Raw genomic sequence first — 230,686 nt, 5'->3', positions numbered from 1 at the left:
ATCGAGAAATCGAATTATCAAATAAGTCAGAAAACTAAACTTAATTCACTTTAAAATTGCAAAATACTTGTATTTTTACTCGAAAAGTGTATTTTTGCAATCCATATTTTACTGATTAGTAATGTCTAAAAACACAAATAATACAAATCAAGGTTTCAAACCTTCAAAAGGATCTTTTTTCCAAGATAACCAAAAAAGCGTAGTGTTCATTTTAGGTGGTATCGTTGTATTGATCTTACTTTATTTTGGATATCAAAAGCTGTATCTAGATCCGAGAGCAGAAGAAGCTTCGAACCGTATGTATAAAGCTGAACAGCTTGCCACAATCGATTCTTTGCAAAACAAAGCAATCATGGGAGATGGTTCATTTCTTGGATTTAAACAAATTGCGGATGAATATTCGAATACAAAATCGGCAAATATAGCGAATGCTTATTTAGGCGGGTTGTATTTGCGCCAAGGTAAATTTGAAGAGGCTGTAAAAGCACTCGAAAAATATTCTCCTACGGGAAGCCAAATTCTAGACCCTTTGGTAATTGGTTTAACAGGTGATGCATACTCAGAGTTAAAAGACTACAAAAAAGCTGCTGATTACTATAAACAAGCTTCCGAAAAATCGAGCAATTCATATACTACACCGATGTTTTTAAAAAAATTAGGCCTTGTTTATGAAGCACAAAATGATTATAAAGGTGCAGAGACTGCCTATAAAAAGATTAAGACAGATTTTCCTGAAAGCCAAGAGGCCAGCACAATTGATGGTTTATTAGGCCGCGTACAGGCACATTTATAAGAGATAACAACACAAAAAAAGAGGCTATTTGATAGCCTCTTTTTTTGTGACCATCTAAAATACTATCTTTGCTCCCATTATGGCAAGTAGCATTAAAAATTTATCAGACTTCTCGCATATCCAAGTTGCGGATGCGAGTACATTCAAATTTGCAATTGTTGTCGCACAATGGAATGCAGAAATTACAGGTGCATTATTAAATGGTGCAGTAAAAGGCCTGGAAGAGCATGGAGCTAAAGAAAATAATATTGAAATTATTGAGGTCCCTGGAAGTTTTGAATTAATTTCAGGGGCGGATCTGGCACTGAGAAATCAGGGCTTTGACGCAGTTATTTGTTTAGGTTGTGTTATCCAGGGCGAAACAAGACACTTTGATTTCATCTGCGATGCGGTTGCAAATGGCATCGCCAATGTGGGGCTCAAATATAATAAGCCAGCAATTTTTGGCGTATTAACAACAGACAACCTCCAACAGGCATTGGATCGTGCAGGTGGAAAGCATGGTAATAAAGGTGAAGAAGCTGCTATTACAGCTATACAGATGGCTCATATCGCCAAAAGATTCTAATTTGGTATCAATTTTGCGCACTATACGTCAATGATGAAAGTATTTATTGAACATAGTTTAAAGTAAGGTACTTCCATTTTGATAAATCGATTAATAAAATATGCTATTATCTTATTAATCGATTTTTATTTTATATCAGAATATATTGTCGTTGATTGGCTCGAATGGATAGAGTAAGAAGACAATCAGCCGTATAAAGACAATAATGCAATGATGAGGTGGAATACTTTTAATTTTCGCTTAGTCCACTTAATGATTGTTTCTAAAAAAATAGGGTTATGAAAATATTATCGAACGTACTCAGTATCGTTATCCTTACCTTGTTCTGTCAGTTGAATTTAATAGCGCAAGAAGATACGCTCCATAAACAGATATGGCAAAGTATTGGCGGTCAAGAAAAGTGGGATTCGTTACAGTATTTAGCATTCTCTGCAAAAGGGAATAACATTTCAGACCAATTAGCTAACGAAGAACGAAAATTCTTGTTCAATCGAACAAGCGGAGCGTGTCGATTTGATGGATATACAGGAACAGACCAAGTGACTTACCTATTTAATTTTAAAAACCCTGGTAATGATAAGCTCTTTATTGGCGGAAATTTATCCACAGACGATGTAGAGCTTAAAAAATCAATCAAAAGCCAGCTCTTTTTGGATTTCAATTTGCTCCTCTTACCCACCTTCATCGGACTAAAGAATGTGCAGCTCAAAAACCAGAAAGAAAGCTTCAGCGCAGGACAAAAATTAATGATATCCAATATCCTTTCTTCAACCCCCATTTTTGGGAACAGGATTGCCGGAGTGCTCTACATCGATCAAAATACAGGGGAAATCGCGCGTTATGAATACAAAGATAAAGGAGAAAAAATTACGTATGAAGTGAGCAATTATAAGGAGATCGGCGACGGTATACGTTTACCAAGCCTATTCAATTGCACAACGAACGGACAAAGAAGTTGTATATTCTCCTCTATCTCATCTTTCGTACAAGTAGAACAAAAAAAATTCACAGAATTATGATCAATTGGATAGAATTAAACACAGAACAACAGCTACAAGAACTATATCAATCGGATAAAGTTGCAGCTATTTTTAAACACAGTACAACGTGTGGTATTAGTAATATGGCTAAACGCAGTCTTGAACGAATGTCTGCGCTATCAGACCATGATTATACGATTTATCTCTTAGACCTATTACGCTACCGTTCCCTTTCAAATGAGATTGCTCAACGCTGGAATGTAGAGCATCAATCTCCTCAAATATTGATTATTGAAGGAAAAGCCAGTATATACGATGCTTCACATGGCGATATCCAATTTGATGAAATAGAGAAATACTTAGTGGCAATTTAATAGTATAGTCTATTTGGGATCCTTTTGAAATTCCATCAAATAAACACGCTATTTTTTTTGTTCTGGATTTTCTATTTCATCGTCCTTTTCCCACCATTCTGAAGATTGCAGATCATCGATTTCTCGACGGTCCTTTTTAGTAGGCCGACCGCTGCCACGATCTCTTTTGAGGACAGGAGCGTGAAACATAGATTTATAGCCAACCGTCTCTTCAACAGGAGTTTGATCCTCATAGAATTGTACGGCAGTCTTTGCATCCACACGACGCTCTAACAGGCCGGTCACGAGGACGACTTTCCGCTCAATACCTTTTTGAATGTGGTACACATCACCTATCTTCACTTCGTAAGATGGTTTTATATTCTGCCCTTTTAATTTGACCCGCCCGGCCTTGCACGCCTCGGTCGCTAAGGTTCTCGTCTTAAATAAGCGAATTGACCACAAATATTTATCAATTCTCAATTTTTCTGATGTTCCAGCCATAATACAAAAATAGCTATTTTTAGGACCATTACAATCAAAAGAAATTATAGAAAATCTCAATATACTGAGTTCAATTATCAAAATTCTCCTATCCCATCGCTCACCACCGAACACCAGCTCCTTACCGAAAGCGGATTGTTAAAGCAATAACTGCATGCTGAATACACCTTTAAAACGTGAAATCGTTGCGCACACAGGGTCGTAAGGGTGAAGAGAGACTATAAATTGGTACGCTGTTAGCATCTGTTAAGTATAACGCAAGGAACAATGGATAAAGTTGCTTTTAAGTCCAACTTTATCTAAGTTTGTACATCAAAATAAACTAATTCAAATAAGCAAAAAAATAATATGGTAGAGCCACTTAAAAAACTGATTGAGGAAGCTTGGGAAGATAGGCAATTATTAGAATATAAAGAATATACGGAAGCGATTCGTACGGTCATCATGAAATTAGATAGCGGTGAAATTCGCGTCGCTGAACTGATTGGCACCAGATGGCACGTAAACGATTGGATCAAGAAAGCTGTTATTTTGTACTTCCCTATTAATGACATGCGTGAAATGACTGCTGGGCCTTTTGTATTTCATGATAAGATGAAACTCAAAACAGACTATAAGCATACAGGCGTGCGTGTTGTACCAGGAGCATCGGCTCGTTTAGGTGCTTATTTGGCTAAAGGGGTTATTATGATGCCTTCTTATGTCAATATTGGTGCTTATGTAGACGAAGGTACGATGGTGGACACATGGGCAACTGTTGGCTCTTGCGCCCAGATCGGCAAACACGTACATTTAAGTGGTGGCGTTGGCATTGGTGGTGTATTGGAACCTGTACAAGCAGCTCCGGTTATTATCGAAGACAATGTTTTCATCGGATCAAGAGCAATTGTAGTCGAAGGTATTCGCGTAGAAAAGGAAGCCGTATTAGGCGCTAATGTTGTACTGACAGCCTCAACAAAAATTATTGATGTGACTGGATCTGAGCCAGTAGAATATAAAGGCTATGTACCTGCCCGCTCTGTTGTTATTCCAGGATCGTATACGAAAAAATTTGCAGCTGGAGAATATCAGGTTCCTTGTGCCCTGATTATCGGACAACGTAAAGAGTCTACGGACAAAAAGACTTCATTAAACGATGCTTTACGTGAACACAATGTTGCGGTTTAAATTTAAATTAACATAGAAAATTAAAGATGAGTGGATTCGTAGATCGGGAAGATTTGAATAAGGCCTTGGAAACGCTAAAAAATGGCGGACTAATCCTCTACCCAACGGATACAATTTGGGGAATAGGCTGCGATGCTACCAATCCTGAAGCGGTAGAAAAAGTTTTTCAACTGAAAGGAAGGGATAAATCTAAAAGTCTGATAGTCTTATTACATAATGACAATCAACTGGCGAGTTATGTCAATGAGATCCCCGACGTCGCTTATCAACTTATTGAATACACAGAAAAGCCTTTGACAATTGTTTATTCGAATGCCAAAAATCTCGCTCCCAATGCAATAGCGGAAGACGGATCTATTGGCATTCGAATTGTCAAACACCCTTTTTGCGAGCAGCTGTTACAACGCTTTCGCAAACCCATAATTTCCACTTCGGCCAATATCAGCGGTGAACCTACAGCAAAAGATTTTGATGAAATCACTGACACCATTAAAGCTGGAGTAGACTATATTGTCGCCTATGACAGAGACATAACAACAGATGGGAAATCATCTACTGTCATGAAGTTGGACCCAAGTGGTAAATTCGAATTTATTAGAAAATAGCATGAAAAAGATTGTTTTGTTTTTTGCATCAGCTTTTGCTGTTACCAATTTAGCTTTGGCACAGCAAAAAGATATTCCCGCAGCCAAGCCCGGCGTAAAATATGGGAAAGAAATTTCTGCTTCCAATGCGATTTCGGTGGCAAAGCTTGAAAAGGAGCTTACACAAAAGAATGCTTTCCATGGAAAGATAACGGGTAAGGTGGTAGAAGTGTGTAAAAAAAAAGGTTGTTTCATGACCTTGCAACGTGACGGAGAAGAGCCTATTACCGTTCGTTTTAAAGACTATGGTTTCTTTATGCCATCTGATATTGTGGGTAAGACGGTTGTCGTAGAGGGGAGCGCAAAGAAAAAAGAAGTTTCCGTCGCATCATTACAACATGCGGCAAAGGATCTTGGCAAATCACAGGCTGAAATAGATCAAATTACACAACCCAAAAAAGACATAATCATTATCGCTGATGGTGTGTTGGTTATAAAATAAAGTTGCATACGCTTAAGCAGTCATTGTTGCGATGAAAAGATTCCAAACGTCACCCTGTCATTCTATACTAGTGAATGGCACCTTAATGACCTTCGATATGCCCATTATTATGGGTATACTTAATGTAACTCCGGATTCTTTTTACGATGGCGGCGATAATACGACCATCGAGCGTGCAGTAGAGAAAGCGAAGGAGCTATTGCTTGAGGGAGCGCAAATTCTTGATATTGGCGCCTATTCTTCACGCCCAGGCGCACCATTAATTTCATCACAGGAAGAAATGGATCGAGCCCTCCCCCCAATTCGAGCAATTAAAGCAGCGTTTCCTGACGCCATTTTATCGATTGATACCTTCAGGGCCGACGTTGCAGCTGCAGCAGTCGAAGCAGGCGTTCACATTATTAATGATGTATCTGGTGGTACACTCGACGATAATATGTTTACTACAGTAGCCAAATACCAGGTTCCTTACATTCTTATGCATATGCGCGGTATTCCCGAAAATATGCAGGAAAAAACAGACTATACAGATATTGTAACGGATGTTGCCACGTTTTTGGGTGGGCGCATCGCCATGCTAAGAAGTATGGGGGTGAAAGACATTATTCTTGATCCAGGCTTTGGCTTTGCCAAGACAGAGGAACAGAACTATGAGTTGCTTTATCGTGTCGACGAACTTCATTATTTCGAATTACCAATTTTGGGCGGAATATCCCGCAAATCCATGATCTATAAAAAAATCCAGATCACAGCCCAGGAAGCGTTAAACGGTACTACCGCTTTAAATACATTACTTCTCGAAAGAGGCGTACAAATTCTCCGTGTACACGATGTAAAAGAAGCGAAACAGTTGGTTGATCTCTTCTATTCATAGATTTGCTCTATTTTCCTGCAAAGCATATCATCGGATTTTTACAGTGTGATACAGACTTTTCTTGTCTTCGTCCGATTGTTATATATGAATAGCCCAAAGGACTTAAAATCTATCAAATAAGTTAAGCTTAAATAAAAATTCCCGGGCAGAAAAACTGCCCAGGAATTCGAAAACTTGTCTTTTGTTACTTCGCTGCTACGGTTAGCACAGCCTTCTTATTGCCGGCAGTCAGATCCAGCGTGAAAATATAGGTCTTACCTGATTCTAATACTTTACCAGATTTGATGCCCAGATTACCAGAATCCCGACCGTTATTGCCATTCCCAATAAATACAATATCACTTGTTGTAGTGACGTCCGCACCTCCAAATTCACCACCCCATCCTTTTTGATGGAAAAATTTGAAGTTGATGTTATCAGAATTTATAGACTCTGCGGCCTTAACCGTTATCTGATACTTCTTATTACCTAAGGGAACCAAACAAAGCGCCTTATCTGTATTCCAGCCTACCTGATTACTGGATACCTTAGGTTTTCCAATTCCTTCGCCAATAATCCAGACGCCACCAGTTCCGTCATCCTGTAGTTTTGCCAAATCATTGCCTGTCATCGCCTCAACCACAAAGTATTTTAAGTTAAAGTCTGCGGTAACACGGTATTTTCCAGTTGATCCTTTAAACGATAGGGTTCCATCGGCCGCTTTGGTAAAGAAATCTGGATCGATCCACCAATCTTGCAGATCCGCAATCCCTTCAAAAGCCGTCGTTTTCCCTTGGGTCAGCTCGAGTTCAACTTTAGCATGTTTATCATCCAGTCGACTAAACTGCGATCCATTGAGTAGTACAACAATAAACGGAGAAGCCTGAAATGTCAATGTATTAAATTGAATCGGATATACACCAGAAGTCGAATTCGAGAATGGAATTTCGGCAGTAGAACCGAAATTAATAACATTATTGACCCATCCAAAATTCATCGCATTGCCTTGTGTACCTACTTTTGGCGCTTGAATATAGCCTTTTACCTCAGCTGCAAAATTTTCTTTTGCCGCATATTGGTTGCGCCCGACCTTTTCCATGCGATAGGACTTGGATTCTGTGACTAAAGTCAAATATGGGAAGTCGGGTCTGCTCAGATTAATATCAAAAGATTGTTCCGTTATTTTTTGGCTAATATTCTGTAGGACAAACTTAAGGGTTGCTTTTCCATCGGGAATACCTTTCAGGAATGGAACATAAATCTTTCCAGCGTAGTCTCCGTTTTCTTTGGTACGGATCACGGTCTCTGTTACCTTGTCATCTGTAAAATATAACTGGGCTTTAACCGTAGAGAGTGCAACTTCTTTATCGGAAACGTGTACTTGAAATTCTAGGCTATCCCCAAAATTTGCGGATGAGATAGGTGATTTCAATTCGATTTTAGGATCCCCTACCTGATAGGTATATTTTTCATCCTTTTTACAGGAACTAACTGCGGTAAGAGCAGCAGTTCCCAAGAGTAGATTGATGAAGTATCTTTTCATTTATTCATAATTTATGCGCTATCAGCAAGATAGCGCTTAGGGTTTATCGTCCTCCAATTAATAAGTCCAGCGGTAAGAAACAACCGCCTTGGCTGGCACATCATAGCTAAAATGATTTTTACCGTCGGCTAAGGTAATTTTGCGGCTATCGCCTGAGTCATTTAATAAAACAACCGCATAAGTTCCATCTGTATTTTGAAACGCCGTATAAACCAAGCCTTCAGCAGTATACCCAGAGGTGCCAATCCGTGTGGCTCCTGATTTGACCACCGAAGAAAGGTGACCAACAATATAATAGTGCGAATTGCGCGTTATATTTTTATAATTCGCCTTATTGATATCTACAGCTCCATAACATGTCTGACAGCCGCCCTCACGATTCGGTCCTTTTTCGGTATCTAACATCAGATTCCAGACTATGACACCCTTACTCCAATTGTTCACTGTGCCAATGGCGACTTCACGCATATCTTCCATCAAACGTTTTTCAAGATTCCGGCCATCATTCCATTCTCCAATGGATGTTTCTGTAAATACCAGTTCTTTATCCGGACGTTGATTATGGATATCTATTAGCTCCGCTTTATCACCACCATAGTTGTGGTAAGCTGCTCCCGCAAAGAATGCGGCGGCTGCCGGATCGTTATAGATCTTCACAGGGTAATCAGTCTGATCAGCAATATCATCATAGTTATAATTGTGATCAAACGCATAGATTTTTGTCGACAGGTTTGCTGCTTTTAATTGTGGCCCTAAAGATTGTTTTACAAAAGCTTGCTGTTCTTGCCATGACATATAAAGCGACGCAGAGTTCTTCCTATTCAAAGGCTCATTTTGAACAGTGATGGAATAAATATTGATACCTTCTTTCTTCATTGCCTGGATCCATTGCACGAAATACCATCCATAATCCTGATAGTATTTTGGATTTAGCTGTCCGCTAGTCCAGGAATCAAAAGGCTTTAGATCAGTCAGGTTGTTAACTTTCATCCATTTCGGTGGAGTCCATGGTGAGCCCATGATCTTTACAGATGGATTGATAGCAAGTATCTCTTTAAGTACCGGAATGATATATTGGGTTTCTTCCATCTGCATACCGAAATTTTCTTTCCCTTGCTTGTCCCAGCAGGTGTATTCACTCAACGAAAAGTCAGAACATCCAATAGCAATACGAATGTAATTCATACCCATTCCATCTTTATCGGAAAAAGTTTCTGTAAGAAATTTTGTTCGATCTTCCTTACTCATTTTCATTAGATTATAGCATGTGGATCCTGTAATTGCCGCGCCGAATCCATCCATCGTCTGAAATTTCTTCGCTGGATCTAACGTAATTGTATTGGGCGACATATTAAATTTGGAGCTAAAATCAACAAAGCGTTTTCCAAAATCCAAAGACCGACTGCCTGTCGTGGTATAAATGGTAACATCACCACTTTTTTTAATATCTTCACCTTGTGAAGGTGTATAGCTGTCACGGTTACAAGATGTTGCCGCCACGAGACAGGACAACAAGAATGTATATATCATAGTATTTTTATTATTGCGTTTCATCTGTTAGTTTTTTTTCCCGTCCATCGGAAGGGCTTCCCATTGTTAAATCAATTAATAGCCAGGATTCTGAACGAGGTTAGGGTTCTGATCAATTTTTGGTTGCGGGATCGGCAAGCGGTAAGAGTTTTTTGTAAAAGGGTATACCTGCGCTTTTCGCCCAGCATCTTTTGCATAAACAGCATTCATAACTGACTCTACCTTGTCTAAGCGCACAAGATCAAACCAGCGCTGTCCTTCGAAGGCCAATTCCAGTCTACGTTCTTTCAAATAAGCATCCAATAAAGCATCTTTATTGGAACGTACCGCTGAAGATAATTTAGGCAATTTAACACGCGTACGGATTTTGTCTATAATGTCGGCAGCTCCAGATAAATCTGATCCCTGCTGAATTAATGCTTCTGCTTTCAACAACAATAGATCAGCGTAACGAAGCTTAACAATACTATTAAATGCAGACCGCAACTTAAACATGAATGGATAGTTATTTGAAGGATAATAATTACTCCAGGTTGTGGAATAATAAACGATCGATTGGCCCAAACGAATTTGATCTCCCTCGTTCGTATAGGTCTGTATCAAATCCCGAGACGGAGTTACCCATTTTGCCCAGGTAAAGTTGTTATCATAATTGGACAAATCACGTCCAAACATCCAAGTGGCCCAATTACCGCCTCCTGCTGTAAACTGTGCTTCTAAAATAGATTCTTTCGTATTACGTTGCGCAAGATCCGTATTGCTTGCGTTCATCGCATACAAATCTGAGTAATTAGCATTGAGGTCAAAGCCATCAGCAGTCAGGGCATCAACAAATTGAACGACTTTACCATAATCCCGAATTGGCTTTTCGGCATAGATCTTTGCCAACATAGCACGCGCTACAGATTTAGTAAATAAGGTCTTATTGCCGTTATTGTTGGCTGGTGCATCAGCCAATCCATCTAGCAGATCTTTTTCGATCTGCTTATAGGCTTCTTCTTCGGTGGCTTGTTTTGGAAAATACTGTGGATAAACTTCATTGACATTATCTCCCGTAATATCGGGTGCAATGGTGGTAATCACAGGGATCGATCCAAATATACGGACCATATCAAACATGGCCAATGCCCTGAATAGTTTTGCTTGTGCCTTATACGCTCTAATATCTGTATCGCTCAGCGATTTATCGGCGACACTATCCACATAAATGATCAAGCGATTTGCGCGTCCAACGTCTTCCAGGTATCTTCCCCAATCGCGGTCAACAACAGAATTAGATCCTTCAATAGAATTGTTCTCAAAAGGCAGAACTTCCGCTCCTGTCGTTCCAGCATAGGAATTGTCGGCGTGAGAATCTCCGATCAAGAGCAGGTCGAGATACCAATGCTCTTGCCTGTCTTTCATCTGTTGATATATTCCAGCCAGATAGGTTTCCACCTCGGCCCTATTTTTAAAAACAACCTGTGTTCCTGTCTCTGTTTTACCCTGGCTCACATCCGAATAATCCGAAAGCGGATCACGATTTAGCGAACAGGAAAATAAAAACAAGGAGCCCGTTAGCAAAGAAAGTGCGTTACTTATATATTTTTTCATGATACAGACAATTAAAACTCAATATTAAGACCTAGAACAAATGAACGATTCTGCGGATAGGTTCCCCAATCAATACCTTGGATTCTAGCATCGGATCCGCCAGAATATTGGTTTACTTCGGGGTCCATGCCCGAATATTTTGTCAAGGTAAATAAATTACTTACAGATAGATAAGGCTGAATTTTGTTGATACCAATCCGTTTCAGTTTTTCAGGCGCAATAGAATAACCCAAAGAAACATTTTTCATGCGCAGATAACTACCATCTTCGACGAAATAGGTTGAGTTTTTCATATCGAAACCTGCTTTTGGAACATGCGTAATCTGTCCAGGTACCCGCCAACGATCCAATACCACCGTTGTTTGATTGCGACCGTCATACATGCCCTCTGTTTCCATACGGCTGGCATTGAAGATATCATTGCCATAAGTCCCCTGAATGAATATACTGAGATCGAAATTCTTATAAGAGAAGCTGTTTGTCATACCGTACACAAACTTTGGAAGCGGATTACCGATATACGTACGGTCACTTGATGAAATCTTACCATCGCCATTCAGGTCACGGTACATGAGTTCACCCGTTTCAGGATTTACACCATCTGAAAGATAACCGTAGAATCCTGCAAGTGATCTTCCCGGCTCATTTTTTACCACAAAGTCATTGACATAATCGTTTGTCTTGACATCATAATAAACCTGCTGTAAATCCAATTGCTGTAGTTTATTTCTGTTGAAAGAAATATTGAAATCTGTGTTCCAAGTTAGATTTCCGGTCAGATTCTTTGAGTTCACCGCAAATTCAAAACCATGGTTGTTCAGGCGGCCACCATTTCTCTGGATCGTGTTTGCTTGCTGTCCTGCAGGCAGACTTGCATTCATTAACAGGTCTTTGGTATCCTTGTTGTAATAATCTGCACTGACGGTTAACCTATTGCTCAACATGGTGATATCAAAACCGATGCTGGTGGTACTTGTAGTTTCCCAAGTCAGGTCTTTCGCTCGTAAGATTGTTGGTTTGTTGATATTGGGCAATGAATTTTCTTTTCCTTCGACAAACCACTGTTGACGCTGGATACCGCTTAATTGCAGATACGCATAATCGCCTAATCCGTATTGGTTACCCGTTTGTCCCCATCCACCGCGAATTTTAAAATCATTAATCCAGGCAATATCTTTTATAAAGTCTTCCGAAGAAATTCTCCATGCAGCCGAAACCGATGGAAAATATCCCCAACGGTGTTCTGGGCTAAGCTTCGACGAACCGTCTGCACGCATATTCGCAGTCACTAAATACTTGCCATCATAATTATACATGGCGCGAGCAAAATAGGACATAATTCCCCAGTTTGAGGCCGTAGATCCTGTTCTGTCCCAAGAAATCTTATTGGCAGCATTCAGCGTTTCAATGATACCATTGGCATAGTTTGAGCCAAAAATCTCACTTCTAGCGTACTTAGAATCTGTCCAGGAAGAACCACCCATTGCCTCCAGATTATGCTTACCATAGCTTTTGCTATACGTTAAGATATTATCCCAGGTCAATACGGTGTTTGTATTGCGCATGTCGGAGGCCTCACCAAATTGATTTCTTCCCCATGCTGTGGTCCAAGGATCCAGGAAGGTAGTCATAATGCCCGATCTTCGATCGAATGAAAACGAAGTTTTCCAAGTGAGGTTGGGCATAAAAGAAACCAATGCACTTCCTGTGGCGACAATCCGATTTTCTCGGTTATTATTATTTTTTGTCCGCGCTAAGTTTTCCAAAGGACTGGTAATGTTGCTGATCCCATAGAAATTATTATAGAATCGATCCGGATTTGCCAGATCCCATACCGGGGCATAAGTTGGTGTGGTAATCACCGAGGTAACAACACCACCACGATTGGAGCCCAAGCCCGAGGTAATGCCATTATCATTGTTATCCGAATAATTGATATTCGCATTGACCTTTAACCATTTTCGAACCTGATTGTCAATATTAGCACGGAAATTATACCGTCTAAAGAACGAGCCTTGTAATGTCCCTTTTTCATTCAAATAACCGCCGCCCAAATAGTATCGGATTTTCTCATTACCATCCGAAATTGATATTTGATGGTTTTGCTGAATACCTGTTTTGTAGGTCTCTTTAAACCAGTCGGTCTGATCCAACAATCCTTCCGGAAGGTTGACTAGGCCGATCTCATCCTGTAAATCTTTGTATTGGCTAGTATTTAAAACCTGGACAGTGTTATTGACAACATTGGCTGTCCATTGTGTTCCAAGCGTTATTTTTGCTTCACCAGCTTTACCGGACTTGGTTGTTACTAAAATCACGCCATTCGAACCTCGAGAACCATAAATGGCGCCGGATGAAGCGTCCTTTAGGATTTGGATATCCGCGATATCATTTGGTGACAAGAATTTAATATCCTCAACTGGAACTCCATCAACGACATACAAAGGAGTCGTATTGCTATTAAAAGACGTTATTCCGCGAATTTGTATTTGAGGTGCTGCACCTGGTTGACCACTCGGCTGAATAACAGTTACCCCGGCCGCTTTTCCTTGAATAGCTTGGCCAAAATTAGTAACGGGTCTCTTCTCTAGGTCTTTGGTAGAGACAGAAGAAATTGCGGTCGTCACGTCTTTTCTTTTCACACTACCATAACCGATTACAATGACGTCTTCAAGCACATTGGTAGACGAATTTAATTGGACCACCATGGTATTATTGGCAGGCACTTCTTTGCTATCGTAACCAACAAATGTAAATTGGAGTGTACTGCCCTTAGCAGCCGAAATTTGAAAACGCCCATCCCCGTTACTGGAGACTGCATTGTTACTTCCCTTCTGTGTAATGGTTACTCCAGAGAGTGGTTTCTGATCGTTGGCATCCAGGACACGTCCACTGATTTGGATCCGGTCTTGTGCAAACACCACATTCATCAAAGTGAACAGGAAAGCCAACCCCATAGAAAAGGTAACTTTTCGTGTAAAGTAAATCATATGAAATAAAAAATTGGTTATTGTTTCATCTTTTGGTTATTCCAAAATGGCAATGAGTTTCCCCTGCTTCATTGCTCAAAACAAAACTAAGGTCACCTTGATAGAGAAAAAAGAGCGAGTACTTAAAAAGTACCTATTAAAAAACTCAATACCCTAATAATAAGAATAATACGAAAAATAGCACGCTTTAAAAAGTACCTAAATAAGCGAAAGAAAGCGATTGATCTACTGTGTTTCGGTATGGAAACGTGGGTCTACGCACGGTCAATTACCGCAATCTGGCAGACGGCAGCTTCAAAGGCGTCCCGATTTCCGGCAGCTTTATTACGTACCTTTGTTCTATAATTATAAACAGTCCGAAGAGAATAACGCAGGAAGCTTGCAATCTTCACCGAATCATCAATGCCCAATCGAATTAAGGCAAAGATGCGAAGTTCGGTATTTAATAGCTCGGTCTTTTTGGGGTATATCTTCTCGTCCTCCTGAAGCAAAGCATTGAATTCATCAACAAAGGTCGGATATAGGTTTAAGAAAATACGATCAAAATTAACATACAGTTGCTTTACCTCCCGTTCTTCCATTTGTGTTGACTTCAACTGCTCACGAAGAGCATCCCACTGTTGATTTGTAGCCCTCTTTAATAAAGCCTTTCTAATATCTTCCATTTTATCGATATAGCTTGAGCACATATCAAAAAATTGAGCTATATATTCTTCTTTGATGTGGTTGGATTCCGATAATTTAAGATTAGTCTGATTGATTTCATTATTTAATGATCGAAGTTGCTGATTTGTTGCTGACAGCTGTGATCGTATTCGTCGCAAATGTTGCACCTGTCTATAAATAATAAGGAGCGCAATGATGACGCCAATCAATAAAATACTGACGATAACGACTAAGCCAACCAACTGCTTATTTTGACTACTGATTTTCTGCTGATAGGCTGCATTGATGATAGGGTATGAAGAGGTGCCTTCGATAATTCGATACCGGACTTTACATAACATCGCATCGTCAATTGCCTTTTCAATAAACTGAAAAGCTCTGTCAAAATCTTGCTGATCATAATATGTTAGGGCGAGGTCGTGAAAAGATGCGTTGTCCCGATTAGCCATTTCAATATCAGCACTCGCCGATATGGAAAGATAATAAATCTGACTTTTTACATCCTTATCATACTTATATATGAGTCCCATAAAATACGCTATCAGGGCACGCTGCTCAACATCCTTCTTGTTTTCGTTCCAAAGCATTAACAGTTGTCTTTTAGCATCCTCACGATTACCGTTGAACAACGTTTTTATGGCGATGGTGGTACGATATTCCAATGAAGACTTTGGCAGTACCGTCAACAATGAATCACGATACTTTTCACTTGCCTGATAATACTCTGATCGATTATTACTCTGACCATAATGGCTATAGAAAGAGCTGTAGGTATCATAATACTTTGCCAGAAGATTCCTGCCGAGATGAGCTGACTCGACTTGCTTCAATAATTGTGCGGCTTCGATGTATCGTCCGATGGTGGAATATACCCATGCCAAATCGAGATGGATTACTGCCTGTAAAGAGTCATTACCTAGCGGAGCCAGTTTTTGACACAGTAAAATATAAGAAAGCGCTGCGTCGGAATCAAATTTCTTATAATTTTCAAAGATTTCGTAGTTTTTCTTCAAAAATTGAGCAGGATTACTTTCGAGAGCTTTTGCTTCTTGTTTCAGTTTTTCCAGCTTATCTTCACGATTTTTGACGTAAATCTTTTGGTTGTCCATTAAATATTCCAAACGTTGTAAAACGCCAATACTATCCGAAGTCACTTGGGCAGATAGGTAAATACTAAAATGAGAGCAAAGTAGAAAAAGAAAGATGCGCTGCAACATACTAAAATCGGTTCAACATTCTGTGCCTAAACTACATAAAAATAACTACAAAACATACATGACTTTGCAGCAAGCATGAGTAATGAGAACAAACTGAATATTCTTTCTGCCCTATCACATGAAGGACTATCAAAAAAAAGAGGACGTCTCACGACGGCCTCTTTCACTGACCTTTTTTGGGTCCAAGAATTAACAAGTTAATTCTTTATCGCATGAAAAATAGTTTTCCTATTGAAATAAAAAGCCTTATTGCCAGCCCCCTCCTAGGGCTTTATAGAGTAGAATCTGGTTTAACGTACTCTCTTTCTCCAGCTCCACTTTTCCAACTTGAGCTTCCAAAGATTCTTTCTGGGCCGTCACAACATCCAATGATGACACCCTCCCGGCAATAAACAGCTCTTGGGCAGCTTCAATAGATAATTCCAATGCCTGAACATGCTCATCCACGAAATTACGTCGCTTGACGATCGCCTCTTGCGTCATAATCACATTAGAAACTTCATTGTACGCATTTAAAACCGTTTTTTCATAGTCCACAAACGCTATTCCATAGTCTGCTTTAGCAATCTCATACTGCGTTTTAAGCTGTCTTTGGTTAAATAAGGGAAGTGTAATACCGCCAAAAAGATTATAAGCAATAGATCTATCCAAGTTGAATAGCTTGCCCAAGCTAAAGCTCTGTAATCCTACAAATGGACTTATTGCAACAGAAGGTAGAAATGCCAGACGTGAAGCTTCCTGGTTGTTTGAAGATGCAATCACCTTGAGATAGGCAGCTTTAATATCCGGACGTTGATTTACCAGGTCATCTGGTGTACCAAATTGCATGGCATGATATAAATCGGCATTTTCGGTATAAGTACTTCTTACAATCGGTTGATAAAAGCGTCCCAATAACCCATTGATATGATGTTCCCACAAAGCTATCTCCTGCAGTAACTGCTCCTTGGCCGCTTTGGAGTTGGCTAATAAGGCCTTAAATTGCTGTACAGATAGCTCCGTTGCATAACCAGCATCCTTTTTTACCTCAACAACTTCTAATGCATTCTTATGCAATGCAATATTCCGATCGTATACCTTTATTTTTTGGTCCAACGCTATCAGTTCATAATAAGCCGTGGCAATATTAGAGACCAACTCTGTTTCTAAAAGGCGCTTACCTTCCTGTTCAGCTAAAAAGCCAAAGTAAGCTGCTTGTTTTTGGCTCTTCAACTTTCCCCAAAGGTCAATTTCCCAGGAGGAGCGAAGTCCTATAAAATAATCTGGAATAAAGGGCTCAGGCAATTTTTCATCACTCTTCAGGTTTTCTGAAAAATTTGAATCATAGTTACCTATTCCCGATTCTGTATAATGTCCATATTTCCGTATTCCCCCTTCCACTGCAGCTTCAACGGTTGGCCCTAATGCCGCCTTACGCTGTTTAAAATAAGCTTGTGCAGATTCCAGTCGTAAGATCGATTGACGAATATCCATATTATTCAGCAAAGCAGAATCAATCAGAGAAATTAATTTTGGATCCCTAAAGATTTCCTTCCAGGACCTGCGGCCTACATTTAAACTATCCGGCGAGATGCTTTTGGAAAATGAAGCCGGTACATTTACTTTCTCCGGTTGATGCGCCTTTTTAGGCACCGAACAACTACCCAATAAAATAAGTGTGGCTATGACTAAAGACGCCTGTTTGACAACGTGTTTCTTATTCTCCTTTTTTGAGAATAAAATCACTAATCCAGGGATGACAAGAATCCCGAGTATGGTTCCGATAAGCATCCCCCCCACCGCAGCGGTACCAATACTCCGATTGCCCAATGCTCCGGCTCCACTGGCCATCATTAAAGGAATCAAACCTGCTATAAATGCAAAGGAAGTCATTAATATGGGACGCAAACGGGCAACCGCTCCTTCAATTGAAGCTGTCACGATATCCATTCCCTGCTTATATTTTAAATTGGCATATTCCACAATCAAGATGGCGTTCTTACCCAACAAACCAATCAGCATCACCAATGCTACCTGCGCATAGATATTGTTTTCCAGTCCGAAGACTTTCAAGAAAATAAATGCACCAAAGATCCCTGCCGGAAGACAGAGGAGAACCGGTAAAGGCAACAGAAAGCTTTCATACTGCGCACATAACAACAGGTAGACAAATAGAAGACATAGGGCAAAAATATACAAAGCCTGGTTTCCAGAGATCTTTTGCTCACGGGTCATACCGGACCATTCGATGCTATAGCCTTGCGGCAAAGAAGAAGCAATTTTCTCCACTTCTTCAATGGCTTGACCCGAGCTGAAACCTGCTGAAGACTGCCCTGTGATCATGGCTGAACTAAACATGTTGTAACGCGTGATTTGTTCAGGTCCATAAATTCTTTCCATGGAAATAAAGGCATTGTAAGGTACCATCTCACCTGTCTCATTCTTTACATATAGGCGCAGAACATCTTCTGGGCGTTGGCGATATTCGGGGCCAGCCTGAACCATCACTTTATACATTTGTCCATAGCGGATAAAGTTGGTTGCATACAAACTTCCCATTAGGGTCTGTAGCGTATTCATGGCATTTTCTACTGATATCCCCTTTTTTGCAGCCATATCGTAGTCAACCTTCAGCATATATTGCGGGAAGTTCACATCAAAGCTGGAGCTGATATCCTGAAGGACCTCGCTTTTTTCCATATCATCCATAAACTTCTGCAGTACCTCCGCCGTTTTATTGAGATCCTCATTACCGCTTCGATCCAAAAGTCGTAACTCAAAACCCGACGAATTACCAAATCCCGGTACCGTTGGCGGCGGAAAGAAATCAATCTGTGCATCAGCAAAATCCTTGGTTTTAGCGCGTAGCTCCTTAATGACATCATCTACGGTCTGGTCCCGTTCTTTCCAAGGCTTAAGGTTGATCATTCCCATTCCATAGGAAGCTCCCGATACTTCGGTAACTATACTATATCCGGACAAGGTCGAAACAGTTTCAACAACATCGAGCTTTCGTGATACGGAGTCAATTTTATCCAAAACGCGTTCTGTGCGGTCTACAGTTGCACCCGGCGGTGTCGTTACCGCAACATAGATCATCCCTTGATCTTCTGTCGGAATAAAACCAGCGGGTAAGATGGCACTACTGCCCCAAGTTGCGACAAAAAATCCTCCCAACAAAAGCAGTGTTAGTCCGCGTCGTGCACTCGTTTTTACCAAAATACCTTTATAGCCAAAAGCAGTTTTATCATAGATGTGGTTGAATTTTTTAAAGAAACGGTCCAACCAGTTATTCGATGGCTTACGGTCATGTGGAGATTTTAGGAAAAGTGCACACAAAGCGGGCGTCAATGTTAAAGCGTTGATTCCCGAAATAACAATAGCGGCGGCGAGTGTCAGCGAAAATTGACGATAGAAAATTCCGACTGGTCCTGAAAGAAAGGCTACTGGAACAAAAACAGCCGACATAACCAAGGTGATGGCCACAACGGCACCACCAACCTCTTTCATGGCTTCCAATGTCGCCTCCATGGGTTGGAGGTGTTCCTCTTCCATTTTAGCATACACAGCTTCCACGACAACAATACCATTATCTACCACAATTCCAATCGCCAATACCAATGCAAATAAGGTCAACAAATTGATTGAGAAACCGAGCATTTGCATACAAAACAATGCGCCAATCAGACACACGGGCACTGCCAAAATAGGGATAATTGTGGCTCTAAAATCTTGCAAAAAGATAAATACCACAATAAAAACCAAAAGGAATGCCTCTAATAAGGTTTTGATAACAGAGGATATTGAGGCATCCAAAAACCGCGACACATCATATCCCATCGTATAGGTCATGCCCGTCGGGAACTGGGTCTGTTTCAGCTCTGCCATCCGATCCTTCACACGCTGAATAACCTCCTGTGCGTTTGATCCAGGCAATTGCTTTAACATGATGGAAGCCGAGGGCCGACCATCGGTCTTGGATACCATTTCGTAATCTAATGAGCCAAATTCAACATCGGCAACGTCTTTAATACGAATAATGGAGCCATTGGCCGTGGCGCGAATAGGAACGTTAGCATATTCATCAATTTCAGTGAATTTACCCGGATAACGCAAAACATATTGTTGCATGTTACGCATTTTATCCGAGCTGATACCTGTTTGACCTGGCGCCGCCTCGATATTCTGCTTCCGCAATGCAGCAACCACATCCTCAGCAGAAATATTATAAGCTGCCATACGGTCAGGCTTAACCCAAACACGCATCGCATAGTCGCGCATCCCCATAATCTGAGCAAGTCCAACCCCCTCAATACGTTTCAGTTCCTTTAGAATATTAATGTCTGCGAAGTTGTAAATGAATCTTTCATCTGCCGTTTCATCGTCTGTAAAAACATTGAGATACATCAACATCGAATTGACCTCTTTCTCTGTCGTAACGCCTGCTTTAATTACTTCCTCGGGTAGTTCATCCAATACGGTTGTAACGCGATTTTGTACGTTTACGGCAGCGATATCTGGATCCGTGCCGACTTCGAAGAAGATCTGAATCACTGTGCTTCCGTTATTGGTAGACACCGAGTTCATGTAAGTCATCCCTGCAACACCGTTAATTGCTTTTTCTAAAGGAATAGCAACTGCATTTGTACTTACTTCAGCATTAGCTCCTGTGTAATTGGCATTGACGACTACTGAAGGTGGGACAATATCCGGAAATTGTGTAATGGGCAATGTAAATAAGGCCAACAGACCCAAAAGTGTAATAAACACCGAAATAACCAACGACAGTATGGGCCGTTTTATAAATGTTTCAAACATAATCTATCCTCCGCTACAATTTCCTCATTTTTGGATTAATTTTCATTCCACTCCGCAGTCCTTGCACTCCTTCATAAACAACTTTGGCGTTGGAATCCAAACCTCCGTCCACAATATAATAATGTCCTACACGCGGACCAGCACTAAAAGGTGTCATTTTAACGGTACTATCTGCCTGTAGTGTGTACACATAGGTTTTATCCTGAATCTCAAATACTGATTTTTGATGTACAAAAGTGTGCTCCCCTGTCTCCATAGGCACCGCGATCTTACCAGTTGCACCGTGTTTTAGGATATGTTCGGCATTTGGGAATTGGACCCGAAGCGCAATCGATCCTGTATTGGCTTCAAACTCACTTTCAACAAGATGCGCAATTCCTTCATGTGGATAAAGCTCGCCATTGGCTAAAATTAATTTCACCGACTTTTGCGTTTCTTTGCCATTCAGCTTATCGCGCATAAGTGCTAGATACTCCCGTTCAGAAATATCAAAATAAACATTCACTTTGCTGAGGTCAGAGATGGTTGTAATCAAACTTCCTTCGGTCAAAAGAGAGCCCTCACGCAGTAAGATACGGTCTATACGACCGTCGAATGGAGCCCGTATAACCGTATAATCCAATCTTGTCTGCGCCTGATTAACCAACGCACGAGCTTCCTCTATTTTAGAATTGGATGCTTTTAGCTGAATCTTTAATAAATTATACTCCGAAGGGCTCACAATATTCTTGTCAACCAATTTTTGAGTTCGTTCCATCTCCAGTTTTATCTTTTGAGATTCGGCAATAGCATTATCATACTGTGCTTTGGCTTTGGCTAACTCTGATCGGTATTCCTCATTATTATATTTAAATAATAGCTGTCCTTTCTTTACCCAGACGCCTTCATCGACATAGATTTTATCCAAAAAACCATTCAGTTTTGAGCGAATCTCGACGTTTTTTAAGGCTTGAACATCTGCAATATACTCCTGATAAACAGTGGTGTCCATCACCATCAAAGATGCAACGGGTATATTTTTGAGTTCTTCTTTCTGATCAGCGTTAGCATTAGAGGAGCGGCATGATGCCAACATCCCAACCGCGCCAAGTAAAAGGCACAGTATCCGTAATTTGTTCATAGGGAAATAATCTTCTTTTTAGTGGTCACTATGGAATACCCAATTAATTTTCATCCATGTAGGCGTTTACCGAACATGGGTATTTCATCAACGATAATAAAATGTAAAATGTAAAATTCTTTTGCTAGCCATTAAATTTCAATGACTGAAGGGATCTTGTAAACAAATGAACTACGATAACTTCATCAAGTTTGAAGTGTACGCTATAGCCACGGTCGTATGACGCACAAAAACTGTCATACTTTTCAACTTTAATGAAATGTAGCTTTGAATGAAAAGATAAATAGAGAATAGTTAGAACGGCCGAAACCGGTATAGGAACCGATAGTACCCCGGACGACAGATGGTTTTAGAACGGTAAAAAGGATGTTCGTCATCCTTTGCGAAGCATAAAGCGGTGAAAACAATACCGAAAACAAAAATGAATATTGGTAACACTTGACTATTTACCGCAAATATGCGATAGTCATCCTGTAACAGCACTTTTTCCTCATGGGAAGATTGAATAGGATCCAAATCCAATACATCATCTAAAAAATACTCCACAATAGTCTCGCCCGCATGCACAACCTGTCCCGTTGCCGACGAGAAAGAATCATACGTCAACAAATTAAGGTATGCAAAGAGTATTAACAAATGAAATATTTTACCTAACATATTGTAATTAAGAACGACAAAGATATGATTTTAAATACCCAAGATTATTGTATTCATGTAAAAAAACCATGACAGCCTCAAAATTAACTATCATGGTTTTCAAATACAACTCAATTTTCATCGATTGTTAAGAACTTTTAACGTTCAATGCAGTGCTAAATTTTCGTATAGATTAAGGATTAGCGAACTTATTGCTGTAGCAATTTTATCACTTATCTATCTTTTCACGACTAAAGGAATACGGAGCATCCGCTTTTTTTGTACCTCTATTTTTATTTGGGGCATCGCTCATTTTGAACTGAAGGTTGGCGCCCTGCAGTAAGTCTTTATAACGGATATAATTCCTGCCATAAGGTTTTCCATTCCAGGAAAGTTGGTCTACATAGACCTGATCCCCCCCCTTTTGGTTCGCTTCAATCAGCACTTTTTTACCGTTCTCAAGACTTAGGGTCACCTTATCAAATTGCGGAGAACCGATCACATATTCTCCTGATCCGGGTGAAACGGGATAAAATCCCAATGAAGAAAAAACATACCACGCCGAGGTCTGCCCATTGTCTTCATCCCCACAATAGCCATCCGGTGTGGGCAAATACAGTTTATCCATTATTTTACGTACCCAATATTGTGCTTTCCATGGCTCTGCAGCATAGTTATAAAGGTAGGGCATATGTTGAATTGGTTGATTACCATGCGCATACTGTCCCATATTCATCACCTGCATCTCACGCATTTCGTGTATCATACCACGACTCTTCATCCCCTCATAACTCGGAATAACAAATACAGTATCCAACATGGATACAAACGACTTATTACCACCCATTAAATCAATTAAACCCTGAGGATCGTGGAATACGCAAAAACTCCAATGCCAAGCATTTCCTTCGGTATATTCTCTCGACCAAGCACTCGGGTCAAAATTGGGAACGAATGAACCGTCGGCGTTTTTTCCGCGCATCAGTTTAGTACTTGGATCAAACAGATTTTTATAGTTCATTGCCCGTTTGGCATAAATCGCTGTCTCCGCCTTGGGTCTACCCAGCGCTTTACCAAACTCATAGATACACCAGTCGTTATAGGCATACTCCAGTGAGCGCGCTACATTTTGGTCGACCTTTACGTCGGCGGGGATATAGCCTAATTTGTTATAGTATTCGTAACCAAAACGGCCAGTAGAGGTATGTTTAGGATAGGCATTATTGGCACCATGTTTCAATGCTTCCCATAATAATTCTTTATCATATCCCTTCCGACCAGTAATTAACGCATCCGCAACAATAGATGCAGAATTGTTTCCAATCATCGATGCGCGGTGTCCTGGAGAAGCCCACTCAGGAAGATAACCGCTCTCTTTATAAGCATTTACCAAGCCTTCTTGCATACGATCGTTCATAGAAGGGTACAATAAATTCAATAGTGGAAATAAACTGCGGAATGTGTCCCAAAAACCTGTATCTGTAAACATTTCTCCAGGTAACACCTGACCATTGTAGGGGCTATAGTGAATACGGTTACCTCTTGCGTCAATCTCCGAAAAATCTCTAGGGAAAAGTGTTGATCGGTACAGACAAGAATAAAATGTACGCAGTCTGTCAATATTTTGGTCTTCCACTTGTACACGTCCCAGCACGTCATTCCACTGCGCTTTACCTTCGTCAACAACCTGCTGAAATGTCTTCGACTTAACTTCTTGCAAATTAATTTCTGCCTGTTCAAAACTTATAAAAGAGGAAGCGATCCGAGCAATGACTTTCTCGCCTCTCTTCAAGGAAGGAAAGCCAACGACTGCTCCGGCGTGATTATCCTGAATTTCCAATTCATCTGTTCTTATCGCGCCGCTTTTAACAGCAGCTTTGTAGGAGAAAGGTCTATCAAAGGTAATGACAAAATAATTTTTAAAATTATCCGGAACGCCGCCGCTATTCTTTGTTGAATAACCGATGATCTTATTTTCCTCCGGAATTACTTTAATATAAGAGCCCTTATCAAAGGCATCGATAATAACGTAAGCACTATCTGTTTTAGGAAAAGTAAACTGGAAGATTGCCGCTCGTTGCGACGGAGACAATTCAGTTGTTACATCATGATCTGCAAGATAAACACTATAATAGTAAGGTTTTGCAATTTCGGCTTTATGTGAAAACCAGCTTGCACGTTTGTCCTGATCAAATTGCGGAGTTCCAGTGACAGGCATGATTGAAAACTGCCCATAATCATTATTCCAAGGGCTTGGTTGATGGGTTTGCTTAAACCCTTTGATTTTATCTGCAGTGTAAGTATATACCCAGCCATCTCCCATCTTGCCTGTCTGTGGTGTCCAGAAATTCATACCCCATGGCCTTGCGATCGCAGGATAGGTATTCCCGTTAGACAATTCATACTTCGATTCGGTACCGATCAGAGGATTCACAAAATCCACCGGTGAGGGCTGCTGCGCTATAGCTGAATGAATAGCGCATAGAAAAAGAATGCTACCTGTAAGTTTTTTAATATTAAACATATTTATGCTTTTGGGATGAACGTTATTAAGAAAAAGCTAAAACGTATTAGTAAATATAGGTAAGAAATTTAAATATAACGGATTGACAAGCTGTTTTTCACAAGATGGTTACAAAAAAAGCGAACAGCCCCTATCACTCCAAATAAAATAGCCGCAAGATATTGTCTTTGTCAAACCAATACCTTACGGCTAATTTTTAAACCAATGAGCCTCTTGCCGCTAACAACCTCAACGAACTGTTGTCAATTTTTGGTGCTTACTTTGGTAGTTCCAAAAGCCTAAATTCACTTATTTGGAAATTTGATCCAGAGGATACCGCTTTTAAAACATACCTATAATAGCTATAAGGTTTTGCGTTCGTAAAAGAGAAATTAACCGACTTTCTTCTATCTGCTGAAGTAGTACCAAAGCTATAGCCTGTGACCGTGCTTAATGTTACCCAAGTTTCTCCATTGTCGGATGCCTGTATTTCCCAATCTTTCGGATCTCTTTCCGGAGCATCATTTCCGGTTGTTATGGTATAACCATTGATCGTTTGGGGTTGATAGAATGCAAACTGCCAATACATACCGGACTGATATCCACCGATAAAAAGTTTCGTCGTAATGTTGTTGTCGATTAATTTTTTCGAACCTTCGCCAGCATCAGGACCACTGGAATTGTCCTGAGAGATTCGAAAAGTATTGTCGATATTTGTCCAGTCTTTTACAATTCCCAGATCTGTCAGCATCTTGGTAACAACGATCTGCGAACCTTTCGGAGTTTTAACACGAAGTTGATAGGTCTCAAATTTACCGACTTCAATAGAAATATCTGCTTTTGCCTTATCAGAAACTTGCTCATACTTATCTTTATCCGTCATCTTTGACCAAGTGACTGCCTGTACTGCAATGTCGCTGTCGTATGCCAAAATCAGCTTACCAGTTCCATTCTTTGTCGCATTGAAACGAATTAATTTTTCAGCATCAATTTTGATAACTTCTTCACGTTGCGCCCAATCTCCATTCTTGTTGAGGACTTTAAGTTTGACTGTAAAATTACCTGTATTTAAAAAGGTATGTTGTGGCGAAACGTTTGACGAGGTACTGTCATCGCCAAAACTCCAGCGCGTTTCGCTATAATCCGTTGACTGATTTGTAAATTCAAAAGTAAAAGGATCATCTTTGGCAACCTGTTTTGTAGAGAAAGCTGACACCGGATTTGGTAGCTGAGGTTTTTCAACTACTACTTCCTTTTCTTTACTGCAACCTAGACAGGTAAGCAGTAAAAGAATATAAAAACTGTATTTTACTAATTTCATCTTCATAAATTCATCGTTGTAATACCATGTGTTGTCTTCCGTCTATAAAAATTCAATCATCCTCCATTCAGAACATTGAAATAAGCTACTTCCAACATTTTCTGTAATATTTAGACGATAAAATTTGTAAATACCCGGCTTTTGGACATTAAATCTTCGTGTCTGAATTCTATTCGGGAAACTCTCATTTGTTCGTGTGTCAATCGTAACCCAGTTCTTACCATCTAACGATCCCTCAAGAAACCAACTTTTTGGGTCACGCTCGATCGCATCATTTCCGGATGTAAGTGTATATGCCCCAATTTTCAGCGTTCGCGTGAACGTCAGTGTACACTGCAGATCGCCCGTAAATGCACTTTGCAAAAATTTGGTACTAGTGAGGTCGTCCACAAATTTTAAGCTACCTTCACCCGCACTTGCACCACCATTATTATCCCGGTTTACCGATAGTGTTGCTTCTCCCGTTACATCAAATTCAACGACTTTTGCGCAATCAATTAAAATCGTGGTATAATTCTTCTGAGGATTGATGACATGCAAGGACGGATCCTTTAAATAGATCGTTACAGCGAGAAACTTCTCTTTATTTTTGGTAATAACATCCCAAGGAACCGATATATTGAATGCCGCTGCAGACTTATTACCTAATACTTGCACGCGTGAAGGAAGCGCATACTCATTATTCTGCAAACCGATCGTATTCTTGGGTACTTTCTTATTCGTTATCCAAGTTGCAATTGAATCCGTTGTACCCCGCACTTCAACATAAAAAAATTTACTTGGAAAGGATGCTAACGAAACGCCGATTGGTATCTCGATTCCTGAAGGTGTAGTATTGTAATTGTTGTGATCGCTTGCTAAAATAATATTGCCAGGTGAATTTGTTATCGAAAGATAATGGATATCTGTTGCTGTCAGCAGATTCTTTGAGTCCATCGTTACAATTACGCTACTGGGATTTCCCAGCTGATTACCTTTTCCAGGATTGGATAATTTATAGGACAACGCAAACTTTTTACCGTAAACACGTTCGATCTCTGTTCGCGAAATTGTTAATAAAAAAGAGGTGGTATCTGCACCATATTGAAATTTCACGATATTCGGAAAAGAAAATGCCGAATTGGGGAGTGTAACCACCTCTTTTAGTGTTCCTGATTGGATTAATTTATTCACCGTATCGGTATTCAATTGAAGTTCAACATCAAAGGCCTTTGACGCAGGACTACTCAATTTTACTTTCATCGGAACCTGTACATAATCATTTGTTTTAATCAGATCATTGCCTCCACCTTCAGCGATAACTTGAGCAGGAGCACCCTCCCGTAAATTAAATACCTCTAAATTATCTTTTGAACAAGCCAACAATTGACTTAAGAACAAAATGATCGTTATATAATAAAATAGTCTTTTCATAATTCGCTTTTTTAAGATTATTTATCAACCCAAACTCGTCCATCTAACTGCCAATTCTCCTGTCGCGCAATTTGCAACCAACTAAATATCTGGGCGGTTATATCAGTATTTTTCGGTACTAACGTACTTATTGTTTCAACAGACGGAGCGCAAAGAAAATCATTCAGCTTAGAAATTTCATACGTGGAATTGCCCATCTTTAAGGTATTTCCATAAGGCCCATCGTCATAAAGTACACCATCAGTAACCGTTCCCACAATAGGCCAATTGGCCGCAAGATTCGGATAATAGGGATGTTCTTCACTTACTCCAACCTGACAATTATACTGCGTAATGACGGCCAAAGGCAAGGCTACTTTCCAAAACCGTACATCAGCCAGGTAGTAATCACCTTGGTTCCAACTGCTTCCGCCGTTTAAAAGCCCCAGCCTAAATTTAGCTGGACTACTAATCGTTCCCCACGAACTTATGTCCATCTCATTTCCCGGGAGACCGTTTGTATAGGTTTTCACAATGCGTTTACCTTCGCTTGTCAGGGCTCCGACTATAGTCACATTATTCCAAGTTGCGTTGTTCAATTTAGGACCATTTACCTCACCACTTCCGTTCGGACCGCGCCCGTTGAACATCCAATAATCATCTTTAAAAGCCATGATCCATCCATTTGTTGGTGCACCTGATTCCCATTTCTCACGTTTGCCGATAAAAGATGGGTAATTGGGAAATTTGTATGTATTATTTGGCCCTTTATTCTTCTTAACTTTTAATTCAATAGTAAATTCTTCCTTATCACCAAGATCGAAAATAGGATTATCACCTTCGGTTAACTCGGCGTAGACACCGCCTTTAAATCTTATAAAATCTCCCGAAAAGCGACTGCCCAAGTAAGGTTTATTGATATACCTTGAATTATATTTAGGTGAGTAAAAGATAGTGAAGGTATTCACATTTGGATTACTAAAAATTGTATTGTCATTCTGCGCAGGAGGAATTTCAAAAGGCCCTCCCTTACTCGAAGTGATGATCACCAGCCAGTTCTCTTTTTTAAAAGCTGGGCGTTGCACCAAGGCCTGAATAACTTCCCCTACCTGCTTATCGAAATTTTCTATGGCGGATTTATAAATAGCGCTGCTATTGTCATAGGCGCTGGCCTTTCCGGCCTTATCAACCGCTGTGAAATGGGCAGTCAACAAGGTTAATTCCGGTTGCTTTAACCCTTCCTTAACACTATTGACAACCTCTTCGTCGGTACTCTCCAACTTAGCTACCGCAACAGGAGCAAGATTTTCAACAAATAGTTTAGAACTGCTATAGACTTTGAATTCAGGGTTCTTCATATTTGCAGCGACCCTTGTATAGACTGTTGGAAAGGTCTGAAAATTATTGTTCTTAAAATTATCACCAATGACCAAATGTTTATTTTGGTTCACCCCAGTGATAATACTGGCTAGATCGGCGCCCATAGCAGTTGCATCGTCATGCTCCTCACTTAACGAAACCCAGGAATAAATCGAATGGTTGAGCAATCCATTCATCGTTGGAATATTTGCCGTCCGGACAGACTCTCCCCTTGCTCCGTCCACGATGAGCATGAGTACTTTTGGCTTGCCATATACTAGGTCAACGGTATCTTGTTGCCCCTCATTATCAGGCAACAGGCGTCCGAATTCATCATTACAGGATATGAGCATTGATAATATAATCAAAGGCATTAGCCAGCGGCCTATATTTTTAAAATTAGCTTGAGATCTCATCAGTTTAAAATTTAAGTTACTGTTCCAATTTAATTCGAATCAGATTATGTACTTCTTCATTATTAAAGCGGCTAAAAAAGCCCATTAAAAGTAATGCGCGTTTACCATCCTCTGTTTTTGTCTCAACAACTTTATTGATATAACCAGAGAAATAACCAGAAGAATTATAATCTCCATTCAATTCACCGTTCGGATTCAGGATCATAAAACCATTTCGGGCAATATTACTATAACGCGAAAAATCTCCAGAAACTACGATTAAACCGTCATTCAATTGCATCGCATAGAAAGGGTTTCCACCATCAAAGGTCTTCGCCTGAAACGTTGGGTCCACTGTTCCATTTGGATTCAACATGATAACTTTTATTGCCGATACTCCGTTATATTTACTGAAGTTTCCAACGACTATGTATTTATTTGTTACACTATTGTAAGTAACCGAGGAGACATTGTAGTCGGCTCCAACACCACCTGGGTTAAATGTGGCGTCCAATGTTCCATCAGCATTCAATCGGGTGATATATCCTTTGGGTTGTCCATCGAACCTGTTGAAAGAACCATACACTAGAATTTTGCCTTTCAAGGGGCCATTCGTATGAAAGACCGTGGCTACGGCCCCATTTCCACCAGCCATTGCTTTTCCGTCTGACCCAAATCTAAAGGACTTATCCAACGAGCCGTCTAAATTCAACCGGGCGATATGTCTGATTTCTGTACTATCCAAGATAATTGTGTCCCTAGTTTCAAGCCGGTTGGGCTTATCATAGGTCCGGCGGATATAGTATCTAAAATTGCCTGTTGCTAAAATTTTCCCCTCCGATTCGTAAATATTACCGATATTACCATCAAACCCTCCGTTAAATGTCGGATAATACTTCAACGTATCACTTTGCCCAGGACGTCTAAACGGTTTAATACCCATCGTATCGATAGCGCCAGTGGTATAAATTCGCGTTAGATTGCTGATATCTGAGTTTCGCTGTCCATACCCCGAAAAAGAACCTGCCAAAAAATAGTAATTCCCTAATTTTAAGATACTGTTTAGCGAGTTATTTGCCCCGGTACCTATGCGAAAGCTTGCATCATAGGTTCCATCTGCAAACGTCCTGACAAGACGGTTAATTGGCCGTATCGATCCTTTATTATTATAATTTGTAAAAGATCCTGTAAAGATCATTTTACCATCTTCCAAAAAAAGAACATCAGAAACGGTATTATTTGTTCCAACCCCCACTTGAAAAGTTTGATCGATTGATACATTTCCTAAAACCGTAAATTGTGGCCCGAAAAAGACAATATCGTCAATGGCAACAGAAAGCACTCCTGTACTGGCAAAAGGTGGAACTTTCAGCTTTACATAATCTGCCGTTAGCTCGACAACCTGTGCTTTTTCGCCGTTAAATCGAATGATAGCCTTATCTTTATACTTATCCAAGCCTTTAATTCGCATGATGGTCTCGACTCCTGTTTTACCCGATTCGGGTTGCATTTTATCGGTTGGATTAATTTCTATACCCAATGGCGGAAGACCCTCCTCGTATGGAGCTGAAAACATCTTATTATTCTTATTACAACCCCAAAAAAGAGCAATAAAGAACAATAGGGATGTATATTTCCAAATCGTATTGTACATAACTTTCATAATTTAAATTACAACTGCTTATTGCTATTAACGCTTACTTTCTAATATATCTAACAGAATATCACTCTGATTGAATCCAAACTGCGCTTTGGTATAATCAATTACATGGACAACCCCATTATCCGGCTGGATATCTGATGAGGCAACGGGACATGAACGCCATTCGTTTGGCCTGCTGATATCTGGAATGTATGAAATATACAATTGTCTATACCCCATATATTTCAACCGGGTAATATTGTTCTTGTCAGAGTCATTTATGGCGTCGTTATAGACAACACCTATGTTAGAAACTGTATTTGCAAATGAGGTGTAATTTTGGCCTTTATAGACATTTAGCAAATCAAAATCAATCTGAGGATAATCCATTAATTTTCGCTTATTATTGAACATATAACGCAATAAATATTTACGCCAAATAGCACTATCTACGTCTGCCAAAGTTTTGATGGTATCGCGTCCCAAATTATAAAGCAGCCAGTTCACGCTAGATTGATTGCCGGGCACATTTGACTTAGCTTGACCGATCATCTTCTTTATATTCTCATCTCTCGGGGCAAAAAAAGTAAATTCCTTGGTCTTAAAATCTTCCTCTAAACCTGCCAACCTAATAATTTTGGCAATCGAATCAAATTCCCGCGGTTTGGAATCCAGATAATCCATAATGGAACCATCAAATTTTGCCTGTGCCAATCCACCATCTTTATAATATGCATCCTTTTTGCATGATACTGTGGCAAAAAGTAACATCGTTAGCAACGCATATCCTATTATCTTAGCTTTTCTCATAATAAACTGATTTAATTTCCTCCTGTCCAATAATCGTTCAACACGATCTTTGAATTAAAATTTTTGGCCGAAGCATCCAAAGGCCAGGTCCATGCACGACGGTTATACTGGTCAATTGTCATGGGATTCATGGTCCATTGTGGATTGAGTATCCTTCGCGTCCGGATCAGATCAAAATATCTCACCCCTTCTCCGATCAATTCACGACAACGCTCTTCGAAAATAAAATTCTTCAGATCAGTACCGCCACCGGCATAGCGTGGAGCCTCTGCCCGATCTCGAACTATATTAAGCACTGTGATTGCCTCGGCCTCGCGCGCGCCACCTAAATTAGCCAGCGCTTCAGCCTCCAATAATAGCGCATCAGCATAGCGAAATATCATAAATGTATTATCCGGATTTGAGTCCTCATTACCCGAAGCAAAGACATTGGCTGCAAATTTCTTTAAAACAAATAATCCATCATTCGCATACATATCCTCATACCAAAGTTCTTTTCGCTTATCTGCAGGACCATTTAACGGATAAATCCGAGACATAAAAATGGAGGAATAATAAGCAATGCTAAATTGTTGGTTATAGCGGGGGAACTTATATGGCCAACGTAAAAAATGATCCCACAAAGGCGCATAGGCATTGTTCTGATCATTATAATTGATTGTTCGGTAGAATTCAAATAACGATTCTTCCGTGCGTCCTTTTGAGACCTTAGCCCATTCCTCCGGGGTGAGTTTGTACAAATGATGCACACCACTCGCACGCAGCTCCTTTCCAAGGCTTGCTACACTGTCGTAATACTTCGTGGCATTAGCCGAGTCAAAATTCGCATTCCACATCTTCATATGCATCAACAGCGCGATAATGCTTCCTCGGCTTGCCCGCGCACCACGCTGTGAAGCTTCCCCAAATGTCCATGGCATCATATCTTTAACAGATTCCAAGTCATCGATACTTTTACTAATAACAGAAACCATATCTTCACGTGGGAGTTGCTTTGCGAAGTAAGCATCCGTATAGTAAACCACATCCCCATACAGACGTACCATCCAGAAATAACTCAGGCAACGCATAAAAGTAGCTTCGGCTTTATAACGGTCTTTATCTGCGGCAGATAAACCTGGAATTCCCTCATCCAATTTTGAAATTAGTATATTGCAGCTCTGAATTACTTTATAATAGGTATCCCAGATAGAAACCCGATACATTGCGTAACCACTTGACCGACCGCCACTCAATGTATTGTTATAAACGGCATTCATGTCGTTGGTTCCCAGATCGCGAAGTATCATGCGATCCGTTCCAGCTGTAGGGGAGGGAAAAATTTCTCCCGACCTCGCCTCGCCAATGGCACCGATTACCCATGACTCGTTCAGTTTTTCAAAAAATTGACTGTAGATACGTGCTATATTTGCTTCTACATCCTCCTTTGACTGATAGAAATTGTTGCCCGTAAGCCTGTCAATCGGCTCCACCGTCAGAAATTTCTTACAGCCCATCATGACGGTTGTACATAGACATATGACAAACGCTATTCTTCCTATATTTCCTTTTATTTTCATAATACAGCTCGATTAAAAATCAATATTAACACCAACATTATATTGCCTAGGTACAGGATAACCACCAGAAGCATCCCTACCCATCGTGCTTACATTTTCGGGATTAGGTCCACTGTACTTGGAGAATGTGTTTATATTTTCAGCCGAAACATATACCCGTAGACGCTCAAGTCCATATCTTCTGATAGCATTTTTTGTAAACATGTAAGAGAGCGTCACACTATTTAACTTAAAATAAGACCCATCTTCAGCCCAAAGATCTTGATCCATCCGAAACGGATTAACACTTGAGTATCTTCTGAAATCGTAAGCATAAGGATACTTTGCAATATCGCCGGGTTTCATCCACATATTAATATCATCTAAAGGAACTACAGTCCTATCACCATAGGGATCACTCATCAATTGCAATCGCTCTGCGAGGGCATTGTTCAAGATGGTACGTTTTGCGGTATAGGATGCATATAAGTTCAAACCGAAAGATCCAAGGGTTTCATGATTGTAATTAAAATTCAATTGCATACCACCGGTGATCAAAGGTTGAGAATTCCCCGTACGGGCATAGTCATTTTCATCTAAAACATAGTTACCATCTAAATCTGCAAAAATTGGATCCCCAGCCTGAAATTCAGTACCATTGGCCATTCGATAACGTCGTCCGGTCGCCGGATCAACAGGTACATCTGCATCGGTGCTATATACACCTCGATTTAATAACATGTAATTAGACATCGTTGAAGTTCCCACCCTGAAAACAACATGTTGCTTATATTTATCAATGTTTTCCCAACGAACAAATTGCCCACCATAGTGCTCAGGTAGTTTTAACAAAACATCCCGGTTATAGGCTCCGTTCACCCCTATGGACATGGTAAAACGACCTTCAGTCAAAGGCCTTAACATGACAGATAACTCATGTCCATAATTGGCAATGGCAGCTGAGTTGCTATTTACCTTTTCAAAGCCTAGCGACGAAGAAAGTAGTTCTTCAAATAGAATATTGTTTACTTTCTTATAATACGTGTCATAAGTCAATTCAAATCTATTTTGAAAGAAAGCGAGGTCCAAACCTAAGTTATACTGGCTTGTTGTTGTCGGTTTTAGATCAGGATTTGGAATTTGTTCATAATTGATTCCGATGCCTATCTTATCATTATAGCTTCCTGCAATATCGTATTTTCCGTAAACGCGCTCCAAGGTACTATTCGGCATAACATTCACCCCCCAACTGGTTCGAATGGAGAGCAAATTAATCCAGTCCACATCGCTCAAGAAATTCTCATGATAGGCATTCCATCGAAGACCAACAGCAGGATTTTTGGTATACAGGTTTCCAAATCCATTCTGTGACGACCCATCCATTCTGTAAGAGAGGTCTATCACATATTTCTTCATGTAATCGTAAGTCCCAGCGATTGCAAAAGATAATCCTCTTTCTTTTCCGAATCCACGGCGCAATAATCCTCCTCCTTTGGAAAAATAGCCATCAAATCCAAGGGGTCCTTCAAATTGATCATTTGGTGTACGGGCCTGTAAGGTTGCATTTGCTTGTTTTTCCAAGGTTCGAATCTCATTGAATAGATTGAAAAATACGGTATGCTTTTCATTAAACGTGCGACTATAATTGATAGAGTTTCTATTATACAATGAATTGTATCGACCATAATAAGCATAGATTTGTGCAAATTGACCATTTGCTGCCGCCGGTGTAAACGTGTTTTCATTATCGGAAGTAGACTCATAACTCATTGTTGTTGTTGCCCGCAAACCCGGAATAATTTCATAGGATGCTTCAATGAAAGGCTTGATCGATTTAGACGAATTATCATTTCGGGTCTTCAATGCTGAATTATATCCTGAGGATGCCAGATAAAAAGACGGACCAGGCAACAACGTTGATGTCATCCCGTTTGTTGCCACACCAGATTGTAAAATACCTAACCCGTTCCCCTTACTTTTTGAGCCAAGTGAAGCACTTATCTGCGCTGTAAACTTAAATTTCTCGTTGGGATAATATTCAAATCGCATATTGGTCATATAGCGATCAAAACCCGTATTTTTGATAATACCATTTTCATTATAATAATTCAGGTTCGCCTTATAGTTTAACTTCTGGTTCCCACCATCAATTGCGACATTATGCGTTTGGTTATAGGTTGTAGCATAAAATAGGTCCTGCCAATTGGTTGAATTATTATAATAAGCGTTCAAACTATCCGACAACATGGGTGTTTGTGAAATTCGGTCCAGGTCATCCTGCGACAACGCATTTCCGTAGATCTGCAATAGTTTTAAACGGCGTTCTAGATTTCCTCCCAAAGTTGGACGTAACTGGGGTGGCGTTTTCAAGAAGAAATTACCCGTATACCTTACTCTGGGAACCTCAGAATTACCACGTTTCGTATTGATAATGATCACACCATAGGCAGCCAACGATCCATATAGCGATGTAGCCTGCGCATCTTTCAGCACCTCTATACTTTCGATATCCTCAGGAGGAATTAATGACAATGGACTGATTCCTGGCCCCTGCTGGCTTAATCCAAGTTCATTGGCTCTATCCGCATCCATTGGTACGCCATCGATCACATACAACGGTGAGGTGGGGGTTAGAAATGACTGATCACCGCTACCTGTCACACTGATGGTCGAAAGTCCACGGATCTGTGTGGATCCTCTAAATCCCGGTGCTCCGGTATTTACCTGTATATTTAACCCTGCAACCTTGCCTTGAAGCAAATTTTCTACATTGGCCGATGGAATATCTTGAATTTCTTTTCCACTGATCTTAGTCGAGGACCCTGTAGTTGTCTCTCTTGGACGCTTCACATACCCCCTAACAACAACTTCATCCATTTGATTATCGATCTCTTTTAATTGAACGATTACATTTCGGTCGGACCGCACCGTCATAGTGGCTCCATCATAACCAATTAATCGAAAGGCAACCGAAGTACCTGTTGCTGTCGTTAAGCTAAATGCCCCGGAGGAATTTGTCGAGGTTGCCTCTTTTCCAGATTTGCCAAAACGTACTGTGACGCCAGCCAACGGCCTTCCTTTGTTATCTGTTACCTTACCCGACATAATGACTGTCTGCGCAAAAACCTTCGCCGAAAGAAACACACACAATATCAACAGCATGCAGCTGTTATAAAATATCTTAAATTGCATAGCTAATTTCAATTATTCATTATCAAATCGTGGATTCTCCCTTTGAAAATGGAAAACAATCTCCCAATCCCCCTTAGTAAAAATTTTAAAGTTCAACCCAAAATTGGCTGTAATTAGACCTCCGCCGAATCCCTTTCTGGAGTAGGAAAAATCGACCTTTGCGCTATTTCCATTTGTATACTTTGTTGGAAAACTTGTTAGAGGAATTGGATAAGCTACATCATATTGCACATAAGTAGCCGTTTTTTTCATGTTAAAGCCATGCACCAGTTCGTTCCACTTTGTTTCATTAAAACTATCCGGATTAATGGGCTCACCCTTATTGTTTAAAAAGACAAAGCGTAAATTATGTCCATTCCCTCCGGTAAATCTGCGGATATAGACGACTAGGTCTTTAAACTGATCATCCGTGCGTAATAACTGATTTGACAATTCCCCATAAACCCCATTCATATAAGAAGGCCAGATATAACTTTTCTTTTTTGGATTTTTAGGATCATTTGGATCTGGAGCAGTTTCACCATTATAGGGGTTTTTATCCGAATAAGGTTCATAATCCTGAACACGCCAAGGAAGAATCATAAAATCTTTAATTACGGTGGAACCGCCAGAATTAGAGACCTTTAAATCAAAATACCGAATATTCTGTACCAGATCTATACTGTCTTTGGAACGCGGCTCTATCAGCTCATTTGTCGATGAATTCCACAAAATAAAACTACCAGTAGAGTCAACCTCAAAAAGAGGCCGATACACGAGCTGACGCTTGGCCTCAATTTCTTCCAGATTTTTTTCAGTACCATCATAGCGGTAAATCCAACGATAGACAGGTTTGACTTCAAAAAGATCGGTATAAGGTCGCCCATCGCCATAACGGGGATTAACAATTTCAAATCGTAGCGGAGTGGTCGAATGATCGGTATTAATATTCCCCATCAGTGAGGTTCTTCCCAAGATGGGATAAAAAGATTTTCCATCATAAGTTAAGTTGACACTTAAAAATTCCTTTTCATCCGGCAAATTGTAAAGCTTTTTACATCCATTTAAGCAGACGCACATCAAGATGAGCAGTCCCAAGTTGCATGTCTTATTTAGTGTATTAAATTTTCTAGCAATTTTCATGTCCATACATTCTTAAATTGGTTATTGATTACGGTTCATTGTCCAATCTGCCAACTGGAAATCATTACCACCGTACATACGTGCAATATTCAAACGATAAGCTTTGTACGTCTTCGTATTTGTAAAAAAGAATACGCGCAATTGAAACCTCTCGTCAAACTCCTCCCCTTGTCTAGAGTCCAATAAGATCCATTTCCCACTTTCTCCATCAAGTCCCTGTAATGTCCAGTCCGTTGGATCCCGATCTTGAATATCATTAGCTGAACGAAGTGTATAACTGTTAGCTAGCACCTCAACAGGAAAATCCCACTGCAAATAAAACTGTCCCGGACTTGATAAAAAGAACTTTGTCTCTGGATTACCATCGAATACATATTTAGATGCTTCGACCGCATTTGGTCCACCCGAAGCTTCCTTCGACGCAGAACCTATCCCTTTGAATTTTATGAAAAGATTTTCTGGCGGTGGGATATAGATAATCTGACTGACGAATTTGTTAAAACCGAACACATGATCAGGGTTCAATACATGAACAACAGCATTGTCTGTTTGGATATTTAATGAACTAGTTTCAGTCGTTACCCAGTTACGGTTGAAAACAGATTTTCTTGTATCGGAAAAGTCAACAATTGTAGGGCCTCCATTTATATAACCAGATGAAGATTGCTTATTCAATCCAATATGCATTGGATAGCCATATCGAATACCGCGTACGTCCTTGCCATCCTGACTATTGAGGGAATCACTTGCAATTCTGCCTTGGATAATATATTGACATAGCAATGAATCTAGTATTTCATACTTCACTGAATTCAAGTATTGTGCAGGCTTGTCAGAGATACTTAAGGTATTGTTCAGGTTTTGAATAGCTAGTTGAAAATTGGCATTAGTCAACGCAAATAGTGTCACTGTGCTATCCTGCAATTTTCTTTCTAGACCGATTCTATCGATTACTTTCACTAAAGAATCATATATTCCAGGCTTACTTTTTAGATAACTATATAAATTACCTTTATATATCGCTTCTTGGGATATGGGCGAATAATATCCTTTATCTTTAGCACAAGCATACAGCAGGACGGTAATTAAAAATATATATACACCGCGTACAAATAGGTTATTTTTCATAATTAGTTCTTCCTTTACTTCCAATAAGCATTTTGTTCGATTAAATTATTTTGAGCGAGAATTTCTCGAGCAATTGGCCAATAAATCCCATCGCTAGCGATTAATTGTGCTAACTGTGGATTGTCATGTTTTATCTTTTCCCGTCGAATCATATCATACCATCGCTGTCCTTCACCCATCAATTCACGTTTTCGTTCTAAAAATATAGCGTCAACCAAATCTCCATTTGACGTCTCACTATATACTTTAAGCCCTCTGCGTTCCCTAATTTCATTAAGTAACTCAATGGCCGTCGATTTTTCGCCCAACACAGCTAAAGCTTCGGCGCGTAAAAGCGTAATATCTTCCAAACGAGTCAGTACTGTCGCACTGGTAAATATGCGGAAGGTGGGATCCGAAGAACCTCCCATAATACATTTGATTTTGCTAAATATGGGATACTTGCCGTTGAAGTTTCGGAAATATACTTCTGTCGTCGGATTTCCCAGTGTATCGATACTAAAACGTTGGTCCTTCTTTTCGTTAAATGTTTTTAAAATCATTTCCTTCGGCATATAAATATCCGGTACGGTCTTATTGACAACAGGAGCAGCCAGCGTCAACTCTTCAATATGTCCTGTGAACGATGCCTCCACATGTGCCCATATATAAGGAAATGAGAATAGCTGCTCGGAACGCTTATCAAAGAAAAATCCATTGCCATCTGTTAAAAACGAAGTCGACAGGTAATAGGCTCCTCCTTTACTATAATTGTCCATCACAAATTGCGAATAAGAAGCCGCGTCTGCATAATTGGCTTGCCATGCGGCCAAATGTGCGAGGATAGCATATACCGAAAGTTTCCTGACCAACGCACCATTCCATCTGGAAGATGCTTCATTGTAGTAGTTCCCAATTTGCTGTTCATCACCCGTACTATAGGAATAAGGTAATAATTGAGCCGCATCATACATTTCCTTTTCGATCCAAGCGTACAGTTTTAATCGATCCTCCTTGGGCTTATTCTCAAAATTTCCATCATGTGAATTCAGTATCAGGGGTACATCACCCCAAATACGGACCATATTGAAGTAAGCGTAAGCACGTAAAAATCGAGCCTGAGCTATATCCACGACCAAATTGTTTTCCGTGTAACGCATATCTTTTTCTCTTACTCCCGGTGCGCGCTCCATAAAAATATTAGCAGCATTAACTACAGCAAACCAACGTCTCCAGTTCGAAAGTGCGTTCAACGATTCATAATTTGCTTTGAGATCATTCTTAATAATTGCCTTAAGATCTTGACGGGTGGGGCTATCAAAATCCCCTGACCTCACCTCTCCATACAGCCAATAAGCATTATTATCGTCCAAAGCTGCTTTGGTTAAACCGTAAATCCCCATCAAACCTGCCCGCGTGTCTTCCAAAGCATTCCACATATTCTCTTCCTTGACCGTTCGAGAAGAGTCTATATCCAGCATTTTCTTACAACCTCCCAGAAGTAATGAGAAAAGTAGTGAAACACTCCATATAAGATGATATCTTTTCATTTCTTTTCGTTTAAAAGTCAACTTTTATTCCTACCGTATATATCCGTGGTATCCTCATTTTTGATCCAATATCATAACCCGTATAATCCACGATCTCAGGATCTACACCACTGTAAGATGTAATTGTAGCAACATTATTAGCAGACACATAAGCATAAGCATTTTTGATAGCTTGATTCCGGCCTGCCAAAAGAGATGTTAAGTTATAGCCCAGCGTGATCGCCCGTATTTTAAGAAAGGAGGCATTTTCTAGGAAAAGGTCTTGATCGGCCTGATAAGCAATAACCGTACTCCAAGGATTATACAAGGGATACTTGCCATAATCCCCTCTTTTTCCCAATAGGTGATCTCCTTGATTGCGTCTAGGCTTTTCGCACCTTCATTATTGATAAAATCAAAACGATTGGCCATTTCCTGATTGATGAGTTCCCGACCAAGATTATAATACATGTTCACCCCCAGGTCCCATTTGCCAAAGAAAAAATTGTTGTACCAATTGCCAAAAACAGCCGGCAAGCGATGGCCCTGCAGTTTCCGATCTTCATCGTTGATCATATTATCACCATTTAGATCCTTCCATATCGGATCACCTGCATGCAATTGAATCGCATTATAAGTCATTCCCTGAGGCACATCAGCATCAGTTTTGTAAATACCGTCGTTGGAAAGCAGCCAATATTGGTCTAAGGGTTTGCCAACCTCCAAAAGATTATTACCGATAACCAGCCTATCGAGACCGTTCGGTAATGCCTTCAATTTATTCTGATTATGGGATACATTGAGCGCTGTAGACCACTTAAAATTATCGGATTGAATGGGATCTAGTCCAACAGTCAATTCAGCACCGATATTCTGAACATTCATCCCAGCTGCATAGCTCGATTTATAGCCATACTCGCTATATGAAGGAATATTAATTAGCTGGTTCTTCGTCTGTTTCAAATAAACATCCAGTGAAACATAAAAATTTTTCTGTGTATTCGCATAGTCCAAACCCAAATTACCCTGGTCTATATAAGCCCATGGAATATGATAACCAACCCACCCCGATTCATACGGCCGTACCAACCCTGCAATCGCATTATAGCCAGCAATAAGCTGATTTCCCGTAAATCCCATTTGAGCGACATAATTAGGCCCTTGCGCAAAATCATCAAACATATTGTTTAGGCCGATACGTCCGACACTAAAACGGGCGGTAAGATCTTTCAGGTCAGTATTGGTCGTAAAGTAGCTATTTTTAATATTCCAATTTACCGACAAGGACGGCGTAAAAATCCAGCGGGCATCCGGTTGCGCATTAGAGGATCCGTCAGAGCGAAGCAATAGCGATGTTTCGACCTTATCCTCATAATTGTAAGTTGCTTTTCCATAAAATGAGACCAGGTTATGACGTATGCGATCTAAAAACTTAAAGATAAGCGCTTTTGGATACGCCGTCGCTTCGAGATAATTTGATTTCAGCGCATCGTCTTCCAACAGATTCACCTTAATAAAATCATTTACACCTTTATAAGCATAAGCATAGTTGTAGCGATAAGTATCCCATTGCAAACTATTGCCAACCAATAGGTTTAACGTATGGCTTTCATTAATATTCCAATCATAAAGAGCTTTATTGTCAAATACCGCCCGCTGATTATAACCATAGTAGTTTGAAGCAAAATTATTGGATTCCATCAACTTACTGTGGTAGAATTGATCCCGATACCCCTCATTATAATCGAGCATTCCTGTTGAAAGAAAATGAAAATTTCCAAAATCAAATTGCAGCTTTCCATACCCCTGCACAACGTTCGTCTTGTTATTATCAAAGCCTTTTTTATAATAGCTCAGATACTCGTTGTAGACCTCCTTATTAGGTGACAAAGGCGCAGACAAATCTGGGAAATAGGCCAACTGGGCAAATCTATCCCGCAGATTCAGGTTGCGATTTCGATCGAGTCGAGTGATATTTGCCTGCATAGAGAACGTTAACCAAGTCATCGGTCGCATATTCAGGCCAAACAAGGCATAATACTTATTCAATTTTACCTGGTCGGACACACCCTTATCCTGTGTTGAGCCCGCTGCAAATTGAAAATTTGCACGTGGCCCACCACCGGATAAATTTGCATTCAAATTGTATACTAAACCACTATTGTAATAAGAATCGGTCCAATCGGATCTCCCAAAATAATTCATATTAAGCGAGTCACTCAAATACACTGGATAAGAATCTCCATCATCATACTTGCCGTTGGAGGTATATAAATCATAAAATTGCTTTCTGAATTTGTTTTCGTATTCACCATTGATCGTTGTGACATGTGGACGATCAACCAATCCCGTATACATGTTGATCGCTATCCGGTTGCTTTTATCGGCTTTATACTCTTTCGTACGAACGACGATAGCTCCATTTGCAGCATTAGGACCATACATCGCCACCGCAGCGACATCTTTTAATACTTCAATGGACTTTACCATATCGATATTAATATTTGCAAATAGATTGGTCGCAGGCCCAATACGCTCGAGATTATACGTTTGTACGGCGTAAGCAAAGGGGTGTTCTCCGACCAAAGGAATTCCATCTACAACAACCAATGGCTGATTTTGAAATACGTCAATATCAGAAAACAATGGCCTCGAGATGCCTCGAAAGTACATGGGTTGCTTAGTGCCTGATTCGCCGGACGGCTCAGTAACGTACAGTCCAGTGTTATTTCCTTTTAGGTATTGCTGCAGGGAAGAATAAGGTAATAAAGCTTGTTTCTTTAGTTCTACTGGATTTACTTGGCTAGTTTTAATCTGAAATATAGAATCCAATTTCGAAGTTCCAATCTGAAGCTTAAGACTATCGGACGGTGATAACACCTTATCTTGACCAAAAGCAAAAGAATAACAGGCACAGGACCACCCTAAAAGAATAAGCCTATCCAAATACCTCTTTTTAATCATGTACATATAAATGATATATAATTAGGTTATTTTTACTTTTCTACTATTACTGGTTAAAATCACCTAAAAAATAAGGCGAAATTTACTGATTTTTCGAGATAGGAAAATTGGTCGATTCCTCTCAAAAATTTATATTATGCGGTATCAAATAGAATTAATATCATAATTTAAGGTTTTAAGTATAAAATATAAAAACGTTTTAGCATAACAGAACATAATGGAATGTTAAAACGGATCGGTTTGCTTAATTGGTCTACACTTATCTCACTTGGTTATAATGAAGATATATAGAAAAATGAGAAAAAAAAACTTTATGCGTTATTTTTTCCGTTTGCTAAACTGGTTTAGTAATTAACATTAAGCAGTTTATAGCTCAAAAACTGGTTTTTTACATTAATAAAATATGATTTTGCTAAAATGACAGATTCAATTAATTTTTTTTCAAATTGTAACGTCATTCTGCACATGAATCAAAAAACGAATGAACAGCTTCGTACTTAAATGACTAGTAAGTGGATAGCACTATCCCTTCAGACCGCAGGAAAAATAAAAACCCCTCGTAAAGGAGGGGTGTGCATTATAGGATTTTATCTTTTACTCTTATCTATTCGGTTTATTACTCATCTCGAAGATTAATTCACCGCCATCTATAATGCTACGATAAGGTAATCGCAAATCAGCTAATTTTCGCCCATTTAAAGAAACGGATTTAACGTAAACATTCTTCTCAGACTGATTACGGGCAACTATGGAAAGCGTACGCCCATTTTCAAAATTAACCTTGGCCGATTTGACCAAAGGACTGCCAATCCAATAACTATCTTCCCCAGGCGCCACCGGATAAAAACCTAGTGCAGTAAATAGATACCAGGCCGACATCTGTCCACAGTCGTCATTACCACCTAATCCCGCATGACCATTATGGTACTGATTTCGGATGATTTGTCTGACACGTGCTTGAGTTTTCCAAGGACTCTTGGTGATGTTGTATAAATAAGCCACATGATGGGAAGGCTCATTTCCATGCACGTAATTTCCGATAATACCATCTCGCGTAATATCCTCTGTATGCTCAAAATACTTATCGGGTAATTCCATCGTAAAGAGAGAATCCAAATAAGTCTCTAAACGCTGCTTACCTCCCATGACTGCCATCATTTTGGTAGGCTGATGCGGTACATAAAGACTGTAATTCCATGAATTACCTTCAATAAATCCCTGTCCATGAGTATCTAGCACATCAAATTTCTCCTGAAATTTACCCGCTGAATCCTTAGGGCGCATAAATCCAATGGAGGAATCATAGAGTGATTTCCAGCTCTCAGCTCTTTTGGAAAAAGTCGTGTAAATATCGTCTTTCCCTAATTTTTTCGCCAATTGCGCTATACACCAATCATCATACGCATATTCCAATGTATTAGAAACTGATGTTCCCGATACATCTGAAGGAACATACCCCTTGTCAATATAAGCACCGATACCCTCATACTGACGTGTATTTGCTGTTTGAACGCATGCCGCTAACGCCGCCTCTGCATCACCTTTATAGACGCCCTTAAGTATTGCATCGACAATAACAGACACCGAATGATAGCCACTCATGCACCAGTTGTCATTCGCATAATGCGACCAGATAGGCAACATCTTCAATACACTCTGGTCATAATGAGCCAGCATGGATGCCACAATATCTGCATTACGGGAAGGGTTGATTAAATTCAACAAGGGATGAAAAGCCCGAAATGTATCCCATAGCGAAAAAGAGGTATAATTCGTAAAACCTTTGGCGCGGTGCACCTCCTGATCCAAGCCCTTATACTCACCATTAACGTCCATATATACCGTTGGCATTAAGCTGGCATGATACATGGCTGTATAAAAATTGACTAGGTCTTCCTTGTTCAACATTTCAGCTTCTATCTTATGCAGTTCCTTTTCCCAAGCCTCCTGACCTTTCTTCACGTACCCATCAAAATTCCAGTCCGGAGCCTCGACCTCCATATTAGCCAATGCATTCTTCATACTTACTGGACTTAAAGCTACTTTCAGCAGGATGGATTCTTGCGCTTTTGTATCAAAATCCAAGTGTAGCTTAATATTGTGCGCTGCAAGGTCAGGGAAATTGTTTTGTTGATCAAACTTACGCCAGAAACCATTATACACAGGTTTTCCATCTTCATACTTGGCCCCATAGTTTTTAAAAGCTTTTGATGTCTTTATGGCAAAGTATACGGTGCGGGTTCTTGACCAACCGTTTGTCTGACGGTATCCAACTAACGTAGAATCGTTCAGTACTTTAACAACAGTCCAAACATTTTTTCCTTCGTAATTATAGATCCCAGCAGTTAAATCAACAATGAGATGTGATGCATCAGACTGGTTGAAAGTATACCGATGTATGCCCACTCGCGTGGTCGTCGTCAACTCTGCTTTAATCTGATGTTTATCCAGTAAAACACGGTAATAATTGGCTTCGGCCAATTCGTTTGTATGGCTATATGGAGATCGATAACCGTCTTGAGGACGATCAGCTGTACCTGGATTTAACTGAACTTTACCTTGGGTAGGCATAATCTGTATATCACCAAGATCGGAATGACCGGTACCGCTAAAATGCGTATGACTAAATCCCACAATCGTAGGATCATCATACTGATAGCCGGCACAATATTTATAAACATCACCATTATACCGGCCGTTCACTGCATACGATAAAGTATCGGTATCCGGACTCAATTGCACCGCGCCAAAAGGAACTGTCGCTCCTGGAAAAGTATGTCCCATTCTTGCCGTACCGATGAGCGGTTTGACATACTGAACTAATTTGGTTTCTTGTGCCTTTAATAGATATGGGACACTAATTAATCCCAAAAAGACTAAACTTTTTATATTCATCGCTTATGGATTATATAGTAGGATTTTTTATGTAATCCGCCCATAGCTCATCAATAGTTTTACCTGTCTCTACTTTCCAAAAAGCATCACTATAGCTATTGCTACGCATTACCGAATCCAATTTTTTGACAAAATCCTTCTTTACATGTGTGTTAATCCAGTAAAGGAATCGTGCAGTGACGCGATAAGAATCGGTGTATTTCTGCTTTTCGTTATATTCTGGCAGCTTCCAATTTGCTCCCGCATTGTCTATTCCGTCATCAAATCGCACAAAATCGGCTATCCCCTCCGTAATCCACCACGGACCGGCCCCATCGGGGTATGCTTGTACAATATGCATGACCTCATGGGTAACCACATCAATATCCCCTGGATTTTTAGCAAACCAAGCTGGACTGTAACGGACAATCCCGCCCGCTGTCGCTGCCACACCTTTATAGTCCGGATCAATAACGAAAGACACCTTTTTTATGGTCTTTTTATTATATTTCTTGGCTAGTTTAGGATAGTTTGTAAAATATGCCGCCACCAACCTTTCTTTTAAAGGAGCACTAAAATCTTTGTCTTTATTTATCCAAATCAAGGTGTATCCACCTTTACTGATACTATCAACATCCACAGCCACCTTGCGGTCGTTTTCTGTATGTTTCCAGTTGTCCTGTGCGAAAATCCCACTTGAGTACAACAATCCAAATAGGATGGCAGCGCCTTTTAATTTTTTAAAATTCATAATAGCACAGTGATTATTTCTTTTTATTGGTTTTCACCTTATTATTTATTTGCAAGTCTGTTGTCATTGAATATGGCGCAGCATTTTTGGACGATCCCCTCGTATAGTTAGGTTTTGCCTCCATATCAAAATGTAGTGTCCCACCTTCATGCAAAGCTTTGTGACTTAACCAGTTTTTCCCATAATCCTTACCGTTCATTTGCAATGCATTTACATATACATTTTCACTAGAGTTTTTAGGAGCATTAATGGTCAATGTCTTACCATTTTCAAACGTTAACGTCGCCTTTTTAAATAATGGCGCTCCGAGCACATATTCATCTGTCGCTGGACAAACAGGATAAAATCCTAAAGCTGAAAAAACATACCACGCCGAGGTTTGACCATTATCTTCGTCACCACAATAGCCATCAGGTGTAGGCTTATACATGCGGTCCATCACTTGACGCACCCAATATTGCGTTTTCCAAGGTTGACCAGCATAATTGTAGAGATACGGCATATGTTGAATTGGCTGATTACCATGCGCGTACTGTCCCATATTGGCAACTTGCATTTCGCGAATTTCATGGATAATACCACCATAATAACTATCATCGAAATCTGGAGACTGAACAAATACCGAATCCAACATGCTCACAAAAGTTTTTTCTCCGCCCATTAAGTCAATCAATCCCTGAACATCGTGGAACACACTCCACGAATAATGCCAGCTGTTTCCTTCTGTGAACGCATCCCCCCATTTCAATGGATTAAAAGGAGATTGGAATTTGCCATCTTTATTTTTTCCGCGCATAAGATTGGTTGACGGATCGAACAGGTTCCTGTAGTTCTGTGCACGCTTCGCATATAGATCTATTTCAGCCTTCGGACGGTTCAACGCTTTTGCTAATTGATAAATTGTAAAATCGTCGTAAGCATATTCCAAGGTACGCGCCGCATTTTCATTGATTTTAACGTCATAAGGCACATAGCCCAAGCTATTATAGTAATCAACACCCTTTCTACCTACAGCACTCATTGGTCCCTCGTTATTGGCTCCATGCTGCAACGCTTCATACAGCGTATTGATGTCATAACCACGTAATCCCTTCATGTAAGCATCTGACACTACCGAAGCAGAGTTATTTCCTACCATGATATCCGCATATCCAGGACTACTCCATTCAGGTAAGAAACCGCCCTCCAAGTAAGCATTTAAGAGACCTTCCTGCATTTCCTTATTGATAGAAGGATACATCAAGTTTAAGAATGGATATAACGCTCTGAACGTATCCCAAAAACCTGTTCCTCCAAATAGATAGCCAGGAAGTGTTTTTCCGTTATACGGACTGTAATGTACAGCTTTACCCTGCGCATCAATTTCATACAATTTATTCGGGAAAAATAAAGTCCGATACATGGTCGAATAAAATGTACGCAGTTGATCAATATCGTCGCCTTCTACTTTAATCTTCCCTAAAGTGGAGTTCCAGATCTGACGTCCGTCTTCTTTTATTTGATCGAAAGATTTGTTACCTAGCTCATTTAAGTTTAAAAAGGCTTGTTCGGCACTGATAAAGGAGGATGCCACTTTCACCTGAACGGGTTTCGTTTTATCTTTTACCTTAAATCCGACGATTGCACCAGTGTGGTCGCCTTTGATCTGAAGCTGCCCATCCTTTTTCTCTTTGCCTTCCCAAGTAGCAACACTTGCAAAAGGTTGATCAAAAACCAAAACAAAATAATTCTTAAAATTTGCAGGCAGTGGGCCGCGTGCATATTTCGAAGAATAGCCTATAATCATATTTTTTTCAGGAATAATCTGAACTTCAGATCCCTTTTCATACGCGTCCAACACGATATAAGCGTCGTCTGTCTTATTAAACGAAATCCTAAACATAGCTGCTCGTTCAGTTGGTGTCATTTCCGCAGTGACATCGTGATCTGCGAGATAGACCGAATAATAATAAGGTTTTACGATCTCAGCTTTATGTGAAAACCAGCTCGCACGCTCATCTTGATCAAAGACAGGCTTTCCAGTAACCGGCATAATAGAAAAGACGCCATAATCATTCATCCAAGGCGATGGTTGGTGCGTTTGTTTCAAACCACGGATCTTATCAGCGGTATATTGATACTGCCATCCATCACCATTTTTCCCCGTTTGCGGAGTCCACATATTCATTCCCCAAGGCCGCGCTATTGAGGGATAGGTATTTCCATTGGACAACTCAAATTTGGATTCGGTACCCATTAATGGATTAACAAGATCGACAGCATCCATTTGCTGTCCTCTAAATTTCTGAGCCAAAACCGGTTTTGCGCAAAACAAACCAAAAGACAATAAAGACCCTAGAAAAACACTTAAAGATTTCTTCATTATTTAGGATATATAAAAATATTTCTACTAAAACGTATTAGTAAAGATATAAAAAAGAATATTAAATCAAAATAACCACCTGGAATTCAATAGGCGCGTCTTATGATTTTTACAATTCTACTGTTACATACCCATTCACCATCGCATTCTATCGTTTGATCAATTTGGTTGCAATAAGATATTCTTTCGGCTTGGATATCCCCTGTTCTATCTCCTTCAACAAAACTTTCACACATGTTTTAGCCAGAGGTTCTAATGGCTGTTGTATACAGGAAATTTTGGGGTTTAAAATATCAAACAACTCATGATCATCAAAAGAAAGCATCGGGAAGGAATAGTGATTTTCATCCGCTGGCCGCAGTGCTTTCAACCCGAGGATACACAGATAATTTGTCGTAAAAAAGAGACCATCTAATCCAGCCTGCTTCGCGGCCCAATTTTTCAACATATGCGTTCCCTTTTTCTTCAGTGCTTGATAGGGTAATTGCAGGATACGAGGCTCCATACCGTAGGTATCACAAAAATCCAAATAGGCACCTTTACGCGCCAACATTTGCGGCTGATCGGAACCGATGGTTACTAATCCAAAATCTTGGCAACCGATAGATTTCAAATGATCGCAGGCTTTTTTTGCACTAACGTCATTATCAATGTGCACATAGTGGGTCTCCACCTCTGGAGAATTTCTATCAAAAACTACTAGTGGAACCCTATGTTCCAATATTTTTCGCTGATACGCTTCGAGATCTACTGTTGGGGCTAAAATAATCCCCTCCACCTTCTTTTCCAACATTGAATCGATGATATCCCGCGCATTTTGTGAATCTCCAAGGGTACTACTGTAGAGGACGTGATACCCTTTTTTTCGGAATAATTCCTCAACATACAAAGCAAATGGCCCAAAAAAGAATCCCCAATATTTTCCACAATAAGACCAATGGTATTTGATCGCCCTGTTGCTAAACTCTTTGCAAGCGCATTAGGCTTATAACCAACTTTTTCAACATATGCAAGTACGCGGCTTTCCAATCCCTTGCTAATGCGAGCTCGCTCGGCTTTGTGATTGATGACTAATGAAACCGTGGATTTAGAAACATTGAGCTCCTGTGCAATTTCTTTAATTGATTTGGCCATAAAAGCATTTTCATAAAATTAAGGTGAAATTAGAAAATAAATATGAACATATCAGAAATTACAATTGATAGCAGACAATAAATTAACATTCCGCTCATTATTATACAAAAAAATTAGACTGACAATGAATAACAAACAAAGGCTCCTTTACCCCAAAATATATTTCTGACTACATGTAGATTGGCAAAACATCACCCCAACTGCGGGTCAGTCTTCGAATGGCTTCCAGTCTCGACGCGACCCGCAAACTGACGCACAAATTTGGTATTCTCAGCATGTACCGTAATATCATACCAACCATGGGTTTTATGAGATTCCACAATCCACTTCGTAGATTTCCCTGCTGCAAGTACAATAGATTTCTTCCAAGTGCTGTAAGCATTATCTTCTACATGTACTTGAAATGATTTTTTCCCTTTGTTATGGACCTCCAGTACAAGATTACCAGTCAAAATACCTTTCTTCCCGATTTCATATGTCGCACCAACAAATAAGGGTTCTTCCTGTCCTTTAAATCCGCGCATAAAACCATTAGGTCCGTACACCGTCAAATCGTAAAGGTGATCTTTAAAGTCCGCCAAATTCCAGTCAAAGCTTAGTTCCTGCCCAGCGACAACTGCAAATGGCCAAAATTTCACACCTTCCTTATAGCTCGGTCCACTATAGACATTAAAAGGACTGTTTAGCGATTTACTACCAAATACCTTATTGCCAACTTCTAGTGTCAGATGAATCTGATTGTGTTCCTTAGCAAAAGAGTCTTTGACATAAAGCTCGTAAGCCAACGCGCTGGAGTTTTTCTGACCTTTCTCCTGTCTTGCCAGTAAAGTGGAATGACCTTTAGACCGCAATCCTGCTACATCCTCTTTCGACCAAACATGAAAATTATTGGGCAATGGTTTCGCTTTCGCCTGATCAATCGCATAAATCTGCTGATTCCGATCAAGGAAAGGCAAATTAACAGCATTCGATCCTTCAGCTTTCCGAAATACCGATGTCAAATCACCTGTGATGGCCCGGCGCCACGAACTGATATTCTCCTCTTTCACATGCTTGCCCAACTTTTTTTCAAAGAAATGCTCCATAAACTGAATCGTCGATGTGATATCGCAAATCTCCGAATTGACCCAACCGCCTTTTGACCAAGGTGACGCTACAATTAAAGGCACCCGATAGCCCAGCCCCACCGGACCTTCCGTTGCATTACCTTTTTCTTCACCATCGGCAAGCTCCTGTGCTAAACTCACATATTCATCACTATAATCCAATTCCGCCGAAGTTTTTCCGGAACTACTATCTGCTGGATTAGGTGCTACAAAAGGAGGAATATGGTCAAAATAACCATCATTCTCATCATAGTTCAGAATAAAAATAGTTTTCTTCCAGACTTCTGGATTCTCTGTCAGAATATTCAAAAGCTCCGATACATACCAAGCACCGTACATAGGGGCGCTCGGATGATCTGAGAAGCTTTGTGGTGCTACAAGCCAAGACACTGCGGGTAACTTTCCAGATTTCACATCATGTCTAAATTGATGTAAAACATCTCCTTTAGGAACTCTAATCTTTTCACCTTCATGTGTCACTACGCTTGTCTCGCGATAGAAAGAATCACCCTCATTCGTCTGGAAAGCCCTTTCATGCAAGGCACGCTGCTCTTTAGGAAGCTGCTGAAAAGCATGATCCGTAAGACGTGCCAAATGTTTTTGGTAGCTATTCAGCTGCTCCTGCTTCTGCTTAAGCTTATTCTTTGTTTTCTGGACACTCTCAGAGCTATTATTCGCTAATGCCTTTTCTAGTTCTTGAATCTCCGCTGGTAATTCTGCCACACGTTTACGCATAAAATCAAGATGGCTTTTCTTGAATTCAATATGATATTGCGCAAACCACTCCAAATTATTGTCCGTAAAATTTCCCAACAGATCCTCACCGTCTAAGCCGCTTTCTATGCTGACTTCATTTTGGTAGACTTTCCAGGAGATCCCTGCTTCTTCCAAGCGCTCAGGAAAAGTTTTCCAGTGGGCCCAACGGTTAAAATAGATATCTGAATTCCGCACCAATGGTTTAGCCCCCTTATGTGGCACACAGGTTCCCGTCCAAAAGAAATGCCTATTGGTTGTTGTACCTGTAATAGATGAACAGAAATGCTGGTCACAGATGGTAAAGGCATCAGCCAATGCATAATAAAAAGGAATATCTTCACGTGTATAATAACCCATGGTCAAAGGAATCTCTTTCAGGACCTTTCCCCCCGGACGCTTCGCTTCGATCCAGTTATCGTGTTTTCCCTGATTACGGGCTGCCATCTGATTTTCCCAGGAATGTGGTAAATTCCCGGTCCAGGCAGCATTTGAGTTTTTGATATCCAGTCGGAATGGCGAATAGGTCTTACCTGCAGCCGACGACTGCAACCATACAGGGTTACCACTAGGCAATTTAATCGCCCGTGGATCATTGAATCCCCGAACCCCACGAAGTGTTCCAAAACTATGGTCAAAAGACCGATTCTCTTGCATTAATAAGACAATATGTTCGGCATCTAAAAAGGTACTTCCTGTTATAGGTTCAATCGCCAATGCACGCTGTATCGCATCCGGCATGGCATTTTGCAAACCAAAAACACCGGCTAACAATGAAGCCTTCTTGATAAAATCTCTTCTGCTATCCATAAATAAACTTGTTATCTCTCTACTAAATCCAATGGTCTAAAGCGAATATATCCATTCGCTATCGTTTTTAATGTAACGTTTTTAACAAAAAGACCCGCAAACGATTGATCTCATTTGCGGGGATTGTTTTTTTTTCGAAGGACTTATTTCAAAAGCCACATCAATTGGTTGATCTCATCCTTACCCCCATATTGGCGGGCGAGCGCTTCATCCAGATTTTGTCCGTTATAGTTGTACTCACTCGCTGGATAGCGCCAACGAACAGGTATTTTGGTTGGATCATCCGCATTTAAACTGGATGCGGGGTTGATTTTCCATTTTGGGTAGCCTGTACGACGATAATCGTAGTAGGGATTTATTCGTCCTTGCAAGAAACTAGCTAAATACTTTTGCGTCATAATTGCCTCAATCTGCCCTTCTTTAGCAGCAGGGAATTGATTACCATAAGAAGCAATAGCACTGGCGATATAGGCCCCATCCAAAGGCATATTGTGTGTGTATTGGCTCGTATTTGGGGTGTTTTCAGCAATGAATTTCATTGCTGCCTCAATACCTTTTTTATACCAATTGACTGAAGACTCTGTAACCCATCCTCTTGCAGCTGCTTCAGCAATTACAAAACATAGATGCGCATAGCTGTACTGTTGTGTCGGTTCGCCACTTACTAGCTCGGTATAGCGATCATTCAATTTAGAATAGTCGTTTTTCTTCTTCAAGTCCGCAATATCGCCAAATGCCAATGATGGATCAATACCAACATATGCATCGAAATCACTCACTTGCTTGCCATTGGCAATTTGCAAAGCTGATGGATTTGCATAGAAAAATAGCCTTCTATCTTGATACTGCTTCAAACGATTGATAATCTCCGTAGACACAACGGGATAAATAACGAAACTATTACTGATTTTATAAAAAGGATAGGTTTGACCACTTTTATCCGAGCGTACTAACTGAAAATTATCGGCATTCGCTGTGAATATAGGCTTGTTCGTTAGAATCGATTGAAACCGTCCCTTTAAATTCAAGTCTGCATCAGCTTCCTTTTTGCTCAATTGGATCAGTACATTTAACGCAAAACTGTTGACGAGCTTTCTCCATTTTGTTATATCTCCACCATACATCGGATCGCCTGCAAATTTTGCTCCGCTTGCAAAAAGCTGATCTGCTTTTTCTAATTCATCAAGAATACCCAAAAAGACTTCCTTTTGGCTGTCGTATTTTGGAAAATATGTTTTGTCAGACTCCCCTTTTAATGCTTCTTTATAAGGTATATCTCCAACACTCATGGTAGCCTCATAAAATTTTACAGCCCTAGCGAAATACATTAATCCATTGTAGGAATTTGCTAACACATCTGTCGAAGCATACTGTCCCATAAAGTGAGCATCATTGATTGCATTCATCGATATACTCCCTTCACCGAATCCGTTATATTGATACCCTTCAACTAATTCCGTCCATGCAATCTCCTTTGTTAATAAATAGGGCTGCATAAATGATTTCTGAGTAGGCTGGTTCGCTAAATTTAATATGATACGAGTCGCTAACATCGAAGAATTCACTTGAACAGGAGTTTCCGGATTCGTGTTTATCTCATCAAATTTTGAACAACTTGCCAATGAGATTAAACTCCCCATGGCAATATATATACACATTTTTTTCATTTTCATCTTAATTTCACTGGTTTTTAGAAAGTTACATTTAAATTAAAACCTATGTAACGCATAGATGGCGAGTTCAAATCTTCTGAACCAACATCTGGATCAGAAAAACGGTATTCTTTTGTCCAAAGAAGCAAATTCTGCCCAGTAACACCGACACTGGCACGCTTAGCTTTAAATTTAGATGCTAATCTCTCAGGGACGCGATAATTGAGCGATAGCTCGCGAAGTTTAATAAATGTCTCATCCCAATAATTACGTCTTCCAGAATACGCAGATTTCCAATAGGTCTCATAAGAAACTACTTTATCATTATCTGCAAAAACACGCGTATCTTCTGCAATTTGTCCGTATTTATCATACGTAACCCCTCCTGAAACGATCTTCACACCAGGTGCAACAAACGTTTTATTACCATTAACAACCTCTTCGTAACGATATGGATTGTCTGAATCAGGATGTGCACCAGTCTGCCATAAACGGGCGTTCATACCTGAATAAGACATTCCTTTTATTCGACCGTCAACACTCAAAGAAAGCGAGAAGTCTTTGTAACGAAATTGATTTGTCAATCCACCGAACCATTTTGGTGCAGTATAACCATACAACTGAGCAGCATATTTTGCAGATATTGGCATTCCCGAGGCGTTATTAACAATCTGACCGTCAGGTGATCGTTCCCAATCCTTTACGGTAATATAATCCGTCCTAGCTCCCTTTTTAACGTATAATGCATCTGCAGAATAAACGGGATCAAGCTTGTGGAAGAATTCCAGGTTTTGTGACATATTTAAAATAACATCCCATTGGAAATTCTCCTTTTTGATAGCAGCTGTACCCAATGTAATTTCATGACCTTTGGTCATTTTCTCCTCTTGCGTATTAATTAACCGCGAAGTAAAGCCTGATGAACCCGATATGGTTGCATAAGTTGTTACATTATGTAATAAACGATAATAGCGGGTGTAATTACCATAGAATCGATTTTTCCATAATCCAAAATCAAAACCGAACTCCGTCAAATCGCGCTGCGTAGGTGAGATGGAGTAATCCTTAATTGAATTCGGATAAGAAGCGGTTGGTAATCCATCCCACACATTATTGCTAATTGTAAAGGCCTGGTTTATTTCATATGGAGAAGGTACTGTCTTCGTAACGGCCCAAGATCCACGGATTTTAAACATATCCAACCAAGCCGGCTTATTCCCTATAAGATCACTTATGACTATACTACTTGAAACTGAAGGATAAAAATAGGAACGTTGTTCTTTAGATAAAGCCGAAGACCAATCGTTACGTCCTGTCGCTTCTACAAACACAGCATTACGCCAGGAGACAGAAAGGCGTCCATAGGTGCTGTTGACCATTTCTTTTGTTTTACTTTCAACAGTCGACACTGGATCAATTGAGTTTCGAAGTGAGTAAAATCCTGGAATCGATAACCCATTGACTGTCGTAGCTGTAACGGCATTGTCACGTCGATAAAAAAGAGCACCGCCCAATAATCCGTCGAAGCCAAAATCACCAACTTTCTTTTTCGCTGTAAAGATTACGTCATTTGTTGTACTAAAACCATCTTGATTTTGCATCCAATACTTTCCTTTACTGTCAAAGCCGGAATATCCGCCCCTCGTACCATAAATCCCCATTGGATTGCGTTGCTCTCGTCTTTGTCCATAATAATCATATCCTGTACGTACCATAAGTTTTCCCCAATCAGAAACCTTATAATTTAAGGTCAAGGCAGCGTTCATCTTATTAACCAGCTCAGGGGTAACTTTCTCATAGGCCGTTAAATAGGGATTATCATACCAAGCTTTATACATCCAATTTTGAGATTGATCTTTAATCAACCAATAATCTTTGTAATCCTGCAAATTATATTCAGGCCCAGTCCACACGAGAATATTATAAATGTATCCCTGATCATTATATCCTGCGCCAAAATTACTTGTTGCTGAACGACGGTTATAGGCAAGCCGCGTTTCTATATCGACTTTTTCGCTGATCTTAGTCTGCCCAGCAACAGACATATTTGTCATATTCAGCTTTTGGTTTGGATATTGCCCTTTGTTATAGATATGATTGATCGATGTTCTAATACTTCCGTGTTCCCCCTGATTGGTAAAACTGACGGAATTATTGGATATAAATCCCGGCTCAAGGAAATTCTTAAAATTGTCCTTGCCTCGGGAAAGCAACTCCATCTCTTCCAGTTGTTTTGTCTGTGGGTTCCATTGTTTGGCTGTACGCCCAATATCCAGTTTATCTCCCCACACATAATCATCATTATTAAACTTCCCCCCCTCACCTGAAGAATACCCATGTTGTACCTCGGGCAAAGCTAGATAACCCGAAAAAAACATGTTATTGCTATTGACGGAGATCTCCGTTCCTTTTTCCGCAAGTCCCTTTTTTGTCGTAATCATAATGGCGCCACCAGCCCCCATGCTACCGTACAAGGCCGTTGCGGTTGCACCTTTCAGCACGTTCATATCTTCGATATTATCTACCGGCACATCACGTAGGGTAAGATTTTCATAGGCGACACCATCGATCACCAAAATAGGCGTTAGTCCCCTTACTTGGATTTGGGGTGTACTGTTAAACTCCGTACTGTTCAAAACACGGACACCCGAAATACGTCCGGTCAATGTGGTTCCTACATCAACCCCCTTTACACGCGTCAGATCATCACCTTTAATGCTTTGCGTTGCATATCCCAGTGCTTTTTGTTCTCTCTTTATACCCAGTGCCGTTACAACAACTTCACCAAGCTCTTCGGAAGATTTGCCTAACTTAATAACATCGGCATTTGAAGCGGATACTTCACTTGTTTGATAACCAATATAGGAGATCAATAAAATAGCATCGTCTGCCACATTGACAAATCGAAAAGTGCCTTGCTGATCGGTCGTTGTTACTTGTGCACTGCCTTTGACACGTACCGTGACTCCGGCAATAGGCTGCCCCGTTTCTTGGTCGACAACCTTACCTCGGATCTCTTTGGCAAAGTTAGAAACGGGCTTGTCGTTTTTAACCTTAGTCTCGTTTCCGGTTTTTCTCGAGATCACATAAAGCTTCTCATCAATTTTTTTGACTTTAAGATTTCCGTCTGAAATTGTCTGGATAAATTGAACGATTTGCTCCTTTTTCAATTTATCAAGGTCAGCGGCTTCATTGATCTTTTGGTTCGAGATCGAAGCATCATAACCAAATTTGACGTTGAATTTCTGTTCCATTCGCGTGAGGATTTTCCCGATTCCTTCACTGGTAGAAAATTGTGAGGCCATGGTATGAAGTGCGAGCGACTGAAAGAGCAGCGCACTTCCCATAAGTTTTAAATAGTAATTGGTTCTTTTCATAAATTACTTTTTATGGATAATTGTTTGATTAAATGCAGTATTGAGCATCTTAAGAGACTTTTCCAAATCGCTAGCCGGTAGATAACCGGTATAACTTTCAGTCCGGAAAGAATCGATTAACTCGAGATGACTATCGGGATAAAGATTATTTAGATCGGCTACAATCTGCGCGAGTGGAACTTGATTAAATGACAAGAGATCACTTTTCCAGTTCGATGCGGTGCTTGTATCCGCTTTGGCTACATCAAATTGTCTTTGTCGCACATCATAGGCGACTTTCTCACCGGGACTAACAACAGAATATTGACCATCGCGCGAAACGCGTACTTTACCATGATTCAACACGAGACTGCTCCTTCCTTCAGAACAATTTAAATTAAATGCGGTGCCTAATACGCGAACATCAAAGTCGCCGGAACTGGCGATTACAAAAGGTTGTTTAGCATTCTTAGCTACCTCAAAAAAAGCTTCCCCCGAAAGCTTGATCCGACGTAAACTGTCTGTATCAAAATCTGACAACAATTTAATATGTGCACCTTGCCGAAGAGAAACATGTGTACCATCGGGCAATACAAGTTGCTTAACAAATTTTGTCGGATTGGAATAATGAACAATTTCAGAAACTTTATTAATCTCCTGTTGGCCCTTAAATTCAAATTGGAAGAGGCTGGCAAGACCGATCAACAGTAAACAGGCAGCGGCGGAAATGACAGACCAGCGTCTTTTCCAAATAGGTATTAAGCGCGGAGTCAATGACGTACCTGTAATCGTAAAGAAGATATCCTCTGAAGCCGTTTTATTTAGCTCACAATCGCGATTATCGAGCGAAACGACTTCCTCGACATCTGGAAGTTCATCCCGATCACAAGAAGTCAATAAATCAAGAAATATAGCGTTTTCCTCGGGACTAAGTTCTCCCTTAAGGAATTTTTTGTATAAAGCAGCAATTTTGGAATTCATCATCTATGCCCATCTTTAAATACATATACGTATCTAGATGACCGAAAGACGATGCAGCTCTAAAAAATTTTTAAAAAAATCAATAGGGCTATTGAAATCTCAAAATGATCGAGAATATATTGCCGAACAAACTTGTTGCCTTTAACCAATTGATCGCGGACGGTATTAACGGAAATCCCAAGCCTATCCGCAATTTCCTGATTATCCAAAAACTCCTCTTTACTCAACAAAAAGATTTCGAGTCGCGATTTTGGGAGTTTTGAAATGGCCTCACGATAAACTCGTTCCAAATCTTTAAACCGAATAGCTTCCTCATTCGAATTGTCTACCAATTTGGTCTGATCGATATCTGCAGCCTGAAATTGGAATCTGATCTTTTGTTTCCGCAACTCGTCAAACACAAGGTTCCGCGCAATCGTATAGAGATAAGACTGCGGATTTTTATTTTCATCTAATTCCGCCCATTTTTTCCAAATTCGGGAGAATGCTTCCTGGACTAAATCTGCGGCAGCTGATTCTTCTTTCAGGTGTAAATAAGCATATTTATACACTTTATCCTTATAAAGTAAAAAGAACGCTTTAAAATCCAGGGCATTATTATTTTCAATAGGCATTCTTCATCACTTATAATTGATCCTACAAGTTTAGTGAGAATTTTTTAAAATATACCCATGAAACACACATCAGATATGAACCATAAATCACAGTTTCACAACTATTAACACGTTAATTATAATGAATTCACATTAAATTAACACGATGGGTCATTGGAGCTTCATTAACAATATTACGATCACTGAATCATGTCACGTTATACATCCTGGAATAAGCTGGAAATAAAAAGAGGCTGTCTCAAATTTATTTGGGACAGTTTTTTTGTTTAAAAAGTCTATGAGATAGATTTGTGTGTTGTTTGTTGGTTATTTGAAAAAGACTCATATGGAGGGGAGAAATGAACAAAAAGTAGCTTTTTAGGCTGCTTTTTTTCTTAGATTTTGTGCTATTGCCAATAATCCCCATTCTATGGACACTTTTTCTTTACCCCGGAGCATAAATCTTCGGAACCCATGGTTCTGTTTAATGTTTGCAAAGACAGGTTCGACGTCACAACACCTCTGTTTTCGTTTAGCTACACCTACATCGCTGTTGAGCAATTGGTATGCCCTGTTCCTGTAAATCTCAAGTTGCTTATTCACCCCGATGATCCTATTTCCCTGTGATTTGTGACAGGCGCCATTCAACGGGCAGTTTGTGCAGTTTTTTGCCTGATACTTTTTGATTTCCTGCCGGAAGCCTGCGGAGGTCTTTTGGCTAAATGTACCTATACAATGCATTTCCTGTCCCATTGGACAGATATAGCAATCTTGTGAAGGATTATAATGTAATTTATCTACAGAAAATGGTTTCTTATCCCCACAGCTCTTTTTCTGTCCTTTGTCAAACATACCATATTTCACATAGCTCTCAATATTTTTTGCTGCCAGTAATGCATAGTTTTCTTCACTGCCATAACCGGCATCCGCGGTAAGGGTTCCCGGTGTTTTTCCAAAGCTGTCCTCATGTTGTTGCAAATGACCGGATAATGTTCTGGTATCTGTGGGATTGGAATGTATGGTGTAATTGACGATGTATTGATTGGACGTGGATATCTGGATATTATATCCTGGTCTGAGCTGGCCATTTTTCATATGATCCTCTTTCATCCGCATAAAGGTGGCATCGGGATCTGTTTTGCTATAACTGTTTCTGTCTCCCAGAGTAGCTTCCTGCTCTTCATATTGTACGATCTTCTCTGGATAGTTTTTGGTTACATAACGCAACTTTGCCTTCATCTTTTTATTTACCGAAGGTTTGTCGGATAAGACTCTGTTCAGCTTATCGACCGTAGCCCGGACTTTTTCGCTGTCAATTGTCGTCAGATCGGGAGGATCCGGGAGGTTGTCCTCCGACTTGGCAATACTTTGGGCGTAGTCCCATATATCTTTTAAGGCAGCTTTCATCTTTTCCTTATTGGTATGGATAGCTTTCTTCCAAACGAAAGTGTATCTGTTTGCATTAGCCTCTATCTTGGTGCCATCGGTGTAGACATCTTCTATGCTTAACAACCCTTCTTCGGCCAGGAGCTTAACAACTTCTTCAAATACACTGCGAAGTGCTTCTTTTAAGCGGACACCACGAAATCTGTTGATGGTATTGTGATCGGGATAGCTCATGCCGCTCAGCCACATGAAGTTGATATTCTCCCGGCAGGCTGTTTCCAGTTTCCGACTGCTGTAGACATTGCTTACATAGCCAAACACCAGAACCTTCAACAGCATTTGCGGATGATAACTGGAACAGCCTTTTATCTTGTAGGCATCCAAAAGACCCTGTATGTTGATACGGTTGATCACATCGTTAACAATACGTACCGGATGTCCTTTGGAGACCAATTCGTCCAAAGTTGGGGGAATTGCCATAATCTGATCCTGATAGTAAGGCTTAAAAGTAGGTCTTTGAGATGACATATATCTTTTTTTGAAATATAAATATATGAAAATCAATTAATTAAATCAAATTAAATATCATGAAATAACATAAAAAAGAGGCTGTCTTTTTGAGACAGCCTCTTTTGTCCTGTAATTTTATAGCAGACTACGCAAGCTATTTTAGCAACGGAAATGGCCCTAAGAAGTAAGTCCCGCGTTTATAGAAACGGAGGAAGAAATCAAGTACTTCATTGTCCACAGGGAAAAAGAACTGCTTATCCACTTCAGCCTTGAATAAATTAATATAATACTTAGGCAACTCGCTTGGAAAGAAATCTTCAACCAAAAGATTCAAAAAATACCGAGCGAAAGGCACTTCATTTTGATTGTCTTTCTCCACAAAATTGTTATTATCCAATGGAAAAAATTCTTCTATGCCGCCGAATACTTCCAAACCAGTTTTAGGATTAAAGAAAACAGTGACTTTAGCATCCTCCGTAAGATCTAGATTTGATTCAGGAAGCGGTGATTCTTCTTTACTGGGATATTTTTGCTGATATTTCTTAAAAAAATCAGTTGCAAATTCTTTTACTTCTTTTCCTTCCATAAACGCAACTGCTGCCTTATGTTCTGCTTGGAATAATTTGCCCATATCTTTCAGCTGCTTTTCAGTTTTCTTTAAGCTCTTATCCTTTCCATTCAAAGCCTCAATACGATACGTCATCTCATACTGCTCAGGTAAATCAAAATTTACTTCGTTGGGGTTAACAACGGTCATGATTCCTGACAAGTTCCACGCGTCTTTCCATGGCACAATTTCCATATAGAAAGATAAGGTTTCTGTCGGTTCAACAAATTGCTGTATGGAGTCCTTAAAGATTTTAAACGGAGTTTTTGTACCGATATGCTTTACATGCACATACAGCTCGTCTGTCTTTACATATTCGAAAAAGCTATTGATGCGGTTACCTAGCGCTTTGACAATACGGTATAGCGCATGTTCCTTTCCTACCACCTCAGCGACAAATTCAGAAGCTTTCAATGCAAACAAATGCAGTCTATAATTATTGAAGTGGTTGTCTCGCACACGATAGATCATTTGTTGTAATTGATTTTGATCGTGTTGATATCGTCCAATTTCAGCAACCTGCATCAAATGATTTAGATTGGTATTATATTCGCCCGCCGTCAGATAATTTGTAGCAACGAGTTTTTCTATAAAATTGCGGACTTCAAAATAACTCGCACCTTCATCCAAAACATATTCTAACTTTAACTTCTCATTTTCAGGCGCAACCTCATAATGCTCTTCCAGAATTGAATAGGCTAAATCTGTAATCAACTGAATCAAACGTCCACGGGGATCGATAAAGAGATGTGGATTACGTTCGCTGAAAAACAACCAAGTCAATACAGCAATATCTTCGCTATTAATATCTTCGGTGTAATAATCTGTCAAGGCATCATCCGTATAGAAAGGTAGAAGTTGATTGTACAGTTCCTTATGGATTGTTCTAAAGGCAGAAAATATTCCTGTTTTTGCGATAACATCTTCTAAGTAACAGGTCAAATAGATACTCAATGTTTTCAAAGCATCTGTATGGATAAGATCATTCGTTTCTTGCTCTTCAAACCAAAGCGTAGATAAACTATCGTTGATTTCATTTGCAACACGTAAGTAATAACTATCTATTTCGTTTGTTTTTTGATAAGTATGGTGTGCAATCCAATCTTGAATAAAAATTCTATTTCCTCTCATATGAAAAATGCTAAAACCAAAAGTAGCCAAATTTTCGAAATATCCATACGGGCAGATATAAACATCAATTAAAATTGTCGACTGCAGCAAAATCCACGGCTCGCAACACAATACACTTTATCATCCGGGGAGGGTAATTTGCGACCATAGTATGCTGAGACACCTACAAATAACGTAATTGAAGAACCTATTTAAGTTAGACGAATAGCATTGCCGCAAATAAAAAAGAGAGATACAATTGGGTATCTCTCTTTTTTATTAAAAGAGTTCCGTAAGCTACCCTGTAGCAATCACATTCTTACTACTACCAAAATGATCTTGCAACGTGGGATTTAAGATAGTGCATGTTTTCAATAAATCACGTACCGGATATTTGGCCACAACATCTTCCAGAGCCGCCAAATGACGTTCGTGATGTACATCTGTTCCTACAAAATCGTACATCCCAGATTTAATCATAGTCAAGGCTGTAGATTTCACTTCAACACCATAATAACGACTAATCGAGAGTAAGTTCAACTGCAACATACAACCTGCATCCTTGATTTGCTTATACATGTTGAAATTGTAATGATAGTAATTATAACGCTCTGGATGTGCCAATATAGGTTGATAACCTAGATTTTGTATATCCAATATCGTTTGAAATAGCGCTTTGGATTCTTGTAAATAAGACATCTCAATCAATACATAACCACCTGGCATCACACATAACTCATTCGATTGGATGAGATTTGCAATACCGTCATCAATCATATGCTCTGCAGCAGAATGGATTTCTGGCATATTGGGAAGCCCCTTCATACCAGCTAAAAGTTCATCCTTAGCCGCTTCAATCGTACGAATTGAATTTGGATGTACACCATCCATAATATGCGGTGTACAGACATATTTCTCAAAGCCCATCCTTCCAAGTCCTTTCAACAAAGTCAAGGATTGCTCAATAGATTGACTTCCATCGTCTATTCCAGGCAGAATATGGTTGTGCATATCCACTTCCAAGAAGGCCAATTTTCCCACTACCTTTACTTTTGAATCTTGAGTTTTTTTCCCAAACAGTTTTGAAAATATCCCCATACTGTGATGTATAAATCGTTTAGTTTGTCTATTAAAGTAATTTGCTAAATACCAAATGTACCATAAACAAGGCAAACAAACTTAATATTATTTTAACATTATGAAAATATAACCATAATATTACAAAATTGATCAAAACAATAGTGCAATAAATTTGTTTTGGTCGTTTTTTAGTTACTTTTTATTTAATTCTGTAATAATCTGATCCATTAAATAACTGATTGCTCCATCGCCTGTTTGAGGTAGCCGGGTAGACATTTCAACTTCAGCGCGGCTGCCTACGATTCCTTTGGAAGTAATTGCAGTACTGCCATACTGATTGAGTTGTGTCAACATCTCTTCCCATTGTTTTCCTGGTGAAACACCCATTTCCTTTAACATTTCAGGCAGCTTTTTTAAATCCATCGCCGCCGACATCTTATTTTGCTTCATCAGCTTGACGAAATCTTTGTTTGTTGGACCGCTCATCTTATTTTGACGGATGTCATTTAAAGACAGTGAATCATTACTGACCATCACCAAATCCTCCTTTAGAAGAACATACATTGGAACATCCACATTTTTCTTGGTTGAAAATGCATAAATACCATCATGGACTTGGCCAACATGCTTTGAAACAGCCATTTCTAAGCCTTTTTTGATCAAACGCTGATCCTTTGATGTAAACATCCAAATAAATACTGGAAGTGTTTCTTCTTTGGTCTTTTTCACTTCAGTTGCATTGTAATCATCGTCATAAGTATAATCGATGTAGTCTTTCTTGAATTTACGAAGACCGTTAACCACTACAAGATGGTCGCCAGGCATTACTTGAGCAATTGCTTTTTCATCTAGCGCAATTTCGAGCGCCATCATCCCCCATTCTAAAACATCTTGTCGCGGCCCCAGCAAACCGCCATAATACTGCGCCATATAGGCTGGCATCTCTTTCAGATAAGCTTCCGAATTAATATTTACATTAAAGAAACCTAAAGTCTTTTCAGTCAAATATTTACTAAACTTAGAATTTGGCTTTTTAGCATACATTCTTCTGAACATCTCAGCAAGCCCTTTATCCAATCCAACAGAACCTTTTAATTTCAGCACACTTCCATCTTGCGCTAAATCCAATATACCATCTTGATAGCCGGTCTTGAACTTATCCAGCTTAATTCCCATGTAATAATAAGGAAGTGAGGTATACGGAGTAAGGCTACGATAAAGATCCTCTACACGGGGAACATACAAGCGAATAAGTCCCATATTTTTCTGAACTTTCTCCTGATCAGCACTTGATAAGGACTTATAATTCCCTACCAGCAGCCGGGTAGTTTCGTTCAACAACCACTTTTCAAGTAAACCACTGCGGATAGAATCATTTTTTCGATTTTGATCTTCATATGCTGTATAAAGTGAATCATAGTAACTCGGGTCATGCATTTCAACTTCCTCACTCCCGACAATATCCACTACCGGCGGCTGAATTTCTGCAGCAGCTAACTCAACGGTATCCGGTTCTACATTGATAGCAACAGGAGGCGATACCTGCTCAGGAAGCTTTACAACCTCATCCCAAACGACAGCCGCTGAATCCGTTGCCACCGTTGTAGTATCTGCCCAGGCGTCCTCGTCATCGGCCGGCCGTGCAATATACTCTACCTTCTTAATACCATACCGGTTAGCGATGGAATCAGTATCCCAAAAAGTTGGATTTGCTGTTGCCGAAATAAATCGAGCAATATGATCGTTATACACCAACATGCTCCCCGCTTTGAGACTGACGCTACTATAGCCATTAGAAAATGCCTTTGGTTCACCAGCCGCATGGAGAAGTTGTTCAAATTGCCCCTTATTGTTCAAAGAAAATAAGAATTCCGTAAAACTAATACTATCCGTTTTCCTGGTATAAAAATAAGCAGGCTTAGAAAGATCAACGCCCAAATTTTTGATATCATTGTTCGCAGAAATACCAGCCTTTTCAAAAAAACCCGCTTTTTGAAGCAGCTCATTGAGTTTGTTCGCATTTGCTTTCTGTACAATATCTTTCAGGTTGAAAGCAGCAATGACTTCCACATCTTCGGGGACCTGTTTGATTAGGTCCTGCGCCTTAACGCTTGCCCCGAAAGACAAACAGGCGAATGCAACTAATATAATTTTTGATTTCATTTTATAAATAATTTTTCAGCTGAACCAGACTTATTGTTCATTTGCAATGTATGTACTGAGCAGGTCTCGGTCTTCACGATATTATCAGGTTACTTTGTTAGTGTAATTTTATTTGCCAAGCTCGATTTACCATACACCAAATCCATAAAAGGTAACTTTAGCAATACCCCTTTTTTATTTCCTGCAACCTTTGCCAAACTGTTTCCCTGAGAGATTACAGGCTTTTCAAAACGTATGATCTGTGTATAGAATGCGTCTGCAAACTGGGTTGTATTATCGCTTCCCAACTGATTGAACTTTGCTCTCCACTCATTGGAAGCCACAAATTTGCGTTCAAATACATGAGATTGTGTATGATAATAATATCGGTTCGAATTCGATATCTTCGTTTTAAAACGGTTTGCCAAGATATCCGAAAAAGCATTCAACGATTCAATCTGGCTAAAATCACAGGAAATATTGACAATGTAATTGGTAAAGTCCGTCTTGTACGCTACATTAGAAATACCTTTAGTCTGCTTCAATAACTGAACAGCTGATCGAATTTCCTTCTCCATTTCGGCTTGAGAAGGTATCCGGATTCCCTTTATACTTTTCATCTTCATTAAGGAAGACACCTTTGTCTTACTTTTACTCAAATTTAATGTCGCCGCAATATGCCCAGAACCGTCTGATTTTAAATCAATCTGCTCAACAAAATCAAAACAGCTTGACAATGTCAAAGTCATTAAAAAAGCACAAATTACTCCATAGAATCTTCTCAATTTTCTTTTTGCTTTAAATCCATTCATTAGAACTCGGTACGATTAATAATTTGTCAAATCAATATATGTTTTACATTAGCAGCAATTATTGTGCTATTTTTTCTTATTGACAAAATTATTAAAGTCGCGAAAGCATTTCACTACCTGAATTCAGGGAAAAATGAGAATTTATATAAAGCCTACTCCTTCACGAAAGAGTTAAAGCCGCTATCTTTAGACCATTGGAGTGTATTATAATAGGGATGTATCCACTTATTTAAATCATTAGGGACATAACAGGACAGTCCGGAATACCGTAAAATGGGTTTACCCAGAAACGTGGCGGTATTCGCCTTATAGATAATCAATTTCGAAACTGTAGCCTCGATAGCTGTTGTCTCGGAGGGCGAAATATTTTGATGCACAAAATCGAGAAAATCAAAACCAGCAGATAAAGACTTCTCGTCAAAATCCAGTCGCTGTAAATTGTCGCGATATACTGTTGTCAGTGGCGATTTATTCAGGGCAATATGGAAATTGTTTGCAAGATCCGACCAATAGGCATTATTCACTACAGTTATCGTAGCAGACTGATAGAGCCCTGTTAACTGATTATAAAAATTAAAATATGTTGCCGCAGCAGACATCAGCCCCCGCTCAAGATTAGGATCAAACAAATGTTTCAAGACCAAATGATAAGGCATACTAGTGGATAACACTTCCGCTGGTGAAGCAATCGTATATTTAGCTTTTTCCCGAAGCTGATACAAGACTTCCACACTCGCCATGGAACAGGCATCGAACATTAAAAAATCAAGCCCAGAAGGAATAACCGTTTGCAGATCCCTGAGTTCAGTTTTGCTTCCCCTGTCTTCGTTAAAAGACATCAATTTGACACCAACATTTGGCAGCCAGTTTGTTGCATGTGACCATAACACAAGCCCTACTGGACGACTGCCTGCATATGCATTCATGGTCAATAGGATTTGTTTCATTACTTCGGGGCTTGCCGAATCTTGATCCCCATATGATTTGATGACCGTACTTCTTATTTCTGGACTTTGATCGGCTACAATTTTGTAGATTTTGGGCGTGGTGCCCGCCAAAGAGGCATATACATAAACATCGGCGTCCAATCCAACCAACCCCTCTTCCATTGCATTGATGCTGTTATAAGCATCTGAAACCAGGTTATTATTGGCACCAATATAAACCAACAACACACGGCTATCGCTCTCCATTAACTTGTCTTTTTTGTCATTGCAACTATTTAACAAGGTCATAGATAAAATAGACGATACCATCAATACGCGGAACATAATCAAATTCATAGTAAAAACACTTAAAAACAGCAACAAATATATCTAAAAATCAAACTGATACATCAATAAAGTAATTATTTACACAAAAGAATACGAAGACTTCATATTAATTTAACTTAACTTAAGTATTTTTGCCATCACTTTATTAACAAACACTAACTATCAATATGATTAAGAAGATCATAACTATTCCACAACAGCATATGTTGCGAATAGCTTGCTTTATGATTGCATCGCTTACATTTAATTCCTGTCAGAAGCCTGAATCTCGAATCGAGCGGCCGGCAGTACAATTTACCCCCACCATCGTCGGCCAAATCAACACAAAAGCTACCGGAACTACCTGGGAACAGAATGACCAAATCGGTGTATACATGTACAGATCAGGTCAACCGTTGGAGTCAGCGACTGTTATCGACCAGGTCAACAACCACTTGTTCACTTTTAATGGTTCGCTGTTTCAAAGCAACAATTCAATTTTCTTAAACGCTGAAAAAGTGGATTTCATCGCATACTATCCGTATAAATCGCTAACAGATTTTCAATATCCAATTGATTTAAGTGATCAGTCCAATCCCGCAGCTTTAGATCTGATGTACGCAAATAACGCTAAAAACATCGATAAAAGTAACAACACCATCCCGCTTAACTTTGTAAGACAATTGAGTAAAATCAGTATCCATCTCTCCATTACCAATACCGCCGTACTGGAGGCAAATCAAGTTACGGTTAAATTACCAGCAGTAAGTACCCAAGGGGGATTCGACTTAACAACTGGAAAATTGACGGTAAATTCAACTGATAAAAAAGATGTTCAGGGAAAATTAACGGTCAATGCGAATAAAACAGCCTTAATTGAATTTATACTCCTTCCGGGTGAAAACATCACTGGAAAGGCAATGAAGTTTGTTGCTGCTAATGGTGATAGCTATACCTGGACGGTTCCACAAAATGAGAATCTACAGCACCTGATCGCGGGCAACAGATATAACTTTGACATCAAAATTGACAACGGTAAACCGAGCGGTGGAATCGGTGATTCACAAGCCTATCTGGAGATCCCCAAAATGAGCAAGCTAGGCAATGATGAAGTATTTATACAGCATTTCATGCCCGACGCGAGCGACAGCAGAAACTATGCGATGCTCTATGACAAAAAGTTAAAAATGGCATATTGGGTAGCTTACCCATTATACAGCAGCATCCTCGGATCGGGCAATCGTACAGATGCTTGGGGATATGACCCACAAGTCTCTACTGCGTTTCAACCCAATCTATTTAAAGGTTTCCAGCCAACAGGCTATGACAGAGGCCACCAGTTGCCAAGTGCAGACCGCAACTTAAATACAACCCAAAATAAAACAACGTTTTATTTTACTAACATGACAGCTCAGGTATCTCGACTTAACCAAGGAATTTGGGCAAACCTGGAAACGAAAGTCAGAACATGGACGGCACAGTGCGATACAATGTATATTGTAACTGGTGCAATGCCTAAGACAAGCACAGATAGCCGCCTAGACTTTGCACAGGACAATGATGGCAAAGATATCGCCAAACCCAAATATTACTTCAAAGCACTAGCAATGAAAAAAGGATCCGAATATTATACCATCGCCTATAAAATGAACAATGAAACACCTCCATCTGGCGTAACCTTTGAAAATTATCGGTTAACCGTTAGTGACCTGGAGAAAGCTACCGGATTCACGTTCTTCCCGGATCTCAATGACGCTCAAAAAGGAAATATTAACACCTCTATTTGGAAATAATTAATAAACGACTTAGTCATATCAATTCATTTTAATTATGAAAGTAAACCAACTTTTATTCCTAGCGACTGCGGCAGCAGCCGTTACAAGTTCCTGCCAAAAGGCACCTGTTTCAGAACAAGAAATTACCAAAGCGGTAACTTTTTCGTCAACAATCTCCAACCAAGTGACCACAAAAGCTGCTGGCGCAAACTGGGAAAGCAACGATGCAATCGGTGTTTTCATGAAAACCGGCAACGGTTTAAACAATGCATTGGCAAGCAACAAACAGTATGTAACGACAAGTGGAGACGGAAACTTCAAAGCGAATAGCACTACGGAAGAAATCAATTACCCAGCTGATGGTTCCAAAGTAGATTTTATTGCCTACTATCCTTATCAAACAACAATTAGCAACAATGTCTACCCAGTCAATGTAAGCGATCAAACGCAACAAAACAAAATTGACTTCATGTATGCTAATAATGTAACTGGTGCCAATAAAAATACAGCAAATGCCCAATTACAATTTAGCCACAAACTCAGTAAAATTGAATTGACAATTACTGCTGGAACTGGTGTTAGTTCCCTATCAGGTCTTACCGTAACTTACAATGGATTCAATACCACAGCGAACTTCGACCTTGCAACAGGTACATTAGCTACTGGCACTAACCCGGCGGCTATCAAAGCAAGAACTACAGCCGGAACATCGACAACATTAGCAGAGGCCATCTTATTACCTGTAGCTAGCGTTGCTGGTGCAAAAGTTGAATTCAAAATTGGTAATGAAACCTATACGTGGACTTTACCATCATCAACAACTTACGAAGCCGGTAAAAAATACAGCTACAATATCACCTTGCAAGAGCAGGCTGGAAACAATGCAGCTATTGTGGCGTCTGGGAATATTACAGACTGGACCGATGTACCTTCGGGTTCATACGTGATCGGTAAAGACGAAGATAATGGTGGTACAACAGATCCTGTAGAACAAACATTGTATCAAGAAGATTTCGGGACAACCCCATTAAGTAAGGATGAAAAATTTAAAATAGCTGATTTCAAAGGCTGGTCGAATACGACCGTTACATATTCCGATCAATATGCAAAAGCGGATATTAGAACAACTGGGACTATTGTAAACAATCACGTATGGTTGCCCACTACAGGTAATTCAGAGCTGGCTATAGAAGGAATTAATACAGAAAAAGCAAGTAAATTAAAAGTTTCGTTTGATGTGGCAATTGGGACATCAAAGGATTTCGACCTGCAAAATCTAGCAATCATATTTAACGGTCAAACATTCAATCCTGAATCTAAAATGATTCTTTCTGCAGATGCAAATAAATTCATTAATGTAACAGTAGATCTTTCTACTGCAACTACACTGTCTGCTAACTCAAAATTATCCTTCTTCTCAGATATCCAGACCAACAAAGCTGGTCTTCGCATCGATAATATCGTCTTAAAAGGCTTAAAATAATACAATAAAAACATCCTCAAATGCAACACATCTAAAATGTGTTGCATTTGTTAGCTAAATACATTTCACTATTTAACCTCAAGCTATGTATAAAAAATACATACTTTTTGCCCTCCTATCTGCTGCCAGTACACCTATATTTGCCCAAAGGGCCAATGTACAGGGTATCGTACGCAATCAGGTGAGCAAAGAACCTTTCTCCAATGTACGTCTCGTCTTTGAGAAAAATCAAAAGTCGGTCGTCACCGATTCCAAAGGGAACTTCAGCCTACCGAAGTTAAACTCGGGTGAGGAAACGATCCTGATCACAGGTGGTAATATCCAGGAGATCAAAATTACCGTTCAGATCCCAGCCTCCGGCGTGCTCAAAATGGACGACATCTACGTCCTTCCAAGTACCGACAATGACAACATGGTACAACTAAGCATGGCTGCCGATGATCTATTGGATGATGATAACGAATCTTTCGATCAAAACATTTCGGCCAAAATTATCCTTTCCAATGACGTGTACGTCAACAAAATTGGATATCAGCTCTCTCAATTCCGTTTCCGCCTTCGCGGATACAACAACCGATACGAACAAAAATATATCAACGGTGTACATTTCAACGACCAGTTGCGTGGTGTCTTCAACTACGCCTCCATCGGAGCCATCAATGATTTTACCCGAAATGGAGACCAAGACAATGCTATGGACGCCTCGACCTTCACATTCGGCTCCATCGGCGGTTCCGAAAATATCAATATGCGCGCCAGCGCCTTCGCCAAAGGAGCAAAAGCAACAGCCACATACACCAACCGCAATTATTATAGCCGGGGTATGCTGAGCTATTCAACGGGACTAATGGACAATGGCTGGGCATTTACAGGCTTAATCGGTGGACGCTATGCAGACAAAGGAAATATTGAAGGTACATTTTACAAAAACTTCTCCTACGCACTTTCCATCGAAAAACAATTCCAGCAAGGCAAACATAGTTTATCACTGGTCACCTTTGGTTCACCCGTAGAGCGTGGTCAACAATCAGGTTCTTTCCAGGAAGCCTACGATCTCCTCGACAATAACCTATACAACCCCAATTGGGGTTACCAAGATGGAAAAATCAGGAATTCGCGTGTCGTAACGGCTTACGACCCGACCGCAATCCTTTCACATATCTGGAAAATCGATCCGAACACAAAACTGACTACAGGTATATCACTGCATTATGGCAAATATGCTAGCACAGCGCTCAATTGGTACAACGGTCCCGACCCAAGGCCCGATTATTACCGTAATTTACCAAGCTACTTTACGGATTCCATTACCAATCAGTTCTATACGAACCTATGGCAATCGGCCAAAGTATCGCAGGTCGACTGGGACAACTTATACCTCGTTAATAAGCTTGAGAATAAAATCAATGATGGCGCCGCAATTTACATGCTTGAAAAACGCCATAGCGACCTCCTGGAGAGCAGCTTTAATACAACGCTCAACAAAACCATTAACGAGCATGCTAAACTGACCCTCGGTATCGGAGCCAAAGGATCACAATCCCAGCAATATAAAACTGTAGCGGATCTACTGGGCGCTGAATATGTGCTGGATATTGACAAATTCTCTGAACGTGACTTTGGACAAAATACAGGTCAGAGCCAAAACGACTTGTTAAATCCCAACTTTAAGGCACGCAAAGATGATATTTTTGGATATCGTTACAACATTAATATCAAATCTGCGAATGCTTGGTTACAAAACGAATACACGTATTCGAACATCGACTTTTTCTACGCTACACAGCTTTCTTACACCAGTTTTCAACGCGTAGGCTACATGAAAAATGGACGCTTCCCGACCAATTCTTATGGTAAAGGGCAAGAACACCATTTTTTTGACTATGCTTTCAAGGGTGGAATGACCTACAAATTCAATGGCCGCCATTTATTAAACGCCAAAATTAGCTATCAGACCAAAGCACCATTGGCCAATGATGCTTATATCTCACCAAGGGTAAGTGACTTTACTTTTGAAGACCTCAAAAGTGCCAAGATATTCTCTACAGATATCAGTTATGTCTTCTCCTTGCCGAAACTAAATGGTCGTTTATCGGTATTTCAGACCAACTTTACAGATCTCATCAGCCGACAAAGTTACTATAACGATGCCGCCCGTACCTTTATCAACCATGGTCTAAAAGATATGAACCAGGTCAATAGAGGGATAGAGCTCGGATTGACCTATAAAGTTGACAACAATTGGAGTATTGATCTCGCAGCAACAAAGGCTGAATACTATTACAGCAACAACCCAATGGGAGCACAAAACTCCGAAAATGGGTTGATCAATAATGAACGCGAGATGGTATACCTCAATAACTACTATGTTGGTGGAATGCCACAGACCGCAGGAACTTTAGGAGTCCGTTATTTCGTAAACTACTGGTTTTTTGGCGCTAATTTAAATTACGCTGGCGATATGTATCTATCGAAAGCTCCTCTTCGTCAATTGGCATCTAACTACAGCACAATCAATCCTTACGATCCGGAGCTCGATAATGCTTATCATATCCTTACTGATCAAGAAAAGTTCAAAAATAGCGCAACAGTCGATCTATCAATCGGTAAAATCCTTTACCTGAAAAATCGCAATTCAATGAACTTCAATTTAGCGGTCAATAACGTCTTAAATAACAAAAACATCAGAACTGGAGGTTTCGAAAATGCACGTTTGGATATTACTGCAGCAAATAAGTTTGCATCCAAATATTATTACATGCAGGGAATCAACTGTTTTATGAATGTATCCTATAGATTTTAATCTCGACAATAATGAACAAAAAAAATATACAAGCTGTCTATACATCGATGCTATCGGTTATCTGTATTGGACTCATCTTATTTACAGGAGCCTGTAAGCGTGATCCTGAAGCCCCCCTATTGACTCAACCGATCTATGAGGGTCCCAATGCCAACACCACGATAGCCGCATTGAAAGAAAAATATGCTAACATTACCGATCCAAAAGTAATCGATGAGGATCTGATCATTAAAGCAATGGTGACCGGAAACGACATTTCGGGTAATATCTACAAACAATTGTACATCCAAGATGAAACTGCTGCCATCAATCTAGGAGTCGATCAAAACAGCATGTACACAACTTTCCGCGCAGGCCAGGAAGTGTTTATCAACTTAAAAGGCCTGTCCATGGTGAAATATGGTAGTGAACTACAGATCGGTTTCAGTGGAACAAATGCCAACCGTATCGCCTGGGAAATTTTCAAAGAGCATACCAAAGTAAACGGATGGCCAAATGCGGCCAATTTAACGCCATTGGAAGTTGATCTTTCTAAATTAGACGCTTCGATGGTCAACAAGTTGGTTATCATTAAAAATGTGCGTTTTAACAATGGTGGTGTCAATGCTTTCGCAGGTGGAACGGCGACTGTTAGCGAAGTAGTCAAAGATGCGAATGGCAAAACATTGGATGTACGCAACAGTAACTTCTCCAGTTTTGCTAAAGATATTCTTCCTAAAGGGAATGGAACATTAGTCGGAATATTGGGCCGTTACAATGGAGGCTGGCAGCTCTTCCTGCGCGATAAAACAGATGTGATTGACTTTGATGGAACTGACGCCGGAACAACACCAACTGACCCTGAAACCGGAGGAACAATTTTCAACGAGACATTTGGAAATGGCACATACCCAAGTGGCAACCGTCCTAAAATTGCAGATTTCACCGATTTCGATATGAAAGCTCCGGTGACGTACAGCGAGGAAAGTGGTTCGGCAGATATTCGTACAGCAACAGGAATCAGTGCCTCAGTATGGCTTCCGGCAAACAAAGATATTACACTGAAAATCACCGGAATCCAAACGACCAACAAAACGGATCTTACATTGAGCTACCAGCTTGTTCCTAATATTTACAATGTTGGTGAAGCAACCAACCTCAATGCCATAAAGGTGAAGGTCAACGGAACAAGTTATACGATTCCAAGCACGCCTGTAGCGATCAATTCGACAGATGATCGCAATAAATATTACACCGTCAGTATTCCAAACATTACACCTGCAGCGACAAGTACTGTCGAATTTATAATGACTGGCGCTGACAATGCCTTTGGCTTCCGTTTAGACAATATTAAAATCGTAAGCGCAACTGGCGGAAGCGGCTCAGACAACACGATTATCGTTACTAAATAGATGAAAGATGAACTATAAACACATCAGCTGTATTTTACTTCTCCTTTTATGTACTGCCCATCCGGGTTTCGCGCAAACCAACCGTCGGGTTTACCCCATTGCATTCTACAATTTGGAGAACCTATACGATCCTGTAAAGGATTCGACGATCAATGACGATGAGTTTACACCAAAGGGTGCCAATACATGGACAGAAGCTAAGTATCAACAAAAAATAAAAAACATGGCACGAGCGATTCGTGCCATCGGTTCACCTAGTTCTAGTTTGGGTCCTATCGCTCTAGGGGTAGCCGAAATTGAGAACCGTCGGGTTCTGGAAGATCTTACACGAGATCCACAGCTCCGTGAGCTGGGATTAAAGATCGTTCATCACGATTCTCCTGACCGTCGCGGTGTGGATGTTGGGTTCCTTTACAATCCGGAATTCTTCACGCCTTTTAATGACAAGGTTCATCCATTCAACCTACCAGAAAACCCAGGCTTTAAGACGAGAGATCAACTATTGGTATCCGGTACAATTGCTGGAGATACGGTACATATCATTGTCAATCACTGGCCTTCGCGTTATGGCAATAAATCTTCTGAACTTCGCGAATTTGCCGCAAGTATTACCAAAGGGATATGTGATTCCCTATATCGCGAAAATCCCGAAGCGAAGATTATTATCATGGGCGATTTAAATGATGATCCCAAAGATAAAAGTGTCAAGGAAGTATTACAGGCAAAGAAAAATCCACAGGATGTACCTGCTCAGGGCTTGTATAATACCATGTGGAAGTTTTACGACAAGGGAATTGGATCTCTTGGTTATCAAGGACAGTGGAACCTTTTTGATCAAATCATTATCTCCAGGCCACTATTGGATAATAAAAACAAAGGCTTACGTTTTGTCAAAGCAGAAATCTTCAATCGGGACTTTTTGGTTCAACAGGAAGGCCGCAACAAAGGTTATCCGCACCGGACATTTTCTGGGGGAGTATTTATCAATGGCTACTCGGATCACTTTCCAACGTTGATCTATCTGGTAAAATAATATAAATGAAATCCGATTAACTCTTCTTAAACGGACTTAAAGATAGGAGCTCCTTATATACGGGCTCCTATCTTTTTTGATATCGCCAGTCTTCAGGAATCTATCATTATACACAAAATATAAACTACCATTTAATCGCACGATTATACCATAGTTAAAACGCAATTTTTTACTAGATTTAAATCATGAAGCTTATCATATTTGATCTAGACGGGACACTACTAGATACATTACAAGACCTTGGAGACAGTTGTAACGCAGTTCTGCAACAGTATGGATATCCAACTCATCCACTCGTAGCCTATAAGAAATTTGTAGGGAATGGGGTGGAGAAACTTATCGAAAGGGCATTACCCGAAGAAGCACGGACAGTAGAGACGACCACAGTCTTACTTGCAGCTTTTAAGACATATTATGAACAACAATCTGTATCGCATACACGACCCTACACAGGGATTATACCGCTACTACAAGAACTGAAATCGTTAGGCTATCTCATCTCGGTAGCATCAAATAAATACCATGAAGCGGTGATACCTTTGATGGCCGAATACTTTCCCGATATTTCATTTGATCTCGTCCTGGGGCATCGAACAGGTCGCCCCGCCAAGCCTGATCCCGATATTGTCTTCGACAGTATCCAAACACTCGGTGTTAGCAAACAAGATTGCTTTTATGTAGGCGATTCATCGGTGGATATGGATACCGCCAATAATGCAGGGGTAACAGCTATCGGTGTTACTTGGGGTTTTCGGGAAGAGAGCGAGTTAAGACAACACGGTGCACAGCATATTATCCACCATCCACAGGAACTGTTGGAAATTGTATAATGTACGGATAGGGATTTATTAGCAATAAAATACATCTATTCAAACTAAGACAATACGGTGTGGGGATTTGTGTCGAAATATCTTTTATGAACCACGTAACAACTTAGAAGAGACCAATTCGCAAAAACTACTAAAGCATTTATTCAACAAGATTTCTACTCTTCGATTTTTAGGAGAAGAATGCCTCTAAAATGATATAGCATACGTTTTTCTTCCTTAAAGAGCAGGATGCGTGATATCGGATCAAGTATAAGAAAATAAAGTCGTGCAATATGCCTGATATCTCCAAAAATGTAAAAACTAAACCGGGTGAGACTATAGTGAATGCAAAAGTAATTAAAAAGAAGCCTAGGTATTGACCGACAAAAGCTGGGTGTTTACCGAGATTGATTCGAGATTGACCTAATGAGCGTGGTCAGTGCGCTATTTCCGTCCTATCTTTGAGTCATCAAATAAGAAATAAAAATTTAAAAAATAAACATCATGGCAACTAAAACAACATTCAGCATCAACAGTAAAACAATTACTAAAGTTTTTCAAGATCTTTTTGATTCCTTCAAAAGCTCCCGTTTAAAAGTTTCATCCAAGAATGGGCAAGAATATTTAAATATCTCCTTACTATTAGCTGTAATCATCGGAATTATTTTTCCAGTAGCTTTCATTGCATTGATCATACTGAGCCTGATTGCACCTATTGAAATTGCAATTCTTCAAGAAGTAAAAGAAGAGCATGCAAATCAGAAGATGATTGAACTCAAATAAAATACTATACTATCACCTACAAAGATGGGCTATCCAAAATTTGGATAGCCCTTTCTTTATAAAATTCTTGGTATACATCCATACAGTACAATTTCATCTATTCCTTCGCAAATGATCTAAATGATTTCTCCACACTAGCGCTCAGTCAAAAGATGACATAAGTTTTCCAAAAAGTAGCTCCCTGTCTACAAGCTTGCAACTGGTTTTAGTTTTTTAGTGCTAAATTTGAATTCTAAACTAAAACAAGACAGGATATAGTTAATTTAGTAGAATGAAAGAACAATAACGTGAAAAAAAGTAGAAAATTATTTATTATCAGGACAGTTTTAATTGCCTTCCTCATTCTTTCCTTGATGTTTATCGGTTCGATATTTACCTATCAATATATTGAATACCAAAAAACCGAATCCCGTCTAAATAAAGCATACAGCGCTAAGAATGAATTGACAAATCTTTTTTATGAACTCTTCTCATCATATAACGACTCCGGAAATGCGTTTCGTTCCTACACCGTGGATTTTAGTGCCAAAAATTTAAAGAACTACAGCAATAGTTTGGATACGCTCCGGTTTTATATTGATTCACTATCGGAATTATCGTCGCAAAAAGGACTTACTTGCGCTACAAATACATTCTTGGAACGAAATATTTCCCTCTCGGATGAGTTCGCACGAATTAAAAAATCTGTTGACAACATGATTTTTCTCGCGAAAGACTCTCTTTCGCTCTTAACCAAAACAAATAAAAACATCCGTCCAGGAAATAATAGAATATTTGCTGATTCAGTTGTCAACGAGATATTACGAGATACAGCTCTTAATGTCACCATGAAAGATACGATAGTTCGAAAAAAAGAGAAGCTATTTACCCGTATTTTCAAAGCAAAAAATGACACCTTGGTCGCAGCTAAGCTAGCGCAAAATTTCAATGTTAACCAAATCAAAGCTATACATAACCAAATCCAAAATTTGATAGCGCAAAATGAAATTTTCCATCTCCAAGATTTCAGCAAAATTCGCCGTTCATTTATGGAGCTTCAGCAAAAAGAAAGGCAGCTTTTACAAGCTAATTATAACTTATTCAACACGATTAGTACTGCATTGCTACGAATTAAAACTCATGAAGATGGAATATTACGCGCCGCTGAAATTCAAGATTTCAAGCTTTATCGTGAAAACTCCTCTATTTTTGGAAAGCAGGTTATAGCTTCTATTATTCTCATGATAATTATGGTAACGCTCCTCTTATCATACCACTACAATACACTGGTGTATGAACGGAAACTGACCGCTGCCAGGGACTACGCTTTGAAAACAGCAAAGGAGAAGACGAGTATATTAGCCAATGTAAGTCATGATGTACGCACACCAGTCAATTCTTTAGTAAGCATTATTGACTTACTAAAAAATAACGCCGAAAGCAACCGGATCAACCCTATGTTATTAGATGCCATCACACAAGATATTCATGTGATCAATGATACTGTTGAAGATATTCTAAATCTCGGTAAGTTAGAGTCTGGTACATTAGAAATAAAGGCTGAATATTTTTCACCATCTCAACTACTCCTCAATGTGATTAAAATGCTCCAATCTCAGGCAGATAAAAAAGCATTAAAACTTATTAGCTCCATTGATATCGATCGCGACATCTTAATCAAAAGCGGAACATATCGCGTACGACAGATTGTTTCCAACCTCCTCAGTAACGCCATTAAATATACGGATAAGGGGACGATAGAAGTGAAAGCCTATATCACCAAAAATCAGGGATCAAAATTACATATTGTAGTTAACGATACAGGAAAGGGTATTTCTGCGAAAGATCAAGAGCATATTTTTGAACAGTATTATATGACTGATCAAAAATCCAAAAGTAGTTTTGGATTGGGATTGCATATTTCTAAACTCATGGCTGCACAGCTAAACGGAACGTTAAGTGTTAACAGTCAACAAGGTAAAGGATCAACATTTACATTAGTCGTCCCATTTACCGAAGAAAAGAAAAACAGAAAACCAATCACAAATTTGAGCAAATTATCAAAAGATTTAAGTTTTGTCGTTATTGATGATAATGCAATTAATAATCTATTTCTAAAACAAGCATTGCAACATTTCGAAAATGTAAAGATCTATCAAGATTCAACTGCTGCAATAACTTATCTGAAAGAAAGTAAAACGGATATTATTATAACCGATCTCAAAATGCAAGGTCCTACGGGCTGGGACATTCTAAATACCGTCAAAGACACCAATCATATGCGAGGATGGAATAGTAAAGTTATTGCATTAACGTCAGACGAATCACAGGTAACCATGCAGGCTCCAGAAGGCCAGCAACATGAATTTGATGGCATTATGACCAAACCGTTAAACAAAGCTATTCTTGCCGAAATCATTGCGCGCATTTCATAAATTAAATAATCTTCCCACGTTAATACTTATATCTTCAACGGCATAGAATCAGCCAGCGCTGCCTTCAGCCGAAAAAGCTTTCCATTCCAGTATCTTCCTGTCCCTTCCCGACCAAGCTACAATCATTGATAACAATCTGTAGTACAGTGGCCACTAGCCTGACTCCAAAGTAAACAATAGCAGAAAAGTGATGATGAAACGGCTCTGTATATGGACAATAGTTTATGGTGACAGCAATTAGAGAAAAGCAATATGGCCATGACGAATTATTTCGCCATTAAATCTGTATTCCCAAATTACGATTATAGCCATGTTATCCGATGAAGCTAGATTGTCTAGATGGATACTATGCTGATATACCTTACAGAAGAGCGAGTCCTGTCGATGAAAAATGCTGCTATACCGTTATGGCGATCGTGAAACTATATTCCAGAACGAATAAACTATTTACATCTTTTAACCGGATAAAGTTATAGAAGATTCGTGTAGCAACTACTGGAAATACGAATGATAGCACATAGAAAGTGGATCGTCACTGGACCCAAAACAGGTAAGGATGGGAAAAATTACATGGCAGATGGATAGCCTCCGCTGGACCAGCCTCACCGATGGCCAGGCCCTATCCAAACGAAAGAAGCCCTTGACTGTTTCCAGCAAGGGCTTCCGTGTAAAAAAAGGCACCGACCTACTCTCCCACCTGTTACGGCAATACCATCGGCTCTGGCGGGCTTGACTGCTCTGTTCGGAATGGGAAGAGGTAGACACCGCCGATATAGGCACCTAAAAATCTTTATTGGCTGCTATGGTATGATCAGTTATGAGCATATCCATGCCAATTGACATATATACTGAAAGAGTCACGTTTCTGTACGTTTCAAAAATTAAAGAGGAAGACAACAGTGTCTGTCTGCTTGAGAAAGCTTCGGGCTATTAGTACCACTTGGCTTTGGTCTCTCAACCTTTACACCTATGGCCTATCAACGTAGTCATCTCCTACGACCCTATAAGGAAGTCTCATCTCGTGGCTAGTTTCGCACTTAGATGCTTTCAGCGCTTATCTATTCCAGACGTAGCTACCCTGCCGTACACCTGGCGGCATAACAGGTTCACCAGAGGTCTGTCCAACCCGGTCCTCTCGTACTAAGGTCAGATCCACTCAAACTTCCAACGCCCACAACAGATAGGGACCGAACTGTCTCGCGACGTTCTGAACCCAGCTCGCGTGCCACTTTAATGGGCGAACAGCCCAACCCTTGGGACCTTCTCCAGCCCCAGGATGTGACGAGCCGACATCGAGGTGCCAAACCTCCCCGTCGATATGAGCTCTTGGGGGAGATCAGCCTGTTATCCCCAGCGTACCTTTTATCCTTTGAGCGATGGCCCTTCCATACAGAACCACCGGATCACTATGTCCGTCTTTCGACCCTGTTCGACTTGTCGGTCTCACAGTCAAGCAAGCTTATGCCATTGCACTCCGCGTACGGTTACCAAGCGTACTGAGCTTACCTTTGAAAGCCTCCGTTACCTTTTTGGAGGCGACCACCCCAGTCAAACTACCCACCAAACAATGTCCTCGGCATTGCCGAGTTAGAAACCGGATACAGAAAGGGCGGTATTTCAAGGTTGATTCCATGACTCCTGGCGAAGCCACTTCAACATCTCCCGCCTATCCTACACATCCTGTACCCAATCTCAATGTTAAGCTATAGTGAAGGTGCATGGGGTCTTTCCGTCCCGTTGCGGGTAATCGGCGTCTTCACCGATACCACAATTTCACCGAGCTCATGGCTGAGACAGCGCCCAGATCGTTACACCATTCGTGCAGGTCGGAACTTACCCGACAAGGAATTTCGCTACCTTAGGACCGTTATAGTTACGGCCGCCGTTTACTGGGGCTTCGATTCAATGCTTCTCTTGCGATGACATCCCCTCTTAACCTTCCAGCACCGGGCAGGTGTCAGGCCTTATACTTCATCTTGCGATTTTGCAAAGCCATATGTTTTTGTTAAACAGTCGCCTGGGCCTTTTCACTGCGGCTGCTCTTTCGAGACAGCGCCCCTTCTCCCGAAGTTACAGGGCCATTTTGCCGAGTTCCTTAGCCATGACTCACTCGAGCACCTTAGGATTCTCTCCTCGACCACCTGTGTCGGTTTGCGGTACGGGTCTTCATAACCTGAAGCTTAGCGGGTTTTCTTGGAAGTCTGTTTACCTGCTCTATCAGCGCCACCGGAGCTTTGCTGTACTATTGGGTTTCAGCTAGAGTTGCGGATTTGCCTACAACCCCAATACCTACGCCTTTCAACGAACTATTCCGTCAGTTCGCGGCAGTGTCACTACTCCGTCACCACATCGCAGTTATGAAGAGTACTGGAATATTAACCAGTTGTCCATCGGCTTGCCCCTTTCGGGTGCGCCTTAGGTCCCGACTGACCCTGATCCGATTAACGTTGATCAGGAAACCTTGGTCTTTCGGTGGGCGGGTTTCTCACCCGCCTTATCGTTACTTATGCCTACATTTGCTTTTCCATAACCTCCACACAGCATTACCACTGTGCTTCTCCGGCGATGGAATGCTCCCCTACCAGATGTACATCTTTCAGTACAAATCCATAGCTTCGGTACCGTTCTTGATGCCCGTTTATTATCCACGCCCGGCCGCTCGACTAGTGAGCTGTTACGCACTCTTTAAATGAATGGCTGCTTCCAAGCCAACATCCTAGCTGTCTGGGCAACCGGACCTCGTTAGTTCAACTTAGAACGAATTTGGGGACCTTAGCTGATGGTCTGGGTTCTTTCCCTCTCGGCCTTGGACCTTAGCACCCAAAGCCTCACTGCCGGCTATATTTGATAGCATTCGGAGTTCGTCTGGATTTGGTAGGATTTGACTCCCCCGCACCCAATCGGTAGCTCTACCTCTATCAAACTCTACGCCGACGCTGTTCCTAAAAACATTTCGGGGAGTACGAGCTATTTCCCAGTTTGATTGGCCTTTCACCCCTACCCTCAGGTCATCCGGAAACTTTTCAACGTTTATCGGTTCGGTCCTCCATTACATGTTACTGCAACTTCAACCTGCCCAAGGGTAGATCACAAGGTTTCGCGTCTACCTCATCTGACTATGCGCCCTATTAAGACTCGCTTTCGCTTCGGCTGCGTCCCTGAAGGACTTAACCTTGCCAGACAAGAGTAACTCGTAGGCTCATTATGCAAAAGGCACGCTGTCACAGAACTCGTCTGCTCCAACCGCTTGTAAGCACACGGTTTCAGGTTCTTTTCACTCCCCTGTTCGGGGTTCTTTTCACCTTTCCCTCACGGTACTGGTTCACTATCGGTCTCTCAGGAGTATTTAGCCTTACCAGATGGTGCTGGTGGATTCCCACAGGATTTCTCCGGTCCCGCGGTACTCAGGATACCACTATGTCAACATTCTTTACCTGTACGGGGCTCTCACCCTTGTCGCGCAGTTTCCCACCTGCTTCCAGTTCATAGCGCTGTACAATCTCGTGGTCCTACAACCCCGTCTATGCCGTAACATAAACGGTTTGGGCTCTTTCCCGTTCGCTCGCCACTACTTGGGAAATCATTGTTATTTTCTTCTCCTACGCCTACTTAGATGTTTCAGTTCAGCGCGTTCGCGTTTTATACGGCTATTCTTCAAATAGCCAGGTTGCCCCATTCGGAAATCTACGGATCACGTCGCATTTGCCAATCCCCGCAGCTTATCGCAGCTTATCACGTCCTTCTTCGCCTCTGAGAGCCTAGGCATCCCCCGTGTGCCCTTATTTACTTTCTTCACCGGCATAGCCTTTTGCTACTATGCGGCTGCTTTTGATATATATACACGTATGCTACGTAAAGATTCGTTCGGCCTTGACCGAGGGTCTCCTCTCTACATCAAACACATACACGTATTGTCTCTATACTGTTGTCTTCTCTTGTAATTTTTTTTCTCTTTCAATATGTCAAAGAACTCTTTTTCCGGTATATATGAAGTATATCGCTATATACTTCCCCGGAGATGTGGAGAATAACGGATTCGAACCGTTGACCCCCTGCGTGCAAGGCAGGTGCTCTAGCCAGCTGAGCTAATTCCCCAAACGTTTTCGTAGTCCCGAGCAGATTTGAACTGCTGACCCCTACATTATCAGTGTAGTGCTCTAACCAACTGAGCTACGGGACTAGCTATTTCCTGTTCATCTATCTCTCTCGGTCCTGCTCCCTTAGGGGCGGGCACTTTCTTCTGATGTTTTTCTTCTTTTGCAATCATATGTAACGTGACGAGTACCGATCCGCGATACTCTAGAAAGGAGGTATTCCAGCCGCACCTTCCGGTACGGCTACCTTGTTACGACTTAGCCCCAATTATCGGTTTTACCCTAACACGCTCCTTGCGGTAACATGCTTTAGGTACCCCCAACTTTCATGGCTTGACGGGCGGTGTGTACAAGGCCCGGGAACGTATTCACCGCGTCATTGCTGATACGCGATTACTAGCGAATCCAACTTCATGGGGTCGAGTTGCAGACCCCAATCCGAACTGTGAATGGCTTTTAGAGATTAGCATCATATTGCTATGTAGCTGCCCGCTGTACCATCCATTGTAGCACGTGTGTAGCCCCGGACGTAAGGGCCATGATGACTTGACGTCGTCCCCACCTTCCTCTCTGCTTGCGCAGGCAGTCTGTTTAGAGTCCCCACCACTACATGCTGGCAACTAAACATAGGGGTTGCGCTCGTTGCGGGACTTAACCCAACACCTCACGGCACGAGCTGACGACAGCCATGCAGCACCTAGTTTCGTGTCCCGAAGGACGGATGCGTCTCTGCATCCTTCACTAACTTTCAAGCCCGGGTAAGGTTCCTCGCGTATCATCGAATTAAACCACATGCTCCTCCGCTTGTGCGGGCCCCCGTCAATTCCTTTGAGTTTCACCCTTGCGGGCGTACTCCCCAGGTGGATAACTTAACGCTTTCGCTGGGACGCTGGCTGTCTATCGCCAACATCGAGTTATCATCGTTTAGGGCGTGGACTACCAGGGTATCTAATCCTGTTCGATCCCCACGCTTTCGTGCATCAGCGTCAATACCAGCTTAGTGAGCTGCCTTCGCAATCGGAGTTCTAAGACATATCTATGCATTTCACCGCTACTTGTCTTATTCCGCCCACTTCAAATGGATTCAAGCCCGTCAGTATCAAAGGCACTGCGATGGTTGAGCCACCGTATTTCACCCCTGACTTAACAGGCCGCCTACGCACCCTTTAAACCCAATAAATCCGGATAACGCTCGGATCCTCCGTATTACCGCGGCTGCTGGCACGGAGTTAGCCGATCCTTATTCTTCCAGTACATTCAGCCAGATACACGTATCTAGGTTTATTCCTGGACAAAAGCAGTTTACAACCCATAGGGCAGTCATCCTGCACGCGGCATGGCTGGTTCAGGCTTCCGCCCATTGACCAATATTCCTTACTGCTGCCTCCCGTAGGAGTCTGGTCCGTGTCTCAGTACCAGTGTGGGGGATTCTCCTCTCAGAGCCCCTAGACATCGTCGCCTTGGTAAGCCGTTACCCTACCAACTAGCTAATGTCACGCGAGCCCATCTCTATCCTATAAATATTTAATCAACCGAACATGCGAACTGTTGATGTTATGCGGTGTTAATCTCTCTTTCGAGAGGCTATCCCCCTGATAGAGGTAGGTTGCTCACGCGTTACGCACCCGTGCGCCACTCTCACCATCTTCGAGCAAGCTCTCCGACGGATCCCGTCCGACTTGCATGTATTAGGCCTGCCGCTAGCGTTCATCCTGAGCCAGGATCAAACTCTCCATTGTAAAATGAAGTTTTTGATTCCAACTATTTATAAATAATCAGAATTCTTTTTTATATCTCTGATCTTGGATCGAATTGAACGAATTACTTGAATTTGTTCATGACTTTCGACTTTCGTTTGTCTACTCGTCACGCTTACATGATTGTGTTTTCTTAAAGAACTTTGTCGCTTCAACTTCCGTATCCGCTATATTCCGATGGCACCAGGCCGTCTTTATCTTTTTTGTTTTTCCCTCCGTTTCCGTTGGGACTGCAAAGGTAGAAATCTTTTTTGAACTTCCAAAAACTTTTTGAAGTTTTTTTCTTTTCGCTTTTTTCGATTTCCGCGTTTAAAATAAACCGGGCGGGATTTTAGATCCTGCCAGACTTCTATTAAACCCTTCTTTTTTTCAGGGTTTCTTCTCTCGAAGCAACCGTTCCTCCCTTGCGGAGTGGTGCAAAGATAGGAAGTTTACAAACAAACTTCCAAGCCTTTTGTTCTTATTTATTTCATTTTGGACATAACTCACTGGAAGGATGGGAGATTATTTTTGGGAAGCAGTCTCCCGGAGCGGAATTTAAGGGGCAGATCGCAGATAAAAGGAGCTCCGGGTGGGAAAACGGGGCGGCCGGCACCGCCGGACTAACCGGCCTGCCGAATGCGTAGTATAGGACGGCCGATCGAAGGCATCGAAGACGCTATCATGTTATAGGTTAGTTTAGGGTTTAGTTAGGTTTTAGTTAGGGTTAGTTTAGGTTTAGTATAGGTTATGGCTAAACTAAACCTAACTTAAGGCTAAGCTATAGGTAAACAAAAACCAAACTAAGGGAAAAGAAGGTGATAACTGTATTATCTACGTATTAGCTCCACACCGAATCCGATTCAGGCATACAATCGGGATGCGCTCAAGATAGCTACCGTTACCTTCCAGGTAATATTACAGTCTATTATACAAATATTTACAATCGATGCAAGGGCTAATCCAGGTCGAAAACGAGCCGAGCTGCTTGAAACAAAAAAATTCCCTAAAAGTTACTCACTCTTTTGGGAAATTCAAGATCGCACATCTTTCTTATCCAATTTATCTTACCTCAGCAGGCTTTTTCATCAAGCGGAACATATCGATTGCGTAATCGAAACAAACGATTGCACAAAACATTCGTCAATGGCTAAAGGAAAATTGATGGTCGAAGCAATTCTCGTCCCGGTTATTGGCCTTTAGACTGCTGGCTTTAACCTTGACTCGAACAATGGAGCCTGCCTCTGCTCAGTCGACCATCAGTTGCCTATAAAAAGAGATATTGAGGGTCTTAATAGTAGTAGAAAGTGGCTGAATGCATCAATACCTTCAGCAAGAGATTAGTTTTTCGCTGCTTTACAGACACAATCAAAAATAAAAGGGGAAATGATTCTAATCATTTCCCCTTTTATTGTTAGTATCCTTTCTTTTTTAATGAATACCTTTAAAAATTCTATTCCATCGTATTTTTGAAAGCCCATTACCATCTGCATTCCAGCTCATCCAGGTAAATAGTGCTTTTCCGACAATATGGTCTTCAGGAACAAATCCCCAGTCTCTAGCATCGAGCGAATTGTGCCTATTATCTCCCATCATCCAATAATAATCCATTTTAAAGGTGTAGGAATCTGTTCGATTTCCATTGATATAAAGCCCATCCGTTTTCTTTTCAAGCCGATTATTTTCATACACTCGTATGGCTCGCTCATAGAGCGGCAACGTCTGAGCATTCAAGGAAATCGCCATTCCCTTTTTTGGAATTACAAACGGGCCAAAATTATCGTAATTCCACTTATACTGAGGGTCGTTCGGAAAGGTATTTGCTTCGACTTTTCCAGGTTTGCGTAAGTTCATTTGCATGGATTTGACATTCGACCAAGATTTTACCATAGCCGCTTGGTCATTTGTTAAAAAGATGAGATACACACCGGGCTGAATGGCAGAAACTTCTATTCCCATATCTTTCAAGCGCTGTTCGTCGAGACCTGTCTCATCAGTGATAACCGTATAATCCATTTGACTTTCTGGCGCTACAAAGCCTGGCTTGTCATTCACAAACAAGACACCTTCTTTCATACTGATTTTGTCTCCGGGCATTCCCACACATCGCTTAATTAAATGTTCTCTTTTGTCAACGGGACGAGTTTGAATCGTAAATTGTTGATATACTGCCTCACGCCCCATACTACGTACCAAATCGTAATAGGGTATATCTTGATTTTCCACAGCGACTGTATCGCCGGCAGGGGCATTAAATACGATCACATCATTCCTTTTTATTTCTTGAAATCCAGGCAATCGCTTGTAAGGAATTTTAATAAGTTCAGAGAATGCTTTTCCTCCTATAAGTGGCATGGTATGATGTGCAAAAGGGAAAGCTATGGGTGTATTTGGAATACGGGGTCCATAATTCAATTTGCTGACAAAGAGATAATCTCCAATCAGGAGCGACTGCTGCATAGAACCTGAAGGAATCATAAATGCCTCCAATAAAAAACCACGAATCAGCGTGGCAGCAACAGTGGCAAAAACAATGGCATCGGCCCATTCACGCACCATTGATTTTTTATAGGGATATTTCTTATTATAGTCTATATACGATTCATGCGCAATTTCCAACTCAGCTTCCTTTGTTGCCCCGCGACCTTCAGCATGCACTGTTTTCAGATTTTTGGTGTATAGCCCATTTAGAAATTGCACATTTTTATCCTTGCCCCAAAGAGGTAGAACGATAAAAGGGACCAGCACTGCGGCGCAGTTTTCCCAGAATCTTCTTTTACCAAAACAATGAATAAAATCGAGGTAGAGATTATAGAAGACAAAAATATTGACGATCGGAACCAGCAAAAGGATCAGCTGCCAGGTCTTCTTGCCCAGGATACGTGATTGGATCCACTGACTATAGACGGGCACAACTCCCTCCCAGCCTTTACGGCCTGCTTTTTCAAATAGCAACCAAAAGCCGTAAGCGGCAACTATAGTCAGTACAATAAAGATTGTAAGTATCATAAATTCGTTTAATTGCAGAATCAGTAATTAAAAAAAAATATCAATAAATAATAAGTTTCTTTCTCTCCTCGGAAGAGGTTTTTGAAAGTTGAAGCTCATTGTAGCGCATAACGTACTTTATAAAAAGATCATAATCATACTTCTTCTCATTTTCAAACTCAGCAAATAGCTCCGGTTCGTCATTGATCAAACGTCCCAGAGCAATTGCCCGCTTCTTTTTGCTGTTGCTAAAAAGTCCATTCGTATTGCTATTTATTTCAATCACCTCACCGGTTGACTTTTTTAATGCATAGGCATATTTAGACTTACTGACTCCAATGGATAACATTGTACCTCCACCGCCTGTACCAAACATCATTCCGCCGCCACCACCGAGATTCAAATTAGACACATAATAAACCATTATTTCTCCATCAACCAACACTTCAGCAAAAGTTGGCTCCTCTGTATAATATCGACCTATTTGAAATACTTGTGGAGAAGTTCCCTGAACAGGTTCCAAACCATTTTCGACATAAGAGGGTGCATAGACTTTTCTTTTTGATTCCCAGTAAGCACGAAATACCTGATCTGGGGTAAAAGTTAGTTTCTCTTTCTGTTGATTTTCAAATTTGAGTTTGTGATCCTTGATGGAGGAGATTTTTCCATAAAGGGTATCTGCTGTAATAAGCACTACGTAATCTAATTTCTTTGCGACTTCCTGTGCATGAGCTGTCATGAATATACTGGTGCAGGTAGACAAAATCACAGCAGTTAAAATTGATATGGCTTTCATTAAAATCTGTTTTTGTCAATAGTTCTTGATCGCATAAACTCTTTGGTTGTATTCACTTATACTTGTTACTCTCCGCTAAGCTTCACGTAAAACTACATAAAAATATGAAATTCAAGTTCAGCCTAAGGAGTTTTAACATTTGTTAGCATTTTGTTTTGTCAGGTGCTGTCCTACAATACTCCGCAAAGATTTTAGGATCCCGTGTTTATCAAGCAACAATAGCTGCACGGCAAAAAATGAAGCCACATCATTTCTCTGTGATGTGGCTTTTGTTTTTGTTAATTGAATGCTTTTAACTGGTATATTTACTTTCAAATTCCGCTGAAGCTTTATTGACTCCATTACCCATATTTTCAAATGCTTTATTGATATTATCAAGTAAGGTTGATTCTGTCGCTGCATCGGATGTTTTATTCTTGCGAAGCTCAATCAATTTAGGATAATCTTCCGTTACGATCTTCTTGTAGCCGTTTAACCCATTGAGCACTGCTTTTTGGAATGTTGCATCACCTTTAAAATCACCAAGGTCTTCTACTTTCTTGATATCATCATTTAAAGACTTCTCCCATGCTGTGCGCACGTGTTCAGCTTTGGTGTAATCGGAGCTATTCATTGCTGCATTCATGTCCGTCACATGTTTTTCACTTCCGTTGATCACGGTAATGATCGAATTATTGTATGCTACAGGATCTTTTTCTCCTGACCCACAACTCGACATAGTCAGAGCCGCCACGGTCAATACGCCAGTAATCATCTGTTTAATCATATTGATTTATTTTTAGTTTAAGTTTTAGTATTTGAGTCTCATTTACACAAAGATAACTTCAAACATAGCGCAATCCCATCACGGAAATCAGGGATTTCTGAAGATATTGAGACCTATAAGGCTTTTAGTTGATTGCGAAAGTTGTTATTGCCATTACGTTGATCAAACCGCTCCGCAAGTTGATGCGCTAATTTCCTATAGTGCCCGGCCAGTTCGCTAGCTGTGTAGCTAGTTTTACCTTGGAAAAGATTATGCTGCTGCCCTAGCTCAAGCATAAAATGTTCGTCAGCTCTAAAATTTTTCATGGCTTCACAAACGTAGCACGCCAACTGAAACATGGACCTATTTTCGGGTCCATCGGCCCAGGGTAAAAATCGTTCGATCCATTCCTTGGATTTCCCGAGGTCGGTATACGAGAAATATGTTGCTAGTTTAATAGCTGATATTAATATTGCGGAATCTTTCTCTTTCTTAAACACCTCCGTTTCTGCGAGTTTTGCCATTCTGTCTGCTTGTTCAGCATCTCCGTGCTTGTAACCTTCATATGCAAGGTTTACGGCAGTACGCAGAGGAACATGTGAACAGGTGAACTGTCCTTCAATGAGTGGCAAAGCTTTTTCTACTGCTGGGGCATAGCCATACTGCAATAATGTTGCTGATACTTCTGCATCCATTTCACATGCTTCACAGTCACTCATATCATCTCTTTGCAAAGCATTCACATTCGTCAATGCCACTTCAACAGCAGCCAGATCCTTTTGCGCCAGGGCATCACTGAGTTCCTCGTTGTATATGGCGCGCTTACCATAACCATTACGGATCAACCGTTGTTCAAAGTCGCCTAGAGCAGCTTCTATCTGTTCACGGCTGACCGCGGGATTGTCATATAGTTCGGCCATCATCCATTTATACTGCCATAAGAAATCCTCTTCGTTAAAGCGTTCCGGATTTTCATCATACGCCTGCAGTATCCAAGCAAAAGCAGGTAAAGATTCGGTCGAAAAAGCAAGATCGATCTCTTCGCTAATTAAATCTAAACGGAGCTCATATCCCCATTCAATATCTTGATTTTCATCGGCAATCCGAATAGCCTGCGTTAATAGGTTGACTTTCTCCAATGTATTATCTACTCGCGCAACTTGATTGCGAAGTTTCTGAATTTTAAGTGTATACATTTCTATTTTATTGTGTTCTTTTAATGAATTATAGTTCCGTTATAAACAACTTTTCTAATGGCCGGATGAGAAACGTAAAAAAACGGCTTAAAGATTCACGAAATTATCCAGTCCCATGACAATGAGGTTCTTCAGGGCCTCGTTCAAGACTTTCATTTCACGTTCCTTTACCGGATACTTGCCTAAAATCAACGCTTGCACATACAGGACTTCCATCACTGAACGGAGCATATACGCATCCTTTATATCCATTAGCGTGGTGATCAATGCATTATCGGCATTTAAACATAATGTATTCTGGATCTTATTTGGCCTGGATGTCTTGAGTACCTGCGCAAAGGGGTTTGCATTTTCCTTCAATTGGCTAATCGTATTTTCCACGTTATTTTGGTCCATTTTTGTAAAAATGGCCGGCGTATCAACTGGTTTAAACCGTCTAATTTCCAAAATGCAGTTGTAGTCGTCCAAAATGCGTTGTGCATCTTTCTGAAAAGAAAAATATTGATGATGCTCGTCTTCATGAATCGGCTGAAACGTCTCTAGTAGCTGATTGGGCGACATCTCTGTAATAGTATACTCGGGATATTTTTGTTTGATCTTACGGAGTAGCTCGGTATCAAACGTATAAGAAGCGTTAATAAGCATTATCCCCTGCGTATCAGCCATTCGGTCAATCTGTTTAAAATCTTCAAAGTCGGCGCAATAATAGAGTTGTTGCTGATAATCAATTATATTTTGAAAGCTTCGTTGTCCACGGTTGGTTTCGAACGGAATATCCGCCAAAAAGATTGCTAAAAAATCGGGATCTTCTAGGGCGAATGCTTTCAAATGAAGATAATGCGTTTGGATAATACGTATATAAATATCGTAATCAATCTTCTTCACTTGCTGCAGGTACGTCTTCAAAACGGCAGCAATTTCCTTTCTCGCCTGCCGCAGCAAATCATTTTTCATCAGAGACTCCCGCGATGCGGTGGCACTAAGTTCCTCCGTATTGACAAGCATACGGACAAAGAATGCCCAGTTTGGTAAAATCGATTGATCTTCTTCGGCGAGGAACATGCGCTTCAAATAGATACGGTGACGCTGCTTGCTGCTAAATTGCGTACGAAAAGGTAAAACATACAACACGCCCTTTGCTTTTCCCGCAGTCGTTTCAAATGGAATTGCGTCCAAAAAGTTGACATGAAACTGCTCTTTCCCTATCGCTAACAAATCTGTTTTCGAAACCGATGAAGCAAACCATTTAGGTTCATCCTTATGGATGATCTTTTCAACACCTCCTACCACGATTGAAATGGATTCTCGCAGTGCATCTCCATAAAACTTAATTTTCTTCTCGAAATAGTCCGCTTCAAAAATATAATTGTATTGTTTTTTGGGGCTTAAAATTACCTTCGTTCCCACAGGAATATCATCATCGCTCAGGCGCTCAATCTTATAGTCGCCTTCAGCTCTAGCCGTCCAGCGTAAGGGTTGCTGTTCAAGCGCCGATTTTGTTTCCACAATAATCTCATCACTGACGACAAAACAAGAGAGCAGTCCAATGCCAAACTTTCCAATAAAATCCTGTGCATCCTTGATGTCCTTACCTTTCGAACTCTCGCCAATAACCGACAAAAATTGGTGGATATCGGACTCCTTGAGACCTATTCCATTATCTTGGAACATAAATTTAGGTTGCTCAACGTTTGGTAATTCTATCTTGATTTTTCCTTGATGATGTTCATCCAAGTGTTTTAATGCTGTAATTGCATCCACCCCATTTTGAAGCAGTTCCCGAATAAATGTGTTGGGATCGCTATAAAGGTGCTCTGAGAGCAGCGCGATCATTCCTTTCAAGTTTACCTGAAAGGAATATGATTTTTCTTCCTGCATGTTTTTGTTACTTTCTCGTTTTCTTTGTCAATCGAATAGCTTCTTCATGTCCATTATCTGCCGCCCGTTCAAACCACTCCAAGGCAAGCGTTTCATTTTCTTCCACGCCATCTCCCATGAGGTAGCAGTTGGCCAGTTTATATTGTGCATCAGCATGGTCAGCATCGGCAGCCTTCATCAGCCATTCAATACCGTCATGAAGGTCTGTCGGTACACCTTCTCCGTCCAGCAGTTGCAACCCAACAAAATAACAGGCATAAATATTTCCTTGTTGTGCTACTTCAATAAATTGGCTATAAGCAGCTGTTTTATCGATCTCCGTACCTATTCCGAAATACAAACAGCGGCCCAGTCGATAGATCGCTTCCTGATTTCCTCGTTCTGCGGCCTGTTTATAATACTCAAATGCTTTTGCTGGCTGTGCTTCTATTCCGATACCAAACTCATAACACATACCCAGTCCATCTGTCAAATATCTAAGCTTCTCAGCACGCGTATAGTAATCAAAGCCTTTATCATATTCTTCACGCTGATCGTAGTCGAAGAAAAAATAGTCGCCTAGCAGCAACAATGCTTCACCTACATTTTTTTGTGCAGCCTCTTCCAGCAATTGAAGACCAAGGGGCACATCCTGCTTCACAAGGCCGGTCAAATAATATCTTCCCAAGACGTAGGTTGCATACGGAAAACCTAAATCAGCTGCCTTTTTGATATATTCCTGTGCTTTAAAAGCATCTTTGCTCAGTCCGTAACCATATTCATAACAAAGGGCAAGATCAGTCAACGCCTGCACGTGGTTTCGCTCGGCAGCCTGTTGGTATAGATCGATCATCCGATCTAGATTTATTTCCGTACCTATGCCACCACGGTAACATCGAGCTAGTTCATATATACTATTTAGATCTTGCATACCAGCACCTGCTTCAAAGGCTGCAAAAGCCGCTGTTGGCTGAGGAGCCCCTGTTTGGTGATAGTCATTTTCTAAATAAATTCCCTTCAGATAATAAGCATAGGGGTAACCCAGGTCTGCTGCACGTGAAAAATAATCAAAAGCCAATTTGTAGTCTGGTTCGGCCTTCAATTCAGCCGCTAAACCCATTTCCGTCAGTGCAGTAACATTATTAGAAGCGGCCGCTTCTTCGAAGTAAGGGATTGCAGCTGCCAAATCAGGTTCTTCGCCATGAATGCCATATTTCAGGTACCTGCCGACCTGATATAAAGCCTGCGGGAGTTTATCTTTTGCGGCATCTTGATAATAGGCAAAAGCTACCTTGTAATCAGGATCTATTCCATCATAGCCAGATTCTATCATATTGCCCATGCGCAACTTCGCATAGGCAATATTTTTTTGTGCCAGTGCACTAAATTTCTGAAAGGCGGATTTTTCATCTCTCGGCAGGAATCTTCCTTCTAGCAGTATTTCCGCAAGTTCAACCTGCGCTTCGACATAATCATCTCGCTGGTCGAGTAGCTGCAATAAAGACAGGCCCCTTTCAATATCCTGAAGTGTGTCATTATAGAGGTAAAGACAGGCAAGACGATAGCCTGCATAAATATTATTGTAGTCGTATGCTTTCTGCAAATACCATAGTGGCTGCTCGAAATCCTCCTTTACCTGATTATCGTTACTTAATCCCTGAAGTTTGATGAGCGCTATCTGCACTGCAGCGTCCATCATTCCATATTCAAATAATTCGTGATATTCTGGTATAAGACGTTCCAGTTCAACGGAAGAAGTTGCATCTGCGCGTTTTATATCATTCAGAACAAACCTGCAGTATCGGGAATCGGTCAAGGCGATACCCTCTTCCAGGATCTCCAGGCGTTTGGCTTTATTGTCTTTACGAGCGTAGTAAAATTGTAACGCTTCATAATAATGGCGTAATAGTTTTTTCTCCTGAGCGTGTCTCAGCACCTGAATTCGATCAAAAACTTCTTCAAATTTTTCGGTCCACACATCGATATGGGAAATATATGCGATTGCATATAGATCGCCTCCCAAAGCAAGTGATTCAAGTTCAGCTTTGGCGGTGTCCCGGTCGATATCAGCCAACACACTTAAATAATTATAATATAGATAAAGAGGTCTCGCCCATTTAACCTCAGCGTCTATACCTCTATTTAAATAAAATGACGCTTTTTCCTTTTCTATAGCATGCCGGCGACATAAAACATGTTGTAGCCCCAACTCGACCCACGCTTGCGGATTTATAGCAGCATAGCGTTCCAATACTGCCTTGATTTTATCGATAAAAAAAGTATAGTCCTCATCGCTCAAATAGACATTTGCAGCAAAATCAGTTCCTTTTTCAAACAATGCATCGTAAAGATTGGTTGCACTGGGCTGCTGCATATTGTACTCAAAATGAATGAGAGCATCAAGCCATATATCAGGTGTAATGGGTTTCGACAGATCAACTGTCAATTGATGTTCAGCCGATTGCAATGCGGCAACTTTAATAGAATACTCTTCACTTAACTTCATATATCATCGTATGTACTACTTGTAAAACATGCTTTTTATACTCTTTAGGCGCCAAAAAGCAACAAAAACTTTGCCACTGTATCATACAGTCAATTCCGTTTATTATAATGCAACTATATTGCTTTTAAAATCTTTTTCCTATATTTGTTGCAACTTAATTGCAATACATATTAATTGTAATACATATTGATTGCACAGATTACTCTTTACGAATCGAATCCACATAGATGAATAGGTATATCATTTTTTCACTTATCGCAGCACAACAGCTATTTTTCCCATGTTATGGACAGGAGAAGAGTATCGAGCTTGAAGAAGTAAAAGTTGGAGGGCGACGTTATCACCGGGCAGCAGAAGGAGCATTATCGATCCAGCTATTGACTGCCGACTCTATACAAAAATACCAGGCGGGAAGTTTAATGCAGACATTAAGCAGACTTCCCGGCATCAGTGCCATAGGCATAGGGGCCAATCAGTCTAAACCGCAGATTAGAGGGCTCGGATTTAATCGTGTGGCCACGGTAGAAAATGGCATTAAACATGAAGGCCAACAATGGGGACTGGATCATGGATTGGAAATCGATCAATTCAGTGTAGGGAGTGCCGAGGTACTAAAGGGGGCCAGCTCATTTTTGTATGGCTCAGATGCCATTGGTGGTGTCATTCGGCTATCACCGCCAGCGGAACTACAGGAGACAGGTTTTAAGGGGCAGTTTAACCTATTGACAAAGTCAAACAATGCGACTTTTGGCGGATCGCTACAAATACAGGGCCGAAAAGGGAATTGGGTATTTGGAGGCGGATTCACGCATCTGGAATATGGCGATTACCGTGTCCCCACAGATACAGTCTATGTTTACAATTATGCGGTACGTCTGAAAGATCGGCATGTTCGTAACACTGCGGGACGAGAGACACATTTTCAACTACGGGGCGGATATCTATCAGATCGTTTTTCTTCGATTTTCTACCTGAGTAATTATCATACAAAGTTTGGCTTCTTTGCCAATGCGCACGGCTTGGAACCAAGGGGCGTAGATACAGTACTTTATGACAAATCCAGTCGTGACATTGGTTTCCCAAGCCAGACGGTCAATCACCTGAAACTTATTAACCGCAACTTTATCGATCTGGATAAGCATAAGCTTTGGATAGACCTGGGCTATCAGAAAAATTACCGGCAAGAATATAACAATTACACCGCGCATGGTTATATGCCACCTGTTTATCCAAAAGATATGACTATTCCCATCAATTTGGAAAGGTTATATGAGAAACAGGTCTATAGTATCACTGTCAAAGACCAATTTGATTTGGCCACACATCGACTTACCATTGGCGCAAATGGAGAGTATCAGGATAACCGTATTGATGGTTGGAGCTTCCTTATCCCCAGTTTTCGCCAAAAGGCAATGGGCCTATTCGTCTATGATCAATACAAACTCGCGGACGAAACCATGCTATATGGGGCATTGCGTTACGATTACAGCCATATTCAGACATCACCTTATCGGGATTGGTTCGAATCACAGCTGGAAGATAATCAGTCGGGCAGAATAGTTCGGGCTTCGGCGCTCAGTCGTCGTTTCAATAGCCTGGTTTGGTCTATAGGAGCGGCACATCAATTCGGAGATCTAGAAACAAAAATTAATGTAGGAAAAAGTTTCAGGGCCCCCATTGCACAGGAACTTGGCGCCAATGGTGTAAACTATCACTACTTCAGTTATGAAAGAGGCAATCAATCATTGTCTCCCGAACAGTCCTATCAACTGGATTTATCCTTGACCTGGAGTCCCAGAAAAGTCTTTGTCGCCTTTACGCCATTCTTTAATTACTTTTCCAATTATATCTATCTCAATCCCACGTCAAGCTACGATCAATATTATGGTGCCGGCAATCAAATCTTTGAATATATGGAAAGCCGTGTTCGCCGTTATGGAGCAGAATTGAAACTCAGCTACCAGCCTCTGAAACGATGGAAAGTAGAATTATTGGGTGAATATGTTCGATCGGAACAACTATCGGGTGCAAAGAAAGGATATACACTTCCTTTCTCTCCGGCACCTTCAGCGTTGATGGACATCAGCTGGACAGCAAAAAATAGCAAACATTTTAAAGAGACCTACCTTTCCGTCGATTGCAAATGGACAGCAGCGCAGTATCACGTTGTTCCACCAGAAGAGTCCACAGCAGCTTATCAGGTCTTCAACTTCCGGGCAGGAACACAACTTCGGTTTTCGGGATCTGTCCTTCAATTACGCTTACAGGTTCAAAATCTCTTTGACAAGAAATATATGGATCATACCAGCTTTTATCGGCTGATCTCTTTGCCTGAACAGGGAAGGAATTTTATCCTATCCATTGGAGTTCCCTTTGGAAAACAGTCCCGATCATAACATGAGCCACCGTGAATAAAGAATAAAAATAACATTAACGAAAGATAGCATCTTTAAATAAGCCTTTGATCGCAATGAATTACGTAAATCGAAGCGTACAGGGAACTCTTACACAATTTTTAACGAAGACACATGAATAACCGAGCGTCACACAGACATGCATACCAATAAAAGATATACGAATGAATAAAAATTTAAAATTGAAACTATCTCCTATGAAAACAGTCCAAAAATATACACTTATCGCGGTGTTACTTACGATGGCCGTTGCCTGTAAAAAAGATAAGGAAAGCATTGATACCGAAAAACCGACCATCGCCATCGATTCGGAAACGGCTTTCCCAAAACAATGCAGCACAATTAAACGAGGCACAAGTTTTACTTTCCGCAGTAAGCTATCTGATAATGTCGCGCTCGGGAGCTATAGCATTGACGTACACCATAATTTTGACCATCATTCGCATAGCACTGAAATCGGCGAATGTACGGCTGAGGCGATCAAAACGCCCATCAAGCCCTTCACTTTGGTCAAGACAGTTAATATTCCGGGGCAGCCACAGCAATATGATGCCGAATTAAAAATCGATGTGCCAGCAGATATCGATCCGGGTAATTATCATTTTATGATTCAGGTGACTGACTTTGCGGGATGGAGCAGCCAGAAGGGAATCAGCATCCGTATACTCGAGTAATACCATACATATTTATCAACTCAATTTAATTAAATCCATTTTACATGAAAACTAGAAACATTCGCTTCTTCTTCCTGTTAAGTACAATTCTTTTAGGCTTCCTATCGTCCTGTAAGAAAGACAACGATGAAATCCCAGCACTTGCAAAACCCCAGATAGGCACACTTGAAATCGGCAGTGGCAATAACAAAACTGTCCAAGCGGGATCAGATCTTCATCTTGAAGGTGATATTGTTGCCGAAGCACTGATTGCTAAAATCGAAATTGAGGCTCATCAAGAAGGTGGCGGTCAGTATAAGTTTACAAAAGCCTATACGGATGGAAAATACATTGGTGTAAAAAATGCGACATTTCATGAACACATCGATGTTCCGGCGGATGCACCCGCAGGAGCCTATCATTTTCATTTTACAGTAACCGACAAAGCCGGAAATGCGACTACAGCAGAATCAGCATTAACGATTACGGCCGCCGATGTAAAACCGAACTTTAAACTTATCTTCACAGAAGTAGCTGGAACACCCCATGGAGACCATTTCCATGATCTTGCCGACAAAGAAAAGGTAGAACCAATTGCTATCAGCTTTGATGACAAGGGAACAGCATTGGCAGGAGGACATGCTCACCTTCATCCAACAGGTATCTATAAAATTGAATTAAAACAATTTGATGCTTCTTCAAAAGAAATCCAGGGGCAATACATTATCAATAAAGCAACAGCAGACTACTATAAGGCGTTCCTTATAGGTGGTTCTTTTATTTTAAATCCGAATAGCAGTACAGGAAGCGGAGCAATCTTTCAAACGAAAGAAACTGCCTACGGCGATGGCTCTACTGTCAATGGAGCAACGGAGACAACAGGAATTATCACGTACTTTACAGCAGGAAAAGATAATGAAGGCGAAAAAAATGTAGTCTTTTTACTTCGCAAATTTAACGATGCCAGCACAAAGGCAAAAGTTACCCGTACTGACTGGAACTTGTCAAATTATGAAACCAAGTTTGCAGGTCAAGACCTCGTTAAGCTGTCTTTCGAACTGCATGCAGAGGAAGATTAGTGTCAAGAAAAATACACCTTGTCAGCTTAAGGAAATGGCAAGGTGTACTTTTTTACTGTTCCTTTAGACTCACATCCAAGTAAACCGAATGACGCCCATAGGTATCGTAAAACGGTTTATAAAGCACATCGTCTATATAAAATTCCAATGTTTCTGGGTTTCCTTTTATAGATTTACCAATATCCTTTACGTCGAAAGTTACTTTACGCCAATCTTTTCTTGCAGTACGTTCCTGAGCGGCTAAGAGAACGGGGCCATAAAATAGGCTTGCGATGTTCGGCTGATCCATTACTGGGTCGAGATGGAAATCGAAGGGCATTTTTAGCTTGACCACATCACCATCTTTCCAGTTGCGCTGTATGCTAAGATAGGTTCCAGGATCGGCGGCAATTTTTTGGTCAACCCCATTTACAGTAACAAAAAATCCCTTCGTCGCCCAACTTGGTACCCGAACACGAAGATCGAATTTGCCATTACCCCGTATGGTCAACGATGTATGATCTGCTTTTGGAAAATTTGTCTGTTGTTCTATCTTAATCCCCCGCTCCTTCCATTGCAAGGTAGAAGGGATATACAAATTAACATACAATGATTGATCATCTTTACTTTTAAAATAAATCGTATTCTGCAATTTGGTACTGCTCTCTATAGCCGTCCCATTACAACAGGTGAATCCCTGCATATCTGCATTTCCAAATTGTTTGATTGAGCCAGGACGCAAAGGAACATGATAGGTATTTGCGGGACTATTCTCCGCAACCGAAGCTAAAATGTGATTATATAATCCACGTTCATAGTAATCCATCAGCTCTGCACGCTGATCGAACATAAACAAATCACTCGTCAATTTCAGCATATTATAGGTTGCACAGGTTTCATTTTGTCCCCCCGCAGAAAACCCATTCTCATATAATGTTGCCGGCTGACTGATAAAACACTCGGCATTGGCCGGATTCCTCGCCCCCGCCACACCACCAATGCTATACATATAATCGCTGGCGACTTTATACCAAAAATTGTCGGCTACCTTATAGTATTGCGGATCATTTGTTACACGGTATAGCTCCATACTCCCTACAATTTGTGGGATATGCTGATTGGCGTGCAATCCTCTAAAAGTATCCACATTTTTTGCCAGACCATGTGTATGTGCTGCATTACCGTAAAACATATCGATGTTATCAAATAGACGGGCGGTTTTTAAATAATTCTGTTCACCCGTAATACGATACAACCTTGCCATCACTTCGTTCATCCCGCCAAACTCACCTGCAATATAGGTATTCCACATGTTGATTAATGTTTCGGTTGGTATATTGTTTAAACGGGTATACACCCAATTACCCATGCCTTGTGCAATTTCTAATGCTTTTTTATTTCCGCTTACTTCATATACGTCCATCAGACCGGCCAAGATCTTATGCAGGGTGTAATAAGGTGCCCAAACTTGGTTCTTCTGACCGCCATATTTTGCTCCAAGTTCAAGCATTATAAACTGGTCGGGAGGATAGGCACTGATAAATCCCAGCCCCCAATTCCAGTAATCTGTACGAATTCCTTCATCACTCAAATCAGAATCATATCCTGATTTACCAGGACCAACAGGCACTGAAGACGGATCAGCGACATATGCTTGCCCCGATTGCTTCGGCACTCCCGACAATTTTGACAAAGCGTAAAGTTCATTGATCATCGTATCCATTTTACCTGAAAATTTTGATTGAAGGGCTTTGTCATACCCTGTACTGGCATAAGCTTGCGCAATTGCTGTTAGGTAATGTCCCGTTGCATGACCCCGTAATTTGATGTCCTGGCTATCCCATACATCCAGAGGTTTTGCACCCTTTGGTTGCTTTTGTCCAAAAGCATGACGAAACATATAAAGGAAAGAATTGGGATCTGATGCAGCCAATGTATCCATAAACTTATCACGGTTTTCAATAAACTTTGTGTGATGATGCCCTTCGTCTACATTGAGAGTCACCTGATCCAAATGGAAAGGTTCCAATTTTAGGTGGGGGATGTTAGACTTTATCTTTCCCTTGACACTAACAATTGCTTTTGGTTTAAGATCCGTTCCTGGAATGCGTCCAGTTATCGTGTAGGCTGTCTGCTGCAAAACTGTGCTATTATCAGTTGGAGAAGGCCATAGCACCCGTACTTTCGGCCCTACCATACCATCTTTATAAGTACCAACGACATAATTGGGCAATCGCGGCAATTCCCCAACCTCCGTTTCCACGCTGACATCTGCGACTCCAGTTAAATAGGCATTATACAGCTCTGCTTTATTCATCGGAAATCTAGGTAAATCATCCTCGGGCTTGCCTTTGGTGCTAGTATCTTCGTGTACACCTTTCAATGCATTGCCATATACGGTGGCGATCTGAGTTCGACTAAGGGGCACCCGATAGATCCTGAAATCGTGTAGCAAAGCATTTAAGCTCGAATTGCTGCCAAATAGGGGCTTTCCAATCTGTACTTTCCTTTTGCTTCCCGGCTGTCCAAAAACTGTACTCAGTTCCTGCGGAATATTTTTGACCTCTCCAACGGGCCTTCCGTCCAAATACGTTTGTAAAGAGCCTGTAGTAATATCGACCACAATGGCCAGATGCACCCATCTGTTCAACGGAACCGCAGGAGAGGCTACACTTTTTACTTCAGTCTTCTTTTGAGAGATAACACCTAAATATCCAGTTTTTAGCGCTGTTCCTGTTGGTGTTACCGCAAAATGCCTCGCAAGATCTTGTCCGAAGTCAAAAAGATATTGTTCAGGCTGCGCTGCCCTCAAGTACAACCAGCCTGTTATACTAATAGACTCCAAATCCGAGAGTACGTTCGACGGTAATACGACAAAATCATCCTTTCCTCCGGCTAGAGACAATACCTTGTTAAATTGCTTATCAGCGACAAATAGTGCCTTCTCGCCTTGAAATTTACCATGCAGACCATTCCTTGACCAATCTTTTAGATCCCCATCAAAGACATAACGGGCCACCATTCCTGTCTCACCAATTCCATCCAATATCTGATCTCCACCTTGCGCTACCGCGACATCTATCGTTTTGATAAAAATCGTAAGAAGTATTGCCACATGTAATTTATATCTTTTCATAATATTATCTATTTCGTGTATTGATAATCATCGGTTTAAGTATTGCCCGCCTCAATTGAGTGTGCTTAGCTACACGACGGACACTCTTGATTGATGTCACCCTGACATTTATAAAATTAATCACAAAAGCTCATTATATATAGGTTTATTTTAGCCGATATTCTCCCGATTTTAACTAACAATCCTGCTAATAACGATATCCCCAATTGGAAGAAAGCCCTATAATACCACGTATGCCCAAATACTCGAAGGTATTTTGTATTTTAGATTTGATAAGATTCTATGGAAAAGCGAAATTTAAAAATTTGGGTGCCACTTATTGGTCTGGATGGTTTCCGAAAAGAACAGACAGCGGGACGAGAAGAGCTCCTATTTAACGAACTCCATGGCGAACGGCTTATCGAAACACCGCATAAGCATGATTTTTTCATCATTAATCTTTTTCATAAAGCTTCTGGCGTACATACCATCGATTCTATCGACTATAGGATAAAAGATCAGCAGGTACATATTCTCTTTCCAGGCCAAATGCACAAATGGCATATCTATGCCGATACTGTAGCTTACCAACTCATGATTGAGCGCCCTCTCTTTGAACATTTTGCACCTTTTTTTCGCTTTTCTTTTACCAATTATCAAAACCATCCTGTCATTGATCTCACTGCAGATTCCTTTGCACAATTACTTTATGAATTTGAATCCGTCAAACAAGAATTGAAAAGAGAAAACTCACTTATTCCTTTAATTAGTGCCCGAGCGGGCGTCATTGCTGCGATTGTAAGTCGAGAGGCAGAGTCTGCGTTCACCGAATTCAAGGTTTATCAATCTGTTCCGCGACTTGCTAAGTTTAACATGCTGATTGACGAATTCTTCAGGGAACAGAAAATGGTAGCATTTTATGCCGAAAAACTTAATATTTCAGCTAATTATCTGAATATCCTATGTAAAAAGCATTTGAAAATATCAGCTACACAACTTATCCACCAACGAATAAACAGTGAAGCAAAACGGCTTTTACAAAGCTCCGAACGGTCCATCAAAGAAATTGCCTTTGAGTTGGGATTCTCAGATCAGGCCTATTTTTCCAATTTCTTTAAACTGCAAATAGGCACCAGTCCCAGTGACTTTAGAGACAGTCTTCAAGCGGGGGAGACAACAAGTTTGTTAAGAGGAAAATGAAAAATAGATAAATTACACAAGAAATGGCAGATATCTCCCAGCAAAAATAGCACGACAGTCCTATAAATTTGTAACCTACATATACCAGATGCTTTTTTTTAGACACTATGCGCTTTATGAAATCAATGGACTTTACCCGCAAGGAATTTATTAGAAAATCTACGTTAGCACTTGCGGGTTCGACATTTATACCAGCAATGTTATTTGCAGAAAACCGCCATAAAATGGTGAGCCAAAACCTATTGAGCGACTCCGCGACTAAAAAAAACTATACATTAAAAAATGTGTTGCTAGAAACGGGCTTTGAGTATGATACTGATGGCCATGTGATTTCAACAAGGACGGGACTATTTTCGATTCAGATTGCAAACGGAAAGATCAAGGCTATAAGTTCCAATATCAATGCGTCCGATGCTATCGACGCAAAAGGGCTTTTGATGCTGCCCTCTTTCCGCGATATGCACATCCATTTGGACAAAACCTATTATGGCGACAAGTGGCAGGCAGTAAGACAAAGAGCTGGAGGTGTAAAAGGTATGATTGCCCTCGAACAGAAAATTCTACCTGAACTATTAAAAAATGCAACCTATAAAGCAGAAAAACTGATCGAACTATTACAAGGTAACGGTACTACTTTCGCACGCAGTCATGTTAATATTGAACCGACATCCAAACTAGACGCTTTAATTAAGCTACAACTGGCACTGGAAAACAAGAAAGATGGATTCGGGGCAGAACTCGTTGCTTTTCCTCAGCACGGTGTATACTATACTGAGTCGGTGCCATACCTTAAGGAAGCCGCCAAAACCAATATTGATTTTATCGGCGGAGTCGACCCATTTTCCATTGATGGAGCTATTGAAAAAACAATTGATTTTACGGTCCAGCTGGCATTAGATCATAACAAGGGAATTGATATTCATTTGCACGAATCGGGTGAATCAGGCTTGAAAACCGTAGAATACTTAATTAACAAAGTGAACGAAAACCCAGTTCTTAAAGGTAAAACCTACATCAGCCATTGTTTTGTATTGGGGCGATTAGAAAAATTCAAACAACAAGAAATGGCAGAAAAACTGGGCGACGCACAAATTGGCATCATTTCTACAATTCCATTCGGCGGATTAATTATGCCAATCCCAATCTTACTGGAAAACAACGTTAAAGTGATGACGGGAAATGACAGTATTGTAGACCATTGGAATACATTTGGCACGGGAAGTGTCTTACAAAAAGCCAATCTTGCAGCCCAGGTGTATGGCCAAACTACTGAATTTGACTTATCTCGCATGCTCAAGCTTGCCACGGCGGGCCCCGTTCCTTTGGACGACAAAGGCAATATGCAATGGCCCAAAGTCGGAGATAGTGCAGATATTGCCTTACTCGAAGCCAGCTGCTCTGCAGAAGCGGTTTCAAGAATATCGCCAGTAAAATCGCTGATCTATAAAGGAAATATAGTCTTCTAGTGAGAAGGCTATATTTCCTTTATAGATCCTACGCTCGGCCGCTTATTTATTTCTTAAAACGTTTTATAATCCACGGTTCAATACGATCACTTAAGAAATAAGCAAGTGCTAGCATCAGCATTATAACAGCTGAAAGGAGCAAGTATTTATTGAAATACGGATAGAGCTGATTAAAGATGATAAACCCTATATGCTGATGGATTAAATATAGGGGATAGGTCAGCATGCCAATTTTAACAAACTTGGACGAATTAATAAACTGAAGTTTTTTACAGGAAACCAATAACATAAGTAAGTAAAACACAACAATGGCGATCCCAATGATATCAGGAGAAAAATCACTATGAAAAGTGCGCTCCAGCCAGTGAATCCGACCAATAGCGCCGTCGATCGAAATGTACAAGCACCAAAGTAAGGTGATAATATGCTTTACTTTTACTCCATGCAAAAAAATTTGGCAACATATAATTCCCGCAATAAAGTAGGCACTCCAATCGAGTATAAAAAACTCGTGGAGTCCATCGTATATTTCGGACGGCCCGAAAAAAAAGCGTAAACTTGACAATAACAGCCAAAAATAAACCAGGTAATCTAATCCTACTCTTTTAAATTGATTTAGAATCAGGAATAAGACTATAATTAAGTAAAATTTCAACTCGACATAGAGTGACCAATAGGCACCATCTACATCGCCTTGTCCCCATAATTTCTGCGTCATCGTCAGATTGGCCAGTAGCTGACTAAACGTTACATGATAACGCGGTGCGCCAAAAAAATAGGTAATCACAAAGGTCAGCAGCAAGCAAATCCAATACATCGGGTACAAACGCTTAAATCGAGAATAGCAGAATTTACGCAACGATAGATGCTTGATGGAGAAAGCGATTACAAAACCGCTGATGATAAAAAATAGGTCGACGCCCAGATAGCCATATTTGACATAGTCACCAACACCATCAAAACGTAAAAGAGACATATTTCCAGCAGCAGCCCCACGATACATATAATGATAAAACACTACTGCTGATGCTGCAATAAATCGAAACAGATCGATTTGATAAATTCTTTTGGACTCCAACATTTGGCTGCAAATATACGCGGTTTCTGGCAGATTGTCAGACCTCATTAAGGCGGCCTATATTTAAGATATTAGCCGAAATTTTCTAAAAAAACTGTATAAACTGTATCTTATAACACAGAAGCTCATATTTCATACTTTTCTAAATATACATCACAACATTATTATCCATCGAAAACCAAATTTTCCTACGATGTCCACATTATCAGAATCTTAATTATATTTGAAAAAAAATCTAAATGAACCGGATTTACTTACTTTTCTTTACAACTTTCTTTTTGACATCTTCGCACTATGTATTTTCGCAAAGTGCAGGCTTAGATAAAGTAAACAAACAGCTCGAAACAGTTAGTGGTGATTCTGCTCGCATATTAGTCTATTACAAAGTCGCATCAGAAATTTATAAGAGTACTCCTCAAGACGCGCAGGAGATTGTATCTAAGGGACTAGATCTGGCGGAAACAAAGAAATTTGACGCATTGGCAATTGACTTGCTCAACCTCCAAGGGGTTATTTACCTGAAATTAAACAACTTTGACGAAAGTATTAAAACCCACTTTAAGGTTCTCAAAAGACGAGAAGAGCGAAATGATAAAAAGGGGATGATGCTTTCTTTCTTGAATATTGGCAATGTATTTAATAAGAGTTATGATCCAGAACAAGCCTTAAAATATTACCAACGCGCATTAGATCTGTCCAAAGAAATTCATGATACTCGAAACCGTGCAAACATATCGACCAATATAGGCAACATTTATGCGCAGAAAGCGCTAAATGGTGAGCAAAAGAAAGATGTATCCAATGCGATCGATTATTTAGTTAAAACAGTCGAATTCTGTAAAGCAAACGCACCTGATGTTGACCTGTTCAATACCTACATTTTATTGAGCTATCTTTACCTAAAAGCAGACAAACTCGAATGGAGTACATACTATACCGATCTTGCCATCGACATTACTTCAAAGAAAAAAGATCCCGTAGGTGAAAGTTATGCCAGGATCAATCGTGCAAATATTTACGTCAAAGAAAAACGCTTTGATTTGGCTACAAAAGAAGTTGCTCTCATTAAAAACATCATTGCTAAAAGTGGGCTTAGCAATTTAACTGAAGAACTTCAAGGTGATTTTGATAAAATAGCGAAAGCTGTTAAAGAGCAAGATGAACATTTAATTCTCAGCGATCAAGATAGTTCGGATCGAAAGTTCCATGAAGATGCTGAAGTCTTACGCGTAAGAATTAGGGAAGAACTTCGGGAGAAATATGACAGCGAAAAGAAAGAACTTGAAAATAAAAATCTATTATTAAAAAACGTTTCCATCGAACGTGAAGCACATTGGATAAAATTGATGTGGCTAGCCACCTTTTTTGTTCTTTTGATCATTTTGTTGATGGTCCTGCTATTGGTCAAAAAGAATCGGCTATTACGGAAAGAGAAACAAAAGGTCGATCATCAAGCTGCTGAGATCAAACATCAACATGAAGAACTGGTGCAGGCAGACCGATTTCGATCCACTATATTTTCCGTCGTATCCCATGATCTTCGAAGTCCTTTATCAACTTTTCAAGCGCTACTTTCTGTATCAAAAATTGTCGATCTTCCAGCTCACGAAATCAAAAACATGTTAATTACTATTGGTAATCAAGTCACTACAGCATCTAAAATGCTCGACAGTTTACTCGTTTGGTCTTCACAACAAATGGCGAACGAAAAGCTTGACATGCAGGAAATTGTACCGTTTCAAATTGTAAAAGAATGTGAGGAATTATTCATTGATCGGATTAATCTAAAAAATTTATTTATAGATGTTCGTATTTCTCCGCAATTGACCATTCGTAGTGATCTTAAACGATTTGAATTTATCATTCGAAATATCTTTAACAACGCTATCAAATTTAGCTTTAGTGGCAAATCCATTATTTTTAATCAGCGTGAAACCGATAGTGAAGTTCTTATATCAATTACAGATCAGGGTGTAGGAATGGACGAGCGAAAAATCACCGCACTTAAAAGTATGCAGAAACAACAAACTAGTTTAGATGGCACATTTGAAGAAAAGGGTGCTGGCATCGGTTTGATGCTCTGCCATGAGTTTGCAAACCGAATGGGCTACTCGATTACAGTGGAGAGCAGCGAAGGTTTTGGAAGTACATTTACCCTTCATATCCCTAGATAACATTCTGCTATGCAGCAGAATGTTATCTAGGGATAGTTAAGAGCCTTTAACAATTCTTTTCAAATACTCTCCATAGCCTGACTTACAGAGTGGCGCAGAAATTTTCAGTAGCTGCTGTTTATCAATGTAACCCATTCTGTAAGCAACTTCTTCTATTGCCCCTATTTTCATCCCTTGCCGCTCCTCTATCACTTGCACAAATTGCCCTGCCTGCATGAGAGACTGGATCGTTCCGGTATCCAACCAAGCTGTACCACGGTCAAAAATTCCGACCTTTAATTTGCCGCGGCGGAGATACTCTTTATTGATATCTGTTATCTCCAGTTCTCCACGAGGGGAAGGTGCTATATTTTTTGCGATACTAATCACTTCATTATCATAAAAATAAATTCCCGGAACAGCATAATTCGATTTGGGCAATTGTGGCTTCTCTTCAATAGAAATCACATTATTTGTTTCATCAAATTCAACGACTCCATACCGTTCCGGATCATTCACCGGATAGGCGAAGACCACTCCGCCATCAGGGTCCGAAGAAGACTGCAATAGCTTGGAAAGTCCAGAGCTGTAAAATATATTATCCCCTAAAATCAGGGCTACTTTATCATCGCCAATAAATTCTTCTCCCAGCAAAAATGCCTGAGCAAGCCCGTCTGGGCTAGGTTGCTCTTTATATTCAAAACGGCACCCTAATTGTGAACCATCCCCTAATAACTTTTCAAAATTAGGTAGATCCTGTGGAGTGGATATAATCAGAATTTCACGTATTCCGGCGAGCATCAAGGTAGACAACGGATAATATATCATAGGTTTATCATATACGGGCATCAATTGTTTACTTACAGCAAGCGTCAGTGGATGCAATCGCGTGCCTGAGCCGCCAGCCAATATAATTCCTTTCATTTTAATGTTATTTAGGGAAGAAGACTTTACGATACTAACGTCGACACAGCCTCTTGTTATCGTCAATCTATTTATCTTTAAATTCCTCAGTCAGCATGTTGCTCAAACTTATTTTCCAGTCTGGAACTTGTATTCCAAACGTAGTTCTTATTTTTGATTTATCAAGCAAAGAATACATCGGCCTACGAGCAGGTGTCGGATATGCACTTGTTGGAATTGGCCTGACTTCACATTCGAACGAACGGAAGTCACGTATTGCTACAGCAAAGTCATACCACGAAATTTCGCCTTGGTTACTATAGTGATAAATACCTGCTTTCCATTCGACAGAATCCAAAACTTTCAAAATCACTAGGGCTAAATCTTTTGCATAAGTGGGGCTCCCAATTTGATCGCTGATTACGTTAACTTCATCTCGCTCGGTCATTAGGCGGCACATGGTTTTTACAAAGTTTTTACCGTAGGAGGAATACACCCAGGAAGTCCGTATAATGATTGCCTGAGGATGCCATTTCCGAATGGCACGTTCCCCCGCAAGCTTAGTTTGTCCATATACGTTGATGGGATTAGTGATCGCATGCTCAGTCAAAGGAGAAGCAGAAGATCCATCGAAAACGTAATCTGTTGAAATAGCTATAAGTTTGGCGTTATGGACATGGCAGTATTGAGCAATCTCTTCACAAGCCAAATGATTGACCAAATTTGCCGTAACCTGATCCGTCTCAGCTTTATCCACCGCTGTATACGCTCCTGCATGAATAATCAAATCGGGTTGATACATGCTCAGAATTTGCTGTATAATCTCAATTTGATCCAATGGTAATTGCTTTCGATCTAAGAAATAACACTCATGTGCTGTATTACACAGCAAAAGATCTTTTAGTTCCGAACCAAGTTGACCTGAAGCTCCTGTTATAACAATTCGCATATCATCTAAATTAATTTCAGGCGCAATTTCTCAAAAGATTGTGCTTCTTGGTCCTTCTGTGAGAGAATCATTTCTTCATGAGGTATTTTCCAGTCGACAGCCAATTCAAAATCTAAAGGATTTACTCCATCTTCCGATTCTTTGTGATAGTTATTATCACATTTATAGAAAAAAACTGCATGTTCTGATAATACGGAGAAGCCATGTAAGAAACCTCTCGGAACAAATAGCTGTTTTCTATTTTCAGCTGAAAGCTCTACAGCGATATGTTGTCCGAAGGTGCTTGATCCCGGACGAACATCGACTGCTACATCCAGTACTTTTCCCTCGACGACTCGAACCAACTTAGCCTGAGCATGATCGCCGGCCTGTAAATGTAGCCCCCTCACAACACCAAACTGTGATTTGGATTGATTGTCTTGCACAAAATGAGGTTTATAACCAAGTATTGCAGCCAGCTTGGTTTCATTAAATGACTCAAAAAAATAACCTCTTTCGTCTTCGTAAACTGTCGGTTCAAGTATAAAACATCCTTTCAGCTTTGTCTCCGTATACGTCATGCTTATGCGCCTTTGTATTGATTGTCGTAATATTTTTTATAATCGCCCGATGTCACATGCTCCAGCCATTCCTGATTAGACAAGAACCAATCTATCGTCCGCGACAAGCCTTCTTCAAAAGTAACTGAAGGATACCATCCCAATTCCTTATTGATCTTGGTTGCATCAATTGCATAACGCAAATCATGTCCGGGACGATCTTTAACAAAAGTAATTAATTGCATCGAAGAGTCTTGTTCACGTCCCAGTTTCTCGTCCATTTGTTTACATAGCTCTTTGATCAGATCTATATTTTGCCACTCATTGAATCCACCGACGTTATATGAGTCACCATTTTTACCCTCATGAAAAACGAGATCTATAGCTTTTGCGTGATCAATTACATATAACCAATCGCGGGTATATTTTCCATCGCCATAAACCGGGAGAGGCTTATTATTTAAAATATTATGAATGCAAAGCGGAATCAATTTCTCAGGAAAATGATTAGGTCCATAATTGTTTGAACAGTTTGTTAAAACAATAGGTAAGCCGTAGGTATCATGATAAGCCCGGACAAAATGATCCGAACTTGCCTTAGAAGCGGAATAAGGTGAATGAGGATCATATTTTGTCTCTTCAGTAAAAAATCCCGTATCGCCAAGCGCACCAAATACCTCATCGGTAGATACGTGATGAAAACGCTTCCCTTCAAAATTATCCTTCCAAATTGCATTGGCTGCATTCAATAAATTGACAGTTCCAATCACGTTGGTCATCACGAAAGCTGTAGGATCAACAATCGAACGGTCAACATGAGACTCGGCTGCCAGATGGATAACTCCATTTGGCTGATATTTTTGAAAAACATCCACAATGAGCTGCTGATCTGTAATATCTGCTTTAAGAAAAGTATAATTTGGTAAGTGCTCGATATCTTTTAAATTCTCGAGATTGCCGGCATAGGTCAATGCATCCAGATTGATAATTTGATATTCTGGATACTTCAGCACAAACTCACGCACAACATGTGAACCTATAAATCCGGCTCCCCCGGTAATTAAAACTGTTTTATTCATATAATAACTCTCGATAGTTTAGACCATTCGCCTACAAGTGATAACTTCGCTAAATAGTTCGTTAAAATTAGGATGATTTTTGTAAATTGACAAGCTTTAATCCATAAGCAAACCGAATATAGCAAAAAAGCCCTCTTATGGAGAGCTTTTTTGCTATATTCGGTTTGCTTAAATGTCGGACTGGACTTAAAATAAAATTTACAACACATTCTTTACCAAAGAATATACGGGTACCTCTATGGGTTTCTCATGAACTAATTCAATTTCTTTCTTCTTTACGACCGTGTCCAACACTTCATATTCCGAATTCTGAGATTTAAACTCTGGCACGACTTCCTTCATCGCAGCGACAAGCCCCATAAAATCAGGCAGTAGTGTATCGGCATCCAAAATCTGTTGACAGATGGCATTAATACGATCCGCTTTAAGTGAAAGCTCATCATGATTTACTTTTGCAATCATGATTTTTGGATGATGTGTTTTCACCGTATTTTCATTGTTTGCCAAAAGTTCTTCATAAATTTTTTCTCCTGGGCGCAATCCAACAATTTTGATATCAATATCCTCAGGGTAACGGTACCCCTTTAGTTTGATCATTCTTTTGGCCAAATCGATTATTTTAACAGACTTGCCCATATCGAATACAAAAATCTCACCTCCTTTTCCCATTACACCCGCTTCTTGCACAAGTTGACAAGCTTCAGGAATAGTCATAAAAAAACGTGTGATGTCTGGATGAGTTAACGTCAATGGACCGCCATCGGCCATCTGCTTTTCAAATAGCGGTATAACCGAGCCATTTGAACCAAGTACATTGCCAAACCGAGTGATAATAAAGCTCGTATCAGATTTTCCGCTGCAACTACTTACATAAATCTCAGCCATACGTTTGGTGGCTCCCATAACATTGGTAGGGTTTACGGCTTTATCTGTGGATACCATGACCATCTTTTTTGTACCATAATGCATACAGAGATCCGCAACTATTTTACTTCCCAATACATTAGTCTGGATGGACTCGTAAGGGTTAGCTTCCATCAATGGAACATGCTTATAAGCCGCTGCATGGAAAACCAAATCAGGTTTATATTCGTCAAATATCCGTTGCATAAATGCAAAATTCCGCACATCCCCAACGACACAATGTAAATGCTCAGCAAAAGTAGCCTTAATGGATTGCTGTACATCATAAATTGCGGACTCTGCTTGATCAAGAAGGATCAATTTCTTATAATGCCGTCTTGCAATCTGCCGAGCTAATTCCGAACCAATAGATCCAGCGGCACCTGTTACTAAGATAACTTTACCGCGCATTTCGTCTTCAATTTCTGGATGATCCAACTTAATCGGTTTACGTCCCAATAAATCTTCTATCTTTAAAGGTCGAATTTCACGTTTGGCGCCGGAGTTAAGTAATATCCGGGCCGGTGGCATTATTTTCAGTTCAAGCCCAAGATTTTGAAACCAATCTGAGACATATTCAAGCCGTTCGGGATCGTTATTTTCAACCGCAATGATTACTTGAGTTATATGGCATTTCTCCACATATTCTTTCGTAATTTCGGTAATATCTTTAATTTTTAAACCTGCCAAGCGCTTACCTATCCGTGATATTTTATCTTCAACAAAGGCGACCACCTGATACTTCGTCCGCTGGTCTTCCTTTAATAAAGAAAATGATACTAGCCCTGGTCTCGAAGCACCAAATATCAATACATTCTCCCCTTTCCTACCTGGCAGAAAAAGATATTCATAAATAGTCCGATAGATTACACGCGCCCCTACCATAATGACCAGCAAAATTGTAGCCTGCATCGTCAATACGCCATACGACAATCTGAGATAATCTCCTGCCAAAGTTCCTTTATTAAAGATAGTTTTGATAATAAACGTGAAAACCATTATCAGAATATAGGCAGATCCCACCGTTTTAAATATTTTAATAGTGTCTCGAATGCCAGTTTGTCGAACAATTCCTCGAAAGGTATCATAACATAAGAACATCAACAGGTAAATTGGCAATATAACGACAACTTTTTTTAACATCAATTCGATATCAAATACTCCCTTGAAGTTGTTGACCACATAATTAGAAAACACATAGCTTGCAAACACAAACCACATGTCGATCATTAAAATGACCCATCTTGGATTGTCCTTTCTCAGGCGCCTTCTTAAATCTCCTAGAGAACCCATCATAGCTTTTTCTCTTATTTTATTAAATGTTACTGACCGTGTCTGCGACAAACGGACACTATCTGATATGGCTTTGTTATAATATTTTATAAAGGAAATGCAAGATAGTTAAATTTTCGCACTCAAATTACTCCTACGATAAAATATCATTAAAAAGAACCCTATCGATCGATTTATCATCGTGGACTAAGCAACTATTATACCGAAACTGTTACATTCAAAAAATAATGGCATGAATAGAGTATAATTAATAGCACAGCGCATCATATTTAACATATGTAGACTGATAAAAAATAATTCTCTAATGTCATTTGCCGGAGGTTTAAAGCATATCATTCGGCCTTATGCATATCGATGTAATTATTGGCATATTGTTTGTAATAGGTACCGCGTAGTCATGGAAAGGAATTTGTAACTTACCCTTCACTTATATAGCTTGAAACACCAGTCCTTTTACTACACTATTTGCACAACAATAATAAGATTTGCATCATGGGATTTTTTAGTAATTTGTTTGGGAAAAAGACTTCATCAATCCGCTCTTTAGCGCAGTTGGAATTTTTACAAGTAGACATGCACAACCATCTGTTACCAGGTATTGACGATGGAAGTAACTCTGTGCAACAATCCCTACATTATATTCAGGAACTGCAGCGCTTAGGCCTTAAAAAGTTTATCTGTACTCCACATATCATGGCCGGCGTACATCAGAACACCAAATTTAGTATTGAACATGCGAAAGATTCACTGGTAGCGGGATTAAAGAAATCCGGCAATGATGTGGATATATTTGGCGCGGCTGAACATATGATTGATGAAAATCTTTCTTTATTGATCCGTGAAAATGAACTATGCGTAATGCCAGGCGGTTATGTATTGATTGAAATGTCTTATTTATCCGAATCGAAAGCTTTGTTTCATACCATATTGAATATACAAAAATTAGGTTACAAACCTATTCTAGCTCATCCTGAACGTTATAATTATTACCATAGCAATTTTAACATTTATAAGCAGATCAAAGATGCAGGCTGCTTACTCCAGTTAAATCTACTTTCCTTAAGCCGATACTATGGGGTTGATGTCAAAGCTATCGCGATGACCCTATTGAAATCCGGTATGTATGATTTTGTCGGAACCGACCTTCATCACCAACGCCATCTTGACGCTTTAAAAAATATAGTTGAGAAATACCCGATTCGTGAGATGTTAAGAACTTCACCCATCTTAAATGAATCACTCCTTGATCATATCGATCAGCATAAAGGTCAAGTGATCGCTGTATAAACGGGAAATACAATCACTATAAATTTTTTATAAACATGTTTTAAAATAGTCTATTGTCCTCGACAATCCCTCTTCAAGTTGAATCTTGGGATTCCAGTCCAGGCAATTTTTGGCTACTTCAATATCAGGCTTCCTTTGTTGTGGATCGTCTTGAGGTAATGGCAAAAACTTAATCTGCGATTTTGAGCCAGTCTGTAAGATCACCTGTTCCGCTAATTGGAATATAGTAAATTCATTGGGGTTACCGATATTTACTGGTCCGATAAAAGAGGGTTCTGCAGCCATCATTCTTATCATTCCTTCTACCAAGTCATCTACGTACTGGAAACTTCGGGTCTGACTGCCTTCTCCATAAATGGTAATATCTTTATTTTGTAAGGCTTGCATAATAAAATTAGATACTACTCTCCCGTCCTGTGGATGCATACGTGGACCATAGGTATTAAAAATCCGAACGATCTTTATCGCAATATGGTGTTGCCGATGATAATCCATAAACAATGTTTCGGCACATCGCTTTCCTTCGTCATAGCAGGAACGAATACCAATAGGATTCACATTTCCCCAATAGCTCTCAGGCTGTGGATGGATGTGTGGGTCGCCATAAATTTCACTTGTAGAGGCCTGTAAAATACGCGCATTTACCCGTTTTGCAAGTCCAAGCATATTGATTGCCCCCATAACGGATGTTTTAATCGTTTTTATCGGATTATACTGATAGTGAACTGGACTGGCGGGACAGGCAAGATTATATATTTCGTCCACCTCAGCTAAAAAAGGTTCTGTCACGTCATGCCGCACAAGCTCGAAATAAGGGTTTTGCAATAGGTGAACGATGTTAGATTTATCCCCAGTAAAGAAGTTATCCATACAGATGACCTCGTTCCCGTCCTTAAGCAAACGTTCGCACAGATGTGAACCTATAAATCCAGCTCCTCCCGATACTAATACTCTTTTTTTTAGGTTATACATAAATTAGTAATTTATACTGTGAATTTTTAATGGTTAGACAGGTTATCCAGCAATGGAACACGAAAGCCGAAACGTGAGCCGATATGTTCTTCCGATTCGAAAAAGAAGGCCCCACCGTTTTGTTGGATAAAATGGTAAACAACCCACAGTCCCAAACCCTTACCTTTTTCCCGCATTGGCGTAATCTTACCCTCTTCCATAATTTGGTCTTGTAACTGACGCTGTGCATCCAAGCTCATTCCCACTCCTGTATCGATAAATTCGACAACAGCATCATCTTTATCGCGATATAAATTGAGCCTGATCAGGGAATTTTCGTGGCTAAACTTCACCGCATTGATCAAAAGATTCCTCAACATACTTTTCATAATGTCTACATCAAAAAAGATCTGCAAACTAGACTCTAAAGTTAACTGTATGTCGATATTTTTCAACTTGGCTGTCGGTTGTAGCGTCTCAACTACACCTTTAACCATTTCATCAAACTCAATTTCCTGGGGCATGTAACTTAGTACACCCAAGCTATTTTTAGTCCATTTGAGCAAATTGTCCAAAACGCTAAAAAGTTGCTCAGCGATATCATTCCCAGTATTGACCATATCGGCATACCCAGTATTACTGCTTTCGGGGCTCATGGTCAAAATATTTAAGATCATTTTTAATGAAGATATTGGACTTCGGAGATCATGTGCCAGAATAGCATACATTCTATCCCGGTTTAATATTGCTTCCTGAAGCTGTGCTGTCTGTTTGGCAATCGTATTGCCCGATTCAATAAGCTTGATCTGATGTTTGATACGTTGAAGTAATTCCTTTTTGTTAAAAGGCTTCGAAACGTAGTCAACACCACCACTATCAAATCCACGCACAACATCATCAGCAGACTTTAAGTTCGTAATAAACAATACCGGAATATGTTTATACTGTTCCATGGATTTCAACTCCGCTGTCAGATCAAATCCATTTTTTTCGCCCATGACAACATCCATTAAAATAAGGTCAATCCGATGATTTCCCAAATTTTCGAATGCTCCTTTAGCACCTGAAGCAGAGAATACGGTGAAATGTTCGCGCTCTAAGATTTCTTTTAATACAAAAAGATTTAACTCAGAATCCTCTACGATGAGAATATTATACGTTGAAAAATCAATTTCCATAGATCATTATAACTTAATTAGATATTATATAGAAGGATCCAATCATTCTTTACCATTCATAAACCAATATTACGTTATTAATTGCTGCAATAATTTGTGTAGCAAAAATATTATACAATATCAATTTATCTTTAAATCAACTAATACAGGAAGATGATCACTATAGTCAACATTGCCTGTACTATAATTTATAGCCCGGAATTCATTGCCGGAAAAGAAAACAAAATCAATCCGGAAGAGCTTCATTAAATAGGCATAGGTATAGCCATATCCATTACCCGCTTCGCAAAACGCATCCTTTAGATTTCCTTTAATTTTATGATAACTATATGAGTTAGGACTGTTATTGAAGTCTCCACAAATAAGTGTAGGAAAAGGTGATTTATCGATTATATTTCTTAAACAATCTGCCTGGGCACCTCTCAACCTGAAATTTCCCGACATTGTTTTAATTGCACTCCACCATTTAACCACTACATTTTCGGCAGCCAATAGATTTCCTTTCACCTGGTTCCAATTTGTCGTTTGCAAATGGCAAGTTCCAATTCGGATCTTTTCACCTTTAAAGGAAAGATCGACGAAAATCGCACAATTCGGACGTTCCTCAAATGATACAGTCTGAACTGAGTCCAAAGGAAACTTGCTTAAGATAGCAAGCTGATTATTTCCTGAATTGCTTTCTGTCATTATTAGATATGGAAACTGGCCAAATACCTCCTTCAATTTCGACACCGAACAGTCGGCCGGCACCTCTTGTAAACATAACGTATTTACTTGCTGTGATTCAATATAGGAAGCAATCTGTTCCATGGAAGATAAATTATAAATCATTTTGAATTCACGGACATTATACGACGCTAAGCGTATGTCTGCCGTTTCATTCTGTTCAGTCGAGTTTACTTGAATTATCTTTGCGAAATAATGAAAGTTAGCCAATATTGCTATTAACGGACAAATACTATACCAACTGCGCCTGTAAAGGCCAATAATAAGGAAAAGCAAATTACTAAAGACAAGCGCTGGCAATAACACACCAAGCCATTGAAAAAAAACAGTGGTCTGTGGCGAGATAAACAACGCTAAAAAAGACAATGAGGTAAGCAGCGCTACGATAACAACTACAAATCTAACTAACGCGCCGGTTATACTAAACGGTCTAAATTCAAACTCTTGCGCCATAAAATATTATTTAAACCTGTTCAATTAGGGGAAATCTTATGCTAAAAGTTGCTCCCTCTCCAAGCTCCGACTCGACACTTAATTGCCCATTCATCTGCTCAACGATACCCTTACAAATCGCCAAACCTAACCCTGTACCCTTATCCAATGAGTTAATCTTATAAAACCGATTGAAGATCAATGCATGATTTTCCTTGGCTATGCCTATACCATTATCCTTTACATAAAACACTATATGATCATCGTTTAGAGTGTAACCAACATGCACAGCACCTTCTGGCGGTGTAAATTTTAAGCTGTTATTAATAAGATTGACCAGAACCTGAATGACCCGACCACGATCCAGTCTCGCCACAACCTCCCTTTCTGGAATGTCAAAAATTATCGCTGGCTGCTCATCATTGGGCAGGAAACTCATTGATAATTCATTTAATATTCCCTTAAGAGACACATCCGAATTCTTTAGCCTAACGCTACCTGCATCCATTTGTGACATTTCAAGAACGTCGGTTATCAACCGCAGCAACTGGCTACTATTAGCGTTGAGGAGCTCACCATATTCCTTTCGCAATTCAGGATCTGGCGTATCTGCAATAATACTTCCAAAACCCATAATGGCACTAAGCGGAGTACGGATTTCATGATTCATATTGGAGATAAAGGCAGACTTTAATCGTTCGGATTCCTCTGCTGCTTCCTTTGAGCGCAAGAGTTGCTCTTCATAACGTAGCTGATCAGAGATATCGCGCTTGATGGTCCAGACAATATCCTCACCATTGCCATTTTTGATCATCAGCGAACTGCATTCAGAACCGATAATATCCAATTCTGGATACAGCGTATCACAGCGGTATTGATAATAACCCGAAGCAGAAATGATTTTTTGCACCGATAAATCCCAAGCTTCTTGTGTGGTGAACTCACGCAGACATTCAAAGATCTTTAAGTCAGTTATATCTTCCTGTTCATTCAGACCATTTTGCTTCCGGCATGCTTTATTTGCAAAAGCCATATTACCATTTTTATGACATGCAAAAATACTATACGGTGCATTATCAACTACCGCAAGCACCATTTCAAGTTCATTTCTATTTTTAATGAAATCACTTACATTTTGCGAAAAACCTTCTATTATACATACATTGTTTTCAAGGCGTTTGGCATATTTTGTCGCCCGCACATAGGTGATGGCAACACCAGATTGCTTTATACGGTATTCAAATGTACTATTCTCTATGGAATCATTATGTAGAAATGTCTCCATTCCTTTTCTGTCATCTGGATGGACATAATTCAGTAACTGTGCCAAAGTGATCTTCTCAGGTGCTTCCAGATTTCTTTTGTGTAAATTAGAATAACCATTGTGTATTAATTCTTGACGCTGCAGATCATAGGTCCAATGGCCAATCATGGCGACCTTTCCCACTTCAAGCTGTGCGGTAAGAGCCGATTTAAGACGGTATTTCATATTACTTCTTTGAGTAATATCCCGATACTGGCAAATTAAATGTTCGTCATCAAATTTGTGAATCAGAAATTTGAAATAATACATCTGTTCATCTGTTGGAAGATCGTAATTTAGATTGGAGGTTTCCCCTGTCTGACGACAAAATGCAAATTCCTGTTCAATGAGCCTCGATGTCGGTTGGGGCAAAAGGGACAAAATATTCTTGCCAATCACATCGACGTCAGGATTTAGAATTGGATTATTTGTTTTCATTATTGCATCCACGCAAATGTTATCACGATTGATTAACAATAATGTATCGCAAGTTATATTCAGTATCTTCTCCAAGAACTTTAAATCATGTAATATTTTTTTCTCCATAACATTCATAGGTTTATTTTCTTTGAGATTTCTCCCACCCGCCAACAAAGCGCCTGCTAAATAAATAGTAAATTCCACGCATCACATTGATGTTCATAAACAAAAAGTAGTACGGGATATAAAATAATTTCGAACTATTGGGATTATTTCGCCGCGCATATCCCAAAGCCGCACAAAGATAACAGAGACACTGAAGCGCAAAAATGACGTAAAACACATTGAATGATGATGAATTTCGATATCCAAGAATGGCCGACAAGGGAAAGAGAGCAAAAAGGGCAAAAGGTGTGACAGACCATCGCAGCACACGATGTGAAATATACTGAAAACTCAGCTTCCCAAACTTAAACACATTTAATAACGGAAGTAACCTTCCTATAGACTGCCATCCACCTGCAGCAATACGTCTTTTCCGCTTACCTTCTTCTTCCATGTTTAGCGACCCGTACTCGACAGCATAGGCATTGGATGTGTAGGCAATCCGATGGCCTTGTTGTGCAATACGCATTGATAGCATAAAATCATCCAACAAGGTATCTTCTTCCATCGAAGTGAATAATTCTGTTCGCACTGCAAATAATTCTCCTGCAGCTCCTACAGCAGAATAGAACTCAAAGTCTAACTTTTTCAGCAGCGATTCATATTTCCAATAAGCTCCCTCCCCTTTTGATGAAACAGTATCATCATTATCAAAAGCCACTCTTTTTTCACCCGAGACACATCCAATTGTCGGATCTTCAAATTGGCGAGCAATAATCTTCAACGCCCCGGCATTCAGTAAACAATTTGCATCGCTAAAGACAACAATTGGAGTTTTTACATATTCCATACCGTGATTAACGGCAGCTGTCTTACCTTTCCTATGAGCTGAACCGATAATCTTAACCATCGGATACTTTGCTAACAGCTCACGACTATCATCAGTACTTCCATCTATAACCCAAAGAATGTTTAATTTATCTTTAGGATAATCAAGCGCAAGGCAGTTCAGCATTTTATCTGGAATTATTTCTGACTCATTGTAGGCTGTAATAAATAGTGTCAATGGGGGAAGCTCATGCCTGTCGCTATTTTGAGCCCTCTCCTTTATAGGGTATGGAAATACCCTGGCCAATGTATAAATGACTATAGCATAACCAATATAGGTATATAGCACCAAGAACAAGGCACTCCAAAAGAAAATATTCAAACTCATTTGTATTAAATAGATTACCTATATCCCCTCATCCTTTTTAATTAAATTTGAATCTTCATCTTTGTAACTATCCGATTTGGAGAAAATCAATAAGAAATTCTTGAATGCTCTCTTCAAACGAACTTTAAAACTATTGAATAAGGTTCCATCCGCAGAGAGAGTACCATAACCTGTCATTGCTTTTGCTTTTTTATCGCGAACAAAAGCTATCTTGCCAAACTTCTTCAAACCTAATGCTAAAGATCCATCCTCTCCTCTTATAATATCAGTACGTATCCCAACTTTTTGGGCTAATTCAGTATGATAAGCAAACACTAATCCCCTAACACTAAGTTCGGGTCTCTTTATAGACTGGACAAATAAAAAAATGTCTCGCGCCCACGTATATAGCCATAGCGAAAATCGACTGTGATCCTTATCTGGAATATAGCCCCAGGAAGCACTTGCAGCCACCACACCCTTTTCTTTTAATGCACTCACCATCACATCTACATAATCGCTTGGATAAAGTGTATCTGCGTCGATATTAAGATGATATTTCCCCCTCGCATGGTTCAACCCGCATAGCCTAGCAAAACCACATCCATTTTTCTGCTCATTAAAATATCTGATACCCGATTTTTTAAAAATTTCTTCCGTTTTATCAATCGAATTATTATTCACTCCAATAATTTCGATAGGATAACGGGATTTTAGATCACTTAGCGACCACAAACAGGCCCATAAATTCTTATCCTCATTATATGCAATTACTGAGATCGTGACCAAAGGTTCTATCACTTCAAATTTTTTAAGCTGGTTCGCTATAGTATCGATGGTAGACTGAGAGACTTGATCTGGAGTAACCTGATAAACAGATAAATATTTCGCATACCACTTGTTCTTCATATCATTATCATTCTACCGGTTGTATAGATTCAAAAAGTTCTTTCCATTGTTTTGCTATATTTTCCAAATCAAATTTTTTAACATCCCTTCTTGCATTTCTTCCCATTTCTTTTCTCTTCACATCATCCTCAATGAGTAAACATATTCCTTCAGCCAACAGTTTAACATTACCATTCTCTACCAGTAATCCATTTTCCCCGTCAATGATAATATCCTTCGGGCCACAAGGACACATAAAAGATACTGGTGGAACGCCATAAGCCATTGTCTCCCCCAAAACCAATGGGAATCCCTCATACCTTGACGATAATACAAAGATCGAACTATCATTGTATTTTTCAGCAATTGAAGAGGTTCCATTTTCCAAAAAACAACTATGCGACAGGCCCAACTTCCTTATCATCGACATATATATATCCTGATCTCCACCACCATAAATTTTTAATATCCAATCCTGATGCTTTCTAGAGACTAATTGCCAAGACTCAATCAGCAAATCGAATCCTTTTTGATAAGTCATTCTTCCAACAGCAATCACCTGTTTGTTATTAAGCAATGCCGCTTCATCAGGATAGAAAGATAAGGGATTTGAGATTACAGAAACATTGTTAAGTTCGTGCCAATAGCCCGCGTCTTCATGCGTTAGCACAACAAAAGCTGAAAGTTTTCTCAAATTTTTAATGAGCTGCGCCTGCCATAATTTAGATATTCCTCTCCTTATAAAGCCTGGAAATCTCGTATCTGTAAACTGACGATATACCAACCTATTAAAGTGTAATTCGCCAACCTTCAAACTACCATCCTTTAATTCATGAATGAAATTGATGTCTCGCCTCAATAGTGACACCGTAATATCAGGCTTTATAATACACAACTCTTCTTCGAGTCTTCGCTTAAATAAGCGCTGTTTTTTCCAATAGCTCCATGACCTTCTCAATAACGGTAACGAAAAAATGCCGTCAAAGTTTATATCGAGGTGATGCAATTGTATTTTTTCATCTAAGGCATAATAAGGCGCTGATCCTTTTCCGTCGGTAACAAAAATGTGAATCTCATAATCAAACTCTCTGACGAAATAATTTACCTTTGCTGTAAGCACTCTTTCCATTCCACTCGGATAAAACAAACCTGGAATAATGTAAGCTAGCTTAAGTCTCCTTTTCATATAGTTAATCACTTTTAGTGTGTTTACCAAAAGAATCAAATAGGTCTTTCCATCGATCTGCTATATTTTCAACCTGAAACCGAGCACTATTTAGCTGTGCTCTTTTCCCCATTTCCTTTCTAAGTAGATCGTCTTTTATCAAGTCACAAATTCGTTTGGCTAATTCCTCTATATTTCCATTTTCAACTAAATATCCATCTTCACCATCACGAACTATTTCACTTGGGCCTGAGGGGCAATCAAATGCAACAGCAGGTAATCCACATGCCATAGCCTCAATCAATACCATACCAAACCCCTCATAACGTGAAGATAGCACAAAAATAGAGCTATCGCAATATTTCTTTTCAATAGCGGTCGTGCTAGGTCTTAATCTACAGCTTTCTTCTAAGCCTAGACGATTAATTTCATTTTGAAGTTCAACTGGACTACCATCACCATAGATTTTTAAAACCCAATCTGGATGGCGGACATTTACAATGCGCCATGCTTCTATTAGTAGATCAAATCCTTTTTGAGGAACATACCTCCCCACTGCAATAACTTGCTTTGATTGGCAAGAAGACTGTTCTCTAGGTCGCAAAACTATCGGATTAGGAATCACGTGTACGTTTGATAATTCAGGCCAAAAACTTTTTTCTTGCGCTGTAAGAAAAACGACCGCGTCCATCAATTTTAGCTTTTCAAGCCTTATAGTATCTTTTCTCTTTCGCAAAAAACCATTTAGGCCCTTAGGAAAATTTGGATGATAAAACTCTTTAGTGACATGCAATTCTGCCACTTTAACACTTCCATCATTTAACAATGGTAAAAAGTTAATTTCTCGCCTAATCGTAGAAATTACGATATCTGGCTTTTCTTGTCGCAGAATTTGTAGAAACCTATTTTTAAATCGACGATAAAGAAAAGGAAAACGAAGCACTTTCAATAAAGGCGACTGGTCAAAAGGGTAATCAATACGCACATCAATGTCAACATGCTTCACTTTTTCAGACAACGGAAAAAAGGTGGGTTTATTTAGTTGTTCAGATGTCATTAAAACCACTTCCACATTCGGTAGATGATCAGCAAAATAATTTGCTTTAAAAATGATAATACGTTCCAATCCTCCAGATGTATACAGTGAAGGTAAATAATACAAAATTTTCATCCCCTCAAAACAGCCTTTTTAAAATCTGACGTTGATATAGATCCTCGTCCTTTACCACAACCTGATCGCCGCCGATCACTTCATTGACATATTTAGACGTTATATTGATTTTATGTTTAGCGCCCATCCTTAACCATTCATATTCAATATCAATATGTCCGACATCTATCGCCTGATAACCTAATTTGGATAAATCATACGCCAATACCGTCGCTGTTGGCCCCAAGGCAATCAAGATAAGACTATTTTTAGCCAATTTGCTTGCCTCCTCGATAATTAAATCGTATTGGTCGAATGCACTTTTTGACCGGCACAAGATCCGACCGACACTTTTGACATTATTAAACAGATCATTACCTACTCCCAAGCGACTTTTTTCTCCTTCTATGAAAATGATATCCCGCTTTTCCCAAATTTGCTTTAACATATTAAACCATTGAATTGACTTTTTCTGGTCTAGGAAATCAATATACGGGCGCGTGATAAAGGTATTTCCATACCTTTTACCTTGCTTGAGATATTTATCCCACAAATAACCATACAAATAAAAATGCGCACGCCAAAATCGACGCGCACGCCTATTGTATCTTTCCAAACCGACAAATGCATCTGACACACATACGATATGGTTTGTAAGATCACTCGTAATGACTTCGGCCAATCGTTTAGACAATTCGGTATCAGGATGCTGAAAACGAATTCCCTCACCACCTATCAAGAGCATTTCACCATCGCCAAATCGACTAACAGAACTGTTTTTGGAAATAATATGTTGAATAGTTTCATCAATTGTCATAACATCTGGTAATAATCGCTGTTTCCTCCGTGTTAGAAGCTCCAACATATTGTACCATTCTATTATTATATTGTAATGAAATTTATCCTTAAATTTATTTAGGAATGATAGCATCGGTACAAATTTAAATGTTCTAAAACTTTTTTCATTTGATTCCTCCAGGATAATTCATAAACATCATCTCTAATGCGTGATGGTTCCCAATCTTTAGACAAGCAATAGGATACAATTTGATCAATATCAATAGGCGATTCATCCGGCGCAGCCTTTAAAATATAAGGCTTATTTTCAAAATCAGAATCTATCTCTGAATACATAAAAGGTATCCCTCTCGCTGCATACTCCCGGGTCTTTAAAGTTCTTATGTACGTTATCCCACTACGATGTCTGGCCAAACTACCGATAGCAAAATCTGCCTGGTCAAACATAACATCAAGGTTCTCACTCCAAAGAGCACCATGCATGAAAACATACTGCTGTACTCCCGCCGCTTCGATAGCGGAAAATATTTCATTATGTTCCCTTGCTCCACTTATATTGCCAACGATATCGAAATAGACTCGGCATCTCGGATTTCGATTATAATATACACCTAACCCCCTTATCACACGATCAAATCCATGCCAAAAATGAATTTCCGCCACCCCCAGCAAATGAATCTCCTCCTCATTTCGAGCTTTTTTAATTCGTAGCGGAATTTCATCTAGATCAATCCCATTAGAGATTTTGATTGTCTTTGCACCAAAAATTTCATTCTCTTCAGTAAATGTCACAATACCATCTAATACCAAAGCCATGGATCTTCGAAAAAACCGATCCGGCATTTGTACAATTTTATCGATAAAACGAGTATATTCTTGATCATAAGGATATGTTGGAACTTCCACGACTACTTTCGCTCCAGCTCTTTTGAATTCTCTCAATGCACCAATTATAGCCGGACTCGAGTTGTGATAAGAACGCATGTATATTAAATCAAACTGCTCTCTACGCACATACGCGGTTAATTCATCAAAGTCCCATCTCTTTCTTAATTTTGCAAAAATCCCCTTTCCAAAATCCGCAATCACTTCATTATCTACAATCCATGCACGATGCCCATTATTTAGCACTTCATAATAGCATAACTTGACATTTGCTCCGCATTGTTGGAGTCCTCTAACCTGCCCAAAAATCTTTTTACTAATACCATTGTGGGCACTAAAGCCATGAAAGACGAGAAATAAAACTTTTAATTCCATAGATTGTGATGTTGGGCCAATTAACGGTCTGATGATCAGTCTTAACGTCCTCTTTTTAAGTATAACTCCAAATAAGATCTATATCCGCCAAACCAGGTAAAAGCAATAAAAAAAGCAGATGACACACATATCTTAATAATCAGCTTATACCATATTGTATCAGTTATAAAAAAGATCTTACATATATACAGTAAAAACGTCAATAATAAACCCGCTAAAACTGGCTTTGCTAAAAGATAAAAAAAAGAAAGCATATCTCTACTAAAAACTTTTTTATAGAGGATTAAATAGGTAAATAGGAATGTAATAAAATTTGTAATTACAAGACATGCAGCCACCGCCACAATGGCATTAAAATAGAAAACACCCAATAATATCCCACCTATATTCAGCGAGGCTGAAAGTAATCCTGAGAAAAACATATACTTCGTATCTCCGGTTGTTTGAAAAATCGATCCTGACGAAGATAAAATGAGCTGGATGCCCACAGTTAAGCTCAATAACTGAAATACCGGAACTGCTTGGTTCCATTGCGCTCCAAAAAATACATAAATCAGATCTTCGGCGGCAAAGTAAAGGAATGCCGTGAGAGGAAATCCAATTAAGGCCAATACAGATACAAGTTGTTCAGTCGCGACAATAAGTTGCATTTTATCTCCTTTTTTCAAACTCAAGATCGGGTGTATCACCGGTGTAATTACCTGCGTGATATTTTGCAACGGCAAGGACATCAATTGATAGGCTTTGTCATAATAGCCTAAGATATGCACACCCAGATATCTTCCGATGAGCAATGTGTCCGAATTTTTACTAAAATAGTTTACGATATTGAATAAAAACTGAAATATAGAGTAACGTAGAATGGGCCTTACTTCGTCCAAAGACACCTTTAATTTAAAAGGCAATGGAAAATGTAGATAGGAAACGATAAAAAGAAGTATACTATATAAAATAGGATTAATCAGAAGTGCATAAATACCTACCCCCGAAAAAGCAGCAGTTATTGATACCACCCCCAAAATGATCTGAATAGTAAAGCTTCTGATGGCAATAAATTTGAACATCCTTTCGCGATAGAACAAGGCATTGGGCACTACTGAGCTTGCTGTAAAAAATAGGCCTAGTGCTAATAGCCTAATGATATTTTGAAGTATGGGCTGATCGTAGTACTGTGCTATTTTAGGGGCAATCAAAACAAGGACTAGAGCTAAGAAACCTCCCAAATAGCAAGATATAGAAAAGAGATTACCAAGTTCATCTTTTGTCAAATTTTTATATTGAATGACGGCAGGAAACAGCCCGATATCTGCAATCAAATTCAGGAAAGCTATAATAACCATAGCAATAGCGATTACTCCAAACTGCTCAGGAGACAAAAGACGTGCAAGAACTGCAGTAACACCAAGAGAAATAATCAAGTTTGCATATTTCGCTATCGCAGTAAAAAAAACTCCAGATATAACCTGCTGCTTGGCACTTTCCATTAACTTCGTGTATATTTTTTAAATAATAATACGCATAGTGTCTTTATCTTAACATACTTTCGCCAGCGTCTTATACAGACCACAAAAACAGTAAGTCGATATTTCAGTGGCATTTTGTAAGCTTTCCAAACTGCGGCATTCATCATACCACTAAGGTAAATAGTTACAACATCACGCATCTTCGCATTTTTTTTGGAATAATCCAACAATCTATTCCCCACAATGAAGTAGCTGTTTATATTTTTCAAGGAATAATCAACCATCATAATAGAACCATTCCTCAGACGACGCATAAAAAAAGTAGCAGGTATATAGCTGGTTTTATGAGCTTCCATAAACAAAATTGTTGTAAATAATTCATCCTCATGCACGATGCCTTTTTCAAACAGAAGTCCTATTCTAGTTAAAAAGGTTCTGTTTATAAAAAGAAGACATACAGAAGAAAAAAATTCATCGTACTCCAAAAGTTTTTCAAAAGCTTCAATTCCCGATAAAAGCACATTTGGCTCTATATATATTCTGCTATAATTGAATCTAGTTGACAGAGTTGTATCTTGGATCCCATCAGCGAATGTTTCAGCGTCAAAAAATACAAAATCTAAGTGATTTTCTTTACAACATTTATAACAGATCTGTAATGTATCTCTCTTGATAAGATCATCACTATCCATAAAATAAATAAAGTTTCCTTTTGCATGCGCTATTCCAGTATTTCTAGCTCCAGACAAGCCCTGATTAGACTGGGAAAATACCCGTACCCTAGCATCTTTTTTAGCCCATTTTTCCAGAAGTGAAAGACTACAATCTGTAGAACCATCGTTGATCAATAGCAATTCAAAACTTTTAAAGGTCTGGCGCAATACACTCTCAACAGCGCTATCAACATATGCCTCGGTATTAAAAACGGGCATTATTATAGTTATTTCAGGCTGATTAATCATGATTTCTCACCCATTTTGTTTGTTGGTCGTCCCATTTTTTAACAACTTTAGCTGGGTTTCCAACAACTACAGAATATGGAGGGACATCTTTTGTCACCACCGAACCTGCCCCCACGACACAGTGTTCACCAATTGTAACTCCTGCCAAAATCACCGCATTTGCACCTATCCATACATTATGATCAATCTTCACAGGAGAGACTTCGATCCCCTGCTCTGCAATCGTTAAATTAATATTTTCATATTTATGATTGAGTCCCGAAATCAACACATGTTGGCCTATTTGCACATAATCACCGATGCTTACAGGGCCTATTACGGTATTTCCAAAACCAATTCGTGAATTACTTCCAACAATAAGATCTCCTACTGCATTATTGATTAAAGAGTAAGATTCTACAACAGTCCTAGAACCGATTTGACATTTCCTAAAGGGTACCAAGTCTTTACGCACACTTCTATAAATAACAGCACCTCGTCCCTTATGTACATATAAAAACTGAAATAGTCTCAAATACCATCTCGGACGCGTTCGAACAGGATGCATTAATACCGTATGCAACCAACGTTTTAAACGAGGGGAATGCATTATTTTTTCTTTTAGCCCCATATCAGCTTCATTACTTTAATACCGTAAATTTCATGCTACTTCTGTTTATTTGGTAAAGCACCATGCTCCGTATGGATAAAAGTCGATCGTCCCGAACGAAAATGGATTATACTGCTCATCATCGCTAAAAATATACGCGGCAAGCTAAATATTGCCCACAGAAGTTGTGTTGTGTACAACTTTTTTGGAACTGCCAAAGCTAAACCCATTACATACAAAATAATTAAAAAACCCCATTTAGAGGAAGAAATATCAGACGCAAATAAAGATCCCAAAAAAAACAAAGGAATGATCCCAAGCATTATAATGCGAGGTGGCATGGACCATTGAAAAATCTTGTCTATTAAAGGCCAATTACCGATAAAAATTGCGCTACGCGTCTGCTTAATAGCATGGCAGAAAATATCAATTTGTGAAGCGATCCAACGCCGCCTCTGTTTAGAAAAATCATCACTATACTGAATCTTTTCATCTAAAATGACAACATCTTCCAAATAGGTAGTGTTTATTCTATCCAATAACAAAAAATATTCTAAAAATTTATCCTCCCCCATCGATTTGATCTGTACTATTCGCTGCTTAAACCAATTAAAGTCGAATGCCATACCCGATCCGATCAATGCTGCAGGTAGGCCAAGGCGAGCATGCCCCAGGCGAAATATAGAATTGTTAATTTCTTCGCTCACACCATCCAAAATTGCTGTTGCTGTTGTATTATTTTTAGCTGTCCGATGGGTTTGAATTGCTTTTGCTCCACAAGTAAAAGCATTATTGAGCTTACTGAGAAAGTCAGGAAAAACAATATTATCCGCATCCATTACAACAACAACATCAAATAACTGCGCATCCAATTGAGACATTGCTGTCGTTAATGCTGCGGCTTTCGAACGTTCTGTTCCAGTGAGATGTATAAGCGAAACACCCAATCGCCGAAGGTGGTCATTTGTCGCATCTTCCATAGCATCAGAAATGACAACAATTTCAAACCTATCAATTGGATAATCCTGCGCCTTAAAACTAATAACACTTTCCTTTATAACATTATCCTCTTTATAGGCCGGAAATAATATGGCAAATCTTGCTAATGGTTCAGCTTGCGGAAAATTAATTTTCGGTTTTATTCGCGATGCAAATGCAAATAAAACGACATAGCCTACCCACAAAGCAAAGGCTATGAAAAATAAAAAGTCTATATACCAAAAGACTGTTATAAGCATACACATATAGATTAATTAACGATGTCCCGCAACAATCCAGCCACAGGCAGACAAAACTCCTTTAATCATCGCACCAGATTGTTTAAACTTCAATTTAAACAAAAGTAAAAACAAATGCATTGGAAAAGCAATTAAAATCAAATAACTCAGTGCTATCACCCGCAAAATATATTTTCTTTGCCTAAAGGCAAATATTATTCTATTTCGCGTAATATAATAGGTTTTAAGTGGACTATCGATTCCAGTGGAAGCACTTTCCAAGTGAAAAATCTGAGCACTAGGGAAATAATACAATGGAAAATATTTGGTTATACTGGTGGACCAATCAAGCTCTTCATAATACAAAAAGTAGCACGTAGGCATGCCGCCAACATATTCGATCACACGCTGAGGAATAAACATTGCGGCACCATGAAAATAAGGAATTTGAGCAATTTTATCATATTGACCATAATCTATTTCCTTGTATCCAATTTGTTTGTTTCTGATAGTGATAGGTGTCAATGGCGTACTTCCTGCAAACTGTATCAAATTACTAGGATTGTGATACATAATTTTAGGCGATAGCCCCCCAACATTCGGGTTTGATTCACAAAATGAAATCATGGCTTGAATTTGTAAGTCGGCATTTCTAGGTAACAATGTATCATTATTAATCAAATATAAATAATCACCACACGCAAGTTCAAGCCCAATATTATTTCCTCCCGCAAATCCGAGATTTTTAGACAAACACTTACCCTTTACAAATGGATACCGCTGCAAGATTAACTCAAATTCATTGCTATCTGAAGCATTATCAATGACGATTACTTCAAAACAAAAGCTGCTGACGTTATCAAAGATCGTTTGCAACAGATTCAATGTATCGTTTACACCATTATAATTAACAGTAATAAAGGAAATTCTAGGATGCGACTTTTTGTTCATTCTGCTGCAAATATGGGCATAACATTGCCATAGCCATCAATATATATATAGTCTCCCCAGTTGGGAATTGATGCAAAACTTCGTTTCCATACCCCGCTAACATCATGCCTGCAATTCCAGCTGCTGACGCACTACAAAACCCGCGGAGCATTGGATCCTTCAGTTTAAACCAAACAAAATAAAAGCAAATCGTTAGACATGAAATCCAAATCAACACATAGAGGATCAATCCTATCACTCCAGTTTCTACCCAAATAAAGACAAAAGAAGTATCTGTTGGCAGCCCATCCAAAAGGTCCCCCTCACTAGCATTCTTGGCAGACCCCAAACCCAGACCGATTGGATAATTACGCATAAATGTTTTCATTTTAGCCTGGTTCTCCTTCCGCAAATTGAAAGATGCATCCTCTTTAAATTGAAAAGCTGTTCTCATCCTTCGTATATCAGCATTACTGTTTCCAATATTGGTTAAAGATAGGAAGCCAAAGACTAATGTAAATAATAGAGATCCCCAAATGACCAGACGCCACCGTTTTAATAACAGAATATAAAATGCATAGCCAGCAATTGGTATGGCCATGGCAGATCGGGTCCCCGATATCAACATGCCATACATCGCTAGGATAGCAACTACACTGTATAGAATCCGAATACTCCTACTCTTCTCATAGATAAACAAAATGGAAAAAACAACCATACCGAGACCCATGTGACAACCAAAATTAGCGGCATCGGTAAAAAAAGAAAAATAGCGGATGCCACTATAGATTAGGTGGGTGTGAGCCCCCAGCGTGTAAAGCCAAATTCTCTCATCCGTATCAAAGCCGATAAACTTTTGTCCAATAGCTTTTAGTGCGGCTAAAAGCACTAAAATCGCCCAAAAAATAAAAAATGACCTAAGCTGAGATTTATCTTTAAATATATAATATACTAAAAATTGAAATAAACAAAGATAGAGCGCTAGGCTACGGATCGAAGCCAGCCAATTACCAAATATACTCGCTGGATTAAATACTTCAACCATGCAATATCCTACCCAAGCTAGACAAATAAAGATATAGAGCGGTATTTTCAACTTAGCATTATAATTTCGATAAAGATGATTTAATGCGATTACTATAAAATTAAATAAAATCACCAAATCTACGATAATACTGGGTGGTACAGGAATACGTACATAACGTAATAATCCCATAATAAAAAAGCACACAGCAAATAAGAAAAGAAAGCTGATAAACGGATTCCGGATACAAATTATTAGAAAACATAGAAGAAAAGGAGCCAGCGCAATCCCAACACTAGGCAGTAGTCCCCCTGATATGGCCAAAAAAGTAATCAGCGCACATCCAAGGACAGCTAATAATTTTAAGCCAATTTTATCAAATAAAACTTCCTTTGTCATTTCCTTCTACCGTAATGCCTAAGCTTTAGATGCGGTAATTCCCAATTGAGAAAATCTATATTCCAATTTTCTTAAAAAGCTGTACGGCGGCAACATCCCCGTAAATGTCTCTGTAGCGAATCGATCTGCATTCACTAGACAGATTAATACAGGTACTGTTCCACTGCGTAAATCAAGCTCCTTGAAGAGTTCATCATCTTCTTCCTTCCAAGCAGACTCTGCATCCAGTAGCAATAGATTTACTGCTGCCTGAGCAAGATAGAATGGAGGTACTGGAATATTAAACGAACTTGTATGGCCTACAAGCGTAAAATCATTTCCCCCTTGTTTGATGCGTTCTAATAGTGTATTTTCAATCAAAAATTCTCGTGATTTAGCATTAAAGTCTTTGGCTTCTTCCAGTACCCCCACTTTAAGACCAATCGTTTCCCATTCCTCTTTGATGTAGCGCATCACATTCCCACTATCAATCGCTTCATCTAGCTTCAATACATTGATAAAATTGACTGCATTTCCGCGTTTAAAATAGCCGAACAACTGATTTGCTAATGATTTTGATGCCATCTTTTTAATTTGTTCACTATAGCGCCCCATTTTTTTATACGGAAATGCACCTATCACATTCCCTTTTGTGACACGATCAGTCCTTTGCTTATCACGTAAAGTTCGATCGAGCAATTCCAAAACCAGGATACAGCCCAATAAAAACACCAAAGTAGCAAAATAGGTTCCCATAACCAGCATCTTACGCTTGGTAGGTTTGGAATTAAGTGGATAGGTTGCAGGATTAATTACTTTTAATGTGGCAGCGCTCATTTCCAGACTCTTAAGCCGAAGGCGAGCAGCGTTCAATCCTCCCAAAACCGAAAGATAACTCTGTTCAGTAAAATTAATACCCCGTTCTTGACGTTTAAGTAATGAACCTATTGGAGAGTAATGCGAATACATTTTATCCAATTCAATTTTAAAATCATCTACCACTTTAATATCCGCCTGCGCCTGATCCAATTTTAATAATTCGTCTACCCATTGTGCAACATAGTTTGCGTTAGGATAGCCATTTTTCGTATATTTTTGACTAGAATATTCTTGGATAAAATTACGGAAATCCCGTTCTTGATTTCTCAATTTCGATTTAAGTCCCTCAAGTGTTGACGCCGAATTGGTGACTGTAGTTTTCAATGAATCAGGACGATAGGACTCAATTTGAGAAATAGAATAGTTTAAGTCCGATATATCATTCATTTTAGCCAAAAATTGCGCATTATTTTTAATACTTTTAATATTTGCATCAATGCCTGATTCTAATTGAGCGATACTCACCTGCGCTCTGTTACGTGCAGATAGCGCATCTTGTTTCCGGATCTCATAGTCCTTGTCCAAAATTGTAACAGCTTCAGTCTGCTTATCATAATGGATAACGCGATTTTGAACATTGAATTTGGTAAGAGAATCTTCTTTCATGAATAAATCCTTTCCAATTCTTGCCAATTCCGCTTCAAAATATTTTATTACATTATTGGTATTGCTATATTGAAGGGTTTTATATTCATCTGCGAAAACTTCACTCAATATATTTAATGTTTGATAGGTGATCCCAGCATCATTATTCTCATAGTAAACATGAAGAATATCGCTGTTGTCAATCTGTTTAATATCAATTTTGCTCAGTGCACCATAACTAAAATATGGATGATTCCAATTAAATAAGCCATAAACAAAGTTTTTGGCATCCATTTTTTCGTACCTTTTTAAATTTTCGACAGTACGTTCTTCCGACGTTTTATCAATTAATTTTTTGACTGCCGAAGGTGTAATATCCAACAATTGACGAAAATGAGCACTTGAAACATAAACATTGTCTCGTTCAGGGTCGCCATTGATCATGGTTCGGGCGAACAGCTTTAACGACACAACGCGCATAGTCTCTTTTGAACCAATGGTGTTAATGACATTTAACAATGAATTTTTAAGGATATTCCAGTCTTGCTTACCATCTTGACTAAGCTCAGTCCCGTTGGCGGAAATGATACCTGTATAAATGGTCATATCGGATTCATATTGTCTATTCATATTCCTCGTGAAATAGATAACAATTCCCATGACCAGCAATGGCAATACGATCAGCCACCATTTAAACCTATACAAGGATTTTATAATGTAAATTACTATACCCATCTTTACTTGCTGATAATTTTTGTTCTACTTAAAATCTCCAAATGCAAAAGTTCAGCGGTTATCGTGCTTTCAGTCAACTTATAAGCCTCATATGCCTCCACTTCCATTTTTTTTGCTGCGTTTAAATCCGAAATTCCTGCATGCCCATTAGCAAAATCAGCCTCCACAGTTTTCAGCTGTGCTTCCGTTAATGTTAAATTTTCTGTCTTCTTTTTTAATATCGACATTGCATTGGTCAATTTAACATAAGAATCAATAATGCGAACCTTCTGTTCGTCAAACCATTTTTCCATTTCCAATTCTGTAGAACGACGCTGCATCTTTTGCCGCTTGACACGATTTGAACGATCAAAAACGTCATCAAAAGGTACTGAAACAGTACTACTTACAAACAGAGCATTCTGCTTAGCTCCAGAATACTGATAAAACAAAGGCGTATTTTGATCTGTAAACATGGAATTAACACCTATATTTCCATACTGCCATGAACCACCCACCTTAAAGTATTTTAACCAGCTTCTTTTCTCAGATTTTAATAGATTATCTTGCTCCATCATCTTAGATTCGAACATTTCTACACTTGGACTCCGTTTAGCATTTTCAAAAAGCTCCTCCAGTGAGGGAAGTAAAAGTTTAGTGTAATCCAAACTTCCGGCTGTCTGTAGAACATTTTGCCCATGGCTGAGCAAACCAAAAGTGATTAAGAATAAAAATATTGGGAAAATTTTCTTCATATTCAGATAATAACGTTATAGGGGCATGGCCCCGTTATATATTTCTATTTTAATTATTCTTCTGTAGTTCTTAAATAAAGGGCATCTAGCACCCGAAAACATCAGTTCTATTTAAAGTAAAATCATCGAAAAACTAAACATCAGCTTTTTGGATAAATGCAGAAAATGTTTTATACAGAATTTTCAAATCCATCCAGATCGAATAATGCTTCGCATAATCTATATCAAGCTGAATCCGTTCCTGATCGGACATGCTTCCATTATCTCCTCGCTTTTCCACTTGCCATAATCCCGTAATTCCAGCGGGAGCCATGAAACGCTCAATACTATCATCTGTTGTCAACATCTCCGCCTCATACAAAGGCAAAGGCCTATTACCAACAATGGACATGTCTCCTTTAAGAACATTAAACAACTGCGGAAGTTCATCTATGCTATATTTGCGGAGAATACGCCCGACCTTAGTTACCCTTGGATCCTTTTCCAACTTAAAAAACGCAGCTTTTCTTTGCTTGTTTCCAGTATCAAAGCCTCTTACAACGACCTCATCGTCAATAAGAACATCTCGAAGATCGTCTAAAGAGAAATTCAAAGCTTCTTGACCATTATATATACTGGGCGGAAATGTAGCAGTTTGTTGCGAGGCATCCGCATATTGATTAAGGGCCATATACTCTTTAAGCCGCTTATCAGCATCTGGATACATCGATCTAAATTTATAGAAATCAAACATAAAATAACCCGACCCAATACGTTTGGACTTATAAACTGCAGATCCCCTACTTTCTAACTTGATTGCAAAAAAAACTAATAAAAGAATTGGAGAAAGCAATACGATTAAGACAAATGATACAATAATATCGAAAACCCTCTTACCAAATGGAATACCAATTTGAGGAAAAGAAGGTGTAGCTATTTCAAATTTTTCACGCTGAGCTGTCGCTTCAAAAAATAAATGAATATATTTTTTTACAGATTGAAAAACATCTGGTTGTGCAAAGGGACTAATGGTATTGGTAATTCCAGCATCAAAATAAGACTGCTTCTCAAAACGCGAAAGATCATTCCCCACCAAGATCAATAGTGTATCCTTATCGTATAGGAGTAGTTTAGCTAATTGTGCTAAATCTTTAACAATGCTTTTACCCTTTTCATAAAAAATCACCGAAAAAAACTGATCTTTTTGCTCCTGAAAATACATATCCATGGTTTCGAACGAACTAAAAAACTTCAAATCAACCCCCAAAACATCTTGGACTTGTTTATGAAAATAATCAAATGTTTTGATATTATCACCAAGGTATATATAATCACTATATTGAGGCATTATTTTAAAGCTTTTTTAATTCGCAACTTTAACTCAAGTGGATTAAAAGGTTTCAAAATAAAATCATCAGCTCCTGCCTCGAGCAAATTGATCCGCGTATGTGAGTTATCTTCACCGGACAAGAAGATAACGGGGATATCTTTCAAAAACTCGTTTTGCTTAATCATCAACAATAAATCATAGCCATTCATTTCGGGCATGGTATAATCGGATAGAATAAGGTCTACACTATTTCCCTCCTTCAGCCAATTGTAAGCGTCCAGTGCATTATTGAAGAAGCGAAAGTCATAATCCGCATTTAGGTATAGCGTAATTAACTGACCTATTGCAGGCTTATCATCAATTATTACAATCGTCTTTTTCATGAATTTGCTATGTTTTTTAACTTTAAGTAACCAAACAAATTATGAGTGCTAAAGTCAAAATGCATTCGCTTAAAGTACCTAAAAAAATTATGCGCTTTAAGCGAATGAGTTTCCTTTATTCCTCGAGTTTCTATCTACTTCAAATACCAATCGAGATTCTGAGAACCGCCACTCAACGCCCATCCTTCAAATTTCGGATAAACTCCAGTTATTTTCTTATACTCATTTGGATAAATGAAAGATACTGGAACACATAATCCCCAAGGCTCCCCTTTAGATGATTTGAATGGATCATTAGCAGAAAGTCGTCCTTTTGAAGTTTGATTCTCAACCAAGGCTTTGTTCATTTTATCTGTACCTTTGTATCCAACCAAATGAATTTCACTTCGAGAATTCACTTTATATCCATTTGTGACAATAAATGAGTTCAAATCAGCATATGTAAAATTATCCAAAGGTGTAGTAAACTCTATGACAACCTCGGATTCAACAGGCTGATAACTACCATTTACCGTAGAAATAAATTGCGTATCTGAAATACCAAAGGCACGGTGCGCATCATCACAAATTGTAATCACGGCGTACTTCTGATTAGACTCGACACCATTTGAACCTAAAGGTAAGTTCTGTCCAACCAAGTTTGTATTTGAATATTTTACGGATTTTACGTTAGTCGCTAATACTCCATCCAACTGAATAGCTGCAGCTAATCTATTTTTAGCCCCAACAGATCTAATTTTATTTATCAATTTAACCTTAGTAACTTTATTAGCTGCATTCTGCACTTTCGTAATTGCTACATCCACCACAAAGTCATTCATATCATAATCCCCAATCGACGGCCAATTATCTTCAAATGCATACGAATAAGTACCTAAATTAACCTCAGTAACAGTTTGGTCTGTCGGATTGCCACCAGAAGCGTTATTACCACCGGCGTTACAAGAAGTCCCCTGAATCACTACGGTCGACTTATCGTAAGGAACCAATTTCGCTGGACTATTGACCACATAATATGTACTCCATTGTGCGTTAGCTGTATGATCTGAGCAAGCTACCTCTAAGTTACCACCATACGTAATGGCCATCCACTGGTTGCTTACATCAACCTTTTTGAGACGGGCCAATGCCTGACCCGAAGTCGGTCCAGTCATGGTGCTCGCCTGGCTGTTAAATTTAGCCAAAGTCTTCACATCCAAAATAGAAGCTGCTGCTAAATTGATTTTCGTACCACCGGCATCTAATTTATCTAAACTTAATAGAGCGCCTTGAGCCACCGAAATTGTCGCACCATTGGTCGTCAATGAATTGATTACTGTATGACAAACAGCCTCCAACGTTGCATTCGTCAAGGTAGCGTTCTGTACAGTAAGCGTTCCCTCATTACGCACCACCGTACCGTTTGTAGTACTGCTCAGATTTTGGATTGTAGCCACCCCATAGTTGGTAAAATTACCATTAGTGATATCTGCTTTATCCGCAGTAAGCGTACCATAATTGACATACAGCGTATTATTTTTTGTCTCCATTTTGGAAAGTGAAGCCGATCCATAATTGACAAAGCCACCCACCGTATTCTGCGTTACATTAACGAGGTCAATGGAACCCGCCTGCGTAATATAAAGTCCGTTATTGCTTCCAAGGTTCAATTCAAAACTTGTATTTTTCCATGCCCCCTGCACGTAAATTTTTACATTGCTAGTACCATTGTTCGCATCGATTCTACCTGTAAAGGTTACACCAGATTTAACTACATACGATTTATTAGACTCGACAGAAATAGTTGAATTGCCCGATAGCGCTATTGCATCGGAAGGAACTACAACCGGTGTAGCTTCCACCGCTGCCGCTCTTAAGCTGCCACTTGCCAACGTCGTACTCGTCTTAGCGCCGCGCAAAACACTCGCTTTACTAGCCGAACCCGCGCTGATGCCACCCACATTGATCGCATTTTGCTGCCCCACTTCAATCATACTGATTGCGGCAACACCAAGTGGAGAAGTCTCTCTTAAATAAATATATTTTGCGAGTGTTGGAATCATGAGCTTACCAACAAAATCCTGCCCGGATTTTGCCTGACCCGCAGCCAACACATTCGCCCCACTACCCAACGTCGGATCATTATCAAAAAACTCCACCCGATAAAAGTATTTACCGCTGAATTTATCGTCAACTGCAACGCGCACATCGACAGCGCGTGTCGAATTCCACATAAAATCAGTTGGGACATTAACGCCAGCAGGAAATAAGGATGAAGAATCGGAGCCTGCAGTAGTATCGTTGTACAAATCCTTTACTTTCGAACAACTTGCCCCGAAGAGCGTAATCCCCGCAAGACCCACCAAGAAGAGATTAAAGCTTTTTATGTTACACATAATTAAATAATAATAGATCAATGTTAAACAATTCTATCAGTCGACCGAGACAGGACTTTAATATTTGGCTTTTATACAATACTATTAATGTCGAACTGCTTGAAGCAAAGATATAACTAATTTTAGTGAGTAAATGACAAAATGCGCAAGTCCAGTATAAATTGCAAATCTTGTAGCGGTTCAACTACACTGTCGCATAGAAAACTACAAAACTAGGTTATAGTTAAATAAAGATATTTTAGGAATATTATCCTTGCCAACGTTTACGGTACTCAGTTGGCGTCAAGGCCGTTTCTTTTAAAAAAAATGTACTAAAGTTATTAACGTCTGCATAACCGAGCTCCCAAGCAATCTGCTTAATGCTGAGTGATGATTCAGTAATCAGCTTTTTACTCACTCGAAGCAACTCTTCGGTGATCAGCTCTTTTGGCGTGGCCCTTAGCACATCTTTCGTTAAGTTAGTTAGTTTTTTAGTTGCGATATTTAGCTCTTGAGCATAGAAAGCTACACGTTTTTCTTTTTTTACATACTGCTCTACCAACTCCTGGAAACGTCTTACGAGCTTTATATCTGCACTCTGCCCCACCAGTTCATCCGACTGTCTATCTTCAGCATATATCGCAGCTAAGAGTACAATTTGTTTAACAATATTGTGAGCCAAATCGCGATATATCACCTGATTATAATTCTGCTTAGATAGTTTAAGCTGCATACCCACAAATTCATAGTAGGTTGCATACTCCATAGGCACACGCAACACATGGTAGTTATATTCGTTTGTATTAAAAGATTTGAAGTTTCGCAGAAAAGCAGTATCAACCGCCGTACGGGCAAAAAAACTTTCCGAAAAATAAATAATTAGAAAAGGTCGGGACTCATCTGGGTTAGCTTCAATTTTTATCCCCTTCGGAATCAACACCAGACAGTATTCTTCAATTTCTTTAATCTGATTATTGATCCGTATACTACAACCGCCCTTTGATACAAAAAGAACCACATAATTTTCTTTTGCTGTTGCATCCGTTACTTCCGAAGGCTCCTGCGCTACACCAATGACCCGCTGAACTCCAAATTCCATAATTATTATTTACTGCATATAAGGCCTGACAACCATTTCGTAATGCTGAAATAGGGAGCAATTTAGCAAATAAATCCCGAACACAAAAAAATGCATTTTCAAACCTTGAAATGCACTTCAAGTATAACCCTGATATACATGAACCCTTAAACATATTCCCAAGCAGGCAATCACCAACTACATGTAAAAAACTATAAAAGGTGCAGGGACAACAACAAACAAGAAATTATTTAAAATAAGTTTGAACTACAGATGTGCATGCAAATTGTTTCCTAACCAACTAATCTATCAGGCAAACCATTATCACCATCCACCCTCATTTTGAACAAATTATGTTAACCAGATTATAAATCTATATACATTATAACTTGAAAAGATAAAAAATTGTAATATGAACAGAAAAAGTAATCAAACTTAAAAAAATCAGCGAATCTAAGGTGTATTCCAGAAAGCTCAACGGACCTGAACGATCGTTGCCTTAACATAGATAATAATAAGCAAAAAAGAAAAACAGATTGGTTGTCAATACAATTTTTCCTAAAATGAAACAATACACAAATAATATAGATCATTCAAATATAAATCAAAAATTATATTATTTTATAAAAAATACCTAAAAAACTAATATTACATAATAAAAAAAACACAAACAGTTAAGTTAAGTATTCAGAAACGCGTATTTATACTTTCCAAGAAAAATAAAAAGCACTCTAAAAATATTAACAAAAGAAATATAAATCTACATTCACAGAAAAAAAAGAAGCTCAAAACAATCAAAACAGCATTATTGTTAAAACAAATTAATTAAAGAAAAACAAATAGACTAAAATAAATCAACAAAACACCAAACAAAATATTAAAACAAGTTGTTCAATAGAAAATCAGTATAAACAAAGTTGGATATATATGTTTTTAAACCAAGAAATATTGCCTTAAAACAATAATTTACCATAAAACATACATATATATAACGATGAAGAAAGTTGTTTTATTGCACAACCAACAGATATTTATAAAAAGTTTACAATTTTTTTTTGCACAAGTTGATATTAAGTCGTAATATTACAATTCAATTCAAAAGAAGTACAACTAACATATAAGAATTTAAAGTATTAACAATTAAATTAGAAACCAAAAAATAGAAAAATAACTAGAAATATCCAGGCTACAATAGCAATATAATTGCCTATACGCAAAGGCAAGCCGTTAGATCCTAGGCATTTCTGAAGATATCAGGGTTAAATTGTCCATTAAATTTTAACCCGCACTAGTAATAGTGCGGTATATCCAAATAATATCATCATGAATAAGAACGCAAAAAAAATGTACGTAGCTCCGTCCATTAGAGAGCACGTAGTTGAACTTGAGCAAGGCATTGCTGCAGGTTCTCAGGCACAACCAGGTTCAACACCACAAACCGACGGTTGGGGAGCAGGTCCAGACGGTACTACTACCGGAGAGGGTGCTTAATGTATAATCATCACATTACTTAACAACACGAAAAAGCACTAAAATGAGATTTCATCTGACTAAAAGAGCTCACTGGGTTGTTGCGATGGCAATGCTAGCAATCCCCGGGACATTAATCACAAGTTGCTCCAAGGACAACAAGACTGAAAATGTCGACAACAAAACAAATGTCCTCACTGTAGCGGTGGGGGGCATCAAAACCAGCGGCAACGATGGCGCAGTAAAAGTTGGCTCGGCGAAACCGAGCACAACGACAAGCAAAATCCATTCATTTTCCGATGTAGACATGGTTGTTTCGACTGACCACAATTTACCAACCATTACCAATGATGGGATAGCAGTAAAACGATCTGGCGGATTAGCCGCGGATGTCGCCCCTGGCGTCACTGAAGATATGGTATCAGGCACAAAATATGTTGTCTATATCTATTCGGGAACAACACTAATTACCGCCAAACAGCTGGTAGCAGGTACAGCAGGTACGATCGAAGGGCTTAATCCCGCCACATCTTACACATGGATAGCCCTTTCTTACAACACTTCCGATAACGATCAACCTGCTCTTACACCAACAAATGGATCGATTGCTTTGGCACAAAATAAAGATGTGCTTTATGCTTCAGGAACCGTAAATCTGGCAACAAACTCTAACATCAACATCCAATTCAGCCATAAATTTTCACGTATCGGAATTGAATTGAACACCAAGGGTGTATTTGGTAATATCACAGGTAATCCTACAGTCAATGTTACTGGACTAAACTTAGCCACAGGTAGCATCGCATTGCTTGATGGAACTGTTACAGCAGGCGCAAGCTTCACGCCAACGTTAACTTACGCCAACTTTACAAACATCGATCCGGCATTTAATGATGCAAAAATCGCTTACGTGTATACAGCATCCACTGCTGCACAAAGCGCAATTAATGTACAGGTCCAAAATTTAAACATTAGTCATGTCGACGGAAGTTTAGCGCGCACCTATTTTACTACCGCTTCAAACTTTCCCTTTGCAGTAACACCGCAACTAGGAAACAGTCATCGCCTGCTGTTGAATGTGGTGGAATCTCCATTAATCACAAATTACGGAGGACGCACTGTAAAATGGGCTCGGTCTAACCTGTTCTACAGAGGCAACAACGGCAATGGCCGCAATTATGCATTCTATGCAAATAATCAATTAACAGCTAGGGCTAACGGCTATTTTGCTTTCGGAAGTATTGTTCCTGGACAATTTGCAACTACGACAACAAATAATGGCGATCCATGTAAGTTGGTATATCCAGCAGGCCTATGGAAACAACCTGCAAAGGCAGACTTTGCTAACATGGTACGAGGAGATATTGAAGTAAATCAACTTACTGGGGCATTAGGTGGCCTGGGCCAAGTAGTTGACGCAACAGGAGTAACAGGACTTGCAAATATAATTACGAATCTATTGACTAATGCAACATCTTTGCTAGTAAATACAGCAGCACCTAATTCAGCATTAGCTCCTTCCACTCCATTTAATTATGGTCAGTACACATTAGCTTCTGGTGCAAACGGTGCTCCTACTTCAGGTTCGAATGCTTTTGGTGACGTAAACAGTGCATCCAACAGACTTCGCTTTTACTATAATGGTGAGATTTCAAATGTCAATATCTTACCCCTACTTGGAAACGGTGGTTTAGCAAATATTGGTTTAAATGATCTTAGTGTTGACATTGCAAACTTCCAAGTGGCAAACTTAAATCTCCCCTTACTCAGTAGTTACGGCAGAGCAACAACGCTTTGGACAAATGAACAAGGAGCTAATATTGTTGGCTTAGTTGGCGCAGGTACATGGGGTTATTATGGTAACGCTGGCCGTAGTCTAACTTTAGTTCCACTATCCTTAGGCACTCGATTCCACATGGCAAACAATACCGGCCAGCTTTTGAATGGAGTTAGCGCATTAGGTGCAAATGTACTAAGTACATCATTCAAAAACGTTCGCTGCGTACGCGTAAACTAAAAAAAAATAAGCATAAGATAATTTTTGGAGCTTCGGCGACCAAAAGTGGACGGCTAGAAATTCTAGCCGTCTTTTTTTTGAAATGTAGTACTTAAGCTACCTATCAAATTTTTACATGATTTTAGCATTTTTTAACAGGAGCAATTCCGTATAATTTTTTTACATTTGGGCCATCAAGTCATTTTTTTTGCGTTCGACTTGATAATATTAATGGATAGAATGGGGCGAAGGCGTTCGCCCCATTTATTTTACCCATCAGTATACAACTGTGTTTATAGACATCAACTGATCAATTTTTAAACAAAAAATGCCCCAAGCAAGAAACTTTCCCCGAATGACACCATAGCTTTTCTTCGGCTGGTTAAATGGCTAAATAACTTTTCAGCCCAGCTACATCTGGTCGCTAGCATGAATTTCGTCTAGGGCAAAAAGCGGCTTACGATGCTTCGACCCTTCAAACCAAGCTGGAAATTCTTGCGAAAAAGAAATTTTCACTTTTAAAAAACGTCCTTTTTGCTGTTTTAAGCCAAATGAAACTGGGTAACATATCGGATCTTCGGCAATAAGACCAGTATTGATCTTATATGTCCCGATGTTCACGTAAAATATTATCGTTTGAGGTTTCTACCGCTATTTCATCCGGAAGAAATAGATAATGTGCCGGATCCAATAGAAAATTAAGCTGAATTTGCGAAGCCATTCTTTCATTCGAAAAAGGAAAAGCAATCTCTACATCCTTACTATCAAATAATAGCCAATTGTAACTATAATCCGTTGTTCCCGATAAGCCATCATTCAGTGTTGTTTTTCCATTCGCTGGAAAATCTTCCAAAAAAGAAGGTTTAAACTGAGGATGTATTCCTTGGAGCAATGAAGGCAAATAGGGTTTATTTAATAGTGTGAGCCATTGCTGCCGGTATTGCTCGAGACTGCCGTTGACTTCAGCCAACTCGACAGCTCCCCCGAAGAGCAATAACAGCATCAAGTCTAATGCCAGTTACAGAAAATAGAATTGCGCAAAATAGAGATTTTGCACACGATAATCCACAGTTTTTACACCCCATTATTCATTTTATTCAAGTAGCTTTGATCATCAGTTTTCAAAAAACGCCGCATTAGACCCTAGTGTACCTATTCAAAGGTATTGACTAAATCGTATTGTAAAACGCTCATTAGATAAAATTGCAGTGAAAAGATTAAGTATGGGAAAAATATCAGATCAGCAATTAGCAGAGATAATTTCAAAAAGAATACTGGAAATCATAAATTTAACCGGGCTGACCATCGAGAGCCTTGCCAGTCTGGCTAATGTTTCCACATCAACTATCCGGAGTGCTTACCGTAAAAACAGTTCACTATCTGTAGACAGTCTATCAAAAATATGCTTACCTTTTACTATAAAGCTTTCAGACTTTTTTGATCCAGCTTTATCGTTAAAAATTGAAGTAGAAAACCTGCCCCATTTGATGTACTTGAAAAAACGCCTTATTGTAAATGGAGAATTAAAAAACTCCAAATTACCTATAGATGAAAGAATCAATCGGAGCGAGCACTCATTGCCAATATTATCCTCCAATCCAATTACTTTGAGACCCCAAGAACAATCGATACGATGATCCGTGATTTTAAAAAAGAGTATCAGATAAATTTCACTCCCGAGAGATTATACGCCTTACTTTTAAAGCATTTAGGCAGTGGGCTGCTCAACAAAAGGGCTTTACCGAAATTAGCTCAAAGAATACCAGCCAGTAGGCGCCCTTACCTCTACTTTAAAAAAGAGTCGAAAAAGCAAGGATAGACTCCCCTAATTAAATCAGACGAAAGGAAAGCGGATTGTTGCCTGTCTGTCGTTTAAAAAAATTGCGAAAATTAGATTCATCCGAGAATCCCATTTCATAGGAAATCTGAGATATCGACAGATTAGTATGCTGAATATAGCGCAAAGCCTGCTCAGTGACAACAGTCGATATGACACATTTAGCCGATTTACCGCTAACAGACAAACACAACTCCGTCAGCTTCCGTGGCGAAAGGTGCATACGGTCCGCATAATATTGTACACTGGTATGCTCGCGGTAATGCTTATGTAAAAGCACGGAAAATCTATTAAATGACTGAATAGATGTAGTCTCTACAGATGACCGCACTGTGTCCAACGTTAGCATTTTTTGATACCCGTCTAGTAATAAAGATTCAAAGCAATGATGCGCAACCATCCTATCGATTGCACAATCCCCAGTACATCCTCGCAAACGCGCCACGATAAGTTTCTTAAAAACCAGATATGATCTGCATTCACGCATTGACAGAAAAGGATGATTTCCAAAAAATAATCCCGAATGCAGTATTTCAGTATCATCTTTCGACCTTTCGTAAAAGTCTGCTGTGAACCACAGCAAGTATCCTTCTGCAACTTTAGCTTCAGCAAGCTCGACTTCGTATTGTGGTCCGATGAATATGAGTTCGTTTGCAGCAAAATCATAGGACAATCGACCAATTTTTATACGGACAGGCGAGCAGGTACGAATAATTGAAAAAACCGAAGCATTGTGCAGCCTCTTACTAAGATGACTACAATATTCAGCGAGATGAAGCACATCAAACTGCCGCTCTTTTTTTCCTATAACTGATTTACAAAATTCCATTTCCTGAACAAATTCTTCTCAAAATCAATAATATCCAGATTTTCACAGAGCATAGTATAATGATAGATAGAGTTCAACATCTTTCGGGGAGATTGTTTTGAAAAAACAAGTTTTACACCACTATCCAAAAATCTCTTTTTTTCATCTGCACTTTCGCTGGCAGAATAACCAAATAAACGAATCATCGGATACCGACGTCGCAATAAACGAGCCGTTTCCATACCGTCCATCTCCGGCATATGCAAATCCAGAATACACACATCTGGATGATCGATACTCTTCTCAAGGAGATGAACAAGCTCCTTTCCATTGTGACAAGAATATAGCATCTCATAGTTCCCCATTTCGCGAGCCAAATGTTCAATTACTTTCACGTGCAATACATTATCATCTACAAATGCAAGTTTTAATTTACTGTCCATGGAGGTGATTGCTAAATTATAAATTTGACACCTTATAATCTACACGATGGCTGTGCTTAAATTCACGATTGAAACACATGTACATTGACTTGTCGAAACTTTCCTGTATAATTAAAAGCATTTCAATTTTAGGCGCGATATATCTCTGTTTACTACTCATATTTAGGTCAATTATAATTTTTTCTACAAACTTGTACGAGCTATTTTAATTGTAAATTATTAGTCTAATTCAGACTAGAAAAAAAACATTACACTCTGATTACAAATAAGATACATAGAAATATTTTTGATTTTCAACGGGACTTTTGTACAAATAAAAACATTTACTAACCAAATGGTTATTTTAAAGGCATATCTTGTAATTAGTTAAAAAAAAATAGTTATATTTGGATAGGTAGAATTGTAGTCTGAATTAGACTAATCTGTATAATCTAGTATCTTTATGCTCAGACAATAGCAAAAAGTTTACCTCATGATTTTTAATTTTACTTTATTGAATCCTACTTCAATATCTTTCATCTACCTTGCATTTGTTGACGAGCAACAACAGCAATTCTTGATTAAAACTCCTTTAAAAATTATTCCATCTCAATGGGATCAAGAAAAGCAAAGGCCCATCAATATCTATTTAAAGAAATTTAAAAAGCTAAATACAAAGCTCGATGTGCTAAAAATTGCAATAGCATCATATATTGCTGACTTAAAGCTTAATAAAAAGGAATTTTCACTACGGGCAATCAACCGATTGGTCAAAAAATGCTGCACAGACTCAGAACTTACACTTCCAGCAGGAGGACTGCTACAAAGTGTAGACAATTTTATCAAAAGCCGAATACACCTGATTACCCCAACCACGCACAAACGATACCTGGTTTTCTTCCGCTTATTAAAACGCTTTGAAGGCTATCAGAAGAAATATCTTATGCTGGAGCAAGTGAATAGCACATTTGTACAGCAATTTATTGCATATGGCGAAGCGGAAAACTATAGTATAAGTACGATCCACCGCACAATTCACTTCGTACGAACAGTACTTAATTTTCTGGAGAAAAGAGGGGTCAGAACATTTGTTTATGAGTTAGAACTTCCCAAGGTCCGGAAAATAAACCGTGCCATAAGCCTTAATGAAGACGAAATTAGTACCATAAAAAATGTAGACGTACCAGCTCATCTAAAAGCCGCTAAAGACTGGCTGATAATTAGCTGCTACACAGGGCAACGCGTATCTGATTTTATGAATTTCAATCTCGATATGATGGAAATTCTAGATGGCAAGCCCTGCTTATCCTTTACCCAGCAAAAAACACAGAAAAGCATCTTACTCCCACTACACCCAACTGCATTAATTATTATGTCAAATAATGGGCACAGCTTCCCTCACAAAATGACTGCCCAAAAATATAATGAACAAATCAAGGAAGTCACTCGCCTAGCAGGCATTACTACATTGGTAAAAGTTAGAAAGCGCAAAGGGTTTCGCGCCTCAGATCAGCTTATCCCAAAATGTGAGGCCATTACCAGCCATATTGGGCGAAGAAGTTTTGCCACAAACTTTTATGGTAAAATTCCGACAGCCTTACTAATGGATGCAACAGGACATAGTACAGAGCAGATGTTTCAGCGCTACATCAGTAATGTTGATACGGAACGCACGCGCACCCTAGGCACTTACCTGGAAAGCATGTACCAAAATCGAAGCAGGACAAAAGAACAGCAGTTGAGCAGTTAGATTCAACAAATAATCTGGGAAAACCATACGCTTATCTATTCAGCTGATCACCAACTGATTTTTTTAGCGACGTCTCAAGGGCATCTTGATGAACCATTAAGGCTGTACTTTTATAGCATAAATATTCTTTCGTGAGATATATAAATCCCCGGAAGGCATTGCCCCTGCCCCAAGAATTCTTAGCCAAATAGTACTCTCGCCCATTTTCATCTTTAGCTAAGCCTATAATATGTAGCGCATGATCGTCTGTTGTTTCCCATGCATCAAATGCCTCTTGGCGCATCAAGGGGTCAACTTTGCGCTCGGCTTGCGGCCGCACAAATTGATACCTCTTTTCTTCCGTTGTCATCATCGACGCTGACTTCTGAGGGACATAAGCGATACCATAAGGCCAGGAAAAACCAGGCTCCGAAATATCGATTGTACACGCTACCGTAAAACCTTTTTTTAAAGCCCCATCAACGACAGCGGTAAGTTCTTTCATAGGTATATTATAAAATTGACTGAAAGACCAATTGTCGGGAATCAAAAAAACAAAAGATTTATAGTAAGGAGCCGTGGTAACGGAGGCAATATGGATATATTGATCCGGATCAATGCCTATAAACTCATCAGCAAAGCTACGCGCTGTATATATTTTACCCTGGTAGTCAAAATGATCAGGCACTTTCCCCAGATAGTCGTCCATCACAGCCTCGATATCGCGCTCCCAACTGCTTTTCAGGACTCTTGCCTTTACCATACCAGACAGTGTGCTGTTCAAAATAGCGCGCATGTGTTTAAAATTACCCGGGCGATTCCCCGCTTTAACGCCAGTATAAACAGCCGTCGGCATCGCCCCATGCAGGCGCAACATGTCTATCACATCATGAAGCTGCCCACCCTCATTTAATTTTAATCCACCATGCAGGCGGAGGTAATTCCGCGCCCGTTCCAGATAGGCCATCCGGACCGTATACAACGGCGAAATCGCCATAGGAGTTTTACCCATTCGGATCATTTCTGATTCAAGAAAGGAGTTCCCAGTATAAGACCAACAGGTATTGGAAGCACCTTGGTTCTTCACTGCTGTACATTCTAACCGGATCAAATCAGTAAAGACAAATTCTGACCGCCGCAGCGTCGAACTATGCGGATAATAAAATCGGTAAAAAAGTCCAATACTTACCAAAATAGAAAATGTGACGGCCAAGAGGATCCGAGTTTTCCGCTTTTTCATCATAATCTACCTCCACATATAAAAGCTGTAAAGGTGGGCAATAACCTTCTTAAAACCCAAAAAAACAGCAAGCCCAACAGAATAACACAGGCTGGACAAACGAAATATATAAACAGCAGCATAACATCCGTTTGCGGCTTAACCCAACTAAACAAAAATTTGATGATAAATACCAATGGCAAACGGTGATAAGCAAATATAAAAAAACTTGCACTAACCAAAAAGTGATTTGTACACCAGCTACCCTTTTCAATAAAATAGCCCGTCACAGCTACCGCAGATATCAAACCCAACAATACATTGGTACAATACAAATAGCTCCACCCACCCTTTCCAAATCCATAAAACGCTGCTACGATCAATAGCATATAACATATCAAGGGCCAGGGTAAAAAGGACTTGAAGATAAGCACAAAGTTCTTATTATATAAACTAAAATAAGCCCCTGCTGAAAAGAAAAAAAAGGATACACTGCTCCATCCTGGCAGGTAAAAATAGGGATTCAAAACCCACACTACCCCAGTTATCAGCACGGCAAATATACCCAACTTCCTAATTACAAAGTAAATGATCGGGGATAGCAGTACAACCACCATCAGATCACGAATAAACCAAAATGGCGAATTGATAGGTAAATTTTTTGCTGCCTGCCCATGCACATGGGAAGTGTCCCACAAAGACCAAAGCCAATCGGCGACACTGTACTGAACTATAGGCTTATTGGAGCCCGACAATAGTTCCCCAAAAAAGGTTTGTGCAAAAAAGAAAAAAAGTAATACCAACAAATTCCAAAAAATATATGGAATCAGCAAACTATTTATCCGCTTTCTTAACTTATTAAAATAATCCAAAAACGAAAAAGACTCCGTACCATAAAAAAAAAGGAAACCAGAGATAAAAAAGAAAAGTGGCACACATACCTCAAACACAAGCTTCGAAAAGAGAAAAAAAACCTGTGCAAAAACAGCAAATTGACCAATGTCAACCTGTCTCGCGCCTTGAATGATAATATTTGAAAAATCCGTATGAATAAAAACCACTCCAACAATCAGCGGAAAACGTAAAAAATCAATAGTATTCGACAAGAGCTGTTCTGACGTCAAATAACCTAAAGTCGAAGGGTGAGAATGTTCTCTTTCCATGAATTGGATTCGGTTGTCTTGATTATTACCGTAAATTAAACATTTTCAGGCAAATTTCCTTCTTTTTTTTTCATTATAAGAAACCTCGTCCCAAATTTCTGCTTTGATTATTCCTTATCAGAATTTCGATTATCGCTTTCCTCAAGCTTACCAGCAGCAATCATTTCATTCACATCAGACATGTCCCCCATTTCCAAATGTTCGATCGCCTCAGCCTGCTCTTCTGAGTAGTGGTCAATAAAGAATGTACAACCTATTGGAAAATGATCAGAGCCTATAGACGGATACGTAAACAGTTTATCAATAAACACCGTTGGGCTATGGAATAAAAGATCCAACGGCACTCTGAAAAACCAATAATTCGCATGGAAGGTCGATAGTATACCCCTGCCGATACGGGCGTCGATTAATTTACTTGTTTTTTTAAATAGGAGCGAAGACTTTGCCCAAGCCACGTTATTAAAATCTCCAGTAACAACGACGGGCACTTTATAATCAGTTACGCGCTTTGCGACACTGAGCAGATCGCCATCACGCTCTTTGCTATTTTCTTCTTCTGTTGGACTTGGTGGCGGTGGATGAACAGCAAAAAAAACAAACCGATGCCCATCAGGAGTTTCCAGTTCGGCCTCGATACTCGGAATATCATCAGCTACAAAATAATGTACCTCACTTTTATTGATTTTCAGATTAGTATAAAAATGCATGCCATAGGTATTGTCTAATGTTACCTTCTCATAATTAGCGTAATCCTTTTCCAATACACGCAAGGCTCTTTCCCATCCAGCATCACTTTCCATGGTCAAAAAAATATGAGGTCTCTCTTTCTGAATCAGCTCGATAAAGCGATTATACGCTGTATTGAATTGCAGTATATTACAAGAGATTACCTTAATGCTATCTGATGCACCATCACCCTTTTGATACGTTTCTCTGCGCCAAAATTTGGTATAGCGAATCAATATATAGCTATGGTATACAATCATAGTGAACTGTATACCCTGAAGCCACCAAATCCAAGGATCATCGCCTACCAAATAAAAACCCAGCGTAACGGTGGGCACCTGAAAGACCAATAACTGCAATTTGACGAACTCAGCTACCCGAAAGACCCAGTGTTGGCTTTGGACAAAGGGTAATACACTCAGTATAATCAATATACTCGAGACTAAAATATAGAAAATCAGCATATCGCTAGGGCTAACATTTTCAACAAACTTAAACAAATTATACAGATTTCATCAAATGATTGTATTCGATTGGTTTTAGACCGTTAAAAATCGTTTTACACCTTCTCCTCATAGTCTACCCTCGTTTTAGATAACGCGTGCGGGAAATTTGTATGGATATATGCAATCATTTCCTCTCGGATATAACAGCGGAGGTCAAAAGCCTGACCCGAATTGCGGCAGCTCATCAGACACCGAATTTCCATGGTACGCTCTTTAAGATCAGTCACCTGAAGCACATTGACCTGACCATCCCAAAGCGGATGCCCGGAAAGTAGTGTGGTAAATTTCTCACGTAAGAGCTGTACAGGTACCGTAAAATCTGTATAGATAAATACTGTTCCCAATATTTCAGAAGTAGTCCGCGTCCAGTTCTGAAAAGGCTTCTCAATGAAATAAGTAATGGGCAATACCAAGCGGCGCTTATCCCATATATTCACAACCACATAGGTCAGGTTAATTTCTTCAACACGCCCCCACTCTCCTTCAACCACCAATACATCATCCATGCGAATGGGCTGCGTAAAAGCGATCTGAAAGCCTGCGAGCAAATTCCCGAGCGACTTCTGTGCTGCAAACCCAATAATGATACCGCCCACACCTACGCCTGTCAACAAACCCGCGCCAATCTTTTGCATACTATCAAAACTTAGCAGAATAATTGCCAAAGAAATCACAATAATCAGCGTAACAACCACCTTTCGGATAAAGACGATCTGAGTTCTGATCTTCCTTTCACGCAAATTATTCTCCTTGTTGATATCAAAACGATGGTAAAGATAATCTTCAAAAACCTTGATCCCTTGTATCAATACTAGTGCAAAGAAACTGACCAGTAAAAGTTCATTAGTCTTGCTAACAACACGTAGCGTCCTTTCGTTAAATTGAGCAAACGGCAGCAAACTGTTAAATAAAATCAGAGGTATAAAAACACTCAGAATACGGTTAAATCGTTTGACAAAGGAACGGAATACACTGTAAGACTCCTGCTGAATCGCTTGCCTTCGCAAAAGCGGTATAAAAATCAGCTTAATCAAAAAACCGACCAAAAATGAAATTAGAATTAATGCAATATTCCATAGCCATGAAGGCCATTGCTGTGAAAGTTGGATTAATGTTTCGTTCATCATGCTTTCTTATCTGTGTTTACGTTTTGTTCCTATAAAAGAATAACTGTTAAGAACGGCTAACGTTTGCATTATTTTCATAAAGATAGAAGGAAACATGAGTTAGAATACATTTCCATATTGCCACAAACCGTATTTTAAAATCGATCTTTGCATAGGAATCGTACTATTAAACGATTATAAAAACAAAAAAAAATGACAAAAAAAATCAAAAAAATTAAAAAATACTTTTTAAAACAGAAAAAAACTAGGATAATCTAATAAAATCATGAAAAAATCCATAAAAATTCAATAAAAAATCATATTTGTTTGGTATAAATCGTTTTTAAAAGCATTAAAAACATTATAAATATCAAAAAGAAACAAAAAATTCTTAAAAATTTTAAAATAAAAACAAAAAAAGCTATATTTACAACACCTTAATAGGTTTATAATTGGTTATTTAAAGGTTTTCATCTCCCCGATTGAAAACCTTTTTTGTTTTTCCCATATTTTACGCTCATACCATACAACACAAAATTAGATTTAGAGAGAAAACCCAATTGGTATGATACACAGTCCAATAATATGATTAACAATCCCACCATCATATCTAAATTCTCAGCTATCCAAAAACATGACCATTGTTAATAACCTTTTGGTATGTTTTTTGAGCCTAAACAGCCTATTGCAAGGCAACTAACAAAATATGTACATCAGCATGCGATCTACTATAGAAAACACAGATACCGTTTATTGATGATGGAAATAAACTAGCACAATAAACTTTCCAAGAAAAATTAAACCAAAACATAGAGATAACAATGAGCAAGAAAAAAGACAATTCTAGATGGCTGAATGTGGCCATATCCTGGGGAGCGAGTATCGTCATCATCGGGGTACTATTTAAAATTCTACATATCGGCGGCACCACAGCCAATTATATGATCGGAATCGGTTTAGGGGTAGAAGCCTTCCTTTTCTTTTTAATGGGGTTCAATCCGCCGCCACCGGAACCAGACTGGACCCGTGTCTATCCTGAATTGGACGAAAAATTTAATGGTGAACTGCCACAAAGAGCGAAAACTGTTGTCGCCCAGCCGGCCGGCCCCTCAGCAACTGCAGCTTTAGACAAAATGTTTGCCGATGCCAATATCGAACCAGCAAGCATCGAAAATCTAGGCCGAGGCCTACGTGACTTTAGTGAAAAGGTATCTGCCATAAATAAGCTTTCCGATGTCTCATTAGCAACAGAAGAATTCACCAATAAGCTGCGAACAGCGACTTCCAAGTTTGACAACCTGAGCATCGCCTTCGAAAAAGCCTCCGAAAACCTTGTCGCGATGTCAAATACTTCAGGCGATACGTCCAACTACCACCAGCAGGTAAAGAGTTTGACAACAAATCTAAGCCAGCTGAATGAGATGTACGAACGCGAATTGCGCGATTCGGCATCCCATTTACAATCGATGAACAAGTTTTATGAGAATCTGAGCTTTACCATGCAAAACTTCAACGAATCGCTGGATGATTCCAAAGCATTTAAAGATGAAGTGGGCAAGCTTGCTAAAAACCTGAATGCCTTGAACGCCATATACGGCAATATGCTGAGCGCGATGAATCAGCCGCGTGTGTAATTAATTCATGTATTACTTAAATCAAAAACAATGGCATTAGGAAGAGAAACTCCAAGACAAAGGATGATAGGCATCCTCTATCTGGTCTTGCTCGCCTTATTGGCGCTCAATGTACCGGACTCCATCTTGGATGCATTCAAAAATATCAACAACAGTCTCGAAACATCCAAATCGAATGTCAGCACAGCAGTACAGCAGCTGTTCACTGCATTTGAAAATACCAAGCTGAAAGAAGAGCCTGCACGTGCGAAGCCCATCTATGACAAGGCAAAAAAAGCTCAGGCAATTATCGGCGAACTCAACCAGTATATAGCCTCTCTAAAAGAAGAATTTGTCAAACAGGGCGGTGGATATGACGAAGAAAAAGGCGATCTAGCCCAGCGTGAAAACGAAGACATCTCTCCAAATCTTATGATCAATGAGAAAAAAGGCACCGTATTAAAAGACAAAATCAATGCTACGCGCACAAAATTGCTCGCCCTGCTCACACCTGAAGAACAAAAGATGGTATCATTTTCCTTGGAGGCAAAAGATCCAGAAAAAGCCGTTAATGGCAAAAAATCATGGGAGGAAATCAATTTCGGTAGCGGCACCCCTTTAACCGCTGCGATGACCATTTTAACGAAAATACAAACAGACGCGCAGAATGCAGAATCTGATGTAGTTAAACTTATCTTGGGCAAAATGGATCAGGCGGTGGTCAATCTAGATAAATTTGCAGCAGTTGCTGTTGCCCCAACATCCTACTTAGTACAGGGCCAGCCCTACAAAGCAGAAGTATTTCTGACAGCATCCGATTCCAAATCTCAACCCGCAATCTCGGTCAATGGATCAGCACTTCAAGTAGTTGATGGAAAAGGGGTATATGCAGTCAATACCAGCCGTGAAGGAATCTATACCTGGACCGGCGTGATCAAAGTCAAACAGACCGACGGATCATATAAGGAATATCGCACCCCTGTACAGACCTATCAAGTAGCACGCCCGTCGGCCGTCGTCTCACCCGACAAGATGAATGTACTCTATATCGGTGTAAATAATCCTATTTCGGTATCAGCCCCAGGAACGCCAGCCGATAAAATCCGTGTCAGCATGAGCGGAGGCAGCATTTCAAGTGCCGGTGGCGGCAAATACAATGTGAAGGTAAGCTCTCCGGGAACAGCACATATTTCCGTTTCTGCCGAGGTAGCACCTGGAAAAACACAAACATTGAGTTCGACCGAATTCCGTGTGAAACGCATCCCAGACCCTATTGCCAAATTTGCGGGCAAAACAGGTGGCTCTATGGCTACCGTGGCACTTAAAGCACAAAATGCACTTTTCGCGAAATTAGATAACTTTGACTTCGACGCTACCTTCAGGGTAACCAAGTTTACGATGATCATTGCCAAGCCACGGGCTGATGCCATCGTATTATCGACATCCGGAGGGCAGCTGAGTTCGAGCATGTCTTCGGCACTAAATGGAATTGTACCGGGCACCCGCGTAATCTTCGACAATATCGTTGCAGTAGGTCCTGACGGAACATCCCGCCAGCTCAATGCTGTCGCTTTAACGGCAAATTAATAGAACCATACAACGAAGCTAAAGCCCAGCTTTATTGAACTGGGCTTTACTTTATACTAATTTAAACAGCAAGCCAAGATTTATACCATCCTAGCCCTCTTTTTTGGGCTCTTGCCCATCTGGAGACCTAATTACTACCCCGTTATCTACAAGCAGTTTAATCTCAAGTCCAACAGACTTCTTACCAACGCCCCCAGTACGAAATACAGTCATCCACGCAAAAACAAAATTGGCTTGCAGCGATGATTAAATAGACTGTACAGCAGTATATATCAACACAGTGCTTCACCAATTCATGTACATAAGCAAAAAAATAATTTTACTGCCTGTTATTCTTTACTTTCTGTAGTGGACAAGCTACATCGTTCCGGTGTGATCGTTGCTCTTTAGTAAAACCAATTTCCATTGATAGAAATAAGATGTCTTATAAAGGAAAATGTCCAAAAAAAAAACTAGTCTCTTAATAAAATAATCGGTCTTCCTAAGTACACAAACCAGTTTCACGATTTAGCACTGTTGCTCAATCATTTTTTTTCTAAAAATGAAAAGTTCCTTATGGGGTCGCCATATTGATCAGCATACCTCTTTTAATCAACTTTGAAATGAATTAAATAATATATTTTTTAATCATTAGCGTGGTAAACTTCGAGTGATAATGATTGAATAGATAGCATTACTAAACAAGCAATTAAAATCGTAAAAATGGAAGAAACAAAAAGACTGAGGACAACCTATGCACCTCCAAAAATCACTTTACTGACAATAGCGATGGAACAGGGGATCGCGAAAAGCTCAGCTATACTTAGGCCGGGCGATATCTATCACCCAGATCAGCCCGTCACCCAAGACTGGAATGACAAGGGCGTCTCTGGTAGTAAAGATTTCGATATGTAAAATTACTCGACATTTTTATAAAATAGATTGAAAAGTATACAATGAATTCAACAATAAAAAAAACAACGAAATTAATATGGCCTTTGATAGTCTTAGGCATTTGTTCTGGAATGTTAGCGTCTTGTTCAAAACGTGATCAAGCAGAGGTTTCCGAAAATGGAGAAACAAAACTCATATTCCAAATAAAAGGAATTGATGAGGGCACTGTAGCAGTTGCAAAACTAGAAATGCCCACAGGTAAAACGAATGAAAAGGAGTTATCACATCCTTTTGCACTCGGAAAAGAAAAATTGGTGACTACGCCAACTGTAGATGCACTGGTTAGCATGGAAGTCATAAAGACACAAGGAATGTCCGCAAAAAAAACTGTAGTTAGGAATGCTGTGGATACACTAAATAAAACTGCGATTGCTCCGAAAGCTGCTTTAACGTTAATGCCAAGTGGAATTAAATATCGTTTGATGGTTTATGATCAATCAAGTACAACATTAATAAAAGATGTCGAAGCTGTGTCGGGTACTAATCCCAATATTCAAGTCGATGGCGGAAAGACCTACCAATGGGTCGCAGTATCGATTAATGAAGCTACCCTTCCAACAATCAGCAACAATACCATTTCAGCAGCCGCGCTGGCCAATAAGGATGTGATATATGCTTCTGGTGTTATTACTGCTAATGTTGGAGAAAATTACTTAAACATCACGTTTCAACGTAAAACGACCCGATTGGATGTAGATATCGATTCGAGAGGGATATTTGGTGGAATCACCAATTTTGAATCACTAGACATAGGAACAGGCACTGGAGCGAACTTTACTAGCTTAATACGCTCTGCAAATTTCAACATCTTAACCGGAACATGGTCTGGCCATACCGCAGTTACTCCAACAGCCAATGTAAGTCATATCACTAATAAAAATACTGCTACGGACAACTTTGTAAAAACACTATCTGTTTATACAGTGATTCCTGCAGGTACAACAATTGCGGCTAACAGTTTAACCTTAAAGCCCATTTTTCAAATTGCGATGGATCCCTATGTACACATTCAACCATCCAATACCAATGTAAAAACAAGAACTTATGGGGACAATAATACCTATCTATCCTTTAGCAATGCGAGTTTCGCGCCATTAGCAGGAGATCAATATCGCATTGCAGCCCGTATGATAGAATCTCCTCTTCGGGTTGCTGGAATTTCCTGGGCACGGGCAGATCTGTATTACGATTCCCGATCTGGAGCATTAGACCGCTATAAGTTCAGGCCAGATGCCGGTTCTTATCATTGGATACTTAATAGTAATTCAATGGATACAGAGAAAAATGGCTATTGGAATTGGATGTCGTTAACGCCAACTGGAACACCAGGTTCTGGTGACCCTTGTGCATTGGTTTATCCTGCTGGACTATGGCGAATGCCAAATTTGAATGAAATGACAACACTTGTAAATCGCGAAGCGTCCCTTTATCAATGGCCAAACACCAGACAAGATCGTATCAATGCAATATATGGTTATAGCGGTGTTAATCGAATGTGGCCGCTAGATGAACCACAACCAGCATCTTATGGTAAGTTTAACGATTATTCGGATCATTTTATGCTGATGTTTAATGGTTACAGAAATCTAAACGGCGGACTTTCAAGTTCAAGAATGACATTAAATCATATGGTTAAGGCTACGTCAACAGGAAGTGATAATAGAGAGGTATATGTATTTATGTATTATCAAACGTCAGCCGAAAATGGGACAGCAGGACTCGCTTTATCACAAAGAGCTACCGTGTCTTACTTTGATAGTGTCACCCCTGATCTACCTTGGCAACATTCTTCAACGCAATTGCTTTCATTAACCAAAAGAGAGATTGCCTCGCTAAACAAATTACAGGGATTCAACGTCCGCTGTGTACGAGCACAATAAGACAACACATAAATAGCTTATCTTCTTTACGGGGAGATGTTCCTATCCAAATTCAGCGAGGAAACATCTCCCCTTCTAAAACAAATAAAATCTCAACATTCAACAAACAGCTGAAACATACATCCATTAATGCGTTGGAAAAAACAAGCGAATAACCGTTCCCTTACCTGGCTTACTGGAGAGATTAACAGTACCGTTCAAACGCTCCATCAACTCCTTTACCAATGAAAGCCCTATTCCCGATCCCTGCGCTTCAACAGTGTTGCTCGCACGCTCATGCGCTTTAAATACAAGCTCCAAATCTTCTTCCGGAATACCAATCCCATTATCTTCCAAATAATAGACAGTCCCTTTGCTCGTATTTTCACTATAGATAGCAAGATAATCCTGCTCTGTCTGCTTGGCGTATTTTACAGCATTAACAATCAAATTAAAAAAAATCTGATACACCACACCACAGTCTGCTTCCAGCTGGAGGAGATTCCCCAATCTAAACGCCAACTGCGATTCGGGGTAAATAAGCTTAGCTTCAGCAATCCATTCGACAAGTTTTTTATCCATCTCGATACATTCCCTAATGGGATTGACAGCACGTATTTTATTGATCTGCAGAGTTTGGTTAATGATAGACTGAATATTCTCTATCGCACCGCGCATATTTTCATACCACTTTTGCTGAACATGTTCCGGTAAACTGATATCCTTTTGACGCAACATATCGTTTCCCATCTTCAAAATAGACAATGGATTTTTTAAATCATGGGAAAGCGTATTGGACAAGAGATCCAATTTTCTATTGAAAGAAATTTGCTCCTTTTGGCTCTCCGCTTTCTCATAGGCAAGCTTTCTTTCAGTAACATCCCACGAGGAGTGTAGAATAGCATAGGTATTTCCCTTCTCGTCCAGCAAGGCTTTATACTCGAAATCAAAGTATCTTCTGATAATATTTTTGCCGGATACGATATCAGCAGGTGTATCCTTGGCCCGATAGGTAATTCCGGTTTTCCAAACATTTCTTAAAATAGATGAAAATCCTTCTTTTTCAAAACTGGGAAAGCAAGCACTTAAAGTACGTCCTATAATCGAGCTGTCTGCATGCCAAGTACGCAGCATCGCCTGATTGGCAAAGGCAATATTCAAGTCCGCACTATCATAGATAGCCGTAGCTAGCGGAGACTGCTCCAGTACCGAAAGCAAAAGGTGCTCATCAAAAGGCATAAACAAAAATTTAGTTTTCGTGTATCAATAAATATATGGGAATTCTAAACAAATTTACGCAACAGAAATAATGCCATTATTGCACTCCTTTACACAAAGAAAAATTAAAAAATAGCTGTAAAAAACGCATATACCAGTATCCTAACAAATTAGCCGCGCGCGCGGCCTGAGACAAATCAACAAAAGATTGAATGGATTGATATTGCGCATTCGCCGAAATTAGCAGTATTAGATAAACCAATTTATAAACCAAATTCACGATTACTCTTAATTCTCGCTGTCCACAAACGCGAATCTCGAGAAAATCAAACGAATACTTCAAGTAGTTTGAAAATCGGCAGAATTTAACCGAATGAATGATGAAAAAGTATAAAAAGCATTTCATGCACCTCAGCTTAGCTGTGATTTTCGGTCTCCTTTTTAATTCCTGCAAGGAAAAAGAAGGTGCTAGTGAAGATCCAGACAAAGGTATTTCAGGCAAGGCCGTTTTTACCGATTTTGCCCCTAAAAAAGGAGCAGTCCGCACAAGGCTGTATATTCAAGGAAGTAATTTCGGCAGCGATGTCAACAAAATCAAAGTCTTTATCGGTGAACAGGAACTCAAAGTTGTGGGATCAAATGGGAGTCAGATCTATTGCATGATCCCGCGGTACACCAGCTCTGGAAAAGTCAAAGTCGTCATCACCCGAAACTCCGGAGAAGCAGTCGAACATGTTTTCCCCGATGAATTTCAGTATGCTAAAAGTACCGCCGTCGGCACGCTTGTCGGTAATGTGGATGAAAACGGCAACTCATCCATTATAGATGGTAATTTTGATGAGGCAAGATTTGCCTATCCAGCGTATATAACCTACGAGCCCGAAAGCAATGCACTCTTCGTAACCGAACTGGACAGAGCCGTCCGCCGCGTAGACCTGCAAACCAAAACAGTCTCCACACTGATTACCAATGGACAGGCCGGTTTCACAAAAATGCAGACGACTACATTAAGTGCTAATACCGATACCTTATTCCTCACCGATGACAACCAGAATCTGACAGCCAGAACCAAGGTCGCCATTGCCTATTCCCTCCGCTCCGAAAACTACCGCCGGGTACATCCTTATCTCTATGATCCTGCCGCCTATTCATGCGCCCCACACCCCATTCACAATAACATGTTCTACAATGGCTACGCAGGTATAGCCATCAAAAAGGCTATATTTGACCCCTTCCTCAACGAACTCGGACCCAAGGAGCTCTTTAAAATTGGCGGAAATACAAATAGCAGCTCGCTGATCTTTTTTCATCCAACAGGCAACTATGCATACATCGTTTCCTACGGCTGTATCTATAAAAGCGTGTACGACTGGACGACCCGAGAACTGCAACCACCCATTATCTTTGCCGGTAGTCCTACAGCCAAAGGCGATGTCGATGCCATCGGCACTTCTGCCCGAATCGAGCGTGCCTATCAAGGTGTATTCGTAAAAAACCCCGACTATGCAGGACAGGCCGATGAATATGATTTTTACTTCTGCGACCAATACAATCAAAGTATCCGAACGTTAGCCCCCACAGCTGTGGTCAGCACTTTCGCAGGTAAAGGTAGCCCCACCCCCGATGGTAGTAAAAGCGGCTATATTGATGGTGACCCGCGCAAGGAAGCCCGGTTTGCCGATCCCACAGGAATCGCCTACGATGAAGAACGTAAGATATTTTACATTGCAGAGCGCAATAATAAACGTATCCGCACCATATCGATCGAATAAAGAAATTTAAAAGCATACAAACAGATCCATTCCGTACGCTATAATCTACAGATAGCGTCAGAAAGGCGTATTGACCAATAATAAACCGATGAAAAAAAGAATTCTATTGCTCCTACTGGCTCTGATTGCCGTTAAGCTCAACCATGCGCAAAACGGCTCGCGCATTCCGGTCACCATCACCGGAACTGTCAGCAACAAGGCGAAGGAACCGCTTAGCGGCGTCACGGTAACCATAAAAGACCAACCCGGACTTGGAACAGCCACCGACAACAAAGGAAACTATACCATCAAAGCATCCAAATACCAATGGTTGGTATTTGCCATGCTCGGTTACGAAAAACAGGAAATATTAATCAAGGATGACCTCAAAATAGATATCCTGCTAAAAGAAGCAGACCATAGAGCGATGGACGAGGTTATCGTCACCGCCCTCGGACCACAAAAGAAAGCCACAGTCACCGGTGCAGTCACCACCGTCGACCTTTCGCAACTAAAGACTCCAACCTCGAGTATCACCAATGCACTGGCAGGAAATGTAGCCGGTGTAATGGCCATGCAGTCTAGCGGCCAGCCCGGAAGCAACATGTCCGAATTTTGGATAAGGGGTATCTCCACATTTGGCGCCGGCACTTCCGCTTTAATACTTGTCGACGGATTCGAGCGTAGCCTTAACGAAATCAGTATCGAGGACATCGAATCATTTTCGATTCTGAAAGATGCCTCCACAACCGCGATATATGGTTCCAGGGGTGCCAATGGTGTTGTCCTCATCACCACAAAAAAAGGAAAAACAGATCGCGTAAGCATCAATGGCAAACACGAGGCCTCCTACAATACACGAACATTTACGCCGAGCTATGTCGATGGACATACCTATGCAAGCCTTATGAATGAATCACGTATCACACGTAACGAAGAGCCTTTTTACAACAACGAGGAACTCTTCCTTATCAAAAATCGACTCGATCCTGATCTATACCCCGACATCAATTGGATGGATATGTTTTTAAAGGACGGTGCCTTTACACAACGTAGCTCGCTCAATTTCGACGGTGGCGGTTCACTGGCAAGATACTTTGTTTCCGGAAGTTACATCAATGAAGGCGGAATGTACGAAACCGACGAAAACCTCAAGAATTATAATACCAACGCCAATTATAAAAGATGGAATTACCGCGCCAATATCGATATGAACCTCACCAAATCCACTTTGTTACGCGTGGGTATCAGCGGGTCGCTGGGCAAACAAAACCTCCCCGGTGGCACCTATGATGAAATCTGGGCCTCGCTCATGGGACAGAATCCCATTTCTATTCCTATTAAATACAGCGATGGACGCGTTGCATCCAGAGGTGGAGCAGAAAAGCAGAACCCCTGGGTATTGATCACACAGCAGGGATATATCGAAAATTGGGCAAACAAACTGCAGACCAACGTTACACTAGAGCAAAACCTAGATGTGCTGACCAAGGGGTTACGTTTTGTTGGGCGCTTTGGTTACGACATCAACAACAATAATAATATCCGCAGGATGAAGTGGCCAGAAGGCTGGATGGCCGAACGGCTACGCAACTCCGACGGCGAGCTTGTACTCAAAAGAACAATTACCGAGCAGCTCCTCACCCAGCGCTCCAATGCCACCGGCGACCGCTTTGAAACCCTGCAAGGTGAATTGCACTACAACAAACAACTCAAAGATCATACCCTCGGTGGAGTTGTACAGTATACACAAGAAAAACGCGTTAACACCTCTAATTATGGCGAGGATATCATGCAGGGCATAGAACGCCGAAATCAGCGGCTCGCAGGTCGGTTTACATATGGTTATCAGTCGCGCTACTTCTTCGACTTCAATTTCGGTTATAATGGATCGGAGAATTTTGCCAAAGGCCATCAGTTTGACCTCTTTCCAGCCGTCTCCGGAGCATGGAATCTGGCCGAAGAAAAATTCATCAAAGAGCGGCTTAGCTGGATGAATATGCTCAAGATCAGGTACTCCTTCGGTAAGGTCGGCAACGACGCCATGCCTGTGCGCTTCCCGTATCTAGCTTCTTTCAGCACCGATGAAAATCTCGGCTATAATTGGGGCGATATCGAAAGCAAAAATCTCTACCCCGGACTCACCTATTCCCGTATTGCCTCCAATTCCATTACCTGGGAAATTGCCACCAAACACGACCTCGGACTTGATTTTTCTTTTTTCAATGACAAATTCGGCGGACAGCTCGACTACTTTCATGAACAACGTGATGGAATATACATGGAACGTAAATATATCCCTTTTGTGGTCGGCCTACAAGGACAAGATCCCAGGGCCAACGTCGGTTCTACACGATCCGAAGGCTTTGACGGCCAGATACGGTTTACCCAAAAGATCAATCAGCTCAGTCTAACGGCGCGCGGCACCATGACCTACAGTAAAAACACCATCCTCGAAGCCGACGATCAGTTCAGCAACTACCCATACACCACCCTTTCAGGCTTTCGGGTCAATCAAAACAAAGGGCTCATCGCCTTAGGACTTTTTAAAGACTATGAAGATATCCGAAACAGTGCTACCCAAAACTTTGGCCGTACCGCCCCGGGAGATATTAAATACAAAGATATTAATGGCGATGGTAAAATCGACGACACCGATATCGTACCCATCGGCGCTACGCGTTACCCCAACCTCGTCTATGGCTTTGGCTTATCAGCAAACTACAAATCATTTGATGCCAGCGTACATTTCCAGGGTGCCGGAAAATCCTCCTTCTTTATCAATGGGTATACCGTATACCCATTCAGCCAGGGCGACTGGGGAAATATACTGACCGATGTGGTCGAATCAAACCGCTGGATACTTGGCGTCAACGAAGATGTAAATGCCCAATACCCCAGACTCAGTTACGGTGGTAGCGCCAATAACTACCGCGCTTCAACCTATTGGCTCCGCGAGAGTTCGTATCTACGGTTAAAAACCCTCGATATAGGATATGCCATACCCAACGGATTCACAAAAAGAATAGGCATCAAATCGGCACGGCTCTATGCCATGGGCACCAACTTGCTGACCTTCTCCAAATTTAAATTGTGGGACCCCGAGATGAACAGTTCCAATGGCCAAGCCTATCCACTGGCCAAAACAATCACCCTCGGACTTACCATCAACCTTTAATGATAGCAACATGAAGAAAATAACACTACTCGCACCCCTGCTGCTCAGCCTCGGTTTAGGTCTATCCATCAGCTCCTGCTCCAAATACCTGGATGTTGAGCATTTTTTTGATGACCGACAGAGCGAAGATCGCATTTTTAAAAGCAAGGATTATACGGAGCAATGGCTCGGAAACTGTTACAACAAACTATTGGACTACAACCTCGAAATGGGCCACCGAAATTATACCATATCCAACTACTCCGACGATATGTTCTATAATGAATCTGCCGGAGGCAACGGCGATGAGTACCGACGGTTCAAATTTGGAGAGTACGATTATACCTGGCAGCGCCAATCGTGGGCACAGTCGTATGGCGGAATCCGTCAAGCCTCAGTCATGATACATAGCATGGCTGAAGGCGGAACTTTCACGCCAAAACAGGTAGCAGATTATAAGGCGCAGGCACGCTTTATCCGTGCCTACCTGTACTGGCTACTCCTACGCAAGTATGGTCCAGTACCGATTATGCCAGATAAAGGTGTAGACTACGACGAAAGCTATGACAAACTAGCCTACCCGCGCAACACCTACGATGAAGTCGCCACCTTTATTGCCGAAGAAATGGCCCTGGCAGCGCAAGATCTACCCTTGAAGCGTGACAACCGCAACATCGCCCGTCCTACACGTGGAGCAGCATTGGCCACACGCGCCAAAGCATTATTGTTTGCGGCAAGCCCCCTGGCCAATGGTAATGCAGAAATGAGTGACTTTACGGATGATAAAGGCCGGGCGCTAATTTCGGCACAATACAGCGAAGAAAAATGGGCCCGTGCAGCAGCGGCGGCCAAAGATGTGATCGATTTAAATGCATACAAGCTGTATACAGCCGATTTTAAAGCCAAAGGTACTACCGACTATCCAGCCACCATCACCCCCCCACATCATCCCGAATACTCCGAAAAGAACTTTCCCGAAGGATGGGCCAATATTGATCCCTTCGAATCTTATCGCGCCGTATTTAACGGTGATCTATATGCGGCCGAAAATCCAGAAATGATCTTCACCAGAGGCGAAAATCAAACGGATGAAAACCACGGCATTATCGCGTTGACAAGGCATCAGATGCCCCAGGTGGGCGGCGGATACAACTGCCATGGCATTACCTTAAAACAGTGTGATGCCTACGCCATGAATGACGGAACCACATTTAATAGACAGCAAATCCGGCAGAAATACGGAACAAATATGTTTGTGCAGAAGGCTGAACTCGATCAATTCAAGCCACTCCTGGAAAATGTGTGGAAAGATTTTGCCCATCGTGAACCGCGATTTTACGCTTCAGTGGCCTATAGTGGTACGCTGTGGACCATGTCTAGCGCCACCTCCAACTTATCCAATGTCACCAACAAGCAGATCTTCTATTATCGGGGTGAAAATGAGGGCATGATTAATGGAGACCGCTGGCTACCTACGGGGATAGGCATGATGAAATTTGTCAACCCAAAAGATAATGCCACAGGCAATGGCGGCAAGATATACCCCAAAGTGGAGATTGCCATACGGTATGCCGACCTCCTACTCATGTATGCCGAAGCGCTCAATGAGATCAATGGTTCCTATATGGTTGCTAGCTGGGACGGCAAAACTACACATCAGATCACTCGAAATATCGATCAGATGAAAAACAGTATAGGTATGGTCCGTATCCGCGCCGGAGTGCCCAATTATGACAACGCCATATATACCGATCAGGCAGCGTTACGCCGCCAAATCAAAGGTGAGCGGCAGATCGAATTGCTGGGCGAAAATCAGCGCTACTATGACTTACGCCGATGGAAAGATGCTCCAATAGATGAAGCACAACAGATCTACGGCTACAATGTGTATATGACCAAAGACAATGCAGACCTATTCTATACCCCTGTGCGCGTACCGCAACTCCAGACTATATTTTCTAAAAAAATGTACTTCTGGCCCGTCGACTGGGATGAGCTCCGCAAAAACAGACGCATGACGCAGGCACCGGGATGGCCTTCTTTTGATTAGTCAAACCAGCCAAAAAGAATTAGATAGCAAATACAGCAATAGACATTGCATATTTATTTAAGCATTAGAAATAAAAAATACATGAAAAATCCTTATATCTATATTTTGACCCTAGTCTTGGCCTTGATCCAAACGGGGTGCAACGATGAATGGGAAGAAGAACTCTATACTCAGATGGTATCTTTTAAAGCCCCAATTGGAAGTGAGGGTGTATCTGAAGTGTATCTTCGCTACAACAAGACCGGCGAAGTTACCTACAAATTGCCTATCATACTGAGCGGCTCCCGCGAGAACGACAAAGACCGCTATGTCAAGGTAGCTGTAGATAGCGATACACTAGCCACTTTTAACCAGGAAAAATATCAGTACCGCAAAGACTTATATTTTAAACAGCTTCCCGAACAGTTTTTTGAACTGCCCAAGGAGAGCTGCCTGATTCCCAAAGGAGCACATACCGAAAATTATCCGATCAAATTTAAATTTGACAACCTCGATCTTGTCGAACGCTATGTACTTCCACTGTCCATTCAGGAAGACCCCTCCTATGTGACCAACAAGCGCAAAGGATGGCGCAAAGCATTGCTCTATGTCAAACCGTTTAATAATTATTCGGGCAATTATTCAGCCACATCCATGAATGTCTATGCCGACGGGCAAACTAAAAACCCACTTGTATCTAGCGTCAGAACATCGTGGGTGGTAGACGAAAAAGCAGTATTTTTCTACGCCGGAGTGCTGGAAGAGAAATCAGAAGATCGTAGCCGTTACAAGATTATCATGGAGTTTATGGAACCCTCGGAAGATGTTAACGGTATCAAATCGGGTACCCTTCATGTGTATGCCGCCGACAAATCCATCAACTTTGAAATGCTCGGGCAACCCACGTATCAATTAAGGGAAATCGCAGATGCCACCAAAAAATATTTGGTCAAACAGTACTGCACCGTCAACCTAAAATACAAATATGACGATATCACCACCATGCCCGGTGTGCCCGTGCGCTACCGCGCAGAAGGAAGCATGACAATGGAACGATCACGCAACACCCTTATTCCCGATGAAGACCAAGCCATACAGTGGTAGCATACATCCGGGCAAATGCTGATCAAACAAACGATGCAATCCAATTGAAAATCTTTAAACAAACACTTCCATGAAAAGAATGACCGTGACCTTTTATTTTATGATGAGCAGCATGTTATGGGTATCTGCCTGTCAAAAAACCAATCCTACAAACGAGTTAGAGCCCATCCCAAAAAGCAATACCCAACCTGTAGATTCTGCTGCAGACGATACAGTAGTGGTAGATAGTACCTTCTCCAATCCACTCATGCCCGGAGGTCCCGACCCCTGGGTAATCCAAAAAGATGGTACTTACTATTATACCTATACTCAGGGAAGCAAGCTCGTTATCCTCGAAACCAAAAGCATGTCCGAACTCGCCTCCGCACGTCGATATGAAGTCTATACCCCTCCTGCAGATCAGCCCTATTCAAAAAATTTATGGGCACCCGAATTGCATGAAATCGATGGTAAATGGTACTTCTATTTTGCGGCAGATAATGGCAGCAATGCCAACCACAGAATGTATGTGCTCGAAAATTCTTCTCCCACCCCCGTTCAGGGCAACTGGGAAATGAAAGGTAAGATTTCCGATAGCACAAGCGAATGGGCCATTGACGGAACCATTTTGCGGCATGACGGAAAGATGTATATGATCTGGTCGGGCGGGAATGCCGGCGCACCGCCTCAAAACATTTATATAGCGCCCATGAGCAACCCCTGGACAATCTCAGGACCAAAGGTCATGATTGCCACGCCCACCTACGCATGGGAGAAAAACGGAAATCCAATCAACGAAGGCCCCCAGGTGTTGATCAATCCACAGGGCAAAGTCTATATCGTCTATTCAGGCAGCGGTTACTGGTCCGACGGCTATTGCCTAGGCCTACTCGCGCTAAAAGATGACGGAGACCCACTACAGGCAGCAGATTGGACAAAACGCAACCATCCCGTATTTTCCATGAGACCCGAAAGTAGCATTTATGGTCCCGGACACAACGGTTTTTTTAAATCTCCTGATGGAAAAGAAAACTGGATGATTTATCACGCACGAAATGTAGCCAACGACGGCAATGCCACACGCAGACCCTACATCCAGCGATTTTCCTGGCATACAGATGGCTCCCCAAACTTCGGTCTACCGGCCAATCCTGCACTCAAACAAAAGCGTCCAGCAGGAGAAAAATGGCGGAAAATATATTCCAAGAAAGGGTGGACGGTCGCTGGCTTCAGTTCCGAAGAACCCAATAACAACCGGGTGGCTGCCGCAGTGATCGATGACAATATCAACTCCATATGGATAACCCGCTATTCAGTCAATCCAACAAAGTACCCCGACCATTACCTTACCATCGACATCGGAGCAGCCCAACCCGTAGATGGTTTTGTAATCCATCAAAAAGATGGCGACAGAAAGATCAAAGAATTGGAAATTCATGTCGGCAATGACAATCAAAACTGGGAAAACCTGGGCACCTTTACCTTGAGCGATGTCAATCTCCTGCGGCAGTTTATCGACCTTGCACAGACCAAGCAATTTCGCTATTTCAAACTTGTCCCTAAGTCAGGGTACGACAATCAACAGCAACCCGGCCTGGCGGAAGTAGGCATATTCCGCAATAGTGATTAATATACCCTAAATGATGTTTACTGAAACTATAGGGGCAGTCCAAAATTATTGGATTGCCCCTTTTTAATCCCCTATAGTTATATTGAATCAGGATCTCGGCATTGACTTCAGGTAAGCCGATGGAGATACCTTATAATATTTTTGGAAGTTCTTATTAAAGATACTCTGTGAACTATACCCTACTAGGGTTGCGATCTGCTGTAAACTATATTCATTTTGCGCCATGAGTTCAGTCGCTTTCTTTAAACGCGTTTTATCGACAAGCTCCTTGGGCGAAAGCGCAGAAAGCTGCTTTATTTTTCGGTAAAATGTAGGCCGGCTCATCAACATATGTTCAGCAAGTTCATCAATACCAAGTTCCGGATACCTAAAGTTTTTTTTGATATAAGCATCCAGCTTGTGCAAAAACTCAGCGTCCAGCTTCGATGGCGCCAGCAAACGGACATCTTCAAACGGCGCATGAGCAAAATGAGTTTTTACATTGACCCTATTTCTTAGCAGATTGTCTACCTGCACCAATAAAAGCTCCAAAGGAAAAGGTTTCTGAACATACGCATCGGCCCCTACTTCAAGCCCCTCAATATGCGCCGTATAGCTATTTTTCGAAGTCAGCAATAGTACCGGTATATGGCAATAGTTGAGATTCGATTTGATGAATTTACAGAGTTCAAAACCGTCGATTCCCGGCATCATAATATCCGAGATGACCAGATCAATCATTTCGCTATCCAAGATAAGTTTTGCACTTTCACCATTGTCAGCGGTGTGTGTGCAATAATTTTCATTCAATTCTTCAGACAAGAATTCCAGAATTTCTAAATTGTCGTCAATAATCAATATGTGCTGTCTCATAATTATTTGATTTTTTTCCAACTGCTAAGTTCAAACTCCCTTTCCTGCCGTAGCGGCAGCACCAATTCAAATACAACAAGGCTACCGCCACTTTCAATAAGCTGGAGCGTACCCTTATGCAGCTCGCTGAGCGACTTGGCCAGCGAAAGACCAATCCCGGTTCCAAATCCAAGACTATTTTCTAGCCTAAAAAACGGCTCAAAGATCTTTTTTGCATATTTATCAGGAATAGGTTCACTATCATTTTCCACCGCAATGTTAAAGCTATTTTTCTCGATATCTGGATCTGCCAGGTGCACATTCACGTACGTAAGACCATATTTTATAGCATTAGAGAGTAGATTGTTCAATATTTTTACCGTGGCTTCACGGTCGACAAAAGCGATGACATCATCCTTGGGATAAGTACTGTTCAAACGGATATTATTCTGTTCGGCGATCTGTTCAAAAGAAGAAGTCACTTCCTTTAATAAGTCAACAATATTTGTTTTCACAAAATTGAGCCCAAATTGATGCAATTCTGTTTTTCTAAAATCCAACAATTCCGCTGTCAGTTCGGTCAGTCTCAATGTATTTTTTTCAACCTGCAACAAGTTTTTACGAATAGTGTCACCATCCGTAATCTTTCGTAACATACCCTGCACCCGCCCGAGGATCAACGTTAATGGGGTTTGTATTTCATGCGTGATATGCGTAAAAAACTCAATTTTAGCCGCATAGATTTCACGCTCCTTTTCATGTTCAAACCGCATAAGTTTCGCTGCATTTTTTCGAATAGTCCATCGATGGTAATATAAAGCGATCAAAACCAAAAGCACGATTACCAGTAAAGTATAAAAGCTGTATGCGGCAAAGGTTTTCCAAAATGGCGGCTTTATAATAATGACAACCCTACGTTCAATACTCCTCCAGCTGCCTGTATTACTTTTCGCCCGCACAGTGAAAATATATTTGCCCGGTTGTATATCCGTAAAATAGGCCTTTCTATTGCTGGCAAGAATTGTTCGTTTTTGAGCTAACCCTTCCAGCATATATTCATATCTGGTAACCGCCGGAGAAGCATAATTGAGCGCAGCAAATTCGATACTGAAGTTATTTTGGTTATAAGCTAAACATATACTGTCGAGATACACTACCGAACGTTTGATGGGGCTTTTATCCATACCAGGATGGATAGCTTTATTATCTATCTCCAGGCCAGTAATAAATAAAGCCGGGCGCGGTCCAGTGTTTAAAAAATCTTTGGGGTCAAAGGCGATCAGCCCTTTTACTGACCCAAAATACAAGCTACCAGACCGGTCTTTGTAAGCCGAACAAAAATTAAACTGATCAGTGATCAATCCATTGGCTTGATGATAGTTTCTAAAGGTCTCCGTTTTGATATCCAGACACAAAAGCCCCTTTAAAGAACTTATCCAAAGGTTTTGAAAATCATCTTCCAGTATACTAAAATACACATTGGTCGGAAATCCCGCTGCAGTATCGTATCTTTTAGTTGACGTTCGGTCTCGACTTAAGCGGATCAGCCCACCACCTTCCGTCGCAAACCACATCGACCCCATGCTATCTTCGTGGATACCATATACCGGAAATTCGGGAATCTGACCTGTTTTAGTACTGCTCCCAAATCGGATATTCCCCCGTACACCCGATTTGGGATGATAGTAATAAACACCGTTCGACATGGTGCCCACCCAAATAAATCCATTTCTATCCTCCCGGATGCTCAGCACATAAGGACGGCCAGGGATATGATTGATGCGATCAAAAGTCTTTCTTTTGAGGTCGTACCTGAACAGGCCGGCGTTCTCATCATAAGCTGTACCCACTAATATCGTGCTGTCACTTGTCTGAAAGATGCTCAAAACAAAATCGTTGCCAGATTCAGCGGGCAGACCGATAGCACGATGCTGCTGACGGATTAGCCCTGTCCGGATGTCCATAATCTCCAATCCCCGATGAAAGGGCCCCACCAGAAGATCATTTCCCACAGCGAGCAGACCGTGGATATTCGGATAGGAAAGTGCATTTTCACCTGTTGTTGGATAGTGCTTAAAAAGTTGCCTTTGTGGATCAAACCTATTGAGACCGGCATCTTCCGTGCCAATCCAGAGTTGACCATCCCGATCAGGAACTAGCTCACGGACAGCATATCCCGATATCGAATTCTGTCCCACAATAGGATAGTATTTCCGAAAACGTGCGTTTTCAAGCGAGCAATAGTTCAGCCCACCAAAAAAAGTACCCAGCCACATCCCCCCGCTTTTATCTTTGCACACCTTATATACCGCGTTATCCGTCATCGCATACGGGTCATCAGCGCGCTTGCCGAGGTGGCGGCATTTTTTGATGTTGGGATTATAGATATATACTCCAGATTCTGTTGCGACCCAATAATCGCCATTATTTCCCTTACAGATATCCCGTACAAAAATAGCGTTATCGCCCTTTACACTATGCACAATCGTCGCCGTTGTTCGCTTATCCAAATCATAGCGCTTAAGCCCAGACCCAAAATATCCAACGAGCACAGCACCGTCATCAAGCGGAAAAATAGCACTAATGGTATTCATATTTGAAGGCCTGTTCAAGTTCACCGTTTTCATGGTTTTCACAAGCACCCCACGCGGGTCGAAAATACGAATTTCGCCCTGCTTATTACCCGTCCACAGATTTTTGGCACCATCCAAAAATAAAGCCGTAGTCTGCACCTGATAATTTTTGACCACGTTCTTTTTTATGCTATAGCGCCATAGCGACGAATTGGCGATAAACCAGATATCATCCCCATTGGCCACTACCTGTTCGATATATATTTGAGGGATCAGATCAATTGGCGATATCACCTCACCAATGGTATCGTACCGGTACATTCCCTTTCCTGTGCCAATCCATAGTATTCCTGGCTGCCCTTCGGTCAAGGTATTGATTACATTGTTGCCGATGTTATTAAAAGGATCATTTTTATTTTCGCAAAGCTTAAAATTGTAGCCGTCAAATCTGCACAGACCTGCACGTGTACCTACCCACATAAAGCCTTTGCCATCCTGCAAGATGGAGCGAACAGCCTGATGAGGAAGTCCATCCTGCGTCTGATAGTGCTTGAAATAATATTGGGCATGACAAACAACCACGCTAAACTGCAGGATCAGCCAAACAAAAAAAGTAGGATAAGACATAATCTATGTTGGCAATCGGTTCTTTCAAATATAATCAAATGTACCAAAAAATGACAAGAGCAAATGTGATGACACTGCGGACAGCAGATAGCTGTGTCAAACAAAAAATGGGACAGCACGGCTTAAATCAAGAAAATGTTAGCTAAGTCTATTTACTTTGAGACAAAACGACAAAAGATTGAGCAAAAATGGAATGAAATTTTGACTTCTTTTGAAGAATTTAACACCAATTATACATGACGATGAAAAGATCACTTCCCCTATTGTTATTTATCCTACTATTATCTTTTGTGTTAAAGGGACAGACCGTAATACAAAATCCTTTACCAATCGCTTTCGGTGATCCTTTCGTCCTGACGGATTCCGATGGGAAATATTATATGTATGGCACCGGCGGCGATGTAGACAAAGGCTTTGGAGCCTATTCATCCACCAACCTGCAGGACTGGACCTTTGAAGGGCAGGTTTATCATCACGACAATAAAAATGGCTGGGGAATAGACGCATTTTGGGCCCCTGAAGTATACCTGCGGAATGGCCGTTACTACATGCTGTACAGTGCGCAATGGAAAGATAACCCGACGCAAGAACTTGAGAATTTCAGAATCGGTGTCGCCGTATCAGATAAGCCCACGGGGCCATTTATCGACTGCTATGACCGGCCAATTTTTGATCCCGGCTATCCTATTATCGATGCCAACCTTTGGTTTGAAGATGGCCGGGTTTACCTCTATTATTCCAGATGCTGCTACAAACATCCGGTCGAAAGTGAGGTGGCCACCTGGGCGAAAAACAAAGGCTGGTATGACAAAGTGGAAGAAAGCTGGGTGTATGGTGTAGAAATTAAACCTGATTTTTCCGGTATCATTGGCGAGCCAAAGTTACTGTTGCGTCCGCCACTAAAAATGGGTATTTCCGACGATTGGGAGAGCAGATCGGTAACCAGCAGAGAGGTAAATCGGCGGTGGACAGAAGGCTCTTATCTCTTTAAAGAAGGCCACACGTATTACATGATGTATTCAGCAAACAATTTCGATGGCAAAAATTATGCAATTGGTTATGCCACTTCGAAAAGTCCATTAGGTCCATTTAAAAAAGCGTCAAACAATCCCATTTTACAAAAAAACGGGCTGGTAACAGGTACTGGTCACAATAGTATGGCCTATTCGCGGGATGGCAAGCAGCGGTATTGTGTCTATCATGGCCGCACCGAAGCAACAGGGCATCAACGACTGGTTTTTATAGACCCGATGGAAATTACAGATGACGGCAAACTCATTGTACATGGGCCAACAATAAAAAAGTGATAGACACAAAAAAGCGATGTATTTCCTACAGTAGAAATACATCGCTTATATAAAGACAAAATCTCTTATTAACTAATCTTAAAAACCATGCACCTATTAGATCTTAGATCAAAATGACTAAACCATTTTAAGTTTCTCAATTTCTTCAATAGAAAGACCGGTAATATCACTAACATCCGCTTTGTTATAGCCCTTCGCTAGCATCTTTCGAGCAGATTCCAAAGCCTGTTTATGCGCTCCTTCCGCGAGACCTTCAAAAGATTTCATGCGTTGTCTTATCACATAATGCGACATCATAGAAATAAGGACGATCAGTCTTCCGCAAAAGAAAAGCCTCATTCTCCTCATGTAGTTTGAATTCTAAAACCCCTATAAAATAAATCACAGGTAAACAGTAATCATTACTCTTCTTCCCCTTTAACAATTGCTTATTAATCAAACGTCACGTATAATAGATAGCGCGATACTTGAAATATTCCTGAAATAATTGCTGCATCTCTATAATAAATATCTCTCCATCTGTACCGACACAATGTAAATCAAAAACAACCCTTCGCATATCTTCTTGATCACCGTCATACGCTATAGACTTATAAAATAAATCGGAAATTATTTTCTCACCTTCAAATAAGCTATTGAGGAATTCGATTAAAAGAATCTTATTTTCCTCTCACCCGAAATAAAGCTTCCAGCCAAAGTCAGTACTGGGATCAACATATTTACCAATAAATTTTAATCTTGACATGATCATTTAAGTTTTTGGTTATTAATACAAATATAATAAAAAAACTAAAATATTTAGTAAAAGTTTAATATATCTATTCCTCTTATTTGGGCCATTCCAAAACATGTTTTTAATTAAGTACGCTCATTACATTTACAGTCAAGCCAACAGTTCAGGACAGTTGATTAAAAAATTACCGCTATTATTACCCAACAAACCTGTTACAAAACGATTCTTTAATGGAATATCGTCCACATACAATAGTGGATAATACGAACTTGTTCAGGCTTGCACGATAACCAATTAATCTGCCTTAAAACGCTTTTTAAAACCTATTATAAACAAGTTAAATGTATGAATTATCGATTTTTCAAAAAATCCGTGCTAAAGCGGAGTATCAAGCTTCTTTATCCCCTGCTTGCGCTCTCGCCAGCTCCGGTTTTTGCATTACCAACAACAAATTCGCCACGTTTATTATCCACAAAATTTGCCGGTGTCACCGGTCGTGTGCTTGATCAAGACGGCAAGCCCGTCCACGGCGCAACTATTCTGGTCAAAGGCAGCAAAGCCGGCGTAAAAACAGGAGAAGATGGCGTGTTCCATATCAACCTTCCTGCAGACAATACAGTTATTGTTGTGAGCTATGTGGGCTATAAAGTACAAGAAATAGACACGAAAGGCAAAACCAATATCACAATCCGACTCGAATCCAATACCAGCATAGATGAGGTTGTCGTGGTCGGATACGGCACAAAAAAACGACGCGAAGTCTTGGGGGCCGTGGCCTCTGTCGACCCAAAAGAAATCCAGGACATCCCGGCAGCCAACATTGCCGCAGCCTTACGCGACCGCGTTGCAGGATTGGGCGTCAGTGAGTCTTCGGGCAGGCCAGGCGCAGCAGTTACCCTTAACGTTCGTAATGCTTTCGCCTCAGACCAAGCCAAATTGCAAGGAGTAACCAATGAGCCACTGTATGTTATTGACGGTATTATTTCATCATCCGATGTCTTTGAAAACCTGGATGCATCCATGGTAGAAAACATTTCGATTCTTAAAGACGCATCAGCAGCCATTTATGGTGCCTCCGGAGCAAAAGGGGTTATCCTTGTTACCACCAAGAGAGGCCAGGTAGGAAAGACACAGCTCACCTACAACGGTTACCTCGGTATCTCAGACGCTACCGTAAAGCCAAAAATGCTTTCAGCATATCAACACGCCAAATTATTGAATGAAACCTACACACTCAATAATGCCCAACCCACAGACTTCTTTTCGGATGAAGACTTAGCCTATTTAAAAACAAATCCGTATAAAAGTTGGTATGATGAACTTTGGAAACCCTCTAAAATGGAACGCCATAACCTATCCATTTCCGGCGGAAGTGAAAAGATAACCTTCTTTGCAGGCGGAAGCTATCAAAAAGAAGACGGTAACTATGCAGGTATGAGCCAACAGAAATACTCCTTCCGATCCGGCTTCAACACACAAATTATTGATGGTTTAAAAGCTGATGTTGCGTTTAATGTAAACAATACAAAGACCAATAGCCAAAATAGCCTATCCGACGACCGCGATCAAAACTTCTATCAAACCCTGATCACGACGCCGCAATGGGTACCCATACAGATCGATGGCCTACCGGTAAACTTCAGTAACATCAATGCCAATAGCAATACCAATCCACTGGCAATTATCAACTCAGGCTATTACCAAAAACGCAGTAACGCAAATTATAGCATTAACGCCTCCCTAAACTATGCGCCAGAATACCTCAAAGGATTCAGTGCCCGCATACAGATCTCCAATTCGGGAACATCTTCCAGTGGCCAAGAATACCTCCCAGCTTACGATCTATACGAGTTTGTACGCACAGGCAACAACAATAAGCTCTACACCAACACCGTAGACAAAGTGTTTCGTATGGATGGTAGCAAGACAAGGATTTTACCATCCTTGGGCAAAGGAAATAGTTACCAGGGAAATATCGTATTACAATATGGAAATACTTTTGGAAAGCATAGCCTTGATCTCATGGTAGGTGCAGAACAGTCGGCTTCCAATGCAGAAGGATTATCCGCTTACTGGACCAATCAACAGCTGCTAAATTTAGATGAATATTGGGCATTTGACCAATCAACTTTCACGCGGTCCGACCGTTCAATCACCGAAGCCGTCAAACGATCCTTCTTTGGACGGCTCAATTACGATTACAAGAAAAAGTATCTCCTTGAGGTGATTACACGTGTCGATGCCTCCTCCAATTTTGCGAAAGGTAATATCTGGGGGGTATTCCCCACGGTAGCGACGGGTTGGGTGGTCAGTGATGAACAATTTTTTAAAGACCTCAATTATATCAGCTACTTAAAATTACGAGCCAACTATGGACTGGTAGGTGAAGATCGCGTATTAGCACGACTATGGCAAGAACGGTTCAGTGTCGACCTCGTCAATACAGGCTATCTCTACGGCGAAACACCCGTCGCATCACTCAACCCAACCATTATTGCCAATCCCGATATCTCCTGGGAGAAACACCGTACCTTTAACTTCGGAATAGAATCCCGCTGGTTTGACAACAAACTGAGCTTTGGGTTCGAATACTATCTCCGAAACTCGTACGATGTATTTGACAAAGGTAACGACGAGAATTTCCCGATGTACGCCGGATTCAAAGCTCCAGTCGTCAACTACCAGAAACGGAGAGGCTGGGGTACCGAATTTTCCTTGGGATACCAAAACACCTTCTCCAACGGATTCAAACTTTCCACCAATATGAACTTTGGCTATTCGGCAAGCTACACCACCCAAATGTATTTCAACAAATTCCAACTATGGGATTTCTCCTATCCAGACTGGAAGGTGGAAATGGGGACAGACTCCCGTAAATACAACAGTTCAAATTATGGACTGATCTATCAAGATATGTTGCGCACACAACAGGAAGTCGATAATTTCTTGGCCAAAAACCCCAACTATACCATCGATGGCAAAGTACCACAGGTCGGCTGGACCGTATACGAAGACACCAATGGTGATGGCAAGATCACAGAAAAAGATCTAACCACCATGTTTGATAATACATCGCCGGTTTTTTCAACAGGGATTACCGTTGGTTTGGCTTATAAATCATTCTCCTTAAACACCAATTTCAGGGCCGTATTTGGCGGAAAAGCATTCTATGAGTCCCAAGCCATGACCGCTCCTACCGCATTGGTGAATGTTCCGAGTTTTTGGGAAGACCATTGGTCGCTGGAAAACCCCAATGGAAAATTCCCACGATATGACGATGCTGCAATGATGAAAAAGTGGAATTCTACCTTTTGGGCAGAAGATGCCACAACCATCCGGATCAACAATATGGTGTTCAACTGGAGTGTCCCTAAAACCTTTACAGATAAGATCAATGTACGCTCGCTCAAGCTGATGCTGTCGGGGAACAACCTATGGACGATTGTCGCACCATTTAAACACCGCGACCCCTATTCCTCTTCCTTGTACAATTACCCCACAATCCGTACCATTTCCTTTGGTTTAAACTTTGGTATTTAAAATTTAAAGACATGAAAAGACATTTTACATACATAATAGCCTTATTGGTGGCGTCGAGTACAGCCCTGATGACACAGAGCTGTAAAGATGATTTTTTTGAGCTCGTAGATCATGGTGGTCTGGACGCCCGCATTTGGGAAAACGAAGGTGCCATTGAATACTATCTGGCTGGTACCTATAGCATGATCATGCCTTCCCATCCGCATGAAGTCACAACAAACGATATGCAGATGCACTATGCCAGTGACGAAAACTACTTTTCGGGAACGAATGCAGCCAGCAAAAAAGTATTGGGTCTAAGTGGCGAAATTACCCTTAATGATGTCAAATACATTGCCACCAAATACCAGGGCACCAATATTGGCGACAACCGCTACTTTGACATTGCACGCTGCAACAATGCGATCGCCTATATTCCAGCAGGGAGCCTGCCGCCAGAAGTTAAGAAGAAATTTTTAGGACAGTTTTATGCCCTACGCGCCATAGTGTATTTTGAGCTCACACGGCTTTACGGTGGCGTGCCCCTTGTACTCGACCCCCAAAATCCAGACAAACTGGAGTTAAGTGGTCGGGTATCCGCCAAAGCATGCTTTACACAAATCGTCAGCGACCTAGATGCTGCAATGACCAATTTAGATGGCGTAACCTGGGACGATGGCACTGGCCGAGGTAAGATTACCAAAGCAGCAGCAGCAGCACTGAAAGCCAAAGCACTGCTATATTGGGCCAGTCCACAGTTTAATCCAACCGACAATGCTTCCCATCCCTATGAAGCACAACGGTGGCAAACTGCTTTTCAGGCAAGCAAAGAAGCTTATGAACTCTGTCAAGCTGCTGGTCGGGCCTTAATGCCCAACTATAATGAAATCTTTTTAAAAGAAGGTATAGCCAATACAGAAGCGGTACTACTTCGTTCCTATTCTGCCACATCACCTAAGCGTTACACCATTGTCGAGCGTGCCTCGCGCCCCGCTTCCGAAGGCGGAGCACCAGCAGATTATTATGTTCCGACCACCCTTTTGCTCAAAGCCTATCGCATGAAAGATGGCACACCCGCCAGCGGGGATAACCTCCTATATGATGACGCGCTTTTTTGGAAAAACAGAGATCCACGATTCAAAAACACCATTGTGTATAACGGTGCAGACTGGCCATTGAGCGGCAAGACCGGACGAAAACAGTGGAACTACACCAATGCAGACGGAGAATCCTCCATAAAATCCTTTTATTGCAAAAAATTTGTCAATCCATCACTTTCATCCGCATCTGTGGGCATTTTCAATGACATAGGCGGCAATGGTATGGACTGGATTGAAATCCGATTTGCCGAAGTCATGATGAACTATGCTGAATCAGCAAATGAAACAGGCGATCTGGCGCTCGCTAAAGAACTGGTACGTAGTATCCGGCAACGTGCAGGCATCGAACAGGGGAAGTACGATTACGGTTTGTCCCTTGCTGCCAACAAAGAACAGATGCGCGATTTACTGATGAACGAACGGCAAATTGAATTCGCCTTTGAAGGCAAGCGCTATCACGACCTACGACGGACCCGTCGCATGCATACCCTCGAAGGAACGATCCAAACGTATCTGTTCGAAACCAAATCCGATGCTTTAAAGAAAAAATTAGAAGCAAAGAACGCTGCCGGGATCATGCATCGCGAGAGTTTGGACATGAACAACCGAGATACCGTATTAAATTACTTCAAATATCCCTACAATTTACGTACAGAAAGCGCGAATGGAGCCTTTGCTTTCCGCGATTATTATTATTTCTACCCACTACCAAATACCTTTATGAGCTCCTCGCCACTGCTCGAGCAAACAATCGGTTATGAAGGCGGTACATTCGATCCACTAAACAACTAATTATGAAAAAGAAATATTTATTGCTCCTTATCCTCTTCAGCATATTGCTTTCCTGCAAACGGGAAGGTGACAATATTTTCAATCAGTTTACGGATGTTAAAGTGACCCTGCACCAAGAAAATGAATTTAGTATTGGTACGTATAAGGATGTTGCTTCCGGAGACTCCATCTATGTCGATTTCACGATCAGCTCAGCATCCAAAGACATGCATCAAGTATGGATATTTTACAATGGTGCCGGTGCAGCAGCACTCAAAATACCATTGGCAGACGGCGAAAAAAGAAGCTTCCGCTATGTCTATAAAATTAAGGCCGATAAGGTAGGGCTTACCACCTTTCGAATAATGGCGGTAGACAGCGAAGGCGTATTTATGGGCGATGGCTATACTTCGGTGACCTATAATGTGGTATCAGATTACGCCCATCTGAACAATCGCGTGCTCTATATGCCAGATAGCACAGCGCAAAGCAGCGCTTGCTTTATTGACCTGATGGAAGGGAAAACATATACCTATGCTGAGGCCAAAGCGAATGCAGGAAAAATCGATCTGGGGATGTATCGCACCTATAAAGTAGAAGCCAATGGTGCCATTACCTATTCCTATAATATCTATTCGCTACAAGCCAGTCCGATCCCCTTTAAAGCTTTCGACTTTACCGATCTATCCGGGAAAGGCCGGGCAACCTATTTCTCCGGTATACAGACCAATCAGGCCTCCACATTTCTAAACACCTTAACATCTGGAACGGTTATTCAGAACAATGCAATTTCCCGCAAAACGACCAACCTTTCGCTAAATGATCTTAAAGTAGGTAGCATGTTCTACTTTAAGACCCCAGACGAAAAATACGGTGTCGTTATCGTCAATGCCTTGAGCGGATATGACAACAATCGCTATCTAAACATCAGCATTAAACGTCAGAACTAATTTGTCCCTTTTATCCCTTTATAGTATGGGGTACCGCAGCTCTGCTGGTACCCCTAACATAATAACATTATTCAAATGAAAATTGCCACCCCCCAATTGAAACAAAAAAAGCGATGTATCCCTACAGCGTAGAAATACACCGCCCATCATCTAAATCACCTAGTAACCAGGATTTTGTTTTAAGTTGGGATTCATCGATATCTGCTGTTGAGGTATCGGAAACACTGTTTTGTTTTCAGCAGTAGGTTTATGATCCCACCACGTTGCGGTATGAAATTTACCAAAACGGATTAAATCACGCCTTCTGAACCCCTCAAAAATAAACTCACGCCCACGCTCCGCCAAAAGCTCATCTAACGTCAGCGTACTCGTATTATACTGTGCTGCCGCCCAGTCGGTATCCGCAAATGCCCGCTTTTTGCAGCTATTAATTAAATCTACCGCATCTTGTGAAGCCACACCGCCGCTTTTACGCATCAGCGCTTCGGCTTTCGCAAAATAAATCCAGCTTAATCGATAGACATTCCAATCGGTATTATTGTAATTTTCATTAACGGGTATTAAAACGCCATTGACCGTCCCGACTACATTATTACCAATTTTATATTTATTAAATCGGATTCCACTGTTTTCTTCACCGTCACTCATGGTAGAAGATGTACCCCCAGATTTTGCCCGACGAATATAATCCACAAAGACAAGCTGTTCACCTTTATACTCTTCCGATCCTTCAACAATTTTACCGTCCACAAATTTCACCATCGGACCACTTAAAAACCATTCCTTTTTCCGTAGATCATTTGCTGCATATTGACCGAAAACTCCGGGTACCAGCACGATCCCATTATTTCCGTTTCTGCCGCCGCCATAGATTTCACTCTGCACAAAATGATAAAATTCACTCGGAAAACCCGCTGAAAAATCCGCTATTTTGTAGTCGTAAGCGATAGAAAAAATGGTTTCCTTGGATAGATCATTCGTTGGAACATAAGCGTCCTTAATATTCGGATCTAGTTCCATGGCACCATTCAAACCACCCCCGCTACCCGATATCAGCTTATCTGCTGCCGCGATACAGTCGTCCCATCTCGGTTGCCCAGACCATTTCTCAGCATTTAAATACAATTCAACTAGCATTGCGTACCCTGTAGCCTGCGACATCCGACCCAACATCGCCCGCGATAATTTTGGAGCTAAGTCAATATTATCTCGAATTTCTTGCTCAATAAATTCAAACACTTCTTTGGTAGAAGACGGCTCCGGAAGGGGTTCTTCCGCAGTAGTCGGTGCTTTGGTGGTTATCGGAATATTTCCGAAAAGATCCATCAGCTTCAGGTAGTGCAACGCGCGCAAAAGCTTAAGCTCGGCAATGTATTGATTCTTTTCATCCGCTGTAATCCCCATACTGGCCACATCAGATTTTTCGAGGATATCGATGGGACTATTACATAAGCCTACCCCCCAGTACATCAGTACCCAGGCATTGTTTAAACCTCCTTCATCTACTGTCCAGGTATGATAATGTAGTCGCTTCCATTTGCCATTATCTTCTCCATGCCGTCCTTTAGTTGGCCAGGCCAATTGGTCGGCCGATAATTCGGCCGGACGCCACCAGCCATCCTGTCCCGAAGGCGATATCCAAGCGTTGGCATGGGTATACGGTCGCAATACAGCAGAAATTACTTCATTCTTATTTGTATAAAAATCTTCTGCAACAATAACATCGTAAGCATTTTCATCCAATTTTGTACAACTTGACGCACTTACGACGCACGCCAGCATTAAAATTTTAACAATATTTTTCATAGGAATTAGAAACTAAAATTTACACCAAACAAAAGCGACCGCGTATTCGGATAAGGACCACGGCTGTCAATCCCCAAGCGTTGTCCATTCACTTCATTCCCCAAACCCGTATCCAATACGAAATCCGGATCGTTGCCCGAGTAACCGGTTATCGTCGCCAGGTTTTGTACAGTCATGTAAGCGCGCAAGTTATTTACCCAGCTGTCATTCTTTAATTTAAATCGATACCCCAAGGTGACTTCGTCAATTTTTAAGTGACTTCCACTTTCGAGGTAGTAGTCCGAATACATATAGGTATCGTCGATGTCCTTGTATTTGGTGAAAGCATCTCTTAACAGGTTGCCCGACCACACTTTATTACCATACGAAAGCGCAGTCGTATTTAAGATGTCATAATCAAATTTCCCACGCATAAACACCCTCAGATCAAAGTTTTTATAAGAAAAGTTATTCGTCCACGAAAGATAATATTTAGGTACAGCATTGCCGATCACCGATAAATCCGAAGCGTTGAGATCATCCCGGGAGTTATTGATCTGATCATTCCTTACCGGTTCACCATTTCGGTTATAAAACAGCCATTTCCCATCCGCATCAAATCCAGCAAATCGTTTACCAAAAAACTCGCCGATGCGATGTCCTTCATAGGTGGTAAATGCGTTGCCGAGGGCTCCTGCTCCGCCGATGTCCCCAAACTCCTTATACTTGACCGTAAAAATATCATTCGAGTAACTATCCATTACATTCTTTAATGTACTCGCTGTAAAGTCCATATTCCATTTAAAATTGTCACGTTCAATAGCGCGATAGCTGAGCGCCAATTCAATACCTTTGGAAGAAAGCGTACCTACATTGGAATAGATATTATTTCGTATGTAAGGTGGTTGAGGGGTCGTGTACGTATCCAACAGATCAACGGTTTTACGTTGAAAAACATCAATCGAACCCGAAAGTTTGTTGCTGAATAACGTAAAATCAACACCGATATTCGTCTCCTTTTTTGTTTCCCAACGCAAGTTAGGGTTGGGGTTACGATCAGGTCCGTAGGTTTCCCGGTAGGCTCCGTCGGGGTATAGATACTTTCCGCCACCCCCTAATGTCAATCGAGAAGCGTTATTGGAAAACCCTGTATTTCCCGTTTCTCCATAACCCGCACGAAGCTTCAAATTGTTGATAAAATCAACATCCTGCATAAAGTCTTCATTGCTGATATTCCAGCCTACAGATACGGCAGGAAAACTTCCCCACTTATTGTTTGCACCAAATTTAGAAGAACCTTCTCGTCGAAGGATAAACTGAGCCATATACTTATCGGAGTACGTATAATTTACCCGTCCAAAAAAAGCAATCAACGTATTGTCATTCTTGTAGCTGTCCATATTGGCACGACCATCGCGTAATGCTTGCCCTTCCGAGAGGTTATCCTCATGAAAACGATCATTTATAAACCCCCTATTATCTGCACTCTGCCCCTCCTCTTTCTCATAACGATAACTATAACCAGCTAATGCGGTTATGCTGTGTTTCTCAGCAACTGTTGTGTTGTATTGGAGTGTGGGCTCAAACGCATACCGCTCATTCAGCAAATTCGATTTCGAAGCATAGCCGCCACCTGGATAATCCTCATCTTCCATAGACGCCTCACTGTTCAATGCCCGATAGGCACCATCGATATAAGAATTGCGTTGCACCGATCCAAACACACTGGCTTTTAGCCCCTCGATGATGCTAAGATCCGCCTTTCCATCCAGCGAAGAAGTTTGTTGCTTCCGGTAACTGGTTTCCGTAAATAAGCGCGCAAATTCATTTGTACTTGTACGATCGTAACGATACGACCCATCGTCATTAAAATTTGACAAGGTAGGATTTTTAGTGGCCTCACTCTCCCAGCCGCCCCCGCCTAACAGATTAGCATTGTTGGTATTCGTCGCAATGTTCATCAATACATTCAATCGGTCATTCAAACCTTTCTGGTTGATGCTTGCGCGCACCGTATATTCCTTCCGCGAATTTTCCTTGGCGATACCTTCCAGATTTCTGAAATTTACACTACCCCGATACGTGGTAGATTCATTGCCACCAGACAGGGATAGATTGTGATTTTGAGAAAAATTATCCTTGTTGATCAAATCTTCAAAAAAGTCTGTTGAATGGCCAAAATCCGGCTGGTTTAATTCCCCCGATGCAATCTTGTCCCTAAATTCCTGTGGGGTCAAAAAATCGGGTCTATTATAGACAAATTCCTTTCGAAAATAATTGGAATAGTTAAATACCGATTTTCCTGGCTTCCCTCGCTTGGTCGTAATCAATATGACACCGGCGTTGGCACTGGTACCGTATATCGCCGCGCCCGATCCATCTTTCAACACATCCACAGACTCGATATCATCCTGTTGGAGCAGATCCGGATTTCCGCCAGGTATTCCATCGATTACAAATAAGGGACTCGCACTTCCCGTCACAGAAATTGCTCCGCGCAATTGCGTCGCCACCCCTGAATTTGGGTTCGAACCACTTCTGGACACCTGTAAGCCCGCCACTTTACCCTGTATAAGGTCTAAGGGATTTCGCGCACCACTTTGACGAAATTGGTCGGCGCTCACGTGCGCAACGGAGGAAGTAACCTCCTTTAACCGTTGTGTACCGTATCCGACAACCACCACTTCATCCAATTGACTCTGATCAGCCTCCATTTGAATCGAAACACTGCTGTTCTCCACAAAGGCTTCTTTGGTTTTGTAGCCGATCGAAGTCGCCACCAGTACTTGCCCCGCCTTCGCATCCAGCGTAAAACTTCCCGATGCATCAGACTGTGTACTTTTAGATGTTCCTTTGACAGTGATTGTTACACCCGCAATTGGCTTTCCATTGCTGTCCAGGACTTTACCTGTTAATTGTTGTTGGTTAGTTTTTGTCTCCTTCAGGAAACTGCTCTCCAAAATGACCTTCGGAGCCGATTGGGCGTGATTGATCGTACCGGCCAGCACAATCAGTGAGAAAAACAACCTGGATTTCCCAGTCAAGCGCACCACTGTCTTTAAATCAACATTGTTCATGTTTAATAATTGTTGGTTTTAAAAACGATTTAGCATTTAGCCAAAATCGCATCTTGTTTAATAGTTAGCATTATTTATAAATAGTTCGTTGGAATAACTCAGGCACATCTGCGCCGCCTGTTTTGCAGGTTTACAACAATGAATTAAACAAACCTCAAACCCATTTCGTTTGGCAAAATCGGTTTTGCATGAAAAATTTTATAAAAAAAAGCAGTCTACATCAGTACATAAAAAAGGGAGTCCAATACAAGACTCCCTTACTGCACCCTTTTTACTAGGCCGCCAAATCCTCATAATCAACGTCTCAATCTTCTCTTTATCAGGGCCTAATCTTTCTTACTACTGACGCCAAATCTTTCTTGTTATCCAGCGCTCTTGGCTGTTTCTTAATCGTATTGAAATACAACCGATACAGGCAAATGATCTGATGCATATTGACCGGTCAGCGCAACGGATGAAACCAAGGTATAGCTACTGGCGGCCTGAGCATTAAATAAAACAAAATCAATGGCTTTCGTCGGTGTCTTAACCGGGAATGAAAGCGGACAGCTGCTCATACAAGAAAAAGTAAACCGCTCTTTGAGTTTGACCATTTCGCTGCTCGACGGTATTGCATTATAGTCTCCCCCTACAAAAAGCGCCTTGTTTAACGAAGTGCTCAGCTGGTTCAAAAATTCAGCCTGTGCGGTCCTGTTAGGCACATTCAGATCCAGATGCGTCGATGCAAACTCAATGGTTTTGCCATCGGGCAGAGTCACCGTGGCCACAGCAATACTGCGTTGTTCGCCCGATGTCGGCATGGGCAGCAACTCCCGCCGCTTGTTGGTCATCGGATACTTACTTAAAATAGCCACACCATATTCACCACCATTATAATCAATGGACTTCGAAAAATGATATTCCATTCCCAGTAGCTTTGCCAGCTCCGCAGCCTGATTCACTTTACCCGAACGTGCCACATTGACATCCACTTCCTGAAGTGCAACAACTTCCGCTCCACTGCTTTTTATCACCGCAGCAATATTAGCCAGATTGACTACCTCCGAATTTTCAGGTGCCCCATGGTGAATATTGTACGTCATGGTGACCAACTTCTTCTTTGCAGGAGGCGTAAGATCTAATTTCTCATCCCCACTGCAGCTCATTAAATTTAATAGGGCCATCGCCCCAAGAATTATTTTTTTCATGGTATAATTTATTTAGGAAGTTTTAATTTGAACTCTGCAGTCATCGGCAGAAAGTTATTGGCCGATTTAGAAAAAGGGCCATATTTACTGAGTTGGAGCTTATCGTCCGTATTCTTAAAGGTGATATAGTCAAATACACCTGTGGGTTTATCTTTTGGTGCATTCCAGGGACATCCAGTACCTAAACACGCAAAGGTAAAGCTGCCCTTAAGATAAGATAGTACAGGACCATTGGCCGACTCCTGTTCATTGAGATTACCGACCAAAATCACGGGTTGCATCAATTTCTCCGTCGCATTGAGCAAGTCAACGACTTGAAGCGCCCGGTTATTGGCAACCGATGGATCCAGCTCAGTGCCCGCAAAATACAGTGCATGCCCTTCCTGCACCTCCACTTTAACCATCACCATACTCCGAAGCTCGGCCGTACTCCCCTCCTCACGACTCAACAATTGGCTATATTTCTCCTTCACCGGAAATTTGGACAACACGGCATTCCCAAATCCCCCCGTCTGGTAATCTATATTTTTCCTGAAATAGGATACCATACCCAATGCTTTCCCGATGGCAGCCGGACGATCTACCTTCCCCGCCCGGGTCGTCGCACTATCCACCTGCCGCAAAAACAATAGGTCAGGATCATATTCTTTAATCAGATCCAACATAGCATCAAAGTTCGCAACGGTTGTACCCACATTCATATTGAGCGACATCACTTTCAAACTTTTGGTAGCTGTATCATCGGGCTCCGGGGGCTGCTCCGGCTCTTTCGCCGGCAGCAAATTCCAATCACCTGGACTATAGGTCTTGCGGCATCCCTGCAAGCCCACAACAGCCTGCAGCAGGAGCAGGCACAACAAAACGATCTTTATTTTCTTTTTCATCAGTATCAAATATTAATAATTTGGATTTTGCACCATATTGCGATTTGCAATGATCTCAGCCTCTGGAATAGGCCACAGGCCCTCGCGATTTCTTTTGTACGTCCGGCTCTGTACCCGCACAAGTTCTCCTGTTTTAGGGTTTGTGGCCCCAAAGACCTCACCGTTCATTACAGCTTCATCGATCCCCCAACGGCGGATATCGAAATAACGGCCTCCTTCAAAAGCAAGTTCCGCCTGCCGCTCCCGACGGATGAGCTCGCGCATTTTTGCCTGCGTGCCGTATATCCCACTGTTAACCGCAGGCATCGCTGCCCTTGCCCGCACTTCATTGATCGCAGCAAGCGTTTCAGCATTGCTCCACTGCCCCGTCTCTATCATTGCCTCCGCATAGTTGAGCAATATTTCAGCATAGCGTATGATCATAAAATCCAGACTTCCGCTCTTAGCCTGACGATCTCTGGCATCAATATATTTCTTTATCCAATACCCTGTGGCAGTAGACTTCGTTTCACCGATTTTATCTGTCGGATTATAAAAAGGATCAAGGGTATATTGGTTCTGAAATTTATCGTTCGGTGAAAAAACCGACGCTGCCAACCGTGGATCCCTGTTGTTTTTATAATTTGGATTACGCTGATAGATCAGCACCGAGTCACGTCCAAGCTCCTGGATGGTCTTGCCCTGTTTGGTTTCAAAATTATTGACTACCGTATTCGTGGGCGACAGATAAGTTTCGCCCCCGATACCAAAAGGAGCAAAAGATGTCCAGGCATTCGCGCAGCCATTTTCTTTAAAAAATATCCGTTCATCATTCAGTTCACCCGCGTAGCTAAAGAGCTCCGAATAACTGTCATTTTTATTTGTCGTACTGATCCAGAGTTTATATACTTTGGAGTCGATCACCTGCTTTGCCGAAGCCTTCGCAAGTTCAAAATCTTTATAGTACAATCCCAGTCGCGACAGCAGCGACAGACAAACACCGCTTGTCATCCGCCACCGATCAGCATTTACATAACTTGCCGGCAGCTTGGCAGCACAGTCCTTCAATTCGGCTACAATAAAATCATATACCTCTTTTTGAGCGGTTCGAAAAGATTGATTTTCCGTCGGCGTCAAAGACTGGGTCAATAAGGGGATATCACCAAACACCAACATCAATTCCATGTGATAATACGCTCTCAATGCCCTAGCCTCCAGCTTCATCCTTTCTTTCAGTTCGGCATCAATATAAGCCCCGTCTATGTTTTCCAAAAACCTGTTGGCCCGACGGATACACGTATAATCATCTGCCCATAAGCTATTCGACACCCCCCAGCGGCTAGAGGCCAGACCGCGCGTGAAACCGTCGTAATCACCTTTAAAGTCACCGCGCTGTACGGCTTCGTCCGTAAGTCCAGCATAATACATGATGTTCCGCCCAGAACTGCCCCCCGGTATTCCCGCATAAACAGTTCCCAAGGCATTATACCCATCTGTTTCTGTATTCCACCACTGCTCGTCCGATACACCGTCCGGACTGTCGATCGTCAGGAATTTTTCACATGAGCTAGTTGACAGGACCACCACAAGTAGGCTCAGTAATTTTATCTTAGTTTTTATTGTATTCATGTTTATCAGAAATTAGCCGTTAACCCAACAGAAAATATACGCATCATACCATAGGTCCACGATCCCCCTTGCGACTCCGGATCAGCCATTTTCAATTTGGTAAAGAGAAAAGGATTTTGCGTATTGATGTAAAAGCGCGCATTTTTAATTCCATATTTATTGAGGTAGGCGCTATTCAATCGGTAGCCAGCCTGAATAAATTTGACACGGAGGTACTTCGCATTAAACAACCAAAAGTCACTGCGTAGCACGTTATTTGCCGGATTCGCCAGCAAACGAGGATAGATGGCATCCTGGTTATTTTCGCGCCAGGTATTCGCCGCCCGATAGGTTGTCGGGATACCACCCGAGGCACTCAAATTCAGCGGATGCCATAAGTAACCGGCAGATTTACCCCCGAGATTCGCCGAATAATCGTGGTTACCTGCCCCCTGCAACAAAAACTCAAAATCGAAGTTCTTGTAACTGAAACTTACATTACTAAAATAATTGATCCTCGGCGTAGGGTCACCGATCACTTTTTGGTCGCTCTCGTCAATCATACCGTCGCCATTAAGGTCAACATACTTGATATCGCCCGGGCCTTCGCCCGCGAGCGCCGGAACCAATGCTGTTTTTTTATCAGCAGCAAAATCAGCATATTGCAAAATACCATCCGTTACATAACCATAATGACTCTTTATAGCATACCCCACCTCATTCGTCGAGATACCCGAATAGTACGGACCACCCAATAGTTCAGTAATCTTATTCTTATTGTAAGAGATGCCCGGTCTTATCGAAAAACTAAAGTCATCGCCGAGCTTATCGTTATAATTCAGCGACAGTTCCATTCCGGTATTGCTCACCTTACCGGCATTCAAAGGAGCCGAACCAATAGCGCCGGAGGGTGCCACAGTAGGTTTCAGAAGCACATCCTTCGTTTTTTTGTCGTAATAATCAAAGGTTAAAGAAAGCTTATTCTTGAAAACCGACAGATCCAAGCCCACATCCAGGATATTCACCTTTTCCCAGGTAATGTTTGGATTACCCCATACAGACTCTGTTCCATTGGTCGCATTGATAAGATTTTGGTACAGATATAAACCGATATTCTCATTACCCAGCTGCCCATACGAGGCCCTCAGCTTCAGATTACTGATCGCATCCACATGAAAAAATGCTTCATTATGGAGGTTCCACCCCAATGCGATGGACGGGAAATAACCATATTTCTTTCCAGGGCCAAATTTGGAAGAACCATCAGCACGAAAGGATAGCTCGGCAAGATAGCGGTTGTCATACGAATAATTTGCTTTCGCATAGCTCGACACCAACGACGATTCTTTCCAATACCCCTCATTAAATTTCTCAACAGAAAATCCACCCATGGCAAAGAGATTATGCTTTTTGAAAGTCTTGTTGTAATCCAACGCGCCGCTCAAATAATAATAGGTGTTTCTGGTCTCCGAATATGCATTCCGCTGCACGGCCCATGTCTGTACCAGCTGTTTGGTATAATAATCGAAGAAATAAAAATTATCCCGGTTTTGCTTATAAACATCACTATTGAGTCTATAGCTAAACTGCCCCCGCAAGTTTAAATTATCAGTAATCGACCATTTCGGCTGTAGATTGATTGTTGCCTGATCATATTGATATCCAATGGTACCCCCGACCTCTTCATAAGCCAATGGATTGACGATGTCCGCATACCGACCATAAATGGTTGGCCATCCCTCCTCTTGAGGATATTTGGGTAGTACCGTAGGCGGCAGCCGATAAAGGTCGTCCAAGATTCTGCTCCCCCCATTATCGATGGTTCGGTTTGGGTACAAGGTATTCCGTCTGATACCCAAAACATCCAGATTAATCAAAAACCGCTTCGAAAGCGATACGGAGGTATTTGCACGGATATTAAAGCGATCCATCTTGTTGAGCGGCAACATCCCTTTCTGGTACATGTAATTGCCCGTTACCGCAAATCGCGCAACATCATTTCCACCGCTCACAGCTAAAGAATGGGAGGTTAGCGGACTATAATCATCGATAACAATATCCGTCCAGTTGGTATTCGGATAATTGATAGGATCTTCCCCAGATTCGGTTTTGCTAATCTGCTCATCCGTATACAATATTTGCCCTCCGGAGGCCACCTGCGCATAGTTATACATACGCATGTAAGTAGGCGCATCCACAAATTCAGGGAGGATTGTCGGAGATTGCTGTCCGTAATAACCATCATAGAGCACATTGATCTGCCCCGCTTTCCCGCGTTTTGTAGTCACCAAAATAACGCCGTTCGCCGCCCTGGCACCATATATAGCTGCTGCAGCCGCATCTTTTAATATGGTTACACTCTCCACCGTTACCGGATCGATATGATTCATATCCATAGGTACGCCGTCGACAAGCACCAGCGGATCCGAATTATTTAACGTCGAAATACCCCGTATTTTAATACTGGCCGCGTCACCACCCGGCAGGCCTGAGCCTTGCTGAACGGTAAGTCCCGTAACACCGCCCTGCAGCGACTGCGAAAGATTGGTAATAGGTTTTCCTTCGATATTGGATTTAATATCCAATGAGGCGACAGAACTGGCTATATGTTTTCGCTGCATTTCCGTCATCCCCACGACCACCACCTCATCCAGATCCGAGACATTTTCCTTAAGCGATACCGTAAGGTTCGCTTCGGTCTTATTCACCAGCACCTCTTTGGTCAAGAAACCAACTGCCGAAAACGACAACCTGCTCCCTTTAGCTATCGTGATCGAATAATAACCTTCATCGTCCGAAACCGACGTGGCTATCCCGCCTTTTTCAGCTACCGTAACACCCGAAAGAGGAACAGGGGGTTCAGCCGTATTAAAAATGCGTCCTTTGACAGTTACTTTTTCCTGGAAAACAACCGGTCTGTTAAATTGCTGACTGCGGGCAGTCAGGTCGGGTATGACAGTGATTTGCCCAGCCCCCTGTGCAATCGTCAGATTAAATTTCCGGAGTACCTGCCGTAAAGCTGGCACCAGCTCCTCCTTGTAAAGATCGACGTTTATCCGTTTGTCGGCTAACAAATTTTCAGGGTAAAGCAGCGCAATATCAGTCTGTTTTTGAACAGATTGCAGAAAATGCTTCAAGGGTACGTTTTTCATTTTGAGCGTTATTCGCTGGGGAAACGCGAGTGCACTGACAGAAAGTAAAACTCCTGTAATGGCAAGGGATCCTATCTTCATATTATACCTAATTTTAGGTGACAATAATTGTCTAGAGGAGAGATTTTGTCCCACCTGTTTTTTTTTCATAATTTTGATGAAATTAAATTTTTAGAAACGTTTAATTTAAACGGATAAAGGGGACCGCAATTCCTCTTTATCCAATTTTATGGTTAGTAATCAATTGTTCTTTATCCACACCTCCTTTTCTACTTGTGTTATCCTATAGTTTCTCAGCGCATATATCGTACTTAAAGAAGTCAGTATATCAACATCCAGATTGATCCTGCCAGAATAGACCGTTGCATTTTCCAGCACGGATGGGTCAGCATGAATCTGCACATTATAAATGCGTTCCAATTTTTTGATCAGATCTTTCGTAGACAGACGGTCCAGTACAAGCTGTTTTTTAGTCCATAAGATTTCATTCCCTTCCGCTTTATTATCCACGATGACTTTCTGCCGTTGCAGATCATAAGTAATCAATTGACCTGGCACCATGGTGATGTCTTTGAAATGCGGACTGCTCAGTTCGACCTTGCCCGTAATCAATTCAATAGCCATTTTTTTATCCTCTTCATAAGACGATAGATTAAAGCTGGTACCCAATACTTTTACAGACGCGTTTTTTGTTCTAACAATAAAAGTTGTACCCGTATGAGCGACATCAAAATACCCTTCGCCATTGAGGTATACTTCGCGGGGTTTGCCCAGCATATCCGGATTGTAGGTCAGGTATGAACCTGCATTGAGCCATACCTTGGAATGGTCTGGCAATGTAAACTCCTGTCTTTTTCCATAGGGAACAAATAGGGTATGGTATTGAGGTGTAGCAGCTTTAGGCGCAGGCCCCATCAAATCGAGTATGTCAGATGAACCCTTTACGTTCAAAAATGAAATCGCATGGCTTTCGGTATGCAGATCAACAGCAATAAGCTGGAGGCTATCTTGGTGTGTATTCAACGTTTGGCTGATGGATGCTATCCTTTCGATATCAAGCTTCGGCTCCATTGCTGCATCCCTTGGAAAGAACAGCTTGAAGCAGACTAACAGGCAGGCCACAGCTGCGAGCGGTCCAACATAGAAAAGCAACCTACGCGTACGTTTTTTGGCTGTACTGCGGACAATCCGCTCAAAGAGCTTTGCCTTATCTTCTTTCGACAGGCCCTGCTCTGGCGTGAGGTTGAATATGTGCTTAAATTTTTCTTTCTTGGTTTTCACAAACTATGCTTTTATACCTATAGAGCATAATTTTCAAAAACATAGACTAAAATCTATTAAAAAAAAAATAAAAAATAGTAAAAAGTTCAACGGGCTTCAATTCCACTTTTAATTGCTTGATTGCCCGAAAGGTCAATGTCCTGCAGGTCTCCACATTTACCCCCATCATCTGCGCAATCTCGTCGTAGGAAAAATCGAGGTAATAGCGCAAAAAAAGTACTTCCCGCTGCCGCTTCGGCAATGCATCTACCTTTTCTTTGATTACTTTCACGACACCGGCTTCCACCTCATCGTTGATGAGATCAAGTTCGTGGCTATTCGTCCAATACATGTCTTCCGAAAGCGAGTCGACAGCCACAGTCTTCACCTTCAACCGCAGCAGCTTCCGCCGCAAAGCAGCGAAAAGATAATATTTCACCTGAACGTGCTTCGCTATTTTTGGATTATCAAATAAGTGCACAAAAAGGTCGTGGATACAATCCAACACGGTATCCTTATCATAATGATACTGCTTACCATAGCTGTACAAATCGTCGATATAAGTATCGTAGATTTCCTCAAATGAACTTCGATTACCCTGTATAAATCCAATCCAAGACATAAAAGCTGGTAATAATTTTTCGCTAATTTCCTCTTTTTAATATTAATCTTACATGAAATAATGGTTATGTTATCACTTAGGTCTATTTCATCAAGACAAGAGCTGGAAACCCTCATGGCAAGTATAACAAATTTAAAATCAATAATCAAACTAAAAATAAGCCCTGCCGAGTGTCTGTTTCCTATACAGATTTAAGCCCTTACTTTTTTAATACCCCACCAAAAAAATTGTTTATGCATTTTTTTTCGTACCTTAACCCATTACAAATCTTCAAATGAAAACACTAGGCAAAAAGATCAGATTACTCAGGCAACAAAAAGGTTGGACGCAACAAGATGTAGCAAAGAAATTGGACGTTTCAATTCCTGCATTTTCAAAAATGGAAACAGGGATTACAGATCTTAACCTCTCTCGGTTAAATCAAATCGCCAAGTTATTTAATTTGACATTGTTGCAGCTGGTATCCAATTCAGATACAGACGACGTTAAAGATTACACCAACGAAATAAGCATCCTGAACAAACAGCTACAACAAAAGGACGATCAAATTATCCAGCTCCGCAAAAAAATCATTGAGCTCTACGAGCAAATAGAAAAAGATAATCCAAGGCTATAAGCTCAGCCTATCCAAATTTACTGCATAGCATACTGTCGGCTGAAAACTATTGCCCGCAATAGGAAGTATTCAGCCGAAAAGTTGTAAATTTGACAGCTGGTTACAGATTCAATCCGCATAGAATCTGACTGTTGAAAAGTTTACTATGGATATTACTGCAGAAAATAAGCTATTGATATCGCTTTCCCATGGCGACGAACAAGCTTTTTTTGCCTTATATGATCAGTATAGCCATGCCCTATTTTCCACTATTTTTCGAATGGTCAAAGATCGGCAGGTAAGTGAAGAGATCGTGCAGGATGTATTCCTCAAAGTCTGGCAAAAAAGATCGACCATTGACCCCACGCGAAGTTTTAAATCCTGGATTTTTACAATCGCTAAAAATGATGTGATCTCCTGGTATAGAAAATTAGCGAAAGAAGCCGCAATGCAGGAAAATTTATACCAGCATTTCGAGCAGCTCTACCTGATGGAAAAAGAAGTTGATATCGAAGAAAAACAGTCCGCATTATTAGAAAAAGCGCTCAACACCCTAAGTGAGCGTAGAAGAGAAATATTTGTGCTGTGCAAAATAGAGCAGAAAAGCTACGAAGAGGTTGCAAAGCAATTGCATATTTCTGTATCCACCGTGAGTAATGCTATGGTCAAATCCAACCAACATATCCGCCAATTTGTGCAAGACCATTATGACGAGATTTTAGCAATTCTTGTCGCATTCTATTTTTTTTAAAAAAAACACCACAGCGATAGTGTTTTTGCTAATAAGTTGCGTATTAACTTATAGATATGGCAAAAAAAATAGAAAATATTTACAAGAACTATTTAGATGGAAGTATCAATCGTGTCGACCTCGATAGACTGCTCCACTATTTTGAACATGCCAGCGACGAAGAGCTCGAACAGCTCACTTCTTTGGCCTCGATCGATATTGACCAACATCAAATCGATCAACCTTTTGCGCCCCATATTGCCCGTATCAAAGAAAGATTAGAAGATAGGCTAAACCAATCAGATGGATTAAACCAACCGAACAAACAACCGCTTCGTTTAAGCTACAAACAGCAGTGGTGGGCAGCCGCTTCCATTCTCCTGGTCGCCGGATTGGCCACCTGGTTTTACCTCGCACAGCGCGTGGCACCTTCCGATATTGCGGCACCATCAGCACCCACCTTATATGTGAAAGATAAGTCTGGCAAAGAAATCGCCATTTTACCAAAAACAGATTCGGCATGGCAGATCGGCGAAATTGCATTTTCCCGCATCGACAGTCAAACGGTAAAAGTCACCGCAACGGGAAAAACCCCAAGTCTGCAAACCATCTACACCCCCAATTCCGACTTTAGGATTATTCTGGAAGATGGAACCAAGATTACGATGAATGCGGCATCTACCCTCACCTTTCAGGTTCCTTTTGATGCTGCCAAAAGAGAAGTTTCCCTAGAAGGAGAAGGGTATTTCGATGTAGCTCACCAAGCACAAAGACCATTTACCGTTCATGCCGGAGCCGCAAACGTCGAAGTGCTGGGCACCGTTTTCAACGTACGAAATTATGCGAGCGACGGACAGGTCACCACATCCCTGCTGTCCGGACGGATCGCTCTGAGCAAATCCGGAACCGCTCAGCGCATTGTGCTGCATCCGGGCGAAACAGCCATCACCGACCACAATGGAATACATCAGGAGCAGGTAGCGCTAAAGCAAGCTACCGCTTGGACCGCAGGCTACTTTGACTACCGCGATCAGTCGCTCCGTGTCATCCTAGCTGATTTGTCCAGATGGTATGCTGTCGAAGTCGATACCCTCCCGCTACCTAACGACCGGTCGATTTATATGAAAGTCCGAAAAAATATACCATTACAGGAAATGCTAAGTCTCTTAAATGAAGCAAGCGGCCTCCATTTCCAATTGAACAATAAAAAAATCAGCTTAAAAAATACGTCTAAAAACTAACGCGTAACAATTCACTTTTAACAATACATATTTAACAACTAAATACTACATTAACCTACATCTACCATGTCCTACCTAACCCCAAAGCGACCGGTATTTTTGCGGAAATACTTGAGTGTGGTCGCTGGAATTGCTTTGATGAGCATGATTGATCCTTACGAACTACAAGCTCAACAGGTTCAGTTAAATTTTAAAAATGCCGATGTCAAAGAAGTGATCACAAGCCTATCGGATCGCTACGGCTACGAATTTGTTTTCGATGGGAATCTGTTAAAATCGGCCCGCCCGATCAGTGTCAACCTCAAACGCTCGAGCGTTGCGGACGCGTTGTCCATTTTGTTTAAGGATCAGCCCTTCAGTTACCGTCTGGAAAACAAGCGCATCATCCTTTATCGGAAAGTGGCATCCACCAATAGTCAGCCCGTGCGCGGAAAGGTTATTGATAGCCTGGGCAATACCATTCCCGGCGTTTCAATCCACAACCTACAGGACAATAGCCAGACGATGAGTTCCGGAGATGGCGATTTTGAATTGAGTGTTGCCAACCCTGCAGACATCCAATTGTCTTTCAGCCACGTCTCTTTTCAAGAAAAAGTGATGCGATTCAGTCCAGATCAAATTGCGCGGCCGGTACGGGTCATGCTGAGCGCAAAAGAGTCTATGCTCAACGAAATTATGATTACAGGATATCAGCGCATCAGCAAAGAGCGTAGCCCTGGAGCATATACCACAGTCACCAATGATCAGTTAAACAAACAGATCAACGTCGACTTAGTTTCTGCGCTCGAAGGCCAGGTAGCTGGACTGACCTATATCAAAAACCCTACGCGCTCCGCTGCAGACAGTCCCGTACTTCGCGGAATCGGCACCTATTCCAATCAGGTCACCACCAATCCACTTATCGTCGTGGACGACTTACCCACCGAGCTTACCCTGAGCGACATCAACCCCTATGACGTCGAGTCCGTTACCGTACTGAAAGACGCAACAGCAGCATCCATCTATGGCGCCCGGGCAGCCAATGGCGTTATTGTCGTTACCACTAAAAGAGGAAAAGGCCAAGGAGTTTCCGTCAACTTCAATGTCGATCAGTTCATCACGCAAAAACCGGATATCGCCAAGATGCATTACGCCAGCACATCCGATCTGATCGACTATGAAATCGATGTCTACAACAAAGAAAGATCGCGCTATGCGAATACCGAGTCTTTGTTCAATTACTACGGAAGGTTGGGTAGTGGAAGTCTAAAATATTATTCACCGTTATACGATCTATTCCGAAAAGAATCTACCGGGGCCATTAGCACGCAAGAACGCGATGCGACGATCAATACCTGGCGCAACAACGATTATATTAAAGAGTTTACAGACAACGTCTGGCAGAATGAATCACGCCAACGGTATAACGCCAGCATCTCACAGAATTCGTCCAAAAGCAACACCTTTGTTTCGTTCAACTACGATAAAGGAAAGGGTCTAGTGCAGCACGAGAAGAATGAGAAATTCAACCTGTATTTGAAATCCAGCTTCAACGTCACCAAATGGTTAAATGCGACAGTCGGACTGAACGGCACCTACGGTGTCAATAAAGAAACCGAAGGCGATTACAATAATGTATTTTTACAGCCTCGCTATACACGCATCAAAGATGAAAATGGCAACCTCGTGTATGCGCCTTACGTTGACCTTTCAAGTTCCGTCGGACCCGGATCGGCCATTAACGGCGAGACAGCAGAACAGATTGCCGCAAACCCAAATCTAAAAAGTACCGCCTTTAATGTGCTTGAAGCCTTGGGCGAAGGCATCGAGAGCAGAAAGAATTTAAATCTTCGCGCATTTACAGCGTTGCGGGCCACCATTTACAAAGGACTCTCTTTTCAAACACAGTTTTCCTATGAACTGGGGCAAACTTCCCGTGAAAGCTTCTACGACGAAGACAGCTACATGATGCGTGTCGCATCAAATGCAATGGTCAGCTACAATGCAGCGACAGGAGTATACACCAAGAACCTGCCAGCAGGAGGCCGTTACTATCAATTCGAATCCAAACGGTACAACTATACGTTCCGCAATCAATTTAACTATGACAATACCTTTGGCCAATATGGCCAGCATCAGATAACCGCCCTCGCCGGCTTCGAGATGCGTCAGTCGCATACACCGCGTCCTATCCAACAATTGCTTGTGGGCTACAATCCCGTCACCTTGACATCGACTACCATCGACTGGGCCACATTAAGTAAAACAGGCGTAACGAGTTATATCTATGGAGGCAATGTCCGCTTAGGTGACTTGAATGGCGGTGCGCAAAAAGAAACTTTACACCGATTCACTTCGCTATATGCCAATGCCGGCTATACCTATAACAACAGATACAACCTAACCGGAAGTATCCGTGTTGATCAGGCCGATCTTTTTGGCGTAGACCCCAAGTTTAAATACCGCCCGTTATGGTCTGTCGGAGCAGGATGGAATGTCAGCAACGAAGACTTTATGAAAAACAGCGAATGGTTAAACTCGCTCAAGCTACGCGCCACGTACGGTATTACCGGCAATGTGGATCAAGAAAGTTCCAGCTATGGTACCGCCACCTGGAAATCCGATAAGCTTTTCCCCTACCTGCAGTATCTCGAGCAAAAATCGTTGCCCAATCCCATGTTGCGCTGGGAGAAAACAGCAACCACCAACTTCGGTGTAGATATTTCAATGTTAGACAACCGCCTGTCCGCCACTATCGATGCCTATAATCGCTACAGCTCCGATTTGCTGATCAGCGCAGTACTCGACCCAACCGTCGGAGCCAATTCACGCGTTATCAACAATGGGGCCTTACGCAACAGAGGAATCGAGTTTAACATCAATGGCGTGTGGCTCAAAAAGAAAGATCTGACAGCAAGCACCCAACTGGTATTCTCCTTCAACAAAAATAAGGTCGAGAAAGTGAATGGATTGACCGCTACCGCGCAGTCCTATGTTGGCTCGCCTAGCAACTACTTTTTTGAAGGCAGCAGCTACAATTCCATCATGGCCTATCGCTATGCCGGCATGGTGAATGGTTACCCTTATTTTCTGGATCAAAACGGCGAATCCAATGTGGTTTTTGATGATAATGGCACCCCTACAAAGATCAATGATATCAATTCACCCGATGCATTGGTCAACTTAGGGACACTGTTTCCAAAATATACAGGATCCATCAATCAGCGTCTGCGCTATAAAGCATTTGATCTTTCGGCCATGTTTGTCTTCTCCGGTGGACATAAATTGCGCAAAGATGCCATCGACTTCGCAAGCGATAAACTGACTAACGCAGGTCTGGTGAACCGCTGGGCAGCAGGAGCCACCAACGATTATCCCCGATTGATGGTCGATTATCCAGACAACCTACGGAGTGGCGCGAGCACCTTATCAAATCTATGGCGCTATAGCGATCAGCAGATTGTTGCGGCAGATTATGTGAAACTGCGAAACATCGCGGTCGGTTATCAACTGCCAAAACAATTGGCCCATAAAGCCGGCATGCAAAACGTCAGGTTAACGGCGCAGGTCAATAATTTATGGACATGGAGCGCCGCCGGCAATGATATCGATCCAGAATCCTATTCACTCAATAGTGGTACACGCACTTTGCCCCTGGCCAAATCATTCCTGATGGGACTTTCACTCACTTTTTAACCCAAATCTACGATGACTTTAAAAACTATAATGGCGGCATGTGCGACTCTAGTAGTCTTTTCCGCCTGCGATAAATACCTCGACATTACACCAAAAGGCTCCCAATTGGTGCGTACCACACAAGACTATTACGACTTGGTGGCCTACCCCAATAGAGGCTACCCCGTCAATAATTTTCAGTACCTGGTCGATGACCAATACCTCAAAGAATCCAATGTTATCGGTTTGACGCCCAACATCAATACCATCAACTTTTTGTTTCAGGAAAAGGAAGACCGGGTCAGTCAACTCAACTCATCGAGCTTTTACAACCAGTGCTACAAATACATTGCACAGTGGAACATGATTATTTCCCTGGTGGATGAAAGCCCGGGCGATAGCCAATTGAAGACCCTGGCTAAAGCCGAGGCCAAGATGTTTCGAGCTTTCGATTATTTCCACCTCATCAATGTCTACGCCAAGGCCTATGATGCCAGCACGGCAGCGCAGGACGGTGGTGTCTGCATCATGGATAAATACGACCTGGAGGCCAAACCAGTCAAGTCGACGGTACAGCAGGTATACGATTTTATTCAAAAAGATATTGACGACGCCATACCCCATCTGCAAGAGAAACCCAACAATCCCTATCACCCATCGCTGGCCTTTGCTTATGCATTGAAAGCCAAGGTGCACCTTTTCAAAAGGGAGATTGCCGAAGCACAGGCGGCAGCCGAAAAAGCCATGCAGCTGAATGGACAGCTCATTGATCTGGTACAATATGAAAAATTGGGCGGACCAAGCAAGACACCGATCATCGCCGAAAATAATCCCGAAGTATTGAGCTACATGTATATCAATGGCTACACCGAAATGAACTTTGGGTACAGCTACATGTTAAGTCCCGAACTGACGAGCATGTTCGATAAAGAAGACAAGCGTTTTAGTTTATTCTACACCAAGACCAACGCCAGCTTCCTGGATATCGGCGCCGGAGCAAGTTACTACAACGTCAAGTATACCGCATTTTTCTTCCCCACCGTTGGACTAAAAACACCGGAAATTTACCTGATGCTGGCCGAATGTTATGCCCGTCAAGATCAATATGCCAAAGCCATCAGCCTATTGAATAGTCTACGCAAAACCCGCATTGAAGGCGACAAGGCCATTCTGGCCGTTCCGACGACACGCAAGGAAGCGATGGATCTGGTTATTAACGAGCGCCGTCGCGAGCTGCCGATCGGATACCACCGTTTCTTTGATCTGAAACGCTTAAATCTCGAAAAAGAATATGCCAAAACACTCGTCCGTGTCTTCCCGATTGTCAATAAGACGGTCGAGCAAAAGACCTATACACTGGCGCCAAACTCCAGAATGTACATCATTCCGTTTCCATTGGACGCCATGAAGTTAAACCCAAACTTACGGTTAAATACAGACGAAGCCGTACCGTTTTAATAGATGCTATAACAAACACATGAAAAACAAAATTATCTTAAGTACCCTCGCCCTGCTTTTGTCTGGCGGTATAGTCCAAGCGCAACAACCCTTGGAAAAGAAAGCCGATAAAACGGCTAGTAAGACCGATACAAAGACAGCGGCCAAAACAGATACCCTAAAAACAAAAAATGACCTCTATGAGGCCTACAGTAAAATTTTAAATAAAAAAAGAATATCCCGCTCAGGCGTTTTTAATGTTATCGAATCCGAAAAGAAGTGGTACCTGGAAATACCCGATAGTTTGCTCAACCGCTATTTCCTTACCGTAACCCGCCTGGTGTCGGCACCACAGGGATTTCCGATGTATGGGGGCGAAAAGCTGAATGAGCAGACACTTTACTTCGAAAAAGGCCTGGGCGACCGTATACAGCTGCGGGCAGCGATTTACAGGCAGGATGCGCCAGAAAACGATGCCATTCGTACCGCATTGATCCAGTCGCAGGAAGATCCTATCCTTGCTATCTTAGATATCAAAGGACTACAGGCAGGCAGCAACAGTTATTTGGTAGAGGTGACCGATCTATTTCGAAAAGACAACGCCGCCCTTTCCTTCGACAGCAAGATAAAAAGCGAAAATAAGCTATCCTCCCTGGCAGACGACCGTTCTTTCATTACCGATATGAAGGTATTCCCGATCAATCTGGAAGTAAAGACCACCAAAACCTACAGCTCCACATCAGGTACGCCCGCAGCAACTGCAACCGGTTCATTGACCTTTACTACCAACACATCGATGGTGCTGTTGCCAAAAGTACCGATGAAAAAACGGATTTACGATGACCGCGTAGGGTATTTTGCCAACAAGTATGTCCTCTTTACCGATAAAGACCAACGGTCCAAAGCCTTTAATTTTATACAGCGCTACCGTCTCGAGCCCCAAGCGAAAGATCTAAAACGCTACTTAAAAGGCGAATTGGTCGAGCCTCAACAGCAGATCGTTTATTACATCGATCCGGCGACCCCAAAAAAATGGCGCCCCTACCTCATTGCCGGCATCAATGATTGGAATAAGGCATTCGAGCAAGCCGGCTTCAAAAACGCCATTGTCGGCAAAGAATGGCCCGAGCAAGATACCACCATGAGCCTCGAAGACGCACGGTTCTCTGTGATCCGGTACTTTGCCTCCGAAAAGGCGAATGCCTATGGGCCACGCATATCCGATCCCAGAAGTGGCGAGATTATCGAAGCCCATGTAGGCTGGTATCATAATGTCATGAAACTCGTTCAGCAATGGTTTATGGTGCAAGTGGGCCCATTGAACAAAGCTGCACAAAAAATGCAGCTAGACGACGAAGTGATGGGCCAACTGATCCGCTTTGTATCGTCGCACGAAGTAGGGCACAGTTTGGGCCTCCGTCACAATATGGGAGCAAGCAGCCAAACGCCAGTAGAAAAATTGCGCGACAAAAAGTGGGTCGAAAAAAATGGGCATACCGTATCCATTATGGATTATGCACGCTTCAATTATGTGGCGCAGCCCGAAGACGGTGTAGGCCTGGCCGGCATCTATCCACGCATCGGCAGCTACGATAAATGGGCCATCCAATGGGGGTACCAATATCTACCCCAATTTACGAGCGGTGAAGACGAGCAACTCTACCTCAGCAAACAAGTAACAGACAGTCTTAGAACCAACCCCAAGCTTTGGTTTGGCGGCGAAGGGAACGATGAAGACCCACGGTCACAACGAGAAGACCTTGGCGATGATGCCGTATTGGCAAGCAACTATGGAATCAAAAACCTAAAAAGAGTGGTTTCCAATTTGGTCGAATGGACGAATGAACCCGGCGATGATTACAGCAACCTCAAGGATATGCACAAATCGGTGCGCGCACAGTTTGACCGTTATCTTTACCATGTCCTCAAAAACATCGGTAGTCAGCACATAACCAAGAAAGTACGCGGCCAGGAGGGAGCCGTTTATGCAGCAGTTCCGAGAGAAAAAGTCAAAGCAGCCGTGCAGTATGTGAATGACCATGTATTCACCCCACCCCTATGGTTATATCCACAGGACATCCAGGATTTGATCGGCAAAGATGCCAACAAGGAAATCGTCGAGCAGCACGAACAGATGCTGAACATGTTGATGAGTCCAGGCATGCTCTACAATGTGTACATGAAGTCCTTCAACACTACAAATCCCTATGGCCTCAACGAATATTTAAACGATATGGGTGGAGCGATCTGGACCTTGCCCGTTGGAGACCCACGTGTTGCCGTCTTTAAACGTGCGCAACAACGCTTTTTTCTCGAAAAAGCCAATCAGATCATCAATCCCAAAGTCGGACAGGGATCCGATATCATTTCACAGGCACAGCGCAGTGATGTTCAGCTCTATGTGCGGAATTACCTGAGCGCCTTAGTGCCCGAAATTAATCAACTTGCCGCAAAACAGACAGATCCACTAAATAAACAGCACCTGGATCTGATGTTGCTCGAAATAAAACGCATTCAAAACCAAATAAATAAAGATTAAACCCAGCTTACTCGAGCGATCATTATCCATTTAAAAGAAAATAAGAGCATGAAAAATAAACTAAAAGGAATTTACATCACCTGCTTGATCAGTCTTCTCATGATTTCCTGTCAAGCAAGCCACGGACAAGATGTCGCACAGGCACAACGCGACCGACTATTTAAAAGCTACATGGAAGTAAAAAAGGACATCCAGAATGAAAACTTTGCCAGCGGCAAAGCACATGCCGTTCAGCTGGAAAAAGAAGTGCAGAACTTTCGACTGAAAGGATTGCAGCTCGACGACATGATGCGTCTGAAAAAAGTAAGCCAAACCATGAAGGCCGATGCTGCCAGCCTCAAAGCCGCACAAGACCTAAAGGCTATGAAAGCGTCGTTTTCTGCAGTCACACAATCCCTATTTACCATTATGGAGACGATGAAATGTACCGATGAGGCGATGTACCTGCAGTATTGCCCTATGGAAAAAGGCTATTGGCTAAGTTACGACAAGGCGATAGAAAATCCGTACGCAGCGTCGATGCGCAAGTGTGGTGAACTGGTCAAAGGAATGGCACAAGCCGATTACCCCAAGCCCGTAGCCTGCCATTAATTTCCGCACGAACGCGGTAATCACATACAGATCAGGAGCTGTCCAAATAGATTGGGCAGCTCTTTTTTATTGAGCCCCACCCCACCAATACACAACATACTGATTACAATAGAATTACCCAACAAAAATTCAGAAGCGGTTTAACATTATCACTATGCAGCATTTTTTTTTTACGATTTAATGCCGGCACATGAGCAGGCATCTTGTTATCTTTGCGGGCAATGCAATATTTATCGAATGAAAAGTCGAGGTTTGGAATAGTCGTCACACTGTTGATGTTGTTTTTCCTAATTACTACGGTATCTTGCTCCAATTCTGGTACGGAAGCGGCCAACAGTAATTCTAAGATCGACACCACCACGATTGATAGCCTCAATGCGCGAGCAAACAGCTTATGGTCAAGTATTCCCGATTCAATGATTACACTGAGCAAACGTATAGTGGCTACTTGCGATAGCGTTGGCTACACAGCAGGAAAAATTGATGCACTTCGCAATCTTGGTAGAGGTTACTATGAAACAGGCAACTATAATAAGGCTATACAGCAGTACAATAAGTCCGTAAAAATCGCTTTGGAAACTGGAGATATGGCGCGGGCGGTTAAAATTTATAGCAATTTAGCCACGTCCTATATTGCCCTCGGAAAGCACAAAGATGCCTTACTGGAATTAAACAAAGCATTGGACGGAGCCGAAAACTACAATTTGCCCGAAGTCAAAGCGCACGCCATGTTTAATATGGCAACTGTTTATCATTATCAACTTATGATGGATAGTGCAATTTCCTATTATACCCAAAGTCAGCAGCAATATGAACAGATAGGCGACACCTCAAAATCTTCATTTATACTCGGCAATATCGGTCATATCTTCCTCGTAAAAGGAGATTTTGAACGGGCAAAAGCCAATTATCTTCAATCCCTAAAACTCGCTGAAATACAAAAAAATCGTAAAGCAATAGGGAATGCGCAACAATCCTTAGGGGCGCTTTATCTGAAAATGAAGGTTTTGAAGAATGCACTTAATTACTTATTAAAAGCGAAAGAAACCTTGGAGCCAACAAGGGAGAATACAGAATACATGCGTTTATTGGAAAAACTTTCCGAAACCTATTTCCAAATCGGCGATACAGCAACTGCCATTAGCTATATCAAAGCCTGCCATAGCTTAGCACAATCGCATGGACAACTGTATTACTTGCAGCTTTCGTCAAAAAAGCTGAGTGAGTTTTATGAAAAAAGTGGTGATTTTAGCAAATCACTCGCATTTTATAAGATTTATAAGGCGGCATCCGATTCGTTGTACAGCAACGAAAACAAAGAAGAATTGGTACGAAAGGAAGAAGAATTCAAATTTAAAAAACAACAAAGCGATATAAAGGCCGTCTACAGCGCCAAGGTGTCGCGCCGAAACGCCATCCTGGTCATCGCATTGGTTGTTATCCTATCCATGTCAGTCATTGGCTTCCTCCTGATAAAAAATTTTAAGCAGGCCCAGAAAAATAACAAGATGCTCCAGAGCACCAATGCCTTTATCGAGGAGCAGGTCATCCTGCTCGAAGAAGCAAACAAATTCAAAAAATCGTTAATCTCGATTATAGCACACGATATCAGATCGCCAATAAATAGTTTACTATATATCCTTAAGCCATTTAAAGATGGGCTTATTTCGGAGTCCCAAACGAGAGAATTGTTATCGTCCTGTTATGATGAAATTGATACCTTAACCATTCACATCGATAATCTGTTGCTATGGGCTATTCAGCATTTGCATACAGTTCATCTTTCAGTAGCTAATTTCAATATAAGAGCGCTCTTTGAAGATATCGTCAAACTTTACGAAAGGAGACTAAGCGAAAAGCAGCTTACAGCAGCAATTGATTGTGACGCCTCACTTGCCATCTCTTCCGACCGCGAAGTGATCAATATTATCGTCCGTAATTTGGTAGATAATGCCATTAAGTTTAGTCGATCAGGGGAAAAGATAGTCATTCAAGCCAAAACAAATGCCCGAGGCGACCGTGTCATTTTTTCCGTTGCTGATGCGGGGCATGGCATCGCTAAACATGTACGAGATAAAATCTATTCAGACGCAAAGCCTATTTCACTGAACGGAACAAGCGACGAAGAAGGTTTTGGTTTGGGCTTAAAGCTCTGTATCTATTATTTAGCACTTTGTCAGAGTGAACTCCAGATCCACAGTATCGATGGTAAAGGCGCTATCTTTAGTTTTGAATTGCAATCTTCTGCCCATGACCTTTAACGGTTGGCGCTATAAAAGGCCCTGGTCTTTTGCCAGCGTCACCAGATGTGTCATCGACTGACACGCTGCTTTAGCCATCATATTTCTGCGATGCGCTATCACCGTGTGGGGACTCAAAAACATTTTCTCTGCAATCGCTGCGATTGTTTCACCATTAGCGACATGTTTCAACAATTCTATTTCCCTTGCAGTAAAATTTAGCTGCTGCCCCTCTTGCTGATCGAGGATTTCTTGGAAAAGAGGATCCACGAATGACTTCCCCGCAGCCACATCTTCGATACATTGTTTTAATGTACCCACCGAACAGGATTTACTTAAAATACCCGCCGGATTGTACCGTTTCAAAGTCTGAATAAGCAATGGCGACATGGCACTTGTTAAAAATACAATTTTTGCATTTTTATTGATTCTATTAATTTCCGATAACAACGACAGCCCATTTCCTTCTCGGAGGTAATAATCCAGAAATATAACCATGCTTTCCCGATTAAAAGCATTCAAAAATGTAAAAAAGTCCGCTACGTCGTTGCAAGTTTTAACAAAATCAAATAAGGTATAGCGCTCCAATAGCAGCGAAAAAGCATCTGCAAAGAGCCCATGATCATCCAATATTATTGCATGCTTAGAATTGTTCATTACCACAGTTCCTTCAAATAAAAAATCCGCCAAATGTAATTCATTTAAACGAACTCTTTCTTTTGGCAGTGACCATATACCTAAATTTTGCTATTCACAATCCTATCCATAGCAAGTTATAGGTATATAAGCCCATGGAAATTGTTAATTGATAGACTTTGTAGTTTTTTTGTACAAATTTTCCCTATTCCATGTTCCACAAGAATTTAGGGAACAACGGGGGTCGCACACATCAACTGAAAGTAAAAATGTCATTTAAATTTAGAACCATTTGCAGTATTGGAATGCTGTCATTTGCAGCATTGACCAGTATGATCATTACTTCGTGTAAAGAAACTAAGGATAGTGTTTCATTCGCTGGAAAAGCGAGTGTGAGTATTCACCTCTTGGGTGTAGAAAATCCAGTTACCATCACATCAAAATCAAACAAGAGCATCCACACGTCGACGTCTAATAAGCCAATTCGGGTTCCTTTAACAGCATCAAGTGCTATTGAAGCCACATTGTCTCCAGTGCCGTTAACCCGATATGGCAGTCCGCTGCGGGCATCAGCGGCGCCTCGTGCCGCTGCTACTGAAGAGCGTTCACCACTTGGAGAAAATGTGAAGTACAAAATAGTTGTCTATAATGATGCCGGCAAATATGTGACGGAGAAAATATATACAAACCAGGTAGATAATGATCAGGAGATAGCGTTGGATGCTGGTCATACCTACACTTTTGTAGCATTTTCCATCAATAGTACCACTACAGTACCCACAATAACCGCACCGGACGATCTAAATACAGCGAAGTTAGCCGACATCAGTGCAGACCTGATGTATTTTAAACAGCAGCTACCGGTTCAATCTGGAGATAATACGATCGACGTGATTCTAAGGCATCAATATAGCGAGGTGACAACAAATCTGAGTATGGACACTGAAATGACGGGAGCAATTACCCAACTTGGCACAACAACCATCGGGCCCACACATCCGAGCGCAAATCTGCAGTTAGCAGACGGTTCCATCACCTACAACGGATCAACATCTACTTCAAATGTTGTATTCCCGGCACTCGGTCCAGGATTACGTACAGTATCCAGTGTCCCATCGCTATTGATTCATCCAGTAGAAACCAATGGGGTGTTCAATTTTGGATCAATAACCATTGATGGCGAAACGAAGAACAATGTATCGTTTACAGGATTGAGGATTGCACCTGGAGAGCGTTACAATTTGAACCTCACCTTCAAAACCTGTACGGAAGAGGTCACCGGAGGAGCCAACCTGAATTGGAATTACCTTGCTTCCGGGGGTGGAGCAAATGTGAACGGCACTATTGTTCCAAATGGATCGATTGTAGAACAAACGTTGACGGCGCCAGGAGCCGATTATGGTTTCGTATTTGACATTCTAGAGATGGACAATTCGTTCAACATGGAGGTAAATGGAATCCCATTGGCTACTCAAGAAATACAATTCGAAGCCAATATCGCCATCGCGCCCAAGAATGTTGCCTTTGAAGATGGTAGTCTGCATGGAGGCATCAATACAGCCGGAGGTACAATTCCGCAAATCTACGCCATGGTAGGCACCGCCACCAATCCACTTATCCGTGTAGTGATCAGCCGCGAAGGAAAAGTAAGCATGTATGGTAGTAAAAGTTCCGGTGGCGAGCTATATCCTTTGGTACTAACTGCAGGTTCATTTAATACGGTGCCTTGGAATCCAGCCTCCAATACGGTCAAAATAACGCAAGTCGTACAAGGTAAAACTTCCATGGTCGGAGCAGGTAGCGGTAGAAAAAAGGTTACATGTAGTTAATTTCTATGCTTGATTATACGGATAAAAATAATGATGTCATGAAAAATACAAAGAAAAAAAATTATATAAGCCCCCAAGTTTTTACACTGGAAATCGCGTTAGAGCAAGGAATCGCAGCAGCATCTCAGCCTCAGCCCGTTCAAAGTGTAGCACCACAGGAATCGTGGACTGTTGTCGAAGACGACAACCGAACCATAGATTGGTAATGCCGAAAATCAAATTCGATGCAGATATACGATTTTTTCGCAATGAGTACCGTCAAAACACCTGTATTGACGGTACTCATTGCGAAAGTACACCGCGGTTGATGTAACCTATCTATTTTTTTGCTATATTTAGATACACAACTTTTTACTGTGTAAAACGTATACCCATGTATCTATATGCTTAGTGTAACTACCGAAAGATCCGATTTTGACCGAGCCATATTCGACCTAGTCCCGCTACCCATGTGGATCTATGACCTAGATACATTACGTTTTCTTGCTGTAAATAAAGAAGCCATTCATCAATACGGATATAGCGAAGAAGAGTTTAAGCAGATGACAATCAAGGATATTCGCCCGCAAGAGGATATACCAAAATTGGAGGAAGCTGTAGAAAGAACCAAAAGCCGACTAAAAAAATTTAAGAAAAGTATTTTTCGGCATCAGAAACGTGATGGTCGCATCATGTATGTACAGATTAAAGGCAACACCATCAATTTCTACGGCATTCAAGCCGAAATCGTTACCGCCACCGACCTGACCGAGCTTTATGAGAAAGAACGCAACTTAGACAAGGCCTACAAGGAGCTTTCATTCAGCGAGAAACGGTTTCGATCATTGATCGAAAATGGACGTGATCTTGTGGCTATAATCGACCTCGAAGGCAAATACAAATATGTAGCCCCCTCCTCCATTAACGTCTTGGGCATTGAACCCGAAGCTTTCCTGGGCAAAAATGCTTTTGACTACATCTATGAAGAAGATGCTCCCCACGTCATGGGGCAGCTTAGCAAAATAACAGAGTCGCAGTCTGTGTCCATTGATGCCTACCGTTTTCCCGATGCAAACGGCGATCTGCGCTGGTTTAAAACCGAATTGTCAAACCACCTCGATACACCATTGATTGAGGGTATTATCGCCACCACCCATGAAGTTACCGCCGAAATAAAAGAGAAAATTGTTAATGATCTTTTTACCGAACTGACGTCAACATTTGCGAAGTCTTTTTTCTTGGTATCCTCGTTGGATCAAGCCCTTCAGCGGCTTGTACTGCTCCCCAAAATACGTGTGAGCGAAATATGGCTGGTCGCTCCAGACCACAGCGAGTTACACCTTGTCTCAAAATCCTTGCAGCAAAGTAAGTTTGCGCTATTCCACCAACAGACACAGGAATTGACTTCCTGTACGGAAGAAGACGGGCTTGCAGGTAGGGTCTGGAAAGAAAAAAAGGTGGTTATTTGGGACGATATCGGCGCAAATAAAGATTTTCTACGCGCAGAAGCGGCCAGGGCGGTGGGTCTTTCCACGGGCATCGGTCTACCGATTATGTATGGCGATGAATTTCTTGGCTGCATCGTATGTTTTTCGACGTCTGCGCCAGAGAATCTTGTCGAAAAGATAAATTTACTGACCAATGTCAGCGAAAGGCTTGGCCCACTTGTCAAACAAAAAGTAACAGAAGAAGAATATCGTAATGTTTTCAATATTTCTTCAGATCCCCTTTGCGTTATTGGTTTTGATGGTTATATCAAAAAATGCAATAAAGCTTTCAGCCAACTGCTGGGTTATCCTACAACCTATCTATATGCTACACCAATGTTTGACCTCATCCATGCCGATGATCGAGAGCGCTTAGCGGAAGGGTTATCGTTATTAATCAGCGGCCATATCACCGAGCGTTTCTCGGGCAGGTTTTTAACATCCGCCGGTGAATTGAAATGGCTGCAATGGTCGGCTACTGTAGCAGCAGAATCCAAAACGATTGTTGCTGTCGGGAAGGATATTACCAAACAAAAGCTTGCCGAGCACGCGTTACAAACAGCTTATGAACAATTACAGACGGCTCAAAAAATTGCTAAGCTAGGCTATTGGTTTAGAGCTATAGATTCGGATATCACGGAATGGAGTGATGAGATGTACAAAATTTATGATTGTTCGCCTAGCACCTTTATCCCCAGCTTAGAAAATATCAAGCAGACTTTGCAGCCCAAAGACCAGTATATGCTCGAGGATGACCCTTTATTTCACCTGGAGTCTGGAAGTATCAAAAGCTTTGAGCATGAAATCATTACCTTATCGGGGAAGTTGAAATGGGTGCATCAGGAAGTGCGATTAGTGACCGATGAAACGGGGAAGGTCGTTAAAATTGAAGGCACGATACAAGACATTACAGCTTCCCGCCGGGCTATGGATCAAATTAAGAAACAGAACGATACACTCCGTGAAATCTCCTGGCTGCAATCGCACGTCATCCGGGCCCCACTAACACGGATCATGAGCCTAATTTACCTATCAAAAGAATTAGATGGTGGCGGAAAATCGCCCGATGAAATTATGGATCTGATTATGGATTCCGCACAAGAATTAGATGATGTGATTGCGCAGATCACTGTTAAAACAAACCTTATTCATCATTAAAATGGAACAGATACTACTCATAGATGACGACGCTGTCATCAATTTTATACACACCAAAATCATTGCTAGTGTCTATCCCGATGCGACTGTGGTCATTTTAGAAAATGGGAAGAAAGCGGTGGATTACATACAGCAAAATCAACAAAATTCCTATCTCGTCTTCTTGGATATCAATATGCCGATTATGGATGGCTGGCAATTTCTGGAAGCGATGCAAGATTTTCCAAACAAGGGCAACCTGCGCATACATATGTTAACTTCTTCCGTCGATTTACGAGACCAGAGTCGCGCAGCAGACAATACCATGGTGCTCTCTTATCTACCAAAGCCTTTAACAAAGGATGTTTTACGATCGATACCCGTTGAACAATAGCTGGCATTAGATAAGTAGTCCATCAACTATTACGCACTTTAGGCAATACCACCTTCATTGCATCAAATCGTCTCAAAGTATCCTCATATTGTCTCAACAGGCAATACCTCTCCTTTCTATGCTGTACATTTAGGGTTCAAATCACACCAATTATATGCAGTATCTTGAATTTGAACATAACGATGTTATCTGGAGTCCGAAAAGCATCTTGACCATGCTAAAAAGATTGCGACTATCCCTGTCAGCGTAAACAACCAATACACTTATTCATAAACATTAGCACATGAATTTTAAAATGAACAGTTTTAAAGTGGCTACTAAATTATTGCTATTCAGCAGCAGTTTATCTGCTGGAGCCGCTTACGCATTGCCCCATGCCCCCTATGTTCAGGAAGCCCAAACTACAATCAAGGGCAGTGTCAAGGATGAGCAGGGCAACCCTATTGTTGGTGCCACTGTCTCCGTCAAGGGTAGCACCATCAGTACCTCCACCGACGCCAATGGCGCGTTTACACTCAGCAATGTCGAGAAAAATGCCGTCCTTATCATCCGCATGATCGGCTTTACCGCCAGAGAAATTACCTATAATGGCAGCTCCAGTGTACATGTACAACTGCTGTCAGACACGCAGCAGCTCGAAGAGGCTGTTGTTGTAGGCTACGGTACTTTGGACAAAAAAGAGTTGACCAGCGCCGTATCGAGCATCAAGCAGAAAGACATGGTTGCGGGGGCTGTATCACCGCTCTTGGCGATTCAGGGAAAAGTACCCGGTCTCAGTGTACTTTCCAACAACGGCACAGACCCCAATGCGGGCATCTCACTTCAATTGCGTGGGGTCAATTCGGTCAATGCCTCACAGGGTCCCCTGGTGGTTATTGACGGTGTCCCCGGTGGCGACATCAATTCCGTTGCGAAAGAAGATATTGAAACCATCAACGTACTTCGGGATGCCTCCGCTGCAGCCATCTACGGAACACGTGCTTCCGGTGGTGTCATCCTGATCACCACCAAAAGACCTCAGGTTGGCAAGGCGCAAGTGAATTTTACCTCCGAATACTTTGTCGAAACCATCCGCAAACGTCCACAGGTATTATCGGCAGAGAAATTTGTCGAATATGGCCTCGGTGAAGACCTCGGACATCGTACAGACTGGTATGATGAAGTCACCAATAACAATCCATTCAGCCATCGGCAGGTCGCCAACATCAGCGGCGGATCCGAAAACGCCAATGTCTATACTACGTTTACCAAACGCGACGCCAAAGGGATGGCGATCACGTCAAAACGTGAAGAAATCGGCGGACGAATCAACAGTGCCTTCAAATTTTTCGACGGCTTCGCCGAGTTGAGCACCAATGTAAGTTACAATCAGGTACAAGCTTTCGGTTCCAATCGCGATATCTTCAACAACAATGACATTTTTAATATGGCCCTGGTGCTCAATCCTACCCAAACGCCTTACGATGCCAATGATGTCAGCGGATATAATGTATTGGAAGGTGGATATGACACCTGGAATCCTGTCGCTGAGGCGCGCCTGCGCAGCGATGAAAAGCAGTTCAAATACCTGTTGGCCAATGCGACCCTAAAATTAAACCTGACAGAACACCTGACCACCAGTGCGACCATCGGCGTAAAAAACAACAGCGAGCATGGCAACTATTACCGGTCGGCCCAACATCGTATTTCGCGTGAGAATAATGTGGATGGATTTGCCAAGCAATATTACAGCCGGTTCAATGACCGCATCTTTGAGTGGACCGCCAATTACACCAACCGATGGGACGAACATTCCTTAAACGCTGTAGCAGGCTACAGCTATCAAGATTTCAATGGACAAGGATTTTCTGCCGAAAACTCCAATTTCCCGGTGGATGGTATTGCCGACAACGACATGGGTACAGGAACCTATTTACCAGACGGTCGGGCAGGTCTTGGATCCTGGAAAAACCCATGGGTCAAACTTGCCGCCTTCTTTGGCCGTGTCAACTACTCCTATCTGGATCGCTATATCCTGACCGCAACGGCGCGGTACGAAGGATCCAGCAAATTTGCGCCCAAAAACAGATGGGGTTTCTTTCCGGGGCTTTCCGCAGGCTGGCGTATTTCACAGGAGTCCTTCCTCAAAGATGTTAATTTTATCAACGACCTAAAACTCCGGGCAGGCTATGGCGAAACGGGCAATGAAGGCTTCGATGCAAAAGTGGCAACACGGATGTATAGTGCCGACACCTGGTTTCTACAGGATGGTAAATGGTTCAGGACATACGGTGTGATGCACAACCAAAATCCAGATATCAAATGGGAGGTCAAAAAAGAATACAACCTTGGGTTGGACTTTTCCGTACTGAACAATCGCTTAAGTGGTCGTTTTGATATCTACAAACGTAAAATCGATGATCTGATTTTCGACATCAGCGTATCCCAGCCCCCAGCAATCCACGATCGGACAACCATGAATGTGGGTAGTATGCAAAATACGGGGTACGAGTTTGAATTGAACTTCAAAGCCGTAGACAACGACAATTTCAGTTACACAACAAGCCTAGTGGGTTCGCATAATAAAAGCAGGCTCAACACCTTATGGGGTAGTCAGACCTTTACCGACCGGAAGGACTTCCCGGCCCCCGGCTCACCAGGGTCAGCGGTGAGGTTATATCCCGGCGAGGACATTGGCCGCTTCTTCCTTTGGAAATTTGCAGGATTTACCGACGATGGTTATTGGAAACTATACGATAAAGACGGTAATGCATTTGACGTGCGCGACCGGAATAAAACGGTAGGCGACAAGTCATTTGTCGGCAATGCCATTCCAACACTACAGCTTTCCTGGAACAACCAGTTCAGCTATAAAAACTGGGATGCCAGTATCTACATGCGCAGCTGGATCGGACACGATGTGTTCAATATGATCAACATGTACTATAGCCTACCTAATGTAAAAGGTCAGAATGTTTTGGAAGAAGCCTACGACAAACATAAAAATATCAAGGGAGAAAAAGAGCTGAGCGACTACTGGTTAGAGAAAGGCACCTTTCTCAAGGTTGACGCACTCAACATCGGTTACCGCTTTAACCAAAATTGGATCAAGCCTTTAAAGTCCATGCGGGTATATGCCACCGCACGCGACCTCTTTGTATTTACAAACTACACGGGGCTAGATCCAGAAGTCAATATCAATGGTCTTGAACCGGGATTTGAAGAGCGTAATGTCTACCCCAAGACACGGACTTTTATGATGGGTTTACAAGTAAATTTTTAAAGCTAGCAGGACAAACATGAAAAAATATATTTCCATAGCCACCCTATCCGTAGCCTTGCTGCTATCCGGATGCACCAAATTGGATCAAGAATTTTATAGTTCGGTCACACCGGACACCTTTTTTAAAAGTGAAAAAGACATCAAAGCTGCCTTATTTAGACCATTTACCCATGCCAAATGGTATATGGGCGAAGACCGCTGGCGCTTGCAGGAATACACAGCCGACAATTTTGCCATCACCACCAAAGGGCGGCACTGGTATAATGGGGGCGAGAATGAGCGCTACCATTACCACCGTTGGACGGCGGACGACAACTGGGTCTGGGGCAGCTGGCGCGGCACGCTGATGGGTGTTGCCTTGGCGCTTGATGCGAAAAGCGACCTGAGCAAACTGGACTATAGCAAATTTACACTTACGGAAGAACGTAAAGCAGCAGACCTGGCGCAATTGGATGCCTTGATCGCCTATTTCTATCTGCGCGGGCTGGATTATTTTGGCGGTATGCCTATTTTCGAATCCCTAGACCAAGAATCCCTACCGCGCAATAGCGACCAGGAGCTCTTTGCACATATCGAGAAGCTGCTCAAAGCAGCTATTGAGAATCTGCCAGCAAAGAAGGCCGGCGACAGAGAAGAGGGCGCTATCCGCAAAGCTGCCGCTGCAGCCATGCTGGCACAGCTCTACTTCAATGCAGAGGCCTATATCGGGAAATCCATGTACGCTGAAAGCCAAAAGCTAGCTCAGGATATTGTCAATAAAGTTTATGGCGACTACAGCTTGGATACCAAATGGAACGGCGTACATGGATTTAAAAACAATGAGTCGCCCGAGATGATTTGGTCTATGCCGTCAGAATTCAAGATGCTGGAGTACAATTGGTTTTATGCAGATTTCTACCATTACAACACCAGGCAGTTCTTTGCCCAAGATATGGGCGGCAACAATGGCGCCCACCTAACTCCATCCAAGAAACCCAACGGCTCCCTTTACGCAGCAGACTTTAAGCTAGGTTCACCTTTTGAAACTTTCGACCAAGGCGATCTCCGCAAAGCACCCTATGTCTACCACGGCACAGACCAATACGAAGGTATGTTTATCGTAGGCCCCCATAAGACCCCTAGCGGCGAGGTCATTGTTGGGGGTGAAGAATATAAAGATAAGCCCCTGGACTTTGTCGACCAAGTCGGCCGCTTTTCAGAAGTTGGGCCTGGAAAAAAATACAGTTCCATCGACCAGCTGCCCTCAAAGATGTCCGAAGGCGAGGAAAACACCGGTATACGTTTGGTGAAGGTACCTATCCCAAATCTTGCCAACAATACCTTGCGTTGGGGTGCAGATATGCCGATTATCAGACTGTCTGAAATATACTATATGCTTGCCGAATGTGAATTCAGGTTAGGAAATAAGGAAAAAGCTGCAGCACTATTCAATACCGTCCGAAAACGGAATTTTGCACAAGAGCAGGATCCGAATCCCGTAACTGTAGCCAATATTGACAAGTACCGTATTTTGGATGAATGGAGTATTGAATTTTTAGGCGAAGGACGCCGGCGTACCGATTTGATCCGATGGAAAGCATTCACCACAGAAAAATGGTGGGATCATAATCCAAGTACTTCGGCCCATCTGAATCGTTTTCCCGTACCCAATCAGGCCATTGCCGGCAACAATAGTCTGACACAAAATCCAGGTTATTAAAGAGCGCAACGAATCGATTTAAACGAATAGAGCCCAGTCTGATTTAGTAAACAGGCTGGGCTCTTCAATTTTACACTAAACCCTTGATTCAATCATTTTTGAGTTCTCAGCTTATTCAATTCCTTGCATCTGTTGATACGTAAACAGCTGTGGATAATTTTTTGGAAGTTCAGTTGTCAGGTTATGCATTTGAAAATTATCATTTCTAATTCTGCCATCCGGATCCATGAGTACGTAGCGCGGAATTCCGTTAAATTTAAATAATTCGCGTAATGCCCTATATTCATCGGCAGAAACCCGATACGATTCAAACATGCTATTTTTAACAACATAGTCCTTATAAAACTCCATATCTGGTGTCCCTTCACTATCTGTTATAAAAACAAACGCCACATTCGGATTATCTTTGAGTTTTAGGCGTTTCCCCTGCGTTGATTCGATACCCGATCGGCAGGGACCGCACCACTGTGCCCAAAAGTCCACAACAACGACTTTACCACGATACTTATCTGTCATTTTTTTAAAAACAGAGGCGGCATCGGTTTGGGGTAGTACATAGCCGTTTCTGGACTTCCATTCACGGTCTGCCAGTCTGAGCGCTTCACCCTTTAAATCCTCGTTCGTCAATATGGCCCGCAACTGATCAGTAGTCTTTGCTATCGCGGCGGCATCGGCAGCACCATTTAATGCAGATTTTAATGTACGTAGTTTTGCAACTTCTGAGACCAACGTATTGGCTATAGTAGGGTTAGTTTTTCGATTTGCCGAATCCAATACAAAATAGAAGTCCTTTTGGCGCTGACCATTTAAGGCATCACGGCTAAATAAAGTCGAATACTCGAATCGGTTGATAAAGGTAGAAAATTCATTTTGTGACAAAATAGCCGGATCATTAAGGTCTAAGCGCCCTATAAAATCACCGAATCCCATTCCGCAACAACCTGCTTTTTGTTTGCTGAAATAGTATTCTCTTTCAACATTTTTTCCAGACCTTGATAAAAGGCACGAGGATTCTTTCCCCAATTGAATCTTCCCGCGTCAGCTCATTACTGCTATAAATAATACCACTTGTAAATTCTAATGCAGGACTATAATCTTCGATAAATCCGATGATGCGCACAGTATCAAATTGAAAGAAAATCTTTTTATACGAAGTAAGACTTTTTTTCACTTTAGCTTTAGCCAACTGCTGCGTTATCCAGCCATTTGGATCGCACTTCGACGTTTTTTCAGTAGATAATTGTGCCGTTAATCATTTTTTTATCCACAAACCTCACTAAGATTATTATTTTGTCAACGATCGCATTTTACTGTGAGTAATCCGATATCACAAAAAAAATCTTCATCTTTAAAAAGCGTATTTTTGCGTTTTTATTCGTCTAAATACAATATTCCAATATAACAATTGTGCAATAATTTGAAAAAATGCATTTTTATGCTATATTTGAATTAAAACATATATAAACCGATTTACAACCGCTATAATTTTCCAGATGAAATAGCAATGATTTTATGTTGCACAAGCACCAGGTGTATTGGCAAAACCTAAGTTAAACAAAAGCTAATCAAACACATTTTTATTATGAAAAAAAGTATGCTCATACTAGTGAGCTTGCTGAGTACGTATGGCGTCGCCCTGGCCCAAAGAATCGTTACCGGTAAGGTCACTACGACAGATGGATCTGCATTGGGAGGTGTTACAATTATCGAAAAAGGTAAAAACACCCAATCCATTACTAACACGAGTGGAATGTACAAAATTACGGTACAAGAAGATGCCACCTTAATTTTTAGACATGTTGGCTACACACAACTTGAAAAAGCCATCCAAGGACAATCGGTACTTAACGTTAGCCTATCCGAAAATAGCTCATCATTAGATGAAGTCGTGGTCACCGCCTTTGGTGTCAAGCGTGACCGAAAAACGTTGGGATACTCTACCCCCATCGTCGCCGGATCTGATGTTTCCGAAACGCAACGAGAGTCCTTTTTCCAAGGACTTCAAGGCCGTGTTCCGGGCCTATCCATCAATAGCACAAGTGGTATGCCGGGGGCATCAGCACAGATCGTGTTACGGGGATTTGCTTCCATTTCTGGCGACAACAACGCGCTTATCGTTGTAGACGGCGTTCCCATCAACAATTCTACCCTGAACGAAAATGACCTCGCCAGCAATGGTGCCAATAGAGATCTCGATTACTCCAATCGCGCGATGGACATTAACCCCGACGATATCGAGACCTATACCATTTTAAAAGGTCCAGAAGCTACCGCCCAGTTTGGTAGCCAAGGTGCCGGGGGAGCCATTTTGATCACCACCAAGAAGGGAAAAGCAGGTCGGTTTACAGTCAATTATTCGCTTTCGGGCCGTGTTGAAACGGTCAATAAGTATCCCGAGCGGCAGTATGTCTATTCGCAAGGTACCAATGGTACGTATGCGGGGACTTCGAGCTACGCCATGGGGCCAAAATATCCTGAGGGGACGACACTCTACAAAGATAATGTCAACAATTTTTTCCGCACCGGCTATAACCAAAAGCATAACCTTTCTTTCGAAGGGGGGTCTGAAAAAGTCACCTACCGCTGGTCCAATGAATATAGTAACAATACTGGTATTGTTCCGAACACCAGCTACAAGCGTTTTTCAACGCGCTTAAATGGTACAGCCAAATTTAATGACAAACTGGAATTCAACACCTCTTTTAATTACATCAATACACAGAACGATAAAGCCCGAAAAGGAAATACAGGCTATTTGATAACCATGATGCGCTTTAATCCGCTTTATGACGTCCGGGACTGGATCGATGAAAAGGGTAACCGTGTACTGCACAACTCAGATATTTACAATGAGCTGGACAATCCTTTTTGGGAAGTGTACCGCAATACGGCCAATGATGATGTTAACCGCATCCTGGCGACCTCCAATATTACCTATCGGCCGACCAACTGGTTGAGCCTGAATGGGATCATCGGCATGGACTTCGCCAACACATTGGGGCAAAGCGTTTACCATCCGCAGTCCTATTCGGGATCGGGGTCGTCGACCAATGTGCGCAACGGTTCGATGAATGTCTATCAGGTCAATGGACGTGTACTTTCTGGATCATTTATGGCTACCGCCAATACAAAGATCGGCCGGGATATTAGTTTTCGGGCCAACCTAGGGACCGAATTTAAAGATTACAATACCCTTACCAATTCACAATATGGCGAGGACTTTTACGACCCCGACTTTTACAGCATCAACAATACCTTCCCAAGCACTCGTCTAGCCAAATCAGTTGCCAACAACTTTCGTACGGTCGGCTTCCTGGCACAGGCCGGATTTGGGTACCTGGACAATCTACTGTACCTAAATTTAACAGGTCGATTGGATGCGGCATCCCGCATGATGCCAAACAACCCTTATTTTGGTTACCCGTCCGCGTCGCTGGCCTTTAACTTTTCGGATCTAGCCTTTTTCAAAAACAAAGTCAGCTGGCTCAGTGATGGAAAATATCGGATCTCTGTCGGCACAACAGGGAAAGCTCCCTTTAAGAGTTACTATACCTTATCTAATTTGGAACCCAAACTTTCCACCGGCGGCGGATTTGCCTACGGCGTGAATGGTGGTAACCCAAATCTGAAAGCCGAAAAAACCAGAGATTTTGAGACAGGGCTCGAATTTGGCTTCTTCAAGCGCCGGCTTACTTTTGATTTCAGTTATTTTAATCGCCTGAGTACGGGCCAAATCATCCTACCCCGACTAAGCTATGGCTCTGGTTTTGTGTTACGGATGATGAATGGTGGTGAAGTCAAGACTTATGGTACCGAGCTGCAAGTCAACGTCAATCCCATCAAGAAAACCGATTTCAGCTGGGATATGACCTTCAACTTTACCCAATATAAAGGAAAGGTACTTTCACTGGCCGAAGAATTGCCTGAATTGTACGATTCAGATACTTGGGTCCTGAGCGGCGTGCGCTCTTCGGTCATGCCCGGCTATAGTATCGGTACATTGTCAGGCACACAGTTTAAAAGAAATGACCGTGGTGACATCTTAATTAACGCACAAACAGGGCTTCCCATCGCCGGTACCGACAAATATTACCCTATCGGTGACCGCATTCCAGACTTCACCCTCGGCATTGTCAACAAATTCAATTACAAAAACTTTTACCTTACATTCTTATGGGATCTGCGCAAAGGTGGCGATGTGCTCAATGGACTGGATTATAGGCTTTATACCTATGGACAGTCAGTAAAGACGCTAAATCGGGAAGAACCCCGCGTGATCGAGGGCGTATTGGAAGATGGACTTGAAAACACGGCCAATCCAACCATAAACCGTATTGCGGTAACCCCCTATTCCGCATCGACATATTATATGACCAATATCGAACCGCAGATGTTTATTGAGAAAAACATTTATGCTTTCAGGCTCCGGGATGTAACACTCCGTTACGCCTTACCCAAGCATCTGACACAGCGTATCTCGTCACAAGCTGCACTGAGCGTATTCTTTACCGCTACCGATCTTTTCCTTTTTACGAATTACACCGGACTGGATCCCGAGAGCAATAGTAATACCGCAGGCCTTGGCGGTATCGGCGGTTACGGTATCGATTACGGAAATATGGCTAAGCCCAGAGGTTTCAATTTTGGCTTTAACTTGAGATTTTAGGAGGAACATATCATGAAAACAACGATTTACATATACATTTTTTCAGTCCTAATCGGATTGAGCAGCTGTAAGAACTACCTGGACATCAACGAGAATCCGTCCAACCCGCAGCTCGTCAAAGCCGAATTGCTTTTAGCGCCGATCATCTACCAAATGGCCAACGGCTATGCCAATGACCAGCGTCAGATGAACAAGTTCAATCAGACCATTTTGGGTGCCAGCAGCGACGAGTCATCCCGGATCTGGGAGCGTCATGGATATCCGGCCCAAAGTGATGTAGGTGGAGTGATGTGGCGCATGGTCTATTTTGATCACGGGCTCAACCTACAGTTGATGATCAATGATGCCATTGTCAATCAAAAATATGAATATGCCGCAATCGGTTATGCCGTAAAGGCCTGGGGCTATCAGATGCTGACTGATTATCACGGCCCGATTATTCTGGATGAGGCTTTACGGACGCAGCAGTTATCGTTCAAATACAATGACCAGCCCGATGTGTACGCTAAAGTACGTCTATGGTGCGACTCGGCATTATATTACCTCGATCAAAAAAGCCCCGTTAATTACAGTGCCAACCTAAATTCAAAAAAGGGTGACAATCTCTTTCGGGGCAATATGGACCGTTGGCGGAAATTTGTATACGGCCTGAAAGCACTGCAATATATCCACTTAGTCAATAAACCGGATTTCAAGGAAAAGTATGCTGATTCAATTGCCTATTTCGTGGACCGTTCCTTTGATTCACCTGCTGACGATGCGGGTGTAAAATTTGACGGAGACAAATCCGAGACAGCCAATGTGGTGAGTTCCAGGTTTGGCCTTTACACCACATCCTATTACAACCGTGCAGGCAAGCCGATCGTACGCTACCTTACTGGTGGATTGCGCGGTGAACCCATTGAGAACCCCAAGGCGTCGACTGATCCCCGCCTTTCGCGCATGCTGATGATCAATAATCCGGTTGACAGCATCTATATTGGTGGAGATCCAAATGTATCCAATACCACGGTGCCCAATATACTGGGCGATGTGACCAGCGGACAGGGCAAATTTATCTTTAGGGACGCTGCAGATTTCCCGTTGATGACCTACGCACAGCTGCAGTTGGTTAAAGCCGAAGCACTATTTATCAAAGGTGATCAGGTAAAGGCTTATGAGGCGTATATCAAAGGGATATATGCGCACATGAATTTTGTCAACAAGTACATCAATACCACCAACGAAAAATCCATCACTCAAGTTGAAGTAGATAATTACATCAAGGGTGGAGAAGTACCGCTCTCTGCTACGGATTTGACTTTAGCCGATATCATGGGCCAGAAGTATATTGTACAATGGGGCTGGGGAGGTCTTGAGCAATGGTGTGATTTAAGAAAATATCATTATAGCACGGAGATCTTTAAGCAGTTTATCCCCTTGGCGGGCAGCCAGCTTACCTACAATGACTATTGCTATCGTGTACGGCCGCGTTATAATTCGGAATACGTATGGAATGCGTCGGAACTTGAACGATGGGGCGCGCTAGAGCCCGAATATGTGATTAAGCCAACTTGGTTTGTTACTTCGACCTATTAATGTGTAAAAGGAAAGATTATGAAGAATTTCAAAAAAATACTATTTCTTGCTTTAGGTGCTGTTGGCCTATATTCATGCGAGAAATCCATTCAGGACTTTGGACAAGTAGATTTTCTCGGCGCTGACGATGTCATTGTGAAGATCAATATGGCTTCGATTTATCCAGACGACCGCTATATGTATGTCAAATTTGATGGGCAGCGTGTTACATCACGCATCCGGGGACGTGAACCTTTTCCTGGTGGTGGTTATAATACACGCGGAGACTCGCGACCTGATTTTTTAAAGTGGAAATCTGGAAACGTAAAGGTACAGGTCGCCCTGCCCCATAAAACCGATGATGGGCGCGATTCTATTATTTTAGCTGAATCATCTGTCAGCCTGGCTGCCGGCAAGCGCTATACCATACATATTACCGATACGGCACAGAACACAAAAATGATCTTGAATGAAGAGGATCTTTCACGTCCCGACAGTACGCAGGCCAGATATCGCTTTACCAATCTGATGCCCAATGTTCCATCGATTGATCTCTACTACGGCGCCGCGGCCACTGGAAGCGCAAATGCTATTGCAATTCAAGATTCGCTTGTCGCTAAAGACGTTAAATACCTCGAAACAAGTCCCTATTTCCAGCTGAACCGTATTGCCACGCGCACCTGGAAGATTCGCAAAGCAGGGTCTCCGGTCACAAATGGTACCGTTATCGCCTCCTATAGCAATGCCGGTTCTATCCTGGACCGCCGATCGTATGTCGTTTATGCCTTGGGCTATGATGGATTTACCAGTACCATTATGAAGCCCTATGTTTCATTTTTCTTAGTTCGATAGATATGAAAAGAAAAACAATTTTAAGTTCTGTCCTGCTGTGCATCAGCTGCATCAGTATTTTTTATTCCTGCAAACAAAGAGACGATTATCCATCCTTTGACGACAAGGTAGAAGAAACGGCACCCGTGGATCCTATCCCTGATGACAAGCAAGTCGAGGCCGTTACCAGAACGATTATGGAACGGACCGATCTGATTAAAACTTTTCTGCTCGACTCGTCGGTCACCATCAGCACTGGACTTGTCAGAACGCATGTACGCTATGTCAATAAGCTCGACCAGCGTGTTAGCCTTCAATTATTGAAAGTCGATCTTTCCTCCAAAGATATATTTCCGGCCATCATGAGCGCATTTGACGATTACCTCTATGTAAGCCAACCGATCGGAGACATGGCCAAGTACAATGAACCACGGTCAGGGGGGGAAATTTTAGCGGCAATCAATGCGGCTTTATCGTCTACCGTATCTTATATCAAAAATGGCAGGCAGATCAATGTCTCGACCAGCAATATTAAAACCAAGGAAAAGACCAGACCCTTTTTGCGATCCGCAAGGACGGATCGCCTTACATTGGCAATTGTGTTGACACGACCAAATTTACTTTTGAGCCCTATGATCTGAATCAATTTAGTGGGTTGGTATCTGGCACCAACTGGGTGCGCTACCGTGGCTATAGTGTTTTGACTACCTCGGAAGTTGTGCAAGCGGTGACTGCCATAGGTCTATCTTCGGATAAAAAAACAATGTATGCCCTTGTTGTTGATGGGGGTGACACAAACTTTTCGGTGGGGATTGGCCTAAATGACGTCGCTGCTTTGATGGGAGCTTTAGATGCCTATGATGCCTTTGTATTGAATAGTGGTGCTACAAGTGTCATGGTACAAAAAACCTTAACCGCTGATCCATTCAATCCGATCATCTGGAATCCGGTATCCAAGCCGCTAACCGCAGGTGGATCGGCCAGTATCAGCGGCGTTGGATTTGTGAAACGCTCATCCATCAAAAACTGATGGTTTAATGCGACAAGGCAAATTCCAATGGTTGGTCCTATGCGCACCTGAAGCATAAGTAAAAGCCCCTGCATACGACAGGGGCTTTTTAATAGAACAAACGTCTATATCTG

Annotated in this window: 156 protein-coding genes, 2 tRNA genes and 3 rRNA genes (1 of these 161 running past the window's edge); 61 read left to right on the top strand and 100 right to left on the bottom strand. The window is 41.1% G+C overall.

What is annotated here, in order from left to right:
* From VXM68_RS07145 to ytxJ, 5 genes are all read left to right on the top strand, one after another.
* Positions 1-38: the final stretch of an SDR family NAD(P)-dependent oxidoreductase gene (locus VXM68_RS07145; RefSeq protein ID WP_367210900.1), read on the top strand. 1,909 nt of this gene lie to the left of the window's left edge; only the last 38 of its 1,947 coding nucleotides appear in the window; the start codon falls outside the window, past its left edge; the stop codon is at positions 36-38.
* Between the two features lie 83 nt (positions 39-121).
* A complete protein-coding gene (locus VXM68_RS07140; RefSeq protein WP_293953164.1) occupies positions 122-793 on the top strand; it encodes a tetratricopeptide repeat protein in 672 nt (223 codons plus the stop codon).
* Between the two features lie 79 nt (positions 794-872).
* Positions 873-1,361, top strand: coding sequence for a 6,7-dimethyl-8-ribityllumazine synthase (gene ribH, locus VXM68_RS07135; protein WP_293953166.1), 489 nt, complete (start codon positions 873-875; stop codon positions 1,359-1,361).
* A 278-nt stretch (positions 1,362-1,639) separates the two neighbouring features.
* The gene (locus tag VXM68_RS07130; protein ID WP_367210899.1) at positions 1,640-2,380 is read left to right on the top strand and encodes a hypothetical protein; all 741 of its coding nucleotides are present in this window, start codon (positions 1,640-1,642) and stop codon (positions 2,378-2,380) included.
* Complete coding sequence (gene ytxJ, locus VXM68_RS07125; protein WP_293953170.1) at positions 2,377-2,715, top strand: bacillithiol system redox-active protein YtxJ; 339 nt, start codon at positions 2,377-2,379, stop codon at positions 2,713-2,715. The genes VXM68_RS07130 and ytxJ overlap by 4 nt, the downstream gene beginning before the upstream one ends.
* Before the next feature lie 48 nt (positions 2,716-2,763).
* On the opposite strand, the gene VXM68_RS07120 is transcribed toward ytxJ, so the two are convergent.
* Positions 2,764-3,198 carry an RNA-binding S4 domain-containing protein gene (locus VXM68_RS07120; protein WP_293953172.1) on the bottom strand — a complete coding sequence of 145 codons (435 nt, stop codon included), beginning with the start codon at positions 3,196-3,198 and terminating at the stop codon, positions 2,764-2,766.
* A gap of 348 nt (positions 3,199-3,546) precedes the next feature.
* Here VXM68_RS07120 and VXM68_RS07115 point away from each other — a divergent pair, with 348 nt between their 5' ends.
* Genes VXM68_RS07115 through folP form a run of 4 tightly spaced genes read left to right on the top strand, consistent with a single transcriptional unit; the run spans position 3,547 to position 6,325 of the window.
* Positions 3,547-4,365, top strand: a complete 819-nt coding sequence (locus tag VXM68_RS07115) for a 2,3,4,5-tetrahydropyridine-2,6-dicarboxylate N-succinyltransferase (RefSeq protein ID WP_293953174.1) — start codon at positions 3,547-3,549, stop codon at positions 4,363-4,365.
* Between the two features lie 26 nt (positions 4,366-4,391).
* Complete coding sequence (locus VXM68_RS07110) at positions 4,392-4,970, top strand: L-threonylcarbamoyladenylate synthase (protein WP_294187095.1); 579 nt, start codon at positions 4,392-4,394, stop codon at positions 4,968-4,970.
* A gap of 1 nt (position 4,971) precedes the next feature.
* Positions 4,972-5,451, top strand: a complete 480-nt coding sequence (locus VXM68_RS07105) for a DUF4920 domain-containing protein (RefSeq protein WP_367210898.1) — start codon at positions 4,972-4,974, stop codon at positions 5,449-5,451.
* 31 nt (positions 5,452-5,482) lie between these two features.
* Positions 5,483-6,325, top strand: coding sequence for a dihydropteroate synthase (gene folP, locus VXM68_RS07100; protein WP_294187092.1), 843 nt, complete (start codon positions 5,483-5,485; stop codon positions 6,323-6,325).
* Between the two features lie 184 nt (positions 6,326-6,509).
* Here folP and VXM68_RS07095 read toward each other — a convergent pair whose 3' ends face one another.
* From VXM68_RS07095 to VXM68_RS06915, 37 genes are all read right to left on the bottom strand, one after another.
* Positions 6,510-7,847, bottom strand: coding sequence for a DUF5125 domain-containing protein (locus tag VXM68_RS07095; protein WP_367210897.1), 1,338 nt, complete (start codon positions 7,845-7,847; stop codon positions 6,510-6,512).
* 57 nt (positions 7,848-7,904) lie between these two features.
* Positions 7,905-9,377: a glycoside hydrolase family 30 beta sandwich domain-containing protein gene (locus tag VXM68_RS07090; RefSeq protein ID WP_307187918.1), complete on the bottom strand. Its 1,473-nt coding sequence runs from the start codon at positions 9,375-9,377 to the stop codon at positions 7,905-7,907.
* Between the two features lie 75 nt (positions 9,378-9,452).
* Entirely contained in the window at positions 9,453-10,970 is a 1,518-nt protein-coding gene (locus VXM68_RS07085) for a RagB/SusD family nutrient uptake outer membrane protein (RefSeq protein WP_367210896.1), read from the bottom strand.
* An 11-nt stretch (positions 10,971-10,981) separates the two neighbouring features.
* Positions 10,982-13,960, bottom strand: coding sequence for a SusC/RagA family TonB-linked outer membrane protein (locus VXM68_RS07080; protein ID WP_367210895.1), 2,979 nt, complete (start codon positions 13,958-13,960; stop codon positions 10,982-10,984).
* Between the two features lie 254 nt (positions 13,961-14,214).
* Positions 14,215-15,843: a DUF6377 domain-containing protein gene (locus VXM68_RS07075; RefSeq protein ID WP_367210894.1), complete on the bottom strand. Its 1,629-nt coding sequence runs from the start codon at positions 15,841-15,843 to the stop codon at positions 14,215-14,217.
* Positions 15,844-16,089: 246 nt separating this feature from the next.
* Positions 16,090-20,640: an efflux RND transporter permease subunit gene (locus VXM68_RS07070; protein ID WP_367210893.1), complete on the bottom strand. Its 4,551-nt coding sequence runs from the start codon at positions 20,638-20,640 to the stop codon at positions 16,090-16,092.
* A 13-nt stretch (positions 20,641-20,653) separates the two neighbouring features.
* Positions 20,654-21,760 (bottom strand): efflux RND transporter periplasmic adaptor subunit, encoded by a 1,107-nt coding sequence (locus tag VXM68_RS07065; RefSeq protein WP_209577457.1) that lies wholly within the window; start codon positions 21,758-21,760, stop codon positions 20,654-20,656.
* Positions 21,761-22,054: 294 nt separating this feature from the next.
* Positions 22,055-22,417: a hypothetical protein gene (locus VXM68_RS07060; RefSeq protein ID WP_209577455.1), complete on the bottom strand. Its 363-nt coding sequence runs from the start codon at positions 22,415-22,417 to the stop codon at positions 22,055-22,057.
* 208 nt (positions 22,418-22,625) lie between these two features.
* Positions 22,626-24,920: a GH92 family glycosyl hydrolase gene (locus VXM68_RS07055; protein ID WP_367210891.1), complete on the bottom strand. Its 2,295-nt coding sequence runs from the start codon at positions 24,918-24,920 to the stop codon at positions 22,626-22,628.
* 256 nt (positions 24,921-25,176) lie between these two features.
* Positions 25,177-26,226 carry a PKD domain-containing protein gene (locus VXM68_RS07050; protein ID WP_367210890.1) on the bottom strand — a complete coding sequence of 350 codons (1,050 nt, stop codon included), beginning with the start codon at positions 26,224-26,226 and terminating at the stop codon, positions 25,177-25,179.
* Between the two features lie 36 nt (positions 26,227-26,262).
* Positions 26,263-27,633: a discoidin domain-containing protein gene (locus tag VXM68_RS07045; protein ID WP_367210888.1), complete on the bottom strand. Its 1,371-nt coding sequence runs from the start codon at positions 27,631-27,633 to the stop codon at positions 26,263-26,265.
* A 17-nt stretch (positions 27,634-27,650) separates the two neighbouring features.
* On the bottom strand, positions 27,651-29,387 hold the full coding sequence (locus VXM68_RS07040) for a hypothetical protein (RefSeq protein WP_367210886.1): 1,737 nt from the start codon (positions 29,385-29,387) through the stop codon (positions 27,651-27,653).
* A 16-nt stretch (positions 29,388-29,403) separates the two neighbouring features.
* A complete protein-coding gene (locus VXM68_RS07035; RefSeq protein WP_294187068.1) occupies positions 29,404-31,020 on the bottom strand; it encodes a DUF5008 domain-containing protein in 1,617 nt (538 codons plus the stop codon).
* A 36-nt stretch (positions 31,021-31,056) separates the two neighbouring features.
* Complete coding sequence (locus tag VXM68_RS07030) at positions 31,057-31,818, bottom strand: fasciclin domain-containing protein (protein WP_294187066.1); 762 nt, start codon at positions 31,816-31,818, stop codon at positions 31,057-31,059.
* Positions 31,819-31,829: 11 nt separating this feature from the next.
* The gene (locus VXM68_RS07025) at positions 31,830-33,377 is read right to left on the bottom strand and encodes a RagB/SusD family nutrient uptake outer membrane protein (protein ID WP_294187064.1); all 1,548 of its coding nucleotides are present in this window, start codon (positions 33,375-33,377) and stop codon (positions 31,830-31,832) included.
* Positions 33,378-33,389: 12 nt separating this feature from the next.
* On the bottom strand, positions 33,390-36,548 hold the full coding sequence (locus tag VXM68_RS07020; protein ID WP_312332320.1) for a SusC/RagA family TonB-linked outer membrane protein: 3,159 nt from the start codon (positions 36,546-36,548) through the stop codon (positions 33,390-33,392).
* Between the two features lie 12 nt (positions 36,549-36,560).
* Positions 36,561-37,670, bottom strand: a complete 1,110-nt coding sequence (locus VXM68_RS07015; protein WP_294187061.1) for a DUF5007 domain-containing protein — start codon at positions 37,668-37,670, stop codon at positions 36,561-36,563.
* A 21-nt stretch (positions 37,671-37,691) separates the two neighbouring features.
* A complete protein-coding gene (locus VXM68_RS07010; RefSeq protein WP_294187060.1) occupies positions 37,692-38,798 on the bottom strand; it encodes a fasciclin domain-containing protein in 1,107 nt (368 codons plus the stop codon).
* Positions 38,799-38,812: 14 nt separating this feature from the next.
* Positions 38,813-40,327, bottom strand: coding sequence for a RagB/SusD family nutrient uptake outer membrane protein (locus VXM68_RS07005; protein WP_293953217.1), 1,515 nt, complete (start codon positions 40,325-40,327; stop codon positions 38,813-38,815).
* A 10-nt stretch (positions 40,328-40,337) separates the two neighbouring features.
* Complete coding sequence (locus tag VXM68_RS07000) at positions 40,338-40,634, bottom strand: hypothetical protein (protein ID WP_367210885.1); 297 nt, start codon at positions 40,632-40,634, stop codon at positions 40,338-40,340.
* Positions 40,577-43,276: a TonB-dependent receptor plug domain-containing protein gene (locus VXM68_RS06995; protein WP_367210884.1), complete on the bottom strand. Its 2,700-nt coding sequence runs from the start codon at positions 43,274-43,276 to the stop codon at positions 40,577-40,579. The genes VXM68_RS07000 and VXM68_RS06995 overlap by 58 nt, the downstream gene beginning before the upstream one ends.
* A 594-nt stretch (positions 43,277-43,870) precedes the next feature.
* Complete coding sequence (locus VXM68_RS06990) at positions 43,871-46,165, bottom strand: GH92 family glycosyl hydrolase (RefSeq protein WP_294187055.1); 2,295 nt, start codon at positions 46,163-46,165, stop codon at positions 43,871-43,873.
* A 10-nt stretch (positions 46,166-46,175) separates the two neighbouring features.
* Entirely contained in the window at positions 46,176-46,895 is a 720-nt protein-coding gene (locus VXM68_RS06985) for a basic secretory protein-like protein (protein WP_367210883.1), read from the bottom strand.
* 13 nt (positions 46,896-46,908) lie between these two features.
* A complete protein-coding gene (locus VXM68_RS06980; protein ID WP_367210882.1) occupies positions 46,909-49,257 on the bottom strand; it encodes a GH92 family glycosyl hydrolase in 2,349 nt (782 codons plus the stop codon).
* A 148-nt stretch (positions 49,258-49,405) separates the two neighbouring features.
* Entirely contained in the window at positions 49,406-50,050 is a 645-nt protein-coding gene (locus tag VXM68_RS06975) for a substrate-binding domain-containing protein (RefSeq protein WP_367210881.1), read from the bottom strand.
* Complete coding sequence (locus VXM68_RS06970; protein ID WP_367210880.1) at positions 50,017-50,391, bottom strand: LacI family DNA-binding transcriptional regulator; 375 nt, start codon at positions 50,389-50,391, stop codon at positions 50,017-50,019. The genes VXM68_RS06975 and VXM68_RS06970 overlap by 34 nt, the downstream gene beginning before the upstream one ends.
* A 191-nt stretch (positions 50,392-50,582) precedes the next feature.
* On the bottom strand, positions 50,583-53,060 hold the full coding sequence (locus VXM68_RS06965; protein WP_294187044.1) for a phosphocholine-specific phospholipase C: 2,478 nt from the start codon (positions 53,058-53,060) through the stop codon (positions 50,583-50,585).
* 143 nt (positions 53,061-53,203) lie between these two features.
* On the bottom strand, positions 53,204-54,733 hold the full coding sequence (locus tag VXM68_RS06960; RefSeq protein ID WP_367210879.1) for a SusD/RagB family nutrient-binding outer membrane lipoprotein: 1,530 nt from the start codon (positions 54,731-54,733) through the stop codon (positions 53,204-53,206).
* A gap of 17 nt (positions 54,734-54,750) precedes the next feature.
* Entirely contained in the window at positions 54,751-58,089 is a 3,339-nt protein-coding gene (locus VXM68_RS06955; protein WP_367210878.1) for a SusC/RagA family TonB-linked outer membrane protein, read from the bottom strand.
* Between the two features lie 3 nt (positions 58,090-58,092).
* The gene (locus VXM68_RS06950; protein WP_367210877.1) at positions 58,093-59,052 is read right to left on the bottom strand and encodes a FecR family protein; all 960 of its coding nucleotides are present in this window, start codon (positions 59,050-59,052) and stop codon (positions 58,093-58,095) included.
* Positions 59,053-59,108: 56 nt separating this feature from the next.
* Entirely contained in the window at positions 59,109-59,663 is a 555-nt protein-coding gene (locus tag VXM68_RS06945; RefSeq protein ID WP_367210876.1) for an RNA polymerase sigma factor, read from the bottom strand.
* A 357-nt stretch (positions 59,664-60,020) separates the two neighbouring features.
* Positions 60,021-61,556: an IS1182 family transposase gene (locus VXM68_RS06940; protein ID WP_367209531.1), complete on the bottom strand. Its 1,536-nt coding sequence runs from the start codon at positions 61,554-61,556 to the stop codon at positions 60,021-60,023.
* Between the two features lie 136 nt (positions 61,557-61,692).
* On the bottom strand, positions 61,693-63,276 hold the full coding sequence (locus tag VXM68_RS06935) for a DUF3843 family protein (RefSeq protein WP_367210875.1): 1,584 nt from the start codon (positions 63,274-63,276) through the stop codon (positions 61,693-61,695).
* 276 nt (positions 63,277-63,552) lie between these two features.
* Positions 63,553-64,353, bottom strand: coding sequence for a tyrosine-protein phosphatase (locus tag VXM68_RS06930; RefSeq protein WP_367210874.1), 801 nt, complete (start codon positions 64,351-64,353; stop codon positions 63,553-63,555).
* 174 nt (positions 64,354-64,527) lie between these two features.
* A complete protein-coding gene (locus VXM68_RS06925) occupies positions 64,528-66,498 on the bottom strand; it encodes a DUF4836 family protein (protein WP_367210873.1) in 1,971 nt (656 codons plus the stop codon).
* Positions 66,499-66,587: 89 nt separating this feature from the next.
* On the bottom strand, positions 66,588-67,289 hold the full coding sequence (locus VXM68_RS06920) for a hypothetical protein (protein WP_293953244.1): 702 nt from the start codon (positions 67,287-67,289) through the stop codon (positions 66,588-66,590).
* A 152-nt stretch (positions 67,290-67,441) separates the two neighbouring features.
* Positions 67,442-68,572 carry a clostripain-related cysteine peptidase gene (locus VXM68_RS06915; RefSeq protein WP_367210872.1) on the bottom strand — a complete coding sequence of 377 codons (1,131 nt, stop codon included), beginning with the start codon at positions 68,570-68,572 and terminating at the stop codon, positions 67,442-67,444.
* Between the two features lie 158 nt (positions 68,573-68,730).
* On the opposite strand from VXM68_RS06915, the gene VXM68_RS06910 reads away from it, so the two are divergent.
* The 8 genes from VXM68_RS06910 (at position 68,731) to VXM68_RS06875 (ending at position 81,033) form a co-directional block, all read left to right on the top strand.
* Positions 68,731-70,335, top strand: coding sequence for a fimbrillin family protein (locus VXM68_RS06910; RefSeq protein WP_367210871.1), 1,605 nt, complete (start codon positions 68,731-68,733; stop codon positions 70,333-70,335).
* 37 nt (positions 70,336-70,372) lie between these two features.
* Complete coding sequence (locus VXM68_RS06905) at positions 70,373-71,800, top strand: fimbrillin family protein (protein WP_367210870.1); 1,428 nt, start codon at positions 70,373-70,375, stop codon at positions 71,798-71,800.
* Positions 71,801-71,885: 85 nt separating this feature from the next.
* Positions 71,886-74,603: a TonB-dependent receptor gene (locus VXM68_RS06900; RefSeq protein WP_367210869.1), complete on the top strand. Its 2,718-nt coding sequence runs from the start codon at positions 71,886-71,888 to the stop codon at positions 74,601-74,603.
* Positions 74,604-74,614: 11 nt separating this feature from the next.
* On the top strand, positions 74,615-75,994 hold the full coding sequence (locus tag VXM68_RS06895; RefSeq protein WP_312332298.1) for a DUF5689 domain-containing protein: 1,380 nt from the start codon (positions 74,615-74,617) through the stop codon (positions 75,992-75,994).
* Positions 75,995-76,001: 7 nt separating this feature from the next.
* Entirely contained in the window at positions 76,002-77,027 is a 1,026-nt protein-coding gene (locus VXM68_RS06890; RefSeq protein ID WP_367210868.1) for an endonuclease/exonuclease/phosphatase family protein, read from the top strand.
* Positions 77,028-77,212: 185 nt separating this feature from the next.
* The gene (locus tag VXM68_RS06885) at positions 77,213-77,857 is read left to right on the top strand and encodes an HAD family hydrolase (protein WP_367210867.1); all 645 of its coding nucleotides are present in this window, start codon (positions 77,213-77,215) and stop codon (positions 77,855-77,857) included.
* Between the two features lie 483 nt (positions 77,858-78,340).
* Positions 78,341-78,619: a DUF4342 domain-containing protein gene (locus VXM68_RS06880; protein ID WP_070561781.1), complete on the top strand. Its 279-nt coding sequence runs from the start codon at positions 78,341-78,343 to the stop codon at positions 78,617-78,619.
* Positions 78,620-78,906: 287 nt separating this feature from the next.
* Positions 78,907-81,033, top strand: a complete 2,127-nt coding sequence (locus tag VXM68_RS06875; RefSeq protein WP_367210866.1) for a hybrid sensor histidine kinase/response regulator — start codon at positions 78,907-78,909, stop codon at positions 81,031-81,033.
* 672 nt (positions 81,034-81,705) lie between these two features.
* On the opposite strand, the gene rrf is transcribed toward VXM68_RS06875, so the two are convergent.
* The 5 genes from rrf to VXM68_RS06850 form a co-directional block, all read right to left on the bottom strand.
* A 5S ribosomal RNA gene (rrf, locus tag VXM68_RS06870) occupies positions 81,706-81,817 on the bottom strand.
* Between the two features lie 127 nt (positions 81,818-81,944).
* A 23S ribosomal RNA gene (locus VXM68_RS06865) occupies positions 81,945-84,826 on the bottom strand.
* 228 nt (positions 84,827-85,054) lie between these two features.
* Positions 85,055-85,128, bottom strand: a tRNA-Ala gene (locus VXM68_RS06860).
* A gap of 11 nt (positions 85,129-85,139) precedes the next feature.
* Positions 85,140-85,213: transfer RNA gene (locus VXM68_RS06855), tRNA-Ile, on the bottom strand.
* 123 nt (positions 85,214-85,336) lie between these two features.
* A 16S ribosomal RNA gene (locus VXM68_RS06850) occupies positions 85,337-86,866 on the bottom strand.
* Together the 16S, 23S and 5S rRNA genes with 2 tRNA genes alongside form the textbook arrangement of a ribosomal RNA operon.
* A gap of 422 nt (positions 86,867-87,288) precedes the next feature.
* On the opposite strand from VXM68_RS06850, the gene VXM68_RS06845 reads away from it, so the two are divergent.
* Positions 87,289-87,510, top strand: a complete 222-nt coding sequence (locus VXM68_RS06845; protein WP_367210865.1) for a hypothetical protein — start codon at positions 87,289-87,291, stop codon at positions 87,508-87,510.
* Positions 87,511-88,294: 784 nt separating this feature from the next.
* Here VXM68_RS06845 and lepB read toward each other — a convergent pair.
* The 6 genes from lepB to VXM68_RS06815 all read right to left on the bottom strand — a co-directional run bounded on the left by lepB (position 88,295) and on the right by VXM68_RS06815 (position 96,951).
* On the bottom strand, positions 88,295-89,872 hold the full coding sequence (lepB, locus tag VXM68_RS06840) for a signal peptidase I (protein ID WP_367210864.1): 1,578 nt from the start codon (positions 89,870-89,872) through the stop codon (positions 88,295-88,297).
* A 40-nt stretch (positions 89,873-89,912) separates the two neighbouring features.
* Entirely contained in the window at positions 89,913-90,647 is a 735-nt protein-coding gene (locus VXM68_RS06835) for a hypothetical protein (protein ID WP_293955992.1), read from the bottom strand.
* A gap of 292 nt (positions 90,648-90,939) precedes the next feature.
* Positions 90,940-91,413 (bottom strand): hypothetical protein, encoded by a 474-nt coding sequence (locus VXM68_RS06830; RefSeq protein WP_367210863.1) that lies wholly within the window; start codon positions 91,411-91,413, stop codon positions 90,940-90,942.
* 113 nt (positions 91,414-91,526) lie between these two features.
* The gene (locus VXM68_RS06825; RefSeq protein WP_293955995.1) at positions 91,527-92,588 is read right to left on the bottom strand and encodes a hypothetical protein; all 1,062 of its coding nucleotides are present in this window, start codon (positions 92,586-92,588) and stop codon (positions 91,527-91,529) included.
* 87 nt (positions 92,589-92,675) lie between these two features.
* Positions 92,676-94,466 carry an HSP90 family protein gene (locus VXM68_RS06820; protein ID WP_367210862.1) on the bottom strand — a complete coding sequence of 597 codons (1,791 nt, stop codon included), beginning with the start codon at positions 94,464-94,466 and terminating at the stop codon, positions 92,676-92,678.
* A 7-nt stretch (positions 94,467-94,473) separates the two neighbouring features.
* The gene (locus tag VXM68_RS06815) at positions 94,474-96,951 is read right to left on the bottom strand and encodes a tetratricopeptide repeat protein (RefSeq protein ID WP_367210861.1); all 2,478 of its coding nucleotides are present in this window, start codon (positions 96,949-96,951) and stop codon (positions 94,474-94,476) included.
* A gap of 227 nt (positions 96,952-97,178) precedes the next feature.
* Here VXM68_RS06815 and VXM68_RS06810 point away from each other — a divergent pair, with 227 nt between their 5' ends.
* From VXM68_RS06810 to VXM68_RS06800, 3 genes are all read left to right on the top strand, one after another.
* Positions 97,179-99,347, top strand: a complete 2,169-nt coding sequence (locus tag VXM68_RS06810) for a TonB-dependent receptor (RefSeq protein WP_367210860.1) — start codon at positions 97,179-97,181, stop codon at positions 99,345-99,347.
* Positions 99,348-99,562: 215 nt separating this feature from the next.
* On the top strand, positions 99,563-100,039 hold the full coding sequence (locus VXM68_RS06805; RefSeq protein ID WP_367210859.1) for a DUF4625 domain-containing protein: 477 nt from the start codon (positions 99,563-99,565) through the stop codon (positions 100,037-100,039).
* 44 nt (positions 100,040-100,083) lie between these two features.
* Positions 100,084-101,097, top strand: a complete 1,014-nt coding sequence (locus VXM68_RS06800; protein WP_367210858.1) for a DUF4625 domain-containing protein — start codon at positions 100,084-100,086, stop codon at positions 101,095-101,097.
* A 52-nt stretch (positions 101,098-101,149) separates the two neighbouring features.
* Here the strand turns inward: VXM68_RS06800 and VXM68_RS06795 are convergent, their stop codons facing one another.
* Positions 101,150-104,212, bottom strand: a complete 3,063-nt coding sequence (locus tag VXM68_RS06795; RefSeq protein WP_367210857.1) for a beta-L-arabinofuranosidase domain-containing protein — start codon at positions 104,210-104,212, stop codon at positions 101,150-101,152.
* 282 nt (positions 104,213-104,494) lie between these two features.
* On the opposite strand from VXM68_RS06795, the gene VXM68_RS06790 reads away from it, so the two are divergent.
* Together VXM68_RS06790 and VXM68_RS06785 are read left to right on the top strand one after the other, a co-directional pair.
* Positions 104,495-105,391: a helix-turn-helix domain-containing protein gene (locus tag VXM68_RS06790; RefSeq protein ID WP_367210856.1), complete on the top strand. Its 897-nt coding sequence runs from the start codon at positions 104,495-104,497 to the stop codon at positions 105,389-105,391.
* A gap of 116 nt (positions 105,392-105,507) precedes the next feature.
* The gene (locus tag VXM68_RS06785; RefSeq protein ID WP_367210855.1) at positions 105,508-106,857 is read left to right on the top strand and encodes an amidohydrolase; all 1,350 of its coding nucleotides are present in this window, start codon (positions 105,508-105,510) and stop codon (positions 106,855-106,857) included.
* A 46-nt stretch (positions 106,858-106,903) separates the two neighbouring features.
* Here VXM68_RS06785 and VXM68_RS06780 read toward each other — a convergent pair whose 3' ends face one another.
* Positions 106,904-107,938 (bottom strand): acyltransferase family protein, encoded by a 1,035-nt coding sequence (locus VXM68_RS06780; RefSeq protein WP_367210854.1) that lies wholly within the window; start codon positions 107,936-107,938, stop codon positions 106,904-106,906.
* Between the two features lie 236 nt (positions 107,939-108,174).
* On the opposite strand from VXM68_RS06780, the gene VXM68_RS06775 reads away from it, so the two are divergent.
* Entirely contained in the window at positions 108,175-110,109 is a 1,935-nt protein-coding gene (locus VXM68_RS06775) for an ATP-binding protein (protein ID WP_367210853.1), read from the top strand.
* Positions 110,110-110,145: 36 nt separating this feature from the next.
* On the opposite strand, the gene rfbA is transcribed toward VXM68_RS06775, so the two are convergent.
* From rfbA to VXM68_RS06750, 5 genes are all read right to left on the bottom strand, one after another.
* Positions 110,146-111,012 (bottom strand): glucose-1-phosphate thymidylyltransferase RfbA, encoded by an 867-nt coding sequence (gene rfbA / locus VXM68_RS06770; RefSeq protein WP_367210852.1) that lies wholly within the window; start codon positions 111,010-111,012, stop codon positions 110,146-110,148.
* Positions 111,013-111,079: 67 nt separating this feature from the next.
* Entirely contained in the window at positions 111,080-111,940 is an 861-nt protein-coding gene (rfbD, locus tag VXM68_RS06765; protein ID WP_367210851.1) for a dTDP-4-dehydrorhamnose reductase, read from the bottom strand.
* A gap of 5 nt (positions 111,941-111,945) precedes the next feature.
* Complete coding sequence (gene rfbC, locus VXM68_RS06760; protein WP_312365696.1) at positions 111,946-112,500, bottom strand: dTDP-4-dehydrorhamnose 3,5-epimerase; 555 nt, start codon at positions 112,498-112,500, stop codon at positions 111,946-111,948.
* A 2-nt stretch (positions 112,501-112,502) separates the two neighbouring features.
* Positions 112,503-113,558, bottom strand: coding sequence for a dTDP-glucose 4,6-dehydratase (rfbB, locus tag VXM68_RS06755; RefSeq protein WP_367210850.1), 1,056 nt, complete (start codon positions 113,556-113,558; stop codon positions 112,503-112,505).
* A 198-nt stretch (positions 113,559-113,756) separates the two neighbouring features.
* Positions 113,757-115,757 carry an SDR family NAD(P)-dependent oxidoreductase gene (locus tag VXM68_RS06750; RefSeq protein WP_367210849.1) on the bottom strand — a complete coding sequence of 667 codons (2,001 nt, stop codon included), beginning with the start codon at positions 115,755-115,757 and terminating at the stop codon, positions 113,757-113,759.
* Positions 115,758-116,246: 489 nt separating this feature from the next.
* On the opposite strand from VXM68_RS06750, the gene VXM68_RS06745 reads away from it, so the two are divergent.
* The gene (locus tag VXM68_RS06745) at positions 116,247-117,041 is read left to right on the top strand and encodes a CpsB/CapC family capsule biosynthesis tyrosine phosphatase (protein ID WP_293956017.1); all 795 of its coding nucleotides are present in this window, start codon (positions 116,247-116,249) and stop codon (positions 117,039-117,041) included.
* 27 nt (positions 117,042-117,068) lie between these two features.
* Here the strand turns inward: VXM68_RS06745 and VXM68_RS06740 are convergent, their stop codons facing one another.
* From VXM68_RS06740 to VXM68_RS06635, 22 genes are all read right to left on the bottom strand, one after another.
* The gene (locus VXM68_RS06740; RefSeq protein WP_293956018.1) at positions 117,069-118,013 is read right to left on the bottom strand and encodes a UDP-glucuronic acid decarboxylase family protein; all 945 of its coding nucleotides are present in this window, start codon (positions 118,011-118,013) and stop codon (positions 117,069-117,071) included.
* A 26-nt stretch (positions 118,014-118,039) separates the two neighbouring features.
* Positions 118,040-119,170, bottom strand: a complete 1,131-nt coding sequence (locus tag VXM68_RS06735; protein WP_367210848.1) for a response regulator — start codon at positions 119,168-119,170, stop codon at positions 118,040-118,042.
* A 120-nt stretch (positions 119,171-119,290) separates the two neighbouring features.
* A complete protein-coding gene (locus VXM68_RS06730) occupies positions 119,291-120,349 on the bottom strand; it encodes an endonuclease/exonuclease/phosphatase family protein (protein ID WP_293956020.1) in 1,059 nt (352 codons plus the stop codon).
* Between the two features lie 10 nt (positions 120,350-120,359).
* A complete protein-coding gene (locus tag VXM68_RS06725) occupies positions 120,360-122,177 on the bottom strand; it encodes an ATP-binding protein (protein WP_367210847.1) in 1,818 nt (605 codons plus the stop codon).
* Positions 122,178-122,190: 13 nt separating this feature from the next.
* Complete coding sequence (locus tag VXM68_RS06720; protein WP_367210846.1) at positions 122,191-123,372, bottom strand: glycosyltransferase family 2 protein; 1,182 nt, start codon at positions 123,370-123,372, stop codon at positions 122,191-122,193.
* A gap of 18 nt (positions 123,373-123,390) precedes the next feature.
* Positions 123,391-124,260, bottom strand: coding sequence for a glycosyltransferase family 2 protein (locus tag VXM68_RS06715; RefSeq protein WP_367210845.1), 870 nt, complete (start codon positions 124,258-124,260; stop codon positions 123,391-123,393).
* A 7-nt stretch (positions 124,261-124,267) separates the two neighbouring features.
* Positions 124,268-125,425 (bottom strand): glycosyltransferase family 4 protein, encoded by a 1,158-nt coding sequence (locus VXM68_RS06710; protein WP_293956024.1) that lies wholly within the window; start codon positions 125,423-125,425, stop codon positions 124,268-124,270.
* 4 nt (positions 125,426-125,429) lie between these two features.
* The gene (locus VXM68_RS06705; RefSeq protein WP_367210844.1) at positions 125,430-126,575 is read right to left on the bottom strand and encodes a glycosyltransferase family 4 protein; all 1,146 of its coding nucleotides are present in this window, start codon (positions 126,573-126,575) and stop codon (positions 125,430-125,432) included.
* A gap of 4 nt (positions 126,576-126,579) precedes the next feature.
* Positions 126,580-127,371, bottom strand: coding sequence for an SP_1767 family glycosyltransferase (locus tag VXM68_RS06700; RefSeq protein WP_367210843.1), 792 nt, complete (start codon positions 127,369-127,371; stop codon positions 126,580-126,582).
* 98 nt (positions 127,372-127,469) lie between these two features.
* Complete coding sequence (locus tag VXM68_RS06695) at positions 127,470-128,612, bottom strand: hypothetical protein (protein WP_367210842.1); 1,143 nt, start codon at positions 128,610-128,612, stop codon at positions 127,470-127,472.
* Between the two features lie 41 nt (positions 128,613-128,653).
* A complete protein-coding gene (locus VXM68_RS06690; RefSeq protein ID WP_367210841.1) occupies positions 128,654-130,096 on the bottom strand; it encodes a lipopolysaccharide biosynthesis protein in 1,443 nt (480 codons plus the stop codon).
* Entirely contained in the window at positions 130,096-131,037 is a 942-nt protein-coding gene (locus tag VXM68_RS06685) for a glycosyltransferase (RefSeq protein WP_367210840.1), read from the bottom strand. The genes VXM68_RS06690 and VXM68_RS06685 overlap by 1 nt, the downstream gene beginning before the upstream one ends.
* Positions 131,030-131,626, bottom strand: a complete 597-nt coding sequence (locus VXM68_RS06680; RefSeq protein ID WP_367210839.1) for a DapH/DapD/GlmU-related protein — start codon at positions 131,624-131,626, stop codon at positions 131,030-131,032. Before VXM68_RS06680 ends, VXM68_RS06685 begins: the two co-directional genes overlap by 8 nt.
* 56 nt (positions 131,627-131,682) lie before the next feature.
* Positions 131,683-132,864 (bottom strand): glycosyltransferase family 2 protein, encoded by a 1,182-nt coding sequence (locus VXM68_RS06675; RefSeq protein WP_367210837.1) that lies wholly within the window; start codon positions 132,862-132,864, stop codon positions 131,683-131,685.
* Positions 132,865-132,879: 15 nt separating this feature from the next.
* On the bottom strand, positions 132,880-133,794 hold the full coding sequence (locus tag VXM68_RS06670) for a glycosyltransferase family 2 protein (protein ID WP_367210836.1): 915 nt from the start codon (positions 133,792-133,794) through the stop codon (positions 132,880-132,882).
* Positions 133,772-134,989, bottom strand: coding sequence for an O-antigen ligase family protein (locus VXM68_RS06665; protein WP_367210835.1), 1,218 nt, complete (start codon positions 134,987-134,989; stop codon positions 133,772-133,774). The genes VXM68_RS06670 and VXM68_RS06665 overlap by 23 nt, the downstream gene beginning before the upstream one ends.
* Before the next feature lie 225 nt (positions 134,990-135,214).
* The gene (locus tag VXM68_RS06660) at positions 135,215-137,374 is read right to left on the bottom strand and encodes a GumC family protein (protein WP_367210834.1); all 2,160 of its coding nucleotides are present in this window, start codon (positions 137,372-137,374) and stop codon (positions 135,215-135,217) included.
* Positions 137,375-137,376: 2 nt separating this feature from the next.
* Positions 137,377-138,108: a TolC family protein gene (locus VXM68_RS06655; protein WP_367210833.1), complete on the bottom strand. Its 732-nt coding sequence runs from the start codon at positions 138,106-138,108 to the stop codon at positions 137,377-137,379.
* 133 nt (positions 138,109-138,241) lie between these two features.
* Positions 138,242-139,435, bottom strand: coding sequence for a sugar transferase (locus VXM68_RS06650; protein WP_367210832.1), 1,194 nt, complete (start codon positions 139,433-139,435; stop codon positions 138,242-138,244).
* On the bottom strand, positions 139,435-139,800 hold the full coding sequence (locus tag VXM68_RS06645; RefSeq protein WP_367210831.1) for a PleD family two-component system response regulator: 366 nt from the start codon (positions 139,798-139,800) through the stop codon (positions 139,435-139,437). Before VXM68_RS06645 ends, VXM68_RS06650 begins: the two co-directional genes overlap by 1 nt.
* Positions 139,801-139,934: 134 nt before the next feature.
* Positions 139,935-142,175, bottom strand: a complete 2,241-nt coding sequence (locus VXM68_RS06640; RefSeq protein WP_367210830.1) for an LruC domain-containing protein — start codon at positions 142,173-142,175, stop codon at positions 139,935-139,937.
* A gap of 247 nt (positions 142,176-142,422) precedes the next feature.
* Positions 142,423-143,253: an AraC family transcriptional regulator gene (locus VXM68_RS06635; RefSeq protein ID WP_293956045.1), complete on the bottom strand. Its 831-nt coding sequence runs from the start codon at positions 143,251-143,253 to the stop codon at positions 142,423-142,425.
* A gap of 1,302 nt (positions 143,254-144,555) precedes the next feature.
* Here VXM68_RS06635 and VXM68_RS06630 point away from each other — a divergent pair.
* Together VXM68_RS06630 and VXM68_RS06625 are read left to right on the top strand one after the other, a co-directional pair.
* Positions 144,556-144,723: a hypothetical protein gene (locus tag VXM68_RS06630; protein WP_312365298.1), complete on the top strand. Its 168-nt coding sequence runs from the start codon at positions 144,556-144,558 to the stop codon at positions 144,721-144,723.
* A 43-nt stretch (positions 144,724-144,766) separates the two neighbouring features.
* On the top strand, positions 144,767-146,719 hold the full coding sequence (locus tag VXM68_RS06625) for a fimbrillin family protein (RefSeq protein WP_312365297.1): 1,953 nt from the start codon (positions 144,767-144,769) through the stop codon (positions 146,717-146,719).
* Positions 146,720-147,299: 580 nt separating this feature from the next.
* Here the strand turns inward: VXM68_RS06625 and VXM68_RS06620 are convergent.
* Positions 147,300-147,701 (bottom strand): hypothetical protein, encoded by a 402-nt coding sequence (locus VXM68_RS06620; RefSeq protein WP_367210829.1) that lies wholly within the window; start codon positions 147,699-147,701, stop codon positions 147,300-147,302.
* A 220-nt stretch (positions 147,702-147,921) separates the two neighbouring features.
* Between VXM68_RS06620 and VXM68_RS06615 the strand changes: the two genes are divergently transcribed.
* Positions 147,922-148,335 (top strand): hypothetical protein, encoded by a 414-nt coding sequence (locus VXM68_RS06615; RefSeq protein ID WP_367210828.1) that lies wholly within the window; start codon positions 147,922-147,924, stop codon positions 148,333-148,335.
* Positions 148,336-148,527: 192 nt separating this feature from the next.
* Here the strand turns inward: VXM68_RS06615 and VXM68_RS06610 are convergent, their stop codons facing one another.
* Together VXM68_RS06610 and VXM68_RS06605 are read right to left on the bottom strand one after the other, a co-directional pair.
* Positions 148,528-149,364 carry a helix-turn-helix domain-containing protein gene (locus VXM68_RS06610; protein ID WP_367210827.1) on the bottom strand — a complete coding sequence of 279 codons (837 nt, stop codon included), beginning with the start codon at positions 149,362-149,364 and terminating at the stop codon, positions 148,528-148,530.
* Entirely contained in the window at positions 149,340-149,786 is a 447-nt protein-coding gene (locus VXM68_RS06605; RefSeq protein WP_293956049.1) for a response regulator, read from the bottom strand. The genes VXM68_RS06610 and VXM68_RS06605 overlap by 25 nt, the downstream gene beginning before the upstream one ends.
* A 472-nt stretch (positions 149,787-150,258) precedes the next feature.
* Between VXM68_RS06605 and VXM68_RS06600 the strand changes: the two genes are divergently transcribed.
* Positions 150,259-151,515: a tyrosine-type recombinase/integrase gene (locus tag VXM68_RS06600; RefSeq protein ID WP_367210826.1), complete on the top strand. Its 1,257-nt coding sequence runs from the start codon at positions 150,259-150,261 to the stop codon at positions 151,513-151,515.
* Positions 151,516-151,546: 31 nt separating this feature from the next.
* On the opposite strand, the gene VXM68_RS06595 is transcribed toward VXM68_RS06600, so the two are convergent.
* The 4 genes from VXM68_RS06595 to VXM68_RS06580 all read right to left on the bottom strand — a co-directional run bounded on the left by VXM68_RS06595 (position 151,547) and on the right by VXM68_RS06580 (position 156,235).
* The gene (locus tag VXM68_RS06595; RefSeq protein ID WP_367210825.1) at positions 151,547-152,737 is read right to left on the bottom strand and encodes a C1 family peptidase; all 1,191 of its coding nucleotides are present in this window, start codon (positions 152,735-152,737) and stop codon (positions 151,547-151,549) included.
* The gene (locus tag VXM68_RS06590; protein ID WP_367210824.1) at positions 152,734-153,876 is read right to left on the bottom strand and encodes an acyltransferase family protein; all 1,143 of its coding nucleotides are present in this window, start codon (positions 153,874-153,876) and stop codon (positions 152,734-152,736) included. Before VXM68_RS06590 ends, VXM68_RS06595 begins: the two co-directional genes overlap by 4 nt.
* 107 nt (positions 153,877-153,983) lie before the next feature.
* Positions 153,984-155,066 carry an endonuclease/exonuclease/phosphatase family protein gene (locus VXM68_RS06585; RefSeq protein ID WP_367210823.1) on the bottom strand — a complete coding sequence of 361 codons (1,083 nt, stop codon included), beginning with the start codon at positions 155,064-155,066 and terminating at the stop codon, positions 153,984-153,986.
* Between the two features lie 95 nt (positions 155,067-155,161).
* Entirely contained in the window at positions 155,162-156,235 is a 1,074-nt protein-coding gene (locus VXM68_RS06580) for a mechanosensitive ion channel domain-containing protein (protein WP_293956054.1), read from the bottom strand.
* Positions 156,236-157,035: 800 nt separating this feature from the next.
* Between VXM68_RS06580 and gldL the strand changes: the two genes are divergently transcribed.
* The 4 genes from gldL to VXM68_RS06560 all read left to right on the top strand — a co-directional run bounded on the left by gldL (position 157,036) and on the right by VXM68_RS06560 (position 162,227).
* On the top strand, positions 157,036-157,848 hold the full coding sequence (gldL, locus tag VXM68_RS06575; protein WP_293956055.1) for a gliding motility protein GldL: 813 nt from the start codon (positions 157,036-157,038) through the stop codon (positions 157,846-157,848).
* 30 nt (positions 157,849-157,878) lie between these two features.
* Positions 157,879-159,414 (top strand): gliding motility protein GldM, encoded by a 1,536-nt coding sequence (gene gldM / locus VXM68_RS06570; protein WP_367210822.1) that lies wholly within the window; start codon positions 157,879-157,881, stop codon positions 159,412-159,414.
* 702 nt (positions 159,415-160,116) lie between these two features.
* Positions 160,117-160,308, top strand: a complete 192-nt coding sequence (locus VXM68_RS06565; RefSeq protein WP_367210821.1) for a hypothetical protein — start codon at positions 160,117-160,119, stop codon at positions 160,306-160,308.
* Between the two features lie 41 nt (positions 160,309-160,349).
* On the top strand, positions 160,350-162,227 hold the full coding sequence (locus VXM68_RS06560; protein ID WP_367210820.1) for a hypothetical protein: 1,878 nt from the start codon (positions 160,350-160,352) through the stop codon (positions 162,225-162,227).
* Positions 162,228-162,353: 126 nt separating this feature from the next.
* On the opposite strand, the gene VXM68_RS06555 is transcribed toward VXM68_RS06560, so the two are convergent.
* Positions 162,354-163,445 carry an ATP-binding protein gene (locus tag VXM68_RS06555; protein ID WP_367210819.1) on the bottom strand — a complete coding sequence of 364 codons (1,092 nt, stop codon included), beginning with the start codon at positions 163,443-163,445 and terminating at the stop codon, positions 162,354-162,356.
* A gap of 356 nt (positions 163,446-163,801) precedes the next feature.
* Between VXM68_RS06555 and VXM68_RS06550 the strand changes: the two genes are divergently transcribed.
* The 5 genes from VXM68_RS06550 to VXM68_RS06530 all read left to right on the top strand — a co-directional run bounded on the left by VXM68_RS06550 (position 163,802) and on the right by VXM68_RS06530 (position 173,074).
* Complete coding sequence (locus VXM68_RS06550; RefSeq protein WP_367210818.1) at positions 163,802-165,196, top strand: IPT/TIG domain-containing protein; 1,395 nt, start codon at positions 163,802-163,804, stop codon at positions 165,194-165,196.
* Between the two features lie 88 nt (positions 165,197-165,284).
* Positions 165,285-168,353: a SusC/RagA family TonB-linked outer membrane protein gene (locus tag VXM68_RS06545; RefSeq protein ID WP_367210817.1), complete on the top strand. Its 3,069-nt coding sequence runs from the start codon at positions 165,285-165,287 to the stop codon at positions 168,351-168,353.
* A 10-nt stretch (positions 168,354-168,363) separates the two neighbouring features.
* Positions 168,364-170,382 carry a RagB/SusD family nutrient uptake outer membrane protein gene (locus tag VXM68_RS06540; RefSeq protein WP_367210816.1) on the top strand — a complete coding sequence of 673 codons (2,019 nt, stop codon included), beginning with the start codon at positions 168,364-168,366 and terminating at the stop codon, positions 170,380-170,382.
* 81 nt (positions 170,383-170,463) lie between these two features.
* A complete protein-coding gene (locus VXM68_RS06535; protein WP_294183650.1) occupies positions 170,464-171,465 on the top strand; it encodes a DUF4973 domain-containing protein in 1,002 nt (333 codons plus the stop codon).
* 70 nt (positions 171,466-171,535) lie between these two features.
* On the top strand, positions 171,536-173,074 hold the full coding sequence (locus VXM68_RS06530) for a family 43 glycosylhydrolase (protein ID WP_312330753.1): 1,539 nt from the start codon (positions 171,536-171,538) through the stop codon (positions 173,072-173,074).
* 87 nt (positions 173,075-173,161) lie between these two features.
* Here VXM68_RS06530 and VXM68_RS06525 read toward each other — a convergent pair whose 3' ends face one another.
* Positions 173,162-173,926, bottom strand: coding sequence for a response regulator (locus VXM68_RS06525; RefSeq protein WP_293956065.1), 765 nt, complete (start codon positions 173,924-173,926; stop codon positions 173,162-173,164).
* Positions 173,927-173,928: 2 nt separating this feature from the next.
* Positions 173,929-177,105: a two-component regulator propeller domain-containing protein gene (locus tag VXM68_RS06520; protein WP_367210815.1), complete on the bottom strand. Its 3,177-nt coding sequence runs from the start codon at positions 177,103-177,105 to the stop codon at positions 173,929-173,931.
* A 236-nt stretch (positions 177,106-177,341) separates the two neighbouring features.
* Here VXM68_RS06520 and VXM68_RS06515 point away from each other — a divergent pair, with 236 nt between their 5' ends.
* Complete coding sequence (locus VXM68_RS06515) at positions 177,342-178,412, top strand: glycoside hydrolase family 43 protein (protein ID WP_367210814.1); 1,071 nt, start codon at positions 177,342-177,344, stop codon at positions 178,410-178,412.
* A 117-nt stretch (positions 178,413-178,529) separates the two neighbouring features.
* Here VXM68_RS06515 and VXM68_RS06510 read toward each other — a convergent pair whose 3' ends face one another.
* Positions 178,530-178,679: a hypothetical protein gene (locus VXM68_RS06510; protein ID WP_367210813.1), complete on the bottom strand. Its 150-nt coding sequence runs from the start codon at positions 178,677-178,679 to the stop codon at positions 178,530-178,532.
* 175 nt (positions 178,680-178,854) lie between these two features.
* Positions 178,855-179,070 (bottom strand): PD-(D/E)XK nuclease family transposase, encoded by a 216-nt coding sequence (locus VXM68_RS06505; RefSeq protein WP_367211293.1) that lies wholly within the window; start codon positions 179,068-179,070, stop codon positions 178,855-178,857.
* Between the two features lie 420 nt (positions 179,071-179,490).
* Here VXM68_RS06505 and VXM68_RS06500 point away from each other — a divergent pair, with 420 nt between their 5' ends.
* The 3 genes from VXM68_RS06500 to VXM68_RS06490 are packed head-to-tail and all read left to right on the top strand — an operon-like array spanning position 179,491 to position 185,485.
* A complete protein-coding gene (locus VXM68_RS06500; RefSeq protein ID WP_367210812.1) occupies positions 179,491-182,685 on the top strand; it encodes a SusC/RagA family TonB-linked outer membrane protein in 3,195 nt (1,064 codons plus the stop codon).
* 11 nt (positions 182,686-182,696) lie between these two features.
* Positions 182,697-184,556 (top strand): RagB/SusD family nutrient uptake outer membrane protein, encoded by a 1,860-nt coding sequence (locus tag VXM68_RS06495; RefSeq protein WP_367210811.1) that lies wholly within the window; start codon positions 182,697-182,699, stop codon positions 184,554-184,556.
* Between the two features lie 2 nt (positions 184,557-184,558).
* Positions 184,559-185,485 carry a hypothetical protein gene (locus tag VXM68_RS06490; RefSeq protein ID WP_294183664.1) on the top strand — a complete coding sequence of 309 codons (927 nt, stop codon included), beginning with the start codon at positions 184,559-184,561 and terminating at the stop codon, positions 185,483-185,485.
* Positions 185,486-185,644: 159 nt separating this feature from the next.
* Here VXM68_RS06490 and VXM68_RS06485 read toward each other — a convergent pair whose 3' ends face one another.
* The 8 genes from VXM68_RS06485 to VXM68_RS06450 all read right to left on the bottom strand — a co-directional run bounded on the left by VXM68_RS06485 (position 185,645) and on the right by VXM68_RS06450 (position 199,039).
* A complete protein-coding gene (locus tag VXM68_RS06485; RefSeq protein ID WP_367210810.1) occupies positions 185,645-187,291 on the bottom strand; it encodes a RagB/SusD family nutrient uptake outer membrane protein in 1,647 nt (548 codons plus the stop codon).
* 5 nt (positions 187,292-187,296) lie between these two features.
* The gene (locus tag VXM68_RS06480) at positions 187,297-190,347 is read right to left on the bottom strand and encodes a SusC/RagA family TonB-linked outer membrane protein (protein WP_367210809.1); all 3,051 of its coding nucleotides are present in this window, start codon (positions 190,345-190,347) and stop codon (positions 187,297-187,299) included.
* A 386-nt stretch (positions 190,348-190,733) separates the two neighbouring features.
* Positions 190,734-191,534: an endonuclease/exonuclease/phosphatase family protein gene (locus VXM68_RS06475; RefSeq protein ID WP_312363335.1), complete on the bottom strand. Its 801-nt coding sequence runs from the start codon at positions 191,532-191,534 to the stop codon at positions 190,734-190,736.
* An 8-nt stretch (positions 191,535-191,542) separates the two neighbouring features.
* Complete coding sequence (locus tag VXM68_RS06470) at positions 191,543-192,418, bottom strand: endonuclease/exonuclease/phosphatase family protein (RefSeq protein ID WP_367210808.1); 876 nt, start codon at positions 192,416-192,418, stop codon at positions 191,543-191,545.
* Between the two features lie 12 nt (positions 192,419-192,430).
* Entirely contained in the window at positions 192,431-194,026 is a 1,596-nt protein-coding gene (locus VXM68_RS06465; protein WP_312363332.1) for a RagB/SusD family nutrient uptake outer membrane protein, read from the bottom strand.
* Between the two features lie 5 nt (positions 194,027-194,031).
* A complete protein-coding gene (locus VXM68_RS06460; RefSeq protein WP_367210807.1) occupies positions 194,032-197,238 on the bottom strand; it encodes a SusC/RagA family TonB-linked outer membrane protein in 3,207 nt (1,068 codons plus the stop codon).
* A gap of 159 nt (positions 197,239-197,397) precedes the next feature.
* The gene (locus VXM68_RS06455; RefSeq protein ID WP_312363328.1) at positions 197,398-198,438 is read right to left on the bottom strand and encodes a FecR domain-containing protein; all 1,041 of its coding nucleotides are present in this window, start codon (positions 198,436-198,438) and stop codon (positions 197,398-197,400) included.
* 46 nt (positions 198,439-198,484) lie between these two features.
* A complete protein-coding gene (locus VXM68_RS06450; RefSeq protein WP_367210805.1) occupies positions 198,485-199,039 on the bottom strand; it encodes an RNA polymerase sigma factor in 555 nt (184 codons plus the stop codon).
* A 274-nt stretch (positions 199,040-199,313) separates the two neighbouring features.
* Here VXM68_RS06450 and VXM68_RS06445 point away from each other — a divergent pair, with 274 nt between their 5' ends.
* From VXM68_RS06445 to VXM68_RS06410, 8 genes are all read left to right on the top strand, one after another.
* A complete protein-coding gene (locus VXM68_RS06445; RefSeq protein WP_293956081.1) occupies positions 199,314-199,655 on the top strand; it encodes a helix-turn-helix domain-containing protein in 342 nt (113 codons plus the stop codon).
* Between the two features lie 145 nt (positions 199,656-199,800).
* Positions 199,801-200,385 (top strand): RNA polymerase sigma factor, encoded by a 585-nt coding sequence (locus tag VXM68_RS06440; RefSeq protein WP_367210804.1) that lies wholly within the window; start codon positions 199,801-199,803, stop codon positions 200,383-200,385.
* A gap of 56 nt (positions 200,386-200,441) precedes the next feature.
* Positions 200,442-201,605 (top strand): FecR family protein, encoded by a 1,164-nt coding sequence (locus VXM68_RS06435; protein ID WP_367210803.1) that lies wholly within the window; start codon positions 200,442-200,444, stop codon positions 201,603-201,605.
* 66 nt (positions 201,606-201,671) lie between these two features.
* On the top strand, positions 201,672-205,280 hold the full coding sequence (locus VXM68_RS06430) for a SusC/RagA family TonB-linked outer membrane protein (protein WP_367210802.1): 3,609 nt from the start codon (positions 201,672-201,674) through the stop codon (positions 205,278-205,280).
* 12 nt (positions 205,281-205,292) lie between these two features.
* Entirely contained in the window at positions 205,293-206,717 is a 1,425-nt protein-coding gene (locus tag VXM68_RS06425; protein WP_293956085.1) for a RagB/SusD family nutrient uptake outer membrane protein, read from the top strand.
* 19 nt (positions 206,718-206,736) lie between these two features.
* Positions 206,737-209,235 carry a zinc-dependent metalloprotease gene (locus tag VXM68_RS06420; RefSeq protein ID WP_367210801.1) on the top strand — a complete coding sequence of 833 codons (2,499 nt, stop codon included), beginning with the start codon at positions 206,737-206,739 and terminating at the stop codon, positions 209,233-209,235.
* A 48-nt stretch (positions 209,236-209,283) separates the two neighbouring features.
* Positions 209,284-209,826 (top strand): DUF3347 domain-containing protein, encoded by a 543-nt coding sequence (locus VXM68_RS06415; RefSeq protein WP_293956087.1) that lies wholly within the window; start codon positions 209,284-209,286, stop codon positions 209,824-209,826.
* A gap of 221 nt (positions 209,827-210,047) precedes the next feature.
* Entirely contained in the window at positions 210,048-212,087 is a 2,040-nt protein-coding gene (locus tag VXM68_RS06410; RefSeq protein ID WP_367210800.1) for a tetratricopeptide repeat protein, read from the top strand.
* 9 nt (positions 212,088-212,096) lie between these two features.
* On the opposite strand, the gene VXM68_RS06405 is transcribed toward VXM68_RS06410, so the two are convergent.
* A complete protein-coding gene (locus tag VXM68_RS06405; RefSeq protein ID WP_367210799.1) occupies positions 212,097-212,756 on the bottom strand; it encodes a response regulator transcription factor in 660 nt (219 codons plus the stop codon).
* Between the two features lie 215 nt (positions 212,757-212,971).
* Here VXM68_RS06405 and VXM68_RS06400 point away from each other — a divergent pair, with 215 nt between their 5' ends.
* From VXM68_RS06400 to VXM68_RS06375, 6 genes are all read left to right on the top strand, one after another.
* The gene (locus VXM68_RS06400; protein WP_367210798.1) at positions 212,972-214,531 is read left to right on the top strand and encodes a fimbrillin family protein; all 1,560 of its coding nucleotides are present in this window, start codon (positions 212,972-212,974) and stop codon (positions 214,529-214,531) included.
* Positions 214,532-214,569: 38 nt separating this feature from the next.
* A complete protein-coding gene (locus VXM68_RS06395; protein ID WP_293956091.1) occupies positions 214,570-214,737 on the top strand; it encodes a hypothetical protein in 168 nt (55 codons plus the stop codon).
* A 177-nt stretch (positions 214,738-214,914) separates the two neighbouring features.
* Entirely contained in the window at positions 214,915-217,155 is a 2,241-nt protein-coding gene (locus tag VXM68_RS06390; protein ID WP_367210797.1) for a PAS domain S-box protein, read from the top strand.
* Position 217,156: 1 nt separating this feature from the next.
* Positions 217,157-217,528 carry a response regulator gene (locus VXM68_RS06385; RefSeq protein WP_367210796.1) on the top strand — a complete coding sequence of 124 codons (372 nt, stop codon included), beginning with the start codon at positions 217,157-217,159 and terminating at the stop codon, positions 217,526-217,528.
* Between the two features lie 283 nt (positions 217,529-217,811).
* Complete coding sequence (locus VXM68_RS06380) at positions 217,812-220,790, top strand: SusC/RagA family TonB-linked outer membrane protein (RefSeq protein WP_367210795.1); 2,979 nt, start codon at positions 217,812-217,814, stop codon at positions 220,788-220,790.
* A 16-nt stretch (positions 220,791-220,806) separates the two neighbouring features.
* The gene (locus VXM68_RS06375; protein ID WP_312363314.1) at positions 220,807-222,489 is read left to right on the top strand and encodes a RagB/SusD family nutrient uptake outer membrane protein; all 1,683 of its coding nucleotides are present in this window, start codon (positions 220,807-220,809) and stop codon (positions 222,487-222,489) included.
* 111 nt (positions 222,490-222,600) lie between these two features.
* Here the strand turns inward: VXM68_RS06375 and VXM68_RS06370 are convergent, their stop codons facing one another.
* On the bottom strand, positions 222,601-223,419 hold the full coding sequence (locus VXM68_RS06370) for a TlpA family protein disulfide reductase (protein WP_367210793.1): 819 nt from the start codon (positions 223,417-223,419) through the stop codon (positions 222,601-222,603).
* A 652-nt stretch (positions 223,420-224,071) separates the two neighbouring features.
* On the opposite strand from VXM68_RS06370, the gene VXM68_RS06365 reads away from it, so the two are divergent.
* The 5 genes from VXM68_RS06365 to VXM68_RS06345 are packed head-to-tail and all read left to right on the top strand — an operon-like array spanning position 224,072 to position 230,573.
* Positions 224,072-227,155 (top strand): SusC/RagA family TonB-linked outer membrane protein, encoded by a 3,084-nt coding sequence (locus tag VXM68_RS06365; RefSeq protein WP_367210792.1) that lies wholly within the window; start codon positions 224,072-224,074, stop codon positions 227,153-227,155.
* 12 nt (positions 227,156-227,167) lie between these two features.
* Positions 227,168-228,733: a SusD/RagB family nutrient-binding outer membrane lipoprotein gene (locus VXM68_RS06360; RefSeq protein ID WP_367210791.1), complete on the top strand. Its 1,566-nt coding sequence runs from the start codon at positions 227,168-227,170 to the stop codon at positions 228,731-228,733.
* A gap of 18 nt (positions 228,734-228,751) precedes the next feature.
* Positions 228,752-229,564 carry a DUF4397 domain-containing protein gene (locus VXM68_RS06355; protein WP_293887170.1) on the top strand — a complete coding sequence of 271 codons (813 nt, stop codon included), beginning with the start codon at positions 228,752-228,754 and terminating at the stop codon, positions 229,562-229,564.
* Between the two features lie 2 nt (positions 229,565-229,566).
* Positions 229,567-230,184, top strand: a complete 618-nt coding sequence (locus VXM68_RS06350; protein ID WP_367210790.1) for a hypothetical protein — start codon at positions 229,567-229,569, stop codon at positions 230,182-230,184.
* Positions 230,109-230,573: a phosphodiester glycosidase family protein gene (locus tag VXM68_RS06345; protein WP_367211292.1), complete on the top strand. Its 465-nt coding sequence runs from the start codon at positions 230,109-230,111 to the stop codon at positions 230,571-230,573. Before VXM68_RS06350 ends, VXM68_RS06345 begins: the two co-directional genes overlap by 76 nt.
* Positions 230,574-230,686: the final 113 nt, after the last annotated feature.

The sequence above is a fragment of the Sphingobacterium sp. R2 genome (assembly GCF_040760075.1).
Lineage (GTDB): Bacteria > Bacteroidota > Bacteroidia > Sphingobacteriales > Sphingobacteriaceae > Sphingobacterium.
The sequence above is the reverse complement of the archived record's forward strand: the minus strand, read 5'-3'. Positions and strand labels throughout refer to the sequence as shown.

Excerpts from the sequence above, each read along its gene's own strand:
- VXM68_RS06695 (WP_367210842.1), bottom strand. The coding sequence starts at position 128,612 with ATGGAATTAAAAGTTTTATTTCTCGTCTTTCATGGCTTTAGTGCCCAC.
- VXM68_RS06670 (WP_367210836.1), bottom strand. The coding sequence starts at position 133,794 with ATGAACAAAAAGTCGCATCCTAGAATTTCCTTTATTACTGTTAATTAT.
- VXM68_RS06355 (WP_293887170.1), top strand. The coding sequence starts at position 228,752 with ATGAAGAATTTCAAAAAAATACTATTTCTTGCTTTAGGTGCTGTTGGC.
- VXM68_RS06590 (WP_367210824.1), bottom strand. The coding sequence starts at position 153,876 with ATGGAAAGAGAACATTCTCACCCTTCGACTTTAGGTTATTTGACGTCA.
- VXM68_RS07095 (WP_367210897.1), bottom strand. The coding sequence starts at position 7,847 with ATGAAAAGATACTTCATCAATCTACTCTTGGGAACTGCTGCTCTTACC.
- VXM68_RS07110 (WP_294187095.1), top strand. The coding sequence starts at position 4,392 with ATGAGTGGATTCGTAGATCGGGAAGATTTGAATAAGGCCTTGGAAACG.
- VXM68_RS06955 (WP_367210878.1), bottom strand. The coding sequence starts at position 58,089 with ATGAAAAGAACCAATTACTATTTAAAACTTATGGGAAGTGCGCTGCTC.
- VXM68_RS06600 (WP_367210826.1), top strand. The coding sequence starts at position 150,259 with ATGATTTTTAATTTTACTTTATTGAATCCTACTTCAATATCTTTCATC.
- VXM68_RS06530 (WP_312330753.1), top strand. The coding sequence starts at position 171,536 with ATGAAAAGAATGACCGTGACCTTTTATTTTATGATGAGCAGCATGTTA.
- VXM68_RS06700 (WP_367210843.1), bottom strand. The coding sequence starts at position 127,371 with ATGACAATTGATGAAACTATTCAACATATTATTTCCAAAAACAGTTCT.
- VXM68_RS06880 (WP_070561781.1), top strand. The coding sequence starts at position 78,341 with ATGGCAACTAAAACAACATTCAGCATCAACAGTAAAACAATTACTAAA.
- folP (WP_294187092.1), top strand. The coding sequence starts at position 5,483 with ATGAAAAGATTCCAAACGTCACCCTGTCATTCTATACTAGTGAATGGC.
- VXM68_RS06585 (WP_367210823.1), bottom strand. The coding sequence starts at position 155,066 with ATGCTGATTTTCTATATTTTAGTCTCGAGTATATTGATTATACTGAGT.
- VXM68_RS07080 (WP_367210895.1), bottom strand. The coding sequence starts at position 13,960 with ATGATTTACTTTACACGAAAAGTTACCTTTTCTATGGGGTTGGCTTTC.
- VXM68_RS06690 (WP_367210841.1), bottom strand. The coding sequence starts at position 130,096 with ATGGAAAGTGCCAAGCAGCAGGTTATATCTGGAGTTTTTTTTACTGCG.
- VXM68_RS06830 (WP_367210863.1), bottom strand. The coding sequence starts at position 91,413 with ATGATTAAACAGATGATTACTGGCGTATTGACCGTGGCGGCTCTGACT.
- VXM68_RS07060 (WP_209577455.1), bottom strand. The coding sequence starts at position 22,417 with ATGTTAGGTAAAATATTTCATTTGTTAATACTCTTTGCATACCTTAAT.
- VXM68_RS06410 (WP_367210800.1), top strand. The coding sequence starts at position 210,048 with ATGCAATATTTATCGAATGAAAAGTCGAGGTTTGGAATAGTCGTCACA.
- VXM68_RS06630 (WP_312365298.1), top strand. The coding sequence starts at position 144,556 with ATGAATAAGAACGCAAAAAAAATGTACGTAGCTCCGTCCATTAGAGAG.
- VXM68_RS06440 (WP_367210804.1), top strand. The coding sequence starts at position 199,801 with ATGGATATTACTGCAGAAAATAAGCTATTGATATCGCTTTCCCATGGC.
- VXM68_RS07015 (WP_294187061.1), bottom strand. The coding sequence starts at position 37,670 with ATGAAAATTGCTAGAAAATTTAATACACTAAATAAGACATGCAACTTG.
- VXM68_RS06835 (WP_293955992.1), bottom strand. The coding sequence starts at position 90,647 with ATGAAAGCCATATCAATTTTAACTGCTGTGATTTTGTCTACCTGCACC.
- ytxJ (WP_293953170.1), top strand. The coding sequence starts at position 2,377 with ATGATCAATTGGATAGAATTAAACACAGAACAACAGCTACAAGAACTA.
- VXM68_RS06745 (WP_293956017.1), top strand. The coding sequence starts at position 116,247 with ATGGGATTTTTTAGTAATTTGTTTGGGAAAAAGACTTCATCAATCCGC.
- VXM68_RS07105 (WP_367210898.1), top strand. The coding sequence starts at position 4,972 with ATGAAAAAGATTGTTTTGTTTTTTGCATCAGCTTTTGCTGTTACCAAT.
- VXM68_RS06820 (WP_367210862.1), bottom strand. The coding sequence starts at position 94,466 with ATGCAGGAAGAAAAATCATATTCCTTTCAGGTAAACTTGAAAGGAATG.
- VXM68_RS06730 (WP_293956020.1), bottom strand. The coding sequence starts at position 120,349 with ATGGCGCAAGAGTTTGAATTTAGACCGTTTAGTATAACCGGCGCGTTA.
- VXM68_RS07005 (WP_293953217.1), bottom strand. The coding sequence starts at position 40,327 with ATGAAAAGATATCATCTTATATGGAGTGTTTCACTACTTTTCTCATTA.
- VXM68_RS07130 (WP_367210899.1), top strand. The coding sequence starts at position 1,640 with ATGAAAATATTATCGAACGTACTCAGTATCGTTATCCTTACCTTGTTC.
- VXM68_RS06490 (WP_294183664.1), top strand. The coding sequence starts at position 184,559 with ATGAAAAAGAAATATTTATTGCTCCTTATCCTCTTCAGCATATTGCTT.
- VXM68_RS06785 (WP_367210855.1), top strand. The coding sequence starts at position 105,508 with ATGAAATCAATGGACTTTACCCGCAAGGAATTTATTAGAAAATCTACG.
- VXM68_RS06975 (WP_367210881.1), bottom strand. The coding sequence starts at position 50,050 with ATGTTGGAAAAGAAGGTGGAGGGGATTATTTTAGCCCCAACAGTAGAT.
- VXM68_RS06775 (WP_367210853.1), top strand. The coding sequence starts at position 108,175 with ATGAACCGGATTTACTTACTTTTCTTTACAACTTTCTTTTTGACATCT.
- VXM68_RS06450 (WP_367210805.1), bottom strand. The coding sequence starts at position 199,039 with ATGTCTTGGATTGGATTTATACAGGGTAATCGAAGTTCATTTGAGGAA.
- VXM68_RS06885 (WP_367210867.1), top strand. The coding sequence starts at position 77,213 with ATGAAGCTTATCATATTTGATCTAGACGGGACACTACTAGATACATTA.
- VXM68_RS06580 (WP_293956054.1), bottom strand. The coding sequence starts at position 156,235 with ATGATGAACGAAACATTAATCCAACTTTCACAGCAATGGCCTTCATGG.
- VXM68_RS06780 (WP_367210854.1), bottom strand. The coding sequence starts at position 107,938 with ATGTTGGAGTCCAAAAGAATTTATCAAATCGATCTGTTTCGATTTATT.
- VXM68_RS06500 (WP_367210812.1), top strand. The coding sequence starts at position 179,491 with ATGAATTATCGATTTTTCAAAAAATCCGTGCTAAAGCGGAGTATCAAG.
- VXM68_RS06465 (WP_312363332.1), bottom strand. The coding sequence starts at position 194,026 with ATGAATACAATAAAAACTAAGATAAAATTACTGAGCCTACTTGTGGTG.
- VXM68_RS06970 (WP_367210880.1), bottom strand. The coding sequence starts at position 50,391 with ATGGCCAAATCAATTAAAGAAATTGCACAGGAGCTCAATGTTTCTAAA.
- VXM68_RS06515 (WP_367210814.1), top strand. The coding sequence starts at position 177,342 with ATGACGATGAAAAGATCACTTCCCCTATTGTTATTTATCCTACTATTA.
- VXM68_RS06560 (WP_367210820.1), top strand. The coding sequence starts at position 160,350 with ATGAATTCAACAATAAAAAAAACAACGAAATTAATATGGCCTTTGATA.
- VXM68_RS06605 (WP_293956049.1), bottom strand. The coding sequence starts at position 149,786 with ATGGACAGTAAATTAAAACTTGCATTTGTAGATGATAATGTATTGCAC.
- VXM68_RS06920 (WP_293953244.1), bottom strand. The coding sequence starts at position 67,289 with ATGAATGGATTTAAAGCAAAAAGAAAATTGAGAAGATTCTATGGAGTA.
- VXM68_RS06685 (WP_367210840.1), bottom strand. The coding sequence starts at position 131,037 with ATGATTAATCAGCCTGAAATAACTATAATAATGCCCGTTTTTAATACC.
- VXM68_RS06915 (WP_367210872.1), bottom strand. The coding sequence starts at position 68,572 with ATGAATTTGATTATGTTCCGCGTATTGATGGTATCGTCTATTTTATCT.
- VXM68_RS06740 (WP_293956018.1), bottom strand. The coding sequence starts at position 118,013 with ATGTATAACCTAAAAAAAAGAGTATTAGTATCGGGAGGAGCTGGATTT.
- VXM68_RS06620 (WP_367210829.1), bottom strand. The coding sequence starts at position 147,701 with ATGCTGTTATTGCTCTTCGGGGGAGCTGTCGAGTTGGCTGAAGTCAAC.
- VXM68_RS06905 (WP_367210870.1), top strand. The coding sequence starts at position 70,373 with ATGAAAGTAAACCAACTTTTATTCCTAGCGACTGCGGCAGCAGCCGTT.
- VXM68_RS07115 (WP_293953174.1), top strand. The coding sequence starts at position 3,547 with ATGGTAGAGCCACTTAAAAAACTGATTGAGGAAGCTTGGGAAGATAGG.
- rfbC (WP_312365696.1), bottom strand. The coding sequence starts at position 112,500 with ATGACGTATACGGAGACAAAGCTGAAAGGATGTTTTATACTTGAACCG.
- VXM68_RS07065 (WP_209577457.1), bottom strand. The coding sequence starts at position 21,760 with ATGAACAAATTACGGATACTGTGCCTTTTACTTGGCGCGGTTGGGATG.
- VXM68_RS06790 (WP_367210856.1), top strand. The coding sequence starts at position 104,495 with ATGGAAAAGCGAAATTTAAAAATTTGGGTGCCACTTATTGGTCTGGAT.
- VXM68_RS06615 (WP_367210828.1), top strand. The coding sequence starts at position 147,922 with ATGGGAAAAATATCAGATCAGCAATTAGCAGAGATAATTTCAAAAAGA.
- VXM68_RS06435 (WP_367210803.1), top strand. The coding sequence starts at position 200,442 with ATGGCAAAAAAAATAGAAAATATTTACAAGAACTATTTAGATGGAAGT.
- VXM68_RS06895 (WP_312332298.1), top strand. The coding sequence starts at position 74,615 with ATGAACAAAAAAAATATACAAGCTGTCTATACATCGATGCTATCGGTT.
- rfbB (WP_367210850.1), bottom strand. The coding sequence starts at position 113,558 with ATGAATAAAACAGTTTTAATTACCGGGGGAGCCGGATTTATAGGTTCA.
- VXM68_RS06795 (WP_367210857.1), bottom strand. The coding sequence starts at position 104,212 with ATGAAAAGATATAAATTACATGTGGCAATACTTCTTACGATTTTTATC.
- gldL (WP_293956055.1), top strand. The coding sequence starts at position 157,036 with ATGAGCAAGAAAAAAGACAATTCTAGATGGCTGAATGTGGCCATATCC.
- VXM68_RS06815 (WP_367210861.1), bottom strand. The coding sequence starts at position 96,951 with ATGAAGTTAAGTGAAGAGTATTCTATTAAAGTTGCCGCATTGCAATCG.
- VXM68_RS06545 (WP_367210817.1), top strand. The coding sequence starts at position 165,285 with ATGAAAAAAAGAATTCTATTGCTCCTACTGGCTCTGATTGCCGTTAAG.
- VXM68_RS07140 (WP_293953164.1), top strand. The coding sequence starts at position 122 with ATGTCTAAAAACACAAATAATACAAATCAAGGTTTCAAACCTTCAAAA.
- VXM68_RS07085 (WP_367210896.1), bottom strand. The coding sequence starts at position 10,970 with ATGAAAAAATATATAAGTAACGCACTTTCTTTGCTAACGGGCTCCTTG.
- gldM (WP_367210822.1), top strand. The coding sequence starts at position 157,879 with ATGGCATTAGGAAGAGAAACTCCAAGACAAAGGATGATAGGCATCCTC.
- VXM68_RS06540 (WP_367210816.1), top strand. The coding sequence starts at position 168,364 with ATGAAGAAAATAACACTACTCGCACCCCTGCTGCTCAGCCTCGGTTTA.
- VXM68_RS06460 (WP_367210807.1), bottom strand. The coding sequence starts at position 197,238 with ATGAAGATAGGATCCCTTGCCATTACAGGAGTTTTACTTTCTGTCAGT.
- VXM68_RS06940 (WP_367209531.1), bottom strand. The coding sequence starts at position 61,556 with ATGTCATCTCAAAGACCTACTTTTAAGCCTTACTATCAGGATCAGATT.
- VXM68_RS06990 (WP_294187055.1), bottom strand. The coding sequence starts at position 46,165 with ATGAATATAAAAAGTTTAGTCTTTTTGGGATTAATTAGTGTCCCATAT.
- VXM68_RS07090 (WP_307187918.1), bottom strand. The coding sequence starts at position 9,377 with ATGATATATACATTCTTGTTGTCCTGTCTCGTGGCGGCAACATCTTGT.
- VXM68_RS06425 (WP_293956085.1), top strand. The coding sequence starts at position 205,293 with ATGACTTTAAAAACTATAATGGCGGCATGTGCGACTCTAGTAGTCTTT.
- VXM68_RS07035 (WP_294187068.1), bottom strand. The coding sequence starts at position 31,020 with ATGTACAATACGATTTGGAAATATACATCCCTATTGTTCTTTATTGCT.
- VXM68_RS06705 (WP_367210844.1), bottom strand. The coding sequence starts at position 126,575 with ATGAAAATTTTGTATTATTTACCTTCACTGTATACATCTGGAGGATTG.
- ribH (WP_293953166.1), top strand. The coding sequence starts at position 873 with ATGGCAAGTAGCATTAAAAATTTATCAGACTTCTCGCATATCCAAGTT.
- VXM68_RS06550 (WP_367210818.1), top strand. The coding sequence starts at position 163,802 with ATGATGAAAAAGTATAAAAAGCATTTCATGCACCTCAGCTTAGCTGTG.
- VXM68_RS07045 (WP_367210888.1), bottom strand. The coding sequence starts at position 27,633 with ATGAAAAGACTATTTTATTATATAACGATCATTTTGTTCTTAAGTCAA.
- VXM68_RS06430 (WP_367210802.1), top strand. The coding sequence starts at position 201,672 with ATGTCCTACCTAACCCCAAAGCGACCGGTATTTTTGCGGAAATACTTG.
- VXM68_RS06890 (WP_367210868.1), top strand. The coding sequence starts at position 76,002 with ATGAACTATAAACACATCAGCTGTATTTTACTTCTCCTTTTATGTACT.
- VXM68_RS06715 (WP_367210845.1), bottom strand. The coding sequence starts at position 124,260 with ATGAAGAACAAGTGGTATGCGAAATATTTATCTGTTTATCAGGTTACT.
- VXM68_RS07025 (WP_294187064.1), bottom strand. The coding sequence starts at position 33,377 with ATGAAAATAAAAGGAAATATAGGAAGAATAGCGTTTGTCATATGTCTA.
- VXM68_RS06945 (WP_367210876.1), bottom strand. The coding sequence starts at position 59,663 with ATGCCTATTGAAAATAATAATGCCCTGGATTTTAAAGCGTTCTTTTTA.
- VXM68_RS06565 (WP_367210821.1), top strand. The coding sequence starts at position 160,117 with ATGGAAGAAACAAAAAGACTGAGGACAACCTATGCACCTCCAAAAATC.
- VXM68_RS06825 (WP_293955995.1), bottom strand. The coding sequence starts at position 92,588 with ATGTATACACTTAAAATTCAGAAACTTCGCAATCAAGTTGCGCGAGTA.
- VXM68_RS06555 (WP_367210819.1), bottom strand. The coding sequence starts at position 163,445 with ATGCCTTTTGATGAGCACCTTTTGCTTTCGGTACTGGAGCAGTCTCCG.
- VXM68_RS06645 (WP_367210831.1), bottom strand. The coding sequence starts at position 139,800 with ATGAAAAAGACGATTGTAATAATTGATGATAAGCCTGCAATAGGTCAG.
- VXM68_RS06675 (WP_367210837.1), bottom strand. The coding sequence starts at position 132,864 with ATGCTTATAACAGTCTTTTGGTATATAGACTTTTTATTTTTCATAGCC.
- VXM68_RS06980 (WP_367210882.1), bottom strand. The coding sequence starts at position 49,257 with ATGAAGAAATCTTTAAGTGTTTTTCTAGGGTCTTTATTGTCTTTTGGT.
- VXM68_RS07120 (WP_293953172.1), bottom strand. The coding sequence starts at position 3,198 with ATGGCTGGAACATCAGAAAAATTGAGAATTGATAAATATTTGTGGTCA.
- VXM68_RS06595 (WP_367210825.1), bottom strand. The coding sequence starts at position 152,737 with ATGATGAAAAAGCGGAAAACTCGGATCCTCTTGGCCGTCACATTTTCT.
- VXM68_RS06360 (WP_367210791.1), top strand. The coding sequence starts at position 227,168 with ATGAAAACAACGATTTACATATACATTTTTTCAGTCCTAATCGGATTG.
- VXM68_RS07020 (WP_312332320.1), bottom strand. The coding sequence starts at position 36,548 with ATGCAATTTAAGATATTTTATAACAGCTGCATGCTGTTGATATTGTGT.
- VXM68_RS06520 (WP_367210815.1), bottom strand. The coding sequence starts at position 177,105 with ATGTCTTATCCTACTTTTTTTGTTTGGCTGATCCTGCAGTTTAGCGTG.
- VXM68_RS06910 (WP_367210871.1), top strand. The coding sequence starts at position 68,731 with ATGATTAAGAAGATCATAACTATTCCACAACAGCATATGTTGCGAATA.
- VXM68_RS06370 (WP_367210793.1), bottom strand. The coding sequence starts at position 223,419 with ATGGGATTCGGTGATTTTATAGGGCGCTTAGACCTTAATGATCCGGCT.
- VXM68_RS06495 (WP_367210811.1), top strand. The coding sequence starts at position 182,697 with ATGAAAAGACATTTTACATACATAATAGCCTTATTGGTGGCGTCGAGT.
- rfbA (WP_367210852.1), bottom strand. The coding sequence starts at position 111,012 with ATGAAAGGAATTATATTGGCTGGCGGCTCAGGCACGCGATTGCATCCA.
- VXM68_RS06485 (WP_367210810.1), bottom strand. The coding sequence starts at position 187,291 with ATGAAAAATATTGTTAAAATTTTAATGCTGGCGTGCGTCGTAAGTGCG.
- VXM68_RS06415 (WP_293956087.1), top strand. The coding sequence starts at position 209,284 with ATGAAAAATAAACTAAAAGGAATTTACATCACCTGCTTGATCAGTCTT.
- VXM68_RS06480 (WP_367210809.1), bottom strand. The coding sequence starts at position 190,347 with ATGAACAATGTTGATTTAAAGACAGTGGTGCGCTTGACTGGGAAATCC.
- VXM68_RS06750 (WP_367210849.1), bottom strand. The coding sequence starts at position 115,757 with ATGATGGGTTCTCTAGGAGATTTAAGAAGGCGCCTGAGAAAGGACAAT.
- VXM68_RS06475 (WP_312363335.1), bottom strand. The coding sequence starts at position 191,534 with ATGAAAAAAATAATTCTTGGGGCGATGGCCCTATTAAATTTAATGAGC.
- VXM68_RS07050 (WP_367210890.1), bottom strand. The coding sequence starts at position 26,226 with ATGAAGATGAAATTAGTAAAATACAGTTTTTATATTCTTTTACTGCTT.
- VXM68_RS06995 (WP_367210884.1), bottom strand. The coding sequence starts at position 43,276 with ATGTACATGATTAAAAAGAGGTATTTGGATAGGCTTATTCTTTTAGGG.
- VXM68_RS07010 (WP_294187060.1), bottom strand. The coding sequence starts at position 38,798 with ATGAAAAATAACCTATTTGTACGCGGTGTATATATATTTTTAATTACC.
- VXM68_RS06375 (WP_312363314.1), top strand. The coding sequence starts at position 220,807 with ATGAAAAAATATATTTCCATAGCCACCCTATCCGTAGCCTTGCTGCTA.
- VXM68_RS06395 (WP_293956091.1), top strand. The coding sequence starts at position 214,570 with ATGAAAAATACAAAGAAAAAAAATTATATAAGCCCCCAAGTTTTTACA.
- VXM68_RS06810 (WP_367210860.1), top strand. The coding sequence starts at position 97,179 with ATGAATAGGTATATCATTTTTTCACTTATCGCAGCACAACAGCTATTT.
- VXM68_RS06420 (WP_367210801.1), top strand. The coding sequence starts at position 206,737 with ATGAAAAACAAAATTATCTTAAGTACCCTCGCCCTGCTTTTGTCTGGC.
- lepB (WP_367210864.1), bottom strand. The coding sequence starts at position 89,872 with ATGATACTTACAATCTTTATTGTACTGACTATAGTTGCCGCTTACGGC.
- VXM68_RS06510 (WP_367210813.1), bottom strand. The coding sequence starts at position 178,679 with ATGAAATCTTTTGAAGGTCTCGCGGAAGGAGCGCATAAACAGGCTTTG.
- VXM68_RS06650 (WP_367210832.1), bottom strand. The coding sequence starts at position 139,435 with ATGCCTCAATATAGTGATTATATATACCTTGGTGATAATATCAAAACA.
- VXM68_RS06380 (WP_367210795.1), top strand. The coding sequence starts at position 217,812 with ATGAATTTTAAAATGAACAGTTTTAAAGTGGCTACTAAATTATTGCTA.
- VXM68_RS06535 (WP_294183650.1), top strand. The coding sequence starts at position 170,464 with ATGAAAAATCCTTATATCTATATTTTGACCCTAGTCTTGGCCTTGATC.
- VXM68_RS06680 (WP_367210839.1), bottom strand. The coding sequence starts at position 131,626 with ATGCATTCCCCTCGTTTAAAACGTTGGTTGCATACGGTATTAATGCAT.
- VXM68_RS06930 (WP_367210874.1), bottom strand. The coding sequence starts at position 64,353 with ATGGGGATATTTTCAAAACTGTTTGGGAAAAAAACTCAAGATTCAAAA.
- VXM68_RS06950 (WP_367210877.1), bottom strand. The coding sequence starts at position 59,052 with ATGATGAATTCCAAAATTGCTGCTTTATACAAAAAATTCCTTAAGGGA.
- VXM68_RS06610 (WP_367210827.1), bottom strand. The coding sequence starts at position 149,364 with ATGGAATTTTGTAAATCAGTTATAGGAAAAAAAGAGCGGCAGTTTGAT.
- VXM68_RS06935 (WP_367210875.1), bottom strand. The coding sequence starts at position 63,276 with ATGAGAGGAAATAGAATTTTTATTCAAGATTGGATTGCACACCATACT.
- VXM68_RS06925 (WP_367210873.1), bottom strand. The coding sequence starts at position 66,498 with ATGAAATCAAAAATTATATTAGTTGCATTCGCCTGTTTGTCTTTCGGG.
- VXM68_RS06625 (WP_312365297.1), top strand. The coding sequence starts at position 144,767 with ATGAGATTTCATCTGACTAAAAGAGCTCACTGGGTTGTTGCGATGGCA.
- VXM68_RS06445 (WP_293956081.1), top strand. The coding sequence starts at position 199,314 with ATGAAAACACTAGGCAAAAAGATCAGATTACTCAGGCAACAAAAAGGT.
- VXM68_RS06665 (WP_367210835.1), bottom strand. The coding sequence starts at position 134,989 with ATGGGATTATTACGTTATGTACGTATTCCTGTACCACCCAGTATTATC.
- VXM68_RS06470 (WP_367210808.1), bottom strand. The coding sequence starts at position 192,418 with ATGAAAAAGAAAATAAAGATCGTTTTGTTGTGCCTGCTCCTGCTGCAG.
- VXM68_RS06960 (WP_367210879.1), bottom strand. The coding sequence starts at position 54,733 with ATGAAAATGAAAAAAATGTGTATATATATTGCCATGGGGAGTTTAATC.
- VXM68_RS06385 (WP_367210796.1), top strand. The coding sequence starts at position 217,157 with ATGGAACAGATACTACTCATAGATGACGACGCTGTCATCAATTTTATA.
- VXM68_RS06720 (WP_367210846.1), bottom strand. The coding sequence starts at position 123,372 with ATGAGTTTGAATATTTTCTTTTGGAGTGCCTTGTTCTTGGTGCTATAT.
- VXM68_RS06635 (WP_293956045.1), bottom strand. The coding sequence starts at position 143,253 with ATGGAATTTGGAGTTCAGCGGGTCATTGGTGTAGCGCAGGAGCCTTCG.
- VXM68_RS07040 (WP_367210886.1), bottom strand. The coding sequence starts at position 29,387 with ATGAGATCTCAAGCTAATTTTAAAAATATAGGCCGCTGGCTAATGCCT.
- rfbD (WP_367210851.1), bottom strand. The coding sequence starts at position 111,940 with ATGCGAATTGTTATAACAGGAGCTTCAGGTCAACTTGGTTCGGAACTA.
- VXM68_RS06735 (WP_367210848.1), bottom strand. The coding sequence starts at position 119,170 with ATGGAAATTGATTTTTCAACGTATAATATTCTCATCGTAGAGGATTCT.
- VXM68_RS06965 (WP_294187044.1), bottom strand. The coding sequence starts at position 53,060 with ATGGATAGCAGAAGAGATTTTATCAAGAAGGCTTCATTGTTAGCCGGT.
- VXM68_RS06640 (WP_367210830.1), bottom strand. The coding sequence starts at position 142,175 with ATGTGTAACATAAAAAGCTTTAATCTCTTCTTGGTGGGTCTTGCGGGG.
- VXM68_RS06525 (WP_293956065.1), bottom strand. The coding sequence starts at position 173,926 with ATGAGACAGCACATATTGATTATTGACGACAATTTAGAAATTCTGGAA.
- VXM68_RS07055 (WP_367210891.1), bottom strand. The coding sequence starts at position 24,920 with ATGTTTAATATTAAAAAACTTACAGGTAGCATTCTTTTTCTATGCGCT.
- VXM68_RS06390 (WP_367210797.1), top strand. The coding sequence starts at position 214,915 with ATGCTTAGTGTAACTACCGAAAGATCCGATTTTGACCGAGCCATATTC.
- VXM68_RS07070 (WP_367210893.1), bottom strand. The coding sequence starts at position 20,640 with ATGTTTGAAACATTTATAAAACGGCCCATACTGTCGTTGGTTATTTCG.
- VXM68_RS06900 (WP_367210869.1), top strand. The coding sequence starts at position 71,886 with ATGTATAAAAAATACATACTTTTTGCCCTCCTATCTGCTGCCAGTACA.
- VXM68_RS06710 (WP_293956024.1), bottom strand. The coding sequence starts at position 125,425 with ATGAAAAGGAGACTTAAGCTAGCTTACATTATTCCAGGTTTGTTTTAT.
- VXM68_RS06985 (WP_367210883.1), bottom strand. The coding sequence starts at position 46,895 with ATGAATTTTAAAAAATTAAAAGGCGCTGCCATCCTATTTGGATTGTTG.
- VXM68_RS06800 (WP_367210858.1), top strand. The coding sequence starts at position 100,084 with ATGAAAACTAGAAACATTCGCTTCTTCTTCCTGTTAAGTACAATTCTT.
- VXM68_RS06660 (WP_367210834.1), bottom strand. The coding sequence starts at position 137,374 with ATGGGTATAGTAATTTACATTATAAAATCCTTGTATAGGTTTAAATGG.
- VXM68_RS06365 (WP_367210792.1), top strand. The coding sequence starts at position 224,072 with ATGAAAAAAAGTATGCTCATACTAGTGAGCTTGCTGAGTACGTATGGC.
- VXM68_RS06725 (WP_367210847.1), bottom strand. The coding sequence starts at position 122,177 with ATGGAGAAAAAAATATTACATGATTTAAAGTTCTTGGAGAAGATACTG.
- VXM68_RS07030 (WP_294187066.1), bottom strand. The coding sequence starts at position 31,818 with ATGAGAAAAGCTAAGATAATAGGATATGCGTTGCTAACGATGTTACTT.
- VXM68_RS06655 (WP_367210833.1), bottom strand. The coding sequence starts at position 138,108 with ATGAAGAAAATTTTCCCAATATTTTTATTCTTAATCACTTTTGGTTTG.
- VXM68_RS07075 (WP_367210894.1), bottom strand. The coding sequence starts at position 15,843 with ATGTTGCAGCGCATCTTTCTTTTTCTACTTTGCTCTCATTTTAGTATT.
- VXM68_RS06350 (WP_367210790.1), top strand. The coding sequence starts at position 229,567 with ATGAAAAGAAAAACAATTTTAAGTTCTGTCCTGCTGTGCATCAGCTGC.
- VXM68_RS06805 (WP_367210859.1), top strand. The coding sequence starts at position 99,563 with ATGAAAACAGTCCAAAAATATACACTTATCGCGGTGTTACTTACGATG.
- VXM68_RS06400 (WP_367210798.1), top strand. The coding sequence starts at position 212,972 with ATGTCATTTAAATTTAGAACCATTTGCAGTATTGGAATGCTGTCATTT.